The organism is Streptomyces sp. NPDC046465 (assembly GCF_040646035.1).
Lineage (GTDB): Bacteria > Actinomycetota > Actinomycetes > Streptomycetales > Streptomycetaceae > Streptomyces.
The window spans coordinates 115,344-324,547 of the sequence record NZ_JBEYZK010000009.1 but is presented as its reverse complement, the minus strand read 5'-3'; the positions used below and the strand labels follow the sequence as shown (position 1 = coordinate 324,547).

Sequence of the window (209,204 nt, the reverse complement as noted above, 5' to 3'; positions counted from 1 at the left end):
ACGGGGCGGGAGATGAGGGAGTCCATGGTGAGGACGGGGGTGCCGGATTCGTCGGCTGCGTCGAAGGAGAGGGCGTCGGGGCCGCAGGGTGCGACGCGTACGCGGAGTGCGGCAGCGCCGGTGGCCTGCAACACCACACCGTTCCACGCGAACGGCAGCACATTGCGACCGTCGTCCTCGCGCTCCACGAAGGCGTTCGTGTGCAGAGCAGCGTCGAGGAGGGCCGGGTGGAGGCCGAACCTGCCTGCGTCTTCCCGCGGTTCACGCGGCAGGGCGGCTTCGGCGAAGAGTTCCTCGCCGCGTCGCCAGACGGCACGCAGGCCCTGGAACGCGGGCCCGTACGCGTAGCCCCGCTCGGTCAGATCCTCGTAGAACCCGGTGATGTCCACCGGCTCGGCACCCGCAGGCGGCCACTGCCCGAAGTCATAACGCGCCCCGGCCCCGGCCGAAGCAACCGGAGCGACCGGCGACAGCACACCGGACGCATGCCGCGTCCACTCCTGACCGCCACCCTCGACGACATCACCCCGTGCCGCGTAGACCCCGACCGCGCGACGCCCGGCCTCGTCAGCGCCGCCGACCGCGACCTGGATCCGGACGGAGTCGTCCTCGGGAAGCACCAGCGGCGCCCCGATGACCAGCTCGTCGAGGACCCCGCAACCGAACTCGTCACCGGCACGGATCGCCAGGTCGACGTAGATGGTGCCGGGGATGACGACCGAGTTCTGGATCGCGTGGTCGGCGAGCCACGGGTGCGTCTTGAGCGACAGCCTGGAGGTGAAGACAAGGCCGTCGGACTGAGGCAGCTCGACGACGGCGCCGAGGAGGGGGTGGTCGGTGGCGGCGAGGCCGACGGAGGTGACGTCGGTGTCGGTGCCCTTCATCTCGATCCAGTAGTGCTGGTGGTCGAAGGCGTAGGTGGGGAGGGCGAGGTGGTGCTGGGTGGCTCCGGCCGGGAGGAGGGGGGCCCAGTCGACGTCGAGGCCCTGTACGAAGGCTTCGGCGAGGGAGGTGAGCATGCGGTGCATGCTGCCTTCGCCGCGGCGCAGGGTGCCCAGGAGGACGGGGGCGCTTTCGGTGAGGTCGGTGGTTTCGGTGATGGGCTGGAGGAGGACGGGGTGGGGGCTGATTTCGATGAAGACGCCGAAGCCGTCCCCCGCCAACTGCCTTACCGCGGGCTCGAAGTGGACGGTTTGGCGCAGGTTTCGGTACCAGTAGGTGGTGTTGAGGGTGTCGGGTTCGGTGATCCAGGTCTGGTCGACGGTGGAGTAGAACGGAATCGCCGGAGCGCTGGCCGTAATACCGGAGAGGTGGGTGGCCAGGGTGGCTTCGATGGTTTCGACGTGGTGGGTGTGGGAGGCGTAGTCGACGGCGATGCGTCGGACGCGGGTGCCCTGGGCCTCCAGCACCGCGAGGAGTTCATCGAGGCGGGTCGGGTCACCGGCGATGACGGTGGAGGTGGGGCCGTTGATGGCGGCGATCTCCACCCCGTCCCCGGCCCCGTCCCCGGCCCCGTCCCCGTCCCCGTCTGCGAGCAGGGTGTGGATGTCGTCGGCGGGCAGGTTGATGGAGGCCATGGCGCCTGCTCCGGAGAGCAGCTGCCCGATGGCCTGGCTGCGTAGGGCGACGATGCGGGCTGCGTCGTTGAGGGTGAGTGCTCCGGCGATGCAGGCGGCGGCGATTTCGCCTTGGGAGTGGCCCAGGACGGCGTCGGGGGTGATGCCTGCGGTCTGCCAGAGGGTGGCGAGGCCGAGCATGACGGCGAAGCTGGCGGGCTGGAGGATGTCGACCCGGTCCAGGCTGTTCAGGTCGTCCTGGCCGCGCAGGACGTCGGTCAGTGACCAGTCGACGTACGGGGCCAGGGCCTGTTCGCACTCCGCGATGCGTGCCGCGAACGCGGGGGAGGTGTCCAGGAGTTCACGTCCCATCCCCACCCACTGAGCGCCCTGCCCCGGGAAGACGAACACCGTTCCGCCGGGGCCATTGCCTCCGCCGGGGGTCAGGTTTTTCGTCAACGCCGCGTCGGACTCACCACGCGCCAACGCGCCAAGCCCGGACAGCAGCTCTTCGCGGGAGCCCGCGACGACGACCGCGCGGTCGGCCAGCATGGCGCGTCCGGTGATGAGTGATCCCGCGATACCGGCCAGCGGTTCCGTTTCGGCGCCCTCGACGCCTTCGACGTACGCGGCGAGGCGTTGTGCCTGACCGGCCAGCGCGCCCGCGCCCTTGGCCGACACCACGAACGGCAGGACGACATCGCCGTCGGCTGCCGGGGCGGCGGGTGCGGAGTCCTGCTCCACCTCCACCTTGTCCTCAAGGACCTCGGGGACTTCGGAGGCCTCCGGTGCCTGCTCCAGAATCACGTGAGCGTTCGTGCCGCTGGCCCCGAAGGAGGAGATGCCCGCACGGCGGGGACGCTCAACGTCCGGCCAGGGGCGTGCTTCGGTGAGCAGTTCCACCGCGCCTGCCGACCAGTCGACCTGCGACGTCGGCTCGTCCACGTGGAGCGTCGCCGGAAGGACGCCCTCGCGCAGCGACTGCACGGTCTTGATCACCGCGGCGACGCCGGAAGCGGCCTGCGCGTGCCCGAGAACGGACTTCACCGAGCCAAGGAGCAACGGCCGGTCTTCCGCGCGCCCCTGGCCGTAGGTGGCAAGGAGTGCCTGCGCCTCGATCGGATCACCCAGCGTCGTACCCGTACCGTGCGCCTCGACCATGTCGATGTCGGAGGTGGTCAGACCGGCGTTGGAGAGGGCCTTGCGGATGACTCGCTGCTGCGCTGGGCCGTTCGGGGCGGTCAGACCGTTGGACGCGCCGTCCTGGTTGATCGCCGAGCCCTTGAGGACGGCGAGGACCTGGTGCCCGTTGCGCCGGGCGTCGGAGAGCCGCTCGAGCAGCAGGACACCGACACCCTCGGCCCAACCGCTGCCGTCGGCGGAGGCCGAGAAGGCCTTGATGCGCCCGTCGGCGGCGAGACCGCGCTGGCGCGAGAAGCCCACGAAGCCGCCCGGCGTCGCCATGACGGTGGCGCCGCCCGCCAGGGCCATGGAGCACTCTCCGCGCCGCAGCGCCTGCGCCGCCAGGTGCGTGGCGACCAGAGAGGAGGAGCACATGGTGTCGACCGTCACCGCGGGACCTTCGAGGCCCAAGGTGTAGGAGACGCGTCCCGAGGCGACTCCGCCCGCGGTGCCGAGGGCCCGCTCCAGACTCAGGTAGTCCTCGAAGCCGCTCAGGTCCGGCGCGTAGTCCTGGTGCACCATGCCGGTGAAGACGCCGACGTCGGTGCCGCGCATGGAGTGGGGGTCGAGGCCCGCGCGCTCCAGCGTCTCCCAGGAGACTTCCAGGAGCTGTCGCTGCTGCGGGTCCATGGCGAGCGCTTCGCGCGGCGAGATACCGAAGAACGCCGCGTCGAACTTCGGGGCGTCGTGCAGGAACGCGCCCTCGCGCACATACGTGGTGCCGGGATGGTCGGGGTCCGGGTCGAAGAGGCCGTCGAGGTCCCAGCCGCGGTCGGTGGGGAACCCGGTGTAGACGTCGGCGCCCTCGGAGACGACCCGCCAGAAGTCCTCGGGGTTGTTGATCCCGCCCGGGAACCGGCAGCCCATCGACACGATGGCGATGGGTTCGACGGCGGCGGCGGCGAGCTGACTGTTCTCGTGCTGCAGCCTGGAGTTCTCCTTCAGCGACGCACGCAGTGCACTCACGAGCTGCTCGTCAGACGATGCCATTTCTTCCTCCACGATCTGATGTAACGGGTCAGCTTGCGTCGTCGCCGAGGGCGAGCTGAATAAGGTCTGCGACGTCCATTGCGTCGATGAGTTCCGAGTCGTCCTCAGCCGGCGCGGGCGCTTCGGGCGCGTCCGTATCGGCCAGCTGCAGCAGGGCTTCCAGGACTCCGGATTCCTTGAACCGGGCGAAGGGAACGGTCGTCAGGACACGCCTGAGGTCGTCCTCCCGCCCTTCGAATTCGTCCTCGGTGGTCCGAAGGAGTTCGGCGCGCAGGTACTCGACCAGCGCGTCGGGGGTGGGGTAATCGAAGATGAGCGTCGCCGGGAGCCGCAGCCCGGTGGCCGCGTGCAGACTGTTGCGCAGACCGACGGCCGCAAGGGAGTCGAATCCGACCTCCTGGAACGCCTGGAGCGGCCGGATGACCTCGGCACTGCTGTGGCCGAGCACGGTGGCGGCGTGGCCGCGGACGAGTCGCAGCAGGATTCGCTGCTGCTCGGCCTCCGAGGCCGCCGTCAGGCTCTCGACGAGGGACGAATTGGCGTCACCGGTGCCCGCGTCGGACTGTGCCGCCCGCATCACTTCGCGCGCCTCGGCCAGCTCACCGAAGAGCGGGCTGGGCCGGACGGACGTGAACGCGGGAATGAACGCCTCCCAGTCCATGTCAGCCACGACAACGGAGTTCTCGTCGGCCCGCAGCGCCTGCTCCAGCGTGCTCACGGCGACCTCGGGGGCCACCGGGAGAACTCCGCGGCGGCGCAGCTGGGCGAGCGCGGCAGGGTCCGCGCCGACTCCGATCCCGTCGAGAGCGCCCCAGGCGAGGGAGGTCGCCGTGAATCCCCGGGCCCGGCGGCGTTCGACGAGGGTGTCGAGGACAGCGTTGGCCGCACCCGACAGGCCCTGGCCGCCGCCGCCCCAGATACCGGCGATGGAGGAGAAGGTGACGAACGCGTCGAGCTCGGTGTCCTTGAGGAGCTCTTCGAGCCAGACGGCGATCTCCACCTTGGCCGCGAACACCTCAGCGATGTCCGTCGGACGGGTGTCGTCGATGGTGCTGGTCTGCATCACGTCGGCGGCGTGGACGACGGCCGTCAGCGGCCGGTCGGCGGGCAGTTCGGCGAGCAGGCGGGCGAGCGTGTCGCGGTCGCCGATGTCGACGGACGTCACTTCGGTACGGACATCCAGCCCGGCCAGTTCGGCGCGCAGCGCGTCGACGTAGCCCTCAGGGGTGTCCGCGGCCGTGGTGACGATCAGTGTTTCGGCGCCCCCAAGGGCGAGCCAGTGGGCGGCGTGACGGCCGAGCCCTTCGGTGCCGCCCGTGACGAGCACCGTTCCGTGCGGCTGCCACGGTCCGGTGCCCGCTGTCTCCGGCAGGCTCTTGCGGACCAGCCTGCGGGCAAGGACGCCCGTACGCCGTATCGCGAGTTGGTCCTCGCCGGTGGCGGCGTTGAGCACGCCGAGCAGGCGCTGGACCGTCCGGGTGTCGACATCGGCGGGCAGATCCACCAGGCCGCCCCAACGGTCCGCGTACTCCAGGCCCGCGGCCCGGCCCAGACCCCAGTGCGCTGCCTGGAGCGGGGCCGTCACGGAGTCCTGGGGTCCGGTGCTCACGGCGCCGGAGGTCAGGCACCACAGCGGCTGGGTGGCTGACGTATCGGCAAGTGCCTGAAGGAGTACGAGGGTTGCCTCGGCCATCGCGGCGGCGGACCGGGGGCCCTGCGACGCCTGGCCGTGGTCCAGGGCGTGAAGGGACAGCACTCCCGAGATGTCGCGCTCGGAGAAGGCCGCGTCCAGCGAGGCGGCGAGCGACGCCCGGTCCCGCAGCCCGGCCCCGGTCACCTCCAGCAGGACGGTGCTGAGCCCCTGGCGGGCGAGATCCTGCACGAGATCGTCGGCCGCGCTGCCGGAGGGGCGTTCGGCCGGAGCGATCACCAGCCAGGTTCCGCCCGGTACGCCGGGGGAGACCTGCGGGAGCGGCTGCCAGGTGACGGCGTACCGGAGCCCTTCCACCACGGACCGCTCGCGACGCCCTTCTCTCCAGCCCGCCAGCAACGGTACGACGGTGCCCAAGGCGTCCTGCCGGTCTGCCGTGTCGGCCTGCAACAGGGTGGTCAGGGCGCCCAGATCCGCGCTGTCGACGGCGTTCCAGAAGTCACGGTCGACCTCGTCGAGCTGACTGTCCTCGGCGCGGGGGCTGTCGGATGCCTTGAGCCAGTAGTGCTGGTGGTCGAAGGCGTACGTCGGCAGCGCGACGCGCGGTCCTTCCGCGGCCCCGGTGGGGAGGAGGGGGGTCCAGTCGACGTCGAGGCCCTGTACGAAGGCTTCGGCGAGGGAGGTGAGCATGCGGTGCATGCTGCCTTCGCCGCGGCGCAGGGTGCCGAGGAGGACGGGGGCGCTTTCGGTGAGGTCGGTGGTTTCGGTGATGGGCTGGAGGAGGACGGGGTGGGGGCTGATTTCGATGAAGACGCCGAAGCCGTCCCCCGCCAACTGGCGTATGGCGGGTTCGAAGTGGACGGTTTGGCGCAGGTTTCGGTACCAGTAGGCGGTGTTGAGGGTGTCGGGTTCGGTGATCCAGGTCTGGTCGACGGTGGAGTAGAACGGAATCGCCGGGGCGTGGGCGGTGATGCCGGTGAGGTGGGTGGCCAGGGTGTCTTCGATGGTTTCGACGTGGTGGGTGTGGGAGGCGTAGTCGACGGCGATGCGTCGGACGCGGGTGCCCTGGGCTTCCAGTACCGCGAGGAGTTCGTCGAGGCGGGTGGGGTCGCCTGCGATGACGGTGGAGGTGGGGCTGTTGATGGCGGCGATTTCCACGCCGTCCGCGTCCGTGAGCAGGGTGTGGATGTCGTCGGCGGGCAGGTTGATGGAGGCCATGGCGCCTGCTCCGGAGAGCAGCTGCCCGATGGCCTGGCTGCGTAGGGCGACGATGCGGGCTGCGTCGTGGAGGGTGAGGGCTCCGGCGATGCAGGCGGCGGCGATTTCGCCTTGGGAGTGGCCCAGGACGGCGTCGGGGGTGATGCCTGCGGTCTGCCAGAGGGTGGCGAGTCCGAGCATGACGGCGAAGCTGGTGGGCTGGAGGATGTCGACCCGGTCCAGGCTGCCCTGACCGCGCAGGACGTCGGTCAGTGACCAGTCGACGTACGGGGCCAGGGCCTGTTCGCACTCCGCGATCCGTGCCGCGAACGCGGGGGAGGAATCCAGGAGTTCACGTCCCATGCCCACCCACTGGGCGCCCTGCCCGGGGAAGACGAACACCGTCCGGCCCCGCGCACCGGAACCGCTGCCCGAGACCAGGCCCGGAGCCGACTCCCCTCGCGCCAACGCGCCCAGTCCGTCCAGCAGTTGGTCGCGGGAGCCCGCGACGACGACCGCGCGGTCGGCCAGCATGGCGCGTCCGGTGATGAGTGATCCCGCGATACCGGCCAGCGGGGCCGTCTCGGCGTCCTCGACGTACGCGGCAAGTCGCTGTGCCTGACCGGCCAGCGCACCCGCGCCCTTGGCCGACACCACGAACGGCAGGACGACGTCGCCGTCGGATGCCGGGGCGGAGCGTGCGGAGTTCTGCTCCGCCTCCACCTTGTCCTCGGGGACTTCGGGGGCCTCCGGTGCCTGCTCCAGAATCACGTGGGCGTTCGTGCCGCTGGCTCCGAAGGAGGAGATGCCCGCGCGGCGGGGACGCTCAACGTCTGGCCAGGGGCGTGCTTCGGTGAGCAGTTCCACCGCGCCCGCCGTCCAGTCGACCTGTGACGTCGGCTCGTCCACATGGAGCGTCGCCGGAAGGACGCCGTGCTGCATCGACTCGACCATCTTGATGACGCTCGCGACGCCCGCGGCGGCCTGGGCATGCCCGATGTTCGACTTCAGCGAGCCGAGCCACAACGGCCGGTCCTCCGCGCGCCCCTGGCCGTACGTGGCAAGGAGTGCCTGCGCCTCGATCGGGTCACCCAGCGTCGTACCCGTACCGTGCGCCTCGACCACATCCACATCAGCCGACCCCAGACCCGCACTCGACAGCGCCTTGCGGATCACCCGCTGCTGCGCCGGGCCGTTCGGGGCGGTCAGGCCATTGGACGCGCCGTCCTGGTTGATCGCCGAGCCCTTGAGGACGGCGAGGACCTGGTGCCCGTTGCGCCGGGCGTCGGAGAGCCGCTCAAGGAGCAGGACACCGACACCCTCGGCCCAGCCGGTGCCGTCGGCGGAGGCCGCGAACGACTTGCAGCGGCCGTCGGTGGCGAGACCGCGCTGACGCGAGAACTCCACGAAGGCGTCCGGGCTGGACATCACCGTGGCCCCACCGGCGAGCGCCATGGTGCACTCACCCTGGCGCAGTGCCTGTGCGGCCAGGTGGAGCGCCACGAGCGAGGAGGAGCACGCCGTGTCGACGGTCACCGCAGGACCCTCGAACCCGAAGACGTACGAGACGCGGCCCGAGGCCACACTGCCCGCGGTGCCGGCCATCACGTAGCCCTCGACACCTTCCGGCGCCTGCTTCAGACGGGACACGTAGTCGTGGTGGACGATGCCGGTGAAGACACCGATCTCGTTGCCGCTCGTGCCACGGGGGTCGATGCCGGCCCGCTCCAGTGCCTCCCACGAGGTCTCAAGGAGCAGCCGCTGCTGCGGGTCCATGGCGAGCGCCTCGCGCGGCGAGATCCCGAAGAGGCCCGCGTCGAACTGCGCGGCGTCGTGCAGGAATCCGCCCGTACGCGCATAGCTCGTGCCCTGGTGGTCCGGGTCCGGGTGGTAGAGCCCGTCCAGGTCCCAGTCACGGTCGACGGGGAATCCGGAGATCGCGTCACGCTGGTCGATGACCAGTCGCCACAGGTCCTCGGGACTCTCCACGCCACCCGGCAGGCGGCAGCTCATGGAGACGATCGCGATCGGCTCGTCCAGGGCGGGCGTGCCGGTCACCGGGGCATCGGGAACGGTCAGCTCGCCGAGGAGTTCGGCGCGCAGGTGCCCCGCGAGCAGGGCGGGCGTCGGATAGTCGAAGACCACCGAGGCGGACAGCCCTTCGATCCCGGTCGTGTGGACCAGTCGGTTGCGGAGCTTGACCGCGGCGAGGGAGTCGAATCCGAGATCCTTGAAGGAGCGGGTCCGGTCGAAGGTGTCCGACGCGCCGTGGCCGAGGACGGCGGCGGCGCCGGACTCCACGAGGTCCACGAGGAGACGGTGCTGCTCCGTGGTCGTCAGTCCGCCGAGTCGGGTGGCGAACGATCCGGCGGCGGCGTCGCGGGTGGCCGCGCGGCGGCGTACGTCCGTGGCCGGTCGGTCCGTCGCGGCAGGCCGCTCGGCCGTCGTTACGGCCGGTGCCGCGGACTGGGCGGGTGCGCACTGGGTGGGCGCGGTCAGTTCCAGCGGCCCCATGGTGGCGACCGGCGCCCCCGTCGGGTCCGCGAGTTGGATCAAGTGTCCGCCCTGCCCGGCCGGGGTGATCCGGACGCGCAGGGTGGTGGCTCCGGCCGCGTGGACGACGAGCCTGGCGCAGCGGACCAGATCCTGACGCGGGGTGTCCGCCGCGGCCACGAGCCGTACGGCTGTGTCGAGGAGGGCGGGGTGCAGGGTGAACCGCTCCGCCTCGTCGAGCAGGTGGCCGGGGAGCGTCACCTCGGAGCAGGTCCGGCCCTCCCCGTCCCGCCAGACGGCGGTCGCGCCGGGCAGTCCGGCCGGTGCCGCGTCCGCGGCGGGCGACCAGTCCGCCAGGTCGAACGACGGCTCGGGAATGCCGGGGACCAGCACACCGGTCGCGTGGCGGGTCCACGGTGCGCGGTCCGCGCCGGGGATCCTGCTGTGCACGCGCACCGTGCGGCGGCCGACGGAGTCGGGGCCGTCGACGGCGATCTGGAGCTGGACGGCGGTGTGTGCGGGCAGGACCAGGGCACTCTCGACGACCAGCTGTTCCAGCGAACCGCAGCCGACCGCGTCACCGGCCCCGACGATCATCTCGAGCAGCGCGGCGGCGGGTACCGTCATGGCCCCCCGCGCCTGCTCTTGTTCGGTCGCGCCGAGCAGCGGGCCGTGCCGACGGACCGAGAGGCGACCGGTGTGGACGACGCCATCGGCGCCGGGCAGCTCCGTGGCGGCACCGAGCAGCGGGTGGCCCGTCGCGTCGGTGTGGCCCGCATCCTGCTCCATGGCGCGGTCGAGCCAGTACCGCCGGTGCTGGAACGCGTACGTGGGCAGGTCGCGCGTGATCCGGCGGGGCCCTTCGTGCAGGGCGGGCCAGTCCACGGCGACGCCGCGGACGTGGAGCGCCGCGAGTGCGGCCAGCACGTCGGCGTCCTCGGCGTGGTCGCGGCGCAGCGTGGCCACGCAGCCGGCCTCGACGGCCGTGCCGAAGGCCGCGTCAAGGTTCGCTTCGGTGACGACGGCGCCGGTGACCGCGCCATTGACCGCGCCGGTGGTCGCACCGGTGACCGCGTCGGGCGAGGTGAGCGGGGCGAGCGTCCCGAGGGCCATCCCCGTGAGGACGCCGCCCGGTCCGAGCTCCAGGAACGTGGTGGTCCCCAGCTGGTGCAGCGTGGCGACGGCGTCGGAGAACCGTACGGTGTGCCGGAGCTGGTCCACCCAGTAGCCGGGGGAGCCGAGTTCGTCGCCCGACAGGTTCTTGCCGGTGAGCGTGGACACCAGGGGCAGGGTCGCCGGACGGTACTCCAGGCCTTCGCAGACCGTACGGAACGCGTCGAGCGCGGGAGCCATGAGCGGCGAGTGGAAAGCGTGGCTGACCTGGAGACGGCGGGTCTTGTGCCCCCTGCGGGCCAGCTCCTCGGCGGCGGCGGTCACCTCGGCCTCGGCGCCGGAGATCACCACCGCGTCGGGCGCGTTGACGGCGGCGACACACACCGCGCCGCCGTACCGGGCGTCCTCGGCGAGGAGGGACACGACGTCGGCCTCGGCCGCTTGGACGGCGACCATCGCACCGCCCTCGGGCAGGGCTTGCATGAGTCGGCCGCGGGCGGCCACGAGGGTGCTGGCGTCCGCCAGGTCCAGGACGCCAGAGACGTGTGCCGCGGTGACCTCGCCGATCGAGTGACCGGCGAGGAAGTCCGGGCGTACGCCCCACGATTCGAACAGCCGGAACAGCGCGGTCTCCAGGGCGAACAGCGCTGCCTGCGTGTACATGGTCCGGTCGAGCAGCGCAGCCTGAGCCGAGCCGGGAGCGGCGAACACGACATCGCGCAGCGGGTGGTCCACATGGTCGCCGAGGCGCTCCTCGACGGCCGCGCAGACGGCGTCGAAGGCTTCACGGAAGACCGGGTGGGCCTCGGCGAGTTCGCGGCCCATACCCGCCCACTGGCTGCCCTGGCCGGTGAACAAGAAGGCCAGTTTGCCGTCGACGGGGGTGCCGGTGACGGCAGCCGTACCCGTCTCGCCGCCCTCCGCGAGGGCGCGCAGATCCGCGACGAGCCGGTCCCTGTCCGCGGCCACGAAGACCGCCCGGTGGCCGAGTCGGGCACGTGTGGTGGCCAGGGAGTACGCCGTATCGGCGATGCTCACGTCGGTCCGGTCCTCGATGAACGAGGCGAGGCGGCCGGCCTGGCCGCGCAGCCCCTGGGCCGTCCCGCCGGACACGGGCACAAGGACGGCTCCCGTGCCGGTGTCCTCCCCGCCCGTGCTCTGCCCCGTGACGGCCGCCGCGTCGGCATCGGCGTCGGCGTCGGCGTCGGCCGGATCCTGCTCCAGGACCACGTGGGCGTTGGTGCCACCGATGCCGAACGAGGACACCGCGGCCCGACGCGGTCGGCCGGCCTCCGGCCACGGCCGCGACTCGGTCAGCAGCTCGACCGCGCCCGCCGACCAGTCCACGTTCGTGGAGGGGGCGTCCACGTGCAGCGTGCGAGGCAGCAGACCGTGACGTATCGCCATCACCATCTTGATCACACCGGCGACACCTGCCGCCGCCTGCGTGTGGCCGAGGTTGGACTTGACCGAGCCGAGCCAGAGGGGCTGGTTCTCGGCGCGGTCCTGGCCGTAGGTGGCAAGGAGTGCCTGGGCCTCGATGGGATCGCCCAGCGTCGTGCCCGTGCCGTGTGCCTCCACGACGTCGATGTCGGAGGTGGTCAGGCGGGCGTCGGCGAGGGCCTTGCGGATAACTCGCTGCTGGGCGGGGCCGTTCGGGGCGGTCAGACCGTTGGACGCGCCATCGGAGTTGACCGCCGAGCCCTTGAGGACGGCGAGGACCTGGTGACCGTTGCGCCGGGCGTCGGAGAGACGCTCGACCAGCAACAGGCCGACACCCTCGGACCAGCCGGTGCCGTCGGCGCCGTCGGCGAAAGCCTTGCAGCGGCCGTCCGGAGCCAGCCCGCGCTGGCGGGAGAACTCGACGAACGTGTCCGGATTGGCCATGACCATCACACCGCCGGCCAACGCCATCGAGCACTCGCCCTGCCGGAGCGCCTGCGCCGCGAGGTGCAGGGCCACCAGCGACGACGAACACGCGGTGTCGACGGAGAGGACCGGCCCCTCCAGACCGAGGTGGTAGGCGACGCGGCCGGAGAGCACGGCGTTCGAACTGCCGGTGAGGCGCAGCCCCTCGACCTCCGGGGACCGGTGCAGGAGGAGGCTGTAGTCGTTGGCGTTGGTTCCCGCGAACACACCGACGTCCTGGCCGCGCAGGGCGGCCGGGTCGATGCCCGCCCGCTCGAGGACCTCCCACGACGTCTCGAGCAACAGTCGCTGCTGCGGGTCCATGGCCAGTGCTTCCTGCGGCGAGATGCCGAAGAACGCGGCGTCGAAGCCCGCGGCGTCGTCGAGGAACGCGGCGTGGCGCACATACGTCCGGCCCGCGCGGTCGGGGTCGGCGTCGAAGAGCCGCTCGATGTCCCATCCGCGGTCGGCGGGGAACTCGGTGACCGCGTCGGTGCCCTCGCTGACCACCCGCCACAGGTCCTCGGGGCTGTTGATGCCGGCCGGGAAACGGCAGGCCATGGCCACGATCGCGATGGGCTCGTCGGCGACTGCCCGCGCGTCCGCGCCGTCCCTTTCGTCCACGCGGCCCGGCCCGTCGGCGCCCTCCGGCGTGCCGAGCAGCAGGGCCCGTACCTGACCGGCGAGCAGCGTCGGCGTGGGATGGTCGAAGACCATCGTGGGCGACAGCCGCAGGCCGGTCGCGGTGGCGAGGCGGTTGCGCAGTTCCACGGCGGTCAGCGAGTCGAAGCCTGCGTCCTTGAAGGCCCGTTCGGCGGCCACCGACTCGGCGCCCCGGTACCCGAGCACCTCTGCCGCGTGGCGGCGTACGAGGTCCACGAGCACGGCGATCTGCTCGGCACCGCCCAGGGACGCGATGCGCTCGGCGAGTGAACCGGGCTCCGCGGACCCGGCACGGGCCGTCGGCCTGGCCGACGGGGCCAGGCCGCGCAACAGCGGCGCTACGGGGCCGCTCGCGGCGCGGGTGCGCAGCGCGTGGACATCGATCCGGGTGGCGACCAGCAGAGGGGCGGCACTGCGCAGGCCGGCGTCGAAGAGCGCCATGCCCTGCACCGCGGAAAGCCCGACCATCCCGTGTCGCCGGTTGCGTCGCAGGTCGGCGTCGGCCAGGTGCTCCGTCATGCCGCTCACCTCGGCCCAGTAGCCCCAGGCGAGAGAGGTGGCAGGCAGCCCGAGGGCCCGGCGCCGGTACGCGAGCGCGTCGATGAACGCGTTGGCCGCCGCGTAGTTGGCCTGCCCCGGGTTGCCGAGCACGCCCGCTGCGGAGGAGAACAGGACGAACGCCGCGAGATCCAGGTCCCGGGTCAGCTCGTGGAGGTGCAGCGCGGCGTCAGCCTTGGGACGCAGCACCGTGTCGATCCGCTCCGGGGTCAGCTCATGGACCACACCGTCGTCGAGTACGCCTGCGGTGTGCACGACGGCGGTCAGCGGATGCCCGGCCGGGACGGTGGCGAGGAGCGCCGCGAGTTCCGTACGGACGCCCACGTCGCAGCGCGCGATCGTGACGGTGGCTCCCAGCGCGGTCAGTTCCTCGCGCAGTTCGTCGGCGCCGGCCGCGTCCGGGCCGCGGCGGCTCGCCAGCAGCAGGTGCCGGGCCCGGTGCTCCGTGACCAGGTGCCGTGCGACGATCGCGCCGAGCGTGCCCGTACCGCCGGTGATCAGGACGGTGCCGTCGGCGTCGAGCGGACGCGGCGCGCCCGAGCCGCCGACGCCGACGCCGAAGCCGCCGGGACCGGTGCCGTCGCCCGACGCCCGTACCAGGCGAGGCACTTCGGCCACCCCGGCGCGGAGCCGGAGCTGCGGCTCGCCGCTGTCCAGCGCACCCGGCAGCGCGCTCCGCGCATCGGCGTCGGCCTCGACCAGGACGATGCGGTCGGGGTGCTCGGACTGTGCCGAGCGTACGAGTCCCCACACGGCCGCGGCGGCCGGGGCGGAGCTGTCCGTGGTCAGCACGACGAGACGCGTGTCGCGCAGGGCGGGCTCGGCGAGCCACGCCTGGACGACGGCGAGGGCGGCCGCGGTCGTGACGCGCGGATCGGCCTCGGCCGGATCCACCTCGTACAGCAGGTGGCCGGGGCCGACGGCCGCAGCGGCGACGACGTCGGCCGCGCACGTGACCACGGGGTACTCCGACGCGGCTGACGCGGCCGTTGCGGCTGACGCGGCCGTCGCGTCCCCGGCGGACAGCGGAACTTCCACCCAGTCGACCCGGAACAGCGCGTCGTGCGTCAAGACACCGGCGATGCCCGCCTGTTCGGGGGAGAGCGGCTTGCCGAGCACGCCCTCGACAGACATGACCGGCCGCCCCGAACGGTCGGCCAGCTCCACACGGCCTCCGTCACCCGGCGTACCCGGGGTCCGCACCTTCAGCGCGGAGGCGCCGGAGGCCAGCAGGGAGACACCCGTCCATTCGTACGGCTGCATGTCCTCGCCGAGCGCTACGCGAACGGCGGCGTCCAGCAGGGCGGGGTGCAGGCCGTACCGGTCGGCGTCGGTGGTGCGGTCCGGCAGCGCGACGTCGACGCCGGAGGTGTCAGGGGTGGACGCGGGCCGCTGCGCCGGGGGCGCGAGAGTGCCGTGGGCGTGCGGGGTCCACTCCTCCTGCGTACCGGAGCTCTCGGCACGGGAGTACACCCGGACCGTACGGCGCCCGGAAGTGTCGGCGCCGTCCACGGTCACCTGAAGGGACCGGCCACCGCGCAGCGGCAGGACGACCGGCCTTTCGACGGTCAGCCGCTCCAGAGTGGGCGTGCCGATCTCGTCGCCGACCTTGACGGCCAGCTCCACCAGGGCCGCGTTGGGCGCCACGATCACGTCGCCCACGGCGTAGTCGGCCAGCCAGGGGTGCGTACGGGGCGACCAACGCGAGGTCGTCACGAAGGCGTCCGCACCGGGGAGCCCGACGACGGCGCCGAGGAGGGGGTGGTCGGTGGCGGCGAGGCCGACGGAGGTGACGTCGGTGTCGGTGCCCTTCATCTCGATCCAGTAGTGCTGGTGGTCGAAGGCGTAGGTGGGGAGGGCGAGGTGGTGCTGGGTGGCTCCGGCCGGGAGGAGGGGAGCCCAGTTGACGTCGATGCCCTGTACGAAGGCTTCGGCGAGGGAGGTGAGCATGCGGTGCATGCTGCCTTCGCCGCGGCGCAGGGTGCCGAGGAGGACGGGGGCGCTTTCGGTGAGGTCGGTGGTTTCGGTGATGGGCTGGAGGAGGACGGGGTGGGGGCTGATTTCGATGAAGACGCCGAAGCCGTCCCCCGCCAACTGGCGTATGGCGGGTTCGAAGTGGACGGTTTGGCGCAGGTTTCGGTACCAGTAGGTGGCGTTGAGGGTGTCGGGTTCGGTGATCCAGGTCTGGTCGACGGTGGAGTAGAACGGAATTGCCGGAGCGCTGGCCGTAATACCGGTGAGGTGGGTGGCCAGGGTGTCTTCGATGGTTTCGACGTGGTGGGTGTGGGAGGCGTAGTCGACGGCGATGCGTCGGACGCGGGTGCCCTGGGTTTCCAGTACCGCGAGGAGTTCGTCGAGGCGGGTGGGGTCGCCTGCGATGACGGTGGAGGTGGGGCTGTTGATGGCGGCGATTTCCACGCCGTCCGCGTCCGTGAGCAGGGTGCGGATGTCGTCGGCGGGCAGGTTGATGGAGGCCATGGCGCCTGCTCCGGAGAGCAGCTGTCCGATGGCTTGGCTGCGTAGGGCGACGATGCGGGCTGCGTCGTTGAGGGTGAGTGCTCCGGCGATGCAGGCGGCGGCGATTTCGCCTTGGGAGTGGCCCAGGACGGCGTCGGGGGTGATGCCTGCGGTCTGCCAGAGGGTGGCGAGTCCGAGCATGACGGCGAAGCTGGCGGGCTGGAGGATGTCGACCCGGTCCAGGCTGCCCTGACCGCGCAGGACGTCGGTCAGTGACCAGTCGACGTAGGGTGCCAGGGCCTGTTCGCACTCCGCGATCCGTGCCGCGAACGCGGGGGAGGTGTCCAGGAGTTCACGTCCCATGCCCACCCACTGGGCGCCCTGCCCGGGGAAGACGAACACCGTCCGGCCCCGTGCATCGGAACCGCTGCCCGAGACCAGGCCCGGAGCCGACTCACCACGCGCCAACACACCCAGCCCGTCCAGCAGTTGGTCGCGGGAGCCCGCGACGATCACGGCGCGGTCGGTGTGGAGTGCGCGGTCGGACAGGAGCGATGCGGCGATACCGGCCAGCGGGGCCGTCTCGGCGTCCTCGACGTACGCGGCGAGGCGTTGTGCCTGACCGGCCAGCGCACCCGCGCCCTTGGCCGACACCACGAACGGCAGGACGGCGTCATCCTTCAGGGCGGGCTGTGCCTGCGCGCCATCGATGGGCCTCTGCGGTGCCTGCTCCAGAATTACGTGGGCGTTGGTGCCGCTGACGCCGAAGGAGGAGATGCCCGCGCGGCGGGGACGCTCGACGTCCGGCCAGGGGCGTGCCTCGGTGAGCAGTTCCACCGCGCCTGCCGACCAGTCGACCTGCGACGTCGGCTCGTCGACGTGGAGAGTGGCGGGCAGGACGCCGTGCTGCATCGACTCGACCATCTTGATGACACTCGCGACGCCCGCGGCGGCCTGCGCATGCCCGATGTTCGACTTCAGCGAGCCCAGCCACAACGGCCGGTCCTCCGCGCGCCCCTGGCCGTACGTGGCAAGGAGTGCCTGCGCCTCGATCGGGTCACCCAGCGTCGTACCCGTACCGTGCGCCTCGACCACATCCACATCAGCCGACCCCAGACCCGCACTCGACAGCGCCTTGCGGATCACCCGCTGCTGCGCCGGACCGCTCGGGGCGGTCAGACCGTTGGACGCGCCGTCCTGGTTGACGGCCGAACCGCGCACGACCGCCAGGACCCGGTGCCCGCTGCGCCGGGCGTCCGACAGGCGCTCCAGGAGGAGCACGCCCACGCCCTCCGACCAGCCGGTGCCGTCGGCGGCAGCAGCGAACGACTTGCAACGGCCGTCCGTCGAGAGGGCGCGCTGACGCGAGAAGCCGATGAAGGAGTCGGGCGTCGCCATGACGGCTACTCCGCCGGCGAGGGCCATGGTGCATTCGCCCTGGCGCAGTGCTTGTGCGGCGAGGTGGAGGGCGACGAGGGAGGATGAACACGCCGTGTCGACGGTCACCGCAGGACCCTCGAAGCCGAGGGTGTAGGAGACGCGGCCGGAGGCGACGCTGCCGGCGCTGCCGGTGCCTGCGAAGCCTTCGAGTTCGGCGGGGATGCCGTCGCCGGAGGAGTAGCCCTGGCCCATGACGCCGGAGAAGACGCCGATGTCGGCGCCGTGCAGGGTGTGGGGGTTGATGCCTGCGCGTTCGATGGCTTCCCAGGAGGTTTCCAGGAGGAGGCGTTGTTGAGGGTCCATGGCGGTGGCTTCGCGGGGGGAGATGCCGAAGAAGGCGGCGTCGAAGTGGCCTGCCTCGTGGAGGAATCCGCCGCGTTGGACGTAGGAGGTGCCGGGGTGGTCGGGGTCGGGGTCGAAGAGGGTGTCGAGGTACCAGCCGCGGTCGGTGGGGAAGTCGGACAGGCCGTCGCGGCCTTCGCTGACCATCTGCCACAGGTCCTCGGGGCCCGTGACGCCGCCGGGCAGACGGCATGCCATACCCACGATCACGATCGGGTCGTGAGAGTCGCTCACCATGGCCCCGGTGGTGGCCGGAGCCGGGGCCGGTGCGATCTCCAGGATCTCGGCGAGCAGATGCGCCGCCAGGGCGCGCGGCGTGGGGTGGTCGAAGGTGACCGTGGTGGGCAGCCGCAGCCCGGTGCGCCCGACCAGTCGGTTGCGGAGTTCGACGACGGCCAAGGAGGTGAATCCGAGGTCGCGCAGCGCGCGCTCGGCCACGATGGCCTCGGGCGCGGAGAGGCCGAGCACCGCGGCGGCCTCGGTGCGCACCAGCTCTTCGAGCAGCCGCAGTTGGGCACCGTCCTCGATCCCGGTGAGGCGCGAACGGAGGGCGACGAGGTCCTCGGGGTCGGGTTCGGTGAGACGGAAGGAGCGGTCCGACGGCTCCGCGGCGATCCTCAGGCGCGTGGGCGACTCCGCGAGCCGGTGCCGGACGACCTTGCCCGAAGCCGTGCGGGGGACGGCGTCGATCTCGTGGATCTCCTCGGGCACCTTGAACGCGGCGAGTTGCTCGCGGCAGTGCGCGAGCAGGGCCTCGGCATCGAAGCCGTCAGGACCGGGGACCACGTACGCGACGGGAACCTCCCCCAGCGCCGTGTGGGGCTTGGCGGCGACGGCGACGTCGGCCACCCCCGGGAAGGTGCGCAGCGCCGACTCGACCTCGACGGGGTGGATGTTCTCCCCGCCGCGGATGACGAGTTCCTTGATCCGGCCGCAGATGGTGAGGTGGCCCGCCTCGTCGCGCCGTGCCACGTCACCGGTGCGGAACCAGCCGTCGCGCATGGCCTCGGCCGTCGCTTCGGGGCTGTTGTGGTAGCCGACCATGACGTTCGGGCCCTGTACCCAGACCTCGCCTTCGTGTCCGGCGGGCATGTCCTGGCCGGTTTGGGGGTCTACGACACGGACCCCGACGCCGGGGACGGGCAGACCGCAGGATCCGTCGACGCGGGCGCCGTGCGGTGCGTTGATGGCGATCGCCCCGCACGTCTCGGTGCTGCCGTACGCGTCGACGAGGGGTACGCCGAAGGTCTCCTCGAACGAGCGGCGCAAGGCGGCGGAGGTCACGCCGCCGCCGACGAGGCCGATGCGTAGGTCCGGCAGGGTGAGGCCGCTCTCGCGCACGGCCTGGACCAGGTAGTGGTAGGTCGTCGGGACACCGGCCAGGAACGTCGACCGGTCGTCGCGGAGCGCGTCGAGCACGTCCTGCGGTGAGTGACCGTCGAGGATGCGTGCGGTCGCGCCCGCCACGGTGACCGACAGGACGCACGCGATGTGGGACAGGCTGTGGAACAGCGGCAGAGGCCACAGCACGCGGTCGTCGGCGGAGAGTTCGGGTACCGGGATGTAGCAGTTCGCGACGGACCACAGGCAGTTGCGCTGGGTGGACAGGACGCCCTTGGGCAGGCCGGTGGTGCCCGACGTGTAGAACAGCCAGGCCACCTCGTCGAGGCCCAGGTCGTCCCTGGCCTGCTCGGACGGTGTGGTGACGGCGAGTTCGTCGTAGGAGTGGCAGCCCTCCGGCACGTGCCCGGCCCCGGTCCCGGCCTCGACCGCGGTCCCGGTACCGGTACCGGTCCCGACCCCGGCCCCGGTGACGAGCACCGTGAGGTCCGACGGCAGTCCCGGTGTCTCGCGCAGCCGTACGGCACCTGCGGCGTCGGTCACGACGAAGCGGGCGCCGCTGTCACCGATCATGTGGGCCAGTTCGGCCGCCGTGGCCCCCGGGTTGGCCGGGACACCGACACCGGCGGCCCGGACGACCGCGAGGTAACTCTCCACGGTGGCGACGGTGTTGCCGAGCAGAAAGGCCACGCGGTCGCCGCGGCCGAGCCCGAGGGCGGCCAGGTGACCGGCCAGCCGGGCGGTCCTAGCCGCCAGCTCCCGGTAGCCGACGGACCGCTCGCGGTCCATGAAGGCGGTCTTGTCGCCGAACCGTTCCGCGTGCTCCAGGAGAACTTCCGGAAGGGGCTCGATGATTTCGCCCTGCACCATGACGCCACACCTTCCGGAAATACCAGAATCGTTCGAGAGAAGTCCCGAGGCTTCGAGAAGAAGCCTCATGACTGGGTTTTGGCCAGGTTAGTTCGCGGTGTGACGGCACGACATCCCTCACCCTGGTAGGGGGTTGTTGTCCGACGGATCACTACCAGGCCTGGGGATGTCGGGGTGAAAGTGCCGGACTACCCTGAAGAAACCCCAGCCATGATGCCGTCCGCGTCATCACCCATGTCGACCGCCGACGGCAATTCATAGGCGATATCCAGCACGGTGAAGGTGTTTCGGGATGAGGCGCCCTTCTGTGGCAGGACGCCCCGGGCACCCTCGGACACATTCCCGCCCAGGCGGGAGAACAGGAGATTCATGAATCCCCGACAGGCGCCGGAATTCCCTTCATGGCCGCAGTTCGGCGACGATGAGCGGGCCGGTCTGATCCGTGCGCTGGAGCAGGGCCAGTGGTGGCGCATCGGCGGCAGTGAGGTGGACTCCTTCGAGCGTGAGTTCGCCGAGCACCACGGCGCCCCGTACGCGCTGGCCGTCACCAACGGAACGCACGCGCTGGAGCTCGCCCTCCAGGTGATGGGGATCGGACCGGGCGACGAGGTCATCGTCCCCGCCTTCACCTTCATCTCGTCCTCGCAGGCCGTCCAGCGCCTCGGAGCGGTCGCCGTCCCGGTGGACGTGGACCCGGACACGTACTGCATCGATCCGGTCGCGACGGCCGCCGCGGTCACCGCACGGACGCGGGCGATCATGCCGGTGCACATGGCCGGTCAGATCGCCGACATGGACGCCCTGGGCAAGCTCTCCGCCGACACCGGCATTCCGCTGCTCCAGGACGCGGCGCACGCGCACGGTGCCCGCTGGCAGGGCAAGCGGGTCGGCGAGCTGAGCCCGGTGTCCGCGTTCAGCTTCCAGAACGGCAAGCTGATGACGGCGGGCGAGGGCGGCGCCGTGCTGTTCTCCGACGCCGAGGCGTACGAGAAGGCCTTCGTACGGCACAGCTGTGGCCGGCCCCGCACCGACCGCAGGTACTTCCACGAGACGAGCGGCTCCAACTTCCGGCTCAACGAGTTCTCGGCGTCCGTCCTCCGCGCCCAGCTGCGCCGCCTCGACTCCCAGATCGAGACGCGACAGGAGCGCTGGCCCGTGCTCGTGGAACTGCTCCGCGAGATCCCGGGCGTCGTCCCGCAGAGCGTGGACCCGCGCGCCGACCACAACGCGCACTACATGGCGATGTTCCGGATCCCCGGCATCAGCGAGGAGGGCCGCAACGCGCTGGTCGAGGCGCTCGTCGCACGAGGGCTGCCCGCCTTCGTCGCCTTCCGCGCGGTCTACCGCACCGACGCGTTCTGGGAGGTCGGCGCCCCGGACATGACGGTGGACGAGCTCGCCGCGCTCTGCCCCCACACCGAGGCCATCCAGCAGGACTGTGTCTGGCTCCAGCACCGCGTTCTCCTCGGCACCGAAGAGGACATGCACGCCACCGCGGCCATCGTGGCCGAGGTGGTGGCCGAGACCCGGGCCGCCCGATGAGCGTCCGGGCAGCGGTCGTCGGCCTCGGCTGGGCAGGCCGTGAACTGTGGCTCCCGCGCCTGCGCGAGCACGCGTCGTTCGACGTCGTGGCAGTCGTCGACCCCGACGCGTCGTCCCGCGCCGCGTACGAGCAGAGCGACGCCCGGGACCCGAGGACCGCGGTCCTCGGCGACGTAGGGGCCCTCGACCGCGAGTCCGTCGACCTCGCCGTCGTCGCCGTCCCCAACCACCTGCACGCCGAAGTGGCGGCCGGCCTGCTCGCCCGGGGCATCCCCGCCTTCGTGGAGAAGCCGGTCTGCCTGAACTCGGCCGAGGCGGAGAAACTGGCCCTCGCCGAGATCGACGGCGGCGCCGTACTGCTCGCCGGCAGCGCCTCGCGTTACCGGGGGGACGTCGGCGCCCTGCTGGACCTGGTGCCCTCGCTCGGCACGATCCGCCATGTGGAACTGGCCTGGACCAGGGCCCGCGGCGTGCCGAAGGCGGGCGGTTGGTTCACCAGCCGCAGCCAGGCGGGCGGCGGCGTCCTGCTGGATCTCGGCTGGCACCTCCTCGACACCCTCGACGGCATCCTCGGGCCGGTCCCGATGGCCCAGGTGACGGGCAGCGTCTCCGACGACTTCGTCAACAACCCCTCGTGGGGTGCCGCGTGGCGGCAGGACAGCCCGCACCCGGCCCGCCGCGGCGACGTGGAGGACACCGCCCGGGGCTTCCTGGTGTCGGAGCTCGGCACCTCGGTCGCGCTGCGCGCCAGTTGGGCCTCGCACGCGACGCGCGACCTCACGCTGATCCACGTCGAGGGCAGCGCCGGCACCGCCACGCTGCGGTGCGTCTTCGGTTTCAGCCCCAACCGGGAGCCGGTGCCCACGCTGACCGTGACCCGCGAGGGCCGCACCGAGGAGATCGCGCTGCCCACCGAGCCGGTCGGCGCGGAGTACGGCCGCCAACTCGACGACCTGCCCCGGCTCCTCGCCGATCCGGCCCACCGCGGCAAGTCCGCCGCGGACATCCGCCGCACCATCCGGATCACCGAGCGCTTCTACGAGTCCGCCCTCGCGCCGGGCGACTCCCCCCGCCTCCTCACCCTGGGAACGCCATGACAACCAGCCCGAACCAACCGCTCGACACCGCCGCCACGGCCACCCTGACACCCGTCAGGCACGCCGTGGTCTTCGATCTGGACGGTGTCATCGTCGACAGCCTCGCCGTGATGAACGAGGCGTTCACGCACGCCTACGCGGAGGTCGTCGGCGACGGCCCCGCGCCGTTCGAGGAGTATCAGCGCCACCAAGGCCGCTATTTCACCGACATCATGCAGATCATGGGGCTCCCCCTGGAGATGGAGGAGCCCTTCGTCCGCGAGAGCTACCGGCTCGCCGGACAGGTGCGGGTCTTCGACGGCATCCCCGAACTCCTGACGACCCTGCGCGAGCGCGGCCTGCGCCTGGCCATAGCCACCGGCAAGGCGGGGGACCGGGCCCGCTCGCTGCTCGATGTCCTCGGCCTGCTGCCGCACTTCGACCACGTCATCGGCTCGGACGAGATCCCCCACCCGAAGCCCGCGCCGGACATCGTGCGCCACGCCCTTGCCCTCCTGGACGTCCCGGCCGACCGGGCGATCATGGTGGGCGACGCGCCGACCGACATGGCCAGCGCCCGAGGCGCCGGTGTCGCCACGGCCGCCGCGGTATGGGCGACCATCGACCGCGAGGAACTGCTCGCCTGCGGCCCCGACGTGGTCCTGCACGGGCCCGCCGACCTGCTGGCGGTCTGCCCCGCGGTCCACACTCGCTGAGCGGGCCGAGGAGACGGACGGTGGACCGCACAGTGGGAACGGGGCGGCATCTCGGGGTCGACGTGGGGGGCACCAAGGTGGCCTTCCGCGTCGAGGACGAGGGCGCGGACCCGTACGAGATGTCCTTCTCCTGGCAGGAATGGCACGAACGCCGCAGCGCCGAAGCGGATCTCGCGCAGCTCGCCGAAGCCGTCGGCGAGCTGCGCGCGCGTACGGGAGCTCCGGCGGACGGACCGCCCGGCAGCGGATTTCGGGCGGTGGGCGTCGCCATGCCGGCCACCGTCGCCCCGTCCGGCCGGGTCCGGGCGTGGCCGAGCCGCCCCGAGTGGGCGGGCGTCGACCTGGGCGCGTCGCTGCGCGGGCTGTTCCCCGAGGCGAGGGTCGGCTGGGCCGACGACGGCGACCTCGGGGCGCTCGCCGAGGCGGCGGCGGCAGGCTGCGACCGGCTGCTCTACCTGGGCGTGGGAACCGGTGTCGGGGGTGGCTTCGTCGATCGCGACGGCGGCATCGCCGGGCCCGGCCGCCCGTCGTTCGAGATCGGCCACCTCATAGTGGACCGCGACGGCGCCCTGTGCGTCTGCGGGCGCCGGGGCTGTCTGCAGGCCCTCGCGTCGGGCCCGGCCACGCTGCGCCGCGCCGCACGGACGCGGGGCGCGCGGGTCGGCTTCGAGGAGCTGCGCGCGGGGGTGGCGGCCGGTGCGCCGTGGGCGGCCGGTGCCGTCGACGAGACGGCCGCGGCCCTGGCCGCCGCGGTGGTCGGGGTGAGCGAACTGCTGCACCCGCGGCTCACCCTGGTGGGAGGGGGTTTCGCCGACCGGATGCCGGGTCTTGTCGACGCGGTGGCCGGGCACGTGTCCCGGCTGACACGCCCCGGCGGCCCGGTCGCACCGGTCCGCGCGGCCACCCTGGGCGGCCTGTCGTCGTTGCGGGGGGCCTGCGTCCTGGCCCGCGAGCTCTGACGGCGAGCTCTGACCGCAACCTCCGACGGCCGCCTCCGACGGCGACCGGCACGAAAAGGCCCGGCCGGGCGGGACCGCAGCACCGCGGTCCCGCCCGGCCGGGCCTTCTTCCTCACGGGCCCCGAAGGGCCCGCGGCGGATCAGAGCTGCTTCAACCGGGCGAAGAGCTCGTCGAGGCGGCCGAACAGCCGGGAGCCTTCGAGGTGGTTGGTGTAGTTGCGCGACTCGACGATCAGGCCGTCGCGCACGCGCAGAACGTACACGCAGGGAAGGGCGAGCGCCTTGTCCCCGATGGTGCCGCGGTAGGTGAACTCGGCGACGACGACCTCCGGGTCGGTCGACTCGTGGATGACGACGTCCTCCGCCCGGTAGTCGCGCAGACCGGCGGCGGCGGACTTGCCGGGCCCCTCGGCGAAGTGCTTGCGCAACTGCTCGCGGGTGAGCAGGGGAGTGTCACCGAGCGGCGCCATCGGGTGCTCCACGCGCGTGTGCTCGGCGTAGAGGGAGGCGAGTGCGTCGGCCTGGCTCGCGTCGCCCGCGACAAGCTTGGTGACACCGTCGATCACACGGGTGAATACCTCGCGCGCGGTGGGAGTTGAGGACATGGAAACCTCCACAGGGTCGTGACTGGATGCCACTGGACATCGCAGGTCATCACTGGACATGAACGGGAAGCCGTCAGATTCCGAGCCGGGATCTGACGGCACGCGGCGCACCGGCGAGCCGCGCCTTGAGGTCGTCGACGAGGGACGCGGCGTCCGCGGCCCCATAGACGTGACGGTCGGGACGCACCAGCAGGGCGGTGGCGTCGAAGCGCGCCAAGCAGGAGAGGTACACGCCATCCAGGTCGACCGCGGCAGATCCCGGCTCCTGCCGGTCCCCGTCCGGGTCCCCGTCCCCGTCCCGGCCCCCGCCCCCGTCCCCGGGCACCAGACGGACCACATGGGCCCCCAGGTCTGCCAGGTGGGCGAGCCGCTCCGCGCCGAGGGCGGCTTGCGGGTCCTCGGTGGTGAGCAGCGCGAAGCCACGCCCGACGACGTCGTCGAAGAGGCCGGTCCTGCCCCGGTAACGGACCCGTCCCTGCGGCGCGACCTCCCCGGCCGGCGGCTCGGTCACGCCGGTGAACCGTTCGTGGAGCAGTCCCTCGGAGAGCGGCGGCGCGGGTTCCGGCCGGTTGCTCGTACGGGTCCTCGCGCTGGCCAGCATCGCCGCGTCCCGGTCGGCGGCGGCGCCCGGATCGGACACGCAGATGACCTTGCCGAGCCTGACCGACGAACGGATCGACTCCTCCACCTGCCCGCGGCGTTCCACGGTGTAGGTGTCGAGGACCGAGGTGTCGGCGAGGCCCCGCAGCGTGAGGTCGAGCTTCCACGCGAGGTTGGCCACGTCGCGGATGCCGGAGCACATGCCCTGACCCGCGAAGGGCGGCATCAGGTGCGCGGCGTCACCGGCCAGGAGAACCCGGCCCACCCGCCAACGGTCCGCCCAGCGTGCCTGGAAGGTGTACGTGGCGGTGCGCAGGAGCCTGGCGTTGGCGGGTGTCACATCGAAGGGCGCCAGCAGCCGCCACGCCGTTTCGGGGCGCTCCAGTTCCGCCGTGCTCTCCCCGGGCAGCCGCATGAACTCCCAGCGCCGGTGCCCGGGGCCGCTGGCGACCAGGGTCGTGGGGCGGGCCGGGTCGCAGATCTGTACGTTGCTGGGGGAGAAGGTACGGGGCTCGGCCAACTCGACGTCGCAGAGCAGCCAGTCGTAGGAGAAGCCGAGGTCGGTGACGGGGACGCCGAGCCGTTCGCGTACGAAGCTGTTGGCGCCGTCGCAGCCGACGACCCAGCGCGCGGAGAGGGCCCGTGTCGTGCCGCTCCGGTCGGTGGTCGTCACCGCCACCCGCTCCCCGCTGTCGGCCAGGTCGACGACCCGCTCGCCGCGCCGTATCCGTACGCCGGGCAGGGACGAGAGGCGGGCGGCGAGGTGTGCCTCGAGCGTCGGCTGGTGCATGGTGTTCGCGTCGGGCCAGCCATACGGGCCGACGGGCGCGAAATCGATGTCAAGGAGCGCCTGGCCTGCCGGGTTCTGCCAGCGGTACCCGGTGGCGGGTTCGGTGAACTCGGCGATGCGCGGACCGATTCCGGTGTCGGCGATCAGCCGGGCGGTCTCGCCGTCGAAGCTGGTGGCGCGCGGCAGGAGATAGGGCTGCGGGCGTTGCTCCAGAACGGTCACGCGCCAGCCGTGCTGGGCGAGCAGGATGGCGAGCACCCCGCCGACCGGCCCGTACCCGACGACGACGACATCCGTGTCCGTGTCCGTCTCCGTAGCGGTCTCTGCGTCCGTATTCGTGTCTGCGTCCGTATTCGTGTCCGTGTACGTGGACATGCTGGCCTCCGCTGGGGCGGCGTCAACGGGGTGCGCGACACCGTGGTTCGAAAGGGGCTTGGGGGTTGCGGGGACGCGTCTGCGCCCGGTCAGCGACCGACGCGGGGCATCGCGGCCAGGGTGTCCAGCACGGTCGCCTCGTCGACGTCCCGGACGAGCTCCGCACCGAACGGCCCGTCCAGGACGAAGGCCAGCCCACGGGTCGCCTTCTTGTCCCGCCGCATCAGATCGACGAGGTGCCGCGCGTTCGTCTCCGCGGGCAACCGGGTCGGCAGGCCGTAGTGCTCGACGACCGCGGAGTGCTCCGCCGCCCGGTCGGGGCCGATGCGTCCGAGCGCCCCGGCGAGCCGGCCGGCGAAGACCGTGCCGATGGCGACCGCTTCCCCGTGCCGCAGCGCGAAGTCGGTGGCCCGCTCCAGGGCATGCCCCAGGGTGTGCCCGTAGTTGAGGATGTGACGCAGTCCGGTGTCCCGCTCGTCGGCGGCGACGATCTCGGCCTTGCGGGCCACACTGGCGGCGATCTGTTCGTGCAGCGGCAGCTCCCGCAGGTCGCCGGCGCCGATGAAGTGACAGCGCGCGATCTCGCCGTAGCCGTTCAGCCGTTCGCGCGCGGGCAGCGTATCGAGGTAGTCCGTGTCACAGAGCACGGCCCTGGGCTGCCAGTACGTGCCGACGAGGTTCTTGCCCGTCGGCAGGTTGACGCCGGTCTTTCCGCCGATGCTCGCATCCACCTGCGCCAGCAGGGACGTCGGCAGATGGATCACGGGCGTACCGCGGTGGTACAGGGCGGCGGCGAGGCCGACCAGGTCGGTGGTGGTGCCGCCACCACAGGAGATGACGACGTCGTCCCGGGTCAGCCCGGACTCGGCGAACGTCCGGCAGAGCGCCTCGACGCCGGTCAGGTTCTTGTTCACCTCGCCGTCGACGGCCGTCACCACGCGCGTGGGCACACCGGGATCGGGCACCGATCCGGGCCCGCGGGCCGTCACGACCACGGCACGGCGTGCGCCTGTCGCGGCGACGGCGGCGGGCAGCCGCGTGCGTGCGCCGGGGCCGATGTGGACGGCGTAGGAACGCTCGCCCAGTTCGACGTCGATCACGCGCGTCATGTCCGCGCCGCCGCCCACGCTCAACCGGCCTTGACGGGCGTGGCGTGCCCGGTCAGCCGCCGGGCGACGAGGTCGACGACCTCCGTGCTGCGGTCGGCGAGGAAGAAGTGCCCGCCGGGGAAGACGTGGACGTCCGTCTCGCCCGTGGTGTGCTCGCGCCACTGCCGCGCTTCGTCGGGCGTGACGCGCGGGTCGGCGTCCCCCGTGAGCACGGTGACCGGGCAGCCGAGCACGGCCTCGGGGTCGTACCGGTAGCTTTCGACGGCGCGGTAGTCGCTGCGGATCGCGGGCATGATCATGTCGAGGACCTCGCGGTCGGCGAGCATGGACTCGTCGGTGCCGTGCAGGGTCTTCAGCTCGTTCAGGATCCCGTCGTCCGTCCGGAGACGGACGTCCTCGTCACGGCGGCAGGAGGGGGCGCGCCGGCCGGACACGAAGAGCCGTACGGGCGCGGCCGTTCCGGACCGTTCCATCCGCAGGGCCAGCTCGTGGGCGAGCACGGCGCCCATGCTGTGGCCGAACAGGGCGAGCGGCCGGTCCGTGAAGTCCTGGAGCGCGGCGAAGATCTGGTCCGCGAGTTCCGGGATGGATTCGATACCGGGCTCGGCGAGCCGGTCCTGGCGGCCGGGGTACTGGATCGCGAGCACGTCGACCGCGGGCGACAGCGCCTTGGACACCGGGAAGTAGAAGGTCGAGGATCCGCCCGCGTGCGGCAGGCACACCAGGCGCAGCGGGCTGTCCGGCGCCGGATGGTAGCGGCGGACCCAGAGGTCCTTGCGTGCCGATGTCTGCGGCATGGCCGGCGACTCTCCTTTGTGGGGCGGTATTTACGGCGGGACGCGAACGGCGCGGAAACAGGCCGAGTCATCCCCCGGCCGACATTAGGAAATGCGCGCGGGATGCGGCATCCCTCAGCCTGACAGTTCCGCTCCGCCGGAGCTGTCCGCACTGTCAACATGCGCGATGCCGCGCGCCGGGAGTTTCCCGCAGGATTGTGCGTACGTGCGTATGCGCCCGGGGGCTTTCGGGCACCTCGCCGCAATACGCTTCCGACACAAGAGGTGGCCCTTGAGTGCAATTCTTCTTCTGAACGGTCCCAATCTCGGGATACTCGGTGAACGCGAGCCCGAGGTGTACGGCACGGACACCCTGGCCGACATCGCGGCGTCGGTGTCCGAGGAGATATCCGGGCGCGGCTGGCGCGTCCATTCGGTGCAGCATGAATCCGAGGGCGATCTCGTCCGGGCCGTGCACGAGCACCGGGCGAACACGGTGGGCGCCATCGTCAACCCCGGTGCCCTGATGATCGCGGGCTGGAGTCTTCGGGACGCGCTAGCGGCGTATCCGCGGCCGTGGATCGAGGTGCACCTCAGCAATGTGTGGGCGCGCGAGCAGTTCCGCCATGAATCGGTCATGGCACCGCTGGCCAGCGGAGTGGTCGTCGGGATGGGGGCGTTCGGCTACCGGCTTGCCGCTCGGGCGCTGCTGCACATGAACCCCGTGCAGGACACCGGCCACACCGTCGCCGGCCACCCCAACGAGCGCAGAGAGCAGACTCCGTGAACACCGTGAAGCCCGTGAACCCCGTGAGCTCCGTCAGCTCCTTGAATTCCGTCGACGCGGAGGCGTGCGCCGCCCTGTCCGCGGCCCTGTCCGGCGAGGTGGTGCTGCCCGGCGACGAGGCGTACGAGTCGGTCCGTCACGTGTTCTCCCGCAAGGGAGAGCCGGCGGCCGTCGTCCGCTGCCGCGACACCGAAGACGTGCGCGGGGCAGTGCTGTTCGCGCGCGAACAGCGGCTGGAGGTGTCGGTGCGCAGCGGCAAGCACAGCCTCGCGGGGTTCGGCACCTGCCGAGGCGGCATCGTCATCGACCTGTCGCCGATGAACGGCATGGAGCTCGTCGACGCCGACCGGCACCGGGTCCGGGTCGCCCCGGGCGCGGTCTGGAGCGAGGTGGCCGAGTTCCTCGCAGGACACGGCCTGGCCTTCTCCTCCGGTGACACCGCGTCGGTGGGCGTCGGCGGGCTGCTGCTCGGCGGCGGCATCGGCTGGATGGCCCGAGCCGACGGGCTGGCGCTGGACAACATGACGGGCGCCGAGGTGGTCACGGCGGACGGGCGCATCCTGTGGGCGAGCGCCGAGGAACATTCCGAGCTGTTCTGGGCGCTGCGCGGTGGCGGCGGCAACTTCGGCATCGTGACGTCGTTCGAGATCACCGCGCGCCCGCTGGAGCGCGTGCGGTACGGCAAGGTCGTCTACCCCGGTGCCGAGGCCCCCGCCGTCCTCAAGGGCTGGGCGCGCCACATGCGGCAGGCGCCCGACGAGCTCATGTCCCACGTGACCCTCTTCCCCACGCGTGGCGGCACCCCGGCCCCGATCACGGTGATCTTCTGCTACGCCGGTGAGGGCGGCGCGGAGGCCATCGATCCGCTGCTGGCCCTGGGCACGGTGGAGAGCAAGAACGTCGACCTCGTCCCCGCCCCGAAGGTGCTGGCGCCGTCCGGCGGGCTGCCGCCGGGCTGGGAGCCGACGGTGCGCAGCCGGTTCGTGCCCGACTGCGACGACGAGTTCATCGACGCGGCGCTGGGCGGGGCAGGCACCTTCGACACGCTGTTCCTGGAGTTCCGCAGCCTCGGGGGCGCCCTCAACCGGGTCCCGGCGGACGCGACGGCCTTCGCCCACCGCGACTGCGAGGTCCTGATGAACACGATCAACATGGGCACGCGGGAGGCCAACGAGGCGGCCGCACCGGCGCTGGCCCGCTTCTGGGAGTCGCTGGCGCCTCATGTGCGCGGCGCCTACAGCAACTTCCTCAGTGAGGCCGGCGAGGAGGACATCGCCGCCGCCTACCCGTCGGCGACGTACGCCCGGCTGCAGGCCGTGAAGCAGGCCTACGATCCGGGGAACCTCTTCTCCCGCAACCCCAACGTCAAGCCCATAGCGGGGAGTTGAGTCGGGCGCGCTCGACCGGCGAGGGATATGACGTACGGCCACGTACGTCATATCCCTTCGCCGTCGGCACTGGCGACGTCCAGGAAGCTCCACTCCCGGGCCAGTTCGACGCGCGAGCAGACGCCGACCTTGCGGAAGATCTTCCGCAGGTGGAAGGCCACGGTGTGCCGGGAGAGGAAGAGCTGTTCGGCCGCCTGGCCGTTGGTGAACCCCTGAGCGGCGAGCTTCGCGACGGCGTACTCGGTGTCCGTCAGGCTCGGCACGCCGCTGCGCGGGCGGCCGGAGTCGCGCTGGTGCGGTCCCGCGTCGATCGAGCGCAGTCGGCTCCTGACTCGCCAGGAGTCCCGCAGGGAGCCCGTCTCCAGGTAGATCCGCAGAGCCTCCTCGTACTGCTCGGCGGCTTCGGGGCGGCAGGACTCCGTACGGGCCACCAGCGTGGCCAGGTCCTCGATCGCCGAGGCCCGGGCCCAGGGGTCGCCGTGCAGCTCCACCGCCATCTGGAGCTTGGTGGCGTCGTTCTCCAGGAGTCCGGCGGTGTGCAGAGCCGCCGCCTCCACGGAGTGCACTCCCGGGTTCTGCTCCGCGAGCCGGCGTGCTTCCCGCACTCCCTCGGCGGCCGACGCGCGGTCCCCGACGCTCAGTACGAGTCGCACGAGCCAGGGGGCGGCCGCCGGTTCCGCGATGAAAAGCTGCCGGGTGACCACGCCCGACGTCAGCAGTTCGGCGGCGAGATGGGCGGTTTTCGCACGGCCGCGGTCGGCCTCGGCGACCTGGACCACGGCCCACGCGGACTGCCCCGACGGCACCATCTCGCGGCCGAACACGGCGTCTTCCTGGAGCTGGCGCGCGTACCGGATCGCGGTCGCCAACTCGCCCTGACGCAGGGCCGCCGACGCCAGGGTGAAGTGGCCGACCGGCAGCCATGCCCGTACACCGCTCTCCTCGGCCGCGGCCAGCCCCGCCCTGGCGAGCTCCACCGCCTCGCCCAGGTCCCCGGACACCACGGTCAGTTGGGCCTTCACCAGGGTGGCGACAGCGGCCGTCCGCCCGACGCCGGGACCGATGGCGCTGAGGATCTCCCGGGCCTTCTGGAAGTCGCGCAGCTGCGACAGGAGCAGGACCAGCCGCATGTTCGCGAGGAAGACGCACTCCTCCGCGGCCGCGTCGCACATGCCCCGGGCCGCCCTCGCCGCGAGGGCGACGCCGGCCTCGAGGCGGCCCTCGCGCCACGCGTCCGCGGAGAGCGCCAGCAGGCGCGCCACGTCGCAGGACGCCGGGGCGCACCGGTCAGGGAACGCCGTACATCGGTCGATCACCGCGGTTGTTTCCAAACGATCAAAGCCCACTACTCGGTCAAGCCTTTCAACTGGCGCCGTGCGTGTCGGCACGGGCGAACTCACGGTCCGTCAAGGTCCGGCCGTGCCGGGCGCCTCGTACTTCAGCGGCAGGATTCCTGAAGCGCCGTAGCACCTCTTGAGCAAGGCCTCGGCCTGGCGCACGGGGTCGGGGTGGGAGCCCTCCAGGAGGAACAGGATGAGGTCGACCCGGCCCGCTGACCGGGTAAGGGCCACGACGTGTTCCAGGCCGTCCGGCTCCGTCGCGTGCGCCCACAGGGTGTCGGTTAATTCGTTCGCGTCACCCGGCCCGACGACCACCCCGGGCCTCGCGGTCAGGGCGGCGTAGACCATGTGCACCCGTCAGCCCCAGGACAGGTCCTGGGTCGACGCGGTCGGGGGTCGGACGGTGTCCGAGGCCGAAGTCCCGGCGGCGGACGGCCCGGTGGCCGACTGCGCGGCCAGGGCGATGGCGACAGAGGCGGTGAAGAGCCCCACGGCGACGACAAAACGAGACGAGAGAGACATCAGGAAAACCCTTACCCAAGCTTCGGTAATGAAAGAGCAAATTGCGAAGCCGTCGATTTTCAGCAACATGTGCGGAACGGCATGACATCACTCTGGATGCCTGATAGTGCCTGAGGGAAGGGAATCGGACGGCACCTTCCGGCCTGGCAGGTTGCTGCCAAGCGAGGGCCCGCTGTCGTCAGTTGCACCTGCCCTGACCTCGGCCGCACGCAATACCGCTTACGATGTTCAGTCTTGCAGCGAGCCCTCTCGGGGGCTCAGCAGTCCACGGAGGGGGCGAGAGTGCTAGAGACGCTCGGGCTGTCGGCGGAGGCCGGATCCATATATCGGGCGATGCTGGAACGGCCGGAATTCGGCGTATCCCAGTTGTCGGTCGCAACTTTGCTGACGGAGGAACAAGTACGGGCGGCCCTGGGGGAGCTGGGGGAGCTGATGCTTGTACGCGCGTCACGAGAACATCCCGGCACCCTGTGCGCGGTGAGCCCGCAGGTGGGTCTCCCGGACATCCTGCGCCGCCAGGAAGCGGAACTCGAGCAGCGGCAGGCCGACCTCGTCGCGTCCCGGGCCGCCGTCACCCGGCTCTTCGCGGCGCACGCCGACGAGGGCCGGACGCACGGAGCCCACGGTGAACGGCTGGTGGGACTGGACGCGGTCCAGAGCCGCCTAGAGATCATGGGCCGCACCATGACCAGCGAGTGCATGGGCGTGCACCCGGGACGCGCGCAGCGGGCCGAGGATCTGATGGCCAGCCGGCTGCCGAACGCCGAGGCGCTGGCGCGGGGTGTGCAGTTCCGGACGCTCTACCAGGACTGCGTACGCAAGGACACGGCCACCGTCGAGCATGCCAACTGGCTGCTCCAGAACGGCGGGGAGGTCCGTACCGCGCCGGTCGTCCCGCAGCGGATGGTCATCACGGACCGCGAGTGCGCGCTGCTGCCGCTCGACCCCGCCGACAGCCGCAAGGGCGCGCTGTACATCACCGAGCCCAGCATCATCTCCGCGCTGGTCGGCCTCTTCGAGCAGGCCTGGACCCTCGCCGAACCCCTGGGAGCGGCCGCGTCCCGGGACCCCGACACCGGCCTGAGCCCTACGGAGAGACAGTTGCTGCGCCTGCTGGCCTCCGGCCTCACCGACGAAGCGGCGGGCCAGCGCCTGGGAATCTCGGTCCGGACGGTCCGGCGCCAGATGGCATCCATCATGGAACGCCTGGGCGCGACCAGCCGCTTCGAGGCGGGCCTCAAGGCGGCCCAGCACTGCTGGCTCTGAACACGGGCCGGGCCGAGAAGACGGAAGCCGTGCGGACGGCGATCGTGGACATGTCCTCCGCGACTGTGCCGGGGACGGCCCGTACGCTTCCTGCGCGCTCGCACTGGAGGCCGTGCTGCGGCTCGCCGGTGCGCGCACGTCGCGCACAGGGGTCCTGGTGGGCCCGCCGCTGATTGCCATATGTCGCATGGGAGGCGGGACCGACGTCCGTGGCCGCAGCGCCACCAGGCAGCCGGGCGGCTCAGTGATGCGGCGCCTTCCGATGGACAACATGCGGGCCCCGCTCACCCGGTAGCGCTCCCTGCCCATCCAGGCCGGCAGTGAGCCCTTGACTCCGCTACTAAGTGGCACCGTATAGTGGTACTCAGTACTACGCAGTACCGCGAAGGCGAGGAGGGCGCGTAATGGACGACCTGACGGAGATGCTGAAGGGCACGCTCGAAGGGTGCGTGCTCGAAATCATCAAGGGCGAGGAAACCTACGGGTACGCCATCACCCGTCAGTTGAACGAGCTCGGCTTCACCGACGTCGTCGAGGGGACGGTGTACACCATCTTGCTGCGGCTGGAGAGGAACAAGCTCGTCCAGGTGACGAAGCGACCGTCCGGAGTGGGCCCGCCGCGCAAGTTCTACGCGCTCAACGATGCCGGACGCGAAGAACTCGCGAGGTTCTGGACGAAATGGCAGTACGTCTCATCACGCATCGACAGCCTCAAGAGCCTCAAGGAGGGCGGGAGATGAACTTCTGGGAGAAGGTCACAGGCAGCGATCTCACCAGGGAATGGAAGGCGTTCGCAGTCCGGGCCCAGGCCCTGCCGGACGACTACCGGGCGGCATGGGAGCAGATCACCATCCACCTTCTTCCCCATGGGGACTTCACCGGCCGCAACCTGATGCCGATTCTCGACGCCGCTCTGGGGCTGCTCGAAGAAACGGCGGCGGACGGGCAGAGCGTTCACGAGGTGCTCGGCGACGACATCCCGGGCTTCTGCACGGCGCTGGCCGGTGGAGAGGGTGCGCGAAGCTACCGCGACCGGTGGCGCGAGCAGTTGAACAGGAACGTCGCAAGGAAGCTGAGCAGGCTGGGAGGCTGACGTGGGTATCCAGGACATCATCGAGGGCAAGAAGCAGTGGCGGGCTCATCTGGCCCGGGTCAAGGCGCTGCCGCCGGACTACCGGATCGTCTACAAGGAGATGCAGAAGTACCTGTTCAAGGTCGGACCGGTCGACCTGTCTGACGGGCCCCTGCTCCCTGGAATCGTCGACTTCTTCGAGGAGGGCGTCGCCGCGGGCAAGGGGGTCCTGGAACTCATCGGTACCGACGTCGCCGCGTTCTGCGACGACCTGGTCGGGGACTCACGCACCTACGCGGACGCCTACCAGGAGTCCATCAGCCGGGAATCCGGTACTACGGGCGAGTAGCGCCCCTGGCCCCATGCGAATGGGCGAAGCCGCAGCCACGTACGCCTTGTTCACCTCGGCGCAGCACAAAGGAGCGCGTGACGACCGGCCCCCGGCAAGCCGCCGCGGATCCTGTCCACCGGCCACCGAGGTGATCGGATCGAGCCACGGACGGTCGCTCAACCGGGTCTGAGAGCTCCGAAAGATCTGAGAGCTCCGAGAGCTCCGAGAGCTCCCCCCCTGCCGCTGAAGCCTCTGAGAAGGAGCCGCCATGCCCCTATCTGTCATGCCCACGCCAAGGCAAGGTGACGGTCGCCCGTCGCCGACCGCCGTCTCCGCCGTCGGGCTGCGCAAGTCCTACGGCGACAAGCTCGTCCTCGACGGCATCGATCTGCACATCCCGACCGGGTCCGTGTTCGCGCTGCTCGGTCCGAACGGCGCCGGCAAGACCACCGCCGTCAAGATCCTCTCCACTCTCGTCTCCGCCGACGCCGGCACCCTGCACGTCGGCGGCCACGACCTGGCCATCGACCCGCAAGCCGTACGCGCCGCCATTGGCGTCACCGGGCAGTTCTCCGCCGTCGACGGCCTCATCACCGGCGAGGAGAACATGCTCCTCATGGCCGACCTGCACCATCTGCCCAAGCGGGAAGGAAGGCGGGTGGCCGCCGAACTCCTGGAGCGCTTCGACCTGGTGGAGGCAGCGCAGAAGCCCGCCTCAACCTACTCCGGCGGCATGAAGCGCCGCCTGGACATCGCCATGACGTTGGTCGGCGACCCACGGGTCATCTTCCTCGACGAGCCCACCACCGGTCTCGACCCCCGCAGCAGGCACAACATGTGGGCCGTCATTCGCGAGCTCGTCTCCGACGGTGTCACCGTCTTCCTCACCACGCAGTACCTCGACGAAGCCGACGAACTCGCCGACCGCATCGCCGTGCTGAGCGACGGAAGGATCGCCGCCGAGGGCACCGCGGAAGAACCCAAGCGCCTCATTCCCGGCGGCCACGTCCGTCTGCGATTCACCGACCCCGACGCCTACCGGGCGGCCGCCCGCGTACTGAGCGAGGCCACTCTCCCCCAAGCTCTCGGCTTCGCTCGAGCAGGGGGTGCCCCCATCGAGGAAGCCCTCGCACTGCAGATCCCCAGCGACGGCAGTCAGCGCGAACTGCGCTCGATCCTGGACTGGCTGGACTCGGCGGGCATCGAGGCGGACGAGCTGACCGTGCACACCCCCGACCTCGACGACGTCTTCTTCGCCCTCACCGGCCCGGCAGGCGTCCCCCGCCAGACCAAGGAGAACGTCCGATGAGCGCCCTCTCCCTCGTCGTACGCGACTCGAACACGATGCTGCGCCGCAACATCCTGCACGCCCGCCGCTACCCGTCCGCCACCCTGAACCTCCTGCTCGCGCCGGTCATGCTCCTGCTGCTGTTCGTCTACATCTTCGGCGACGTGATGAGCGCGGGCATCGGAGGCGGCGGCGCCGACCGCTCCGACTACATCGCCTACATCGTCCCCGGCATCCTCCTGATGACCATCGGCTCCACCGTGATCGGGGCCGCCGTGCACATCTCCATGGACATGAGCGAGGGCCTCATCGCCCGCTTCCGCACGATGGCCATTCACCGCGGCTCGATGATCATCGGTCATGTCGTCGGCAGCGTGCTGCAGTGCCTGGCCGGCGTCGTCCTGGTCGGCGCCGTCGCCCTGGCCATCGGCTTCCGCCCCACTGGCGCCACAGCCCTGGAGTGGCTGGCCGCGTTCGGACTGCTCGTGCTGTTCGCCCTGGCGTTCACCTGGATCGCGGTCGGCATCGGTATGGCCAGCCCCAACGCCGAGGCAGCCGCCAACAGCGCGCAGCCGCTGATCCTCCTGCCGCTCATCTCCAGCGCCTTCATCCCAGCAGGCACCATGCCGGGATGGTTCCAGCCGATCGCCGAGTACCAGCCCTTCACCCCCGCCATCGAAACCCTGCGCGGCCTCCTGCTCGGCACCGGGACCGGCAACAACGGGTGGATCGCCCTCGCTTGGCTCCTCGGCCTGACCGCGCTCGGCTACCGCTGGTCGATGGCACAGTTCCACCGCGACCCGAAATAGGCACACGCACGGCTTGCAGCCGATGTTGCAGCTGACAAGGGGACGCCGCTGCCCCCGGTGCGTCGCACCGGAGGCAGCGGCGTCCCTCTACCGGACAGCGGCGTCAGCGGTGTCAGCGGTGTCAGCGGCGTCAGCGGTAGAAGATGGGCATGATGTGCTTGCTGTCATCGCACCACACCTCGTTGTATCCGGCCTGCTTGGCCAGCGGAAGCTCCGACGCTTCACACGCCGCCTTCGAGGGATAGGCCTCGGCACCGACAGGGACCCAGCCGGCCCCGGGGGGACCGGCGGCGAAGGCACTGGTGCTGGTCAGCGGAATGGCGACCGCCGCCGCACCGACAGCAAGACCGACACCGATACGGGTACGCCACGACTTCATAGTCATCTCCTTGCTCGTCTTTCACACTCTGGTCCGGTCACGCCCGAATAGCGGGCGTGACCGACCGCTTCACCGTGCAGCGTCAGGTCCACACCCCTCCAGAGCCCCAGGGGCAGCCCCGCACAACCGAAGGGGCACGAAGCTCTGTCCCGGCGTCCGCCTGGGCCATCGGCACCCCCGCCCCCAACACCGCGAGGTAGGCCACATCCCCGGCCACGGGCACGTCGTGCAGCAGAGCCGCGAGCGCCAGTACGGGAAACCCGGCCTGGACGGGGGAGCAGGATGCGGTCTCAGGCCGACCTGGGATACCCGTTCACTGACACGTATGGCGAGGTCCGCGGCACCAACCACAAGGAGCGTGCCACCGCCTACCGCCGGGCCCGATGGAAGACGTGGCGCGCCCCCGACGTCCGCGATCTCCTACTGGCTCCCGCTTCGAGGGCGGGAGCACCGCACGAGCGGGATCAAGGCCGGGTCCGGCGGGTCGGCGTCTTACGCAGTCGTGAGTCGCTTGAGGCGTTCAGCCAGGGCGCGGTATCGGCCGGCGCGGTCGGCTGATTCCTCCATGTGGGCGGCGATCTCCTCCTGGGCGTGCTGTCCGGCCGGTGTCACTCCGGTGGTGTCGAGGGCGCCGAGCATGCGAACGAAGGGAAGGGCGATGTCCTTGTAGTAGATCTCCGGTGAGAGGATCCCCGACCTGGCCATGGAGCTGATCAACTGACCGAAGCCGGGTGCCGCGTGGCCGGGGGGACGGAATGTCTGGAGGACTTTGGCCACGGCCTGGAGCGTTCGGTCGGGGTGCATACGCATACACGCCTGGAGGGTGGTCCGGTAGAAGAGCATGTGCCGGTTCTCGTCGTGGGCGATGCGCTGCATCAGAGCCCCGCACGCCGGTTCGTCGCACAGTCGGCGGATTCCCTGGTAGCTGACGCGGGTGCCGAGTTCCTGGATGGTGACGTAGACCAGAGAGGCGATGAGGTCACCGCGGTAGTCGATCTCGTAGCCGTGCTGCACATGCGCGGCGCGGGCGTCCTCCAAAAGGACTGGATCGGCGCTGCGGGTGACCACGAGGTAGTCGCGGATGGCGGTGCCGTGCCTGGCCTCCTCCATGGTCCATCGATTGACCCAGACACCCCAAGGGCCGTCGAGCGACAGCATTTCCCCGATCACCCGGTGGTAACTGGGCAGGTTTTCTTCGGTGAGCAGGCTGTAGAGGAGACCGTCCCGGGCGGTGGCGCTCAGTTGCTGCTGGGAGGGATCCCATGGCTCCCCTTCGAGCGGGCCGTCATAGTCACGGCCTCGGCTCCACGGGACGTACTGGTGCGGGTACCAGTCGACGGTAGTGCGGAGGTGCGTGTTGAGGGCGTCGGTGACCACCGGTTCGAGGTCGGTCAGGATGCCTACGTCTGCGGGGGTGGCGGGCACGGGCCGTGACCCTTCTGGTCATGCGGTCGGCGAACTCTGGTGGTGGCGGGCAGCCCCCTACCAGCGGAGGAGGACCAGTTCGATGGCGAACCCCGGCCCCATGGCGGCGACCAGGCCGGGTGCGTTCGCGGGGGGCGGCGTTTCCATGGCCGCGTGCAGGATGTCCAGTACGGAGACGGACGAGAGGTTGCCCCGCTCGGCCACGGAGCGCCGGGTGAGCTCCAGGGCGCCGGACTGCAGGCCCAGGGCCTCCTGTACGGCGGTGAAGACCTTCGGACCGCCACCGTGGATGATCCAGCTCGCGACCTGAGGTGGCGTCAGCTCGTGCCGGGCGAGGAGGCTTTGGACGGCTGAGGGCAAGTGCTTCTCTGTGAGCCTCGGGATTTCGGGCGACAACAGGATCCGGAAGCCGTGGGAGCCGATGTCCCAGCCGAGCACGTCCTCGGTGCCGGGGACCAGCAGGCTGTGGGTGTCCACCAGCTCAGGCCCGGCACGGCCACCGTCCACGTGGGCTCCGACGGCCACGACGGCGGCCGCGCCGTCCCCGAAGAGGCTGCCGGCGACGATGTTCGCCACGGAGCCGTCCTTGCCCTGGTACGTCAGTGTGCACAGTTCCACGGCGAGCAGGACGGCCACGTGGCCGGGGTGGGCCAGTAGGTAGTCATGGAGCCGGGCCAGACCTGCGGCGCCTCCGGCGCAGCCGCTGCCGAACAGCGGGATACGTCTGACGTCCGGCCGCAGCCCCACCCGGTGGGCGAGTCGAGCCTCCAGCGACGGCACGGCCAGCCCGGTGACGGTAGTGCTGATCACCGCGTCGACTTCCTCCGGCTGGACGCCTGCGGTGCGCAGCGCGCCGATCAGCGCCTCTTCCCCCAGGCCCATGGCGGTGTCGAGCCAGACATGATTCCGCTCGGTGAAGTCCTCCCGGCCGGTGAGAGCGACGAGCTTCTCCAACGGCAGGGACAGCGAGCGGGTCTCCACACCCGAGCTGGTCTGGATCTTGCGGAGTACGAGAGCGCCCATCTCGGATTCCAGCAGCGTCGTGCCGGCCATGGCGGCCAGGATCTCTTCCTGCCGGTATCGGTACGGCGGGAAGGCCGTCTGGATCGCCACCACCTGCGGTGCGGCGGCAGCCGACTGCCGGGTGCGGTCGTGTGTGGTCTGACGCATCGACATCAGCTTCCGCCCTTCTTCACAGGTGCAGTGGTCAACAACGGAACTTGGTACGGGCCGGAGCCCACCAGTTGGCCGGGCCAAGTGCCGCCATGACGGCGGGCGGATGTCATCAGCCGGCCGGCGTCTTCATCATCGCGGTGGTGCCACCCCGCGCACCCCGGACGCGGGCCTCGCGCTCACGGCCGGTGCGTTGCGAAACGGCCAGGAGCACATCGGGCGAGAGCACGCCGAGCCGCTCTGCCTGCCGTCCGGCGCGCGTCCCCTCCGCGTCCATCCGTGGGCCTCCGTCTTGTATCCGGTCCGGACGCTGCGTCTGGCCGCCCCCTAGGAAGCTGTGAACAGCAGAACGGCGTTCTGGCCGCCGAAGCCGAAAGAGCAGCTGATCCCTGCGCCGCCGTGCGTGGGGCGGGGAGGCCCGGTGACGATGTCCAGCTTGTGGTCCCCGTCCTGGCCCTCGAAGTTCGCCACCGGCGGGATGGCCGCATGGCGCAGCGCGAGAACCGTGTATGCCGCCTGGATCGCCCCGGCCGCCCCCAGCGCGTGCCCGATCACGCCCTTGGACGCGGTGACCGGCGGTCCGTCGTCACCGAAGACGCGGACGAGCGCTCGTGCCTCGGCCGCGTCGTTCAGTGGGGTAGAGGTTCCGTGGGCGTTGACATGGCCGACGTCTCCCGGCTCGCATCCGGCGTCGGTGAGAGCCGTGCGGATGGCGCGGACCGCACCGTCGCCCTGTGGGTGCGGGGCGATGGGATGGTGCGCGTCGGCGCCGGCACCGTAACCCCGCAGGAGCGCCAGGACGGGAGCCCGGCGGCCCCGAGCCGCACAGGCGCGTTCGAGGACGAGGACGGCGGCGCCCTCGCCCAGGACGAAGCCGTCACGCTGCGCGTCGAACGGCCTGCTGGCCAGGGCCGGTTCCGCCCCACGCCGGGACAGCGCCCGCATCCGCGTAAAGCACGTGGCCGTCATGCGTGAGCGAGCCGACTCGCTGCCGCCCGCCAGCACGATGTCGCAGGTCCCGGACCGCAGCAGGTCCCGGGCCACTCCGATCGCGGTGGCACCCGACGCGCAGGCGCTGGCGGTGGTGAAGTTGGGGCCGCGCACGCCCAGGTCGATGGCAACCTCGCCCGCGGCCATGCTCGGCACGCTGCGCGGGAGCGCAAGCGGCGAGACCCGCTCCGGCCGCCCAGCGCCGAGGTGGCCGAACTCGGTGACATATGTGCTCAAACTGTTCGATCCCACGCCCAGTACGACACCGACTCGTTCCGCTTCCCAGGTACGACGGTCGAGGCCCGCGTCCGCGACAGCCCGCCGGGCGGCGACGAGGGCGAACTGGATGAAGCGGTCCGCGCGCCGCGCCGACGCCCGGCCGAGTTCCGTCTCGGCGTCGAAGTCCGTCACCCGGCAGGAGAAATCGACCGGCAGTCCCGCCAGGCCGGGATCCGTCGCGGCCAGCGAACGCCCCCGGCACAGGGCCGCCCAGTTCGCCTCCACGGTATGCCCGGCCGGAGTCACCAGCCCCAGTCCGGTGACCGCGATCTCAGCGCGCATGCTCGAACGCCCGAGCCGCCTCGCTCAGGGTCGAAGACGGGCGCAGGTCCAGGGCGTTCTCGGGCAGGACGAGCCCGTACTCCTCTTCCGCCGCCACCACCAACTCCATCAGCGACAGCGAGTCCAGGCCCAGACTCTCGAACGTCGTCCTGCCGGAGAGCTCACCGGCAGCCGCGCTTACGTTGAAGTGGCCGGTCAGCAGGGCCACCAACTCCTCGGGTAGAGCCGACTCCGCCGCGCTTTCCGTCGCCTGCCTCATGCCTGGTCTCCTGTTTCCTCGCTGCGAGCGGCCGTGCGGCGCTGCCCGCGTCCATCCGTCCGCAAACGTCACACGCGCGGGAAGCCTGCGGCTTGAGCCACTCCGCTGCCGCACCAAGCAGTGTGAACACCAAGCTGTGTGAACGTCGACGAGGGCTGTAGGGAACGGTTGGTCACTCGTTGGAGGTTGGTGATCGACCGCAAGGGCGCGCGAGAGGTGGCGCTGACGCCTCAAGATCATCACATTGCCGGGCATGAAGGCGGCAGGGCGGCAGTTGCGCATGCCTTGCCGGGGAGCTGGACGCGGTCGGCATCAGGGCCACCATTGCCTGGGCCGGGTCCATTGCCGACGAGGCCATCGAGAGAGCGGGCCTACAGCGCCGGTTGCCCCTGCGCGCGATCTATTCCATAGCGCTGGCTCACGGGACAGGGGGCGGCTGGCGGCTACCCCGTATCAGCACACCGGTCGTCCAACGGCACTCGACGGCCTCGCAGTCGTGTGGGAGCGGTCCTTGATCCGGGCACGCCTGCCCGGCAGGGCTGCCCCGGCATCCCGCGTCACGTCGCGGGATGCAGCACCCGGTCCTCCAGGCGCATACGCACCGTCAGCAGGGCCGCGTTGGCCGCGGTGAACACCAGCGCGGTCACCCAGGCGCTGTAGACCAGGGGCAGCGCGAGCCCCTCCACGATCACGATGAGGTAGTTCGGGTGACGCGTCCAGCGATAGGGGCCGTCCGTCACCAGAGGCAGGCCCGGTACGACGATCACGCGCGTGTTCCACCGCGGGCCGAGCGTGTGCACGCACCAGCCCCGCACGACGTTCGCCAGGACGACCGCGATCAGCGCGGGCCAGCCCAGGGCGGGCGTGAACGCGCGGGGGACCAGGGCGACTTCGGCCAGCATGCCGACGACGAGGCCCACATGGAGTGCGACCATCACCGGATAGTGGCCCTGCCCGTACTCGACGCCTCCGCGGGCGGCGGCCCAGCGCGCATTGCGGCGCGCCACCACGAGTTCGAGCAGCCGCTCGGCGACGAGGGCCGCGAGCAGGAGAAGCAGCCCTGTTGGCAGGTGGACGGAGCCTGGATCGATCATCACGGCAGGGGGTCCTCTCTGAGGTGCTCAGTCCGGCGGCGCCGGCCGCTGCGGGGTACGTACGAGGAGACAGGCGGCGACCGCGATGACTGCCGCCACCGAAGCGAGAGCCACCGACATGCCCTTCATGAGCGCCTCCTTGACGCTCGTGGCGAGAAGCGCGCCCTGCGGGCCGATGCGGCCGGCGACCTCGAGGCCACCCACCGGGGAATGGCGGACGACCTCCGCGGCAGGCTCCGGGAGGCGCGAGAGGTCGGGCAACGAGGAGCGGTAGTGGCCGGCGAACAGCGAACCCGTCAGCGCGATGCCGATCGCCGCCCCCGCCTCGCGGGTGACGTCGTTCATCGCGGAGGCGACCCCCTGCTGGTCGCGGGGCAGTGAACCGGTGATCGCCGAGGTGCCGACGACTCCGGTGAGCCCGATCCCCGGTCCGGCGAGGACGAGGCTGCCCAGGAAGGGCAGATAGCCGGAGTCGATGTCGATGAACGACAGGGTGAGCAGCCCCGCGCCGAGCAGCCCCAGTCCGCCGATCAAGACCGTGCGCATACCGGCCCGGACCGCCAGACGAGGCGCCACCTCCGACACGACGGCGACCACCACCGCCACGGGCACCAGGGCCAGTGCGGACTTCAACGGGCTGTAGGCGAGGACCAGTTGCAGATACTGCAATCCGACGAAGAAGAAGCCGAACACGGCCATGAACTGCACGGTGAGGGCCACCGCCCCGGCCCTGAACCCCTGGTTGCGGAAGAGCCGCGGATCCAGGAGCGGGTCTTCGGTGCGCATGCCGAGGACCACGTACGCGGCTCCGGCCACCACGGTGACGGCCATCGCCACCAGGACCACGGGGCGGCCCCAGCCCGCGTCGTTACCCTCGATCAGCGCGTACACGAGCCCGGCGGGTGCGAGCGCCGTGCACACCGCACCCCCGACGTCGAACCGGCGCCGGTGCTCGCTCTTGGTCTCCGGTGCGAGGAACGCCGCGGCAAGGCCGACGCCCAGGGCGGCCACGCCGCCCGAGACGAAGACCGACCGCCAGGTGAACCAGCGCAGCAGCACGCCGGTGGCGAGCATCCCCAGGACCATGCCGACCGCCGCGCAAGCAGCCCAGGCGGCGACGCCCTTCTGTCGCTGCGCATCGGGCAGGACAGCGGTGATCGTGGACAACGTGCCTGGCATGATCATGGCTGCTCCCACCCCCATCACCGCACGCCAGGTGATCAGCGCAGTCGTCCCCGACGACTCGGCGGCTGCAAACGCCGAGGCGCCGAGCACGACCGTGCCCGCGATGAGCATCGTGCGTCGGCCGATCCGGTCACCGAGCGCGCCCAGTGGAAGGACCAGTCCGGCCAGGGCCAGTACGTATCCGTCGACGATCCAGGTGAGCGAGGCGGTGGACGCGTTGAGGTCGGCAGCCAGGTCGGGCAGCGCGAGATAGGGACTGGACATGGACGCGGTGACCAAGGTCAGCGCCAGACACATCGAGAACAGCGCGCTACCTGGCTTCACCGCGCCCTCGTCGGGGGCACCGCGCCCCGAGGTCTTCGAGTCGAGGGCGTCGTTCATCGGACGCACGTCCCTCGGCGCGGCATGCGCGCCGACGGCCGGACAGGGCGGGAGGAATCTGAGGCGATCACCCGACAAGAGGTACCGGTCCGGCCGGTCCTGCACGGGCACCGTCCTACTAAAGCCGCACGTGGAATGCGGTTGGTTGACTATAAGTAACCGATCGAGTGAAAGATCGTTTCCATTGCTGCCCGCTTCGGCGGCCCGCTCTACCGGGGACTGTTCGCCGACACCCTCGCCCTGTTCCCCGACGCGCCGCTGCTGCGCGCGCTGAAGGTGACGTCCTGACCGGCCTCGGACCCGACGGCGAGCAGGCGCGCGAACGCCTCGGCGTGCACCTTGCGGCCGAGGGCCGGTGACTGGGCGAGCACCCCCGTAGGGCGATCATGGGACCGCTAAACGGGCTGAACCATTGGCCCGCACTTGGTTCACTGCCAGGCCCATCAGGTGTGCCATTGGCGCAGTCGGAGCGGTTCCAGTTGAGCCATGGGCTGGTGGGATGGTGTGATGTGGGTGTCGATGGCGCTGCGGATCTCCGTGGCGCCTTTTCCATGCGGGCAGGTTGTGTCGTACGCGGAAGGGGCGGGGAAGCCGTGCTGAAGAGGGTGTTCGTGGCGCCGGATCCGGGGCGGACGCGGTTGCGTTTCGCGTCGCGGGCCGTGCTCGGCATCGCGTTGGCGGTGGCCGTGTGCGGTGCTGTCGGGCATTCGCTCGTGGCTGCCGTCACCGGTGGGCTCGCCGCGTTGCTCGCCCTGTTCACGGTGGGTGACGTGACGGTGCGGGGGCAGGCAGTGACCACCGCTCTGCTGCCCGTGGTGGGGTTTCCCGTACTGGCACTCGCGGCTTTGCTGCACGACGTGCCCGTGGCCCGGGACGTGGCTTTCCTCGCGGTGATGGGGGCGGGCGTGTACGCCCGGCGGTGGGGGCCGCGCGGGCACTCGCTCGGGGTGTTCGCATTCATGATGTTCTTCGCGACGCAGTTCCTGCACGCCACACCCCACCAGCTGCCCGAGCTGTTCGCCGCCGTCCTCCTTTCGCTGTGTGCCTCGTCGGCCGTGCGGTTCGGGGCGTGGTGCTATGAGCGGCGGGTGGCGGGCATCACCGTCGTCGCGCCGCCGGCCGGGCGGGGCCTGGCCCGTACGACCACGCGGCAGGCCGTGCAGGCCATGGCGGGCGGCGCCTTCGCGCTGGCCGTCGGGCAGGTGCTGTCCGGCGAGCGGTGGTACTGGGCCGTGGGTGCCACGTGGTGGGTGTTCGTGAACACCGCGTCCAGTGGGGAGACCCTGGTGCGCAGCTTCCGGCGCGTGCTCGGCACCGTCATCGGCATCGGCGTCGGATTCGTCGTCGCGGTGCCGTTGCACGGCGCGCCCGTCCCCTCCGCGATCGTCGTCGCCGTCAGCGTCTTCGGCATCTTCTACACCGCCGCCGTGTCCTATACGTGGATGATGCTCGCCGTCACCGTGATGGCCGGGGTCCTCTACGGCCTGCTCGGCGTCCTGAACCCGGGCCTGCTCGCGCTGCGCGTCGCCGAGACCGGCGCCGGGGCGCTCGGAGCGGTCCTCGCCGTCCTCCTCGTCCTGCCCGTCACCACGCACGCCACCACGAACGCCTGGATCGAGCGCGCCCTGCGCTGCGTGCACGCCTGCACGGCCGAGGCCGCCGCGCGGCTCGCCGGCTCCGCCACCGCCGACCCGGCGCCCCGGGTGGCCGAGCTGGAGCAGCTCCTGGGCAAGGTGCGGTTCTCGCTCGCGCCGCTTGTGCACCCGGGCAGCCCGCTGCGCGCCCGCAAGGAGCGCGCCCGGCAGGTGCTCGCGCTGCTCGATGCCTGCGCCCGCGAGGTGCGCGGGCTCGCCTCGGTCGCCGCGGACCCCGAGGCCTCGCACGACGACCGGCTCGCCGCCGCCTGCTGGCGCGTGGAAGCCGCTGTGGAAGCGCTCACCGCACCGGGGGAGGGGCGTGGCCCGGCCACCGACGCCCTCGCCGCGCCGCAGGCCGCCGGGGCCGAGCCGGTCCTGGCCCATCTGCACGGCCTGGAGAAGGCGCTCGCCGAACTGGCGGGGCCTCTGAGCGTCTCCACCCGGACCCCGCTCCGTACCCCACTGGGAGCCTGATCCCGGCCTCCGGGGGCCGTCTGGTCTAGACCGACTGCTAGCGTCGGCCGCATGAGCGGCGTCACATCTGTGGCGCCCGGGTCGAGAGGGGACAAACAGTGGTCGTCGGCAGGCAGGCGGGGCAGGCGGGACGGGCGTACATCGGATCCTTCACCGCGGCCGGGGGGCGCGGTGTCCTCGCCGCGGACGTCGATCCCGACACCGGCGCGCTGACTCTCGTCGGCGCCACGGACGCGGTCGCCGATCCTTCCTACCTCGCGCTCTCCCCCGACGGGGAGACGCTCTACGCGGTCAGTGAGACCTCCGACGGCGCCGTCGCCGCGTTCCGCACCGCGCGAGGCGTGCCCGAGCCCGCGGGGCGTCCCGTGCCGGTCGGCTCGGCCCCCACCCACCTGGCGCTGTACGGCGGCCACGTCCTCACCGCCAACTACCGCTCGGGCAGCGTCACCGCCGTGCCGCTGCGCGCCGACGGTGCCCTCGCCCCCGCTCCGGCGAGCGAGCTGCCGCACACCGGCTCGGGCCCGCATCCGCAGCGCCAGCAGGGGCCGCACGCCCACCAGGTCGTCGCCGACCCGAGCGGCCGCTGGGCGGTCAGCGTCGACCTCGGCACCGACTCCGTGCGTGTCTGCGCGTTCGGGGAGAGCGGGCTGACCCTGCACCGCGAGGTGGCGCTGCGTCCGGGGTCAGGCCCGCGGCACCTCGTGTTCCACCCGCGTGGCGACCGCGCGTACATCCTGAACGAGCTCAGCCCCACCCTCACCGTCTGCGCCTGGGACGCCGCCGACGGTGTTCTCAAGCCCCTCAGCGAGCTGCCGATCCTCGTGGCGGCCCCGGACGGCGACACGTACCCCTCGGAGGTCGTCGTCGCGCCCGACGGACGCTTTCTGTGGACCGCCACGCGCGGCCCCGACGTCATCTCGGTCATCGCCCTTGACGAGTCGGGCGACGAGGCGCGGCTCACCGCCACCGTGCCGTGCGGCGGTCACTGGCCGCGCGACCTGGCCATCGACCCGGCGGGACGCCACCTGTACGCGGCCAACGAGCGCTCCGGGGACGTCACCTGGTTCACGATCGACCAGGAGACGGGCCTGCCGGGCCGGAAGGGCTCCGTCGCGGCGCCCGCGGCCTCCTGCGTGATCTTCGGCTGAGGCCCGGCCGCTGAGGGCCCCGGCCCCTGTGGCCTTCGGCTGCGCACGACGACGGGCCCGCCCCCACATCGGGGCGGGCCCGTCGCCGTACGTGCCGAAGGTTCAGTGCACCGGCGCGCCCGAAGGCTGCTGCGGCGTGATGCCGAGCGTCGTCGTGTACTTGGCGAGCGCCAGCTTGCCGATCGCCGGGTAGGGGCCGAGCGGCTCGGCGACGGAGCAGCCCGCGTCCTTCGCGGCCGCGTCGAGCAGGCCGGTGTCGAGCTCGGGGCCGATCAGGTACGGCGCGAGCGCCAGCTGCGCCGAGCCCGAGCCGCGCAGCTGCTCGGCGGTGGCCGCGATGGCGCCCTCCTCGTCGAGCGCGGCGGCCATCACCGGCACCGCGAGGCGCGCGGCGAGCAGCATGCCGGTGATCCCGGCGGCCTGCACGGCCTCCTCGCCGCCGACCGTGGCGAGCACGATGCCGTCCGCGGCCGTCGCCACGGTGAACAGGCGGGCGCGGTCGGCGCGGGCGAGGCCGGCCTCCGACAGGCGCACGTGCAGCGCCTCGGCGAGCAGCGGGTGGGGGCCGAGCACGTCGGCCAGCTCAGCGGCGGTACGGCTGTCCATGACGGCCTGCCGGATGCGGCGCATCAGCGCGGCGTCGGGGCCCGCGAGCAGCGGCACGACGACGGCGACGGGGCCGTCGGGCTCGGCCACCTCGGCGCCCGCGGCACGGGCCCGCTCGACGCGGGCGGTGCGCTCGGCGGCCGCGTGCGCGAGCACGGACTGCAGCGAGGGGAACTCGGGGAAGGACGTGACGGTGGCGTCTTCCTCACCGTCGATGTAACCGATGCGGGCGTCGAGACCGGGCAGCTCGGAGCGGGCGATGCTCACGACTTCCTCGGCGAGGCTGCGCGTGGTGGTGCTGGGGGCGCCCGGCACGGCGAGAACAAGTGCGGGCGCGCCTTCAGGAGCCGCGACGGGCTCCGGACGGCGGTGCCGGCCCGGCTGACGGGGGCGCGGCATTCGTACAGGCAGGCCGGATGCGGGCCCAGTGGGGGAGCTCATGCGCCCGCATGCTACTGGCTTGCGGGCCTTCCCTGTTCGGGGAGGGTGCGGGTGGGCGGTATAAGTCCGTTTTTGTCTGATGAATTACGTAGAGGTCAACTGTCGCCTTGTCCGTGGACGGAGAGCATGCGCACGTCGTGCGGCAACCGCAGCCGGTCGGCGGCGATATCGACCGCTATGCGCAGCGCGCCGTCCAGCGGGTCGCCGGCCGCGGGGACCCGCCGCGCGTGCGGCAGTTGATCCGCGAGTTCCTCGTACAGGGGTGCGAGGAGAGGGGGGCCCAGCTTGAGCAGGCCGCCGGTGAGCGCGACTTCGCCCGGCTCGGCGCGGGGGCAGACGGCTGCCGCGGCCTCGGTGATGTGCCGGGCCGCGGCCCGCAGGATGCCGTCCGCCACGGGGTCCTCCGCGGCGCAGTCGGCCACGTCGGGCGCGAAGGAGGCGAGGACGGCGGTCCGGTCCGGGCGCGGGTAGAGCTGAGCGGGCAGCTCCGTCAAGGCGCCGAACTTCTCCGTCGCGCGGGCGAGGAGCGCCTTCGAACCGCCGCGCCTGCCGTCGTGCGCCCGCATCGCCGCTTCGAGCCCGGCGCGGCCGATCCAGGCGCCCCCGCCGCAGTCGCCGAGCAGGTGCCCCCAGCCGTCGGCGCGGTGCCAGGCGGTCAGGTCCGTGCCGATCGCGATCATGCCGGTGCCCGCGGCGACGACCGCGCCGGGGCGGTCGCCGAGCGCGCCCATGTACGCGGTGACGGCGTCCGCGGCGAGCGCTGTGCGGCGTACGCCCAGGGCCCGTTCGAGCGCGGACGGCAGCTCGGCACGGAGGTCGTCGCCGAGGGTCGCGAGGCCCGTGGCGCCGATGGCGGCCGCCGTGATCCGGCCGCCGCCCGCCTGCTCGAGGAGAGCCCGCGCCATGGGCAGCAGTTGCTCCAGGAAGTGTCCGGCGTCGATGCCGCGCGGGCCGGTGCGCACCGGCCCGGCGGAGCGCACCGGGGCGGCGGGGAGTACCGAGTCGGGCGGGCGCACCGGGTCGGGCCGGTGCGCGTCCCGCGTCACGTGCAGGGCGGCGCGCAGCCCGGAACCGCCCGAATCGACGCCGAGGACGAACTCGCCGGGGGTCACGGCAGCCGCCAGTCCACCGGCTGCGCTCCTTGGCGGACCAGCAGGTCGTTGGCCCGGCTGAACGGGCGCGACCCGAAGAAGCCGCGGTCGGCCGACATCGGCGACGGGTGCGAGGACTCCACCGACGGCAACGGCCCGAGCAGCGGCCGCAGATTGCGCGCGTCGCGCCCCCACAGGATGGACACCAGGGGCTTGCCGCGTGCGGCGAGCGCCCGGATGGCCTGTTCGGTGACTTCTTCCCAGCCCTTGCCGCGGTGTGCGGCGGGCTTGCGCGGGGCGGTGGTGAGCGCCCTGTTGAGCAACAGGACGCCCTGGCCGGTCCACGGCGTGAGGTCGCCGTTCGACGGCGCGGGCACTCCCAGGTCGTCGCTCATCTCGCGGTAGATGTTGATGAGGCTGCCGGGCAGCGGCCGCACTTCGGGCGCGACCGAGAACGACAGTCCCACCGCGTGACCGGGTGTGGGGTAGGGGTCCTGGCCGACGATCAGGACGCGGACGTCGTCGAAGGGCTGCTGGAACGCGCGCAGGACGTGCTGCCCCGACGGGAGGTACGTGCGTCCCGCGGAGATCTCCGCACGCAGGAAGTCCCCCATCGAGGCGATGCGTTCGGCCACCGGCTCCAGGGCCTTGGCCCAGCCTGGTTCGACGATTTCATGCAAGGGTCGTGGTGCCACGGCGTCACCCTACTGCCGTAGTGGTGGGGTCGATCAACCGATGGCCGCGGCCCGCACGCAGAGCACGTCCGGCAGGTGCGAGGCGAGCAGTTGCCAGCTGTCGCCGTCGTCCGCCGACGCGTACACCTCGCCGTTGCGATTGCCGAAGTAGAGGCCTGCCGGGTCGCAGCCGTCGCTCCCCATCGCGTCCCGCAGGACCGTGCCGTAGTGATCCTCCTCGGGCAGGCCCGCGCTCAGGGGCTCCCAGCTCTTGCCTGCGTCGGACGTGCGGTATACGCGGCATCGGTGGTCGGCGGGGACGCGGTCGCTGTCGGCGGTGATCGGGAAGACGTACGCCGTGCCGCCCCGGTGCGGATGCGCGACGATCGTGAAGCCGAAGGTGGAGGGGAGGCCCTCGCCGATGTCCGTCCAGTGCGTGCCCGCGTCGTCGCTGCGGTACACGCCCCAATGGTTCTGCAGATACAGGCGGTCCGGGTCGGCCGAGTCCCGCGCGACCTTGTGCACGCACTGCCCGAACTCGGGGTTCGGGTCGGGCAGGAACACGGCGGAGACGCCCTTGTTGGCCGGTTCCCAGCTCTCGCCGCCGTCCCGTGTGCGGAACACCCCTGCCGTCGACACCGCGACCGTCACCGTGCGCGGGTCACGGGCGTCGGTCAGCACCGTGTGCAGGCCCTCTCCGCCGCCGCCCGGCACCCACTTGGAGCGGGTCGGATGCTCCCAGAGGGGACGGACGAGGGAGAAGGACTCGCCGCGGTCCTCCGAGCGGTAGAGCGCGGCGGGCTCCGTGCCCGCGTACACCACGTCCGGCTCGGCGGCCGACGGGTGCAGCTGCCACACGCGCTCCAGTGAGGCCCCGGTGTCCTTGGGGAACTTCACGGCCGGTTTTGAAGGCTCCGTCCAGGTGCGTCCGAGGTCGTCGGAGTGGAACACGGAGGGGCCCCAGTGCGCACTGTCACCGCCGACGAGGAGGCGGGGGGTGGGGTCACGGGTGTCGATGGCGACGGAGTACACCGCTTGCGCGTTGAAGTACGGGCTGTCGTCGAACTTCCAGGCACCGCTTCGTCTGCGGCCGATGAAGAGGCCTTTGCGGGTGCCTACGGTCAGGACGATGTCGGCCATGCCGACCACCTCCGGGACGTCGTTGTCTCAGGTACCGGCCAGTCTGCACCCAGCCACTGACAGTCACCCCCGGGAGCGGTGTCCGCCCAGGTCAGCGCGGGTGTCTCAGGCCTGGCACGGCAGGTTTCAGGCCCTGCACAGCAGGTCTCAGGTCGCGGCACAGCAGGTCTCAGGTCTGGCGCGACAGGTGCCCTCAGCCCGCCGTCCCACCCCGCGACAGCTCCGCAGCGACCTCCGCGACCGCCCCCGGACCCACCCGGCAGCACCCGCCGATCAGCCGCGCCCCCGCCGCCCGCCACGCGGTGGCCTGTCCGGCCCCGAACCGGGCGGGCCCGCGCCAGGAGCGGGCCGCGGCGTCCCACGCCTCCCCGCTGTTGGGATAGACGATCACAGGCTTCCCGGTGACCCGCGCCGCGAGCGCCACCGCGGCGTCGGCGTCCCTCGGGTCGCAGCAGTTCACGCCGACCGCCAGGATCTCGTCCGCGTCGGCGGCGAGCGCGAAGGCCTCCTGGAGCGGCTGTCCCGCGCGCGTGCGCTCGCCCGCCACGCTGTACGAGAGCCAGGCGGGGACCCCGAGTCCGCGGACCGCCCGCAGGAGCGCCCGCGCCTCGTCGGTGTCGGGGACCGTCTCCAGGGCCAGGACGTCGGGCCCCGCCTCGGCAAGGGTTTCGAGCCGCGGCCGGTGAAAGCGCTCGAGGGCGTCCACGGACATGCCGTACCGCCCCCGGTACTCGGAGCCGTCGGCGAGCATCGCCCCATAAGGCCCTGCCGACGCGGCCACCCACACCTCGCGCCCGAGCCCCGCGCCCGCGCGGCGCGCCAACTCCACGCTCAGGGACAGCAGTTCGCGCGTGCGGGCCGCGTCGATGCCGTGCCGCGCGAACCCCTCGTACGTCGCCTGATAGCTCGCGGTGACGGCGACCTCGGCGCCCGCCTCGTAGTACGCGCGGTGAGCGGCCTCGATCGCCGCGGGATCGTCGGCGAGCAGCCGTGCGGACCACAGGGCGTCGCCCAGGTCGTGACCGGCGGCCTCCAGCTGGTTGGAGAGGCCGCCGTCGAGCACGACCGGGCGCAGGGCAAGGGCATCGGCGAGTCTCACACCGCCGACGCTAGCCGAGGCGCGGCGAGAGGGAAGTGGCAGGCCACCTGGTGTCCCGCGCCATTCACCGTGCTGACCTGGGGTTCGGTCGTGGCGCACACGTCCTGGGCGAGAGGGCAGCGGGTCCGGAAGCGGCAGCCCGACGGGGGCTTCGCCGCGGACGGGGTCTCGCCCTCCAGGGGCGTGCGGGCGGCGCCGGAGGCGGCCTCGGGGTCGGGCAGGTTGACCGTGTCCAGGAGGCCGCGCGTGTAGGGGTGCAGGGGATGTGCGTACACGCGCTCCGCGGGGCCCGACTCCACGAGCTTGCCCAGGTACATCACGCCGACGGTGTCCGCCAGATGGCGTACGACGGCCAGGTCGTGCGAGATGAACAGATACGTCAGGCCGCGCTCCCGCTGCAGTTCGCGCATCAGGTTGAGGATCTGCGCCTGCACGGACACGTCGAGCGCGGACACCGGCTCGTCGGCCACCACCAAGTCGGGGGAGAGCATCAACGCCCGTGCCAGGCCTAGGCGTTGACGCTGACCGCCGGAGAACTCGTGCGGATAGCGGTGCACGGCGCCGCGCGGCAGGCCGACGGCGTCGAGGAGCCCTGCGACCAGCCTCTCCCGCTCGGCGCGGTCGCCGACGCCCTGGATGACGAGGGGTTCGCGCAGGATCTCACCGACCCGCATGCGTGGATCCATCGCGGCGGTGGAGTCCTGGAACATCAGCTGGACCCGGCGCCGGTGCGCGCGCCGCTCGGCCCGCGACATCCGTGCCGGGTCGGCGCCGTCGAACCGCACCGCGCCGCCGGTCGGCTCGTCCAGGCCCGCGACGATCCGCCCGAGCGTCGTCTTCCCGCAGCCGGACTCGCCGACCATGCCGAACGTCTCGCCCTTGCGGATCGTCAGTGACACCCCGCCGACCGCGCTGACCGTGCCCCGGCTGCGCGAGAAAGCGCCGCTCTTCAGGGGGAACTCCTTGACCAGCGAGTCGAGTTCCAGCAGGACGTCACCGGGGGCATCGGCGGTGGGGACGGTCGCGGGCGCCACGACCTCGTCCTCGGAAGCCGCCGCCTCCGGCACCGGATGGAAGCACGCGAACCGGTGCTCCGCCCCTTGCGTCTCGTCGTCCACGAGCTGTGGTTCCTCGGTGCGGCACGTGTCCGTGGCGAAGGTGCAGCGTGGCGCGAAGCGGCAGCCCGTGGGGCGCACCGCGAGGTTCGGCGGCAGGCCCGGGATGGTGTGCAGTTCGGTGCCGCTGTCGGCCGCACGCTCGGGCAGCGCGGCGAACAGGGCCTCGGTGTAGCGGTGGCGCGGGCGCGCGAACAGGCCGCGCACGTCGGACTGTTCGGCGACCCTGCCCGCGTACATCACCGCGACGCGGTCCACGCGGTTGGCGATGACGCCCAGGTCGTGGGTGACCAGGATCATCGCCATGCCCAGGCGGGTGCGGAGATCGTCGACGAGCTCCAGGATCTGGTGCTGCGTGGTCACGTCGAGGGCTGTCGTCGGCTCGTCCGCGATCAGCAGCTTCGGCTCGCAGACCAGGGCCATGGCGATCGCCACGCGCTGGCGCATGCCGCCGGACAGCTGGTGCGGGTAGGCCTTCATGCGCTCGGCGGGCTGGGGCATGCCGACCAGGCGCAGCATCTCCTGGGCGCGGGCCCAGGCCTCCTTCCGCGTGATGCCGTCGCGGTGCAGGAGCAGCGGTTCCGCCACCTGGGCGCCGATGGTCATCGTCGGGTTGAGGGAGGTCAGCGGGTCCTGGAAGACCATGCCGATGGTGTTGCCGCGGACGTCCTGGAGGACGGGTGCGGGGGCGGCCGCCAGGTCCTGCCCGTCGAACAGGACGCGCCCGCCGGTGACGTGGCCGCCCGGCGGCAGCAGGCCGAGGACGCTGAGCGCGGTCATCGTCTTGCCGCAGCCCGACTCGCCGACGATGCCGAGGGCTTCGCCTGCGGCCAGTTGGAGGCTGACGCCGTCGAGGGCGTGGACGGTGCGCTCGCGCGAGGCGATGTCGACGCGCAGGTCGTCGATGGAGAGGAGGGGCTCGGTCATCTGTCGTGTCTCCTGTTACTTCCGCAGCCGCACTTCGAACGCGTCCCGCAATCCGTCACCGATGAAGTTGAATGCGGCGACGACAAGCACGATCGCGATGCCCGGCGGGAAGATCAGCCACCAGTAGCCGTTCTGGGTGTAGGTGATGCCGGCCGACAGCATCGATCCCCAGTCGGCCGAGGGCGGCGGGATGCTCAGGCCGAGGAACGCGAGGTAGCTGACGTAGAGGATCGCGTCGGCGATCTGGAACGTGCAGTTGACGATGACGGTGCCGATCGCGTTCGGCACGATGTGCTTGAAGACGGCCCGCACACCGCCGCCGCCCATCATCCGCATGGCCTGCACGTACTCGCGGTTGCGCAGGGACAGCGACTCGCCGCGCACAAGACGGGCCGGGGACAGCCAGGCCACCGACGCGATGATCATGATGAGGACGCCCTTGCTCGGCGTGATGATCGCGGCCACCACGACGAGCAGGAACATCGCGGGGATGGCGAGCGCCGCATCCGTGATCCGCATCATCGCGGCGTCGACCCAGCCGCCGAAGTAACCGGCGATAGCGCCGTAGACGGTGCCGAAGAGCGTGGCGAGGAGGCCGGCCGCCAGACCGATCTCCAGCGAGGTCTGCCCCGCGACCATCAGGCGGCCGGTCATGTCGTAGCCGAGATCGGTGGTGCCGAGGAGGTGACCGGAGCTGCCGGGCGGCAGGTTCGCCTGCGACAGGTCGGTGTGGACCTGCTCGGTGTCGTACACCAGCGGGCCGAGATAGCTGAACGCGAGCAGCAGGAGCAGCACGACCACGCCGGTCAGGGCGAGCTTGTTGCCGGTGAAGACCTGGAGCGTGCGGCGGGCCAGCGAGGGCGTGGCCCGCGCGGCGTCCTCATGGCCCGGCGCGGTGTCAGGGACGACCGTGGTACTCATGCCACGCTCCGAATCCGGGGGTCGAGGACGGCGTACAAGACATCGGTGAGCAGCGAGCCGACGACGGTGGCGACCCCGACGACCAGCGTCACGCCGAGCAGTACGGGGAAGTCGGAACCCTGGGCCGCGTTCCAGAACAGCAGCCCCATGCCGGGGTAGTTGAACATCGACTCGACGACGAGGGCGCCGCTGAAGAGGGTCGGGAGATAGAGGCCGAGGAGCGTGGCGAGGGGGATCAGCGCGTTCCGCAGGACGTGCCTGACCATGATCCGGCGGTTCGACTGGCCCTTGGCCATCGCCGTGCGGACGTATTCCTCGGTGAGGTTGTCGAGCACCGCCGAGCGCATGTAGCGGCTGAACATCGCGATGATGCCGAAGGCCATCGTCACCACGGGCAGGACCAGCCCGGTGAAGTCGCCGAGCAGTTCCCCGATCGTCTCGCCCTGTGGCGCCTCCGCCGGGAAGACCGGTATGACCTGCGCGAACAGGATGATCATGATGAGGCCGAGGAAGAACACCGGCGTCGCGTACATCAGGAAGGCGAGGCCCGTGAGGGCGTAGTCCGACGCCTTGCCGCGCCGCACGGCCTGCACGAGACCCAGTGGCACCGCGATGACCACCGCGAGCACGGTGGAGAGGACCGTCAGGAGCAGCGTCTTCGGCAGGCGCTGCTTCAGCAGGTCGAAGACGGGCGAGTTGAGCTTGAAGGACTCGCCGAGGTCCCCGGTGAGCAGCCGCTTCAGATACATCAGGTACTGCATGGGCAGCGAACGGTCGTACCCCTGCTGGTGGTTGAAGTGCTCGATCTGCTGCGGGGTGCCCTTCGGGCCGAGGATGGCGCGCGCGGGGCCGCCGGGCAGCAGGTGCAGGAGCACGAAGACGATGATCGAGACGAGAAAGAGGACGACGATCGCCTGGAGGAAGCGCTTGGCCAGAAAGCCGGTGAAGCCGGTCACTTCTCGGCCCCCTTCTTCTTGACGTAGTACCAGTGCTGGGGAGCGAAGGTGACGGTCGGGTTCTGCGAGATGCCGCGCAGGTCGTTGCGGATCACCGAGACCTGGTACGCCGGGTTGGGCATCCACATGACGGGCAGCTGCTCCGCGAGGTACTCGCCGTACTCGTGCACGGACTTCATGTCGGGGGAGTACTGCACGCCCCGGATGATGCGGTCCGCCTTCTTGTCGCTGTAGTTGCCGAAGTTGGCTGAGGCGCCCGTCGAGAAGAGCAGCTCGCCGCTGGGGTTGAGCGGGTAGTACCAGCTGCCCGCCGTCCCGAAGAAGGACATGTCCCAGTCGCAGCCCGAGTCCTTGGCCTTGCACGGTACGGAGTTGCCGAGGACGGAGTTCAACGGCTGCTGGCGGACGGTGAGTTGCACACCGGCCTTGGAGAGCGACGACTTCAGCTCCTGCATCATGTTCGTCGTCTCGGTCGACCCCGACTGGGAGAGCAGGGTCAGTTCGAGCGGGGCGTCCTTCCCGATGCCCTTGCCGCACTGGTCGGCGCCCGTGCCGGGACGTACGCAGCGTGCCGTGCCGTCCTTCGTCCGCCAGCCGTGCCGCGCGAGGAGCGCCTTGGCCTTGCCGACGGAGAACGGGTACTGGTTCCGCGCCATCTTCTCGGACAGGTACTGGCTCTTGGGAGTCACCGGCACCGGACCTAGCGTCGGTGTGGCGCTGCCCTGCCAGATGACATCGCTCATCGCCTTCTGGTCGACGAGGTGCTGCATGGCCTGGCGGATGTAGAGCTGGTCCATCATCGGGCCGCCGTGCGCGGAGTTGAAGTTGTAGACGATGTAGGTCGCCGCCCAGCCCTCCCAGGGGTCGACGCGGTACCCCTTCTCCTCGAACTTCTCCTTCTGCGCCATCACTGACGGCGGGATGTAGCCGTAGTCGACACCGCCCGAACGCAGCACGTTGTACTCGGAGTCGGCCGTCGTGAAGGGTTTGAAGACCACCTTGTCGAGGTGCGGCCGTTCCGACTTCGGTCCGGTGAACTTCTCGTTCGGCACGATGGTGACCTGACCGCTGTCACGCCAACCGGCCAGCTTCCACGGGCCGTTGACCGTTTTCCAGAGCGGGTCCGAACCGTACGAGCCGAGGCTCTTGGCGTGCCGGGTCAGCCGGGCGAAGACCGCCTTGGCGCCCGCGGGGGTGCGGTCCCAGTCGCCGGTCTTCCCGCCGTCGGTCTTGGCGTCCCAGGCGTGCTGGGGCATCGCCCGCAGCAGGGTCAGTTGATTGGCGGTGAACCAGTCGGGGTTGTACGCGCGGGTGAGGTGCAGCCGCACGGTGTGGTCGTCGAGCGTCTCGAACCGCTTGACGTTGTCGGGCATCGTGCCGACCGAGTAGCTGCCCCAGTCCGCCTTGTTGGCCTTGACGAGGTTGAACCAGAACTCCAGGTCACGGGCGGTGACGGTCTTGCCGTCCGACCACTTCACGCCCTCGCGCAGCGGCACGGTCACGGTCTTGTTGCCGTCGCTGTACTTCGGCTTCAGGCCGAGCGTGCTGGGGCCGTGGGTGGTCAGCTCGCCCTTCGCCTTGTCCTGCACGGGGTCGTAGACCGGCATGAACATCAGCGAGTAGATCCCGTAGTTGTACGAGCCTCCGTAGCCGGGCGCGCCGATCGGGAAGATCCAGTTGGGCGTCGCGGCCGGTGGCAGCGCCATCGTGGCCGTGCCGCCCTCGACGGGGGTGCCGCCGGTAGGACCCATGTCGATGCGGCCGCCCTCGCGGGTGCAGCCGGTAAGGGCCGCCGCGAGAAGGAGCAGCGCGGCCGCCGCGGACCTGAATGAGCGCATGGCGATGGGCCTCCAAGGGGTACGGGGCCGGCCCGTACCGGAGAACGACGGGGCAGCGCCCGAACGCTAGGCCGGAGGTGAAAAACAAGTCAATAGCTTCATTCGGCAAGAAGAAGAAAAGCGGGAAGGTCTGGCCAACCTGGTTCGGTCGGACTTAGTGTTCGTGCTGACATCGAAGGAACTTGCCGAAGCAACCATCCGGCAGGGAAGTAACTGGGGGCGCCATGACCGGAACACCACTCGGCGAGCCGGGCTCGGCGCAGCACATCGTGCACCTGGTCTCCTCAGGCGTGGCCACGTCCCGCGCCGACCTCGTACGAGAGCTGGGCTTCGCCCCCTCGACGGTCTCCCTGCGGGTGCAGGAACTGGTCGACGCCGGGCTGCTCTCCGAGTCCGGCGAGGGCGCCTCGCGCGGCGGCCGCAGGCCCAGGCTGCTGCGGGTCGCCGCACGGGGCGGCGTCGCCGTCGCCGCCGACATCGGCAGCCACCACGCGCGCCTCGGCGTCGTCGACCTCGGCGGCACGGTCCTGGACGCCGTCGACCTGCCGCACGACATCACCGCGGGCCCCGAGTCCGCCGTCGACTGGCTCTGCGCGCAGGTCGGCGAACTCGTCGCACGTCAGGAGGGTGAGGGCCGGGCCGTGCGCGGGTTCGGCGTCGCCTTCCCCGGCCCCGTCCAGCCCGCCACCGGCCGCGTCCTCAGCCCCTCCCGCATGCCCGGCTGGCACCGCTACCCGCTGCGCGACGTCCTCGCCGGACGGCTCGGCATCCCCGTCACCGTCGACAACGACGCCACGATGATGGCCGTCGGCGAACACCGCGTCGCCCGCCCCGGACTCGACCACCTCGTCGTCGTCAAGGCCGGTCGCGGCATCGGCAGCGGCATCATCTCCGCCGGCCGTCCGCACGACGGCGCCAACGGCAGCGCGGGCGACATCAGCCACGTCCGCGTCGACGCGGCGGGCGACCGGCCGTGCAGTTGCGGCAACATCGGCTGCCTGGAGACCGTCGCCAGCGGCGCCGCCCTGATCAGGGAACTCGCCGCGCAGGGCGTCGACGTGGCCGACACCGCCGATCTGCTGCGGCTCGTCGCGGACGGCGACCCGCAGGCCACCACCCTCGTCCGCACGGCGGGACGGCACATCGGCACCGTCCTGTCCGTCGTCGTCAACTTCTTCAACCCGCAGGCCGTGGCCCTCGGCGGCGTCCTGGCCACCGCCGAACCCCTGGTCGCCGCCGTGCGCGGCGTCCTCTACGAACGCTGCCTGCCCCTCGCCACGGCCGACCTGGAGATCACCACCACGGTGACGGGCGTCGACGCGGGCCTCCTCGGCGCCGGTCTCACCGCACTCCGCCACCACCTGCCGACCTCTCCGACGGCCCCCGCACATCAGGAAGAGAGCGCACCCGCATGACCCCCTCCGTGAACCGTCGCCGCCTGCGTATCGGCATCGGCGGCATCGGCATCGAGTCGTCCACGTTCTGCCCGCACCGCTCCACCGTGGACGACTTCCGCCAGACCCGCGGGCAGGACCTCCTCGACCGCTACACGTGGACGCGCGCGGACTCCGACCTCGCCGACACCGTGGAATGGGTACCCCTGCTGCACGCGACCTCGCTGCCCGGCGGCCCCGTGGAAGCGGAGTCGTACCTGACCCTGAAGGACGAACTCGTCACCCGCATCAGGGCGGCGGGCCCCCTGGACGGCCTCGTGTACGACATCCACGGCGCGATGAGCGTCGTCGGACTCACCGACGCGGAGGCCGACCTGACCGAAGCGGTGCGCGCCGCCCTCGACTTCGTGGGCACCCCCGACGGCAGGAGCCGCCCCATGATCTCCACGGCGATGGACCTGCACGGCAACGTCTCGCGCCGCTTCGCCGAACCGGTCGACCTGCTCACCGCCCACCGCCTCGCCCCGCACGAGGACGCCTGGGAGACTCGCGAGCGCGCCGCCCGCAACCTCGTACGCTGCCTCCTCGACGGCACCCGCCCGCACCGCGCCTGGGTCCAGGTCCCCGTCCTCCTGCCCGGCGAGAAGACCAGCACCCGCCTGGAGCCCGCCAAGTCCCTCTACGCCTCGCTCGCCGAGACCGAGAAGCTGCCCGGCATCCTCGACGCCGCCCTGTGGGTCGGCTACGCCTGGGCCGACGAGCCGCGCTGCAAGGCCGCCATCGTCGTCACCGGGGACGACGCCGAACGCGCCGCGGCCGAGGCGGAGAAGCTCGCCCGCCGCTACTGGGACGCCCGCCGCGACTTCGTCTTCGTCGGACCCACGGGCTCCGCCGAGGAGTGCATCGACAAGGCGGTGGCCTCGGAGGCACGGCCCTTCCTGATCAGCGACTCGGGCGACAACCCGACGGCGGGCGGCGCGGGCGACCTCGCGTACATGCTGGGCAAGCTCCTCGAGAACGACGCCGTACGTGCCGGGCGGGTCACCGCCGTCCACCCCGGCATCACCGACCCGGCCGCCGTCGCCCGCTGCTTCGACGCGGGCGTGGGCACCGAGGTGACGCTGAGCGTCGGCGGCAAGGTCGACGCGCAGCACGGCGGGCCGTACGAACTGACGGGCACCGTCGTCGCGTTGCAGCGCGCCACCGACCAGAAGGACCGTGCGGAGGGCGGCGCGTACGACCGCGGCGTCGACATGGCCGCTGTCCGCCGCGGGGGCCTCACCGTGATCCTCGTCGAGCGCCGCAAGCCGTTCCACACCCTGGCCGACTTCATGGGCCCCGCCGAGGGCGGGCTCGGCATCGACCCCCGTACGTACGACCTCGTGGTCGTGAAGATCGGCTACCTGGAACCCGAGCTGCACGACATGGCGGCCGACTGGCTGCTCGCGCTCACGCCCGGCGGCGTCGACCAGGACCTGCCGCGCCTCGGCCACCACCGGGTGGAGCGGCCGCTGTACCCGTTCGACGAGGACGCGTACGCCGGTACGACCCCCGACCTGACACCGGCCCGGCTCTCTCCCCTCTCGCAGAGGAGCTCCCTGTGAAGCGTGCCGCCACCCTGTCCGCCCTGGTCTGTCTGCTGGCCGTCACCGCCGCCGCGCCCGCGTCACCGGACGCGGCCCGGCGGCCGGACCGGCACCAGGGGACCCTCCTCGACTCCGTCCCGAAGAAGGGCGTACTGAAGGTCTGCACGACCGGCGACTACGCGCCGTTCACGAAGCTGGACCCCACCGACGGCACGTACAGCGGCGTCGACATCGAGATGGCACGGGACCTCGCGAAGAGCCTCGACGCCCGACCGAAGTTCGTGGCCACGACCTGGGCGAACCTGACCAAGGACGTGGCCGCCGGGCGCTGCGCCATCGGGGTCGGCGGCGTCTCCATCACCCTGCCGCGCGCCCGGCAGGTCTACTTCAGCGAGCCGACGCGCGAGGACGGCAAGACCCCCATCGTGCGCTGCGCGGACAAGGGCAAGTTCGGCGCGGGCACCCTGAAGGACATCGACAAGCCCGGCACGACGGTCGTCGTCAACCCCGGTGGCACCAACGAACAGTTCACCCGCGCCCACATCAAGCAGGCGACCATCAAGCCGCACCCGGAGAACACCACGATCTTCCAGGAGATCGTCGATGGCCGGGCCGACGTGATGATGACGGACGCGAGCGAGACGCTCTACCAGTCGAAGATCCACCCCGAACTGTGCTCCCTCCACCCCGAAAAGCCCTTCACCTTCTCGGAGAAGGCGTACGCGACGCCGCGCGGCGACGACGAGTTCAAGGCGTACGTGGACCAGTTCGTGCACCTCGCCACGCATGACGGGACGTACGCGAAGTATGAGGCGGAGTGGATGAAGTGAGTGCGGAGGGCCGGCCGCTCAGTGTCTGGCAGGCGCCTCCGGGGCCTGGGTCCATGCGGCGGTGAGCAGGGATGCGGTGGCCGCTCGTGTGTAGAGGTGGGCCGCCAGCCAGGCCTCGGCGTACGCGTCGGGGTCCGCGGGGCGCAGGCGGCCGAGTGCGTCGTGGGTGCGGTCGGCTGCCGTGGCCGTGAGGCGGCGGGCGCACTCGGCACCCGTGGTGAGGCCCACTGACCGTAGGCGGCGCGGGAGTTCATCGCCGGTGTCCGCCGCGGCGACCGGACGGCCGCCCGCCGCCGCCCGGTCGACGGCACGGCGGAGCAGGCTGAGCTCCAGGGGGAGCGCCGGGGGGTCGGCGGGCGGTGCCGAAGGGCTTGTGGGCGAGGGGAGGGAGGAGTGCGGGGGGAACTGGGATCGGTTGAGGTTCCGCAGGCCCAGGTCGGCGCGGAGCGGTCGGCCGTCGGGGCCGGGCCACGCGGCGGCCAGGGCGAGGACGCCGCCGGGGCGCTCCGGGTCGATACGGGCGACGACGCGCAGCGGAAGGCCGACGCGCGACGCGATGAGCCGCAGATTCTCCGCGTAGGGCAGCTCGGGACGCTCGTCCGGGGCGAGCAGGCGCAGGGTGGGCCCGTCGGAGACGGCGAGTCCTCGCGCGGCGACCGTCCCTCGGAGGAAGACGAGATTGCCGCCCGCGGCTGTCCGCTCCTCGACCGGCGTCCCCAACCAGGCAAGCCCGGTGGCCAGTTGGGTGTGCGGGGGGCGTTGCCACAGAGGGGCGAGGGGGGTCTCTGTCCAGGCCGCGCCCTGTGCCCGCGCCGAACGTACCGTCCGTCCCGCACCGATCCGGCCGTCCGGCGAGACCGTGGGCCCGGTGAGAGTCACCCCGCCCCCGTCGCCGAGGTCGCGCAGCGAGAGCGCACAGCCGCCGGGGACGGGGGACGCCGCGGCCTGCCGGACACGGTCGGGGTCACCGGGCGCGACGTCGGACAGGGTGCGCAGTCGCCCGTCCGGGGCGAGGGCGTAGGTGACCGCGCCCGCGTGGCCCGACGCGGTGACCACCGGCTCGGTGAACAACCCGTGCAGGCGCAGCGGTCTCTCGGGCCGGTAGGCACGGCGCGCCGGGCCGACGAGGGCCGGTTCCGCGGCCTCGGTCGCCCGCAGCCCTCGCAGCCCTCGCAGTACGTGCAGCAGTTCGGCGAGTTCGCTCACGAGCTCGGCGAGCCGGAACCCCGGATCGCCGGAGGCGGCCTCGCCGAGTCGCTGTGCCGCACGGACCGCTGCCGCCGGAGCGCGGTGCAGACCGGTCAGCCGCGCGGAGTGCGCCGCGTGCAGCAGCCCCGCACGGTGCACGGCACCGGCCCCGCCGACCCCGGTCCCGGCGACCAGGACGTCCCGCGCGGCGGCCCAGAGGGCACGGGTGGCGGTGGACTGGGCTGGAGTGAGGGGAGTGAGGGGAGTGAACGGCGTGAGGGGGGTGCTGGGAGCGGTGGGGGTGGCCGCAGCCGGGGCGGAATCACGAGCGGGTGTCATGTCGGGCGGGGCGGGCGACCCCTCCGTCGGCGGCTCCTCGGCCAGCGGCGCCCGCAGCAGCACCGCCGCCCTGTGCAGGCATGCGGGTGCGAGCAGGCACGTGCACGTGGCGTCTTCCGCCGCGGCGACGATGCCCTGCGGGGCGGACAAGGTCACCAGCGTCTCGTCGTCGACGCGGACGACCGCGCGTACCACCGTCCCGGCACCGTCGGCCGTGGTGTCGACCGGCCAGGCAGCGGCCTTGGCCACCGCCCCGTCGACGCGTTTGCGCAGCCGTGCCGGGAGCGGGTCGAGAGCCGTGGCGGCGACCTCGGCGGCCACCGGAGGAAGCGCGGGCCGCGCGGGCGGCGTGGGTGGTGTGGGCAGTGTGGATGGTGCGGGTGGTGCGGGTGGTGCGGTCATTGGGTCCGTCGTCATCGGGTCGCCCCTCCCATGCGTTCGCCGACCCAGCGGGCCAGCTCCAGTGGGCTGAGTGCCGCGACCGGCATGCCCGCCGCCACCAACTGCCCGGCCACGCCCGCCGAGTAGCGCGGCCGCCCGGCGTCGTCCAGCGAGGCGCAGCCCAGTACGTGGCAGCCCGCGTCGATCAGCGCCCGCACCTCGGACAGGAGCGGGCCCACGGGTCCGCCCTCCTCGAAGTCGCTGACCAGCACCACCAACGTGCGTGACGGCACGGTCACGAGCGTGCGGGCGTGCCGGAGGCCGCGGGCGATGCTGGTGCCGCCGCCGACCCGTACCTCCAGGAGCAGCCCCAGCGGGTCCGCCACCTGGTCGGTGAGGTCGAGCACCTCCGTCGAGAAGGCCACGAAGTGCGTACTGAGCGCGGGTACCCCGGCGAGCACGGACGCCGTGAGCGCCGACCAGACCGTCGACGCCTCCATCGATCCGGACACGTCCACGACCAGCACAAGGCGCCAGTCCGCCGCCTTGCGCGACCGCGAGCGGAACACCGGCCGCTCGGGCAGCACCGTCACCGTGCCCGTCACCGGATCGCGGCGCGCGGTCGACAGATTGGCGCGCAGGGTGCGCGCGAGGTCCAGCGGGCCGCCGGGCCGGTACGTGGGCCGGGGATGCGCGAAACCGGTGACCGCGGGGCGCAGACGATTGGCCAGCGCCTCGGTCAGCTCCTTCACCAGCCGGGCCACCAGCGGTCGCAGCCGGGCGAGTTGACTCTCCGGCAGGCCGCCCGCGTACGACAGGACGGTGCGCAGCAGCGCCACCGAGGGGCGTGCCGTCGCGGGGTCGAGCTCCATCGCGGCGTCGATGCGTCCGGCGTCGGCGGCCGCGGCGAGCACTTCTTCCCGCACGCCGGGCCCGAAGAGCGCGGCAAGCTCCTCCGACCAGCTCCGTACGTCGGGGTACGGGGCGTCGGTGCCGCCACGTCCGGCCGCGCCTCCGGTACCGGCGTCGCCGCGAGAGCCTTCGCCGCGCCCGTTCCCGTACAGCTCGTCGAGCGCGGTCGCGACCCGGCCCGCGCGCCCTGCCAGGCCCCGGGTCCTGCCCAGGAGCAGCCGCCAGCGCTCGTGCGGGCCGAGGGCCGCGGGTCCGGTGACGGGTGCGGTCGCGCGTGACCTTGCGGGAGGCACCGGGACGGCAGGCCGGGGCGAGTGGTCGGCCCGGCCCACGGTGACCCGGTCCTCCACCGCGACCTGGTCCTCCACCGTGACGTGGTCGGTCGAAGCCTGCGCCAGGCCTGCAGCGGCCAGTGCCTCCCGTCCCGCCAGATCGGCCTCCGCGAGGCGGGCGAGGGCGGCCGGGTCGGTGACCGTTGTCGGCAGCGTGGCCACCGAGAGGCCCGTGCGGTCCTCCACCGCCGCGAGCACCCGTCCGCGCGCCGCGGGGGTCAGGGTGTCGAAGCCCGCTCTGAGCGCCGGCAGCCGGTCCAGGAAAGAACGGTCCGCGAGGGACTCGACCCGTTCGAGCAACGGGTCAAGCGCCCGGCCCGTCTCCATGAGCGGGCCCGCCGCCGCCAGTGCGCCCCGCAGGAACGCGCCGAGTTCAACGCGCAGTTCGGGCGTCACCGCACTGTCCACGCGGGAGGCGAGCCGGACGCCGAAGCCCTCGACGTCCAGTCGGCCGAGCAGCACCCGCCCCGCGCCCGCCGCCCCCCGGATCAGGGCCGTGCCCGCCGCGTCGAGCCGGGCCAGGGCGTCCGCGAGCCGCAGCCCGCCGCCCCCGTCGGCCGCGCGGACGGCAAGTTCCACCACCGCGCGGGCGTCGGCCGCGTCGGTGGACCCGGTGAGCCCGTCGAGCGCCCGCGCCCCCGCCGCGCCCAACTCCGCGCATACGGCGTCGACGTCGTCGGCGCGCCACCGCTCGGGCAGTCCCGGCACTCGGCCCGCCGCGATCCTGCTCAACAGGTCAAGGCCCTCGATGAGTTCCGGCAACGTGGCGGACGCGGGCAGCAGCTCCGCCACCTCTCCCAGGCGCTCACCGGCGAGGTCGGGCAGCGCGCACCGTGCGGCGTCCGTCAGAGCGGCGAGCACCTGTGCCGCGGTCGGCCCGCCGTGCCGCGCGTCGGCCGCGCGGCGTTGGCGCAGCATGCCGTCCGTCGCCTGCTCCAGGGTGACGCCGTGGACGCCGACGACATCGAGCATCGCCGCCGCCGACGGTGACCACTCGGCCGTCCAACGCGTGGTGAGCGCGGCGGCCTCACCGACCTGTGCCACCTCGCCCTCCTCTCCGTACGGCACGCGGCAGACCGCCAAGCGGCGCAGGAGGATCTCGCGCCGCAGGTCCAGCTCCGAACGGTGCGGATCAAGGCGCAGTTCGCGCCGGTCGGGTGCGTCGGGCGTCGGAAGCGAGAGCGCGGCGAGGGCCTCCTCGACCGCGGGGCCGAGGCCCGACCGGGGAGTTCCCGGCGCGAGCCGTCCTCGCCGGTCACCGACGAGGACCTGTTCCATGGCGGCGGCCACCGCACGGCCACGGCCGAGGAGCTGCCCCTGCGTCAGTACCGTCTGTACGGCCTCGGCCAACTCGCCGCGGCCCGCGGCGGGCAGGCCGCGCAGTACGGCCAGGTCCCGGGCGACCCGGACCACCTCGCGCGCGTCCGCGGGCCCGCTCGGGTGCCCGGCCGCACGGATCGCGGCGCAGATCCGCACGGCGGTGGCGGTAAGGAGGTCGTCGAGCCGCTCGGTCTCGCCGCCGCACCGGAACACGCCGCGCTGCCACTCGGGGTCGCGGATCCCGGCCGGATAGCCGGACCGCTCGTCGAGGAGCGGGTAGGCGTAGGGCACGAGGGAGGTGGTGACTTGGCTCCCGGCCTCGGCCACGGCACTACCGGTCCCGGCCTCGATTCTCTTGGCCGCACCGCCCTCCACCCCGCCGGGCCCCGTCATCAGGGCCGCCGCGTGAAACGCCCCGACGACCGCCACTGCCCGCTTCCCCCGGCGCCCCGCCTGCCCGGCGCGTCCCACATGCTCCGCGAGGCGCCGCCGCATGTGCGCCTCGCGCGCCAGGTCGTACGCCGTCACCTCGCCCGTATCCGTCCGCAGGGCCCAGCCGACCAGGAGCGCGGCCCTGCGCAGTGCCTCCGCCGTGCCGCCCGGTGCGGCCGTCTCGACGAGGCGGTCCCACAGGTCGTCCTGCGCGCGCAGCCCGGCACGCGCGCGGAGCGCGGAGACCAGGCGCCCCGGCTCATCCCGTACCGGCACGACATCCCGTCCCGGCGCCTCGCGCACCGATTCCCGCTCCGCCAAGGGCAGATCGAACGGTACGACCGGCACGTCCGCCTCCCGGGCCCAGCGGATCGCCGCCAGCTCCGGCGAGAACTCCGCGAACGGCAGGAAGACCAGGTCACCCGCCCCGGCGCCGCCCGCAAGGGCCACCGGCGGCACGGTCGCCGGGTCGCCGAGATGCGCAAGCCACGGAGCGAACTCCTCGGGCAGCTCCACGAACAGCACCTCGGGACCGGCCGCCGCGAGCAGCTCCGGCATCGCGGCGGCGAGCGCGGGGGAGTGGTGCCGTACGCCGATAAGGAACGGGTCACGGCACCCGGCCAGCTCCGCGAGCGCCGCGTCCGGCGACGGCGCGGCACCCTGAACACCAACACCCTCGACACTTTCAACACCCTCAACACCCTCAACCGAGGTCATCACGCAGCTCCCACAAGGTCCGCCACAGCCCCGCGCCGCTCTCCGCACGCCGCCGCACCGGACCGTCCCAGTAACCGAGCAGCCGTGCGTGATCCGCCGGATCGTCCTTGCGCACGGTGCCCAGGAGATGGCCCGGCAGCGTACGGACGACGTCCCGGCCGTCCCCCAGATACGCGGCGCCGATCCCCATGGACGTGGCGACCTGTACCGCCTCCGCCGTCGACATGACCGTCGAGGGCCGCTCGACCTCCCAGCCCTCGGCACTGCGCCCCGAACGCAGGTCCCGGAAGGCCGTGACCAGCGCCTCAAGAACCGTGTCGTCGACCGAGAAGGCGGCGCCGGAGCGGGCGAGCGCCGATGTCGCCTGGCTGCGCACGAGCTCGGTCTCCGCCGTCAGATCGCCGATCGGGCCGACCGTCTCGAAGTTGAAGCGCCGTTTGAGCGCAGCGGACATCTCGGAGACACCGCGGTCCCGGAGGTTGGCGGTGGCGATCAGAGTGAACCCCGGGACGGCGTGCACCGTCCCGTCGTCACCGCCCTGGCCTGCCAACTCCGGTACGGATATGCGGCGTTCGGAGAGCAGCGACACCAGGGCGTCCTGCACCTCGGGCAGGCAGCGCGTGACCTCCTCGATCCTGGCGACCGCACCCCGCGCCATCGCGCTGAGCACCGGCGAGGGGACGAGGGCCGCTCGGCTCGGGCCGCCCGCGAGGAGCATCGCGTAGTTCCAGCCGTACCGGAGCTGGTCCTCCGTGGTGCCCGCGGTGCCCTGCACGGTGAGCGCGCTGGTGCCGCACACGGCGGCGGCCAGGAGCTCCGACAGCATCGACTTGGCGGTGCCGGGCTCACCGACGAGCAGCAGTCCGCGCTCGCCCGCCAGGGTCACCACGCAGCGCTCCACGAGCTGTCGGTCGCCCACGAACTTCCGTGTCACGGCGAGCTGTTGCCCGTCACCGCCCCGCAGCTCCTCGCCGTCCGAGCCGCAGACGAAGAGCACGACCGCACGCGGGGTGAGCCGCCACCCGGGCGGGCGGGGGCCGTCGTCGTACGCCGCGAGGAAGGCCAGCTCCTGCGCATAGCGGTCTTCGGGCAGCTCCATCTGCCGCCCGCGCGACGCGTGTTGCTCCACCGGATGCCCCTTTGTCGCCTGCTCATCCGCCGTCTTCTCGTCCGTCGTCGGCTCATCCGCCGTCTGCTCGTCCGCCGTCGGCCCGTCCGTCTCCGCCTGCCGGTCCTGCCTCGGCTGCCGCTGTTCGTGCGTCATCGCCTGCCTCCCCTGCGGGCGCCCCGCTCCTTGAACTCCTCGTAGCCCGGCAGGTCGCCCTCGACGATCCGCCGCCACGCGTGCGCGTACAGCTCGGGAACCGGGCGGTCGGGCACCTCGAAGCGGGCGCTCCGCTCCGGCAGCAGCGGGGTCTTCCAGGTCTCCACGGGCAGCAGCGGCGCACTGCGGTCGAGCCAGCCGCCGGGCAGGAAGAGCGAACGGCCCGCGCGGGACCGCTTGGCCTCCACCACCAGCTCTGTGGCGGCCAGTTCGGCCCGCGCCTTCTTCAGGCGGGCAGGCTGCCAGCCCGTCCAGGCCGCCTGGCGCCGGTCCGTCGGATCCGGCAGGGCGAGCAGCATCAGATACACCACGGCCGCGTCCTCGGAGAGCCCGAATCGCTCTCTCGCCTCCGTGACCGCACACGGCGCGCCGATCAGCGGGTTCTGCGCGGCCCCCGCCGGTCCGTCGGCGGTGAGCAGCACGGTGAACTCGTCGCCGAGCAGCGTCCGCAGGGCCCGCAGTGCGTCGCTGTCGCCCGCGAGGCCGGTGAGGAGCGTCAGCGCGGGGTGGTCAGGGCCGCTCGCACCGCTCGCCGCGGGCAGCAGAGCGGCGGGTCGCACCCACACCGCGTCCCACTCGGAACGGTGCCGCATCGGGGCGAGCACGATCGCGGGCCCGGCGTCCACCAGGCCGAGGTCGTTCTCCCCCCCGCGCGGCGGAAGCCCGAAGGCCTCCCGTACGCGGGTCCCCGTGGCGTTGCCGTCCATGCCCCAGGTCATCCGCAGATCGAGCAGGAGCCCGGGGTCGGCGAGCCGCTCGCGCAGCATCCGCAGGGTCTCGGGCAGGACGGCGCGCAGCGGGTCGCCGTACGGCAGGCGGTACGCCAGCCAGCGCAGCATGCCCACGTACGGGACGAGGTCGCCGCCCTTGAGCAGCGCGGCGGGGTCCACCGGCTGTAGCCCGTCGTCGACCTTTTGCTCGGTCCGGCCGGTGAGCTCGGGCCGGGTCTCGGGGTTGAGGACGTGGTCGAGGATGGGGCCCGGACCGATCTCGGCGACCACCTGGGTGATCAGCTCGGACGACGCGACACGGTGCCTGCCGCGCGCCGCGAGCCAGAGCTCCGCCGCGTCGTCCAGGCGGAAGCCGGACGTCCACAGCTCTTCGACGCGGTCCGGGTCGAGGGGTACGAGCGCGGCCGTGAACGCCTGTCGCTGGGGGAGGGGCAGATCGCGCAGTGTGCCCCGGGCCGCGTCGGCCTCGGCGCTCTTGGCACCCAGCGGCTTCAACAGCTCGGCGGACAACAGCCCGTCCCTGCCGAACCCGTCGAGGCCGGGGAGGCCGAGCAGCAGCAGCGCCCCGACCACGGGGCCGATCCCGATGCGGTCGGCGAACTCCGCCGCCTGCTCCGGGCGGTAGGGCAGCGGTCCCCGCTCCCGCAGCCGCGCGATGAGCCGTCGCAGCGCGGGCGCCCGGTGCGGGTCGCCGGGATCGCCGTGCACCTGCGAGGAGGTGAGGGCGAACCCGTCCCAGGGGCCGAAGGCTCCCGTCGGGTCGTACTCGACGCCGCTCCAGAACGTGTCGTCACCCTCCACCCGCAGGCACGACACGATCAGCATGCGGCGCGCCCCTGCGGAGATCATCTCGCCCGCACGCTCGGGCCGGGCCTGGTGCGACGTCTTGAGCTCCACCTCGCGCAGCCGCCCGCGCGGGTCGACGAGCACCGCGTCGCCGTCGGCCCGTACGTCGAGGACGGCGTCGAGGAACTCGAGCAGCGCCGCACGGTGCGTGCCCTCCGTCGTCGGGGCGGCGGCGCGCAGGGCGAGCGCCGTCATGCCGGGGCCGACGAGCGTCAGCCAGGCCAGGCCCGTGCTGCTGAGGCCGGGCTTGCCGGGCACGGTGCCGGGGCCGACGACCCGGCCGAGGGCGGCGATCTGCTCGATGGCGGAGGTGTCCTGCTGAGCCCGCGCGTACGAGCCGTACGAGCCGTGGAAGTGCCGTGTGCCCGTCAGCCCTCGCACGGCGTCGCGCAGCACGCTGTCGTACGCGTGCCGGACGGTGGGCACCGCGTTCCGAGTGGTGTCTCCCCGCCGCCTGGCCCGTTCGGCGAGCGTGGCGATCCGCTTGGCGCAGCGCGCGGTCTCCTCGATGAGACCGGCCACCCCTCGGGCGAGCGCCTCGTCGGTGACGGCGGGCAGCAGACGGGCGACGGCCGCGCCCGCGCTCTCGCCGCCCTGGACGGCGGCAAGCAGCGCCACGACGTCCGCGTCGGTGACCGCGCGCAGCGCCGCGGAGCCGCGCTCGTCACGCGGTCGCAGCGCGTGCCAGTGCCACAGGGGCGGCACGAAACGGGTGCCTGCCGCATGGGCGCTGCCCCGGTCGCCGAGTTGTACGCGGGCGACGGCCACGCCGTCGGCGTCCCGCAGTTCGATCACGGACTGGTTCCAGCCGAGCTGTACGGGATGGAGCACGGAGTCTGCGGGCAGCCGAAGCGGGGCGGCGGGTCGGCCGTCGGTCGTCGGGAGCCCACGGGTGCCGTCGACCGAACAGGCCGTAAGGGCCTCCGCACTCTTGTCGTACGTCACCCACCAGCCGAGCAGCCCGTCCTTGCTGCCGAACGGCGAAGCCTCCAGGCCCGCCTGCACGGGCAGCAGCCGGCAGCCCTCCTCCTCCAGGCGCACCGTCGGCCCCGCCCCGGCGAGCGCCGAGTCGAAGAACGCGGGGACACAGGCACGGCCGCGGCGCGCGGACGCGGGGTCGTACTCGTACCAGCGCCCTTCGTGCAGCACCCAGGAGGAGACGCCGTCCGATGCGACCTCGCGGCGGCGCTCGGGGAAGGTGGTGTCACCGGCGTGCACGGGCCGGGCGCCGTACCAGCGGCTGCCGTCGGGGAGCGGCACCGAGACGGTGCCCGCGTCGTACCAGCCGTCCTGGAGACCCGTCGGCCTGAACTCGTCCGCGGGACTGCCGGACCAGACGGCCCGCTGTTCGCTGCCGTACCCCGCCGCGATCAGCCACTGTCCGGCCACGAACCGCACGGTGGGCTCGCCCCGCCCGGAGGCCTTGCCGGGCAGGCTCAACGTGCGCTGGTCCAGGAGGCTTTCGGGGCCCGCGAGTGCGACGTGCGTGCCGGCCCGGACGATCAGCGCGGGCCAGGCGTCGGCGCACTTGTACCCCTGGTTGTCGACATGGGGCCATCGCGGCTGCGCCGTCGGCGTCTGCTTGACGTCGCCGAGCGCATCCAGCGCCTCTTCCAGCGCGGGCCAGCCCAGCTCGTCGAGGATCCCCGCGCGCAGGGTCCGTGCGAGGACCGGCGCCGGGTCGAAGGAGACGATGCGCTCCACGGCCTCGGGCGCGGTGGCCAGGACGGCGGGTTTGGAGAACCGTGCGACGTCCCGCAACAGCGTGTCCAGGCCGGGCAGTCCGATGGGCGCGGCGAGGTCCGCGGCGCGGTGGGCGAGCCAGTCCGCGAGGACCGTGCGCAGCGCCGGATGCTCCGCGGCCCGCTCAAGGCGCGCCGAGGGCGCCGCCGCCGGGCCGTCGGCGGTCGACAGGGCCTCCGCCGCCTCCCGCAGGAGCGGCGCGAACCGGGCGTCGGAGGTGAGCGCCACCAGATCCCTGCGGCCCTCGCTGTCGTCCTGCAGCCAGTACCGCAGCTCGAGGCCGGTCGCTTCCTTCGGCGGCTCTGCGACCGGAACTCCGGCCGCCAGCGCGGTGTCCAGGAGATCCAGGTCCGTCTCGCAGCGCCACCCGCGGTCGACGACGAGCCGCACCGGCGCACCGTCCGCGATCAGGCGCGGCGCGAGCCGCTCCACCAGGGCCAGTTCGGCGGTGAGCCGGTTCGACTCCCGCCAGCCGCGCCGCCGGTGCCGGGCCCACGCGCCCAGCCACTCGGCGGCGCTCGCCGCCCCGTCGAGGAGCAGCCCGATCGCCCCGCACCGGTCGAGAAGGTCGAGCCACTCCTCGTCGAAGGCCTCCGGGTGGTCGCCACCGGCCGTCGGCATGAGCGTCAACAGCCGCTGCCGCACGGCCGGATCGGCCTGCGCGAGCTCGGTGAGCGCGGGCAGCGCGGACTTCCAGAAGCTGCCTGCCGCGCGGGTCATCGCACCCGAGTGGATGATCTCCGCGAGCAGCGAGCACTCCTCGCGGCGGGCGACCAGGCCCGCGTTCTTCGCCAGGCGCCGCAGGTCCTCCAGCATTCCGGCGTACGGGGCGATGCCCGCCGCGCACCGCTGTAGCGACAGCGTCCTGAACTGCTCGTACGCCTCCTGCCCTGTCAGCCGCGCCGCGAGGCCCTTGGCGTGCTCGCGCAGCACCTTGCCGCTGAGCGCGCCCACGCCCGCGAACTCCAGGAAGACCTCCCGCAGCCGCTCCTCGTCGATCTCAAGGGCGTGCCGCTGCTCGGCCGCCCGCGCCTTGCCGAAGAACACCGAGGCCTGCTGGCGCGACTCGGCGGCGAGGAAGAGCCGTGCGACCTGCTCGTAGAACGTCGGCAGGAAGTGCGGCACCGAACGGTCCAGGCGGTCGCCGATCTCGTCGAAGCCCTCCTTGGCCAGGCCGGGCTTGCTCGCCACCAGGCGGGCCAGCCGCTCCATCTCCTTGACGACGGCGAGGGCGTGCCGGCCGTTGGCCGGGTCGTTGACGAGGGCCCAGGCGGGGAATCCGAGCGACTGGCGCTGCACACGGCCGACCGTCGTGGCCGTGCCCGCCCCGAACCCCAGATACTCCAGGGCGAGGTCCTCGGCGGGACCGATCGCCTCGGGCACCAGCCGTACCACCGTGCGCCCTTCGAGCACCGGGTGTGCGTACGCGCGGGCGGTCAGCGTGTCCCCGGCCGACCCCCCGCCTTCACCACCGCCTGCGGCCGCACCGTCCGTGACGGGCGGCAGCACCGCTCCCGCCTCCAGCAGCTTCTGCTCCCTGCTCACAGCTCCCCCGTCCCGCCCTCTTCGGACTCGTCGTACTCGTTCTTCAGGACGCGGCCCGCGTGCACGAGGGCCGCCATCCGGACGCCCTCCGACCAGGCGACGGGCCCCACTTCGCCGAGCGGCACCCGACGGCCGCCGACGGTCCGCCACTCAAGGGCGCCCGTGCGGGTCTCGCTCTCGGGGTAGTCGTCACCGAGCCAGTACGCCGCTTCGAGCGCGCGGCCGTCCTCCGTCAGCGCGCACACCGCGTAACCCCCGCGCACGCGGTAGCCGTACGACACCGCTCTCGCGGTGGCGTGCCGCAGCTCCTCGAACGCGGCGTCGGCATACGCACCCCATTCCAGCGCCGTGCCGTCGGCCGAATCCGGGCGCGGCCAGACCTCCCGGAACAACTGGTCAAGCCCCTGCTCGACACCGAGCTCGGCGGCGAACTCCCGCAGGTCGTCGAGGTCGTCGAGAAGCACCGGATGCGGTATCAGCACTTGCTCCGCGTCGAGCCGCACCGAGTCGCCGTCCAGGTCGACGATGCCGAGGCCACGCTCGGGATCGGCGTCCCGCAGGAATCCGGCGCGCCCGGTGTCGGCGCAGCCGTCGGCTCCCACGGGCGCCACCACCAGGTCCCGCAGCGCCCCTTGCCAGGCCGCGTCGGGCCACACCTGCGTGAGCAGCCGGGCCGGGACCGGCAGGGAGCGCACCAGCCAGGTGTCCACCTGGCTCCGGCACTCGCGCCCGTGCCGCTCGAGCCACTCGGCGAGCTGGCGCAGCCGCACCACCTCGGCGTCGTCGCGCAGCTTCGCGGGGACCTGCTTCAGCGTGCGGCCCGCGGTATTTCTGCACAGCACGCGCGTGCCGTCCAGAGTGACCGCATATCCACCCGCCGTCTCGACCCACCCCATGTCAGGACCCCTCCCAGACCTCCTGCTTGCCATGTCGATCACAGTAGGTGACGGGTCTGACAATCCAGCCGCGGGCGGCGACTCCGCGGCCTCTACGGGCTTTCCCCTCGCGTACACGGGTACCCGCGGCCCATGACTGATAGCAGCGTGGAACATCTGGCCGCCGGAGTGCCCGGGGGCGGACTCGTGCCGTTCCTGGTGGGCCTGGGCATCGTCGCCCTGCTGGTCTGGGCCGTGTGGCTCGGGATTCGGGTCCGCCGCAGGGAACCCCGGACACCGAGGCCCGAGGAGCAGCCGCGGCTGCCGCCCGAGGGGCCCGTCGGGGACGTCGTGGAGCACCGCGAGCCGAAGGAGGTGCCCCGGGACGGCGGGAGGCTGACTCCGCGTCAGGTCAAGGGGGCGGGCGGTGCGTCGTCCCGGCGGAGTGATGACGACCGGCGGGGTTGAGCGGGGGCCGGGGGCGGCGCGCCGTTTGGGCGGACCGGCGCGGGGGACTCGGACGGCATGACCGTTCACAAGCACACCGTGCTCGTACTGGACTGTTCGGAGCCGGAGCAGCTCGCCGAGTTCTACGCCGGACTGCTGGGCGCCGACGTCCAGTTGAGCAAGGACCCGGACTACGTAGAGGTCACGAACGAGAGCGGGGTCTGCATGGCCGTGCACCGGGAGCGTGACTACATACCGCCGAGCTGGCCCCGCCCCGAGGACTCACAGCAGGCCCACCTGAGGATCATGGTGGCCCGCCACGACATGGACGAGGCGGAGCGCGAGGCGGTCGGCCTCGGCGCGCGGCCCGTCGACACGAAGAACAACAACGGCCCGCGGGACTCCCGGACCTACTCCGACCCCGCGGGCCACTCCTTCACGCTGGCGGCCATCCCCGAGTGACCGTGAGGGGGCGCGGCGCATGCGTCAGCACGCTCCGTACGCGGTGCCGCACTCGCGGGAGCCAGCAGCGCGTCCGCAGGGACCGGTCGTTGCGGAGGAACTCCGCCCGAGGGCATCAGGGCCGGTCGGGCGAGTTGAGCGGTACGACGTTGAAGTACTCCTCGATGCGGTCGATGAGGCCGCCGTCGAACCGGAAGTACATCGCGGCGTGGACGTCACTGCGGGATCCGTCGGTCATCGTCAGGTGGAGTACCTGCTGCTGGAGCACTTCGTCCCCGGCACGGAACTGCCGCACGATGTCGTACCGAAGTGTCCCGACACCGGCGGCCAGCTGCTTCAGCAGTTCCATGTTCTCGTCGATCGTCTGGTCACCGCTTCCGTCGCTGTGCCACACGGTGGCGGTGCCGGTGCACAGGGATCGCATCGCGGCGTAGTCCCGCACCTCCCACTGCCGGAGGTAGCGCACCGCTGCCGCGCACAGGTCGTGCTCGGGCGCCATCGCTTCCTCCTTGCGGAAGACGGGGGCGCGCTCTCCCGCTTCGATGCGTAGGGGGATGCGGTTCTCCCGGAGCGGCAGGGGACAGGGGAAGGCCGCCGAGAACATGTGGTGGGGGACAACGGCCCGGTTGAAGTCGATACGAGCCGTACCCGTGGAGTCCTTGGGCCGGGGCAGGATCAGCCAACGGCCCATGCCGGGTGTGTCCGTGCCGCTGGTGTCGTCCGTGAACGCGATCAGCAGGGTGTCGCTGCCCACATCGAACGCCCGGAGCGTGTGCCGCTCGCCGCGCAGATCGAAGATGAAGTCACCGGGGGCCGGGAAGGAGTCCCGCATGCTCGGGCTGGTCAGCCGGGTCACCTCCAGGCGACGTCCGGCGTCCGCCGGACGGTACTCCGCCTCGACGACCCAGGCCGGGTCCCACGGCCACGCCTCGATCCCGCGCAGGCCGACGAGGCTCGGCGCGGCCGGATCCCACACGGCCAGGACGTGGGCTCCCCGGAGTTCCTCGATGGTGCCGCGCCGCCCACCGGGGAAGGACAGGCGGCAGGCGCCGGTCAGTTCGACCGTGCCGTCCACGGCTAGGCCGTCGACGGACACGCCGTCCGCACGGGCCGCGGTCAGCGTCAGGCTCCCCGGGGAACCGGTGGACGTCCACCGTCCCGGAACCTCGGGGACTTCCTGACCCGGTTCCGTGATCAGCCGATGGGCGATGCGGCCCGCCTTCCCGTCCGGGCCCGCCATCTCTTCCCACCGACTCTGACGCCATGTGCCGTGCTCGGTGTACTCGGTGTACTCGGTGTACTCGGTGTAATCGCTGGACACTCTGTTCTCCTCTGCGGGTGGCGATTGGATGGTGCGCTCACCCGGAGAACTTCAGCAAAGCTGCTTGCTGCTACGGCAAATGTCGAACCCGGCGTCAGACGGAGCGGTGGTACTGGTCCGGAACGTGTACGTCGCCGCCGAGCTCGCGTGCCGCGTGCCGCGCCCATGAGGGGTCGCGCAGGAGTTCCCGGCCGAGCAGGACGGCGTCGGCCTCGCCGTTGGCGAGGATCTTCTCGGCCTGCTCCACCTCCGTGATCAGGCCGACCGCGGCGACCGGCAGCTCCGTCTCGGCCTTCACGCGCGCCGCGAACGGGACTTGGTAGCCGGGCCCGACGGGGATTTTGACGCCCGCGGCGTTGCCGCCCGTGGAGACGTCGAGCAGATCGATGCCGTGCTCCTTGAGCTCGCCGGCGAAGCGCACGGTGTCGTCCGCCGTCCAGCCCGCCTCCTCCAGCCAGTCGGTGGCGGAGATGCGGAAGAACAGCGGCTTGTCCTCGGGCCACACGGCCCGCACCGCGTCGACCACTTCGAGGGCGAAGCGCGTGCGGTTCTCGTAGGAGCCGCCGTACACGTCGGTGCGCTTGTTGCTGTGCGGGGAGAGGAATTCGCTGATCAAGTAGCCGTGTGCGCCGTGGAGTTCGGCGATCTCGAAACCGGCGTCCAGGGCGCGGCGCGCGGCCTCGGCGAACTGCCCCACGATCTCGCGGATCTGCTCGACGGTGAGCTCCGTTGGCACGGGGTGGCGCTCGTCGAAGGGGACCGGGCTCGGCGCGACGGCCTGCCAGCCGTGCTCGTCGGTGCCGACCGGGGCGCCGCCCTTCCAGGGGCGGTCGGTCGAGGCCTTGCGGCCCGCGTGGGCGAGCTGGATCGCGGGCACGGTGCCCTGGCTCTTCAGGAAGTCCGTGGTGCGGCGGAACGCGCGGGCCTGCGTGTCGTTCCAGATGCCCAGGTCGTACGGGCTGATGCGGCCCTCGGGGCTGACGGCGGTGGCCTCGACGATGATCAGGCCCGTGCCGCCGGCGGCGCGCGCCGCGTAGTGCGCGAAGTGCCAGTCCTGCGGTGCGCCCACCTCGGCGCCGTCGGGCGCCGCCGAGTACTGGCACATCGGGGGCATCCAGACCCGGTTCGGGATCGTCAGCGATCGCAGGGTGTACGGCTCGAACAGCGCGCTCACGGCGGACTCCATTCGTTCACAGCGGATGTGCGGATGTGCGGATGTGCGGATGTGCGGATGTGCGGATGTGCGGAGGTGCGGCTCCTGCTCGTACGATAAACCTCGTAGTACGGTGCCTGTCAAACTACGATGGGTCTCGTACAATGGCGCGCAGGGAATGCCCGGGGCCCCGGGGTGAACAGGACGAAGTGGAGCCGCCATGACGACCGCCGCCGCGACCGGCAGTACGAGCAGCAGGACGCTCGCCCACCCCGAGCCCGGGGACGTCCGGCTCGAAGGGGTGCTGCACGCCTTCGCCGACCCCATGCGGATGCGGGTGGTGCGGGCCCTGGCCCGCGAGGACGGGGAGGACGGGCTCTCCTGTTCGTACTTCGATCTGCCCGTCACGAAGTCCACGTGCACGCACCACTTCCGGGTGCTGCGCGAGAGCGGTGTGATCCGCCAGATCTACCGCGGCACCACGAAGCTGAACGTGCTGCGCCGCGACGACCTGGACGTCCTCTTCCCCGGCCTGCTCGACAGCGTCCTCGCGGCGGCCACCCGACAGGACGCCAGGCTCGCCGACCGGGCGTGAGCGCGCCTCCACGCGGAGCAGTGCGTGGCCGAACGTTCCACCGACCATCGTGAGCTGGACCGAAGGCTGTTGCCAGGGTCCGCCGGACGTGCCGTCCCTACCCGGACGCGTGCCGCGCCGCCGCCCGCAGCCCCTCCCAGTCCGGGATCTTCACCACGCCTCGCCCGAGCGTGTGGCCGAGCTCCGCCTCCGCGCGCTCGATCGCCAGCCAGCCGGGCCACTCGACCGGATGCTGCCCCGCCGCGCGCACCCCTGCCAGCGGGTCCGCCGGAAGCTGCCGCCGGGCCAGGGCGGGGGCGTCGTCGAGCAGGGAGAGCACCGTCTCCTTGGAGCACGGACGGTTGGTGCCGATGACGCCGGTGGGACCGCGTTTGATCCAGCCCGCCACGTACTCGCCGGGGGAGGGCACGCCGTCGCGCAGGACCCGCCCCGCCGCGTGCGGCACCGTGCCCTGCTCCGCGTCGAACGGCAGCCCCTCGATCGGCACCCCGCGATAGCCGACCGAGCGCAGCACCAGCTGGGCCGGGATGTCCTCGTACTGCCCCGACCCCGTCACCCCGCCCCGCCCGTCCGGCAGGGTGCGCTCGAAGCGGGTCAGGGCGACGTGGCCCGTCGCCCCCGCCGTCAGCGAGACGGGCCGCAGGAAGAAGCGCAGCCTGAGCTGTCGGGGCAGGCCCCGCGGCGGACGGTCGGCCCAGCCGCGCAGCACCTCTACGTTGCGACGGCTCGCGGCAGGCAGGGCCGACGGGTCGGCATACGCGGGATCCAGCGCCAACTCCGCGGGATCGACCACGACTTCGGTGTCCGGAAGCGCGCCGAGCTCCCGCAGCTCCTTGGTGGTGAACCGCGCCTGCGAGGGCCCACGCCTGCCCACCATGGACACCTCGCGCACCCGGCTGCCCGCGAGCGCGCCGAGCGCCGCGTCCGGCATGTCGGTGGGGCGGAGTTCGGCGGCGCCGCGGGCCAGCATCCGGGCGACGTCCACCGCTACGTTGCCGACCCCGATGACGACGGCGGAGTCCACGTCCCGGATGAATCCGCCCTGCGCGCCCACCGCCGCCATCGCGTCGGGGTGCGCGCTGTACCAGGAGACGAACTCGGTCGCCGAGTAGCTGCCCGGCAGGTCCTCGCCGGGCACCCCGAGCCTGCGGTCCGCCGCCGCGCCGACGCAGTAGACCACCGCGTGATAGAGGTCGAGGAGCCGGGCCGGGGGCAGGGCGCCGGGGCCGATCTCGACGGAGCCGAGGAAGCGTACGTTCTCGTGTTCGAGGACCGTGCGCAGGTTGTTCTGCAGAGACTTGATCTTCTCGTGGTCGGGTGCGACTCCATAGCGCACCAGGCCGTACGGGGTGGGGAGGCGGTCGAGCACGTCGACCCGCACATCCGGCACCCGGTCCTGCTGGACGAGGGACTGTGCGGCGTACACCCCGCTGGGGCCCGAGCCGACGACGGCGACCTGCAGCACGGTGGTGCTCCTTCCGCGAGGCGACCCCGGGAATCCGCGAGGCGACCCCGGGACGGTTTCAGGATCGCACCGGAGTGCGCGCGTGTCAGGGGTTGTGGGGCCCGAGTCGTGGGGCCGGAGTCGTGGGGCCAGGGGCCGCCGGGCGCCTGCGCTGTCAGGGTGCCGCTGCCGCGGGTCCTGGGCATCCCTGTGCGTGCCGTTCCCGGCCGACCGCGACGGCGCGGATAGCGTGCGCCTGTGCGGGACAGATCATTTATTGACGTTTCTGATCATTCTCGACCGGATGTGGCGCCCTCGTTCCGCATCCGGCTGACCTTCAGCGACGGGGCCGACGTCGACGTCCTCGCCGTGGTGTCGCACGGCCGCGTCGCGATCAGGGACCTGCGGGCCCAGCCCCCGCTCTCCCTGGACGACGTCGCCGCGCTGGTCGACTGGATCGAGCGCCCGCTGACGGGCGAGCGCCCACTGGCGGACGAGCGCCCACTGGCGGACGAGCGCCCGCACGGCGCCGGGGGGCCCGACGACGGCCGGGGCCTTCCGGTGGAGCTCCGGCCCGCCGCGCGCCGGGCCCGGCGCCCGTGGCCGCGCGGCGGAGCGGGACGCCGGATCGCGGCCGAGGCCTACCGGGCGGCTCAGCGCGAGGGGCGGGACCCCGTGCTCGCCGTGATGTGCGCGACCGGCCGCAGCCGCCGCAAGTCGCTCAGGCTGATCGCGGGAGCGCGCGACGCGGGCTTCCTGACGCCACGCCACCACCGCAGAAGACGCTAGCCCGGCCTCCCACCGGCCCGAGAGTCCCGCCCCGCCCCGCCCCGCCCCGCCCCGCCCCGCGTCAGTCCATCTCCCGCATCCGGCCGATCTCGCTCGACTGCTGCGCCACGATGTCGTTCGCCATCTCCTCGACCTGGATGTTGTTGCCCTCGGAGAGCACATCCGTGGCCATGGTGAGCGCCCCGCTGTGGTGAGTGATCATCAACTTCAGGAAGAGCTCGTCGAACGCCTTGCCCTTGGCCGCGCGCAACTGCTTCAGCTGCGCCTCGCTCGCCATGCCCGGCATCGTCCCGTGCTCGTGCCCGGCGTGCTCGCGCGGACCGCCGTGCTTCTTCAGCCAGCCCTTCATCGCGCCGATCTCGGGCCGCTGCGCCGCGGCGATGCGCGCCGCCAGCCGCTCGACGCGGCTCGAATCGGCCCGCTTCGGGGCGAGTTCGGTCATCTTCAGCGCCTGGCCGTGGTGCACGATCATCATCTGCGTGTAGGTGAAGTCGGCCGAGTTGGGGGAGTCGTCCTCGGCTCGTCGACGCGCGGCGTCCTTCGCGGACATCGTCGCCGCGGTCTCACCCGGCTTGCCCGGGGCGATCACCGAAGGGCCCGGTGACGCCTCGTGTCCGGCACCGGACTCGCCCCCGCCGCCCCCGCCTCCCGCGTCCGAGTCGCACCCCCCGAGCACGAGAACGGCTGTCGTCATGATCGCGCTGACGGCGGACGTACGGCGGTTGAGCACAGTGACCTCCCGTGACACGCAGGCGAGTTGGGGTCCGTATTAGCACGAAGATGAGCAGAGGATGAGCATCGGTGACCGAAAACCCTCGCTACGAGGCTGATTCCCTCTGTTGATCTGTGCATGATGAGCACGATACTGCGGGTGTTGGCGAACCGTTCGCATATGAACGGCGACTAGGGAGGACGCAGTGACCCTGTTGAACAATCCCCGAACCCGTCGCAGACGCCTGGGAGTCGGCGCCGCGGCGGCCGGACTGCTTGCCGCGCTGCTCACCGCCGCACCCGCGGGGGCCGTGCCCGACCCCGGTGACTCACCCGCCGCCCCGAAGAGCGTCTCCAAGAGCGATGCCGACCGGGCGGAGAAGGCCGTCGAGCGCGGGGAGATACCGGCGCCCGACGAGGTCGTCCACTCGGGCAACATCGAGCACCTCGCCAACATCCCCAAGGACGCGCTGCCGGGGTTCAACACCGACATCGCGTTCCAGGGGAAGTACGCCTTCGCCGGAAACTACGACGGCTTCCGCATCTACGACATCAGCGACCCGAAGGCCCCGAGGACCGTCTCGCAGGTCCTCTGCCCGGGCTCGCAGAACGATGTCTCCGTCTCAGGGAACCTGCTCTTCCTTTCCACCGACTCCTCCCGCAGCGACAACTCCTGCAACAGCACCACGCAGCCCGCCACGGAGAAGTCCTCCTGGGAGGGCATGAAGATCTTCGACATCAGCGACAAGTCGAACCCCAAGTACGTCTCCGCCGTCGAGACCGCCTGCGGTTCCCACACGCACTCGCTGGTGCCGGAGCGCAGGAACGTCTACGTGTACGTCTCCTCGTACTCCCCGAATGCGACGTTCCCCGACTGCCAGCCGCCGCACGACGGGATCACCGTCATCAAGGTGCCGCGCAAGGCCCCGGCGAAGGCCGCGGTCGTGAACTTCCCCGTGCTCTTCCCCGGTGAGGGCCCCGACGGCGGCGGCAACCCGGGCGGCCCTGCCAACCCGGGCGTCTCCAAGACCACCGGCTGCCACGACATCACCGTGCTGCCCTCCAAGGACTTGGCGGCGGGCGCCTGCATGGGCGACGGCATCCTCATGTCCATCAAGGACCCGGAGAACCCGAGGGTCATCGACCAGGTCCAGGACAACACCAACTTCGCGTTCTGGCACTCGGCGACCTTCAACCAGAAGGCGGACAAGGTCGTCTTCACCGACGAGCTCGGCGGCGGTTCCGCCGCCACGTGCAACGCGGCCACCGGCCCCGAGCGCGGCGCCGACGGGATCTATGACATCAAGGGCAAGGGCGACAAGCGCAAGCTGGTCTTCAAGAGCTACTTCAAGATCCCGCGCCATCAGGCCGACACCGAGAACTGCGTGGCCCACAACGGCTCCCTGATCCCGGTCAAGGGCAAGGACCTCATGGTCCAGGCCTGGTACCAGGGCGGCGTCTCCGTCTGGGACTTCACCGACTCGACGAAGCCCAAGGAGATCGGCTACTTCGAGCGGGGGCCGCGCTCCACCGACAAGATCAGCACGGCGGGCGCGTGGTCCGCGTACTACTACAACGGCCGGATCTACTCGAACGACATCGAGAAGGGCCTCGACGTCCTGAAGATCAACGACAAGCGGACCGACCCCGCCCAGCGGGTCCGCCTGCACGAGCTCAACGTCCAGACGCAGCCCGACTACTTCGACTAGCCGGGCTGAGCCGAAGGAAGGGGCCGCATCGGCCCGTTCGGAGAGGTCCCGTCGGGCGGCGCGCCGTCCGGCGGGACGCCGAGCTCCCAGTCCAGTCCGTACCGCTGGAACAGCTCGGCCCGCAGGGTCGGGAACGGCATCGGCGCCCCCGGGATGAGCAGCGCGAAGACCGCTCCCATCAGGAGCGCCCGCAGCAGCGGGTAGTCGCGGTCGGCGTCGGGCGATCCGTAGCGCACGACGGTCTCGCGCAGCAGCTCCGCCAGACGCTGCTGCTCGGGGCACTGCACGAAGCCCTCCGCCTGGAGGATGCCCGCCATGTGCGTGCGCATGAGCAGCGGCTCGTCGCGGGCGAGCCCCAGAATCGCGTCGACAGCCCGCGCCATCCTCTCGCGCCCGTCATCGGTGCCGGGATCCCGCTCCAGAGCCGCTTCCAGGGTGCGGTGCATGAGCCGGTGCACCGCGGACTGCAGGAGCTGGCGCTTGCCGGGGAAGTAGTACGACACGAGGCCGCGGGCGGCACCGGCCCGGTCCGCGATGTGGCCGAGCGTCGTGGCCTCGTAACCGTGCTCGCCGACCAGCTCCACCGTCGCCTGCAGCAGACGCTCCCGGGAACGTCTGCGCAACTCCTCATTGACCGACGGGCTACGCGGGGACATTCTGTAACTCCTGCGTTGACTGGCTCTGAGCCAGTATACTCAGTGCGTCCCGGAGCGGGGTCTCCAGCGAGGCTCCACGCGGGTCGCAGGAGCCTGGGGCAGGCAGCACCGCGGGGGAGTGTTGCCTGCCCACAGGTGTGCGCGCGGGGGTCGCGGGACCGCTCCCCCCTCGCCGATCCGGCCGGCCCCTCACCCGAGGAGGTCGAGCACGGGCCGTAGAGCGGCCGGGCGCCGGTCCACCGGCAGATGGTCCACGAAGTGCACCGCGCACCCCAGACCAGCCGCGCCACCGTCGGCCCGCCGGTCGTCGCCGACCATCAGGGCGTCCCGCGGATCGACCCCGAGCGCGGCACAGGCCAGCGCGAAGAGCCGCCGGTCGGGCTTGCTGATCCCGTGCTCGTACGAGAGCACGTAGGCGTCGACGTACCGGTCGAGCCCGTGGGCGCGGAAGACGGGCCGCAGGTCCCACCCGATGTTGCTGACCACCGCGACGCCGATGCCGCGCTCGCGCAGCCCGGCGAGCACTTCGGCTGCGTCGGCGTACGGCTGCCAGGCCGGTGGCGTCATATGGCGTGCGTACAGGGCGTCGTACAGCCGTGGATCGGGCAGCGGCACTTCCCGCGCGAGGCCCGTGAACGCCGCGCGGTGCAGCTCGGCGCTGCGGTCGCGCGCGGCCCACAACGCGGCGAGGTGCTCGGGCACGGTCACGGGGTGGGCTCCGCCGGGCAGCCCGCCCGCCCGCTCCAGCGCCTCGGCCACCCGCCCCGACTCCCCGTCCGGCAGCGGCACTTCGAGCGCGGTGAGCGCGGACCGCAGCCAGGAGTCGGCCGACTCGATCCGGAACAGGGTCCCGGAGAAGTCGAAGAGCACGCCCTTGATCGTCATGTTCGGGATCCTCCGCAGTCGGTCGGGGAGCAGTCAGGTTCCGTTCGTGGTGCGCCTGCCGGGGCCGCGTGTGTACGTGACCACGGCCAGCGCCACCGTCAGGGCGCCGAGCAGCCAGCCGCCGAGCACGTCGGTGGGCCAGTGCACCCCCAGCCAGATCCGCGTCAGACCGACCCCGACGACCGAGAGCACGGCCAGGACCAGGGCGGTGCGCCACAGGGCGGGGCCCGCGCCGTGCGTGCGCAGCAGCCAGAGCAGCAGACCGCAGACGACCGTCGCCGTCATCGCGTGCCCCGACGGGAACGCCGCGAAGTGCGCCGAGTCCACGGGATCCGGCCACACGGGGCGCGGCCGGTCGACCGCCGCCTTCAGCCCCTGCTGCACCATCGAGCCCACCAGACAGGCGCCGGTCAGCCAGAGCGCGAGCCACCACGCCCCGCGCAGCGCCAGCCAGATCACCGCCACCGCGCAGAGCGCCCGCATCGCCCACGGGTCCCACACCCAGTCGGTGAGGATCCGGCCCGCCCGGGTGGCGCCGGGGTTGTCCACCGCCCAGCGGTGCGTGGTGCGCGCGATGTCGCCGTCGAGCGAGAGCAGCGGATGCCACTCCAGCGCCACCAGGAGGAGCAGCAGGAGCGAGGGCGCACAGAGAGCCGCGGCGGCGAGCGCGGCGCGGGAGCGGGGCGGTCGGGTCGGGGAGTCGGTGGACGTGGGGTACATGAAGTGATCCTCGCCGACGGAGCGGAGCTGCGGCCATCCCCGGGTGCCCGGGGCGTGGCGCGTACCCGGGGCTGTGACCTGTACGCATGATCCTGGTTGGCGGTGCTGCGTGCAGCCGCCCCCGACCGTGCCCCGAGCCGCCGGACAGATCCGCGAAGGTCCGCCGGACGGACAGCTGCTAGCCCAGCGCGCGCAGACCCGGCACGAAGGTGACCAGGACGGGGATCACCGGCACGAGCGCCGCCGTCGCCGTCAGGCGGAGCCTGCGTCCCGCGGTCAGGCGCGGCCGGGCGGCGAGCAGGCGGTGCACGCGCTGCGGAACGTGCGCCTGCGTGGCGGGGCAGGGGCCGAACACGCCCCGGTCCTCGTTGAGTTCGACCAGGGCGAGAGCGATCGTCAGACGGCCGAACCGGCGCGACGCCACATCGTCGGCGGCGAGCTCCACCAGGCGGTGCATCTCGCCGCGGAACGCCGCGAAGACCCGTACCTGCGGGAAACCGATGGCCAGAGCGCCCGAGCAGTGCAGCAGCCAGTCGTGCCTGGCCTGTGCGTGGCCCTGCTCGTGCGCGAGGACGGCATCGAGCTGACGGCCCTTCAGGCGGCGCAACGCGGCCGTGGTGATCACCAGTTGGGGGGCCTGCCCCGGCAGCCACCAGGCGTCGGGGCGCTCGCCCTCGAGCAGGACGAGAGGGTTGCTGCCGGGCTCCTCGCCGGGCAACAGCGGGGAACGCACGAGCAGTTCGGCCCGTCGCTCGGCGCGCCGGGAGCGGGCCCGCACGATCTCCCGGGCCAGCATGGCCGCCGTCCAGATCCCGCCGCAGGCCAGCGCCACCGCGGTGGTCGCGGCCCAAGGGCCGGACGCCTGGAGGGCGTACGCCTCGACCACGGCGTGCGGCGCGGGCGCGAAGAGGTGGCCGCGCACGGCCTGCCACGCGGCGGCGGCGCTCAGGGTCATCGAGAGCGCGCAGCAGAGCAGGACACCCGCCACCACGCACTGCCAAGCCCACAGCGCGACCACCGGTTCGCGCTCCGGCCAGTCGGCCCGCGCGAGCATTCGGGGGGCCAGGACAGCGGTCAGGGCGCCCAGCAGCAACAGTGCGACGGGGACCATCATGCCGCTCAGCCTATGAGGGTTGGGCTACCGGAGGGTATGGACTCTCACTCCAAGTGACGCACGCCACGGCCGACACGGGTGTATTTCCCGTACGAGTGACGACCCTGGCCGGGGCGCCGGGACGCCGTAATGTGCTGACGGTGATCGAGACCATCGTGTTCGACGTGGGGGAGACCCTCACCAAAGACGACCGCTACTGGGCAGCGTGGGCGGACTGGCTGCAGGTGCCGCGTCATACCCTCTCCGCGCTCGTCGGAGCCGTGGTCGCGCGCGGCGGGGACAACACCGACGCGCTGCGGCTCGTCAGCCCGGACATGGACATCGCCTCCGCGTACCACGCGCGCGAGTCCGCGGGCCGGGGCGAGCACCTGGGCGAGGCCGACCTCTACGCGGACGTGCGCCCCGCCCTCGGGGGTCTCCAGAAACTCGGCGTCCGCGTCATCGTCGCCGGCAACGGAACGCCACGGGCGGCCGAGCTCCTGCGCGCCCTCGACCTGCCCGCCGACGTCATCGCCACCTCCGGCGACTGGGGCGTGGCCAAGCCGGACCCCGCCTTCTTCGCCCGGGTGCTCGAAGTGGCCCAGGCCGGGCCCCGCGAGACGCTCTACGTGGGTGACCACCCCGCCCACGACATCTTCCCGGCCAAGCAGGCGGGGCTACGGACGGCGCACATCCGGCGCGGCCCGTGGGGGTACCACTGGGCGGACGACCCGGCCGTCGTCGACACGGCGGACTGGCGGACGGACAGCCTCACCGCGCTCGCGGCGCTGATCGCCCGCAGGGAGACGGCGCCTACAGGGTGAGCAGCATCGCCACCATCCCGATCCCCATCGAAAGGCGGCACGCCAGCGCCACCTCCGAGCGGTCCGCCCAGCCGAGCACCGCGGGCCCGCCCGCGGTCGCGGTGACCGTCCGGGGGGCGAGCCGCGCGCCCGACCACAGGACGTACCCGGCGAAGTAGAGCAGCAGCGTGCCGGTCAGGAGCGGGACACCGGCGCCGCCGTGGTGCGCGTGTGCTCCCGGCGCCGTGGCCATCGCCACCGACATGTAGGCCATGGCGAAGGCGCCGACCAGGTGGTGGAGGTGGTGGCGGTCGGTGCGGGCCGCCCACCCGGTGTGCAGCGCGGCCGCGCCGAACACCGCCGCGTAGACCAGCCAGGCCCAGCGCGGTGGTGCGACGACGGCCGCGGGCACGGCCATCACCGCCATGCCGAACCCCATGAGCGCCTCGCCGCCGGCCGTGCGGCGCTGTTCCTCGATCCGGCTGCGCATCCGCAGCAGACAGTAGGCCCCGGTCGCCGCGCAGAGCGCGACGAGCAGCCAGGCGGCCTGTGCCGGTCCGTGCACGGCACCCTCCCCCTGTCGACGGTGTCGTCGGGTCGATGCCCAGGCCCGCGGGGCCGTACGCGAGCGCACGGGGGTGCATGGGGAGCACGGGGGAGCGGGCGCACGGCGGGGGCGGCGCCGGGGGATCCTCAATCGTTTTCGAGTAAAACACTTGCTAACCTTTTCCTCATGAGCAGTACGCCCCCGTCCCCGCATCCGTCCCCGCGCCCCGCCCGCGTCCGCCCGCTCCCCCTCGCCGGCGTGCTGCGCCCGGGCAAGCCGTCCGACATCTGGTTCAAGCCCGCGAGCAGCGTGGTCGTGGCCACCGCGATACCGAATCTGACGCTGCTCGCCCTCGGCCGCCTCGACCTCGTGATGTACACGATGGCCGGATCGTTCTGCGCCCTGTACGCCCACAACCTCCCCTACGCCGCCCGCGCGCGGACGCTGGCCCTGGTCGTCGCCGGAATGACCGCGAGCCTCGCCCTCGCCCTGGTCGCCGCGTCACTCACCAGCTCCGCCGCGGTCCTCGTCGCGGTCGGCGCGCTGCTCGCCGCCGCACAGAAGACGCTCTGCGACGCCACCCGCGTCGGACCGCCGGGCCACCTGATCTTCACCTTCATCAGCTCCGCGACCCTCTTCGCGCCGCAGACCCCGGGCCAGATCCCCGGCCACCTCGCGCTCACCCTCTTGGGCGGCGCCGTCGCCTGGCTCGTCGGCATGGCACCCGCCCTGGTGCGCCCGCACGGACCCGAGCGCCGGGCCACCGCACGTGCCCTGCACGCCGCCGCCGCGTACACGGACGCCGCACACGCCGACGCCACCGCGGCGGCAGCCGAACGGGCCCGCGCCGCCGCGGCGGGCGCCGTGCACGCCGCCTGGCAGTCACTCCTCGCCACCGGCGCCCGCACCACGGCGGCCCGGCGCGCCCTGGCCCGCCTCGTCGTCCGCGCCGAGGAGGCCCTGGCCGCGCCCGACGAGGCGGACCCCGCCGCCCTGCGCTCCTGGGCGGCAGGGCTGCGCGGCACGGGCGCCGTACCGCGCCCCGGCGGCCTGCGCCCCGGCGAAGCGGACGAACTCCTCGGCGTGGCGGCCGAACTCGCCGGGCCGAAAACCCCGCTGTGGCGGCGGCTCACGCCCGGCTCGCCGCTGCTGCCCATCGCGCTGCGCACCGCCGTCGGCTGCGCCCTCGCCGGATACGGCTCGCTCGCGCTCGGCATCGGCCGCCCCTACTGGGCGCTGGTCACCGCCGCCTCCCTCTACCAGGCCAACGTCACGCTCACCTGGAACCGGGGCGTGCAGCGCGTGGTCGGCAACCTCGTCGGCGTGCTCGCCTTCGCGGCCATCGCGCCGTTCGCGCACCTCGGCCACGCCGAGCTCATCGTGTGCTGCCTGGCCCTCGCCTTCGGGGCGGAGGCCCTGATCACCCGCAACTACTGGCTCGGCACCGTGTGCGTGACGCCGATGGCGCTGCTCGTCACCGAGTTCGCCCGGTTCCAGCAGCCCGGGGAACTCATCCTCGACCGCGTCGTGGACACCCTCGTCGGCGCCGTGCTCGGCGTGCTGGCGGCCGTCCTCGTCACGAACCGCCGAGCCGGCGACCACATCGAACACGCCATCGCCGCCGCCGAACGGGCCACGGAGCAGGCAGCGGCCGGTCTCACCGGCGCGGGCCCGGCGGAACCGGCGCGGCGCCGCCTCACGGCCGCCCTCGTCGACCTGCGCGCCACCGCCGACGCGGCCGCCGGTGAATGGTGGCAGCGCGCCCTGCCCGAACAGCGGGTGCTCGCCGCCGAGCGCGCCGGACACCGTACGCTCGCGGCGACGGTCCGCCGACCGAACGGTCAGGGCGGAGACGACGGTCAGGGGACGCGGACCCGCGCGAGGGCCGCCGACGCCTGGGAGGGCGCACGAGCATGACGACGCAGAACGGTCCGGTGGCCGGCCCCGGTGGGGACACCGTGGCCGCGGTGGTGCGGCAGTGGCAGGCGGTGCGGCCCGACATCGACACCGGGCCCATGGAGGTGATCGGCCGCATCAACCGCTGCGCGGCCCTCCTCCAGCAGGCCGAGGACGCCCCGCTGCGCCGGGCGGGCCTGACCCGCGCCGAGTTCGACCTGCTCGGCGCGTTGCGCCGCACCGGGCACGAACTGACACCCGGCGAGCTGGCCCGGGAGACCTTCTCGTCAGGGGCCGCCGTCACCAAACGGCTCAAGCTCCTCCAGGAGCGGGAACTGGTCGACCGGCGCGCGGACGCACGCGACCGCAGGGTCGCGCACGTCGGACTGACCGACGCCGGGCGCGACCTCGTCGACGCGATCCTGCCGGAACAACTCGCCTACGAGACGGTCGTGCTGTCCGTCCTCGACGGAGCGGGGCAGGGGCACCTCAGCGGGCTCCTGGGGGAGTTGCTGGCGCAATTGGAAGGCCGCATCGGGGTGCGGCGGGGTTGAGCCTGTCTTTGACCGCGGATCGCACCGTCACGCCGCGGCCACCCGCTCATTGATCTGATCCTGCGTCAGGTACGCGTCGGTCTTCTCGAAGTCCGCGAGCGTGGCGGGACGTTCGGCCTGGAAGCCGGTGCGTACGTAGTCGTCGCCCGCGAGCGCGTTGAGGCCCCAGTTGGCGGCCGTGCGGAAGCGGGCGGTGACCGTGCGCAGGGCGCCCAGGTGGTAGCCGCGCGCCACGATCTGGGCGGGCAGTCCCGTCAGCTGCACACCCATCGGCTTCGACACCGCCTGGATGCCGCCGAGGTCGACGACCAGGCCCATGTCCTTGTGGCGGTAGTCGGCGAGCGGGAAGCCGCGCAGCGCCGCCAGCACGTTCTTCGCGGCGGCCCACCCCTGGCGCATCGCGTGCTGCGCGGTCGGCGGGCAGATCGCGTCGCCGCCCTTGGCGAGGTCGGGGACGGCCGCCGCGTCGCCGAGCGCGAAGACGCCGTCGATCCCCGGGACCGTCAGGTCGGCCCGTACGACGAGCCGGCCCCTGTTCGTCTCGGCGCCCAGCGTCGCGATGAGCGGGCTCGGCGCCACGCCCGCGGTCCAGATCAGGGTGCGGCACGGCAGGACCCGGTCGTCGGTGAGCGTGACGGTGTCCTCGGTCACCTTGGCCACGGACACGCCGAGCGAGACGTTCACGCCCCGGCGCTGCATGATCTCCATCGCCTTGTCGCCGAGCCGGTCGCCGAGCTCCGGCATCAGCTTGGGGGCGACGTCCACCACGTGCCACTTGATCTGCGACACGTCCAGGCCCGGGTAGCGCTTGACGGCGGCGCAGGTCAGGCGCTGCAAGTACGCGGCCGTCTCCACGCCCGCGTAACCGCCGCCGACCACCACGAACTGCAGCCGCTGCGCCCGCTCCTCGCGGCTGGAGCTCGCCGCGGCCAGGTCCAGCTGGGAGATGACGTGGTCGCGGATCCAGGCGGCCTCGGCGAGCGTCTTGACGCCCACCGCGTACTGGTCGACGCCGGGGATGTCGAACTGGCGTGTGACGCTGCCGGGCGTCAGGACCAGGTAGTCGTAGCGCTCCACGACCTCCTCGCCGTTGATCTTCCGGACGACCACGGCCTTGGCCTTGGGATCGATGCCCACGGCGCCGCCCGGCACGATCGACGTGCGGCGCAGCATCCGGCGCAGGGGCACCGCCACCGACTGCGGAGTGAGCACTCCGGAGGCGACGTGCGGCAGCAGCGGGAGATACAGCTGGTGGTCCTGTGGGCTGATCAGCCGCAGCTCCGCCTCGTGGGGTGAGAGCTTCTTCTCGAGTTTGTGAGCGCACTCCATGCCGGCGAAACCGCCGCCGACGATGAGGATCCGGGGAGCTGCCATGTGATGTCTCTCCTGAGCTGTGGGAGATCGACTTCAGGGCTTTCAGGTGGTCAGAACTGTGGATGATCTTCTGCGGACCGTACCCGTGGCCTTGTACCCCTGCATCCCGGATGGATTGCCCGTGTGACGTGGTTCACATCGATGGGGGAGGGTGAGGGGTAAATGGCTGGCGCGGGGGCCGGGCGCGGCGGGATGCTGCGGGGTGTCCGGGCGGCGTACGCGCTGGGGATCGCGTTCCGCCCGCGCCGAGGGGGGAGTAGTGATGACCGTTGCCGATTCCGGGGCGTCCGGGGCCCGGCCCGAAGTCCGTACGGGGACCGGGGCACTGCGCGGCACCCGGGAGGCGGGCGTCGCCGTCTTCCGCGGGATTCCGTTCGCCGAGCCTCCCGTCGGCGCGCTGCGTTTCGCCGCACCGCGCCCGGTCCGGAGCTGGAGCGGAGTGCGGGAAGCCGTCTCGTACGGGCCACCGCCCCCGCAGGGCGGTCACTTCGGGATGGACGCGCTGGCGCGGGAGACGGCGGGCGACGACTGGCTGACGGTCAACGTCTGGTCGCCCGACCCCGGCCCGGACGCGGGACTGCCGGTGCTGGTGTGGATCCAGGGCGGCGCCTACACCATCGGCATGTCGGGCCTTCCCGAGTACGACGGCGGGCGCCTGGCCGGTGAGGGCGGCGTCGTCGTGACGTTCAACTACCGCGTGGGGCTCGAAGGTTTCGGGCAGTTCGAGGGGGCGCCCGCCAACCGCGGCCTGCTCGACCAGCTCGCCGCCCTGGAGTGGGTGCGGGACCACATCCGTGCCTTCGGCGGCGATCCCGACCGCGTCACCCTCTTCGGCCAGTCGGCGGGCGGCGGGTCGGTCGCCGCGCTGCTCGCGATGGAGGGCGCGGCCGGGCTCTTCGGGCGAGCCGTCGCACAGAGCGCGCAGGGCACGTTCTTCTCGCCGGAGCTCGCCGCCGACATCGCCGCCTCGTGCACCGCCGAGCTGGGGCTTCGGCCCACGGTGGCCGACCTGGCCGAGGTGCCCCCGCATCTGCTGTCCGCCGCCGGGGACGCGGTCGGCGCCTCGTGCGCCGGGCCGGCCGGGCGCTGGGGCCGGCCCGCGCTGCGGGCGGTCATCTTCTCGCCGGTCGTCGACGGCGCGGCCCTGGCCGTCACTCCCTGGCAGGCCCTGGCGGACGGCAGCCGCCGGCACATCGACCTCCTGGTCGGCCACACCCGCCACGAACAGCGGCTGCTCACCGCGCTCGACGGACTGCTCGGCCAGGTGAGCGAGGAACAGGCCGCGACCGCCCTCACCACCTTCGCCCCGCCCCCGGACGGCGCCCGCCGCTACCGCGAGGCCTTCCCGGCGGCGGGCCCGGACGAGCTGCACGAACTCGTCCTGTCCGACTGGCTGTTCCGCATGCCGACGCTGCACCTCGCCGAGGCGCACATCGCCGCCGGGGGCCGCGCCCACGCCTACGAACTGACCTGGCCCGCCCCGGGCATGGACGGGATCCTCGGCGCCTGCCACGGCCTCGACGTGCCCCTCGTCTTCGGCGCGCTCGACCGAGGCCAGCCCGCCGCGCTGATCGGCACGGGGGCCGCCGCGGTGGCGGAGGCGGCAGCTCTGTCCGCCCGGATGCGCGCCGCGTGGACGTCGTTCGCCGCCCGGGGCGAGCCCGGCTGGCCCGCGTACGACGCCGAGCGGCGTCTCGTGCAGCTCTTCGACGCCCGGCCGTCCGTCACGCACTACCCGGAGGAGCGGTCCCGCCGGATCTGGCGGGACCACGTCTTCTCCGTGCTGCCGCTGCTCGATCCATAGCCGTCAGAGCCTGTGTCATATCCCCGGCCGGTAGCGGATCGGGTGGTCGTGCGGGACCTCGACGAGCACGATCCTGACGCCGTCAGGATCCGCGATCCACATCTCGACGAGCCCCCACGGCTCCCGCACCGGCGGGCGCAGCACCTCGACGCCGTTGGCAAGGAGCTCGTCGTGGGCCGCCCGCACGTCCGCCACCTGCAGCCACAGCTGCAGTCCCGGCGCGGGCGGGGCCTCGGCACGGCCGGAGAGTTCCAGGAAGCCGCCGCCGAGGAAGTAGACGGTGCCACGCTCGGGGCCCGTGCCGAACTCGCGGTAGACGGCGAGACCGAGCGCCTCGCCGTAGAAGGCGCGGGAACGCTCCGGGTCGGTGGGGTGCAGCAGGGTCCTGCCGCTCAGTACATGCACCATGCGGCCGCATCCTAGAGCCTGTCTCCGCACCCCCGGCCGGGGGTTAGGCTCGGCGCGACCGCACACCGCGCCAAGAATCGGGAGAGCCAGCTCCATGGACACCGCCCCGCGCCCCTCATCCGGCGAGCTCACCTACCGGGACGCCACCGCCGCCGACGTCGACGCACTGGTCGCGCTCGTCGAGTCGGCGTACCGCGGGGATGCCAGCCGCGTCGGGTGGACCACCGAGGCGGACCTCCTTCAAGGGCAGCGGACCGACCCGCGGGGGGTCGCGGAGGTCATCGAGTCGCCCGCGAGCAGACTGATCGTCGTCGAGCGGGACGGCGGGCTCATCGCCTGCTGCCAGCTCGAACACCGCGGGGACCACGCCTACTTCGGCATGTTCGCGGTGAGCCCGGACCGGCAGGGCGAGGGCCTCGGCAAGGTGATCATCGCCGAGGCCGAGCGGGTCGCGCGCGAGACGTGGGGCGTCCATGAGATGCACATGACCGTGATCAACGCCCGCGATGACCTCATCGCCTGGTACGAGCGCCGCGGCTACCGCCGTACGGGAAAGATGACGCCCTTCCCGTACGGCGACGAGCGGTTCGGCATCCCGCAACGCGACGACCTGCAGTTCGAGCTGCTGATCAAGCCGTTGAGCTGAGCTGTGGGGGCGTCACGCCGTGAAGCGGCCCGTCCGCTTGATCTCGGGGTAGTCGGTGGTCGCCCCGTCCAGCTGCAGCGCCCGTACCAGGCGCAGATCGTCCTGCGTGTTCACGACCCAGCCGATGATCCGCAGGTCGGCCTTCCTGGCCCGCTCGACGATCTCCAGGGTCAGGCGCCGGATGTTGAGGACGAGGGTGGTCGCGCCGACGGCCGTCGCGCGCTCCACCACATCCGTGCCGTAGCGGCTGGCGACGAGCGCGGTGCGCACCCCGGGGACGAGGCGCGCGATCTCGGCGACCGCCTCGTCGTGGAAGGAGATCACCTCCACCCGGCCGACCAGATCGCGGCGCCGCATGACCTCGGCGAGGGCGCGCGCGGCCGCGACGTCCTTGATCTCGGCCTGCAGCGGCGCCTTGACAGCGTCCAGGACCTCTTCGAAGGTGGGGACGCGCTCCCCGCGGCCCGCGTCGAGCTCCCGCAGCTCGGCGAGGGTCTTCTCGGCGATCGGCCCTTTGCCGTCGGTCGTACGGGCCACGTCGGCGTCGTGCATGACGACCAGCGCGCCGTCCTTGCTCAGATGCAGATCCAGCTCGATGAGATCGAGGCCCGCCGCTTGTGCGGCGATGAAGGAACGAAGGGTGTTCTCGGGCTCGACACCCATGACCCCGCGATGACCGATGGTGAGGAAGTTCAAGATCCACTCGCTTCCGTCGACGGAGGCTCGGCGACCGCGCGGCGAGGACGGAGGAAGCCGCGCGACAATGTCGCAGCCTAATGGCCCGACACGGTGAGCGAACCGTGCGGACGCGGGTCTGTGGAGCGGTCCGTTCTGGTTCCGGCGATGCCGAGGAGGAGTCCGGTGATCAGGGCGGCGACAAGGACGGCGCGGGTGCTCACGGGTGCGCTGCTCCGTACGGCGGGGGACGGCTGACCCTGCCGTCCTACCGCTCGGGGCGCCACCGGGGCGAGCTGCTTCACCCAGGGGTGGGCGCGTCTCCGCCGCGTTGACGGGGCCGCCGGGGCGCGGGCAGACCGGACGGCGCCGCGCCCGCCGGAGCGCCGGGTGCGCCGGGTACACCGGGTACACCGGGTGTGCCGGGTGTGCCGGGTGTGCCGGGTGTGCCGGGTGTGCCGGGTGTGCCGGGTGTACTGGGTGTGCCGGGTGTGCCGGGTGTACTGGGTGTGCCGGGTGTACTGGGTGTACTGGGTGCGCCAGGCGTCCCAAGGGCGTCGAGGTCCACGAGCATCGCCTCGGCCAGCTCCACCTCCGCCTCGAGGCGCCGCTCGCTCCAGCGCAGCGCCACCTCGGGGTGGGACCAGGCCGCCGCCCCGCCCGCCCGCGCGAGCGCGTCCCGCACCTCCTTCAACTCGCCCTCCGTCCGTGCGATGTGCTCGGCGACCAGCGCGCGCAACTGCTCCGGCGCCGTGAGGTGCCCGAGCCAGACCCGCAGCAGCAGCGGATGCTTCAGGACGGCGGGCCCCGCGTCCCGCCCGTCGTCCGCCCAGGCCGCGAGCGCGGCGCGTCCCTCCTCGGTGATGGCGTACGACCGTTTCGTACGAGGCTCTTCGGGGCCCGAGCGCCGCGAGGTGGCGTACCCGAGGGCCTCAAGGCGGCGCAGTTCCGCGTAGATCTGGCTGATGGCGGGCGACCAGTAGAAGAAGCGGAGCGAGGCGTCGGCCCACTTCTTGAGTTCGTAACCGGTCCGCTCCCCGGGGAAGGAGAGCAGGCCGAGCACGGCCCAGGCGGTCGGCGGCAGCCCGTCGGCGGAAGGGCCGTCCTGCTGCTGGGCCGGGGTGTGCGAGGGGGTGCGACGGGCTGCCATATGCCGCATTGAAGTGAACGGCACGCTTCGGGCGCAAGGACCTGGCAGGGCCCGGGGCTCAGCCGCGGTCGTCGCGCGGCGGGCGGCGGTTCGCCGCCAGCGTCAGGGTGCGGGCCCGCTGCGCGATCTCGTCCAGTGCCGCGGCCGGGCTGTAGACCGTCAGGGCGGCGCGCCGCTTGTCCAGGAGCAGCGCGTCCGGCGCCGAGGCGGTCTCGCCGTCGTACGCGAGGGTCGCCACGTCCTCCAGACCGCTGAGCCTGAGTTCCTCGACGCGCTCGGCACGGAAGACCCGGGAGCGCCGCAGCGCGCCGCCCAGCGCGGAGAGGGCGACCCGGGTACGGGCCAGCGTTGCCTCCGCGTCGACCGTGCGGACGTCGAGGAGGCCGTCGTCCAGGCGCGGCCGGTGCGAGGGCGCGAGCCCGTCCGGCAGGTACTGGCCGTTGCCCGCGAAGAGCAGCCACAGGACCCGGTCGTGACCGTCGAGCCGGATCCGCAGCGGAGCCGCCGTCCGCAGCACCTCCAGGAACGACACGGCCGCCGCGGGCCACTTGCCGATGCGGCCCTCCAACTTCTCGCGTTTGCGCACCAGTTCCGGATAGAGCCCGATGCTGAAGGTGTTGACGAAGCCTGCGACGTCCGTGCCGTCGCCGTCGCGCACCCGGGCCAGGTCGACGCGGACGGCCTCGCCGCGCCGCACGGCGTGCGCGGTGTCCTCGAAGGTGGGCGTACCGGCGTCCAGGGCGAAGTGGTTGAGGGTGCCGCCGGGGAACACCGCCAGCGGGATACCGGCGGCCGCGGCGCGCCGGGCGACGGCGTTCACCGTGCCGTCCCCGCCGCAGACACCGAGCACACCGCCCGACTCGCCTGCGCGCTCGACGGCTTCGTCCAGCACCTCGTCGAGGTCGTCGCCGGGCCCGCGCGCCAGGATCTCGGCCCTCGGAAGGAGCAGCTCCAGGTGCTCGCGCGCGGGCAGCCGCCCCGGAACGCCCTTGCCCGCACCGGAGTTGAGGACCACGACCAGCCCTTCGCCGTCCGGCAGCGCGGGCGCCGCGACCCGGGTCCGCCGTTGCCGCGCGGGCGAGGGGCGCGGCGGCCACCAGTAGCAGGTGACCGCCGCGGCGGCCGCGCCGAGTGCGCAGCCCGCGAGCACGTCACCGGGGTAGTGGACCCCCACGTACACCCGGGAGAAGGCGACGGACGCGGCGACCGGCGCGAGGAGCGCGCCGTACCGGGGTGCCTCCAGGGCCACCCCCACGGCGAACGCCGCCGCGGACGCCGCGTGCCCGGACGGGAACGACGAGGTCCACGGCGCCTTCCCCAGATGCCGGACCGCGGGGACCCCGTCCATGACGGGGCGACGGCGGCGGACGGCGTATTTGGCCACGGCGTTCGTGGTCAGCGAGGCAAGGGCGAGTGCGCCCACCCCGCGCCGCGCGGCGCGCCGGGCCGCGGGGCCGCCGACGGCCGCGAGCACCGCCGCCGAACCGAACCAGAGGCGTCCGTGGTTGGCGGCGGAGCTGAGCGGTGGCAGCAGCGCCCCGCCCGGCAGCCGCGCCGACGCCACCCGTTCGAACCACCGCCGGTCGATGCTGCCGATGCGTCCAGTCATGGCCTCACTTGATCAGGGCGGCACGGCGGCGGCCCGTGCTGGTCGCCCGAACGGGGGACACCGCGCGCCCTTCCGGTGCCGGGCGCCGGGAAGGTGTAAGAGGTGAGGATGAGGGAGACCAGAGGCAGACAGGCAGATCAGGCAGGTCAGCCAGGCAGGTCAGGCAGACAGGTCAGCCAGGCAGGTCAGTCAGGCAGGTCAGGGGCTCGCCAGCACCTCACCGGCATCCCGCAACTCGTAACTCGCAACCCGCAACCCGCGACTCACCAGGAACTCCGCAGACCCTCCAGGAGGTACGCCCCGTGCTCGTCGACCTTTCCGGCAAGACCGCCCTCGTCACCGGATCGACCCAGGGAATCGGCGCGGCGATCGCCGCTGGTCTGGCGCGGGCGGGCGCCCGGGTAGCGGTCAACGGACGGTCCCGCGGCTCCGTGGACACCGCGGTGGACCGGCTCGAGGGCGAGTGCGGCGGTGCCGAGTTCCTCGCGGCACCGGGGGACATCTCCACCGACGAGGGCGCCGGGCAGGTCTTCGACGCCGTGCCGCACGCGGACATCCTCGTCAACAACCTCGGTGTCTTCGGCGCCGAGCCCGCACTGGACATCAGCGACGACGAGTGGCGCCGCTACTTCGAGCTCAACGTCCTGACCGCGGTGCGGATGATCCGGCACTACCTCCCGGGCATGACGGACCGCTCCTGGGGGCGGATCCAGAACATCGCCAGCGACTCGGCGCTCGTCACGCCCGCCGAGATGATCCACTACGGCATGTCGAAGACCGCGCTGCTCGCCGTCTCCCGGGGCTTCGCGAAGGAGGCGGCGGGGACCGGCGTCACCGTCAACTCCGTGATCGCGGGGCCGACGCACACCGGCGGCGTGGAGGAGTTCGTCTACGAGCTGGTCGACCGCGCGCTGCCCTGGGAGGAGGCGCAGCGGGAGTTCATGACCAAGCATCGACCGCAGTCGCTGATCCAGCGGCTCATCGAGCCGGAGGAGATCGCGAACATGGTCGTCTACCTCAGCTCACCGCTGGCGTCCGCCACGACGGGCGGGGCCGTGCGGGTCGACGGCGGATACGTGGACTCGATCGTTCCGTAGCGGGGCCCCACGCCAGGTCCGGCGCCGCGATGTGCCCGCGATTTTGCCGGACCAGCAAAGATCATCGCCTCCGTGCCCGCCCGCCCCGGATGCTCGTGTCCGGAGTCGTCGAAGCCCCAGGAGGATCCATGAACCTGCCCCGGACCACGACCGCCACGCCTGGCACGACCACCACGCCCGCCAGGCCCGTCACGGACCCCACGCACCGCCTCGTCGCATCCCCCGCGGGCCGCACCCACCTGGTGGAGCAGGGCACCGGCCCGCTCGTCCTGCTCGTGCACGGCTTCCCGGAGTCCTGGTACTCCTGGCGCCACCAACTGCCGGCCCTGGCAGCGGCCGGCTACCGCGCGGTCGCCGTCGACGTGCGCGGCTACGGCCGCTCGTCCAGGCCGCAGGGGAGCGCCGCGTACCGGATGCTCGACCTCGTCGAGGACAACGCCGCCGTGGTGCGCGCGCTCGGCGAGGAGAGGGCGGTGATCGTCGGGCACGACTGGGGCGCGACCGTCGCCGCGCACTGCGCCCTCGTACGCCCCGACGTCTTCCGCGCGGTCGGCCTGCTGAGCGTCCCGTACACGCCGCCGGGCGGCCCGCGGCCCGGTGAGGTGTTCGCGGGGATGGGCGGTGACGAGGAGTTCTACGTCTCGTACTTCCAGGAGCCGGGCCGTGCCGAGGCCGAGATCGAGCCCGATGTCAGGGGCTGGCTCGCCGGTTTCTACGCCGCGCTCTCCGCCGACACCATGCCAGGTCCTGACGCGCCCGACCCGCACTTCGTGAGCCGCGGCGGGCGGCTGCGCGACCGGTTCCCCGCGGACCGGCTGCCCGGCTGGCTCGGCGAGCGGGATCTCGACGTCTGCGCCGGGGAGTTCGAACGGACCGGCCTGACCGGCGCGCTCAGCCGCTACCGCGCCATGGACCGGGACTGGGAGGACCTCAACCCCGGCTTCACGGGCGCCCCGATCACCCAGCCCTCCCTCTTCGTCGGCGGGGCCCTGGACGCCTCCACCACCTGGCTCGCGGACGCGATCGAGGCGTTCCCCGAGACCCTGCCCGGCCTGCGCTCTTCGCACGTCCTCGAAGGCTGCGGACACTGGGTCCAGCAGGAACGACCCGCCGAGGTCAACCGGCTCCTGACCGACTGGCTCGCCGCTCTGCCGGAGTGAGCGCCGACGTCAGGGGAACGTGACGGACGGGTCCACCGGTGTGAGGACCAGCCAGCGCAGCGCCGTGTCGCCGAAGCGGCCGTAGGCGGTGATGCGCACATCGACGGGGTCGGGCGCCACCAGCGGGAAGTACATCGGGCGCGGCCCGTCGTCGGCGGCGCCCCGGTCGTCGGCCGTGCGGTCCCACAGCTCGGCGACGCCCGGCTCGCGCCGTACCGTCCGCACCACCTCGTCAAGGCGCCCGTTGTCCGGCCAGCGCTGCCAGGCCAAGCGCAGCCGTCCGAGGAGCGGGGCGGCCCACTTCGTATCCCAGTCGCGCAGCTGGTAACGGGCCTCGGGGGAGAACGCCCAGGTCATGGCGTTCGCGTCCGGGTGGGCCAGCCAGGGGCAGTGGCGCGCGGCCACGGCATTGGCGGCGACCACGTCCCAGGCCTGGTCGCAGATCCAGCTCACCCGGCGCTGCTGGTGCAGCAGGTCGAGCAGGTCGAGCAGTGCGGCGTCGGGCCGGGCGGCCGCGTCCCGCTGCCGCGGCGGCTGGTGGCCGGTGCCGCGGTAGAGGGCTCTCGCCTGGTGTGCGGAGAGGTCCAGGATGCGGGCGACCCCGGCGATCATCTCGCGCGCGTACCCGCGGTCCTCGCCCCGCTCCAGGGCGCGGTACCAGCGTTCGGAGACGCCGAGCAGCAGGGCCATGTCGAGCTGGGTGAGGTAGCTGCGGTGGCCGCGGAAGGGCACGGGGTCCGGCAGCAGACCGGGGTCCCGCGCCATCCGCCAGGCGCGCAGCATCCGCCCCAGATCCTCGCGTCGCGCGTCCGGCAACTGTAAAGACCTCGCAAAGATGGTGTTGTCGTACGGAGGGTGCCGCGCGCCCTTACCGGATCGCGGCCCGGGCGGGTGCACGGTGTCAGCCTCGCATACGGGCGCGGGGACCGGAACGCGGGAGTGCCGGTAGGCGGGGATGCCGACCTTGGACAGCGGCAGGCGGCCAAGGTGGGCCGCCCGACCACCCGGTACGGGCGGAACTCCTGAGTACCGGGTGGCCAGGGACGGCCGGTCGTTCCGCCGTGCCGGACCGCCGTCGTACGGACGTCCCGTCGCCCGCCTACGCCGTCCGGGCCCGGCCCGCACCGCCCGCGCCGAGCCACGCCGACCACACACCCACGGAGAACTCGATGAGCCACTTCCTTCCGGAGAACGACGCCGTGCTGACCGCGGCCCGAGGGCTTGCCCAGGCGCATGCCGGGCTGATCGAGGTGAACAGCAGCCCCCTCTACCTGCGGGCGCTCGACGCCGACCCGGCCCGCACCGTGGGCCTGGTCTCCGGCGGCGGCTCCGGGCACGAGCCCCTGCACACCGGGCTCCTGGGCCGGGGCGGCCTGGACGCCGTCTGTCCCGGCGCGGTCTTCGCCTCCCCGCACAACCGGCAGATCTACGAGGCCAGCGCGGCGGCCGCCAAGAGCGACGGCGTGCTGCACATCGTGAAGAACTACACCGGCGACGTCATCAACTTCCAGATCGCTGCGGAGCGCCTGCGCCACGACGGCATCCCCGTCGCCACGGTCCTGGTCGACGACGACCTGGCCACCGACAGCGCGGACAGCGCGACCGGCCGCCGGGGCACCGCCGCCACCGTCGTCGTCGAGAAGCTCCTGGGTGCCGCCGCCGACCGGGGAGCGACGCTGGAGGAGCTCGCCGACCTGGGGCGGCGGATCGTGGCCCGGTCCCGCAGCATCGCGGTCGCCGCCCGCGCCCAGACCTCTCCCACCACGCTGAGCCCCGCGTTCGAGCTGGACCAGGGCACTCTCGACTACGGCGTCGGCATCCACGGCGAGCGCGGCATCCGCACCATCGCCCGGCCCGCGATCGGCGATCTCGTCCGGCGCATGACCGACGACCTCCTTGACGCGCTGCCCGAAGGACCCGACGAGGTGCTCGCCCTCGTCAACGGCCTGGGCGCCACCACCGAGCTGGAGCTCAACGCCATCGCCGTGCTGCTCAGCGACGAACTCACCGCCCGCGGCGTACGTCCGGTACTGGTCGTCCCCGGCACCTTCACCGCGGCCCTGGACATGGCCGGCTTCTCCCTCACCCTTACCCGGCTCGACGAGGGATGGGCCGACCTGTGGACCGCCCCGACCCGGACCCCGCTGGTCCTGCCGCGCCCCTCGCTCGCCCCGGGCCTGCCCGCGCCGACCGCCGAGCCGACCGCGGCGAGCGCTCCCGTACGAGCGCCGCGCACGGGCGGCGACCGCGCCCTGCTCGACCACTACGCCCGTACCGTCACGCAGGTCCGCGACAACCTCACCAAGCTCGACCAGCTCGTCGGTGACGGCGACTTCGGCGACAACCTCGCCGGTGGCGTCCGGCGCGCGGTGAAGCTGGCCGACGAGACCGGCGCGGACGGCACGGCCGCCCTCGCCGACGCCTTCCTCAACGACGTCGGGGGCACCAGCGGCCCGCTGTTCGGCCTCCTCTTCCAGCACCTGGCCACCGCGTCACCTGCGGACGGCGGGGCCCCGCCGGTCGCCGCGCTCGCGGAGGCCGCGGCAGCCGGATACGCGGCCATCCACCGGGTGGGCGGCGCGAGCCCCGGCGACTGCACGCTGGTCGACGCGCTCGAGCCCGCCGCCGAGTCCCTGGCCGTCGCCCGCGACGCCGGCACCGAGGCGCCCCTCACCGAGGCCGCCCAGGCCGCCATCCGCGGCGCCCTTGCCACCGCGTCGCTGCGCCCCCGGCGTGGCCGCGCCAGCTACGTCGGGGACCACGCCCTCGGCGTCCCGGACCCCGGCGCCCTCGCCGTGGCCCTGCTCTTCATGGCCCTCGCGGACATCCACGAGCCCGCCACGGCCCCGCGCCTGCCCGCCCCCGGCCACATCACGGTGGTCTGATCCGTCTGATCCGACGGGTGTTCCACTGGCTCGGGTCTCCGTTCTCTGACTAAGGTCAGAGAACGGAGACCGGAGGGATGAGGGCCGCAGGGATGAGGGCCGGACGGATGGATGCCGAGCAGATCGATCAGGTACGGCGGTTCAACCGCACCGTCACCGAGCGCGTGGGTGTGCTCCACGACCGCTATCTGGGCCGCGACCGGCCCATCGGTGAGGCACGGCTGCTCTGGGAGATCGGCGCGCGGGGGCAGGACCTCCGCAGGCTGCGCGAGCGCCTCGGGCTCGACTCCGGTTACGTGAGCCGCCTGCTGCGCGCCCTGGAGGCCGACGGCCTGGTGGCGGTGGAGCCGCACCCCGAGGACCGCAGGGTCCGCACGGTCCGGCTGACCGGCGCGGGCCGCGCCGAGCGCGCCCTGCTCGACGAGCGCAGCGACGAACTGGCGGGCTCCCTGCTGCAACCGCTCAACGACGCGCAGCGCACCCGCCTCGTCGCCGCCATGGCCGAGGTCGACCGGCTGCTCACCGCCGCGACGGTCACCCTGGTCGCCGTCGACCCCGACCATCCTGACGCCCAGTCCTGCCTGCGCTCCTACTTCACCGAACTCCAGGAGAGCTTCGACTCCGGCTTCGACCCCGCCCAGAGCCTGCTGCCCGACGCGGGCGGACTGCGGCCGCCGGGCGGCCTCTTCCTGGTCGCGAGGGTGCACGGCGAACCCGTCGGCTGCGCCGGCCTCAAGCTGCTGCCCGGCTCCCCGGCCGAGGTCAAAAGGATGTGGGTCTCGCCCGAGGCGCGCGGCCTCGGGCTCGGCCGCCGCTTCCTCGCCGAGCTGGAGACGCTGGCCGCCCGGCACGGCCGCACCCTCCTGCGCCTCGACACCAACAAGGCGCTGGACGCGGCGATCGGCCTGTACCACTCCTGCGGCTTCGAGGAAGTCCCCGCCTTCAACGACGAGCCGTACGCCCATCACTGGTTCGAGAAGCGCATCGAGCAAGCCTGAACGGCTATCAGCTATCAGCTATCGGCTAACGGCTAACGGCTATATGAAATAGCTACTTGCCTAAAGGGTTTAGGTAAATGCATACTCGTTCATGTCGAACGAGGAGAGCATCATGGTGCGCGTAGGGCTGACCACCGAACGTCTGGTCCGGGCCGGGGCAGAGCTGGCCGACGAGGTCGGCTTCGACCAGGTGACCGTCTCGGCGCTCGCCCGGCACTTCGACGTCAAGGTCGCGAGCCTCTACTCGCACGTGAAGAACTCCCACGACCTCAAGACCGGGATCGCCCTGCTGGCCCTGGCCGAACTCGCCGACCGCGGCGCCGACGCGCTCGCCGGACGGGCCGGCAAGGACGCCCTGGCCGCCCTCGCGAACGTCTACCGCGACTACGCCCAGGAGCACCCGGGCCGGTACGCCGCGGCCCAGCTCCGGCTCGCACCGGAGGCCGCCGCGGCGAGCGCGGGCGGCAGGCACGCGGAGATGACGCGGGCGGTCCTGCGCGGGTACGACCTGGCGGAACCGGACCAGACGCACGCGGTCCGCCTGCTCGGGAGCGTCTTCCACGGCTACGTGAGCTTGGAGCTCGGGGGCGGGTTCAGCCACAGCGCGCCCGACACGCAGGAGACCTGGACGCGCGTCATCGACGCCCTCGACGCCCTGCTGCGCAACTGGCCCGAGCCCGCTGCCTAGGGCCTGTCCTGCGACAGGCCACTGAGACCATCCACATTGATCAACAGGTTGAGGCAATGAACACGGCAAAGAACACGGCGAACACGGTGAACACGGCGAGCGCGGCAGTAAATGCCGATCAGCACTGGACCATCACACCCGTCACCGCGGAGCTGCTGCGCGGCGCCCTCGACGTCGAGCGCACCGAGCACGGCGTACTGCCGCACCGGCTGCCCGCCCGGGCCCGCGAACAGAACAACGACGGCCAGTTGGCCATGGCCGAGTCCCAGCCGTCCGGCGTACGCCTGGCCTTCCGTACGCGTGCCACCGCCGTCGAACTCGACACGCTGCCCACCAAGCGGGTCTACGTGGGCGCGCCGCCGCGTCCGGACGGCGTCTACGAACTGCTCGTCGACGGGAGCCTGGTCGACCGGGCGAGCGCGCACGGCGGCAACACCCTGACCGTAGACATGACCGCGGGGACGGCCGAGCACGCCGCCGGGCAACCCGGCACCGTGCGCTTCACCGAGCGGCTGTCCGACGGCCTGAAGGACGTCGAGATCTGGCTGCCGCACAACGAGACCACCGAGCTCTTCGTGCTGCGCACCGACGCTCCCGTGGAGCCCGCGCGGGCCTCGGACCGCAAGGTGTGGCTGCACCACGGCAGTTCGATCAGCCACGGTTCCGACGCGGCGGGACCCAGCGCCACATGGCCCGCGCTCGCGGCCTCGCTCGGCGGCGTCGAACTCATCAACCTGGGCCTTGCCGGTAGCGCCCTGCTCGACCCGTTCACCGCCCGAGCGCTGCGGGACACCCCCGCCGACCTGATCAGCATCAAGATGGGGATCAATCTGGTCAACGCCGACGCGATGCGGCTGCGCGCCTTCACCCCGGCGATGCACGGTTTCCTGGACACCGTCCGCGAGGGGCACCCCGATACCCCGCTCCTGGTCGTCTCGCCGATTCTGTGCCCCGTGCACGAGGACACCCCCGGCCCCAGCGCGCCGGATCTCTCCGGCCTCAGCGAGGGGCGGATCGTATTCAAGGCCATGGGCGACCCGGCGGAACGGGCGAGCGGCAAGCTCACCCTCAACGTCATCCGCGACGAGCTGGCCCGCATCGTGAAGCAGCGGGCGGCCGACGACCCGAACCTGTACTACCTCGACGGCCGTGAGCTCTACGGCGCCGAGGACGCCGCCGAACTGCCGCTGCCCGACCAGCTGCACCCAGATGCGGCCACGCACCGCCGCATGGGGGAGCGGTTCGCCGAGCGGGCCTTCACGGCCGGGGGAGCCTTCGCGGACACAACCTCTGCCGACGCCGGGTGAGCGCCTCGGCCGCTACGGCCGTGAAGGTCGTTACGGCCGTTACGGCCGGGCGGTACGGGCCAGCCGGTGCAGGTCCTGTAGCGCGTCCACGAGCACGGTGCGCCGGTGCCACTTGATCCAGGAGCCGAGGGCGCGGCTCGCGCTGTCAAGGGCCCGCAGCTGAGTCTGGGTGAAGCCGACGAGGGGCCGGGCGTGGTGGGAGGAGATCACACCGCGGACGGTGTCCTGCTCGTCGACGAGAGGGATGCTGTGGCAGGCGCGGCTGCCTGAGGCGAGGATCACACGCCGGGTGTCGTCGTCGAAACCGGCCGATGAGGCCACCTCCTTGACGGTGACCTGGTGGCTGGCGGCGGCGGCCCGGGAGCACGCGGTGTTCCCGTCGACGAACGCGAAGTAGTCGGTGAACTGCCGGGGCAGGCCCGCGTGATTGGCCATGCGCAGGATGTCGTCCTCGACCAGCTGCACGTTCCCCATGTCCGTATCGGTGAGGGACATGACACGGCGCAGCGCGGCGCCGAGTACCTCGCCCTGGTTCGTCGCGTCGAGCGATCCTGCCTGCAGCAAGCGCAAGTCCGGCGTCGGCTGCTGGGCCCGTGCGACGGTCCACACCGCGGCGCCCGGCGCCGGGCCGGGTGTGCGGACGACCGCGGAGGCCAGTTGGTGCAGCTTGATGTTGGCCCGCTGAGAGGCCTGGCGCAGCAGCGCGAACGCCTCCTGCGGGCCCGCGAGCCGGTAGCGCTCGACCAGGATGCCCTCGGCCAGCGCGATCCTCGCGCGCGCACGCGTCTGGACCTGTAGCTCGAACACCTGATCGCGCAGCTGCTCGGCGGCAGCCTTGAGTAGTTCCGTCTCGCCCCTGGGCGACGGCACCCCCTGTGACGCGGACTGATCGTCTGGCGTGGGTGCGGACGGAAAGGTCAATCTGTCTCCCATGGCGGTGGACTGCTCCGGCGTTCTCGTCGTTCTGTGAAGGGCGGTGGCCTGCCCTTCACGCTTCCGTGACCGTAACGCGACCGGTTCCCGATGTCATGTTCCCCCGTGCGGCAGCCCTTGCATGTTCACGACATGACGACTAGTCATATGGCTAATCGAAATAATCGGCATACAGGCCATGCCGTGCCCGTGCCGTGCCCATGCCGTGCAGGCACAGAGGGCGCCATGTCCTGGCCACACCCTGGAGGGCACGTGAAGTTCTCCGTCATCTTCGAGGCGCAGCTCGCCGACCCGACCGTCGAACGGGAACACCAGCTCATCCGCGACAGCGTCGAGCAAGCCGTACTGGCCGAACAGATGGGATTCGACCGCATATGGGCGGTAGAGCACCATTCGCTCAAGTGGTACGCGCACATGAGCGCGCCGGAAATCTTCCTGACCTGGGTCGCCGCGCGCACCAGCACCATCAGGATCGGGCACGGCGTCGTCTGCATGCCGTTCAACTTCAACCATCCGGCGCGGGTCGCCGAACGCGCGGCCATGCTGGACCTGCTCTCCGGAGGACGGCTCGATCTGGGCGCGGGCCGGGGCGGCACGGCGCAGGAGACGTCGCTGTGCGGAGTCGACAGGGAACGTACGACGCAGGAGGTCGAGGAAGCGCTGCGCATCATCGGCAAGGCCTGGGAGAAGGAGGAGCTGGAACATCACGGCGAACTCCTCGACATCGGTCCCCATCCGATCCTGCCGCGCCCCGCACAGACCCCGCACCCGCCGCTCTTCCTCGCCTGCAGCAGGACCGAGACCCTGACGCAGGCCGCCGAACTCGGCATCGGCGCCCTCGTGATGGGCTTCGCGGGCCCCGAGTCGATCGCCGGTATGCGGCAGGCGTACGACGCCGCGCTCGCCGCCCGCACCGACGCGCGGTTCGTGTCGAGCGTCGTCAACGACCACTTCTCCGTGCTCTGCCCCACGATCGTGCTCGACGACGGGGAGGCCGCGCGGCGCGTCGGCATCCGCGGGCAGCGGTTCTTCGCGCAGTCCATCGGGCACTGGTACGGCGGCGCGGGCGTCCCCGACGAGGCGGTCGTCGAGGGCGGCGACGAGGCGGCCGAGATGCGCAAGGCGGCCGAGCAGGTCGTCGCGCGGCTGCACGAGCACGACATCCCGGTGCGGCCCACCTCGACGGCCACGTTCAACGCCGACCACGCGTACGGCACCGCTGACGACGCCATCGCCTACGTGGAACGCCTGCGCGACGCCGGGGCCGACGAGATCATGTGCCTCGTACAGATGGGCACCGTCCCGCAGGAGGCCTGCCTGGAGACCCTGCGGCAGTGGGGCGAGAAGGTCATCCCCCACTTCCGCCCCCGGGGAGTGGCCGCACTGTGACGCGACGGGAGAACACGGGGGCTGCCGGGGCGGTTGCCGCGCCGGGCGGGTCCGACCGTCTCGACCCCCTCGCCCGCCCCCTCGTGGACGCCCTGGCCGCCGCCTTCCCCGATCTCGGCGGCGCCGTCACCGATGCGGGCGAGGCGCGGCGGATCCTCGCCGCCGCGCCCACCTCGTCTGCGTCCGGGACGGCGCGGCCCGCGGTCGGGCCGGTTGTGGACCGAACCGTTCCGGGAGTGCCGGGTGCGCCGGGGATTCCGGTCCGGATCTATCTCCCGGAACCGGATCGGCATGCAGGGCCACGCCCGACCGTCGTCTTCTTCCACGGTGGCGGCTACACGCTCTGTGGGCTCGACTCCCACGACGCCACGGCCCGCGGCCTGGCCGCCGGGGCAGGCGCCGCCGTGGTATCCGTCGGCTACCGCCTCGCGCCCGAACACCGCTTCCCGGCGGCCGTCGACGACGCGTACGCGGCGCTCTGCTGGGCCGCGAGCGAAAGCGCCGTGCTCGGCGGCGATCCGGGCGCGCTCGTCACCGCCGGGGACAGCAGCGGGGGCGGCCTCGCCACCGCCGTGACGCTCAGGGCGCGGGACGAGGGCGGCCCCGCCGTCGCGCTGCAAGTGCTGCTCTACCCCGTACTGGACGCCGCCCAGGACACCGCCTCGTACCGGGAGAACGCGCGCGGGTACTTCCTGACCGCCGCGCACATGCGCTGGTTCTGGCAGCAGTACCTCGGGCCCGGCGGCCACGGCACGCACCCCCTCGCCTCGCCGCTGCGGGCCGCCGACCTCACGGGACTGCCGCCCGCGCACCTCGTCGTCGCGGGCTGCGACCCGCTGCGCGACGAGGGTCTTGACTACGCGGAGCGCCTGCGGACGGCCGGTGTGGCCGTCTCTCTGGCCCACTGCCCGAGGATGTTCCACGGCTTCCTGGGCTTCCCGGAGCTGCTGCCCGACGCGGGGGAGGCACTGGCGGATGTGGCAGAAGTGATCGACTCCGTAGCAGCCCACAGGAAAAACAGCGGCGGAAGAGGGGGTGCCACAGGATAATTTCCCGATACCCCCCTTGTCGCGGAGAACCTCGCACGCATACGGTGTTCTCACGCGAGGTTCTCCCGTGGAAGGTGGGTCATGACGGAAATTCTTGAGCGGTCGGGTACGGAGGGTGCGGTTCCTGCCGCTGACGGGCGGGTGGTGGACCACCCGGCGTGGCCGGTGCTCAAGGACGCCGTCGAGGAGATCCGGCCCTGGCAGTCGGCGGACGGATCCATCGACTTCGAGGCGGACGGCGCCCCGGCGAAGAGCATCGCCGAACTCGCCGTGGACCGGGTGATATCCGCGGTCGAGGAGCTCTCCCCGCTGCTCCCGCACGACGCCGCGTACCACCGTGCGCTCGGCGCGGACCTGCGCCGCTGGGCCGAGGACGATTTCCGGGTGCCGGACTTCCTGGACTCGCTGCTCGCGTTCCAGCCCGCGGCGCATCGCGAGGACGGCCTGCAGCACCTGGTCGTCTTCCCGATGTACACGCAGAACGGCAACCCCGACCGCAATCTCGAAGCGGTCGTGCTGCGCATGGTCTGGCCCGACTGGCTGGCCGACCTCGAGCGCACGCGCTACGACAACCCGCTCTTCTGCGGCATCACCTTCGAGGACTTCACCGCCGGGTACGACACCAACTCGGCCGTCCTCTTCCCCGAGACCATCGCGGTGCGCGAGGCCCCCGAGCGCTTCTCCTGGGGCGGCATCTTCTGCGACCGCGAGGCGGCCCGGTTCCGCCGCGTCACCGAGGCCGCCGTGGACCTCCTCGGGCTCGAACTGCCCGACGACATCCGCGAGATGGTCGGTGACCAGGACCGCTGTCAGCAGGCGTTCGTCCTGTGGGACATGGTCCACGACCGCACCCACAGCCACGGTGACCTGCCGTTCGACCCCTTCATGATCAAGCAGCGCCAGCCGTTCTGGATGTACGGCCTTGAGGAGCTGCGCTGTGACCTCACCGCCTTCAAGGAGGCCGTGAAGCTGGAGGCCGACGGCGTCGCGCAGGGCCGCGACGTGCAGTACGCGGTGCTCTTCGACCGGATGTTCCGCTTCCCCGTCACGGGTGAGCGCGTCCGCAACTACGACGGGCTCGGCGGCCAGCTCCTCTTCGCCTACCTCCACAAGCACGACGTGGTCCGCTGGACCGACAACAAGCTCAGGATCGACTGGGAGCGCGCCCCGCAGGTCACCAACCAGCTGTGCGGCGAGATCGAGGACCTCTACCGGGCCGGCATCGACCGCCCGAAGCTGGTCCACTGGTTCGCGGCGTACGACCTGGTTTCCCAGTACCTCGCCCCGCACCCCGGATCGCGCTGGGCCAAGGGTCCGGACGCCCTGGACACCTCGCTGCCGCCGCGCAAACTCGTCGACGAGGTGCTTCCCGACGAGTTTCCGCTCAGCATGTTCTATGAGGCGCTCTCCAAGAAGCTGAAGAACGTGATCGCCTCCACCAAGGGGATCACCGCTTCTTCGAGCGCCGAGAAGGCCGCCGCGTGAGCGGCCGCCAGGAGGAGGCGAGGACCATGTCCGCACTCGATGGAGCCGTGGTCGCGGTGGCCGGAGCGGCCGGACCCGCAGGACGGGCCACCCTGCTCAGGCTGGCCGAGGCAGGGGCCACGGTCGTGGCCTCGGACGCCGACCCCGCGCGCCTCGCCGAAGCGGTGGACGCCGCGCGGTACGCGCACGGCGGCGCGACCGTCATAGGTGACACGGTCGATCTGCTGGATCTGGACGCGGCCCGCGAGTGGGCGACGCGCACGGAGAAGGAGTTCGGGCGGATCGACGGCCTGGTCCACCTCGTCGGCGGCTGGCGCGGCGGCAAGAGCTTCGCCGAGACCGACCTCGCGGACTGGGACCTCCTGGAGAAGCTCCTGATCCGTACCGTGCAGCACACCTCCCTCGCCTTCGAGGACGGCCTGCGGCGCAGCGACCGCGGCCGCTATCTCCTGATCAGCGCGGCGGGCGCGAGCAAGCCGACCGCGGGCAACGCGGCGTACTCCGCCTCCAAGGCGGCGGCCGAGGCCTGGACGCTGGCCCTCGCAGACGCCTTCCGCAAGGCGGGGGGCGAGGACGGACCGCGCGCGGCGGCTGCCATCCTGGTGGTCAAGGCGCTGGTGCACGACGCGATGCGCGCGGAGCGGCCCAACGCGAAGTTCGCGGGCTTCACGGACGTCAAGGAGCTGGCCGAGGCCATCGCCGGTGTCTGGGAGAAGCCCGCCGGCGAAGTGAACGGAAACCGCTTGTGGCTGACCGAGAAGCCGTGACCGCGCGCGACGCGACCGCTCGTGACGACATGCCCGTGAACCCTCCGAAGACCGATGCCCGGCGCCGTCACGACCCGGACGTCCGCGGCTTCGCGAGCGACAACTACGCGGGCGCCCACCCGGAGGTCATGGCGGCCCTCGCGCTCGCCAACGGCGGCCACCAGATCGCGTACGGCGAGGACGACTACACGGACCACCTCCAGCAGGTGATCCGCGGTCACTTCGGCCCCACCGCGGAGGCCTTCCCGGTCTTCAACGGCACGGGGGCGAACGTGGTCGCGCTCCAGGCGGTCACCGACCGCTGGGGCGCGGTGATCTGTGCCGAGTCCGCGCACGTCAACGTGGACGAGGGCGGCGCTCCCGAGCGCATGGCGGGCCTCAAGCTGCTGACCGTCCCCACGCCGGACGGCAAGCTCACCCCCGAGCTGATCGACCGGCAGGCGTTCGGCTGGGACGACGAGCACCGCGCGATGCCGCAGGTCGTCTCGATCGCGCAGAACACCGAACTGGGCACGCTCTACACGCCCGACGAGATCCGCGCGATCTGCGACCACGCGCACCAGCTCGGCATGAAGGTGCACCTCGACGGCTCCCGCATATCCAACGCCGCGGCCGCGCTCGACGTCCCCATGCGGACCTTCACGAACGCGGTGGGCGTCGACATCCTGTCGCTGGGCGGCACCAAGAACGGTGCGCTCTTCGGCGAGGCGGTCGTGGTCATCAACCAGGACGCGGTCCGCTCCATGAAGCATCTGCGCAAGATGTCAATGCAGCTCGCCTCCAAGATGCGCTTCGTGTCGGTGCAGTTGGAGGCCCTGCTCGCCAAGGACCTGTGGCTGCGCAACGCGCGCCACGCGAACGAGATGGCGCAGCGCCTCGCGGAGGGCGTCCGGTCCGTGCACGGCGTGGAGATCCTCTACCCCGTGCAGGCCAACGCGGTCTTCGCCCGCCTGCCGCACGACGTGAGCGAGCGCCTGCAGAAGCGCTACCGCTTCTACTTCTGGGACGAGGCGGCCGGCGACGTCCGCTGGATGTGCGCGTTCGACACCCGCGCGGAGGACGTCGACGGATTCCTCGCCGCGCTCAAGGAAGAGATGGCGCGCTGACCCCACCCCTGAAACAGGCATGTAAATGCGGCCGACCGTAACGTCATTGACGTTACGGTCGGCCGCATTTACATGCTCGCGTGGCGAGGTCAGGTCGCCTCGGCGGCCTTCACCTCGGCCGGGGTCGGGGCCGTGCCGCCGAGGTGCGCCGGCATCCACCACGTGTCGTCCGGGCCCTTGGGGCGCACCGGGTAGGCGCGCTGGGCGGCCTCCAGGAGCTCCTGGCAGCGCTCGCGAAGGCGTCGCGTGATCGCGCCCGCGTACTGGTCCTTCGGTGCTTCCACCGGCTCACCGACGCGGATCGTGATCGGGATGTGGCTGCGCTTGAAGTTGCGCGGCTGCCCCTTGGTCCACAGTCGCTGCGTGCCCCACAGCGCCATCGGGATCAGCGGGACCCCGGCCTCCTGCGCCAGCCGCGCGGCACCCGACTTGAACGTCTTCAGCGTGAACGACGGAGAGATCGTCGCCTCGGGAAAGACGCCGATGATTTCCCCCGAACGCAGCGAGTCGAGCGCGTGCTGATAGGCGGTCTCACCCTGCTTGCGGTCCACGGGAATGTGCTTCATTCCGCGCATGAGGGGACCGGAGATCTTGTGCCGGAACACCGACTCCTTGGCCATGAAGCGCACGAGCCGCTTCTGCGGAAGCGCGGCGAGACCGTCGAAGATGAAGTCGAGATAGCTGATGTGGTTGCTGACGAGGACCGCGCCGCCGGAGCGTGGGATGTTCTCCGACCCCTTGCAGTCGATCTTCAGGTCCCATGCCTTGAACAGCGTTTTAGCGGCACCGATGACCGGACGGTAGACAAGCTCTGCCATGGGTGGGGAGGGCCCTTCGTATCTGCCTGGGGAGGGGGTCCCGGCGGTAGGTTACGCAGCCGTAGGTTTTTCGGCGTTGCGCAGATCGTGCCCCAAGAACGGACGGGTGGCCACCCTTGGTGCCGCCGATCCGGGAGATTCTCGTCACGTGGGAATGTTTGCGCGCCAGAAGGCGCTGTAACGGGGAATGACCGGAGCGAGGCCCTGGGGGCGGGAGGCAGAAGTGCCTGTACACGACACCGGGCGGCGGCTCGGCGCGGCCGACATCGGGGAGCTGCTGGGGGAGCGGGCGACGCTCGTCCAGTTCTCCAGCGCCTTCTGCCAGCCCTGCCGTGCGACGCGCAGAGTCCTCGCGGACGTGGCCGCGCTGGTCCCGGGCGTGTCCCACGTCGAGATCGACGCCGAGGCCCGGCTCGATCTCGTACGGGAACTGCGCGTGGTGAAGACACCCACCGTCCTCGTCCTGGACGCGGCCGGACGCGAGGTGCGCCGCGCCGCCGGGCAGCCCCGCAAGGCCGAAGTGATCGCCGCTCTGGGGGAGGCCGTGTGACCGGGCGTCCCGCAGGTCACGGCGGTCGGCGGGCGTTGCGGTCGTGACGCATCTTTCATCTGCCGGAAAGGGCTTGACTGCATGCGGCAGCTATCGCGAGCCTGCTTCCATGCCCCGGGACCTCCTGTTGTACGAGCGCGTCCACGTGGACCTCGCCCGCCATGCCAGCGCGCGCTGTCCGCAGTGCTGAGCACCGACGTCTTCGCTCGTACCTCCGGCAGAAGGACAACCCCATGACGGCATCGCCGGCCCTCATCGCCCCCCGCCCCGCCACCCCCGATCTGCTGCGCTCGGTCTTCCGGCAGCACGCCGCGGGGGTCGCCGTGATCACCGCCGCCCGCGGCTCCCGCCCGGTCGGTTTCACCGCCACGTCGCTCGCCTCGGTCTCCGCCGAACCCCCGGTGGTCTCGTTCGGCATCGGCATCGGCTCCTCCTGCTGGCCCGCGGTCTCCGAGGCGGAGTTCGTCGGCGTCCACATACTCGGGGAGCACCAGCAGGAGCTCGCCGCGACGTTCGCGCGCAGCGGAGCCGACCGCTTCGGCTCTCCCACGCGCTGGCGCGAGGGGCCCGAGGGAGTTCCCGTCCTCGACGGCGCGCTCGCCTGGCTGGTGTGCCGGGTCGTCGCGCGCGTGCCCGCGGGCGACCACCGCATCGTGCTCGCCCAGGCGGTCGTCGGCGACGGCGTCGACGACGGCCGTCCGCTCCTGTACCACCAGGGGCGCTTCAACGCTCTGCGCGACTGAGAGTTCCCGATCGGCAGGGTCCTGCCCGATTACGGAGCGTTGGGAAGGTCACAGTTCAAAGCGCTTGCTCAGGGGGAATGAACTGGGTGTACTCATGAGTAATATTCCGGTCGGAGCGGGGGCCGCCCCGACCGGGATCCGCCGCTTCAGGCGCCTATGCTGCCTGCAAGAAGGCAGTAGCCGTAGCCAAGGCAGCAGCCCAGTAAAGACGATGCAGTAGGAGACCCGGCGTGAGCTTGAGGATCGTTGTCTGTGTGAAGTACGTGCCCGACGCCACCGGCGACCGGCACTTCGCCGATGACCTGACCGTCGACCGGGACGACGTCGACGGCCTGCTGTCGGAGCTCGACGAGTACGCGGTCGAGCAGGCGCTGCAGATCGCCGACGCGGCGGACGACGCGGAGATCACCGTGCTGACCGTCGGCCCCGAGGACGCCAAGGACGCGCTGCGCAAGGCGCTCTCCATGGGCGCCGACAAGGCCGTCCACGTCGAGGACGACGATCTGCACGGCACCGACGTGATGGGCACCTCGCTGGTGCTTGCCAAGGCCATCGAGAAGACCGGCTACGACCTGGTCATCACCGGCATGGCCTCGACCGACGGCACCATGGGTGTGCTGCCGGCGATCCTCGCGGAGCGTCTCGGCGTCCCGCAGGTCACGCTGCTCTCCGAGGTCTCCGTCGAGGACGGCACCGTCAAGGGCCGCCGTGACGGCGACGCCGCCAGCGAGCAGCTCGAGGCGTCCCTGCCGGCCGTCGTGTCCGTGACGGACCAGTCGGGCGAGGCCCGTTACCCGTCCTTCAAGGGCATCATGGCCGCCAAGAAGAAGCCGGTGGAGTCGCTGGAACTCGACGACCTGGACCTGGAGGCCGAAGAGGTCGGCCTCGAGGGCGCCTGGACCAAGGTCGACTCCGCCACCGAGCGTCCGGCCCGTACGGCCGGCACGATCGTCAAGGACGAGGGCGAGGGCGGCAAGCAGCTCGCCGAGTACCTCGCGGGCCAGAAGTTCATCTAGCCGCCCCAGAGGCTCGCTGAGCCCGCCAACCGCCCCCAGATTCTTCGCACTCGCAGGAGATTGAAGTCCCATGGCTGAAGTTCTCGTCTACGTCGACCACGTGGACGGCGCCGTCCGCAAGCCCACCCTGGAGCTGCTGACCCTGGCCCGCCGCATCGGCGAGCCCGTCGCCGTCTCCCTCGGCACCGGCGCCGAGGCCACCGCCGCCACGCTCGCCGAGCACGGCGCGGTCAAGGTCCTCACCGCGGACGCCCCCGAGTTCGCCGACTACCTCGTCGTACCGAAGGTGGACGCGCTGCAGGCCGCGTACGAGGCCGTCTCCCCGGCCGCCGTGCTCGTCCCGTCGTCCGCCGAGGCCAAGGAGATCGCGGCCCGTCTCGCGGTCCGCATCGGCTCCGGCATCATCACCGACGCCGTCGACCTCGAGGCCGGCGACGAGGGCCCGGTGGCCACGCAGTCCGCGTTCGCCGCCTCGTACACCACCAAGTCCCGTGTCTCCAAGGGCACCCCGGTCATCACGGTCAAGCCGAACTCGGCCGCCGTGGAGGCCGCCCCGGCCGCGGGCACCGTCGAGGCCCTCACGGTCTCCTTCTCCGAGAAGGCCACCGGCACCAAGGTCGTCTCGCGCACCCCGCGCGAGTCGACGGGCCGCCCCGACCTGACCGAGGCCGCGATCGTGGTCTCCGGCGGCCGCGGCGTGAACGGTGCCGAGAACTTCTCGATCATCGAGGCGCTCGCCGACTCGCTCGGTGCCGCCGTCGGCGCCTCGCGTGCCGCGGTCGACGCCGGCTGGTACCCGCACTCCAACCAGGTGGGCCAGACCGGCAAGTCGGTCTCCCCGCAGCTGTACATCGCCTCGGGTATCTCCGGCGCGATCCAGCACCGCGCGGGCATGCAGACCTCGAAGACCATCGTGGCCATCAACAAGGACGCCGAGGCCCCGATCTTCGACCTGGTCGACTACGGCGTGGTCGGCGACCTCTTCGAGGTCGTCCCCGCGCTCACCGACGAGGTCAAGTCCCGCAAGGGCTGAGCCCGTCGTACGTCCGAGGCCCTCGCCCCCCGCAGCGCGCGGGGGCGAGGGCCTCGGCGCGTCACAGCGTCAGCGTCGCCTGGATCGGCAGGTGGTCGCTCGGGTACCGCCCGCCGAGCGTGAACGTGTTCATCGACGCGGCGTGGACCTGCGCCTTCTGCCTGGTGAGGATCCAGTCGATCCGGCCGCCGTCCGGATCGAGTGCCCCGTAGCCGTGGAACGTGCCGTACGCCTTGCTGCGTTCCTTCGCCGCGTCCCAGGTGTCGACGAGCCCGGCTGACAGCAGGGTGTCGTACGCGGGGTTCTTGTGGGCCACCGCGTTGAAGTCGCCCGTCACGACGATCGGCCGGGAGGCGTCGAGGCGGCCGATCCGCTCGGCGAGCAGCGTCGCCGAGCGTGCGCGTGCGTTCTGGCTGACGTGGTCGAAGTGGGTGTTGAGGACGTACAGCTGGGTGTTCGTGGTCCGGTCGAGGAAACGGACCCAGGTGGCCATGCGGGGCGAGTTGGCGCCCCAGGTGTTGGACGCGATGGCGCTCGGGGTGTCGGAGAGCCAGATGTGCTCGTACTCCAGCGGGGCCAGCCTGCGGGTGTCGTAGAAGACGGCCATGAACTCGTCGCGGCTGCCGCCCCCCGCGCCCGTACCGATCCAGTCGTAGTCGGCGCCGAGATCGGCCTCGATGTCCTGCAGCTGGAAGTAGAGGCCCTCCTGGGAGCCGATCACGTGCGGTTTGGCGCGGAGCAGCAGCTCCTTCGTCACCGGGCGGCGCTCCGCCCAGGGGTGCGGCGGTTTGCTGCTCGCGAAGCGCAGGTTGAACGACATCACCTCGAGCCGGGCGTCCGGCGCGGGCGCGGGCGCGGCGTGCGCGGGGCCCGCCGAAAGCGCCGTGCCGAACAGCGGGAGGGTCGCGCCCGCGGCGAGCGCGCGCAGGCCACGACGGCGCGAGAAGGGAGAGTCGAACGGCACAGGTCTCCTTGGGTTCGGGCCGCGCGACCGGCACCGGCGGCACGCGGGGAGGATGGAGCCACCCTGTCCGCGTCGGTCGCCCGCGAGGCCCAGGGACACGCGTGAACCCGCACGGTCGGCTACGGATGCAGGACACGGGAAGGTGTTGACCAGCACGAAGGTCACGGATAACTTCGCTATACGGATTGTTGATTCCGTGGAGCGGAAATGTCGGGCGCGGCACCGAGCGTGTGGAGGAAGCAGGAATGGGTCAGCAAGAGCAGGTGGCAACGAGCCTCGCCGGAGCGGTCAGCGAGGGCATCAGCGCTTCCCTCGCCCCCGTGGACGCGGAGCTCGCGCGCCGCTACCCCGGAGACCCCGGCACCCGCCAGCCCGTCCACACCGTGTACGTCCCCGGCGAGCAGTTCGACGCCGACTCGATCCGCACCTGGGGCGACAAGGCGCTGGCGATGCTCGACGAGCACGCCCCGGACGCCGCCTCCTTCGCCGCGGTCCTCGGCCTGACCGACGACCTCGCCGACGCCGTCCACACGCGCGTGCGCACCAAACTGGAGCGCGAACCCGTCGAAGACCTGCGCATCGACTTCGAGGACGGCTACAAGGGCGCCGACGAGGACCAGGACGCCGCCCGCGCGGCCCGCCTCGTCGCCGAGGCGTACAGGAACGGCACCGCCGCCCCGTACATGGGCATCCGTATGAAGTGCATGGAGGAGGCGGTACGCGACCGCGGCATCCGCACCCTCGACATCTTCCTGTCCGGCCTCATGGAGGCGGGCGGCCTCCCCGACGGCCTCGTCCTGACGCTGCCCAAGGTGACGTACCCCGAGCAGGTCACCGCGATGGTGCGGCTCCTTGAGGAGTTCGAGAAGGCGCGCGGCCTGGAGCGCGGCCGCATCGGCTTCGAGATCCAGATCGAGACGAGCCAGTCCATCCTCGCCACCGACGGCACCGCCGCCGTCGCCCGCATGATCCAGGCCGCCGAGGGCCGCGCCACCGGCCTGCACTACGGCACCTTCGACTACAGCGCCTGCCTGCACGTCAGCGCCGCCTACCAGGCCAGCGACCACCCGGCCGCCGACCACGCCAAGGCCGTCATGCAGGTCGCCGCCGCGGGCACCGGAGTCCGTGTCTCCGACGGCTCCACCAACGTCCTGCCCGTCGGCACCACCGAGCAGGTCCACGACGCCATGCGGCTGCACTACGGCCTCACCCGCCGCGCCCTGGCCCGCGCCTACTACCAGGGCTGGGACATGCACCCCGGCCACATCCCCACCCGCTACGCCGCCGTGTTCGCGTTCTACCGCGAGGGCTTCGAGGCCGCCGCCGCACGCCTGGCCGCCTACGCGGGCCACCACGAGGGCGGCGCCGTGGCCGACGAGCCCGCCACCGCCAAGGCCCTCGCCGGCTACCTGCTGCGCGGCCTGGACTGCGGCGCCCTCGACGCGGGCGAGGTCACCCGCCTCACCGGCCTGACCCTTGCCCGCCTGCAGGGCTTCTCGGGCCCGCGCCGCGGCGACCTCACGGGGTCGGGCAAGTAACACCGGACTCCGACCGTCACCGCTGCCCCGTAGTCTGTACGCCACACACAGTGGTGTCGCAGGAACGGGGCAGCGGTGCATTCGGGGGACCAGGAACAGACGGACGGGGTCGGCAGACTCCTCGCCGGGCGCTATCGCGTCGTGGCACAGCTGGGGCGCGGCGGCATGGGGGTCGTGTGGCGCGCCGTCGACGAGGTGCTGCACCGCGAGGTCGCGGTCAAGGAACTGCGTACGTTCACGGACGCGGCAGGCCCCGAACTCGCCGACCTGCGGGTGCGGATGCAGCGCGAGGCCCGCGCCGCCGCCCGCGTCCGCCACCCCGGAGTGGTCGCCGTGCACGACGTCGCGGAGGTCGACGGACGGCCCCTCATCGTCATGGAGCTCGTCGACGGCCCCTCCCTGGACGACGTCCTGCGCGACCGCGGCACCCTCGACCCCCGCGAAGCCGCGGGCATCGGCGCCAGAGTCATGGAAGCCCTGGCCGCCGCACACCGCGCGGGCGTACTGCACCGCGACGTGAAGCCCGGCAACATCCTCCTGGAAGCCGGCGGCCGCGTCGTCCTCACCGACTTCGGCATCGCCACGATGGACGACCCAGGCGACGGCTCGTCCACCCACCTCACCCGCAGCGGCGAACTCATCGGCTCGCTCGACTACTTGGCGCCCGAGCGCGCCCAGGGCCACGAGCCGGGCCCCGCCTCCGACGTCTGGGCCCTCGGCGCCACGCTGTACGCCGCCGTCGAGGGCTCCTCGCCCTTCCGCCGCACGTCGACGTGGTCCACGCTCACCGCGATCGTGGTCGACCCGCTCCCCGAGCCGCACCGTGCGGGACCCCTGACCCCCGTACTGCGGCAGCTCATGCACAAGGAGCCGCAGGCACGCCCCGACGCGGAGACGGCGGGGCTGCTGCTCACCGAGGTGGCGACGACGGCGCACGGGACCGCCGCGGGCGCCGCTCCACGGTCAGCCGCGCCGGGACCGTACGGCACCACGGAGCGCAGCATCCCGAGCACGCCCCCGCCCGGCTTCGGACCGCCGCCCTCCGCGACGGCGCCGCAGGCCTCCGCCGCCCCCGCCGCCCCCGCGAGCCGCGCCGAGATGCGCGCCACCGCACGGCGCCCGCGCCGCGGCCGTGCGCTGCTCGCCGCGGCGGCGGTCGGCGTCGTCCTCGCGGCGACGGGCGCGACCGTGGCCTTCCTCAACGGCCAGGAGGACAGCGCCACTCAGGCGCGACAGGAGGGAACCCCGGGGCACGCGGGTTCGACCGAGGACGACGGCAGCAACGGCCCCCTCGGCGGCGGGTCGAAGGATCCGAAACGCCCCGAGCCGTCGGGGCAGGGTGACGAGAAGGCCCGCAATCCGGAGAAGAAGCCGCCCGGCGACGCCGACAAGGCCGACCGGGCCGATGACAAGGACCGCAAGCACCGCCCCGGCAAGGACGCCGGAGGCAAGGACGGCGACGAGTCCCCTGCGCGTCGCGATCCCGGCGGCAAGCCGTCCGCAGGCGGCTCCGGAGGATCGCCGGACGGCGGTGGCGGCGCGCCCGCCTGCCATCCGGCGGGCGGCGGCAAGTACGACTGCCAGGTGTGGCGCACCGCGAAGTCGTACACGGCGGACGGCGCCCCGGCGGGCACGCTGAACGCGGGCACCAACTATTTCTACTGCCAGCAGAACCTGGGCCGCCGCGAGACGTCCGGCCGGTGGACGAACGTCTGGTGGGCCAAGACGGACGACGACAGCGGCAACACCGGCGTCTTCGTCAGCGACGTCTACGTCAAGGGCGGCGACAACGACAAGCCGCTGCCGGGCCTGCCGACGTGCTGACGGAGGCGCTGTACACCCGCGTCGCGGCCGCCGCGGAGGGCACGTCGTACCGGCTGCGACGCACGGAGCAGGGGTTCGACCTGTCCGTCGACGTCCCTCGGGCGGGCCGCGTCACGCAGCTGCACACCTACCGCGTCGCACTGCACCCGCACGAGAAGACCTTCACCATGACGGACGTCGTACGCACCGTGAAGCGCGGCCCGTCAGGAACGCCGAGCGTGACGGTGGAGACGGGCCGCGCCCGGTACCGGACCTGGAGCCGCTCGCCGGACGGCAGCGAGCGGCACTCCTTCTCCTCCGCCGACGGCCACCGACTGATCCGGGGCGCGGCAGAGGAGCTGGGCTGGCGTGAGATCAAGCCAGGATCGCAGAAAGTCGCCCTCGTCGCGGGCGCCCTCGGCGGCCTCGTAGCCGTCGGCGTGCTGATCGGTCTCGCGGTGGCCTTCTGGCCCTGAGGGCCTGTCTTTGAACCCCCGCCCTTCATCGACGCTCGCTCAGCCTGCCGGTGGCAGCTCTCCCGAGCCCCGGGTGATGAGCCGCGTCGGCAGCTCCACCCGCTCCGGAGCCCCCGAGGCGCCGTCGAGCTGCCGGAACAGCCGTTCCGCCGCCGTCCTGCCCAACTGCGCCGCGTCCTGCGCGACGACCGTCACGCCCGGGCTCAGCAGATCCGCGAGCTCGATGTCGTCGAAGCCGACGAGGGCCACCGGGCGGTCGAGCGCGGCCAGGACGCGGACGACCGTCACCGTCACACGGTTGTTGCCCGCGAAGATCGCCGTGACCGCTCCGGGGCCGCTCAGCATCGTCTCGGCCGCCGGGCGCACCCGCTCCGGATCGGTGACCCCGAGCGAGACCCACTCCTCGTCGACCGGAATGCCCGCGTCCTCCATCGCGGCACGGTAGCCGCGCAGCCGCTCTATGGCGGTGTGGATGCGCGGCTGGTCGCCGATGAAGCCGATGCGGCGGTGACCGTGGGCGATGAGGTGCGCGACACCGTCCCGCGCGCCGCCGAAGCTGTCGGAGAGCACCACGTCGGCGTCGATCTTCCCGGCGGGCCGGTCGACGAAGACGGTGGCGACACCGGCGGCGATCTCCGGTTCCAGATAGCGGTGGTCGTCCCCGGCCGGGATCACCACGAGGCCGTCCACCCGCCGCGCGCACAGCGCGAGCACCAACTCCTGCTCGCGGTCCGGGTCCTCGGCGCTCGACCCGTTGATGAGCAGCGCGCCGTGCGCCCGCGCGACCTCCTCGACGGCGCGGCTCAGCGGGCCGTAGAACGGGTCGGCGAGGTCCTCGAGGACGAGGCCGATGCTCGCGGTGCGGCCCTTGCGCAGCACGCGCGCGCTGTCGTTGCGGCGGAAGCCCAGGGCCTCGATGGCTTCCTGGACGCGGCGCTCGGTGTCGGGCGTGACGCCGGGCTCGCCGTTCACGACGCGGGAGACGGTCTTCAGGCCGACCCCCGCACGCGCGGCGACGTCTTTCATGGTCGGCCGGTTGCCGTAACGGTTCTCGGGTCGTCGGGCGGCGGTCTCGGCCACGGTGTGCTGTCCTGTCCTGTCGTACGAAGTCGTCCACGAAAGTGGTCCACGGGGTCCCCACGGAACGTCCACGCTTCTTGCACGAGGGCCGTCCATGAGCATGTCGCGTCGAGCATAGGGCCTGGACAACGTTGTCAGATGCAGGGGAGACTGACCTTCGCACTCTCCGGCCTGCCGATACACCAGGAGACCCGACACAGATGCACATGGACCTCGTCGCCGCACTCGACATCGGCGGCACCAAGATCGCCGCAGCCCTGGTGGACGGCCGTGGCCGGATCCTCCTGCGCGCGCAGCGGCCGACCCCCGCGCGCGAGGACGGCGACACGGTGATGCGGGCGGTCGAGGAGGTCCTGGGTGAGCTGACGGCGGGCGAACCGTGGGGCCGGGTCACGGCCGTGGGCATCGGCAGCGCGGGCCCCGTCGACGCGTCGGCCGGCACGGTCAGTCCCGTCAACGTCCCAGGCTGGCGCGGCTACCCGCTCGTCGACCGGGTGCGCGCGGCCACCGGCGGCCGCCCCGTCGCCCTCGTCGGCGACGGTGTGGCGATGACCGCGGCGGAGCACTGGCAGGGCGCCGCCCGCGGCCACGACAACGCCCTGTGCATGGTCGTGTCGACGGGCGTCGGCGGCGGACTCGTCCTGGGCGGCAAGCTGCACCCGGGCCCCACCGGCAACGCGGGCCACATCGGCCACATCAGCGTGGACCTCGACGGCGACCCCTGCCCGTGCGGTGCGCGCGGCTGCGTCGAGCGGATAGCCAGTGGCCCGAACATCGCGCGCCGCGCCGTGGCGAACGGCTGGGCACCGGGCCCCGACGGCGACACCTCCGCGGCGGCCGTGGCGACCGCCGCACGCGCCGGGGACCCGGTCGCGGTCGCCTCCTTCGAGCGGGCGGCGCAGGCGCTGGCCGCGGGCATCGCCGCCACGGCGACGCTCGTCGAGATCGACATCGCGGTGATCGGCGGGGGAGTGGCGAAGGCGGGCGACGTCCTCTTCACACCGCTCCGCAAGGCCCTGCGGGACTACGCCACGCTGTCCTTCGTCCAACGCCTCACGGTGGCACCCGCACTGATGGGCACGGACGCGGGCCTGGTGGGAGCGGCGGCGGCCGCGCTCGACATCGAGCCGAGCGCGACCATACGGCTGCGGTCCGCGGTGGGAGGCTGAGCCTTACTCCGAGGGGGAGCGTGGGCCTCAGCAACTCAGCCGGGCCTCCGCCCAGTCGCCGTGATCCGAGTCGACGCCGTCGCCGCCGTCCGTGGCGACCAGGCGTACGACCCGGGCGCCGGTGACATCCGCGGTCAGCTCGCGGGCGGGCATGGCGTTGGTGAGCGCGCCGGTCGAGGCGGCCTTCTCGCCGTCGGCCCAGATCTCGAAGGCGACCGTCCCCTTAGTGCCCTTCTCGTCGTCGACGCCGACCAGCGCGGTGACCTTCTCGCAGGCCGCTCCGGTGTAGTACTCGACGGCGCTCTCCGCGTGCACGCCGAGGCCCTTCGCGTACACCTTCCCGCCGATCGTGATCGGCTTTCCGTCGCCCGGCTGCTGCTCACCGTTGCTGGTGTCGCGCTCAACAGGCCCCCAGCCGTTGGTCGTCGACAGCCACGGCAGGCCGCTCAGCGACGAGCTGCCCGCGGGCGGCGCGACGACCACCCGTGAGGTGAGCGGCAGCGCCTGCTCGACGCGTGCGCCCTTCGGCGAGCGGTACGTGGCCTTGAGGCTCATCTCGTACGGTCCCGGCCTCGCGTCCGCGGGCGCGGTGACCGACCAGGACGTGGCGAGTGTCCTGCCGGTCCGCAGTGAGCTCGCCGTGCTCGGCGAGGTGGCCCGCACGGCCCATCCCGCGGGGGCGCCGAGCGATACGGAGACCCGCTGGGCCGTCGACCGGCCGAGGTCGGTGACCTCGGAGGTGACCTTCGCGGTCTTGCCCGCTTCCACCAACAGGCCGCCCTTCAGGCCCAGTTCGGCGGCAGGCGGGTGATGTGACCACTGACCGTCGGCAGCCACGCGCAGCAGCACCGTGCCGTGGGCAGGGACGGTCGCCGCGATCCGGCCCGCCGTGTCGTAGCTCTTGTGCTGCCACAGGTCGCGCAGCGTGTACGCGTCGGCGCCGGGCAGTCCGACCGCCTTCGCCGTCGTCGCGACGGACTGCGGGCTGCCGGTCTCGTTGAACAGGGCGACGGCGCGGCTGCCGTCCTTCATCTCCTTGGCGACGACCCAGCGGCCGCCCTCCGAGGAGACGACCTCGCCCTGCTTGCCGAGCGGGTCCTGGTCGACGGCGATGACTTCTTCGTTGCCGAGGATCTCGAAGGTCGCGGCGGTGGCTTTGCGCAGGTCGGACCCGATGAGCAGCGGCGCTGCCATGATCGACCACATCGAGAAGTGCGTGCGGTACTCGGTGTCCGTCATGCCGCCGTTGCCGACCTCGAGCATGTCCGGGTCGTTCCACCGACCGGGCCCCGCGTGCTGCGCGAGCGGCAGATTCTGCTTCATGATCGACAACATGGAGCCCCAGTCGTCGCTGATGTCGCCGGTGGTGCGCCACAGGTGGCCGACGTCCGCGGCCCACTCCCAGGGCTTGTTCTCACCCCATTCGCAGATGCTGTAGACGATGGGCCTGCCGGTGGACCCGGCGGCCGCCTTGAGCGCGTCGCGCATCGCGATGTACCGCTGCTTCGCGTCGACACCTTGGTTGTTGCAGTTGTCGTACTTGAGGTAATCGACACCCCAGTCGGCGAACTGCCGCGCGTCGCTGCGCTCATGGCCGAGTGCGCCGGGGAACCCGGCGGAGTTACAGGTCTTCGTGCCCGCGCTGGTGTAGATGCCGAGCTTGAGCCCCTTGGAGTGCACATAGTCGGCAACCGCCTTGATTCCGTCGGGGAATCGCGCGGGGTCGGGAACCAGCCTGCCGTTCGCGTCACGTTTCGGCAGTGCCCAGCAGTCGTCGAGATTGACGTACTGGTACCCGGCCTCCTTGAGGCCTTTCTCGACGAAGAGGTCGGCGATCCCCTTGACCATCGCTTCGTCGAATTCGGCCCTGCAATGGGTGGAGTTCCAGTTGTTGAATCCCATGGGCGGGGTGAGGGCGAGTCCGTCCGGGGGCCGCACGCCGGGATCGACGGCGACCGGGGATGGGGCCGCCGGGCCGGTGGTCTCACGTGCCGCGGCGGGCGTGGCGGGCGTGGCGGGCGTGGCGAGCCCGGCGGCGCACAGCAGGGCGGCGGTCAGCGATCCGACCACTCTTCGGCGGGTGGTGCTGGCGGGGAGTTGACGCATCGTTACGTTCCTCCGTACTCGCGGAAGATGGGGGGTTTGCATGCACGTGTCAGACGCGCGCTTACGGTAGGGCTTGTTGGACTCTGTTGGAAGAGGAGCGGTACTGGTTCGGTCGCCTGGCGCCGGAACCCTTGACGGCGGTACCGCTGGCGAGTGAGATCCAACCCTCGCGTTCGGTTGTGTTCGGTTGAACCCCGAGGAGGGGGACGTGGCACAGTCATCGTTCAGCGGATCAGTCCCGCCGAGAGGTGTGACGGGACATCGGATGTCCCGGCGCAATCTTCTGCGCGGCACCGCCGTCGGCGCCGGAGCGGTCACACTTCCCGCGCTGCTCAGCGCCTGTGGCGAGAAGCCGGGTGGCAAGAAGAAGGAAGTCACCATGGGCTCCAACTCCTCGGACGAGGTGCCGAAGGAGGCTTTCCAGGACGCCTTCGACGCGTACGAGAAGAAGACCGGGAAGACGGTCGAGGTTCACACCACAGAGCACAACGAATTCCAGCAGAACATCACGCGCTATCTGCGCGCCACGCCCGACGACGTCTTCATGTGGTTCGCCGGATACCGCATGCAGTACTTCGCCGAGAAGGATCTCCTGGTCGACATCAGCGACGTGTGGAAGGGCTTCCGCGGCTTCTCCGCGGCGCTGAAGGAACAGTCCACGCACCAGGGCAAGCAGTACTTCGTGCCCTACTACTACTATCCGTGGGCCGTCTTCCACCGCAGGAGCCTCTTCGAGAAGCACGGATACGAACAGGCCAAGACCTGGGACGAGTTCATCGCCCTCGCCAAGAAGATGCACAAGGACGGAATTCCCGTCGCCTTCTGCGACAAGGACGGCTGGCCCGCGATGGGGACCTTCGACTACATCAACCTGCGCCTGAACGGATACGGTTTCCACAAGAGCCTGATGGCGGGCGGGGAGGCCTGGACCGGCACCAAGGTCAAGAAGGTGTTCGACCTGTGGCGCGAACTCATGCCGTACTACCAGAAAGGCGCGCTCGGCCGCACCTGGGAGGAGGCCGGGCGGGGCCTGCAGCGGCGCAAGACGGGCATGGCCGTCTTCGGCATGCCGCACCCGGGGCAGCAGTTTCCCGAGAACGAGCGCGACGACATCGACTTCTTCGCCTTCCCGGAGATCGACCCCGAGCACGGACGGGACGCGGTGGAGGCGCCCGTCGACGGATTCCTGATGGCCGGGAATGCCAAGAACAAGGACGCGGGCAAGGCCCTCCTGAAGTGGCTGGGCACCCCCGCGGCCGAGGACGTCTATCTGGCCGGCGACCCGAACAACGTGGCCGTCAACGACGGCGCCGACACCTCCACGTACACCCCGCTGCAGAAGAAGTCCGCCGAACTGGTCTCGGGCGCCCGGCAGATATCGCAGTTCCTGGACCGCGACACCCGCCCCGACTTCGCACAGACCGTCATGATCAAGGCGCTTCAGGACTTCATCGACGACCCGAAGAACGTCGACGGCCTGGTCAACAGCATCGAACGGCAGAAGAAGGACATCTTCTCGCAGGACGTCGGCTGACGATGAGCCGGCCGACCGGCACCACGCGAAGGCCGGGCGTGCGGCGTCCGACCCGCTTCACTCGCCGTGACAGCGCCGTCCTCGGCGTGCTCCTGGGCATTCCCGTCCTGATCGAATCCAACCCCGACAAACTCCCGATCACGTCCTCGCTGAACAATCTGCGCGGCCAATTCTTCACGGACTACAACCTGCTGGCCGCAGGCTCGGTCCTGGTGGCCCTCCCGACGGTCCTCGTCTTCCTCCTGCTGCAGCGGCACTTCATCGCGGGGCTGACGCTGGGGGCGGGGAAGGGCTGACCGGCTCCCCGTTCGCGTGTGCGGGGAGCCGGTCCTACCCGAGGTCAGCTGCTGAAGGGGACGGCGTCGGCCGGGTCGGCGTGCCAGTTGGTGGAGATGGGCTTGTCGATCAGGGTGGGGCTGGGGAGGCGGAGGGCGACGGTGTTGCCCTCATCGCCGGCCACGGCGAGGAAGAGCCGGCCGAGCTCGGTGCCGTAGTCGTCGTTGGTGGTCTTGGGGTTGATCCCGGCATAGGCGGCGGTGGACCCGGAGAGCTTGACGCTGTCGGTGACGGCCTGCTCGGCGGGGGTCACCTGGGTGTCGGCGGAGGAGCCGAAACCGGCGGAGGGGAAAGTGCCTTCCAGATAGCAGGTGATGCCGGGTCTGGCCTTGGCGGTGATGAGGAAGTAACCACCGGCCTGGGTCTCCTCGGTGAGCTTGAAGGTCAGGTCGCCGGTGCCGCAGGCCAGCCCGACGGCGTGGCTGCTGCCCTGACCGCCGCCGATGGCGAGAGCGGTGGCGGTACCGGCGGCGGTGAGGGCGGCCGCGGCGACGGCGGTGACGAGAAGGCGGGTGGAACGGGTGGCAAGGCGCGAACGCATCGATAACTCCAGGGGTGGGAACAGGAATCGGTATCGCCCGGCGGGCTGCTCGGGCTGCTCGGGCTGACCACAGCGTGTGCCGCAACCCGTCCCGCTCACCACCCGCAACCGGCATTACGGAACGCCGGGACGCTGGAACGGCCCCTGACCAGCGAGGACGTCGATGTCCTGGAACGCGCGACTGGAACGCGCGACTGGAACGGCGAGCCGTCAGCGCCCCTCCGGCCCCGGCGGCGACCCCTGCGCACGGAGTTGTTCCAGCATCCGCTGCTGGTGGCGGTGGCCGACCGTCTCGTAGCCGATGACGGTGACGAAGGGGGCGACCATCACGATCAGCAGGCACACCGCGATCGCGACGCCCGCCGCGGCCAGCAGGACGGCCGCGAGCAGCACGGCGAGCGTCAGCGAGATCAGGAGCAGATGGAAGCGGTCGGCCGCGGACAGGAGCAGGGTGTGCAGCAGATAGACCATCAGCAGGTAGAGGCCGACCGGAATGGCCAGGGACAGCACGACGGCGACGTCACCGAGTTCGGAGTGATGCTCCAGCCGCAGGCCCGCCACGTGCAGTCCCGCGCCGGCGCCGGCGATCCCGATGAACAGCGGAATGTGGCCGTAGCCGAAGAGGTACCCGCGGCTGCGGCGGTGCACGAGGACGTCGCCGAACGGCGTGGCGAAGTACACCCACCACATGCCGAAGGTCAGCCCGACGCCGGCGATGACGACGGCGACCGCGTTCCCGCTCCAGTCCGTCCCGTCCGCGCCGCCCAGGAGGTCGCCCGAGGAGGCGACGGTGCCGACGACGCCCTCGCCGAGCACGATGATCGCGAACAGGCTGTAGCGCTCCGCGACGTGGTGGGGGTGCCAGGGGGTCCCGCCCGCGCTGCCCTGCGTAAGCACCGGAAGGACGAGTTCCAATGCGCCGAGCACGACGAAGGCGATGAACACGGCGGCGAGCGGCAGCCGGGTGAAGGCGACGACGACCCAGCCGATCTGGGCGATCACGGTCCAGCGGATGTTCGCCATACAGACGCGGTGATACGAGGGTGACTGCCGGCCGGCGCGCCACCACTGGAGAATCATCGCGACGCGCATCACGACGTACCCGATCACCATCACGCGCAGCTCGAGGTGGACTCCCTCCTCGACGGAGTGGAACATCGCCGGCAGGCCGAGCGAGAACACGACGACGCCGATCATCTGCAACATGGTCAGGGCCCGGTAGAGCCAGTCGTCGGTGCCGAAGGCGGAGGCGAACCAGCTGAAGCTGATCCAGGCGACGCTGATCGCGAACATCGCCAGCACGAAGGCGGTGACGGCCTGTCCCGGATGCCCCTCGCCCACCATCTCGGCGAACCGGGAGGCCGCCGTCCCCACCGCGACCACAAAGGTGAGGTCGAACAGCAGCTCCAACGGAGACGAGGCCCGCCCCCGCTCTCCCGGATCACGTCCCGTCATGGGCACCATGCTGTGCGCCAACTTGCCGGTACTGCTGCCGGTACTGCCGCTGGTACCGGTGCTCGCGCCGGTATCGGCAGGGCGTGCGGAGTCATTCATGGGCAGCATTATGTTGGCTGCCCTCCACCAATCCGGTGAGCCCTGCCGACTCAGTTCTCCGTGTTCTGAGGGTTCCGGGGGGACCGGGACTCCTCGGAGTTCTCGGGGCCCGCCGGCTGCTCCGCGAGGGCCGCGCTCAGCGTGGGCACTGGTTCCAGCAGCGTCGTGAGGCGGGTGACGCGCAGCATGCGCAGCATCAATGGCTGGGCGCAGACGAGGCGCATGTGGGCGCCTCTTGCGGTGACCCGGCGGCGGATCCGCATCAGCAGGGAGAGGCCGGAGCAGTCGAGGAAGTCGACCTGGGTGAGGTCGACGATCACGACGGGCTCGGGTCCCGCCGCCACGGCGTCCAGCAGCGGTGCCGACCCGCTGAAGGCCACGAGGTCGATGTCTCCGTGCAGTTCGACCACGACCGCGTGGCCGTACCCGTACACCCGCGGCGGTCGGCCGGAGTCCTCGCACGTGTATTCGCTCAGTGTTTCCTGCCGCATAAATCCCCCAGCGCCGGGGCCGGAGCGCTTCGAAGAAGCGCGGCCCTACCGAAGTGGCCGTTGCCAAAGTCACCGGGGGCCGGGGTGTCTGCCGGGAAACGCTAGCGGGGACGGGGGCTCCCCGGGGTGAGGGAACGATTCATGCAAGGACTTCACCACGCGATGGGGTGAAGACGGGGAATCTGACTTGACGTGATGGCCCTGCATCGGGCAGAGGAGCCGGAATGCTGGCGGGACGGCCGTTTCAGGCGCCGTGACATCCGTGCGCCGGCGGCGATTCCGCTCCCATCAGCGCCTGGTTTCCATGGCAGGGTGTTACGGGCAAGCCACAGGGGGCCAACAGAAGAGGGGGAACCGTGATCGTCTGGATCAACGGCACGTTCGGTGCGGGCAAGACCAGCGCCGCACGGGAACTGATCGAGCTGATCCCGAACAGCACACTCTTCGACCCCGAGGTCATCGGCGGCGCGCTCCCGCACCTGCTGCCGTCCAAGCGCCTCGACGAGGTGAGCGACTATCAGGACCTGCCGATCTGGCGCCGCCTCGTCATCGACACCGCCGCAGCCCTGCACGCCGAGGTGGGCGGCATCATCGTGGTGCCGATGACGCTGCTGCGCCAGGAGTACCGCGACGAGATCTTCGGCGGTCTCGCCGCCCGCAGGATCCCCGTGCGCCACGTGCTTCTCGCCCCGGACGAAACGATCCTGCGCGAGCGAATATCGGCCCGCGACGTACCACCGGACCTGCCAGGAGACCTGCGCGTGCGCCAGTGGTCCTTCGACCACATCGAGCCCTACCTCGCGGCGCGCGCCGCCTGGCTCGACGCCGACGCCCACCGCATCGACACCAGCGCCCTCACTCCGTACGGGACCGCCGAACGCGTCGCCGAAGCCGTCCGCACCGACACCGCCTCCGTCTGCGACATCGTGCAGACGCCGGAGCCCACATCCGAGACCCTCGCCGCCGGTGTGCTGCTCTTCGACGAGCACGACCGGGTCCTGCTCGTCGACCCGACGTACAAGGCGGGCTGGGAATTTCCGGGCGGCGTCGTCGAGCCCGGCGAGGCACCCGCGCGCGCGGGCGTACGCGAGGTGGCGGAGGAGACCGGCATCCAACTGGCCCACACTCCCCGCCTGTTGGTCGCCGACTGGGAAGCACCGCAACCGCCCGGCTACGGAGGGATGCGATTCCTCTTCGACGGCGGCCACCTCGACGGCGACGAGGCCCGCCGCATGCTTCTGCCCGGACCGGAACTGCGCGGCTGGCGCTTCGTCACCGAACAGGAAGCCGCCGAGCTGCTCCCCGCCGTACGGTACGAACGCCTGCGCTGGGCGCTGCGCGCACGTGAACGCGGGGCCTCCCTCTACCTGGAGGCGGGCGTCCCCCTCAGCGGATAGCGGTGCGCCGATGCGCCGATACCGCTGGAGCCATGGGGAGCGGGACGGGCGACCTCGCCCGTCCCGCGCCGGTCAGCTCGCCGCGTACTTCCGCAGGAACAGCGCCTCGGCCACCGACAGACGCTCCAGCTCCTGCGGCGAGACGCTCTCGTTCACCGCGTGGATCTGCGCCTCCGGCTCGCTCAGGCCGATCAGCAGGATCTCCGCGCGCGGGTAGAGGGTCGACAGGGTGTTGCAGAGCGGGATCGAACCGCCCTGGCCCGCGTACTGCATCTCCTCGCCCGGGTAGGCCTCGCCCATCGCCTCGGCCATCGCCGCGTACGCCGGGCTCGTCGTGTCCGCACGGAACGGCTGCCCCTGCCCGACCTGCTCCGTCCGCATCCGCGCACCCCACGGAGTGTGCGCCTCCAGGTGGGCCCGGAGCAGCTTCGTCGCCTCGGCGGCGTCCACGCCCGGCGGCACCCGCAGGCTGATCAGCGCCCGCGCGCTCGCCTGCACCGACGGCGTCGCACCGACCACCGGCGGGCAGTCGATGCCGAGGACCGTGACGGCGGGGCGCGCCCAGATGCGGTCGGCGACCGAGCCCTCACCGATCAGCTCGACGCCGTCGAGGACCTTGGCGTCCCGGCGGAAGTCGGCCTCCTCGTACCGCAGCCCGTCCCAGACGGTGTCGCTCGTCAGACCGTCGACCGTCGTCGACCCGTCCTCGGCGCGCAGCGAGTCAAGGGCACGGACCAGCGCCGCGAGGGCGTCGGGGGCGGCGCCGCCGAACTGCCCCGAGTGCAGGTTCCCTTCGAGGGTGTCCACGCTGGCGCGGACCAGCGTCATGCCGCGCAGCGTCGACGTGACCGTCGGCAGGCCGACCCGGAAGTTGCCCGCGTCACCGATGACGATCGTGTCGGCCGCGAGCAGCTCGGGGTGGTCCTCCGCATACCGCTCCAGGCCGCCGGTGCCCTGCTCCTCCGAGCCCTCCGCGATCACCTTCACGCTCACGGGGACGCCGCCGTTCGCCTTCAGGGCGCGCAGCGCGAGCAGGTGCATGATGACGCCGCCCTTGCAGTCGGCGCTGCCCCGGCCGTACCAGCGGCCGTCGCGCTCGGTCAGCTCGAAGGGCGGGGTGGCCCAGGCGGCTTCGTCGAGCGGCGGCTGCACGTCGTAGTGCGCGTAGAGGAGCACCGTCGGGGCGCCCTCGGGGCCCGGCAGGAAGCCGTACACCGACTGCGTGCCGTCCGGGGTGTCGAGCAGTGCGACGTCCTCGAAGCCCTCGGCGCGCAGGGCGTCCGCCACCCAGCCGGCCGCGGCCTCGCTCTCGCTCTTCGGGAACTGAGCGAAGTCCGCCACCGACTTGAAGGCCACCAGTTCGGTGAGCTCCGCCTTCGCCTTCGGCATCAGTGAGGCGACGGTCTCGGCGATCGGATCCGGCGACATGGGCACGCTCCTCGTAGGTGCGACGTTGTACGTGTGGGTAGATGTGATCCTCCCACAGGAGGGACCCGTGGGCCTCCGCCGTAGGATGCCTGGGGACAACGCGGCCAACAGCGGGATCAGGAGCGGTAGACCAACGTGAGCAGCGAGAACTCAGCGGACGACACCCGGTACGTGTGGGACGTCGTCGTGGTCGGAGCCGGCCCCGCGGGGGCCTCGGCGGCCTATGCGGCAGCGGTCGCCGGACGCACGGTGCTCCTCCTGGAGAAAGCCGACATCCCCCGCTACAAAACGTGCGGCGGTGGCATCATCGGCCCCTCGCGCGACTCCCTGCCGCCCGGCTTCGAGCTGCCCCTGCGGGACCGGGTGCACGCGGTGACGTTCTCCCTCGACGGCAAGTTCACCCGCACCCGCCGCTCCCGGCAGATGCTCTTCGGGCTCATCAACCGCCCCGAGTTCGACCAGCAGCTCGTCGAGCACGCGCAGAAGGCGGGCGCCGACCTGCGCACCGGAGTCACGGTCGCGCGCGTGGAGCAGCACGGCCCCGACGTGCCCGACCGCCGCACGGTGGCCGTCGTGCTGCAGGGCGGCGAGACCGTCCTCGCCCGCGCCGTCGTCGGTGCCGACGGCAGCGCCAGCCGCATAGGCGCACATGTCGGCGTGAAGCTCGACCAGGTCGACCTCGGTCTCGAGGCCGAGATTCCGGTGCCGGAGACCGTCGCCGAGGACTGGGCGGGGCGGGCGCTCATCGACTGGGGCCCGATGCCGGGCAGTTACGGCTGGGTCTTCCCCAAGGGCGACACCCTCACCGTCGGCGTGATCTCCGCGCGGGGCGAAGGCGCGGCCACCAAGAGGTACTTGGAAGACTTCATCGCCCGGCTCGGCCTCGCCGGGTTCGAGCCCAGCGTCTCCTCCGGGCATCTGACGCGCTGCCGCAGTGACGACTCGCCGCTCTCGCGCGGCCGGGTCCTTGTCTGTGGCGACGCCGCGGGGCTTCTGGAGCCGTGGACCCGCGAGGGCATCTCCTTCGCGCTGCGCTCCGGCCGGCTCGCGGGGGAATGGGCGGTGCGGATCGCCGAGGCGCACGACGCGGTGGACGCCCGCCGTCAGGCCCTGAACTACGCCTTCGCCATCAAGGCGGGGCTCGGCGTGGAGATGAGCGTCGGCCGCCGCCTGCTGAAGGCCTTCGAGCGCCGCCCCGGCGTGCTGCACACGGCGATCACGGGCTTCCGCCCCGCGTGGAACGCCTTCGCGAAGATCACGCGCGGTTCGACGACGCTGGGCGAGCTGGTCCGCACCCACCCGATGGTGGGCCGCGCCCTGCAGGGGCGTGAGCGCTAGACAGTGATGCGGAAGACGGGGTGGTCCGGTGCCGCCGCCAGGATCTCCGCGTCGGAGGACTTGGCGGTCACGCCCTGGAAGTACTGGTTGACCTCCCACCCCCACTGCTCCAGGTAGCCGCGCAGGAGCGGCACCTTCTCGGCGTCGGGCAGCTCCACTGCGGTGAACGTCCGTACCTTGCGCCCCACCCGCAGCTCCCCTCCGCCGGCCACGCGCATGTTGCGCACCCACTGGGAGTGCCCGCGCGCCGACACGAGGTACTGCCCCCGGTCGGCGTCATGCGTATACGGGTTGACCGGGACGCGCTGCATCTTGCCGCTCTTGCGGCCCTGTACGGAGAGCTCGGCACTGCCCATCAGGCTGACGCCGTGCCGCGCCAGCCAGCCGACCACGCCATTGAAGCGGATGTTGAGGCGGCTGCCCTTGAGGTAGTAGGGGGAGGGAGAGGCGGGTGTCGACGACATGGTGGGCTCCCGGGGGCTTTGGAAGGCGGATGTTCTTCTGGACTTCGAGAGCGCTGCTCTCGCTTGAGAACAGTGTGCACCGGATCGACGATCCAAAGCAAGAGCACTGCTCTCGATAATGCGCACCCAACCCAAAGCGAGTGCGCCGCTCCAAACCGTGCTCACCGATCCCGCCCCGTGGCACACTGGCCCACATGACCAGCAACGCCAGCGTCACCAAGGGAGCCCGCGCCCGCGCCCGCGAAGAAGTCACCGCGGCGATCAAGGACGAGGCCCGCAGACAGCTCGCTGCCGAAGGCGCCGCCAAGCTCTCGCTGCGGGCCGTCGCACGCGAGCTCGGCATGGTTTCCTCCGCGCTCTACCGCTACTTCCCCAGCCGCGACGACCTCCTGACCGCCCTCATCATCGACGCGTACGACTCCCTCGGCTCGGCCGCCGAAACCGCGCACGCGGGCGTCTCCGGTGAAGAGCCCCTTCGCCGCTGGACCGTGATCTGTGAAGCGGTGCGGGGCTGGGCGCTGGAGCATCCGCACGAGTACGCGCTCATCTACGGCTCGCCCGTGCCCGGGTACAGCGCGCCGGAGTCGACCGTCCGGGCCGCCGCGCGCGTGGGGCAGTTGCTCATCGACGTCGTGCGCGACGCTCATCAGGGTCGAGGGGTCGCCGTCCAGCCACTGCCCGGCGAGCTGCGCACCGAGGGGGAGCGGCTCGCGGCCGAGTTCGCGCCGGATCTGCCTCCGGCGGCGATCACGGCGATGGTCGCGGCGTGGGCGCAGCTCTTCGGGCTGGTGGGCTTCGAGGTGTTCGGGCAGTTCAACAAGCTCGTGGAGGAACGCTCGGCGTTCTTCTCGCACGCGGTGCGGCAACTCGCCCATGGTGTAGGCCTGTTGCCGCAGGGCTGATGAGGCCACGCGCCCCGGGGGTCGGCGTCCCGCCGCTACCCGCGTTGCTACTCCCACGGGAGTACACGTGATCACCACGCCCGTCGGACGCCCGCGGGTGCCGTCGCGGTCTAGCGTGACCGCCATGGACGAGCAGCGCGAACGCAGGCCGGGCGGCCCACCCCCGGTGTGGGGCGGACCGCCGATGTGGCGGCAGGGGCCGCCCTGGTGGAACGCCGGGGCCGAGGAGGGAACGAGGCGTCGGCTGCCCTGGCTGACGACCTTCGTGCTCACCGTGTTCGTGCAGATCGGGTCCGGCTTCGCCGAGCACGGTCAGGGGGGCCGCGAACACCTGACCCCCTTCGCGAGGGCGCTGTTGTTCCTGGCCACGGCGGTCCTCGTGCTGCGCCACCGCTACCCAGCGCCCGTCATGTTCGCCACCGCGGGGGCCACGCTGGTCTACATCGGTGCCGGGTTCCCGTACGGGCCGATCTTTCTGGCTGTCGCGGTGGGCTGCTTCGCCGCCGTCGTCGCGGGCCACCGGCGCGTGGGCTGGGGCGCCGTGGGCGGGCTCTGGGTCGGGCATCTGCTGATCGCACACTGGCTCTACCGTTGGCTGCCACCCACTGATGACGGTGCCCGTCCCTGGAGCCAGGAGATCGTGGTCGCCGTCTGGGTCGTGGCGATCGTCGCGGTGTCCGAGCTGGGCCGCGTACGCCGTGAACAGTGGGTCAAGGAGCGCGCCGAGCGCGCTCAGGCCGCCGAGCGGCGCGCGGGCGAGGAGCGGCTGCGGATGGCGCGGGAGCTGCACGACGTTCTCGCGCACAGCATCTCCGTCATCAACGTGCAGGCCGGCGTCGGCCTGGCCCTGCTCGATTCCGACCCCGAACAGGCCCGCACGGCTCTGACCACCATCAAGGCGGCGAGCAAGGAGGCGCTGGGCGAGGTACGCCAGGTACTGGGCACCCTGCGCGCCCCCGGTGCCGCACCTCGCGCCCCGGCGCCCGGCCTCGACCGCCTGCCGGAGCTCGTCGAGCAGGCGGGAAGCGCCGGACTGACCGTCGACGTCACCACCGAAGGTGCCCCCGCGAAGCTGCCGCCCGGCGTGGACCTCGCCGCGTTCCGCATCATCCAGGAGGCGTTGACGAACGTCGTACGGCACTCGGGGTCACGCCACGCGCGCGTGCTGGTGCGCCATGACAAGGCCTCGCTCACGCTGCGCATCGACGACGACGGGCCCGCCACCGGCACCGACGCGGGCGGCAGCGGCAACGGACTGGCCGGAATGCGGGAGCGTGCCGCCGCCCTTGATGGCACGATCGAGGCGAACCCGCGGCCGGACGGCGGCTTCCGCGTGACCGCCGTGCTGCCCCTGGTGGCGGGCGTGGGCGCGCGCATGGAAACGGGCCGGGATCCGATGCGTCGTACCGCACCTCAGGAGGACCAGTGATCCGCGTACTGCTCGCCGACGACCAGTCTCTCGTCAGGGCAGGCTTCAAGGCGCTGCTCGGCGCGCAGCCCGACATCGAGGTCGCCGGGGAGGCCGCAGACGGCGAGGAAGCGGTGCGGATGGTGCGGGAACTGCGCCCCGACGTCGTCCTGATGGACATCCGTATGCCGCTGCTCGACGGCCTCGCCGCCACCCGGCGTATCACCGATGAGCCAGGTCTGGCCGACGTGAAGGTGGTCATGCTCACCACCTTCGAACTCGACGAGTACGTCTTCGAGGCGATCCGCTCCGGAGCCTCCGGCTTTCTGGTCAAGGACACCGAGCCGGACGAACTGCTGCGCGCGGTGCGGGCGGTGGTCGCGGGCGACGCGCTGCTGTCCCCCGGGGTGACACGCCGCCTCATCGCCGAGTTCGCGGCCCGCTCCAAGGAGCCCGCGGCAGCCGACGGGCTCGGTGAACTGACCGAGCGGGAAAGGGAAGTGATGGCCCTGGTCGGCATCGGGCTCTCGAACCAGGAGATCGCCCGACGCCTGGTGGTCAGCCCGCTCACCGCCAAGACGCACGTCAGCAGGGCGATGGTGAAGCTGGGCGCCCGGGACCGGGCCCAACTCGTCGTACGCGCCTACGAGTCGGGCCTGGTCCGCCCCGGCTGGCTGGGCTGACGGACCGCGCGCCGGTGCCGGTGGGTGCGAGTGTACGGTGCGGGCTTTCCGGTGGGCAGGCAACTGCCCACCGGAAGCCGGGTGTTGAAGGTTCCGTGGGTCAGTCCCGGGCGGCCAGGGACTCACGCTCCGCGGCCTGAGGCGCGGACTTCGTGACGACGACCGTCTCCTGTGTGCGCCGCGTCCGCAGTCCGGTGAGGGTGATGAGGAGCCCGGCGACCGCGATGGAGGTCACCACGATGAGGCCGGGTCGGAAGCTGTCGAGGACTGCCTGCGGCGACGGGGGAGTGCCGGTTGTGGTGCCCTCGTCGTGGGAGGAGGCGGTGACCACGGCCGTGACGACGGCCAGGAAGATCGCGCCGCCCACCTGGATCGAGGTGTTGAGCAGGCCGGACACCATGCCCTGCTCGTCGTCGTGCACGCCGTTGGTGGCCTGGATGTTGAGCGAGGGGAAGACCAGGGCGCACGCGAAGCCGAGCAGGATCATCGACGGCAGGACGACGGAGGCGTACGCGGGGGTGAGGCTGATCCGCAGGAAGAGCACGTAGGAGGCGACGAGCAGCACGAACCCGACCGCGATGACGCGTGGCGTGCCGAACCGGTCGATCACCGAGCCGACCTTCGTCGACGACAGGGCGACGAGGGCGCCCGCGGGCAGGAAGGCGAGCGCGGTCTGCAGGGCGGACCAGCCGAGCAGGGACTGGAAGTACTGCGTCGCGAGGAACTGGAAGGAGACGTATCCGCCGAAGAACGTCATCGCGCCGAGCTGGGCTCGTAGTTGGGGCCCGGAGCGCAGCACGCCGAGACGGATCAGCGGGCTCGCGGCGCGCAGCTCGATGCGGATGAAGGCGGTGAGCAGCACGGCGGCGACGAGGAACGACAGGAGCGTGCGGGCCGACGCCCAGCCTGCTTCGGGCGCCTCCACCACGGTGAAGACGAGGAGCAGCATCGCGGCCGTGCCGGTGATGGCGCCGGGCACGTCGTAGCCGCCCTTGTTCTTCTCGCGGGCGCTGCGCGGGATCAGCTTGACGCCCGCGATCAGCGCGAGGACCGCGATCGGCGCGGGCAGCAGCATCGTCAGGCGCCAGCTGACCTCGGTGAGCAGGCCGGAGAGGACGAGGCCCATGGAGAAGCCGGTGGCGGCGCAGGTGGTGTAGATGGTGAGGGCGCGGTTGCGGACCGGGCCCTCGGCGAACGTCGTGGTGATGATGGAGAGGCCCGCGGGCGCCGTGAACGCGGCGCTGAGTCCCTTGATGAAGCGGCTGGCGATCAGCAGCGGTCCCGAGTCGACGAATCCGCCGAGCAGCGAGGCGAGCGCGAAGACGGCGAGCGCGATCAGGAAGACGCGGCGGCGGCCCAGCAGATCGGCCGCGCGTCCGCCGAGGAGCAGCAGCCCGCCGTAGCCGAGGATGTAGCCGCTGACGACCCACTGCAGGGTCGAGGTGCCGAGGTTCAGTTCGGAGCCGATGGAGGGCAGGGCGACGCCGACCATCGATACGTCGAGCGCGTCGAGGAACATCGCGGCGCAGAGTACGAGGAGGGTGCCCCACAGGCGTGGGGTCCAGCGCTCCGGGGACGCGGAGACAGCTGTGAGCGGAGAGGTCATGGGCAGTAATGTATATGTGCATGCATTGAATGCAAGCGCATTTAATGACGGTGCAACAAAGGGGAGGATTCTGCTACCGTGCCGTCCCATGGCGGGTAAAACGGCCGACCAGGGCCTGGTGGATCAGTGGCGCGGCATCCTCGCGCTGCATGCGCGCACGCTGTGCGAACTCGACCGTGAGCTGCACCCGCACGGCGTGGGGGCGAGCGACTTCGAGGTGCTCGACGTACTGGCCGAGGGGCCGTCGGACGACGGCGGCTGTACGTTCCGCGTGCAGGAGATCTCCGCGCAGGTCCATCTGAGCCAGAGCGCCCTCTCCCGCCTCATCGGACGTCTGGAGAAGGACGGCCTCGTGGAGCGCGGGATGTGCAGCGAGGACCGTCGCGGCGTACGCGTCTCGCTCACCGACAAGGGGCGCGCGCTCCACGGTGAGGTGCGGCCCCTGCAGCGGGCGGTCCTCCAGCGGATGCTCGACGGAGCCTAATGCGGGGGCCGCGGAGACGGCCGTCGTTCAGGGAGTGTCGGCGGTGACGTCCACCTTCGTGATGGCCGCGTCGGGATGCCGCGCCCCCGTCAGTACCTGGTCCTGCCGGGTGTCGCCGAGGAGATGGCGACGGAAGAAGGCATCGAGGTAGGTGGCGGCGACATGGCGCTGCTGCGGCTCGGTGAGCTGCCTGGCCGGCGCCGCACCCTCACGGTCAGTGCACTGCCCGGGGTGTTCTTTCACCGGCACGGCATCGTCGGCGGCTGCGACCTGACGGCTCCGCGGCGACCACTGCGTGTTGAAGTAGTTGTGATTCGCCCCGTGGATCGCGAACCGGTAGAAGCCGCTTCGGTTCCCCTTCGCCGCGTCGGCCGCGAACCAGAGTGCCTCGCTGCCGACCTGTCCGTCGCATGTTCCCCGGAAGGTGGCGAAGGGGGTCTTGGTGATCGTGTAGTTGGACATGTCCTCCGTCATCACGTTGTAGGCGGGTGCCAGCGCCGCCACCGCCTTGACGTCGACGCCCTTGGGCCACTGCCCCCGATGGCTGTCAGCCGCCTGCCAGGTGACCCCGGCTCCCGCCCTGGAATGCCCCATGATCCCCACGTTGCCCATGTCCAGGTGGTGGGCGAAGCCGACGCGTCGCGCCGCTCCGGTCGCCGGGTCGGTGAATTTCCCGGCGAGCTCACCCTTGCCCTTGGAGCTGAGCTCCTGCCACATGCGCAGATGCCGGTTGAGGAGATCCGCCCGCGCGGCAGCGTTGTCATCGCCCGTCACAGAGGAGGCGTTGATGCCGTTGGCGCCGACCGAGACCACGACAAATCCCTGTCCGGCCAACGTCCGGGCGAGGTAGTCGTACCCGAGCTCATTGGGCAACGCGGGTGTCCCCGGTGCGCACGGCCAGGCGGTCAGCTTCGCATTGGCGGCTTCATACGCGGCGTCGTCACCATCGCGCTCGGCAGCCGTGCGCGCGGCGTCGGCCTTTCGGTCGGCGCAGGTCTCGTGCAGCCCGTGCATCATCACGATCAGCGGATGCCGCCCCGTGCCCAGGTCGGCGGGGTAGTGCACCAAACCGGTCAACTCGCCCGGTTCGCCCGTCTGCGGCAGCTGCCAGGCCGCGTCCCCCAAGTCGTAGCGGACCGTCTTTGTGGTCCCGGAGGAAGACACCGGGCTCCGTCCCGTCGCCTCGTGCGCTTCCACGGCGCCCGCCGTGGACGTATACGTGAAGGCGGCTGCGGCCACGGACAGCGCCGCCGCCGACAGGCCCAGCAGGCGAACCGAAACCCTCGTGCGCTTGTGTCGCTTCAACATGTTGTCTCCATCCGTAAGTACTACGAGGGGCCTGAGGGGGGCAAAGTGACTGCTTCCTCAACGGGAGGCGTCGTAGGAATCCACCACGAACGAGATGACCCGGTCCTCCAACGCGGCCCCTGAGGCACCGGCCCGCCTGATCATGTCTGTTCCGTGGAACCCGCTCTTGTCGATGACGAGATCCTTCTTGTGGGCAGCGGAGGCCGCGTGGACCTCTCGGACCTGCTTCTCCACCGCGCCTTCCATGTCACCGGGCGACACCACCAACAGCGTCGGAACCTTCAGCTTCCGCACCGCCGCCACCGCATCGGCCCCGGGGCCGCACCGGGCAGGCGAGGACATCATCAGAAGGCCCACCACTCGCAAAGGCGTGTCCACGCCGGCGACAGCCGCCGTCGTACCGCCACATGACGCGCCCGCCAAGAACACCCTCTTCGCACCGACACGGCGCAGTTCGGCCAGTCCGGCCCGGGCGTCGCGGTCTTTGTGCTCGTTGATGGCCACGTGCTCGGACGCGCCGTGATCGCGGTACTCGGGGATCACCACGTGGTAGCCGCGCTTCGCCAACTGCCGCCCGATGTCGACGAACGAGCAGATGTTGTAGCCCTGCTCGTGATCCAGCAGAACACCGTCGGGCCCGTCCCCCAGGACCAGCGCCGACAGATGCACCCCGTCGCTGGTCGTCAGCGTGGTGGCCTTGCTCCTCAGATCCTTCGGCACACACGTGTTGACGCGATGCCCCCGGGCCGTGCGCACGGTCCGGTCGGGCCAGCTCGGCTTGTACGAGACCGGCTTGTGATCCGGCGGCGGTGCGGGAGCGCGGCTCCCTGTCCCGGACGGCGTCGGGGTGGAGTCCATCGACGCTCCCGCCCCCGCCCCTGCCTCGGCGTCACGCGTCGGCTTGTCAGCCGGGCCCGAACAGCCCGACATCAGGCCCAGACAGCCCAGCGCGACAGCGGCGACGACTCTGACTCTCAGCACTGTCTTCCTGTCTTCCTCAGATCTCACCTGCACGTCGGTGTCCCGTACACAGGCAGGGCACACGTGTCCCGTGCCAGGACGGAACATCCCCTCACGACCTGACAGACGTGTGGGCCTGCCCGAGGTTGCAGGGCGCTGCCGACGATCTCTCCTCCGGGGGTGGGTACCTGGACCTGTCGCACGGCACAGGCCCGAGGGCGCTCAGCCCATGACGATCGAGGACCGCTCCCGCCACAGCGCCGCCACCGAGCGGTCGCCCGTCACCTGCGGGAGCGGCAGGCGGTTCCACAGCGCCAGATAGAGGCGTGCGGCCTGCCCCGACACCTCGCAGTCGGCGGGCGCCGTCGCGCCGCGCTCCGTGACCGGCGGCCCGTCGGAGAGGCGTACGGTCCACGTCCCGCCCGGCGCGTCCGTGGCCCGGACCCGCAGCACCCGCGGCTCCTCGCTGTGCACCCGGCTCTGCTTGCGCGCGTGGAAACCGAGCAGCAGCTCCTCGATCCCGTCCACGGCGAACTCGACGCCGACCGGTGACGGTGTGCCGCCCCGCGCGGACTCGGCGTCCATCCGGTGGACGGTCGTCTCGTTGGCCTGGCGCCGGGCCCAGAAGGCCAGCGGGGAAGGGGCGGGCAGGAACGCCCAGCACTCGACGTCGGGCGGGGCGGAGGTGAGGGTCGCGACGAGCGTGGCGTGCCCCTCGCGGAACCACTCGACGAGCGCGTCCCCGTCCAGGTCGGGGAGTTCGCCGCCGAGCCGGTACGAGGTGCGCCGCTCGGTGATGAAGGCGGCGGCCCAGCGGTGCACCATCCCCGTGTGCTTCAGCAGGTCCCGCACCTGCCAGTCGGGGCAGGTGGGGACCTTGGCGTCGGCTCCGGCCGCCGCGGCGGCCGCGGCCAGCAACCGGCCTTCCCGCTCCACCACTTGGATGTGCTCGGAAATATCCATGCGGCAGATTGTGTCGGACGCAGGGCCCTCGAACCGGAGCCTCCGCATGATGTCAGGCCGTTTCCGTACGCTCCGTACGCTCTGTACGACGGGTCGCGAAGCCGATCACCGACGCGACGGCGGCGAGCAGGGCGACGCTCGTGAGCGCCGTGGGCAGCGAGTACCAGTCCGCCATGAACCCGATCAGGGGCGGCCCGACCAGCATGCCGCCGTAGCCGAGCGTCGAGGCGGCGGCGACCCCACCGGGCCCGGCGAGGTTGCCCGCCCGCTCGATCGCCACCGGGAAGATGTTGGCCAGTCCGAGTCCCGTCACCGCGAACCCGGCCAGGGCGAGGCCCGTCGAAGGGGCGAGGGCGCCGAGCAGCATGCCGACGCACGCCGTGGCGCCGCCGCCGACCACGGTGCGGGTCCTGCCCAGTCGTTCGAGGAGCGCGGTGCCGGAGAGCCGGCCGATCGTCATGGCGAGGGCGAAGCACGAATAGGCGGCGGCCGCGATGCCCGGGTGTGCGTGCAGGTCCTCCTCCAGGTGGAGCGGGCCCCAGTCCGCGATGGCGCCCTCGCCGTACGCGGTGCAGAGCGCGATGAGCCCGAAGACGATGACGAGCCCGCGGGTAGGGCGAGCCATGCGGCGCTTACCGCCAGGCTCCTGCGGGTCCGAGGCGGGGGCGGTCTCGCGAAGCCGGGGCGAGGCTCCGTACCGCAGCAGGGCGGGCGCCGCCGATGCGGTGATCGCCAGGCCGACGACGGTGATGCCGAGCAGGTGGGGGGTGGGGGAGAGGTGCCCCGCGACCAGGCCGCCGAGGCCCGAGCCGAGCATGCCGCCCAGGCTGAACGCGGCGTGGAAGCTGGGCATCACCGGCCGCCGCAGCGCCCGCACGAGATCGACGGCGGCGCTGTTCATCGCGACGCTGATGCCGCCGTACGAGGCCCCGAAGAACAGCAGCACCAGTCCCAGCACGAGGACCGAGCTCGTCAGCGGCGGCAGCGCGACGCTCAGCGGCAGCGTCACCGCGCAGACCACCGTCATCGGGATGCTGCCGTAGCGCCTGCAGAGGCGTCCGGTGAGCGTCATGGTCACGACGGCCCCGGCGGAGACCGCGAGCAGCGCGAGCCCGAGTTGGCCCGCCGACGCCCCCGTCTGTTCCTTGATGGCGGGGATGCGGACGACCCAGCCGGCGAAGACGAAGCCGTCGAGGGCGAAGAAGACGGTGAGGGCGATGCGCAGTCGGCGGAGGTCGAGGTCGCGTTCGGTGGGCCGCGGCGCTGCGGTCCCGAGTTTGTTTAGTAGCGGCACAAAGTCAGAGTAGAGGTGTGCGGGGGTGACGTTCAAGACGGTTGCGGACGGCGCAGGGGACGTGCCGGGGGAGGTGCGCGCGCATGCCCACGGCAGTGGAACGCGGAACCGGTCACGTGGAACGCGGAACCGGTCACAGGGAACGCGGAACCGGTCACAGGGAGGAACGGGCGGATGACGGATGAACGGCGAGGCCAGGCACGGATCATGGGAGACTCGCCCTCATGAACGGCAAGGCTGACCCCCGTTCCGAGGGGGATGTGACCGCGCGTACCCGCCTGGAGCGAGGGCGCGGCGCGCTGGGTCCCGCGCTCGAACTGGTCCACACGGGGCGCGCTCCCACGCGTGCCGTGCTCACCGCCGAGCTGGGCGTCACACGCGCCACCGCCGGTGCCGTCGCCGCCGAACTGGAGGCGCTCGGCCTGATCCGGATCGACGCGAAGCCCAGCGCGGCCGCGGGCTCGCAGGGGCGGCCGTCGCACCGGCTCGCTGTCGCGGAGGCGGGCCCTGTGGTGCTTGCCGCGCAGGTGCACGCCGACGGCTTCCGGGCCGCGCTCGTCGGGCTCGGCGGCGGCATCGTGGCGACCGCGCCGGGCTGCGAGACCGTCGGCGCCGACCCGGCGCAGGTCCTCGGGGCCGTCGTCGAGGCGGGCGCCGGGCTGCTGCGCGAGACCGGCAGGCGGTGCGTGGGCGCAGGCCTCGCCGTGCCGTCCGCGGTGGCCGAACCGGAGGGCACCGCTCTCAACCCGCTGCACCTGGCGTGGCCCGCGGGCGCGCAGGTCCGCGAGATCTTCGCCGACTGCGTACGGGACGCGGGCATCGCGGGGCCTGCCTTCGCGGGCAACGACGTGAACCTCGCCGCACTCGCCGAGCACCGCCACGGCGCGGGGCGCGGCGCCCGGGACCTGCTGTGCGTGGCGACCGGTCACCGCGGCGTGGGCGGCGCGCTCGTCCTCGACGGCCGCCTGCACACCGGGAGTTCGGGTCTCGCCCTGGAGGTGGGCCACCTCACCGTGAACTCCGAGGGGCGCCCCTGCTACTGCGGCAGCCGGGGCTGCCTGGACGTCGAGACGGACCCACTCGCCTTCCTGACGGAGGCGGGGCGGGAACCGGGTCCGGAGGGGCTGCTCGTACAGGCCTGCGACCTGCTGCGCGGCGCGTACGACGACCCGACCGTACGCACCGCCGCCGAGGCACTCATCGACCGGCTCGGCCTCGGGCTCGCGGGCCTGGTCAACATCCTCAATCCCGACCGGATCGTCCTGGGCGGGCTGCACCGCGCCCTCCTGGAGGCCGACCCGGATCGGCTGCGGGCCGTCGTCGCCGACCGGAGCCTGTGGGGCCGCAGCGGGGGCGTGCCGATCCTGGCGTGCACGCTGGACCACAACAGCCTGGTGGGGGCCGCCGAGCTGGCCTGGCAGCCGGTACTCGACGACCCCCTGGGGGCCCTGGCCCTGGCGGGACCCGAGTCGCGCGTCGGATCGTAGGCGGGCCTTTTGGCGCAGGCCCTAGACGGGCTGGGGTACCTCGTCCCCCGACTCCCGTACGGCGTCGACGGACCCGGTGGTACGCCCGTTGGCCGGGGCCGGGGCCGGGGCCGGGGCCGAGGCCGGGGCCGAGGCCCGGCGGCGCAGCAGATCCGGCACCAGCGAGACGAGGCCGAGCGCGGCCAGCGCGGCGCCGATCCACAGCGGTGCCCGCAGCCCGAACGTGTCGATGGCCGGGCCGCCGACGGAAGTGGCGATGATGATGCCGAGGGTGATGAAGGACGTGTGGACGGTGTTCACCAGCGAGCGCGCGTTACCGACGCGCTGGACGCGGGTCACCAGGGCCGGATTCATGGTGACGCCGACCAGGCCGATGCCCAGCATGAACACGACGGCGGGCACGGTCAGTCGGGCGAAGAGCGCGAATCCGATGAGGAAAGCCAGGTTCAGCGCGAGACCGACGAGCAGCACGGGGATGGTGCGACGGTCGGCGAACCGGCCCACGACGGTGTTGCCGATGACGGTGGCGGCGCCGTACGCGACGAGGAGCAGCGGCACCGTCCCGGTGGAGAAGCCCGTCAGCTCGGTGAGGATCGGGTTGAGGTAGCTGAACGCGGAGAAGGTCGCGCCGATCACGAAGGTGCTGGTGGTGAGGGTGAGCCACAGCCGGGGGTTGCGGAAGGCGCCGAGCTCCTGCCGGAGGCCGCCGCTCTCCGCGCTGTCGCCCTCGGCGCTCGGTACGCCGACGAACGTGGCCGCGGCGGCGAGCGCGGTCAGTACGGTGATCGCCCAGAACGCGGCGCGCCAGCCCAGGTGTTCACCGACGACGGTGGCGAACGGAAGGCCGAGGAGCGTGCCCAGCATCAGTCCGTTGAGGGCCACCGCGACGGCGCGGCCGCGCACTTCGGGCCGGGTGATGCGGGAGGCCAGCGATATGGAGACGCCGAAGAAGGCCTGGGACGCGATGCCGGTGAGCACGCGAGCCGCCAGCATGGTGCGGTAGTCGGGAGCGAGGGCGGCGAGCACGTTGCCCGCGAGGAAAACGCCGAACAGCAGTATCAGGGCGGACTTCTGACGCAACCTCAGCACGGCGACCGTGAGGAAGGGGCCACCGAGTGCCATCGCCGCGGCGAAGGCGGTGATGAGGTAGCCGATCTCCGGGATCGTGGCGTCAAGCCCTTCGGCCATCTGCGGCATCAGTCCTGCGACCACGAATTCACTGGTCACCATGGCGAAGATGCCGAAGGCCAGTACGTATATGGCGCGGGGCATGGCGGGTTCTCCTGTCGGGCGAGTTTCTTGAGCGGTGTTTTGGATAGATCAGTACAAAAAAAGGGTGTGCGAGGGCGCGGTGGGTCTTCGGCGAGGGTGGTGTGGGGCCGGGCCGGGCCGCGACTCGTTACCGGACCGGTCGGGCCGCGCCCCGCTACCGGACCGCCAGCGCGTCCAGGGCGGTCTCGGCGATGGCCCGCAGGGCGGCCCGGTCGGCGCCCGCCTGTGCGGAGACCCGCATGCCGCCGATGATGGCGTTGACGAAGCGGGCGAGCGTATCCGCGTCCCGTTCGGTCGTGATGTCGCCGTCGAGCTGGCCGGTGCGGATCGTGGCGCGCAGCACGGTGAGCCGCGCCGCGAGGTCGCGCTCCAGCATCCCGGCGGCCTCCGGGTCGCGACCGGCGAGTTCGACGGTCGTGTTGACGGTGAGGCAGCCGATGCTGTGGCCGTTCTCGCGCTGTTCGAGGTCTCCCTCGATGACCCGGGCGAGCAGGGCGCGCACGCGCTCCGTGGCCGACAGCTCCGCGTCCTCCAGGATCTCCGTCTGGCCCGCGTTCATGGTCTCCATGTACCGCGTCAGGGACCGCCGGAACAGGTCGTGCTTGCTGGTGAAGGTGTTGTAGATGCTGCTGCGGCCCAGGCCGGTGGCTTCGCACAGGTCCTGGGTCGAAGTGGCCTCGTAACCGTTCACCCAGAAGGCGTGCATCGCCGCGTCCAGGGCCCGTTCCTCGTCGAAACTCCTCGGTCGGGCCATGTGGGAACCGTACAGTTTTGGAACGGTCGGTGCAATACCGCTCAGTGCACTACGTGGACCGGTGCCCCGAGCCCACTCACGCGGTGACCCACTCCACCCCGAAGGCCCGCCCCGGGTTCGCCGTCAGGATACGGTCCGCCAGCTCCTCTCCCACGGCGTGTGCGAGCCGGGGCCGCACCCTGCGCAGCAGATGCGGCATGCCGGGGCCGCCCCGCACGGACCGCGCCCCCGCCGTCGTCGTGTCACCGCCCAGGAGGATGCGGTCGCCGTGTCCGGCGTCGGCCAGGGCGCGCACCGCGTCCGGCATGCGCCAGTCCGTGGCGTGGTGGGTGCGCGAGGGCCCGTCGAAGGCCACGTAGGCGCCCGCCTCGGCGGCCTGTAGATGACAGGTGAGGTCGGGGGAGCGGTTGAGGTGGCCGAGGATCACCCGGTGCGGCGGGACCCCGAACTCGCCGCAGAGCAGGTCGAGTACGTCCGGCGCGCCCGTGCCCAGCTCCAGATGGACGGAGATCGGCGCGCCCGTCGCACGGTGCGCCTCGGCCGCCGCTGTCATCGTCCAGCGCGCGTGGGCGTCGAGCCCGTGGAAGCCGCCCGCGACCTTGATGAGCCCGGCCCGCACGCCGGACTCCCCGATGCCCTCGGCCAGTTCGCGTACGAAGAGTGCGGCAAGGCCGTCCGAGCGGAGCCGTCCGAGCAACTCCGGTGTGTAGTGCGCCGCTTGGTGCAGTCCGGTCGCGGCGACGAGACGGACGCCGGACGTGTCGGAGAGCGCGGGCAGACGTTCGGCGTGCCGCCCCATTCCGTGCGGCGTCCACTGCACGACGCTCTGTCCGCCCGCCGCGCGGAACGCCGCGAGTTCAGCGGCCGCTTCCTCGGTCGAGTCCAGCTCCTGGCCGGGGAGTCGAGGGCTGCGCAGGAAGAGGTGGTCGTGGGCGTCACACACTCCGAGGTCCTCCGGCGCGATGTCCCCGAGGACGGTGCGGACCGCGCGGCCCGTCTCCGCCGTCACCAGTGCCGTCCGTGCGGCAGCTTCTCCCGCTCGGGGGTGGAAAGGTGCAGCACCTGGAAGACATCGCCGACGGCGTCGGGGGTCTCGCGGTCCCAGAGGGAGAAGTGGACGGCCTCCCACGTGCGCGGATCAATGGCGGTGAGCGCACTCACGGCCCCTGCGCGCCGGGCCGTCGTCCGCGCCTCCTCGGCGAGTTCACGCGCGAGCTCGGGCAGTCGCGTCGCCTCGGGTATCCGCTGCCGACGGCGGACCGCCGACCTCGGGGCACTTGTCACCGCGCCGCCCTCCTCGTATGCGAGAACCGTCCAGTTCTGCACCGTCGGCCGCCCGAAATCGTCGACGAGGCCCTGGAAACCGGGGCCCCAGAGGAAGGAGTTCATGCCCTCGGCGGTGTTCCAGAGGTAGAACGGCGCGTATTGGTTCACGGGCGAGCCGGTCCTGCCGCGCTCGCGCATCAGGTAGGCCTTGAAGCCGAGCCCGGGAAACCGGTCCAGGAGGTGGCCCTTGGACGCGACGCGGTGGCGGATGACGCCCATGTCGTAGTCGGCGGGCAGGGTGATCTCGTATTGCAGCGCATGCATCGTGTACTCCCTTGGCGGCAGGCTCAGTTGGGGCAGGCGTCGGCGTCGACCAGCGGGCCCCAGTCGGCGGTGGTCCCGTCCTCGGCTGCCTCGACCACGGCCAGGTGCGTCATGAAGGTGCGCGGCCCGGCGCCGTGCCAGTGCGACTCGCCCGGTTCGATCCACACGGTGTCACCGGCCCGGATCGGCTCGACCGAACCTCCCTCGCGCTGCACGAGCCCCTCGCCCTCGGTGACGTGCAGGACCTGGCCGTGCGGATGGCGGTGCCAGGCCGTGCGGGCGCCCGGCGTGAAGTGCACGCTGTACATCCGCAGGCGGGACGGCGCGTCGGGGGCGGCGATCTCGTCAAGCCAGACGGTGCCGGTGAAGTGCTCGGCGGCCCCCTGTCGGCTGTCGGGCCGGTTCCGGGTGATGTGCAACGTACGCATCCTTACGGGTGGGTGGTGTGAGGTGCAGGGGTGTAGTGGGGTGTACGGGGCGCGGTGGACAGGCCGCGCGGCACGGCGGGCCGGGAACGAGAGGCGGGTCCACGAGATGCAGGGCCGCCTCACGCGGCGGGCGCCGTGCGGGCGGCGGTGAGCAGCGCGAGCAGGCCGCGCACCCCGGCGTCGAACGCGGCGGGTGAACCGGACGAGCGGGCCAGCACATACCCGCCCTGCACGGTGGCGACGACCGTCGAGGCCACGTCCTGCGGATCCAGCGCACGCGTGAACTCGCCCCGGGAGCGCCCCTCTTCGACGATCCCGGCGATCCGCTCACGCAGCCAGTCGAGGGTCTCGGTGACGGGTGCGCGCAGCTCGTCGCTCGCGATGACGTCCGGGTCCATCGTGAGCCGCCCGACCGGGCAGCCCTTCAACACGTCGCGCTCGCGCAGCAGATAGGCCTCGATGCGGGAGTACGCCGGTCCGGGGCCGCTCAGGACCGCCTCCGCCGTCGCGCGCATCTCCTCGGCGGTGCGCCGGATGGCGGCGAGTGCGAGGTCGGGCTTGCCCGCGAAGTGGTGGTACATGCTGCCCTGCCCGGCGCCCGCGTGCTGCTGGATGGCCTTGGGGCTCGTGCCGACGTAACCCCGCTCCCACAGGAGCTCGCGGGTGGACTCGATCAGACGCTCCGGAGTGCTCATGGAGCCACTGTACATACTAGTAGGTACAGGAGATCGACGCGGGTGGGAGCAGCCGATCGCGCCGTACGTACTCCCTGGGTGGTACGCCCGGTGCCGCTGGCCGTACGACGACGTGAGGGCGGTGTCGGAGCGAGTTTGGAGGCAGCACAGGAACCGGTACTGAGGAGATGAGTTCAATGCAGACCCTGGCGCAATGGGACGGCGGGCCCGGCCCGTGGATCCTCTTCTTCCCGCTGATCTGGGCGGCCGTCGTCATCGGCATCGTCACCCTGCTCCGCCGCACCGTGTGGCGCGGCCGGCGCGGGCCGTTCCGGGGCGCGGCCGGTCCCGCGCGGCACACCGGCGTCGACGAGAACTCGCCCATCGCCGTGCTCGGCCACCGCTTCGCCTCCGGCGAGATCGACGAGGACGAGTACTGGCGTCGGCTGACCGTCCTCAACGAGGAGTTCGGCCTTACGGGCAAGGGCGGTGCGGCGTGAGCACCGCGACCGGACGAGTGACCGGGGCGGTGCGCACCGACGCCGCCCGGGTCTCCGGCGCCGTGAAGGTCTACGGCAGCGGAGACACCGTCGTACGGGCCCTGGACGGGGTGAGCGTCGGCTTCCCGGCCGGACGTTTCACCGCGATCATGGGCCCGTCCGGGTCGGGCAAGTCCACCCTGATGCACTGCGCGGCGGGCCTGGACACGCTCACCTCGGGCACCGCCTTCATCGGCGACACGGAGCTCGGCACGCTGGACGACCGGCGCCTGACGCTGCTGCGCCGCGACCGCATCGGCTTCGTCTTCCAGGCCTTCAACCTGGTGCCTACGCTCACCGTCGCCGAGAACATCACCCTTCCCATGGACCTCGCGGGCGTGCGCGGCGACGACGAATGGACCGACGCGCTCGTCGACGTCGTCGGGCTGCGCGACCGGCTGCACCACCGGCCCGCCGAACTCTCCGGCGGCCAGCAGCAACGCGTCGCCGTGGCGCGGGCGTTCGCCGGACGCCCCGACGTCGTCTTCGCGGACGAGCCGACCGGCAACCTCGACTCGCGTTCCGGCGAGGAGGTGCTGAACCTGCTCGGCAGGGCGGTGCGGCAGATGGGCCGCACCGTCGTCATGGTCACCCACGACCCGGTGGCCGCCGCCCACGCCGACGAGGTCGTCTTCCTCGCGGACGGGCGCCTCGTGGACCGGATGGAGGCCCCGACGGCGGACCGGGTGCTCGACCGGCTGAAGGCCTTCGATGCGAGGCCGGTCGACGCGAGGCCGGTCGACACGAGGCCGGTCGCTACGAGGCCGGTCGCTATGGATTCGGCCGCCGCACCTGCCCGTGGCTCCGGCCCCGGCCCCGGCCCCGGCTCCGGCCCCGGCTCCAGCTCCGGTCCCGGCTCCAGCTCCGGCCTCGGTCTCGGCCCTGACCTGGGCTCCGTCAGAAAGGCGCCGTAGTCATGAGCTCCCTGAACGCGTCCGTCCGCATCAGCCTCGCCTCCCTGCGCGGCCACAAGCGCCGCTTCGCCGGTACCTTTCTCGCCGTCCTGCTCGGCGTCGCCTTCCTGGCGGGCACCCTCGTCATGGGTGACACCCTGCGCGCCGGTTTCGACACGATGTTCGGCAACGCCACCCGGGGCACCGACGCCGTCGTCCGCAGCGCCGACACCATCACCACCCCCGACGACAGCCAGGGCGCGCGGGGGCCCGTCAGCACCGGCCTCGTCGAGAGGATCGAGAAGTCCGACGCCGTGGCGGCCGCCGCCCCCAGCGTCCAGGGCGCGGGCCAGCTTCTCGGCAAGGACGGCGAACCCATCGGCGGCAAGGGCCCGCCCACCGTCGCCGGGAACTGGATCGACGACGCCCGGCTCAACCCGTACCGACTCGCCGAAGGGCGCGCTCCGTCGAAGTCCCACGAGGTCGTGGTCAACCGGGGCGCCGCAGAGACCGGCGACCTGAAGGTCGGCGACACGGCGACGCTGCGCACCCCCGACCCCGTCGAGGTGAAGATCGTGGGGCTCGCGACCTTCGGCGGCGAGGACGGCATGGCGTCGGCGACCTTCACCGGCATGACGCTCACCGACGCCGAGAAGTACCTCGCCCCGAAGCCCGGCGAGGCCTCGGCCATCCAGGTGCGGGCCGGTCCGGGCGTGAGTGAGCAGGAGCTGGTCGACGCGCTGACTCCCGTGCTGCCCAAGGGAGTTGAGGCGATCACCGGCGAGGCGTCGGCGGCGGAGAACACGGACAACATCTCGGGTCAGTTCCTCGACCTCTTCACCATCTTCCTGCTGGTGTTCTCCGGCGTGGCCCTGCTCGTCGCCACCTTCAGCATCCACAACACCTTCGCCATCGTCGTCGCCCAGCGCACCCGCGAGAACGCGCTCCTGCGCGCACTCGGCGCCTCGCGCCGTCAGGTCACCGTGTCGGCCCTCGTCGAGGCGAGCGTCGTCGCCGTCGTCGCGTCGGCCGCGGGGCTCGCGGGCGGCGTCGGCATCGCGGCCGGGCTGCAGAAGCTGTTCCCCGTCATCGGATTCCCCTTCCCCGAGGGCGACTTGGTGATCAGTGCGCTATCGATGCTGCTGCCTCTCGCCGTCGGCGTCGTGGTCTGTCTGGGTTCCGCGCTGGCACCCGCCGTACGGGCCGGGCGCATCGCGCCGCTCGCCGCCCTGCGCGAGACCTCGGTGGACCACTCGGCGGTCTCGCGCGGGCGCGCCGTGACGGGAACGGCTCTCGCGCTTGCCGCGGTGGGTCTCGCCCTGACCGGCGTGCTTGTCAGCCCCTCCGTGTGGCTGGCCGGTGCCGGTGCCGTGCTGGCCCTCGTGGCCTTCGTAGTGCTCGGCCCTGTCGCCTCCTCGCGCGTGGTACGGATCCTCGGCGGGCCCCTGGACCGGCTGCGCGGCGTCCCCGGAGGCCTCGCCCGGCGCAACGCCCTGCGCAGTCCCCGGCGGACCGCGGCCACGGCGAGCGCGCTGATGATCGGCGTCGCCGTCGTCTCGCTCTTCACGGTCTTCGGCGCCTCGCTGAAGGCCACGATGGACCAGACCGTGAACCGCTCCTTCGCGGGAGACGTCGCGGTGAGCACCCCCGGCTTCGGCGCGGGCGGCAGCGGCCTCAGCCCGAAGCTGGCCCCCGCGCTCGCGAAGCAGCCGCAGGTCGAGACCGCCGTCGGGCTCGGCAAGGGCGCAGCAAAGGTCGACGGCGAGGGCCGCGCCCTGACCGTCACGGACCCGGGCCCGTTCGCCAGGTCCTTCGACCTCGGCCGCATCGACGGGTCCCTGGCCGCACTCGGCGACCGCGGCATCGCGATCACCCGCTCGGAGGCGGACAAGCAGCACCTGAAGGTCGGGTCCCGGGCCGAACTGGCCTTCGCCGACGGCCAGAAGGAGACCTTCACGGTCCGTGCCGTCTACGGCCGTTCCGAGCTGGCGGGCGACTACGTCATCACCCGTGAGGCCTGGGCCCCGCACCGTATGCAGGACTCCGACACCGTCGTCTCCGTCACCTTCAAGGACGGCGTGAGCACGGCCGCGGGCAAGGCCGCGGTCGCCGGGGTCGCGCGGGACTACGGCAACCCGGACGTGCAGACCCGCGCCGAGTACGCGGGGGCCTCGGCGGGCGGCATCGACATGATGCTCACCCTCGTCTACGCGCTGCTCGCCCTCGCGGTGCTCATCGCCCTGCTCGGCATCGCCAACACGCTGACGCTCGCGATCCACGAACGCACGCGTGAGCTGGGCCTGTTGCGCGCGGTCGGGCAGACCAGGGCGCAGCTGCGGGCCATGGTCCGCTGGGAGTCGGTGCTCGTCGCCGCCTTCGGGACGGCCGGTGGGCTCGCGCTCGGCGCCTTCCTCGGCTGGGTCCTCGTCAGGGCGTCCGACGGCGCGACCGAGAGTGCCTTCGCGTTCGCGGTGCCGCCGGTGCGACTCGTGGTGGTCGCCCTGGTGGGCCTGGCGGCGGGTGCCTTGGCGGGCCTGCGCCCGGCTCGTCGGGCGGCACGTCTCGATGTGCTGCGGGCCATCGCCACCGAGTGACGCCAGGACCGTCCGCGTACCCACGGGAGCGTACGGGCACGGGAGGACGAGGACGCCGCGAGCGGACGATCACCGCCCGGTCAGCCGGCAACGGCCGACCGGGCGGGAGTCTTCTCGCGCACCCCGTACACGGGATACGAGGACATGGCTCCGGCGGGGACAGGGGTGGGAAGCGTGAACCACACGATCTTCCCCGCGTCGCCCTGCGGGCTCACTCCCCAGGCCTCGCTCACGGCGGCGACCATCGCGAGTCCCCGCCCACAGGTGGCGAGGGGATCCGCGTCACCGATCCGGGGGAGCCGGGGATCGTGGTCATGGACGGAGACCGTGAGCCGGTCGAGCAGCAGCTCGATCTCCACGGTGCACACCTTGTCCGGCTCGGCATGCCGATGGACGTTGGTGAGCAGTTCCGTCACCCCGATGGCGGCTTGGTCGATCAGGGGATCCAGATGCCAGTAGCGCAACTGCGCAGATACGATTCTGCGGACCTGGCGGATCCGCGACGGCAGGGCTTGGAGCTCTACCGTGCAATGCCTGCTTGGCTGGCTGATCACGGCTGCGACTCCCCGAATTGAGGTCCGGAAGAAGGCGACGTTCGGATCCAGCAGGGGCCGCTTGGTCTGCCGCCTGCTGTGTGGCCGGCGGGCTGGTTCGCAGCGTCATCGCCGGTAAACCCAGAGTGATGTGAGACCAGAGTGACCCAGGGGATGCGGACCTGCAACTCGCACGCCGGATCGAGGCCCCGCTCAGCCTCGCGGGCGGTGGTGTTCCGTGGCGCTGCGCACGGCCTCGATGAATCTGCGCACGGTCGGCGGCCCCGTTTCGCCGGGCCTCGGCTCGTGCTCGCCGAGGGTGAGCCGGTACCGGGTGCCGTTCACCTCGGCCAGCGCCCGGTCGTCCGCGGCGAACCACGGCTTGCCCGTGCGGACCGCCTGCAGCGGCGCGCTGTCGATCTCCGTGCCGTAGCTGGTGAGCAACTCCAGTCGACCGTCGCTGATGCGCACCTGTCCGGCCCGCGTGAGGGAGCGCAACCGTCGCTCGATCTGCACGCCTGTGGCCGTGAATTCCGGCTCCGCCATGGCATCGCCCCCTGGTGCGCCTCGGTGATTCGCCTGTCACGGGACGGGTGCCCCGTGCCGTGAAGTCTGCACGTCCCGGGCGCCGAGCACCAGTGTGCGTGGAGCCGTCCCCGGACGGCCACCGGCCGCCCGTCCGGCGCTTCCGAAAAGCTTTACCCAAGGCTGTTACACCCGCGCCTTTGAGGTACTCAAAGGTGTGTTTATGCAGGTGAGGAGCGTGTGGCGGGTGTTTAAGATCGAGTCGTACGGCCGCGTCGAATCGCGTCCGGCACGACGCGAAGGAGCCCCGCCGTGAGCACCCCACAGCAGGATCGAGTCGACCAGCCGATGCCGACGCTCGACGTCGACCACAGCGACGACACCTACCGGGCCTGGCTCAAAGAAGCTGTCCGCAAGGTCCAGGCCGACGCCAACCGTTCGGCCGACACACACCTGCTGCGCTTCCCGCTGCCCGAGCAGTGGGGCATCGACCTGTACCTCAAGGACGAGTCGACCCACCCGACAGGCAGCCTCAAGCACCGCCTCGCCCGCTCGCTGTTCCTCCACGGCCTGTGCAACGGCTGGATCAGGCCGGGCCGCCCGGTCATCGAGGCGTCCAGCGGGTCGACGGCCGTCTCCGAGGCGTACTTCGCGAAGCTGATCGGGGTGCCCTTCATCGCGGTGATGCCCCGCACGACCAGCGCCGAGAAGATCCGCCTCATCGAATTCCACGGCGGGCAGTGCCACTTCGTGGACGACTCGCGCACGATGTACGCGGAGTCGGCGGCCCTCGCCGTCGACACGGGCGGCCACTACATGGACCAGTTCACCTACGCGGAGCGGGCCACCGACTGGCGGGGCAACAACAACATCGCCGAATCGATCTACCAGCAGTTGCGCCTCGAGCGCTACCCCGAACCCGCGTGGATCGTCGCCACGGCGGGCACCGGCGGCACCTCCGCGACCATCGCGCGCTACGTCCACTACATGCAGCACGACACCCGTATCTGTGTCGCGGACCCGGAGAACTCCTGCTTCTTCGACGGATGGACGAAGAGCGATCCCAACGCGACGAGCGACTGCGGCTCGCGCATCGAGGGCATCGGCAGGCCCCGCATGGAGCCGAGCTTCCTGCCCGGCGCGATCGACCGGATGATGAAGGTGCCGGACGCGGCGTCCGTCGCCGCCGTACGGGCGCTGGAGCAGGCCATCGGCCGCAAGGCGGGCGGCTCGACCGGTACGGGCCTGTGGAGCGCCCTGAAGATCGTCGCCGAAATGGTGGCCGCGGGCCGGACGGGCAGCGTCGTGACGCTGCTCTGCGACCCGGGCGACCGCTATCTGGACAAGTACTACTCGGACACGTGGCTGGCCGAACAGGGTCTGGACGTCACGCCGTACGCGCGGGCGATCGAGACGCTGCTCGGCACCGGGGCGTGGCCCGAATAGGACCTGCCTTTCCCGCGGGACCTACGCCGCGGCCGCGGTGAGCCGCCGGTCCAGGGCCGTGACGGCGTCGCGGAACGCCCGGCCGAGGCCCGCGCGGCCGAGCCGCAGGGCGCCGCGCAGCGGGGCGGCGCCGTCCGCGGCGAACGTCCACTGCACCCGGGTGCCGTCACCGGCGGGGGAGAGCCGCCACTCCTCGACGAGGGCGCGCATGCCGGGGGCGTTGGTCTCGTCGACGCGGTAGGTGTACCGCACAGGACCGTCGGCCGCGAGGACCGACTCCCGGAAGCGGGTGCCGCCCTTGAGCCGGACCTCACGGCCTGTGCCGCCGCCGGTGGGCCGGCACAGCGTGACCGCGGTGAACCACTGGGGCCAGCTCGTCACGTCGTCGGCCAAGGCGCGGTAGACGGCCTCGGGGGGTGCGCTCACCTCGCGTACGAAGACCAGGCGCAGCGGAGCGGAATCGACGAAGTCGAGACCTACGGGACGCAGTCGGCGTGCCATCGAACTCTGCCCCCAGCGGAACGAGACGGTTGACCGGTTCCGGTCACCCTAGCTGGCGGCCCGTCAGATGTCTGCGTGGGCCTCGGAGTTGACGGCATCGCCGGTGGTGTCTTGGTCATCTCCGGTGGCGTCATCGTCGGCCGCGCTCTTGGCCGCCGCGTCCTCGCCCGTGACCACGAGCCGGTTCAGATGCTCCGAGATCTCCACGCGCGCCTGCGCGGGCAGCCCCGCGTCGGTCACCAGCGTGTCCACCTGCGAGAGCGCGGCGAACGAACTCAGGCCCACCGTCCCCCACTTGGTGTGGTCCGCGACCACCACCACGCGCCGCGCCGACCGCACCAGGCGACGGTTCGTCTCCGCCTCGGCCAGGTTCGGCGTCGAGAGACCGGCCTCCAGCGATATGCCGTGCACCCCGAGGAAGAGCACGTCGAAGTGGAGCGCCCCGATCGCCTGGTCCGCGACCGGGCCGACCAGCGAGTCCGACGGGGTGCGCACGCCACCGGTCAGCACGACCGTCGCCGCGCCCTGCCGCTGACCCGAGGTGCGCTGCGCGGAGTGGAAGACGTCCGCCACCCGCACCGAGTTCGTCACCACCGTCAGGTCCGGCACGTCGAGCAGATGGTGCGCGAGCGCGTACGTCGTGGTGCCGCCGGACAGGGCGATCGCCGTGCCGGGCGCCACCAGGGACGCCGCGGTCCGCGCGATGTCCTCCTTGGCGGTCAGCTCCAGACCCGACTTGGCCTCGAAACCCGGCTCGTGCGTGCTCGCCTCGACGACCGGAACGGCGCCGCCGTGGACCTTCTCGAGGACACCCTGGCGGGCAAGCGCGTCGAGGTCGCGGCGGACCGTCATGTCGGACACGCCGAGCTTGCGGGTCAGTTCGTTGACACGGACGCCACCGCGGCGGCGCACCTCGTCGAGGATCAGGGCGCGGCGCTGCTCGGCGAGAAGGTTCTGATTGTCACTCACGCCGGTCCGGCCCTTCTGCCCCGTCACGCTGGTCGCACCCGTGTGGCGCGCTGCCTCATCCTCGCACGGGCCGCCGACAGCCGTCCCACCGCCCGGGCAGCCTCACGAGGCCGGGAACAGCACGGAATGAAGGAGGTACGGAAGGAGGAGATTGCGTGACGAGGGGTGCGCGGAGGGCCGCGACCCGAGATCCTGGTCCCCTCATCATGCGCATCTCGGGGAAGCGGAACAGTGGAGCGTGCCACGCAGGACGAGACCGCCCTGGAACTCCTGGTCCACGGAGTCGGGGGAACCACACCGGAAGAGATGCTGGGCGACCCGCGCACCGTGCGGATCTCCGGCGACGACACGGCGGCCGTCTTCCGCCGCACCGAGGACGCGGACGCCGAGCAGCGCCCCGACGACTACCGCGGCAAACCGGTGCCGGAGGCGTACGTCTGGTGCAACCTGACCTCCGGCAACGGCTCCCGCGCCCTGTGGCTCCTGCTGCTGCCGTTCATGGTCGTCAACATCGCCCACTGGATGCGCCCGACCTCGCGCCACCGCAAACGGCTCGCGCGCACCTACGGCCTCCTCGTGCGGCTCGTCGGCCTCACCCTCACCGTGCTGCTCACCGCCGCCGCCTGCGAGGTCGCGATCGACCTCACGGCCTGGCAGTGCGCGGGCACCCCCCGGTGCGCCGAGGACCGCGGCTGGCTCGGCTTCCTCGCCACCGACGCCTCAGGGAACGGCGGCTGGTGGTCCCAGCCCGGCCGCCGCATCGCCCTCGCCGCCCTCCTGCCCGCCGCGCTCACCGGCCTGCTCTGGTACCTGTCCCACCGCACCTGGAGCGCGTACGAGTCCCAGCAGCCCCTGCCCCATCAGCCCGACCCGGAGGAGGAGACCAGCCGCACCGCGCTCGGCAGGCCCGGCTTCTGGTACGGCAGGCGCCTGGTGGCCCGGCTGCGGGCCGCCCACACGGCCGCCGGACTGCTCACCGTCGCCGCGGCGGTCGGCACCTCGGCCGCACGGCACGACCGGCGCGGCGCGGGACCCGCCCCGCTCGACGTCATCGGCTGGGCGCTCGACTCGACCCTCGTCCTGGGCGGGGGAGTCGTCGTCTGGGTGGTGTGCCGCAGGGGGCGCAGCGAGAACCGGCTCGACCGGAAGCTGGACAAGACCCTGGTGCGCTGGCTCCCGATGGGCGCGCTCATCCTGCTCGCCCTCGCCCTGGTGTACGCGGGTTGGTCGCGCCCCGGCTGGCGCTCCGAGGGCAGACTGCCGGGCAACGCCACGTTCGGCGGGATCGCCCTCGTCCAGGGCCTCCTGATCCTGTGCCTGGCCGCCGCCGCGCACTTCCTGTACCGCTCCTCTCCCGACTCCCGCACCGCCATCCGCGGCTTCGGCGGACCCGCCGTCGCGATGCTGTCCTGTGCGCTCGGCGGCGTCATGACCGGCGGCGGGGCGCAGCGCGTGTCCGACTGGCTGGACGGCAGCCACGGGTCGATCGACGGGCCGCCCGCGCTGCTCACCTGGCAGGCGTCCGTGATCCCGCTGCTCCTCGTGGTCGTCGCGGCGCTGTGCGGCTGGTTCGGCGTGCGCACCGTGCAGCGCAAGCGCCGCGAGATGGCACACGTGGCGCTGGACTACCCCGGCGAGCCGGAGGACTCCACCCGTACCCGCCGTATCGCGGGCACGCGCGCGCGTGCCGCCCTCACCGACCGCGCGCCCCTGCTCGTCGGCATCATCTCCGCCGTCACCCTGCTGCTCGGCGCGGGCGCGCTCACCGGCGCCTGGGCCACGGACGAGGTACCGGCGCAGGCCGCCCAGGGCCTGCCCGACGTCCTGGAAGGGGCGGCCGAGACGTCGCAGGCGCTCGGCTCCTGGCTGATCGGCTTCGGCTTCATACTGTTCGTCACCTGGGGCCGCCGCGCCTACAAGGACGCCTCGGCCCGCCGCACCATCGGCATCCTCTGGGACGTCGGCACCTTCTGGCCGCGCGCCGCCCACCCCTTCGCGCCGCCCTGCTACGCCGAGCGCGCGGTGCCCGACCTGACCTGGCGGATGGCCGCCTGGACCCGTGCGACCAGCGCCACGGGCGGCCGCCTCGTCATCTCCGGGCACTCCCAGGGCAGCGTCCTCGCCGCCGCCGCGGCCTGGCAGCTGCGCCCGTCGGTCCGCAAACGCGTCGCCCTGCTCACCTACGGCTCGCCCCTTGAACGCCTCTACGGACGCTGGTTCCCCGCCCACTTCGGCCCGGCGGCCCTGTCCTCACTGCACCGCGAGGTCGACTGCTGGCGCAACCTCCACCGCACCACCGACCCGATCGGCGGCCCCATCCGACTCCTCGGCGAGTGCGGCCCACAGGTCGACAGGGCCGCCCTCAAGGACCCCCTCGCCTACGGCCGTACGGAGGAGCATCCGCTCCCGGCGCCGATCCTCGGACACGGCGACTACCAGGCCGACCCGGCGTTCGCCGAGGAACGGGCACGGCTGCTCGCCCGCCTCAAGCCGGGCGTCCCCGCGCCGCGTCCCGCAGCGCGGGAAGGGCTCACACCAGCTCCGGCAGATCCTCCGGATACAGCAGGGTGAGCTCGTCCGTGCTCGGCTCCTCCAGCTGGGCCACCCGGCCCGCGTGCCGCTCCACCATCGCCTCGAAGGTCTGCCGCGCGGTACGGCCGTTGCCGAACGCGGGCCCCTTGGGGAGCGCCGTGAAGTACTTCAGGAGCGCCTCGGACGTGCCCGTGCCGAGGCGGTACTCGTGCTCGTCGGTCTGCTGCTCCACGATCCGCAGCAGTTCCTCGGGGTCGTAGTCGCTGAAGGTGATGGTCCGTGAGAAGCGGGACGCCACACCGGGGTTGACGGAGAGGAACCGCTTCATCTCCGCGGTGTAGCCCGCGACGATCACCACGACGGCCTCGCGGTGGTCCTCCATCAGCTTCACGAGCGTGTCGATGGCCTCCCGGCCGAAGTCACGCCCGGAGTCCTCCGGCGAGAGCGCGTACGCCTCGTCGATGAACAGCACCCCGCCGCGCGCCCGGTCGAACGCCTCCTGGGTGCGGATCGCCGTCGAGCCGATGTGCTCCCCGACCAGGTCCACGCGCGAGACCTCGACGAGGTGGCCGCTCTCCAGGACACCCAGCGAGGCGAGGATCTCGCCGTAGAGGCGGGCGACGGTCGTCTTGCCCGTGCCGGGGGAGCCGGTGAAGACCAGATGGCGGCGGACGGAGGCGGCCTTGAGACCGGCCTGCTGCCTGCGGCGGCCCACCTCGATCATGTCGGTGAGGGCGCGCACCTCGCGCTTGACGCTGTCGAGGCCGACCAGCGCGTCGAGTTCACCGAGGACCTCCTTGGAGACGCGGGAGGGCTTCTCGGCCGGGGCGGGTGCGGTCTGCGGGGCCTGCTGGGCGGGCAGGGAGCCGAGCAGCCCGACGGTCTGCGTGGCCGTCCGGCCGACAGGGTCCGCAGTCAGCGCCGGAGCGGGGGTGCGCAGGCCGCCGCTCTCGTCGCTCACGCAGTCCTCGACGAGCGGTCCTTCCTCGGCGAACTCGAAGCCGCCGCGGGCACACCGTTCGGTGCGGCACTTCTTCAGCGTCGTACGGCAGCCGTCTATGACGTGGAAGCCATAGCCTCCGCTGCCGCTGACCCGGCAGCCGTGGAAGCTGCCGCGACCGCCCGCGGAGACGTAGAACCCGGCCTCGGCGGGTGAAGTGACCGTGCAGCGCTCGATGGTGGGGTCCGCGCCCTTGGTGACGATCACGCCCGTCTGGACGGCGTCGACGGTGCAGTTGGCGAGCGTGCCACCGCTGCCGTGGTCGCGGAACCAGGCGCCTGTGGCGGCCTCGCGGATGCGGCAGTCGTCGAGCTGCGCGGTCGCGCCGTCGCTCACCGACACGGCGGTGTTGCGCACCTGGGAGAGGTCGCTGTCGACGACGTCGGCGCGCGAGCCGCGGTCGAGGACGAACAGCGCGTCCGGCACGTCGTGCACCCGGCACGACTCCAGGACGGCGGTGGCGCCGTCACTGACCCAGACCGCCGGGTAGTCGCCGGTGCTGTCGTGGATCTCGCACTGGTTGGCGTCCACGCGTGTGCCCGGGTCCCAGACCGAAAGGCCGTTGCGGCCGAACCGGCTCACCGTGGACCGGGTGAGGGTGAGCACGGAGCGGGAGCGCAGGTCGACCGCGTTCTCCGGGATGTCGTGGATGCGGCAGTCGGCGAGGGTGAGCACGGCGTCCGTGTCGAGCGTGACGCCGTCGGAGGTGGTCCGGTGCACGTCGCAGTCGGTCAGGTGCGCCGCGGCTCGCCCGGTGATCTGCACACCCGAGCCCTTGACCTCGTACACCTCGCAGCCGATGGCTTCGAGGCCGCTGTGCTCGCCGGTCACCGAGAGGCCCGCGCCCGAGGCGTGGTGCACCCGGCAGCGCTCCAGGCGGGGGTGGGCGCCGCCGCGCACGGCGACGCCGGACTGGCCCGCCGCGACGATCTCGCACTCCTCGAAGACCCCGCCGCCGCCGTCGAGCACGGCGATGCCGATGCCGCCGGGGTTGTCGACGGTGCAGCGGCGCACCGTCGGACGGGCGCCGCCGCGCACCTCGATGCCGGCCGCGGACCGCGTCACCACCCGGATGCCGGTCAGCTCCGGGGCGCCGTCCTCGACGAGCAGCGCGGGCGCGGACGAGTCCTGGCCCTCGATGTGCAGGTCCTGGACGACCGCGGAGGCGCGGACGGTCAGCGGGACTCCGTCGGACGGTGCGATGCGCACCGAGCCGGGGGAGCTCTCGGGGCCGCGCAGCGTCACCGCGCGCTGGACGACGAGGTTCTCGCGGTAGGTGCCTGCGGCGACGGTCAGTATGTCCCCGTCGCTCGCGGCCTCCAAGGCAGCGGCGAGCGTCGCGTACTCGCCGGTGCGGCGCCGCCACCGCGACGTGCCGGTGTGCGTCACCTGGACCGTGCCCTGTGCCATGGAGTTGCTCTGCCCCCACCTCGTCGTACGCGGGATCCTGCGTCGTCGTGCCGTGTCACTCGTGCCGTGTCACTCGTGCCGTGTCACCGCGCAGGGGGCCGAAGTTCGGCCGGTCCACCGTAGCGCGCGGGAGCAGGCGGAGTTGACCCGATGGTCAGGCTCTCACCTGCGCGGCCTTGCGCAGGCGTGTTCGACGGCGCCGGACGGTGGGCGTTCGGCCCGCGCCGGGCGGGTCAGGAACCGGTGCCGGTCCTGCCCCAGTCCGGGCCTGCCTTGTCCCAGGCGCGGTCGAGCCGTGCGTAACGCCCCTGGACGATGCGCCAGAGGATCGTCCTGCGGGCGCCCTCGATGAGTCCGGCGGTGGCGGCGGCCGCGCCGAGACCCGCGAGGATCGCGTGCGTGGTCGCGGTCGCGCCGTCCAGCGGGCGGCCCACGGCCCGGCCGCGCTCGTCGGTCCACAGCCTGAAGTGGTCGCCGGACTCGGGGGTCTTGAGGTCGGACAGGACGACGCCGAAGCGGTCCGTGCGGTCCGGAGCGGTCCAGCGGGCGAGCACCCGGCTGTGCGCGTCGCGGGCCGAGGACGTCTCGGGGTCGGGGTCGAGCGGGGGAGAGTCGATCTTCCGCAGGACGGTGCCGACGGTGCTGTGGCGGTTCTCGTGCTGTTGGCGCACCGAGCCGAGGAGGGCGTCCCGTGACAGGCTCGCGGTGCACAGGCCGAGGAGCGGCACGGCGGCGACGATCAGCACCAGGGCGGCGAGGGCCAGCCAGGCCTCGGCGAGATCGGTGCCGCGGCGCAACGGATTGTGCCGCCACCGCCAGAGGCCGACGATTGCCCGCACTGCCCCGCACCCCCTTCCGCGTCACATCCACGGTGACCAACGACCGTGCCCCGTCAACGAGTTCCCCGTCCGGGCTCGGATCATTCGGGAATCGCGAAAGGGCCACCGATGCGGATGATCCCGATCGGTCCGGTCGTCGGCGGCCGCACGCGGTGCGTGCCCCCTGGCCGCCTTGAGCGGGTGAACGTGGCTGGTTCGTGGTGCTTGGCGCGGTATGCGGCCGTCCTGCCAGCCGTCACTGACAGGAGGGGCCGCGGACGATCAGTACCCGCGGTAGGGGCGGTTGTACGGATCCTCGTACGACGCCGGAGCCGGGCGGGGCGCCGCCGGGCGCATCGCTTCGTACCCCGTGCCGGGTGCGGGCCGCTGGGGCTGGGCGCCCGGGTAGCCGCGCGGCGCCCCGGCCTGTTGCGGGATGTACGGCGACGGCGCCTGCTGCAGCGGTGCGGGCTGCTGGGCCTGCGCGTAGCCGTACGCGGGGTTGTGATGAGAAGTGGCGGCCGGCAGGGCGGGCAGCGCGGCCGGAAGTGCGGGCAGGTGACTGCCCGTGTCGTACGCGGAGGGGACCCGGATCGGGGCGATCTGCGGAGTGCCCCGCTCGGCGACCAGGGAGTCGTAGATCGGAGTGTCCGGGAAGGACGGCGCGGAGTAGTAACCGCCGCCATATGTGGAGCGGGGGGAGGTCATGCTCCATAAGTTAAGCCCTTGATGACCTGATTGGGGAGTCCCAATCTTGGGGTCATCCGTTTTGCGCCAGTTTTGCCCGACTGGGGCGCTGGAGCGGTACTCACTCGTGGCCATCTGCTGGCGGTTGATGCGCTGTTCGCCGCGGCTGTGCTTCGCGGCCCGCCGTCCTGTCCCTCGCCGGGTCCTGGCGGTGTCCCGCGCCGCCGCTACGCAACAGGCCGGGGCCGCGAGGGTCGTGCCCGCGGCCCAGAGGGTGACGACCGGCTGCTGTTCCGCGTCGGTGAGAGTGGATTGCAGGAATGTGTAGACGAGCGGGGTGAACGGCGCCCAGACGAGGCCGCCGAGCGTGAAGGCCGCGGCGGCGACCCAGAAGCCCCCGGCCCAGGCGAGCCCGAGGGGACACAGCGCCCACAGCGCGATCCCGGTCACCGGAGTCGGCTGGACGGGAAGGCGGCGCAACCGGTTGGTGCCGAGCGCGCCGACGAGGGCGCCCGCCCCGAACATGCCCCAGAGCAGGCCGAGTCCGGCGTCGTCGGCGTCCAAGTGGCCCTTCACCAGGAGGGGGAGAGCGATCTCCACCGGCATGTAGAAGAAGTTGAAGCAGCAGACCACGACGAACAGCCGGGCCGCTCGGGAGTTGACACGCAGCACGTGCCATCCCGAAACAGTTCCCTCCGACCCGTATGCACCATCGGTCGTCGTGCTCGTCGTCGTGCTGATCGTCGGCTGTCCGGGACCGTCCGTCCACAGGCCTGCCGACGGGGCGCCACGCTCGCCACCACCGCCAGGAGCAGCAGAGCGGCGGCGCCGTCGAAGAGCAGCGCGAGGCCTGGGATGACGAGCACGGGCAGGCTCAGCGCGTCCGTCAGCGCGAGTACTCCCAGTGTTCCCGAGACGGTCGCCCGCAGTGCGCAGTCGCACAGAAGCAGCACCCGTGGTGAGGGCCTTCCGCGGCCGAGGCCCATCGCCAGCGACAGTACGGTGGCGAGCACGAAGGGTGCGGTCGCCACCATCGACACGGCGAACGAGGCGGGAACCCCGCCATGGATCCTGAGCGCCTCGAGCGGCATCGCGACGATGATCATGCCGTTGGCCGTCTGGGAGAACGCGTCGCCGAGGAGCAGCGAGGCCAGGCGGCGGTCGGCGAGAACCTGACCGTACGACAGGGCTTCGGGCTGCTCAGTCACACGGGCCGTCAGAGGTGATGCCGTTCGGCGGCGGAGTGAAGGACAGATCCTTCGCCAGTAGCGAGTCCGGCACCAGTTCGCCCCAGACCGGACCACGGTCCACTGAACACCCAGAAGGCCTTGTCCTCCCCCAGGAACCCCACGGACGTACGGTCCGGCTACCCGTCATGCGTACGATCCTGCCCGAAATCGCGTGAGGCCGGGTGGCAGCGGCCGAAGGGACACAGTGGGGTTGGGGTTCACCCGCGATCATCAGCCTGCTGGCCGCCGTTCCCGCCCGGCCGATCGGCGCGGCCCCCGGCCCCCGGACCCGACGGTCGGCGCCGCGAGCGGCGGTCGTGGGCCTCTGTGCGGTCCGGGTAATAGGTTGGTCATGTACGAAACGGCGACCCCGCCGAACGCGGCGACTTGTGATGGGGGCGGACATGACCATGTCTAAAGGATCGAATGTTCCCGTACCGGCACCCGCGGTACGGATCGAACTGGGGTGGGGTTCCGGGGCCGGAGTGCCGGACGCCGACGCGTCCGCGCTGCTGCTTTCCGCTGCCGGGAAGGTGCGCTCGGACGCGGACTTCGTCTTCTACAACCAGCCGGGGCACTCCTCCGGAGCGGTGCGGCATGAGGGCAAGCAGCGATCCGGCGCCGGGGTGACCGACGTCCTTGCGGTCGACTTCGCGCGCGTGGAGCCGGAGATCGAGACCGTGGTGCTCGCCGCGTCGTCCGACGGCGGCAGCTTCGGGCAGATCCCCGGCCTGTACGTCCGCGTCCTCGACGCGTCGAGCGGCGCCGAACTCGCGCGCTACGACAGCTCCGACGCGACGGTGGAGACCGCCTTCGTCCTCGGGGAGCTCTACCGGCGCCAGGGCGCATGGAAGTTCCGCGCCGTCGGGCAGGGGTACGGCAGCGGTCTCGAAGGCCTCGCGACGGACTACGGCATCACGGTGGACGAGCCGCAGCAGGCAGCGCCCGCCCCGGCAGCACAGCCACAGCCACAGGCACAGGCACCGGCCCCCGCGCCTGCTCCGGCAGCCCCGGCCCCGCCCGCACCGGCCACCGTGCCCGCCCCGCCCCCCGTCGCGCCTCCCGCCCCGCCCGCCGCCGCTCCCGCGCCCGTGCGCCTGACCAAGGTGACCTTGACGAAGGACGCGCCGTCCGTCTCCCTGACGAAGCAGGGCGGCACCTCCGGAGGCATGCGCGTCAACCTCAACTGGGAGGTGCGCAAGCAGTTCAAGGGCTGGGGCGCCAAACTCGGCAGGGCCGTCGCCATGCACGCCGACCTCGACCTCGACCTGTGCGCCCTCTACGAACTCACCGACGGCCGCAAGGGAGTCGTCCAGGCCCTCGGCAACGCCTTCGGAGCGCTGCACCAGCCGCCGTACATCCTGCTCGACGGCGACGACCGCACCGGCGCCGTGGCCACCGGCGAGAACCTCACCATCAACCTGGACCACATCAAGGACTTCCGGCGCATCGTCATCTTCGTGACCATCTACGAAGGCGCGCGCAGCTTCGCCGACCTCAACGCCACGGTCACCCTCCAGCCGCAGCACGGCGCCCCGGTCGACTTCTCGCTCGACGAGTGCACGGTCCCCTCGACCGTGTGCGCACTGGCCCTGCTCACCAACAACGGCGGCGACCTCGTCGTCCAGCGCGAGGCCCGCTACCTGGTGCCGGACCGCGGCGTGAGCCCGCAGCGCACCATGGACCACGCCTACGGGTGGGGCATGAACTGGACGCCCGGCAGGAAGTAGACGGTCAGGGCTGCTCGGGCGCGGGCTCCGCGGCGGCGGTGTCGGGGCGGGCGTACGTACGCCCCTTCCACGCCGCACCACGCCCCCTGTAGTGCTGCACCGCCGAGTCCACGGTCATCAGGAGGTACAGGAACGCGGTACCGGGCAGCAGCGGGGCGAGCCAGAAGGGCTGACGGTAGTAGCGCAGCATCGGCAGGTAGGTCGCGGTCATCACCAGCCAGGCCAGGCCACCGGCCACCGCGGTCACCGCGCTCCCCGCGGCGAGCCCCGCCAACAGCGTCACGGGCGGGGCGAGATACACCAGGGCGAGGCCGCCGACCGTGCCGGTGAGCAGCAGGGGATTGTGCCGCAGCTGTGCGTACGCGCTGCGCGACACCATCCGCCACAGGTCGCCGAGGCGCGGATACGGGCGCACGCTGTCGACGCGCTCGGCGAGGCCCAGCCAGATGTGGCCCCCGCTGCGCTTGACCGCCCGCGCGAGCGCCACGTCGTCGATCACCGCCTGCCGGATGGCGTCCGGGATCCGGGCGCGCTCGGCCGCGTCCCTGCGGAGCAGCACGCAGCCGCCCGCCGCCGCGGCCGTCCGCGCGCCCTTCCTGCCGATCCGGCGGAAGGGGTAGAGCTGCGCGAAGAAGTAGACGAACGCCGGGACCACCAGGCGTTCCCACCCGCTCTCCACCCGCAGCCGGGCCATGAGGGAGACGAGGTCGAAGCCCCCGGTGTCCGCCGCGGCCACCAACTGCCGCAGGCTGTCCGGCTCGTGGGCGATGTCCGCGTCGGTGAGCAGCAGGTATTCGGGCTCACGCGCGCGTGCCAGGCCGATTCCATGACGTACCGCCCAGAGCTTGCCCGTCCACCCCGCGGGCGGCTCACCGGGGGAGCCCACGGTCAGGGGCAGGCCGCCGTGGCGCTCGGCCAGCGCGCGGGCCAGCTCGCCCGTGCCGTCCGAACTGCCGTCATCCACGAGGAAGATTTCGGCCCGCCCCGGATAGTCCTGCGCGAGCAGCGAGGGCAGGCTCAGCGGGAGTACGGCCGCCTCGTCCCTGGCGGGGACCACGACGCAGACCGACGGCCAGCGGGCGGGGTCCCTGCGCGGTGGCAGACGGACGTCCGTACGCCAGAAGAAGCCCTGCCCCGACAACAGCCACAGCCACGCGGCAAGCGATCCGGTGGCGATCCACGCAACGGCGCTCATCCGCCGAAGTCTGCCCCACGGGACGGGGTCTGTGGGGCCCATCGACTATGGTGACCGGGTGAAGATCGCGCTCATGGACTCCGGTATCGGACTGCTCGCCGCCGCGGCCGCGGTACGCCGCCTGCGGCCCGACGCCGACCTCGTGCTCTCCTCGGACCCGGACGGAATGCCGTGGGGGCCGCGCACCCCGGAGGACCTCACGGAGCGCGCCGTCGCCGTCGCCGAAGCCGCCGCCGCGCACCGCCCCGACGCGCTGATCGTGGCCTGCAACACCGCTTCCGTGCACGCGCTGCCCACGCTGCGGGCCCGCCTGGAGCCCGGGATCCCGGTCATCGGGACCGTGCCGGCGATCAAGCCCGCGGCCGCCGCCGGCGGTCCCGTGGCCATCTGGGCCACGCCCGCCACCACCGGCAGCCCCTACCAGCGGGGTCTCATCGACGAGTTCGCGAACGGCGTCACCGTCACCGAGGTGCCTTGCCCCGGACTCGCCGACGCCGTGCAGTACGCGGACGAGCAGGCCATCGACGAGACCATCGCCGCCGCGGCGGCCCTCACCCCGCGTGATGTAAGTACCGTCGTCCTGGGCTGCACCCATTACGAGCTCGTCGCCGAGCGTATCCGCGCCGCCGTCCAGCAGTCCGGCCTGCCGCCCTTGGTCCTGCACGGTTCGGCCGGCGCGGTGGCGGCCCAGGCGCTGCGCAGGACCGGAGGGCTCTCCGGCACGAACGCCAAAGCCGAACCGCCCGGCCTCACCGTCCTGCTCAGCGGCCGCGAGGAGCAGTTGCCGCCCGCGGCGCTCGCGTACGCGGAGGGGCGCATGCTCGCGGCGGTCAGCCCGGCGCTCTGAGCCGCGACGCCCCCGGCCCAGCGGTCACGCTGCGTGATCCAGTGGCTTCATGGGGGAATCTGAGTAGTCTCGAAGCATGACGGACCAAGCCCCAGAAGAGCGGGCCGCTTCCGACAGCCTGCCCGAAGTCTGGACCGGACGTGCGACCAACCGTGCGCAGTGGCTCCTCGCGTGCGCAGGGGCCGCCTGCGTGGCACTCGGCATCGAGCTCGCGGTGGACTCCATGTGGACCTCTGGCATCGCGCCGCTGGTCATGTCCGTCGTGGGATGCATCACCGTCGGACTCCTGATGCTCTTCGGGACGCTCGCGTTCGTCCACGTGGCCGTGAAGGTCGACAAGGACTGGTTCGAGGTGCGCTGCGGCCATCTGGGACTGCCGCGCCGCCTCATCCCGCTCTCCCACGTCGTCGGCGCCGACTTCGCGCCCGCCGTCACGCCCCGGCAGTGGGGCGGCTGGGGTTACCGCTGGCGGCCCGAGAAGGGCACCGCCGTCGTGGTACGGCGCGGCGAGGGCCTGGTGCTCAGCCTGGGCGACGGCCACAAGTTCACGGTGACGGTGGACAATGCCGAGTCGGCGGTGCGCGCCATCCGTGACCGACTCGGCCTCAAGGACAGCCTCAAGGACAACGGCGCCTGACCGCCCCGCCCCGCCCCCCGGACCTTCTCCGCACCGCCGCGTTCAGCGAGGACGCGGAAGTGAGCTGTTCCTCGGTTCGTCGTTGAGCGGCCGGGCCGTGGCGATCCCCGCGAGCAGCCCCGCACCCGTCGTCACGGTCGTCACGCTCAGCGCGTTGCCCACCGCGGCCACGGCTGTCAGCGCCGTCAGGGCCGCACCCGCCGACAGCACGACCTGGGTGGGTCCGGGCGAACGCCACAGCGCGTACAGCAGCCAGCAGAAGACCGCCGCGAGCAGCGCCGCCCCGACGAGCCCCTGCTCCGACGCCTGCTGCAAGGGCGCCGAGTGCGGCTTGCCGTCCGCCGCGAGGTCCTCGGCGACCACCGGGCTGACCTCGCCGAACCGTCCGGGCCCCACGCCCATGACCGGGTCCCGCTCGGCGAGGCCAAGGGCGTCCTGCCACAGCAGCACACGGTGCTGTCCGAGCCCGCCCTCCAGGGGAGCCGTCAGACCGTCCGGCAGCGCGTCGTCGGCCACCGCCAAGGAGACGCCGGTGACCAGCACCGCCGCGGCCGCGAGTCCCACGATGCCGAGGGTCCTGTTGCGCACCCGGGCCACCGCGAGCGAGCAGAGCAGCACCGCGACGGCGCCCGCGCACCCGACCGGCGAGCCGAGCACCGCCGCGGCGACCGCGATCCCCGCCGCAAGGAGCCGCAGCGCGAGACGGCCCGACGCCGTGCCGGCCGCCCACGCCGCACAGCAGGCCGCACCGGCAGAAAGGATCAGCAGGGCGGCCGTGGCACCGGCGTGGCCGAGCGGAGAGGAGGGGGTGAGCGCGAGATGCGGCGCGGTCACGGCGAGCCCGAGCCCCGCGAGCGCCCCGGCGCAGGGTGCGGCGACCGGAAGCAGCGCTCCGCAGATCCGCCCGCCCGCATAACCGGCGGCCACGGCGAGGACCGCGAGGAGCACCCCCTCGGGGCTGCCCCCGTGCACGCCCGCCGTGATCAGCGCCCAGGCGGCACACGCGCCGAGCAGCGCCCCGCCCGTGGCGTCGGACGCACTCCGTCGTTCCGGCGCCGCTGCCGGACCTGCCGACACAGCTGTCCCCGTAGATCCCACCCCGTCGCCCCCCGGTGTATGGCGGGCCCCCACCGGCAGGACCGCTCCACGATGGCGTGCACCGGCCGGTGTCAGGGACCCGGCCACACGTTAACGGCTGACGCCCCACTTTGGAGCCAGTTGTGCAGGAACGATGCGGCGGACGCTCCCGCAACCATGCTCCCCTGACCCGGCCCCCTGGCCCCCGGCCTCGCGGCCCCGCTGTACCGGCCGACCGAGCTGTCGGCCCCCAGGTGACGCGCCGTACACTCCCCGGGTGACCGCCACCACCACTCCCGTAGACGAGCCGGACCAGCTCGGCCCGCAGACCCCGCAGGTCGCACGCGGCGTGCGCGTTCTGCGACGGCTCGTGCCCGCCGCAGTGGCGGCCCTCTCCGGAGTGCTGCTCTACGTGAGCTTCCCGCCCCGCACCCTGTGGTGGCTGGCGCTCCCGGCCTTCGGGCTCCTCGCCTGGTGTCTGCACGGCCGCACCTGGAAGGCGGGTCTCGGCCTCGGCTACCTCTTCGGGCTCGGTTTCCTGCTGCCGCTCCTCGTGTGGACCGGCGTCGAGGTCGGCCCGGGACCGTGGCTGGCGCTCGCCGCCGTCGAGGCGCTCTTCGTCGCCCTGGTGGGCGCGGGCATCGCGGCCGTCTCGCGGCTGCCCGGCTATCCGCTCTGGGCGGCGGCCCTGTGGATCGCGGGTGAGGCGACGCGCGCGCGGGTGCCCTTCAACGGCTTCCCCTGGGGAAAGATCGCCTTCGGTCAGGCGGACGGCGTCTTGCTGCCGCTCGCCGCGCTCGGCGGCACTCCCGTGCTCGGGTTCGCGGTCGTCCTGTGCGGCTTCGGGCTCTACGAGATCGTCCGGCAGGTCCGCGCGGCACGCGGCGTCGGGGCGGTACGCCGAGGTGCTGCCGCCGCGGCGGTGCTCAGCATCCTGGTTCCCGTGGCCGGTGCCTTCGCCGCGCGTCCGCTCGTCAGCGACAAGGCGGAGGACGGCACCGCGACCATCGCCGCGGTCCAGGGCAACGTCCCGCGCGCGGGACTCGACTTCAACGCGCAGCGCCGCGCCGTCCTCGACCACCACGTGCGCGAGACCGAACGCCTCGCCGCCGAGGTGAAGGCGGGCAAGGCCGAGCGCCCCAACCTGGTCCTGTGGCCGGAGAACTCCTCCGACGTCGACCCGTTCACCGACCCCGAGGCGCGCCGCGCGATCGAGCGCGCGGTCGCGGCGATCGGGGTGCCGGTCTCCATCGGCGGCGTCGTCGAGAACGAGGACGGCAAGCTCTACAACGAGCAGATCCTCTGGGACCCGAAGAAGGGCCCCACGGACACGTACGACAAGAGGCAGATCCAGCCCTTCGGCGAGTACATCCCGCTGCGCTCCCTCATCAGCTCGTTCAGCAGTGACGTCGACAAGGTGCGCCAGGACTTCAGCCGCGGCAACAAGCCCGGCGTCTTCACCATGGCCGGTACCCGGGTGGGCATCGCGACGTGTTACGAGGCCGCCTTCGACTGGGCCGTCCGCGACACCGTCACCCACGGCGCGCAGATCATCTCGGTGCCCAGCAACAACGCCACGTTCGACCGCAGCGAGATGACCTACCAGCAGCTCGCCATGTCCCGGATCCGCGCGGTCGAGCACAGCCGCGCCGTCGCGGTGCCGGTGACCAGCGGCGTCAGCGCCGTCATCATGCCCGACGGCAAGGTCAGGGCGAAGACGACCTGGTACACCGCCGACTCCCTGGTCGAGGAGGTCCCGCTGCGCTCCTCGCGGACCCCCGCCACCCGCTTCGGCACCCTGCCCGAGGGCATCCTGGTGCTGATCGCCGTGGGCGGGCTCGGCTGGGCCGTGACGTCGGCGGTACGGGGGCGGCGACCGGCGGCGGAGCGGTAGAGCGGAGCGGGGGACCGGTCTCCACCGGGGCGGCGGCGGGGCGCCGTTAGGGTCGGAGCATGGCTACTCCTGATTTCATCCGCGCGATCCGGGCCGACGCGGGCCGGCAGCTTCTCTGGCTCCCCGGTGTCACCGCCATCGTCTTCGACGACGAGGGAAGGGTGCTGCTCGGGCGGCGCTCCGACAACGGCAGGTGGTCCGTGATCGGCGGCATCCCGGAACCCGGTGAGCAGCCCGCGGAGTGCGCGGTGCGCGAGGTGTACGAGGAGACGGCCGTGCACTGCGTGCCCGAGCGCGTCGTCCTCGTGCAGGCACTGGAACCCGTCACCTATGACAACGGCGACAACTGCCAGTACATGGACATCACCCTGCGCTGCCGTGCCGTCGGCGGCGAGGCCCGGGTCAACGACGACGAGTCGCTGGAAGTGGCGTGGTTCGACGTCGACGCGCTGCCCCGGCTGCACGAGTTCTCCCTGTTCCGGATCAAGCAGGCGATGGCGGAGGCCCCCACCTGGTTCGAGCCGACCCCCGAGCGGTGAGACGGCCCTCCGCGGGTGCGAGCCGGGAACTACTGCCCGGGGGCGGGCTCGTCCTGGACGTACGCGACGGCGACGTACGCGACGGCGGGTCCGCCCTGCCGCCGCTGCGGTTCGAGGTGACGACGGACCGCGGGTGGGTTCTCCGCCAGGGGGAGCGGCCGCTGATCGAGGCGCGCTCGGAGGGCGAGGGCTGCTGCCGTGACCTGCGTCTGCGGCGCCTGCCCGGGTACCGCTCACCTCTGCCGCCCCTGTCCGCCGCGACGATGCGGGACGGCGCCGACCGGTCCCACCGGTACGCGCGGTGGCTGGAGGACACGGAGAACGGGCCGTTGTACCGCGGGCGCTGGAGCCTGCGCCCGCGCACCACGTTCGCACCGGGGATCTGGAGCAGCGACCTCGTCCGGGACTGGCCGGACGCGACGCTGGAACTGCTCTGCGGGGGCGGCTGGCACGGCGTGCTGCCGCTGCGCCCGCTCCCGGCGCCGGACGACCCGCACGTGAAGGCGTGCCGCAAGCACGTCCGGGAGGGCACCCTCGCCCCCGTACTGCTGTGGTGGGTCTCCTTCCTGGACGGCTGGCTGCTTCTCGACGGCCACGACCGGGCCGCCGCCGCGCTGGCGGAGGGTGCGCCGCCGCACTGCGTGGAGCTGGCCCGCGTACCGGACGACGCCGACTGGCGGGCGACGGCCGAGGCGATCACCGAGGGGCACGGGGAGCTGATGGCGAAACTGGCCGCGCGTCCCGCGGGGCCGCACACCGAGCGTCAGCGGCAGGCGGTGGACCGGGGTTACGCGGACGCGCTCTCGACCCTGCCGTACGACGCGGCCGACACCCCGGTCTTCGACGAGCCGGACCGCGGAGCCCGTCCCTGAACCCCGTCCCTGAACCCCCGCCTTCAGCTCTTGACGGCTTCCGCGATCCGCAGCGCGGCCTCGGCGGGGGTGAGGTGCGTCGTGTCGACGACCTCGGCCTCGGCGTGCAGCCAGGTGCGGGCCGCCTCGGCGTAGGGCTCCAGGTGCGCGATGCGGAAGGGCGAGGGCAGGGGTGAGTCGCCCGCGATGCGTCCGCGCAGGGTTTCCTCGTCGGCGTGGAGGACGAAGTGGCGTACCGGAATGGCGTGTTGGGCGAGGCCCGAGCTGATCTCGCGCCAGTACCGCTCGACCAGGACCGTCATCGGCATGACCAGGGTGCCGCCGGTGTAGTCGAGCACCTGGCGGGCCGTTTCGACGACGAGCGGCCGCCACGGCGGCCAGTGCTGGAAGTTGCCCGTCCAGGGCAGTCCCGGTCTGATGTCCATGAGTGTCTCGCCGACCTTCTCGGCGTCGAACACCCTTGAGTCGGGGAGGAGTCGCTGCACGAGTGCGCTGGTGGTGGTCTTGCCCGCGCCGTGGGTTCCGTTGAGCCATACGATCATGGGTTCGACGGTAGTGGCGCGGGGGCCGCGGGTCTGTGCCGATCGTGGCACAGAAGGCGCTCTCCGTTAGCCTGAGGGCACGATGAACCGTTTGAGCACGTCATGGGGCGCGTACGACCTCACCCGCTTCCCGGAGGACCCCCGCGATCAGCTGCGCGCCTGGTCGGCGGCCGACGCCTATCTGCTGCGGCACCTGGCGGGGGAGGAGGGGGCCGCGGCCGTCGACCTCTCCGGATCAGGACCCGGCAGCGTGGTCGTCGTCGGCGACCGGTGGGGCGCCCTGACCACCGCACTCGCCGGGCACGCCCGCGAGCCCGTGCAGATCACCGACTCCTTCCTCGCGCAGCAGGCCACCCGGGCCAACCTCGCGCGGGCGGGGCACGCGCCCGCCGCGGCGCGACTTCTGACCACCAGGGACGCGCCGCCCGCCCGCGTCGACGTGCTCCTGGTCCGCGTGCCCAAGAGTCTCGCGCTCCTGGAGGACCAGCTTCACCGGCTCGCGCCCGCCGTGCACGAGGGCACCGTCGTCGTCGGAACCGGCATGGTGACCGAGATCCACACCTCGACCCTCGACCTCTTCGAGCGGATCATCGGGCCGACCAGGACGTCCCTTGCCCGGCAGAAGGCGCGGCTCATCTTCAGCACGCCGGATCCCGCGCGCGCGGCGGGGCCCAGCCCCTGGCCGGGCAGGTACGTGCTGGCGGCCGACTCCGGTGCCGGTGCCGGTCTGACCGTGGTCAATCACGCGGGCGTCTTCTGCGCCGACCGGCTCGACATCGGCACCCGCTTCTTCCTCAAGCACCTGCCGCGGGCCAGGGGCGGGGCCCATGTCGTCGACCTCGGCTGCGGCAACGGCGTCCTCGGGACCGCCGCGTCCGTCGCGGACCCGGACGCCACGGTCACCTTCATCGACGAGTCGTTCCAGGCCGTGGCCTCCGCCGAGGCCACCTTCGGGGCCAACGCCGCCGAGGGAGCCAAGGCGCACTTCGTGGCCGGTGACGCGCTCGCGGCCGTGCCCGAGGGGACGGTGGACCTCGTCCTGAACAACCCGCCCTTCCACAGCCACCAGGCCACGACCGGCGCGACCGCCCGCCACATGTTCACCGGCGCCCGCGCCGCCCTTCGCCCCGGCGGCGAACTGTGGGTCATCGGCAACCGCCACCTCGGCTACCACGTGAAGCTCCGGAAGCTCTTCGGCAACGCGGAGGTCGTGGCGAGCGACCCGAAGTTCGTGCTGCTGCGGGCGGTGAAAGGCGGAGCCTGACCTCCGCGCCCGGTGGCGGCCGCCCCGCCGGGCTGATGTGCTGGAGGCGACGTCGGCCGTCCCGCACGGCTGACGTGCCTCCGCAGGGCGGGCCGCCTCCCGCACGACTGACCCGCCGCATCCGTGGAACCCGCGCAGCGCTCCGCCGTACCCCGAACCGGTCGTACGTCCCGAAACTTGCGAGGAGAGAAGCCCGTGGCACCCCTGGCGAAGGACCACCTGGCGGCACTCGACGCCCACTGGCGTGCCGCCAACTACCTGGCCGCCGGTCAGATCTACCTGATGAGCAACCCCCTGCTGACGGAGCCGCTGCGGCCCGAGCACATCAAGCCGCGGCTCCTCGGCCACTGGGGCACCTCGCCCGGCCTCAACTTCGTCCACACGCATCTCAACCGGGTCATCAAGGAACGCGACCTGGACACGCTGTGCATCTGGGGTCCCGGCCACGGCGGCCCGGCCGTGCTCGCCAATTCCTGGCTGGAGGGCTCGTACAGCGAGATCTACCCCGACGTCACGCGGGACGCGGAGGGCATGGCGAAGCTGTTCCGCCAGTTCTCCTTCCCCGGCGGGGTGCCGAGCCACGTGGCGCCCGAGACGCCGGGTTCGATCCACGAGGGCGGCGAGCTCGGCTACTCGCTCGCGCACGCCTACGGCGCCGCGCTCGACAACCCGGACCTCCTCGTCGCCTGCGTGATCGGGGACGGCGAGGCGGAGACCGGGCCGCTGGCGGGCTCCTGGCACGCCAACAAGTTCCTCGACCCCGTCCACGACGGCGCGGTCCTGCCGGTCCTCCACCTCAACGGCTACAAGATCGCCAATCCGACCGTCCTCGCCCGGCTGCCCGAGGCCGAACTCGACGCACTGCTCAGGGGCTACGGACACGAGCCCGTGTACGTGAGCGGCGACGACCCCCACACGGTCCACCAGGCGATGGCCGCGGCCCTGGACCAGGCACTCGACAGCATCGCCGCCATCCAGCGGGCGGCCCGCGGCGGCGGCGCGCAGAGCCGCCCGAGCTGGCCGGTCATCGTGCTGCGCACCCCCAAGGGCTGGACCGGGCCGAAGACCGTGGACGGGGAGCCCGTCGAGGGCACCTGGCGCGCGCACCAGGTCCCGCTGGCCGGTGTCCGCGACAACCCCGACCACCTGCGCCAGCTTGAGGAGTGGCTGCTCTCGTACCGCCCGCGCGAGCTCTTCGACGCCGACGGAAGCCCCGCCTCGCAGATCCGGTCCTGCGTGCCCGAGGGCGACCGCCGGCTCGGCGCCACCCCGCACGCCAACGGCGGACGGCTCACCCGCCCGCTGCCCCTGCCGCCGCTGGAGGGGTTCGCCGTCCCCGTCGACAAGCCGGGCACCACCCTGCACGAGCCGACCCGGGTCACCGGCGGCCTCCTCGAGCAGGTCATGGCCGACACCGCGGGGCGCCGCGACTTCCGGGTGGTGGGCCCGGACGAGACCGAGTCCAACCGGCTCGGCGCGCTCTACGAGGCGACGGGCAAGGCCTGGCAGGCCCGCACCCTCGACACCGACGAGCACCTCGCCCGCGACGGCCGGGTCATGGAGGTCCTCTCCGAACACCTCTGCCAGGGCTGGCTGGAGGGGTACACGCTCACCGGCCGCCACGGCCTGTTCTCCTGCTACGAGGCGTTCGTCCACATCGTCGACTCGATGGTCAACCAGCACATCAAGTGGCTGAAGACGTCGCGCGACCTGCCCTGGCGCGCGCCCGTGCCGTCCCTGAACTATGTGCTCACCTCGCACGTGTGGCGCCAGGACCACAACGGCTTCTCGCACCAGGACCCCGGCTTCGTCGACCACGTGCTCAACAAGAGCCCGCACGTCGTGCGCGTCTACCTCCCGCCGGACGCCAACACCCTGCTGTCCGTGACCGAGCACGTCCTGCAGAGCCGCGACTACGTGAACGTCGTCGTCGCCGGCAAACAGCCCTGCTTCGACTGGCTCACCCTCGACGAGGCCCGCGCGCACTGTGCGCGCGGCGCGGGCGTCTGGGAGTGGGCCGGTACCGACGACGGCACGCGGGACCCCGACGTGGTCCTGGCCTGCGCGGGTGACGTGCCCACGCAGGAGGTCGTCGCCGCGGCGGCGCTGCTGCGCGAGCATCTGCCCCATCTCGCCGTCCGCGTCGTCAACGTCGTCGACATCGCCCGCATGATGCCTCAGGGCGAACACCCGCACGGCATGGCGGACTCCGAGTACGACGCGCTCTTCACCCGCGACCAGCCGGTGATCTTCGCCTACCACGGCTATCCGTGGCTGGTACACCGTCTCGCCTACCGCCGCAACGGGCACGCCAACCTGCACGTGCGCGGCTACAAGGAAGCCGGTACGACGACCACGCCCTTCGACATGGTCGTCCGCAACGACCTGGACCGCTACCGCCTCGTCATGGACGTCATCGACCGCGTCCCCGGCCTGGCCGTGCGTGCGACGACCGTGCGCCAGAGGATGGCCGACGCCCGTACCCGCCACCACGCCTGGATCCGCGAGCACGGCACCGACCTCCCCGAGGTCGCCGACTGGACGTGGCCCTTCTGAGCCAGGAACTGTTCCCCCGCACCCGGACCGTGCTCGGCCCGGGTGCGGTGCACCTGCCGGACTGGCTGACGCCCGAGGAGCAGCTGCGGCTCGTGGCGGCGTGCCGGGAGTGGGCCAGGCCGCCCGCCGGGCTGCGGCTCGTCAGGACTCCCGGGGGCGGCACGATGACGGCCCGGCAGTTCTGCCTGGGCTGGCACTGGTACCCGTACGGGTACGCGCGCACCGTGGTCGACGGGGACGGCGCCCCGGTGAAGCCGATGCCCACCTCCCTCGCCGAGCTGGGCCGCAGCGCGGCCGAGGCGGGCGGTCACCCCGTCGAGGAGGCGTACGACATCGCCCTCGTCAACTTCTACGACGCCGACGCGCGCATGGGCATGCACCGCGACAGCGACGAGAACTCCGGCGCCCCCGTGGTGTCCCTGAGCCTCGGCGATACGGGTGTCTTCCGGTTCGGCAATACGCGGACGCGCACGAAGCCGTACACGGACATCGAGCTGCGCAGCGGGGATCTGGTGGTCTTCGGCGGGGCGTCGCGCCTCGCCCACCACGGGGTGCCGCGGGTGCTCCCCGGCACCGCGCCGCCAGAGCTCGGCCTGACCGGACGCCTGAACATCACGCTGCGCGTGAGCGGTCTCGCCTAGGGCCTCAAGTCGGGGCTCAGGGCGGGCCTCAAGGAGAGGGCCTACGCCGCGTCGTGGAAGACGAGCCCCAGCGACCTCCGCAGCCCCGACCGCACCGTGCTCACCCCGTGCCGCACCGGCCCCGCCGACCAGCCGCGCGCGGAGCGGACCGGGCGGTCGCGGGTAGTGAAGATCAGCCCGTGGCCCTGCCGCAGGACGGTCGACGTGCCACGGGACTGGGCCCGGGGCCGCTGCTCGACGAGCAGGAACTCGCCGCCCGTGTAGTCGGCGCCCTGCTCGTCCAGGCCGATGACGACCTGCAACGGGAAGACCATGTCGCCGAACAGGTCGCGGTGCAGGGCGTTCCAGTCGCCCTCCTCGTAGCGCAGGAGGATCTGGGCGGACTTGGTCTGGCCCGCCGCGTGGCACTGGTCGAGCCACTCCTCCAGGGTGTCGGGCCAGGGGGCCGGGCGGCCGAGGCGGTCCGCCCAGTCGCGGGCGACCGCGAGCAGGTGTGGGTAGAGGGCAGCCCTCAACTCGGCGACGGGGGAGGGGAGTTCATGTGTGAAGTAGCGGTACTTTCCGGAGCCGAAGCGGTGGCGGGCCATGTCGACCGTGGAGCGGAACAGTGCGGGGTCGTCGTACAGCCCGGCGATGCGGCGGCACTCGGCCGGGTCGAGCAGCTGGGGCGTGAGCGCGCAGCCGTGCGCGTCGAGCTCGGCGGCGAGCGCCGTCCAGTCCGCCGCGTCGACCGCCGCGTCCAGGGTCCGTGCGGTAGCGGTCATGCGCGTGGTGGCGGTCATGCCGACTCCAGGTCGAGCAGCCGCCGCTTGCTCTCCAGGCCGCCCGCGTACCCGGTCAGGGAGCCGTCGGCGCCGATCACCCGGTGGCACGGGCGCACGACGAGCAGCGGATTGCGGCCGATGGCGGTGCCCAGGGCGCGGACCGCGGCGCGGGAGAGGCCGAGCTGCTCGGCGAGCCGCCCGTACGTGGTCGTGGTGCCGTAGGGGACCGTGTCGACGGCGTCCCATACCTTGCGCTGGAACTCGGTGCCCGCCCCGACGGCGTACTCGATGTCGAAGTGGGTCAGGCTCCCGGAGAAGTACGAACGCAGCTGCGCCGTGATCGCCTCGAACGCCTCGTCGTCGCGCGTCCAGCCGTCGAGGACGACGGCGCCGCCCTTCTGGCCCGGCAGGGACAGCGAGGTCAGGGCGGTGCCGCCCTTGGCTGTGGCCGACTCCTCGCCCACCAGCAGCAGCTCGCCCAGCGGGCTGTCGATCGTCGCGTAGACGGTCATCGGACTCTCCTCGGTCGTGCCGCGTTCCGTGCGGTTCTCCTTGCTGACATGGACCAGTCTGCGTCGCGCGCGCGAGCGCGGCTGGCGGGATTCGGACATCACGCTGCGCCGTCTGGGATGCCGTTGGGGATCCGCCTTATGCAACTAGTTGCATAAGGCCCGCCGCCTGGTCTACAACTGTCCTGTAGACACCGCGTACGGAGGGGCCGCATGAGCCGTTACCCGAACCTGCTGAACCCGCTCGACCTGGGCTTCACCACCCTGCCCAACCGGGTCCTGATGGGCTCCATGCACGTGGGCCTCGAAGAGGCCCCGAACGGCTTCGAGCGGATGGCGGAGTTCTACGCGACCCGCGCGCGGGGCGGCGTCGGCCTCATCGTCACCGGCGGCATCGCCCCGAACGAGGTGGGCCGCCCCTGGGACGGTGGCGCCAAGCTGACCACCGAGGCGGAGGCGCGGCAGCACACCGCCGTCACGGCGGCCGTGCACGCCGAGGGCGGAAAGATCGCGATGCAGATCCTGCACTTCGGCCGGTACGCCTACCACGACAAGCTGGTCGCGCCGAGCCCGCTCCAGGCGCCCATCAGCCCGTTCGTACCCCGCGAGCTCACCGACGACGAGGTCGAGCAGACCATCGAGGACTTCGTGCGCGCCGCCGAACTCGCCAAGCTGGCGGGTTACGACGGCGTCGAGGTGATGGGCTCCGAGGGGTACTTGATCAACGAGTTCATCGCGGCCCCCACCAACCGGCGCACCGACCGCTGGGGCGGCGCCTACGAAAACCGCATCCGCTTCCCCGTCGAGATCGTCCGTCGCACCCGCGAACGCCTCGGCGCCGACTTCATCATCGTCTACCGCCTCTCCATGCTGGACCTCGTCCCCGGCGGCTCGACCCTCGAAGAGGTCATCCACCTCGCCAAGGAGATCGAGGCCGCGGGCGCCACGATCATCAACACCGGCATCGGCTGGCACGAGGCACGCATCCCCACCATCGCGACGTCGGTGCCGCGCGGCGCGTACACCTTCGTCACGAAGAAGGTCATGGGCGAGGTCTCCGTCCCGCTCGTGACCACCAACCGCATCAACACCCCCGAGATCGCCGAGCAGTTGCTCGCCGACGGCGCCGCCGACATGGTGTCCCTGGCCCGCCCGCTCCTCGCCGACCCCGACTTCGTCGCCAAGGCGAGGGACGAGCGGCCCGAGACCATCAACACGTGCATCGGCTGCAACCAGGCCTGCCTGGACCACACGTTCAACCTGCAGATCACCTCCTGCCTGGTGAACCCGCGCGCCTGCCACGAGACCGAGCTCGTGCTCGCGCCGACCCGCACCAAGAAGCGCATCGCCGTCATCGGCGCGGGGCCCGCAGGACTCGCCTTCGCCGTCTCGGCGGCCGAGCGGGGCCATGACGTCACCCTCTTCGACGCGGCCGCCGAGATAGGCGGCCAGCTCAACGTCGCCCGCAAGGTGCCCGGCAAGGAGGAGTTCGACGAGACCCTGCGCTACTTCCGCACCCAGCTCGAACTGCGCGGCGTCGACGTCCGGCTGAACACCGTCGCCACCGCGGACGAGCTCACCGAAGCCGCGTACGACGAGGTGGTCGTCGCCGCCGGTGTCACCCCCCGCATCCCGGAGATCCCCGGCATCGACCACCCCAGCGTCGTCGGCTACCTCGACGTCCTGCGCGGCGAGGTGCCGGTGGGGGAGCGGGTCGCGATCATCGGTGCGGGCGGCATCGGCTTCGACGTCGCCGAGTTCCTCACCGACGGCGGCGAGAAGGCGAGCCTGGACCCGGCGACGTACTTCCGGCAGTGGGGCGTCGACATGGACTACCGCGAGCGCGGCGGACTGACCAAGCCCGAGCGGCCCACGCCGCCGCGCACCGTCCACCTGCTGCAGCGCAAGACGTCCAAGGTCGGCAAGGGCCTCGGCAAGACCACCGGCTGGATCCACCGCACCGAACTGCGCCACCGCGGCGTCGCCATGGTGGCCGGCGCGAGCTACGACCTCATCGACGACGCGGGCCTGCACATCACCGTCGAGGGGGAGTCGTCCGTGATTCCGGTCGACACCGTCGTGCTCTGCTCCGGGCAGGAGCCGCGCCGCGACCTCCACGCGGAGCTCGTCGCCGCCGGGATCGCCGCGCACCTCATCGGGGGCGCGGACGTGGCCGCCGAACTGGACGCCAAGCGCGCCATCAAGCAGGGCACGGAGCTCGCCGCGGCGCTGTGAGACGGGGCCGCCCCCGTCCCTAGGATTGGCCCATGTCACTCCCGCACGCGATCCTCACCGCCCTCCTGGAAAAGCCGTCGTCGGGCCTGGAACTGACCCGCAGGTTCGACAAGTCGATCGGCTACTTCTGGTCGGCCACGCACCAGCAGATCTACCGCGAGCTGGGCAGGCTGGAGCGCGACGGGGCCATCCGGGCGCTGCCGCGGCAGGGGGCCACACGGGGGCAGAAGAAGGAGTACGAGGTCCTGGCCGCGGGCCGCGCCGAACTGGCCCGCTGGACGGCCGCGAGCCAGGACCCGAAGCCGCCGCGCGACACCCTGCTGCTGCGCCTGCGCGCCGCCGCGGTCGTCGGCACGGCGGGCATCCAGGAGGACCTGCACCGCCATCTCGACCTGCACCGGCGCCAGTTGGCCGAGTACGAGGAGATCGAGCAGCGGGACTTCCCGCCCGGGAAGGACGCCGTCGAGGACCGGCTGCGCCATGTGGTGCTGCGCGCGGGCATCGATCTGGAGACGTTCTGGACGCAGTGGCTCATGCGGGCGATCGAGGAGCTGGAGGCGCCGTAGCGAACCCGCCCGGTGCCCCCGGCCCGGCGGTGCGCGGCTAGCCGATGTTGATGTGCAGGTTGAAGCGGATGTTCACCACCGTGACGAAGAAGTTGCCCTGCTTGGTGCGGCGCTCCAGCGTGTCCCCGGTGGTGCCCTTGCCTTTCAGCTCCTTGTTCTCCACCGGCAGGTAGTCGAAGCCGCGGAACAGCTTGCCCTCCGCCCTGGCCGCGATGCCGCCCACCCGGCGCCAGTGCCCGCACAGGTCGTCGTAGCGGTCCTGCGAGAGCTTCGTGCCGTACGTCATGTTGAGTCCGCCGCCGCCGATGTACTGCGCGCACGCCTGCTTGAAGAGGGTGACGGCGTGGTCGTCGAAGGAGTCGACGCCCTCGATCTGCCCCAGGATCTCGTCCCTGTCCTCGGAGATCTTCGCCTTTCTGGCCGCCTTCTGCGTCGCGTTCTGGCGTTCCTGCTGGTCCCCGAGGATGGCCTTCTCGGCGGTGTTGATGCCGTCCTCCTTCTTGCAGGCGATCTCCAGCGTGTTCTGCCAGGTGGCCGCGGAGATCCACTCCCGCGCGAAGTCGATGCGGTCGCAGAAGGCGAGGAGCAGGACCTCGGCCTCCTTCTCGCTCTCCGCGTAGACGACGCCCTTGTACTCCTTCGTCATGGCGACTCTCCCTCCTCGGGGCCGCGGGCGCGGCGCTGTGTGGATCCGGGCACGACACCCGGACGCGCAACGTCTCACCACAGGAGGGAACCGTCATCAGGTGGCGGCGCTTCCGTTCCCCAGGGTCGCCTCCCGCGGGTCCCACTCCTCCGGCAGCGGCTCCGGCGGCACGAGCTGCGTGGCGAGCGGCAGGAACTCCGAACGCCGCGCCGAGTGCGTGATCGCCGTCATCGTCTGCAGGACGTGCAGGGCGAGCGCGCCGGACGCCCGGTGGGGGCCGCCGCCGCGCAGGGCGCGCGCCATGTCGACGACGCCGAGGCCACGTCCGTCGGTCCGCCCCCGTACGGGCAGTTCGCGCCACTCCTCACGGCCGCTCGGCAGCAGCTTCAGCGGACCGCCGAACGTGTTGGGGTCGGGCACCGCGAGCGTGCCCTCGGTCCCGGTGATCTCGAAGCGAATGCGGCGCAGCGCCGAATCGAAGCTGAACGTCGAGGCGGCCCGCACGCCGGAGGCGAAGCCGATGAGCGACGACACGTGCGTCGGTACGTCGACGGGAAACGGCTGCCCCGCCTTGGGCCCCGACCCGACGACGCGCTCCACGCGCGCGCGTGCCGCCGTCGCGGCCACCTCCGACACGCTGCCGAACAGGGCGACGAGCGCGGTCAGGTAGTAGGGGCCGAGGTCGAAGAGCGGTCCCGCGCCCGGCTGGTAGAAGAACGCCGGGTCGGGGTGCCAGGCCTCGGGCCCGGGGCCCTGCGTCACGGTCGCCGCAGCCACGGGCACGCCGATGTGCCCGGCCGCGACGGCCCGCAGAGCCGACTGCAGGCCCGCCCCCAGAAACGTGTCCGGCGCGTTGCCCACGCGCAGCCCGCGCTCCGACGCCTCGGCGAGCAGCTTCTCCGCCTCGGCGGGCGCGAGCGTGATGGGCTTCTCGCCGTAGACGTGCTTCCCGGCGCGCAGGGCGGCCGCGGCCACCTGCGCGTGCGCCGCGGGCACGGTGAGGTTGACGACGAGTTCGACCTCGGGCATGGCGAGCACCGACGCGGGGCCGCCCGCCTCGGGTATGCCGTGCGTGCGGGCCACGGCGGCCGCCCGCTCCTCGTCGAGGTCGGCGACGGCCACGACCCGGACGTCCGGGAACCGGCTCAGCGTACGCAGGTACTCGGCGCTGATGACGCCCGCGCCGACGACGGCGACGCCGACGGGGCCCGAGCCCGCGGGGGCCGGATTCACGCCGCCGCCAGGGAAGCGAGGTAGGTGCGGCTGGCCGCGAGCTCGGCGAACAGGGCGTCGGCGTCGCCCGCGCAGGAGTCGAACTCGACGATCCGCCAGGCGTCCGGCGCGGCGGCGAGGATCTCCGGCACCGGCATGGTGCCGCCGCCGACCGCGACGTTCGGATCCTCCTTGGTGCCGGGCCCGTCCTTGAGGTGCAGGGCGCGCACCCGGTCGCCGAGGCGGCGAAGGAGCCCCGGCACCTCGGCGCCGCCGACCGCCGCCCAGTAGGTGTCGATCTCCAGGAACACGGCGGGGTCGAGGAGTTCGGCGAGCAGGTCGACGGCGTGCAGGAGCCCCGCTTCTCCCTCGTCGAAGCGGGGCTCGATCTCCCACCAGTGGTTGTGGTAGCCGATGCGTATGCCGTGCCGCCCGGCAAGCTCCGCAAGGGAGTTGAGCCGGTCGGCGGCCCGCGCGAGTCCGTCGCGCGAGGTGAACTCCTCGGGCGGGATGCCCGCGGGCACGATCGCGAGGTCGGTGCCGAGCGCCGCCACCGCGTCGAGAACGGCCGCGGGGTCCGGGCCGAGCAGCTGCACGGCGTGCGTGCCGGACACGGTGAGCCCGAGATCGTCGACGATCCGCCGCAGCCCCTTCGGGTCGCCGAGCACGTCGTACGCCTCCACGGCGCCGTACCCCAGAGCGGCGAGGCGGCGCAGCGTCCCCTCCCGGTCGGCGACGAGCTGATCGCGCACGGTGTAGAGCTGAACGCTGAGCGGTCGTGGCATGAAAGCGCCCTCCCTGTCGGCTGGGAGGACGGTAAGGCGGTTCGGTGGGGCGGGCAAGGGTGCGTGGTGTGCGTGCGTGGTGCGCGTGTGCCACCGTCCGTCGTGCGGCTGCCGCCCACCCTCGGTCCTGACGGGTGGGCGGCAGTCGGTGGTGCCGGTCAGGAACGCCCGGCGGCTCCCCGACGGCGCAGGTACCAGACACCGCCGGTCGCGGCCGCGGCCACCAGGGCCCCGCCGGTGACGAGCGTGAGCGTGCCCCGGTCCTCGGATCCGCCCCCGAGTCCGCCCCGCACGCCGCGCGCGGGCGCGGTCGTCGAGGAGGCCGTCGGCGCGGCGCCGACGGTGACGGTCTGAGGTCCGGCCGATGAGCCGTCCTTGCAGGTGACGAGCACGGTGTAGGTGCCGGCGCTGACGTTCTGCCAAGTGGCGCTGTCGTTCGTCAGCTCCACCTGGCGGCCTCCGGCGAAGCTCGCGTTGGCGCCGCCCATCAGTGAGGCCGTGCCGCCGCCCGAGCCGCATGCCATGGTGGTGGCCCGCACAGTGGATCCGGTGGCGGTGACGGTGAGACCGCCGCCCGCGAACGCCGACGGAGCACTCAGGACCAGCGGCAGCGCGGCGGCGACGACCGTCAGGCCGGCCCGGACACCTATCTGAGTAGTACGCATGAGTCTGCCCTCCGGTGACACGGGAGGCGGTACAACCCATGCGCCGCCGAGAGTCGGGGATATCGCCCGTGCTACCTGACGAAGAGCCAACGTGGCGCGAGCGCCGTCCGCATGCGGACGACGGCCGGGCAGGTGACGGAATCCATCGTCCGGCGCAGAGCGGTGTCGCCGGGGGCGGTCACTGCGGCGGCATTGCGGGGGAGGTCACTGCGGGAGAGGTCACTGCGCGGGAGGTCACTGCGCGGCCGGGACCAGGCCGTCCGCGACCAGGCCCTCGTACACCGCCTGCCCCAGGGCCTGCACCGCGGACTGCGGGCGGACCATCACGGTGAACTCCTTGATCCGGCCTTCCTCGTCGAAGTGCAGCAGATCGATGCCGTGGACCTCCTTCCCGTTGACGGTGGTGCGGAACAGCAGTACGTCCGACTCCGCCACGCTGCCGTCGGCGCTGGTCTGCGCCTCGCCCGCATACCCGCCGACGTACCGGAAGTCCTCGAACGTCCGCAGCAGGACACCGAAGAGGCCGAGCACCGCGGCGCGGCCCTCGAAGGGCGTGAACTTCACCGGGCTGTAGAGGCGGATGTCCGGCGTGAACAGCTCCTCAAGGGCGCCGAGGTCGCGCTGTTCGACGAGGGCACGGAAGCGCGCGGCGGCGGGATGCTGCGTCGTGGTTCGCGTCATGGTTCCTCCCGGAATCCTGGGGCGGCACATCGCGGCCGCCATAGTCATCAATCTGAGTAGTCACATGCATGACTATGATGAGGGGGCGAGGCGGCGAAAGGGAAGGGGAACCGGACGATGGCTCTGCGGCACGCGGTGCTCGCGGCACTGCTGGACGGTGAGTACAGCGGCTATCAGCTGGCCAAGGGCTTCGACATCGGCGTGGCCAACTTCTGGCACGCACTGCCCCAGCAGCTCTACGCCGAGCTGACCAGGCTGGAGGCCGACGGCCTCGTCACCGGGCGCGAGGTGGTCCAGGAGGGCCGGCCCAACAAGCGGCTGTTCACGGTCACCGACGAAGGCCTCGCCGAGATGGAGCGGTTCGCCGCCCGCGCCGCGAAGCCGTCCTTCATCCGCGACGATCTGCTGGTCAAGGTGCAGGCCGTCGACGGGGTCGCCGCCGCGCCGGTGATCGAACAGCTCACGGAGCGCGCCGCGGTCGCCGAGGCGAAGACCGAGGTCCTGGAGAAGCTCCTCGTACGGCTGCGGGGCGGGGCCGACGAGGACGACTTCCTGCGCACCGGTGAGCGCGTCGGCCCCTATCTGACCTGTCTGCGCGGGCTCGCCTTCGAACGGGAGACCCGCGACTGGTGCCGCCGCGCGGCAGCGCTCCTGACCGCGCGGGCGGCCACGGTCGGGCCAGAGAGGCGGTGAGGCCCTGCGCGCGGGTGCGCAGGACGGGGCTGTGGACGGCTGTGGTGATTGCCTGCGCGAGGTGTTCCACGGTCAGGCGCTGGTAGCGCGGGGGCGCGGTGAGACGCCGAGGGCGTGCAGACGGTTGGCCCAGAAGTGCTGGTCCAGCTGGACCGGGACCGGGACGGACGGGGTGCCGGCGCGCAGACCGGCCGCGGTGGTGCCGGCGCTCGCGTGGTGGATCACGGCCGCCGTCCGCGGGAACAGCCAGGCGTGCGGGACCTCCCGCACCGTGATGACGTCGTCGTTCTCGGCGTGCGGCCCGCTCCAGCCCGCCTGGACGATGCCGCGCACCCTGGCGCGCCGCATGGCCTCGGCGATGAGCGAGCTCAGCCGCTCGGAGTCGGCGGTCACGAAGCTGCCGAAACCCGCGAAGACCGGCGGCAGACCCGCGGCGAGGAAGTCGAGCAGCCGCGGCTCGGGCTGCCGGCCGGACGGCGGCTGCGGCCACCAGTACCCGCACACCCGGTGCCCCGCGGGCCAGTCCGTGGGGCGCGGCACGATCCGCTGACTGAAGCCGTGCAGGACGTGGCGACCGTGCGGCAGACCGAGGGAGCCGCTGAACCTCTGGCGCGGCAGGCCGAGTTCGCGGCGCAGCGAGCGGATGGCGGGGGCGAACATCTGCTCGCTGCCGAGCCACAGGGCGTGGGCGGCAAGGCGGTTGCCGTAGGCGCCGAAGGTCCGGGCGGCGGTGACCATCGGGGGGTAGGCCGCGGTGGGGCGGACCGGCTGCAGATGGACGCCGATGCTCGGCAGCCGCAGCGCCTCGCCGAGCGCCGCACACACGGGGTCGGTGACCGTGGAACTCAGCACCACATCGGTGCCTTCGCGCACGGTGGCCACGACGCCGTCGGTCAGCCGCGGCATGAACGCCCGCGCCATGCGCATCAGTCGTGCGAGGGCCACGGGCGGGCTGACCGCTCTGGCCGGCCCCTGGCCGCCCTGCGATGCCAGCTCCTGGCGCGGGTCGACGGGCAGGGGCCGGAAGCCGAGCCCGTGGGCGGTCACCGCCTCCTCGAAGCGTTCATGGGTGGCCAGTGACACCTCGTGGCCCGCCGAGCGCAGGCGCACGCCCAGTCCGGTGTACGGGGCGACATCGCCTCAACTCCCCGCTGTCACGATCAGTACGCGCATCGCGTCAGGATGGCACTTCCCGGATCAGGTCGGCGGCCTTCTCGGCGATCATGACGGTCGCCGTGTTCGTATTGGCCGAGACGATCGTCGGCATGACCGAGGCGTCCACCACCCGAAGCCCCCGGAGGCCGTGCACGGTCAGGTCCGGCGCCACGACCGCGTCGGGTCCCGTGCCCATCGCGCAGGTGCCGACGGGGTGGAAGTACGGGCCCACGGCGGCGGCGAGATAGCCGCGCAGGCCGGCCTCGTCGGTGCTGCCGGGCCCGGGGAGCACCTCGCGCGAGCGCCACGGGGCGAAGGGCGCCGCCGCTGCGATCTCCCGCGCTGTCTCGATGCCCCGCAGCATGCGCCGGACGTCGCTCTCGCGGCCCAGGTAGTCCGGGTCGATCAGCGGCGGCGTCGCCGGGTCCGGACCGGCCAGACGTATCGAACCGCGGCTGTCGGGCACGGTGGACACCGCCAGGGTGTACCCGTTGGCCGGGACCGGCATCGTCGGCGGGTGGTACGGCACGTGGATGAACAGCAGCTGCATGTCGGGGACTTGCGCGGCGGCGTCGCTGCGCCACGACAAGGACGTCTCGGCGAGGCTGGTCTGCGGCGGCGGGAGGCGGCGCCCGGCTTCGTACACGACGGGGCACAGCGGGTGGTCGTGCAGGTTGCGGCCGACGCCGGGCAGCTCGTGGCGGACCGGGACGCCCACGTGCCGCAGTTCGTCGGCGGGGCCGATGCCGGAGAGCAGCAGGAGCCGCGGGGAGTCCACCGCCCCGCAGCTGACGATCACCTCGGCCGTCGCGCGGACGGTGTGCGGGGCGCCGTCGCGCCGGACCTCCACGCCGGTGCAGCGGTCGCCGTCGAAGAGCAGGCGCAGCGCGCGGGAGTCGGTCGAGACGGTGAGGTTGGGCCGGGCCCGGACGGGGTGGAGGTAGGCGTGCGCGGCGCTCTGGCGCCGACCGTGCGAGATGTTCAAGTCGTGCCAGCCGACGCCTTCTTGGTCGCTTCCGTTGAAGTCGTCGGTCCGGGGATGCCCGACCGAGGCCGCGGCCTCGACGAAGGCCAGGGAGAGGGGGTGGCCGCCCTCCTCCGCGGTCTCCGGGCGCAACGGACCTTCGCCGCCACGGTACTTGGGGTCCCTGCCGTGGACCGTCTCCATGCGCTGGAAGTACGGCAGGGTCTCGTCGAAGCCCCAGCCGGTGCATCCCAGGGCCGCCCAGCGGTCGTAGTCGTCCCGGTGCCCGCGCAGGTGGATGAGGCCGTTGATGGCGCTGGAGCCGCCGAGCGTCCGCCCTCGCGGGAAGGCCCGCGCGGCCCCGTCGGCGCCGGTCTGCCGGACCGTGGTGTAGGCGTAGTCGACCTCGGATCCCTGGAGCGCGGGCCATGCGGTGGGCACCGCGATCTCCGCCCCGCTGTCCTCCCCGCCGGCCTCGATCAGCAGGACCCGGCTCTCCCCGTCCTCGGACAGCCTGGCCGCCAGCACACACCCGGCCGACCCCGCACCCACCACGATGTAGTCCCACTCACCCGACATCGTCTGCCTTTCCCTCATCACCGTCCGACCCTCGCCACTCTGACCCTGCGCGGCCTCAACTAGCCATATCGGCACGCTAGTTGCACGAGTGGGGTTCTGATTGTGTCCGAGAGTGACGGAAGCGGTGCCGGAAATCGCGGAAAGGGCGTCCGGGGAACCCGGGAGCGGCGACAGGCGGCACGCCCGCATACTTGCCGAATGCCCTCATCGGCCCGGTTCCGGGACCCTCGCAGCACGCGGCACGATTTCGTCGGCTCGATCGTCGTGCGGTGTCCGGGCTGCGCGGGGCCCGCTCAGGTCGTCGTGGCGCCCGGGAGCTCCGAGGCCGGAGCGTGGACGCTGTTCACGCCCCGGCGACTGGTCTGCACGGGCTGCGGGAAGTCACGGCTGTGGAGCGGTGACCGCGTCGCCTTCTCCCGCGGTACGGCTCATCGCGCGACGGATCCTTACTTCGGCCTGCCGCTCTGGCTCCAGGTGGAGACCCGGCACGGGTGGCTGTGGGCGTACAACCTCGAACACCTCGACCTGATCCACCGTTTCGTCCGGGCCTCGCTGCGGGAGCGGGCTCCCTGGTATGACACGGGACAGAAGATGACGCTGGCGGCTCGCCTCCCGGTATGGGTGAAGCGGGCCGGGAACCGGGACGAGATCCTGCGTGCCGTCGGGCGGCTCCACGCGTCGCTGACGGCCGTGCGATCGGCTCCTCTCAGCCCGTGGTGACCGCCCGCTCGGGTGAGTAGCCGCCCCACGTGCCGTCCGGCAGCTTGGGGCGGATCCTCACCCGGTGGCGCTCCCCGGCCTTCCTGCCGATGTAGAAGCTGTGCCCGGCCCTGTCGCGCGGTGCCGTGCCGCCGAAGACGAGCGACGTGGCGGTGCGGCCGTCCAGCTGGATCTGATACTCCGCCACGGCGCCGCCGGTGCGCGGCGGGGTCCAGGACAGGTCGATGTAGTACGCCCCGTCCGCGCGGTGCGTGCGTGCCGTGAAGCCGGTCGGCGCGGTGCCGCGCCCGGAGCCCTTGCCCGCCGTGGTGGTGAGGCGGACCTCGGGGCTCGCGGGGGAGAAGTTGTCGGCGGCGTCGCGCGCCTTGACCGTGAAGGTGTAGTCGGTGCCCGGCCGCAACCCGGTGACCAGCGTCGCGGTCTGGCTCCCGCCCACACTGTGGATCTTCGAGCCGCTCTGGTAGACCTCGTACGAGGCCACCCGCTTGTCGTCCGAGGCCTTCTCCCAGGAAAGCATCGCCGCGCTGTTGCCCGCCGCCCTGCCCGTCAGGTGTGCGGGCCGCGTCGGCGCCTTGTGGTCCGCGGCGGCAGCGGCGGGCGTGGTGACCGAGAGCCGCCTGCTGTCCTCACTGACGTTCCCCTCGGCGTCACGGGCGCGCACCGTGAAGGTGTACGTGGTGGACGCCTTGAGGCCGACGATGTCCACCATGTGCTCCCTGCCCGACACCTCCTTCACCTTCTTGGTGCCGCGGTACACCTCGTACCCGGTGACTTCCGTGTCGTCGACGGCCTGGTTCCACATGACGTGGGCGGTCGTGGCGCTGCCCGCCTGGACGGTGAGGCCGCGGGGGGCCGCCGGGGGTCTGGTGTCCTCGGCGTCCCCGCCGCCCCATGCGCAGCCGCCCAGTGCGGCGGCGGTCACGGTCATGGCGGCCAGCAGGGCGAGAGGGATGGCCGGATGGGGGGTCCGTCGCACGGTGCTGCCTTCCACTCGACGGCATTGGTCCGGACCTATTTGACACAGGTGACGCGGGCACATCAAGGGGGTGGGGGTGTGCGCCGTCCGGACCGTGATCGGCGAACGGGGCATGGGCGGGGGCGCAAATTGGGATATCTGGCCAACAAGCCGTCAGTTCTCCCCCGCGAAAGGTGATTTCCGTGAGGCCTTCTCCCACGAGGTTCCGCCCGGCGAGGTTCCGTCCGGTGCGGCTCTTCCCCGCGCGAATCCTTCCCGCGCGGCTCTTTCCCGTACGCAACGGAACGGCGGCCCTGGTCGCTGCCGTCGGCGCCGCCCTGCTCGCCCCCGCCACCCTCCCCGCGTCGGCGCAGCAGCTGTCACCGCGCCCCGGCGCCGCACTCAAGTCACCCGGGAACGCGCTCACTTCGGCGCCGCTCCACGAGGGGTCGGTGCGGGCCGCCGATCTCCTGGCCGGGACCCGGAAGTGCCAACAGATCTCGAAGGGCAAGTACCGCGCCGACGGCGGCGCACGCGCGGACGTCCCCGTCTGCGGAACCCGGGACGCGGTCCACTGGAAGGCCGACATGGACATCGACTGCGACGGGCAGCGGACCAAGGCCTGCAACCGCCGCACCGACCCGCTCTTCCTCCACGCCACGGCCTACCAGCAGTCCGACGGACGGCAACTGAACGCGGAGCGCCTTCCCTACGTCGTCGTGCCCGGCCCGAGCCGACGCTGGAACCACGCCGCGCACGGCATCACCGGCGGAACCGTCGCCGCCGTCATCCACCGCGGCCAGGTCCTCTACGCCGTCGTCGGCGACACCGGCCCCACCGACCTCATCGGCGAGGCCTCGTACGCGGCGGCCCGGGCGCTCGGCATCAGGGCCGACCCGCGCACGGGCGGCGCGGCCTCCGACGTCACGTACATCTTCTTCAAGGGCCACAAGGCCACCCCGATCGAGAGCCACCGGGCCGCGGTCGCCCGGGGCGATGCGCTGGCCCGGCAGTTCGTACAAGACGCGCGGGCGGCGCGGCGGCCCGGCTGATGACCCGCCCCGGCATACCTCACGCTTTCCGCGCCTCACACCTTCCGGCCTCACACCTTCCGGGCCTCACACCTTCCGGTAGGTGTACGCCTCGGTCGCCGCCGCCTCGACCGCGGCGAGGTCGGCCCCGGCCGACGCGGTCACCACCGCCGCCACCGCACCCTCCACGAAGGGCGCGTCCACCAGGCGTGTGGCGGCCGGGAGTTCGTAGCCCTCGGCGATCAGCGCCTTCACGGTGAGGACCGCGCTGCCGAGGTCGGCGAGGATCGCGACGCCCGCGCCGCGGTCGACCCGCGCGGCCGCCGCCGCGATCAGCTCCGCGCTGGTGCCGAGGCCGCCGTCCCCTGTCCCGCCCGCGGCGGCCACCGGCGCGGTGGCGCCGCCTCCCGCGAGGCCCGTGGCGAGCGCGGCGACCGCCTCGGCGACGGGACCGCTGTGCGACACGAGGACGATGCCGACCGATGGGGCGTCAGCCACGGCCATGCTCTCGCGACGCGTCACCCTCGGCGGTCTCCGCGGTCTCCGCGGTCTCCGCGGTCTCCGCGAGCGCCTCGAAGAGCAGGGCCGCCGACGTCGCGCCCGGGTCCTGATGGCCGATGCTGCGCTCACCCAGATAGCTGGCGCGGCCCTTGCGCGCCTGCAACGGCGCCGTGGCGAGGGCGCCGTGCAGCGCGGCCTCCCGTGCCGCGCCGAAGGAGTGCTCCAACGCGTCGAGCGCGGGAACCAGCGCGTCCAGCATCGTCTTGTCGCCGGGCGCCGCACCGCCGAGCGCGGCCACCGCGTCGACGCCGGTCCGCAGCGCCTCGGCGAACCCCGCACCGTCGACCTCGGCCGCGTCGCCGAGCGCCTTGCCGGTGCGGCGCAGCAGTGTGCCGTAGAGCGGCCCCGAAGCGCCTCCCACCGTCGAGATCAACTGCCGCCCCGCCACCAGGAGGACGGCGCCGGGCGTGTCCGGGGCCTCCTTCTCAAGGACGGCGGCGACGGCGGTGAACCCGCGTCGCAGATTGCTGCCGTGATCGGCGTCGCCGATGGGCGAGTCCAGCTCCGTGAGCCGGTCCGCCTCACGGTCGACGGCGGCCGCGCAGGCCGTCAGCCAGCGGCGGAAGAAGTCGGCGTCGAGCACGGGGTCTCCTCTTCGCGTGCGTAGTCGTCTTCTTGCGTAGTCGTCGGAACGTGGCGGTGTCAGACTCCCCAGCGCAGGCCGGGCGTGCGGACCGGCGCGTCCCACAGCCCGAGCAGTTCCTCGTCGACCTGGCACAGCGTCACGGACGCCCCGGCCATGTCCAGTGAGGTCACGTAGTTGCCGACGAGGGTGCGGGCCACGGGGACGCCGCGCTCGACGAGCACGCGCTGCACCTCCGCGTTGAAGCCGTACAGCTCAAGGAGGGGAGTGGCTCCCATGCCGTTGACGAGCAGCAGGACCGGGTTGCGCGGATCGAGGTCCTCAAGGACGGCGTTCACCGCGAAGTCGGCGATCTCGCGCGAGGTCATCATGGGGCGCCGTTCGCGTCCCGGCTCCCCGTGGATGCCCACGCCCAACTCCAACTCGCCCGGCGGGAGTTCGAAGGTCGGGCTGCCCTTGGCGGGCGTACTGCACGCGCCGAGTGCGACGCCGAAGCTCCTTGTGTTCTCGTTGACCCGTCGTGCGATGGCCTCGACCCGCTCCAGCGGCATGCCCGCGTCGGCGGCGGCCCCGGCCAGCTTCTCCACGAAGAGGGTGGCGCCGGTGCCGCGCCGCCCGGCGGTGTAGAGGCTGTCGGTGACCGCCACGTCGTCGTTGACGAGCACCTTGGCCACCTGGATGCCCTCGTCCTCGGCGAGTTCCGCGGCCATGTCGAAGTTGAGCACGTCGCCCGTGTAGTTCTTCACGATGAAGAGCACGCCCGCGCCGCTGTCCACGGCGGCCGCGGCCCGCACCATCTGGTCCGGCACGGGTGAGGTGAACACCTCGCCCGGACAGGCGGCCGACAGCATCCCAGGCCCCACGAACCCGCCGTGCAACGGCTCGTGCCCGGACCCGCCACCCGAGACGAGCGCGACCTTGCCCTCGACGGGGGCGTCCCTGCGTACGATCACGCGGTTCTCGACGTCGATCGTCAACTCGGGGTGCGCGGCTGCCATCCCGCGCAGCGCGTCGGCGACGACGGTCTCGGCGACGTTGATCAACATCCTCATGGGTACCTCCGGGGCAGGCGGGGCGTGATCGGTACTGGTTCACGATGCTCGATGGTCGACGTCGGGCGTCGGCGCTCGGAAGAGGCCTCTGCCGGTGCAGTATCGACCTGGTAAGCGATCCGCGCGAGAACTCAGCGCCGATGCCGTTCCCCTCGCCGGGCCCGCCGTACGAGGGACGCGGTGGCTGTCTCCCAGTCGGGGCAGGCGAAGGTGAACCCGGCCGCGCTCAGCCGACCCGGCACCACCCGGCGGCTCTTGAGCAGCAGCTCCGTGTCCGAGCGGAGCGCGAACGCCCCCAGCTCGGCCATCCAGCGCGTCGCCGGAAGCCCCACCGGGACGTGCCAGGCCGCGCGCAGCACCCGCATGAAGTCACGGTGCGGCAGCGGGCCGGGGGCGGCGAGGTTCACCGGCCCGTCGAGGTCGTCCCGGTCGATCAGGAACTCCACCGCCCGTACGAAGTCCTCGTCATGGATCCAGGAGACGTACTGCCTGCCGCCCGCCACCGGACCTCCGAGACCCAGGCGGGCCAGCCACGACAGCACGTCGAACACGCCGCCGCGGTCCGGGCTCATCACCATCGCCGAGCGCAGCGCCACCTTGCGGGTGGCGGGGGTCGCGGCCTCGGCCTGCGCCCGCTCCCAGTTCTCCGCGATCTTCACGCTGTACGCCCAGTAGTCGGGCACCCCGGCCTCCGAGCCGCCGATCACCCCGGTCGCCTCGTCGTGCGCCGCGTCGTAGCGGTGGGCGTAGATCGTCGCCGTGCTCATCTGCAGCCAGACGCGCGGCGGCCGGGCCGCGGCGGCGATCACCTCGCCGACCACCCGCGCCGAATCGACCCGGGAATCCATCATGGCCCGCAGATTATCGTCGGTGTAGCGGCAGGAGACGCTGCGACCGGCCAGATTGACCACGGCGTCGCAACCGTCGATCGCTTCGGCCCAGCGGCCGGGCGTGGCGCCGTCCCAGCCGATGTGGTTCGCCCGGACGGGGTGCCGGGTCAGCACCGTGACCTCGTGGCCTGCCCGCGTCAGCGCGCGGTCGAGGACTGTGCCCACCTGTCCGGTGCCCCCTGGCAGTACTACCTTCATCGAGCCTCCCTTCTGATGCCGTTGATGCCGTCGAACTTTCTGATGCCGTCGAATGGTCGACAGGGTTCTCTCCATGCGCGAACTGGCTTGCTGCGCAAGGGTATGGGGACGGGGCCGCCCATGCCTTGGTCAGGGGTGCTTGGCAGGCGCGAGTAGTGCGTGCGGGGGCGCGCGGCCTCTACCTCTGCTTCCGCTCGCGGTGTCCGGTCTGCGCGGAACCTCCCGCCCGCTCGGCATCGTCTGGAACCTTGTCACCATGACCATCACACACGCCCCGGCGGGCCGCCTCGGGCGCCTGGCTCTGGCGGCGGGCGCCGCCCTCGCGCTCTTCGCGGCGCTGCCCATGAGCAATGCCTACGCCGACGCCAACGGCACGTTCTACTACCACTCGTCGGTCGGGGACTTCCAGATCACGGACCCGCCGCTGCACGAGTGCCAGCCCCTGCACGACGGCGCCACCAGCGCCTCGAACCAGACCAACGCCACCGCCACGCTCTACTACGACGGCAACTGCCAGAACTCCTGGGGCAGCCTGCAGCCGGGGAAGTACACCGACTTCTTCGGGGAGCTCCCCCACAGCGTCCAGTTCGGTTCCTAGCCGTTCCCGTTCCCCTCCCACTCCGTCAGATACCCCTCATGCCGTACGCATCCTCCGTCGGCGGTGAGGGTCACCTCGCCGGTGTACCAGTCGGGGCGCAGCGACAGCTCGATGCCTCGGTCGGTCGTCGTGCGCACCCCCGGGAGTCCGGCGCCCGGCTCGCCCTTTTTCGGTGCGGGAATGTCCTTCACCGTCAGTTCCTGTCCGGACCACTCCTTGCGGAGGGTGTCGACCGCTGTCGCGTACGCGGCGCGGCTCGCGAAGTCGGGGGCCCAGGTGACGGTCGGCTGGTCACGGGTGACGCCGTCCGGGTCCGCGCCGAGGTCGTCCTTGCAGGAGGCGTTGGCCATCCTCTTGTCGTCGATCACTGAGTCCGGGTCGACACCCAGTATCCGTACCGCGTCCTCGCCCGCCCGCTGCGTGTCCCTCATATGTTCGCGGAACGCCGACTCCGACTCGGCCGGGCCCGCCAGGGACGCGCAGCCCGTGGCGAGTGCCGTGAGGAGCAGCACCGCCACGGTGAGGGTGTGTCTCGTCGTCATGATCACATCCCAGCAGGCGGCTCGGGCCGGGCGGCACCGCTCGCGTACTCAGGCTCCGGCTGAGTACTCCTGGGCTATTGGCCGACCGGAGTGCGCGCCGCCCAGAGCGGGGCATAGTACCCCGTCGTCCCGTGGCTGAAGTTGCCCCCTGTGAGGTGGTGACTCCCCAGCGGCATGTTTGCATATGTTCATGATCGTTAATGCACAGGAGACATCCGAGCCGCGGACGTACGTGGATCGAATATTGGAGCACTGGCACGAGGACGAGGACGCCGAGGCCCTCGTCCAGGGTGCGCAGCGACTGACCCGGGGCGAGGCCCGGCAGCAGCTGTTCCGGTTGGGGCACGCGCTGCGCCGACAGGGGCTCGAGCCCGGTGACGGAGTGGGTCTTTTCCTGGCCAACCGGGTGGACTCGGTCCTGGTGCAGCTCGCGGTCCATCTCATCGGCTGCCGTGTCGTGTTCCTGCCGCCCGAGCCCGGACCCGGCGAACTCGCCGCGCTGGTCGAGCAGTCCAGGGCGCGTGCCGTGGTCACCGACCCGCTCTTCGCCGAGCGCGCCGCCGACGCGGCAGGCCGCAGCGTCCACGCGCCGGTGCTGCTCAGCCTCGGGCCCTGTGAGCAGCAGTGCACGGACCTCCTCGAGTCGGCGGCCGAGTGCCCCGCGGTACGCCCCGACGGCGTGCCCGATCCCGCCGCGGACGAGGCCGTCACCGTCCTCTACACCGGCGGCACCCTGGGCCGCCCCAAGCTCGCCGCGCACAGCCACCGGCTCTACGACACGTTGGTGGACTCGGTCGGGGAGGACCCGCAGGACTCCCGCGCCACGAGGTTCATGACGCTCACGTCGGGCACGGACCGGGTGCTCGCCGCCACGCTGCTCACGCACGGCAGCGGGCACCTCACGTCGATCCAGGCGCTGGTGTCGGGCTCCGTCCTCGTCGTCCTCCCCGAGTTTGAGCCCGGCGCGGCGCTTGAGGTGCTGCGCGAGGAGGGCATCACCGCCACCATGTTCGTACCGCCGATGCTGTACGGGCTCCTCGACCACCCGGAGTGCGTCCCGGGCGTGCTCCCCGAGCTGCGCCGCGTCGTCGTGGGCGGCGCCGCGTCGTCGCCGAGCCGGCTGCAGCAGACGGTCGAGGTCTTCGGGCCCGTGCTCAGCCAGGGGTACGGACAGTCGGAGGCGCTCGGCATCGCCGCTTTCGGGGCGGAGGAGCTCGCCGCCGAGGGGGCCGCGCGGCCCGAACTCTGGCGCAGCTGCGGCCGGGCGATAGCCGACACCGAGATCGAGATCCGCGGTGAGACCGGCACGGCGGCGCTGCCCGCCCGCCAGGTCGGCGAGGTGTGTGTCCGGGGCGAGACGGTGATGCTCGGCTACTACGAGGACCCGGAGCGCACCGCGGAGGCACTGCGGGACGGCTGGCTGCGGACGGGGGACATGGGCTACCTCGACGCCGAGGGGTACCTGTACCTCGTCGACCGGGCCAAGGACATCATCGTCACCGGCAGCACCAGCGACAACGTCTACTCCCGGGTCCTCGAGGACTTCCTGCTCACGCTGCCCGGGGTGCGCAACGCCGCGGCGCTCGGCGTGCCGGACGAGGAGTTCGGCGAGGCCGTGCAGATCTTCCTGGCCACGGCCGAGGGCACCGACGTCGACCCGGACGTGGTCGGCGCGGCGGTCACCGCCGAACTGGGCGACCTGTACACGCCCCGCAGGACGGTCCTCCTCGACCGTCTTCCGACGACCAAGGTCGGCAAGGTGGACAAGAAGGCGCTGCGCGCCGCGTGGACGAGCGCGCCCGCGCACACGCCGTAGCGGCAAGGGCGCCGACCCGTAGGAGGGTTGGCGCCCGATGGAGTGATCAGCCCTTCGGCGGCAGCCGGTGCCAGGTCACGTCGCGCACCTCGGAGTCCGAGACCGTGAGGGTGAGGAAGGTGCGGTACGGCTGGCGCCTGCGGTCCGTGGGAGAGCCGGGATTGAGGAGTCTCAGTCCGCCGGGGGTCTCGGTGTCCCACGGGATGTGGCTGTGCCCGAACACGAGGACGTCGAGGTTCGGGAAGCGCTCGGCGCACCGGCGTTCGCGCCCGGTGGCCGCGCCGGTCTCGTGGACGACGCCGAACCGCAGTCCCGCCAGTTCGGCCCGCTCGACCTCGGCGAGCCTGCGGCGCAGCGGCGGTCCGTCGTTGTTGCCGTAGACGCCGATCAGCCGGCGCGACCTGGCCTCGAACAGGTCGAGAGTGGCCTCGTCGAGCCAGTCCCCGGCGTGGATCACGACGTCCGCCGCATCGATCCCGGCCAGCAGGTCGTCCGGCAGGCGCTTCGCGCGCGTCGGCACGTGGGTGTCGGAGGTCAGCAGCAGCCGCATGGGGCAAGGGTAGGGCGGGAGTGCCGGGCCGACGCGTCGGCGCACCATCCGCCGGTCTATGGGTCTATGGGTCTATGGGTCTATGGGGCTATGGGTCTACGGGTCTGCCGGTCCGTCAGCCGTCGCGTCCGTCGGCCGTCGCGTCCGTCAGTCGTCGCGTCCGCCGGGCTTCGTGGATGTGCGGTCACCGCGGCCCCCGCCCCGGGGGTGCCGCAGCCGCAGCCACACGTCGCGCGCATGGCGGCCCGCCTCCGTCCGGCTGCGCGCCACGATCTCGCGTGCCTCGTCGTCCGTCTCGACCATGGGGCCCGAGCCGCGCAGCGGGCGGCCTGCCGTCTCGTGCAGGAAGAACGTCGACACCAGGCCGATCGCCCCGGCCACCATCAGGTAGAAGGCAGGGACCAGCGTGTTTCCGGTCTTGTCGACCAGGAACGAGGCGAGCAGCGGGGTGGTGCCGCCGAAGACGGAGACAGAGATGTTGTAGGCGATCGACAGAGCCCCGTACCGCAGCCGCGTGGGGAACAGTGCGGGCAGCGTGGCGGCGGCCGTACCGGCGAAGCAGACCAGGAGCAGGCCGAGGATCGCGCAGCCGAACGCGGGCAGGAGGATGCCGCCCTCCCGGATCAGCAGGAACGCGGGAACGGCGAGCGCGATCATCGCGATGCTGCCGCCCATGAACATCGGCCGTCTGCCCCACCGGTCCGAGCTGCGGCCCACCGTGGTGATGGCGAGGGCCACGAACAGCATGGTGCCGAGCACCAGGAGCTGCGCGGTCGTGTCGCTCTCCCCGAGGGTGACGGTCATGAACGTCGGCAGATACGACGTCACCATGTAGTTCGTGACGTTGTAGAGCAGCACGAGACCCATGCAGATGAGGACCGCCTGCCAGTGCCGGGAGAAGATCTCCTTGAGGCGGCCCTTGCCGGACTGGCGGGCCTGCTCGACGGGGTCGCCCTCCTCGCCCTTGGAGTCCGCCTCGCGTTCGGCCGCCGAGGAGGCGGCTTCCTGCTGGAAGGCGGGGGTCTCCTCCAGCTTCAACCGCATGTAGAGGCCGATGAGCCCGAGCGGGCCCGCGACGAAGAACGGGATGCGCCACCCCCAGCTCTCCAGGCCGTCCGTGCCGAGGGTCAGGGTGAGCACCGTGACCAGGCCGGAGCCCAGCGAATAGCCCACGAAGGTGCCGAAGTCGAGCCAGCTCCCCAGGAAGCCGCGCCGCTGGTCGGGAGCGTACTCGGCGATGTAGGTGGTGGCACCGGCGTACTCGCCGCCCGTGGAGAAGCCCTGTACGAGTCGGCACAGGAGCAGCAGCAGCGGGGCGGCGAAACCGATCGAGGCGTACGTGGGCAGCAGGCCGACCGCGAAGGTGCTCGCCGCCATCATGATCATGGTGGCGGCGAGCACGCGCTGCCGGCCGATGCGGTCGCCCAGCGGCCCGAAGACGAGACCGCCCAGTGGCCGCACGAGAAAGGCGGCGGCGAAGGTGGCAAACGTGGAGACGACCTGCGCCCCCGGCGAACTGGAAGGGAAGAAGACCTTTCCGATCGTGCCCGCCAGATAGGCGTAGACGCCGAAATCGAACCACTCCATGGTGTTGCCGAGCGCCGCGGCGGTCACGGCCCGCCGCACCTTCGGACGGTCCGAGACCATCACGTCCTCGGCGCTGAGCGTCTTCTTGCGACGGCGCAGCAACGTGCGCGCCATGCGGTCCGTAGCCGAACGTGAAGCGCGCGGTTCGCTCTCCGCCGGACGGGGCTTTCGGGGCGTGCCGCGCGGTTGGCCTCTCACCATGAAGCTGTTCTCCTCGTGCCTGCTGCCGAGAGAAGCTGTGTCGCCGCAAGTCTGAGCCGATCATGAGCGACCGGCAAATTGTCAGGTTTGTTGCACTATGGCGCTTTTCGCGTTCTGCCCGGTGCTGCTCCTGACACCGCTGAGGGCGACTCGGCGCTAGGATCGCGGCGTGATGACGGCCTGGTCTCGTTCCGGCGCACGGCGGAGCCGCCCGACGGCGGCGCTGTGGCGGGTCGTGGGCCTGGGGCTCTGCCTCCTCGGTCTGGTGTTCGCGCACGTGGCGAGCCCTGAGGTCACGAGCCGACACCTCGCCGCCGTGTCCGCCTCCATCGTCGCCTCGGACGCTCCGTCCGCGGTCGAGGAATCCGGCGGGCCGCGCCACGACCACCGGCAGCAGCACGCCGTCGAGGAGTGCGCGCTGAGCCAGCCTCCGCAGGGGCCCGACGTGGACATGCCCTGCCTCTCCCCGTTGGGCCCGCGGTGGCGGGACGGCGCGCCCGCCTCGCCGCGGGCCCACCGGATCGCCGGGCGGGACTTCGTGGTCCCGATAGCGCATGCGGCGGATTCCACGATTCTGCGCATCTAGTCCCGCCTCGGCTCTGAACTGGTCCTACGTCACCGAGAGTTCGTACCGGTGGCCACCTCATGCTGTCCGACCTCGTCTCCGGCTCCAGGTGTCACACGTGCCGCGCCCGCAGCGCGCCGCGCCCCACCCGGCCGGGACGGCTGCCGCACGGAGGGCCTGTGCCGCATCGGCTGTTCTTCCGCACCACGCCGTACGCCCTGTACTCCCGATACTCCCGAGACGCCCCATACCCCCCGTACTCCCCACACCCCCCGTACTTCCTGTGCGCCTTGTCCGGCCTGCTGTGCGCGCTCCTCGCGTGCTTCGGTGGGCCGCTCCACACCCACGGCCAGGTCCACGTGGCAGGGGCGTCCGCCCGCGCGTGGGCGGAGCCGAACCTCCCGGAGGGGGCCGACGGCGTACGCGCGGTTGTCGACATGCCCGCTCACCCCGACCACTGTCACGAGCCCGGCCCCGCCTCCGCCGCCCAGCCCTCGGCCCGGCTGCTCCCGCCCGCGCTGAGCACCGCGCCCGGGGCCGAGAGGCCGGACGCCTCCGTGGCCCGCAACTCGGCCACGACGCGACCAGCCGCCCCGGCGGGCGGGCGGACCGCTCTCAACTCGCTTGGCAGATGGCGCATATAGGGGCACCCCGGCGCATCCCGCGCCGTGCCGCGACCACCCCCTTGCGCGACCACTCACCCGAGCGAGAGCGAGAAGCGAAGAGATGCACTCTCCGACCGCGCACGACTCCACCCCTCCTGGCGCCACACCTGCCGGTGCCGCCCCACTCGGTGCCGCCCCATTCGGATCCGCCCCACTCGGATCCACCCTCCCCGGCCTCGTCGGGAACACCCCCGTCCTGCACGTCTCCGATCCGTTCGCCCCGCCCGGCCGCGGCTTCTGGGCCAAGCTGGAGGGCTTCAACCCCGGCGGCATCAAGGACCGCGCCGGGCTCCACATGGTCGAACGCGCCCGGGCCCGCGGCGAGTTGCGGCCCGGCTCCCGCATCGTCGAGTCGACCAGCGGCACCCTCGGCCTCGGCCTCGCCCTGGCCGGCACCGTCCACGGCCACCCGGTCACCCTGGTCACGGACCCCGGTCTCGAACCGTCCATGACCCGGCTGCTCGCCGCCCACGGCGTGACCGTCGACACCGTGCCCGCACGCCATCCGGCCGGTGGCTGGCAGCAGGCACGGCGGGACCGCGTCGCGGAACTCCTCGCGGAGCACCCCGGCTCCTGGTGCCCCGACCAGTACGGCAACCCCGACAACGTCAGCGCCTACACCCCGCTGGCCCTCGAACTCGCCGCGCAGCTCGGCCACATCGACGTACTGGTCTGCAGCGTCGGCACCGGCGGACACTCCGCGGGCATCTCCCGCGTCCTGCGGCAGCTCTACCCCGGACTGCGCCTGGTCGGCGTGGACACCGTCGGCTCGACCATCTTCGGCCAGCCCGACCGGCCCAGGCTCATGCGCGGCCTCGGGTCGAGCATCTACCCGCGCAACGTCGCCTACGAGAACTTCGGCGAGGTGCACTGGGTGGCCCCGGCCGAATCCGTCTGGGCCTGCAGGCGGTTGGCGACCTCGCACTACGCGACCGGCGGGTGGAGCGTCGGGGCCGTCGCGCTGGTCGCCGGCTGGCTCGCCAGGACTCTCCCTCGCGACGCCCGTATCGCCGCGGTCTTCCCCGACGGCCCGCAGCGCTACCTGGAGACGGTCTACGACGACGGGTACTGCGCCGAGCACGGCCTCCTGGGCCACGTCCCGGCACTCGAACCGGACGTGGTGGGCCGCCCCGACGAGAAGGAAGTCACCCGCTGGACGCGCTGCGCCACCGTCCACGATCCGCTGCCGCCGGGCCAGTCGGACCGGACGGGTGCGGCTGCCAGCACGGCGGAGGGCGAGGTCCGGTGAAGGGGACTCTCGCGCAGTTCCGCTCCTACGACCGGAGCGTCCGGCTGCTCCTGGCCAACCAGTTCACCATCAACCTCGGCTTCTACATGCTGATGCCGTACCTCGCCCAGCATCTCTCCGGCACACTCGGCCTGGCCGGCTGGCTCGTCGGACTCGTCCTCGGCGTACGCAACTTCAGCCAGCAGGGCATGTTCCTCGTCGGGGGCACGCTCGCCGACCGGTTCGGGTACAAGCCGCTGATCGTCGCCGGATGCGTCCTGCGCACCGTCGGCTTCGCCACGCTCGGCCTCGTCGACTCGGTGCCCGCCCTGATCGCCGCCTCTGCGGCCACCGGTTTCGCCGGGGCGCTGTTCAACCCCGCGGTGCGGGCCTATCTCGCCGCCGACGCGGGAGAGCGCAGGGTCGAGGCCTTCGCGCTGTTCAACGTCTTCTACCAGGCGGGCATCCTGCTGGGCCCGCTGGTGGGGATGCTGCTCACCGGGGTCGACTTCAGGGTCACCTGCCTCGTCTCCGCGGCGGTCTTCGCGTTGCTGAGCGTCGTACAGATCCGCGCTCTCCCTGCCCGCAGGGGCAACGACGCACGGGACCGGGACGTGGGCGCCGGAGCCACGGGCACAGGCGGCGCGGGAGCCGGGGTCCTCGCGCAATGGCGGAGCATCGTGCGCAACCGCGCCTTCCTGCTCTTCTCGACCGCGATGATCGGGTCCTACGTCCTGACCTTCCAGGTCTATCTGGCGCTGCCCCTGGAGGTGCGGCGCGTGGGCGGCGACGGCGAGTTCGGAACCGTCGCCGTCGCGCTGCTCTTCGCGGCGTCCGGTCTCACCACCGTCCTCGGGCAGACCCGTGTGACGGCCTGGTGCAAGGGGCGGCTGGCCCCGGGGCAGGCCCTGACCCGGGGCCTCACGGTCATGGGGCTCGCCTTCGTGCCGCTCCTGGCGGCCGCGGCGCTGCCCGAGCCCGGCGGGGGAGCGGGGCGGTGGCTGCTCGCCGCCCTCCCGCCCCTGCTGGCGGCCCTGTTGCTCGCACTGGGCACGATGATCACGTACCCCTTCGAGATGGACACCATCGTCCAGCTGTCGGGGGACCGTCTCGTCGCCACCCACTACGGCCTCTACAACACCATCTGCGGAGTCGGCATCACCGTCGGCAACCTGCTGACGGGCGTCGCTCTCGATGCCGCAAGGGAGGCGGGTCTCTCGGCGCTTCCCTGGCTCGCGCTGCTCATCCTGGGCCTCGGGTGCGCGCTGTCCCTCCACGGACTGCACCGTGCGGGGCGGCTGAGCCGCACGGCCCCCGGGGCGCGGCCCGTCACGGCCTGACCCGATCCGGTCCGGCCGGCGCGCGGCCCGCGCGCCGGCCGGTACCCGCTCACGCGGAGTCGACGCCTCCCGTGCAGGCGGCGCCCGGCTCGGGAGTCTGCGCGCCCTGCACGTACTTGCTGAAGAACTCCGCGACCCGCGGGTCCCCGGCGCTGTCGACGGTGAGCTGGTGCCCCCAGGCCGACAGCATGATCGGGCTCCGCTGCTTCGCCACCGGGCTCATCAGGCTGTACGTCGTCCTGGACACCTTGTCGGCCAGCTTCTTGACGTCGGCGTCGGGCGCCTTGCCGTTGTGCGTGACCCAGACCGCGCCGTGTTCGAGGGAGTGCACGGCGTTCTCGTTCGGTATCTCCTTCTTGTAGACGCTCGCGTCACACGTCATCCACGCCTGGTGGTGGTCACCGCCGACCGGCGGCGTCATCGGGTAGGCGACGGACTTGGTCACGTGATCGCGGCCCAGCTTCTTCGCGTCCCACGTCTTCTCGCCCTGTACGGGCTTCTTGGCGGCGGCGGTGTTCCGCTGTTCCTTGTCGTTGGCGCTGTCGAGGGCGTACGCGCCGAAGCCGATGAGCCCGGCGACGATCACCGTGCTCACCGTGATGGTGATGACGCGGCTGCGGCGCTCGCGGGCCTGCTCCGCGCGGCGCATCGCTTCGACACGGGCCTGACGGTCGGCGGCGGCAGCCTTCTTGGTGGGTCTGCTGCCCGGGTTGCCGGACTTACCGGTCTTGCCGGTCTTGCCGGACTGGGTGGGCTTGGCCTTGGCCATGGATGTTCCTGTCCCCGCCGCACGGGGCGCGGCGGTGGGTGGCGGAGTGGTGGATGCCGGGTCGCGGGGCGGGCCACGGGGGTGGGCCGCCCGGCCGGGATCCGTCTAGATCCGCTGCACCTGGAGCATGTGGAGATCGGGGGAGCCGCGGTCCGAGGAATGCTCGACCGGCGGGCCGGGCGTCGGCAGTGCGCGCGGGCAGGGGACTTGCTTCGCCGCGGCGGGCAGCGACGGGGCCGCCGGGTTGAGCACCGCTCGTACGCAGTGGGCCGCGGCCGTGCAATGGCGGTCGGCGGGCGGGCAGTCGGCGCCGTGCGCGCGTGGCGCACCGTCGTCGAACGACGGAGCCCCGGTGATGGCTGTGGTGTGCCCCGTGCCCCGGTAGTCGCCGCCGCCGCCGCCGTCGTAGGCGGAGGCGACGGCGCCGAGGCACATGAACAGCGTGGCGACCAGTGATGCGAGGGCAGCGGCCGACGCGGCCCGGCACCAGGCGTGCCGGGCGGCTCCGGTCCACCGCGTCTGTCTCATCGCAGCGCATCGTAGCGATCGTCGGGACGGCGGCCGACGGGCACCCCGCTCCGCCGGGCCTGCGGTGCTGTCGACCAACTCCCCTGCGACGTCCGCGTGTCCGGCGTGCCGGTCTGCTTCCGAACGGCCCGGTGCGGAGTCCTCCCCGTCAGGGGCGGGTGGCCGTCACCAGAAGGGCGGCCGCGTGCAGGCGCACGGCGCCGTCCACCTCGTGCGGGCGCAGGAGCTCTGTCAGCCGTTCGCGCGCGCGGTCCGCCGTCTCGGGGGGTACCT

Annotated in this window: 180 protein-coding genes and 3 pseudogenes (1 of these 183 only partly in view); 79 read left to right on the top strand and 104 right to left on the bottom strand. The window is 72.1% G+C overall.

Annotated features, from left to right (window positions below):
- The 3 genes from ABZ953_RS16820 to ABZ953_RS16810 form a co-directional block, all read right to left on the bottom strand.
- Positions 1 to 3,728: type I polyketide synthase (locus ABZ953_RS16820; RefSeq protein WP_361723515.1), on the bottom strand; the 3,728-nt coding region annotated here is incomplete at its 3' end.
- A 28-nt stretch (positions 3,729 to 3,756) separates the two neighbouring features.
- Positions 3,757 to 19,761, bottom strand: a complete 16,005-nt coding sequence (locus tag ABZ953_RS16815) for a type I polyketide synthase (protein ID WP_361723512.1) — start codon at positions 19,759 to 19,761, stop codon at positions 3,757 to 3,759.
- A gap of 188 nt (positions 19,762 to 19,949) precedes the next feature.
- A complete protein-coding gene (locus ABZ953_RS16810; RefSeq protein WP_361723509.1) occupies positions 19,950 to 20,132 on the bottom strand; it encodes a hypothetical protein in 183 nt (60 codons plus the stop codon).
- On the opposite strand from ABZ953_RS16810, the gene ABZ953_RS16805 reads away from it, so the two are divergent.
- The 4 genes from ABZ953_RS16805 to ABZ953_RS16790 are packed head-to-tail and all read left to right on the top strand — an operon-like array spanning position 20,131 to position 24,054.
- On the top strand, positions 20,131 to 21,303 hold the full coding sequence (locus tag ABZ953_RS16805; RefSeq protein ID WP_361723507.1) for a DegT/DnrJ/EryC1/StrS family aminotransferase: 1,173 nt from the start codon (positions 20,131 to 20,133) through the stop codon (positions 21,301 to 21,303). The two genes, ABZ953_RS16810 and ABZ953_RS16805, sit on opposite strands and share 2 nt — an antisense overlap.
- Positions 21,300 to 22,400, top strand: a complete 1,101-nt coding sequence (locus ABZ953_RS16800) for a Gfo/Idh/MocA family oxidoreductase (protein WP_361723505.1) — start codon at positions 21,300 to 21,302, stop codon at positions 22,398 to 22,400. The genes ABZ953_RS16805 and ABZ953_RS16800 overlap by 4 nt, the downstream gene beginning before the upstream one ends.
- On the top strand, positions 22,397 to 23,095 hold the full coding sequence (locus ABZ953_RS16795; protein ID WP_361723502.1) for an HAD-IA family hydrolase: 699 nt from the start codon (positions 22,397 to 22,399) through the stop codon (positions 23,093 to 23,095). Before ABZ953_RS16800 ends, ABZ953_RS16795 begins: the two co-directional genes overlap by 4 nt.
- Positions 23,096 to 23,115: 20 nt before the next feature.
- Positions 23,116 to 24,054 carry an ROK family protein gene (locus ABZ953_RS16790; RefSeq protein WP_361723500.1) on the top strand — a complete coding sequence of 313 codons (939 nt, stop codon included), beginning with the start codon at positions 23,116 to 23,118 and terminating at the stop codon, positions 24,052 to 24,054.
- Between the two features lie 140 nt (positions 24,055 to 24,194).
- Here ABZ953_RS16790 and ABZ953_RS16785 read toward each other — a convergent pair whose 3' ends face one another.
- From ABZ953_RS16785 to ABZ953_RS16770, 4 genes are all read right to left on the bottom strand, one after another.
- The gene (locus ABZ953_RS16785) at positions 24,195 to 24,659 is read right to left on the bottom strand and encodes a nuclear transport factor 2 family protein (RefSeq protein WP_361723497.1); all 465 of its coding nucleotides are present in this window, start codon (positions 24,657 to 24,659) and stop codon (positions 24,195 to 24,197) included.
- A gap of 73 nt (positions 24,660 to 24,732) precedes the next feature.
- Positions 24,733 to 26,424 carry a bifunctional 3-(3-hydroxy-phenyl)propionate/3-hydroxycinnamic acid hydroxylase gene (locus ABZ953_RS16780; protein WP_361723494.1) on the bottom strand — a complete coding sequence of 564 codons (1,692 nt, stop codon included), beginning with the start codon at positions 26,422 to 26,424 and terminating at the stop codon, positions 24,733 to 24,735.
- An 89-nt stretch (positions 26,425 to 26,513) separates the two neighbouring features.
- Entirely contained in the window at positions 26,514 to 27,533 is a 1,020-nt protein-coding gene (locus ABZ953_RS16775; RefSeq protein ID WP_361723491.1) for a 3-dehydroquinate synthase family protein, read from the bottom strand.
- Positions 27,534 to 27,553: 20 nt separating this feature from the next.
- Positions 27,554 to 28,330: an alpha/beta fold hydrolase gene (locus tag ABZ953_RS16770; RefSeq protein WP_361723488.1), complete on the bottom strand. Its 777-nt coding sequence runs from the start codon at positions 28,328 to 28,330 to the stop codon at positions 27,554 to 27,556.
- Between the two features lie 271 nt (positions 28,331 to 28,601).
- Here ABZ953_RS16770 and ABZ953_RS16765 point away from each other — a divergent pair, with 271 nt between their 5' ends.
- Complete coding sequence (locus tag ABZ953_RS16765) at positions 28,602 to 29,096, top strand: type II 3-dehydroquinate dehydratase (protein WP_361723485.1); 495 nt, start codon at positions 28,602 to 28,604, stop codon at positions 29,094 to 29,096.
- Positions 29,097 to 29,110: 14 nt separating this feature from the next.
- Positions 29,111 to 30,484, top strand: coding sequence for an FAD-binding oxidoreductase (locus tag ABZ953_RS16760; protein WP_361723482.1), 1,374 nt, complete (start codon positions 29,111 to 29,113; stop codon positions 30,482 to 30,484).
- A 47-nt stretch (positions 30,485 to 30,531) separates the two neighbouring features.
- On the opposite strand, the gene ABZ953_RS16755 is transcribed toward ABZ953_RS16760, so the two are convergent.
- From ABZ953_RS16755 to ABZ953_RS16745, 3 genes are all read right to left on the bottom strand, one after another.
- Complete coding sequence (locus tag ABZ953_RS16755; RefSeq protein ID WP_361723479.1) at positions 30,532 to 31,800, bottom strand: LuxR C-terminal-related transcriptional regulator; 1,269 nt, start codon at positions 31,798 to 31,800, stop codon at positions 30,532 to 30,534.
- A gap of 90 nt (positions 31,801 to 31,890) precedes the next feature.
- Positions 31,891 to 32,172, bottom strand: a complete 282-nt coding sequence (locus tag ABZ953_RS16750) for a hypothetical protein (RefSeq protein ID WP_361723476.1) — start codon at positions 32,170 to 32,172, stop codon at positions 31,891 to 31,893.
- Positions 32,173 to 32,181: 9 nt separating this feature from the next.
- A complete protein-coding gene (locus ABZ953_RS16745) occupies positions 32,182 to 32,346 on the bottom strand; it encodes a hypothetical protein (RefSeq protein ID WP_361723473.1) in 165 nt (54 codons plus the stop codon).
- 477 nt (positions 32,347 to 32,823) lie between these two features.
- Here ABZ953_RS16745 and ABZ953_RS16740 point away from each other — a divergent pair, with 477 nt between their 5' ends.
- From ABZ953_RS16740 to ABZ953_RS16715, 6 genes are all read left to right on the top strand, one after another.
- Positions 32,824 to 33,612, top strand: coding sequence for a helix-turn-helix transcriptional regulator (locus ABZ953_RS16740; protein WP_361723470.1), 789 nt, complete (start codon positions 32,824 to 32,826; stop codon positions 33,610 to 33,612).
- Between the two features lie 404 nt (positions 33,613 to 34,016).
- Positions 34,017 to 34,352 (top strand): PadR family transcriptional regulator, encoded by a 336-nt coding sequence (locus ABZ953_RS16735; protein WP_361723467.1) that lies wholly within the window; start codon positions 34,017 to 34,019, stop codon positions 34,350 to 34,352.
- Positions 34,349 to 34,705, top strand: a complete 357-nt coding sequence (locus ABZ953_RS16730; protein WP_361723464.1) for a DUF1048 domain-containing protein — start codon at positions 34,349 to 34,351, stop codon at positions 34,703 to 34,705. The genes ABZ953_RS16735 and ABZ953_RS16730 overlap by 4 nt, the downstream gene beginning before the upstream one ends.
- A gap of 1 nt (position 34,706) precedes the next feature.
- Positions 34,707 to 35,033: a DUF1048 domain-containing protein gene (locus tag ABZ953_RS16725; RefSeq protein WP_361723461.1), complete on the top strand. Its 327-nt coding sequence runs from the start codon at positions 34,707 to 34,709 to the stop codon at positions 35,031 to 35,033.
- 250 nt (positions 35,034 to 35,283) lie between these two features.
- The gene (locus tag ABZ953_RS16720) at positions 35,284 to 36,324 is read left to right on the top strand and encodes an ATP-binding cassette domain-containing protein (protein ID WP_361723458.1); all 1,041 of its coding nucleotides are present in this window, start codon (positions 35,284 to 35,286) and stop codon (positions 36,322 to 36,324) included.
- Entirely contained in the window at positions 36,321 to 37,112 is a 792-nt protein-coding gene (locus ABZ953_RS16715; RefSeq protein WP_361723455.1) for an ABC transporter permease, read from the top strand. The genes ABZ953_RS16720 and ABZ953_RS16715 overlap by 4 nt, the downstream gene beginning before the upstream one ends.
- Before the next feature lie 130 nt (positions 37,113 to 37,242).
- Here the strand turns inward: ABZ953_RS16715 and ABZ953_RS16710 are convergent, their stop codons facing one another.
- From ABZ953_RS16710 to ABZ953_RS16670, 9 genes are all read right to left on the bottom strand, one after another.
- Complete coding sequence (locus ABZ953_RS16710; protein ID WP_361723452.1) at positions 37,243 to 37,491, bottom strand: hypothetical protein; 249 nt, start codon at positions 37,489 to 37,491, stop codon at positions 37,243 to 37,245.
- A 492-nt stretch (positions 37,492 to 37,983) separates the two neighbouring features.
- Entirely contained in the window at positions 37,984 to 38,916 is a 933-nt protein-coding gene (locus ABZ953_RS16705) for an acyl-ACP desaturase (protein ID WP_361723449.1), read from the bottom strand.
- A gap of 57 nt (positions 38,917 to 38,973) precedes the next feature.
- Complete coding sequence (locus ABZ953_RS16700; RefSeq protein ID WP_361723446.1) at positions 38,974 to 40,086, bottom strand: type III polyketide synthase; 1,113 nt, start codon at positions 40,084 to 40,086, stop codon at positions 38,974 to 38,976.
- A 115-nt stretch (positions 40,087 to 40,201) separates the two neighbouring features.
- Positions 40,202 to 40,366, bottom strand: coding sequence for a hypothetical protein (locus ABZ953_RS16695; protein ID WP_361723443.1), 165 nt, complete (start codon positions 40,364 to 40,366; stop codon positions 40,202 to 40,204).
- A 50-nt stretch (positions 40,367 to 40,416) separates the two neighbouring features.
- Complete coding sequence (locus ABZ953_RS16690; protein ID WP_361723440.1) at positions 40,417 to 41,640, bottom strand: beta-ketoacyl-[acyl-carrier-protein] synthase family protein; 1,224 nt, start codon at positions 41,638 to 41,640, stop codon at positions 40,417 to 40,419.
- A complete protein-coding gene (locus ABZ953_RS16685) occupies positions 41,630 to 41,899 on the bottom strand; it encodes an acyl carrier protein (protein WP_361723437.1) in 270 nt (89 codons plus the stop codon). Before ABZ953_RS16685 ends, ABZ953_RS16690 begins: the two co-directional genes overlap by 11 nt.
- Before the next feature lie 557 nt (positions 41,900 to 42,456).
- A complete protein-coding gene (locus ABZ953_RS16680; protein WP_361723580.1) occupies positions 42,457 to 42,993 on the bottom strand; it encodes an isoprenylcysteine carboxylmethyltransferase family protein in 537 nt (178 codons plus the stop codon).
- A 27-nt stretch (positions 42,994 to 43,020) separates the two neighbouring features.
- Positions 43,021 to 44,559: an MFS transporter gene (locus ABZ953_RS16675; RefSeq protein WP_361723434.1), complete on the bottom strand. Its 1,539-nt coding sequence runs from the start codon at positions 44,557 to 44,559 to the stop codon at positions 43,021 to 43,023.
- Between the two features lie 209 nt (positions 44,560 to 44,768).
- Positions 44,769 to 44,930, bottom strand: coding sequence for a hypothetical protein (locus tag ABZ953_RS16670; RefSeq protein WP_361723431.1), 162 nt, complete (start codon positions 44,928 to 44,930; stop codon positions 44,769 to 44,771).
- 222 nt (positions 44,931 to 45,152) lie between these two features.
- On the opposite strand from ABZ953_RS16670, the gene ABZ953_RS16665 reads away from it, so the two are divergent.
- Positions 45,153 to 46,670: an FUSC family protein gene (locus tag ABZ953_RS16665; RefSeq protein WP_361723428.1), complete on the top strand. Its 1,518-nt coding sequence runs from the start codon at positions 45,153 to 45,155 to the stop codon at positions 46,668 to 46,670.
- A gap of 98 nt (positions 46,671 to 46,768) precedes the next feature.
- Positions 46,769 to 47,818 carry a lactonase family protein gene (locus tag ABZ953_RS16660; protein ID WP_361723425.1) on the top strand — a complete coding sequence of 350 codons (1,050 nt, stop codon included), beginning with the start codon at positions 46,769 to 46,771 and terminating at the stop codon, positions 47,816 to 47,818.
- Between the two features lie 102 nt (positions 47,819 to 47,920).
- Here ABZ953_RS16660 and ABZ953_RS16655 read toward each other — a convergent pair whose 3' ends face one another.
- The 9 genes from ABZ953_RS16655 to ABZ953_RS16615 form a co-directional block, all read right to left on the bottom strand.
- Positions 47,921 to 48,865 carry a hypothetical protein gene (locus ABZ953_RS16655; RefSeq protein ID WP_361723422.1) on the bottom strand — a complete coding sequence of 315 codons (945 nt, stop codon included), beginning with the start codon at positions 48,863 to 48,865 and terminating at the stop codon, positions 47,921 to 47,923.
- 95 nt (positions 48,866 to 48,960) lie between these two features.
- On the bottom strand, positions 48,961 to 49,977 hold the full coding sequence (locus tag ABZ953_RS16650; protein ID WP_361723419.1) for a BadF/BadG/BcrA/BcrD ATPase family protein: 1,017 nt from the start codon (positions 49,975 to 49,977) through the stop codon (positions 48,961 to 48,963).
- Complete coding sequence (locus ABZ953_RS16645) at positions 49,974 to 50,651, bottom strand: uracil-DNA glycosylase (protein ID WP_361723417.1); 678 nt, start codon at positions 50,649 to 50,651, stop codon at positions 49,974 to 49,976. The genes ABZ953_RS16650 and ABZ953_RS16645 overlap by 4 nt, the downstream gene beginning before the upstream one ends.
- 33 nt (positions 50,652 to 50,684) lie before the next feature.
- Complete coding sequence (locus ABZ953_RS16640) at positions 50,685 to 51,770, bottom strand: exo-alpha-sialidase (RefSeq protein ID WP_361723414.1); 1,086 nt, start codon at positions 51,768 to 51,770, stop codon at positions 50,685 to 50,687.
- Between the two features lie 193 nt (positions 51,771 to 51,963).
- Positions 51,964 to 52,869, bottom strand: a complete 906-nt coding sequence (gene mmuM, locus ABZ953_RS16635) for a homocysteine S-methyltransferase (protein ID WP_361723411.1) — start codon at positions 52,867 to 52,869, stop codon at positions 51,964 to 51,966.
- On the bottom strand, positions 52,866 to 54,911 hold the full coding sequence (locus ABZ953_RS16630; protein ID WP_361723408.1) for an ABC transporter ATP-binding protein: 2,046 nt from the start codon (positions 54,909 to 54,911) through the stop codon (positions 52,866 to 52,868). Before ABZ953_RS16630 ends, mmuM begins: the two co-directional genes overlap by 4 nt.
- A gap of 15 nt (positions 54,912 to 54,926) precedes the next feature.
- The gene (locus ABZ953_RS16625) at positions 54,927 to 55,832 is read right to left on the bottom strand and encodes an ABC transporter permease (RefSeq protein WP_361723405.1); all 906 of its coding nucleotides are present in this window, start codon (positions 55,830 to 55,832) and stop codon (positions 54,927 to 54,929) included.
- Positions 55,829 to 56,788: an ABC transporter permease gene (locus ABZ953_RS16620; protein WP_361723402.1), complete on the bottom strand. Its 960-nt coding sequence runs from the start codon at positions 56,786 to 56,788 to the stop codon at positions 55,829 to 55,831. Before ABZ953_RS16620 ends, ABZ953_RS16625 begins: the two co-directional genes overlap by 4 nt.
- Positions 56,785 to 58,626, bottom strand: coding sequence for a peptide ABC transporter substrate-binding protein (locus ABZ953_RS16615; protein WP_361723399.1), 1,842 nt, complete (start codon positions 58,624 to 58,626; stop codon positions 56,785 to 56,787). The genes ABZ953_RS16620 and ABZ953_RS16615 overlap by 4 nt, the downstream gene beginning before the upstream one ends.
- Before the next feature lie 224 nt (positions 58,627 to 58,850).
- Between ABZ953_RS16615 and ABZ953_RS16610 the strand changes: the two genes are divergently transcribed.
- The 3 genes from ABZ953_RS16610 to ABZ953_RS16600 are packed head-to-tail and all read left to right on the top strand — an operon-like array spanning position 58,851 to position 62,436.
- Entirely contained in the window at positions 58,851 to 60,041 is a 1,191-nt protein-coding gene (locus ABZ953_RS16610) for an ROK family protein (protein ID WP_361723396.1), read from the top strand.
- The gene (locus ABZ953_RS16605) at positions 60,038 to 61,624 is read left to right on the top strand and encodes a M81 family metallopeptidase (RefSeq protein WP_361723394.1); all 1,587 of its coding nucleotides are present in this window, start codon (positions 60,038 to 60,040) and stop codon (positions 61,622 to 61,624) included. The genes ABZ953_RS16610 and ABZ953_RS16605 overlap by 4 nt, the downstream gene beginning before the upstream one ends.
- Entirely contained in the window at positions 61,621 to 62,436 is an 816-nt protein-coding gene (locus tag ABZ953_RS16600; protein ID WP_361723391.1) for a transporter substrate-binding domain-containing protein, read from the top strand. Before ABZ953_RS16605 ends, ABZ953_RS16600 begins: the two co-directional genes overlap by 4 nt.
- An 18-nt stretch (positions 62,437 to 62,454) precedes the next feature.
- Here ABZ953_RS16600 and ABZ953_RS16595 read toward each other — a convergent pair whose 3' ends face one another.
- The 5 genes from ABZ953_RS16595 to ABZ953_RS16575 all read right to left on the bottom strand — a co-directional run bounded on the left by ABZ953_RS16595 (position 62,455) and on the right by ABZ953_RS16575 (position 75,142).
- A complete protein-coding gene (locus ABZ953_RS16595) occupies positions 62,455 to 64,380 on the bottom strand; it encodes an SWIM zinc finger family protein (protein WP_361723389.1) in 1,926 nt (641 codons plus the stop codon).
- Positions 64,377 to 68,057, bottom strand: a complete 3,681-nt coding sequence (locus ABZ953_RS16590; RefSeq protein WP_361723386.1) for a DUF5682 family protein — start codon at positions 68,055 to 68,057, stop codon at positions 64,377 to 64,379. The genes ABZ953_RS16595 and ABZ953_RS16590 overlap by 4 nt, the downstream gene beginning before the upstream one ends.
- Entirely contained in the window at positions 68,044 to 69,156 is a 1,113-nt protein-coding gene (locus tag ABZ953_RS16585) for an AAA family ATPase (RefSeq protein ID WP_361723577.1), read from the bottom strand. Before ABZ953_RS16585 ends, ABZ953_RS16590 begins: the two co-directional genes overlap by 14 nt.
- Positions 69,157 to 69,317: 161 nt before the next feature.
- Positions 69,318 to 74,246, bottom strand: a complete 4,929-nt coding sequence (locus ABZ953_RS16580; RefSeq protein WP_361723383.1) for a hypothetical protein — start codon at positions 74,244 to 74,246, stop codon at positions 69,318 to 69,320.
- Positions 74,243 to 75,142 carry a DUF4132 domain-containing protein gene (locus tag ABZ953_RS16575; protein ID WP_361723380.1) on the bottom strand — a complete coding sequence of 300 codons (900 nt, stop codon included), beginning with the start codon at positions 75,140 to 75,142 and terminating at the stop codon, positions 74,243 to 74,245. Before ABZ953_RS16575 ends, ABZ953_RS16580 begins: the two co-directional genes overlap by 4 nt.
- Before the next feature lie 132 nt (positions 75,143 to 75,274).
- On the opposite strand from ABZ953_RS16575, the gene ABZ953_RS16570 reads away from it, so the two are divergent.
- Both ABZ953_RS16570 and ABZ953_RS16565 read left to right on the top strand, forming a co-directional pair.
- Positions 75,275 to 75,589 (top strand): DUF6479 family protein, encoded by a 315-nt coding sequence (locus ABZ953_RS16570; protein ID WP_361723377.1) that lies wholly within the window; start codon positions 75,275 to 75,277, stop codon positions 75,587 to 75,589.
- A gap of 57 nt (positions 75,590 to 75,646) precedes the next feature.
- The gene (locus ABZ953_RS16565; RefSeq protein ID WP_361723374.1) at positions 75,647 to 76,030 is read left to right on the top strand and encodes a VOC family protein; all 384 of its coding nucleotides are present in this window, start codon (positions 75,647 to 75,649) and stop codon (positions 76,028 to 76,030) included.
- A 115-nt stretch (positions 76,031 to 76,145) separates the two neighbouring features.
- On the opposite strand, the gene ABZ953_RS16560 is transcribed toward ABZ953_RS16565, so the two are convergent.
- Together ABZ953_RS16560 and ABZ953_RS16555 are read right to left on the bottom strand one after the other, a co-directional pair.
- Positions 76,146 to 77,351: a DUF1684 domain-containing protein gene (locus tag ABZ953_RS16560; RefSeq protein ID WP_361723371.1), complete on the bottom strand. Its 1,206-nt coding sequence runs from the start codon at positions 77,349 to 77,351 to the stop codon at positions 76,146 to 76,148.
- Positions 77,352 to 77,445: 94 nt separating this feature from the next.
- A complete protein-coding gene (locus ABZ953_RS16555) occupies positions 77,446 to 78,525 on the bottom strand; it encodes an NADH:flavin oxidoreductase/NADH oxidase (protein ID WP_361723368.1) in 1,080 nt (359 codons plus the stop codon).
- Between the two features lie 199 nt (positions 78,526 to 78,724).
- On the opposite strand from ABZ953_RS16555, the gene ABZ953_RS16550 reads away from it, so the two are divergent.
- Entirely contained in the window at positions 78,725 to 79,099 is a 375-nt protein-coding gene (locus tag ABZ953_RS16550; protein ID WP_361723365.1) for a helix-turn-helix domain-containing protein, read from the top strand.
- A 97-nt stretch (positions 79,100 to 79,196) separates the two neighbouring features.
- Here the strand turns inward: ABZ953_RS16550 and ABZ953_RS16545 are convergent, their stop codons facing one another.
- A complete protein-coding gene (locus tag ABZ953_RS16545; RefSeq protein WP_361723363.1) occupies positions 79,197 to 80,564 on the bottom strand; it encodes an FAD-dependent oxidoreductase in 1,368 nt (455 codons plus the stop codon).
- A gap of 285 nt (positions 80,565 to 80,849) precedes the next feature.
- On the opposite strand from ABZ953_RS16545, the gene ABZ953_RS16540 reads away from it, so the two are divergent.
- Positions 80,850 to 81,332 (top strand): DUF6214 family protein, encoded by a 483-nt coding sequence (locus tag ABZ953_RS16540; protein WP_361723360.1) that lies wholly within the window; start codon positions 80,850 to 80,852, stop codon positions 81,330 to 81,332.
- Positions 81,333 to 81,393: 61 nt separating this feature from the next.
- Here ABZ953_RS16540 and ABZ953_RS16535 read toward each other — a convergent pair whose 3' ends face one another.
- A complete protein-coding gene (locus ABZ953_RS16535; RefSeq protein ID WP_361723357.1) occupies positions 81,394 to 82,062 on the bottom strand; it encodes a DUF305 domain-containing protein in 669 nt (222 codons plus the stop codon).
- Positions 82,063 to 82,249: 187 nt separating this feature from the next.
- Between ABZ953_RS16535 and ABZ953_RS16530 the strand changes: the two genes are divergently transcribed.
- A complete protein-coding gene (locus ABZ953_RS16530; protein ID WP_361723354.1) occupies positions 82,250 to 83,752 on the top strand; it encodes a hypothetical protein in 1,503 nt (500 codons plus the stop codon).
- On the opposite strand, the gene ABZ953_RS16525 is transcribed toward ABZ953_RS16530, so the two are convergent.
- The 4 genes from ABZ953_RS16525 to ABZ953_RS16510 all read right to left on the bottom strand — a co-directional run bounded on the left by ABZ953_RS16525 (position 83,749) and on the right by ABZ953_RS16510 (position 87,127).
- Positions 83,749 to 84,408 carry a TetR/AcrR family transcriptional regulator gene (locus ABZ953_RS16525; protein ID WP_361723351.1) on the bottom strand — a complete coding sequence of 220 codons (660 nt, stop codon included), beginning with the start codon at positions 84,406 to 84,408 and terminating at the stop codon, positions 83,749 to 83,751. The two genes, ABZ953_RS16530 and ABZ953_RS16525, sit on opposite strands and share 4 nt — an antisense overlap.
- A 189-nt stretch (positions 84,409 to 84,597) precedes the next feature.
- Positions 84,598 to 85,293: an HAD-IA family hydrolase gene (locus ABZ953_RS16520; RefSeq protein WP_361723348.1), complete on the bottom strand. Its 696-nt coding sequence runs from the start codon at positions 85,291 to 85,293 to the stop codon at positions 84,598 to 84,600.
- A 33-nt stretch (positions 85,294 to 85,326) separates the two neighbouring features.
- Positions 85,327 to 86,013 carry a phosphatase PAP2 family protein gene (locus tag ABZ953_RS16515; RefSeq protein WP_361723345.1) on the bottom strand — a complete coding sequence of 229 codons (687 nt, stop codon included), beginning with the start codon at positions 86,011 to 86,013 and terminating at the stop codon, positions 85,327 to 85,329.
- Positions 86,014 to 86,191: 178 nt separating this feature from the next.
- The gene (locus ABZ953_RS16510; RefSeq protein ID WP_361723342.1) at positions 86,192 to 87,127 is read right to left on the bottom strand and encodes a M56 family metallopeptidase; all 936 of its coding nucleotides are present in this window, start codon (positions 87,125 to 87,127) and stop codon (positions 86,192 to 86,194) included.
- A 140-nt stretch (positions 87,128 to 87,267) separates the two neighbouring features.
- Between ABZ953_RS16510 and ABZ953_RS16505 the strand changes: the two genes are divergently transcribed.
- Complete coding sequence (locus ABZ953_RS16505) at positions 87,268 to 87,930, top strand: HAD family hydrolase (RefSeq protein WP_361723574.1); 663 nt, start codon at positions 87,268 to 87,270, stop codon at positions 87,928 to 87,930.
- On the opposite strand, the gene ABZ953_RS16500 is transcribed toward ABZ953_RS16505, so the two are convergent.
- Positions 87,920 to 88,474 carry a DUF5134 domain-containing protein gene (locus ABZ953_RS16500; RefSeq protein WP_361723339.1) on the bottom strand — a complete coding sequence of 185 codons (555 nt, stop codon included), beginning with the start codon at positions 88,472 to 88,474 and terminating at the stop codon, positions 87,920 to 87,922. The two genes, ABZ953_RS16505 and ABZ953_RS16500, sit on opposite strands and share 11 nt — an antisense overlap.
- A gap of 168 nt (positions 88,475 to 88,642) precedes the next feature.
- On the opposite strand from ABZ953_RS16500, the gene ABZ953_RS16495 reads away from it, so the two are divergent.
- On the top strand, positions 88,643 to 90,373 hold the full coding sequence (locus tag ABZ953_RS16495; protein WP_361723336.1) for an FUSC family protein: 1,731 nt from the start codon (positions 88,643 to 88,645) through the stop codon (positions 90,371 to 90,373).
- Positions 90,370 to 90,906: a MarR family winged helix-turn-helix transcriptional regulator gene (locus tag ABZ953_RS16490; protein ID WP_361723333.1), complete on the top strand. Its 537-nt coding sequence runs from the start codon at positions 90,370 to 90,372 to the stop codon at positions 90,904 to 90,906. The genes ABZ953_RS16495 and ABZ953_RS16490 overlap by 4 nt, the downstream gene beginning before the upstream one ends.
- Positions 90,907 to 90,933: 27 nt before the next feature.
- On the opposite strand, the gene ABZ953_RS16485 is transcribed toward ABZ953_RS16490, so the two are convergent.
- Positions 90,934 to 92,280, bottom strand: coding sequence for an NAD(P)/FAD-dependent oxidoreductase (locus tag ABZ953_RS16485; protein ID WP_361723330.1), 1,347 nt, complete (start codon positions 92,278 to 92,280; stop codon positions 90,934 to 90,936).
- Positions 92,281 to 92,542: 262 nt separating this feature from the next.
- Between ABZ953_RS16485 and ABZ953_RS16480 the strand changes: the two genes are divergently transcribed.
- Complete coding sequence (locus ABZ953_RS16480; RefSeq protein WP_361723327.1) at positions 92,543 to 94,084, top strand: carboxylesterase family protein; 1,542 nt, start codon at positions 92,543 to 92,545, stop codon at positions 94,082 to 94,084.
- Positions 94,085 to 94,099: 15 nt separating this feature from the next.
- Here ABZ953_RS16480 and ABZ953_RS16475 read toward each other — a convergent pair whose 3' ends face one another.
- Complete coding sequence (locus ABZ953_RS16475; RefSeq protein WP_361723324.1) at positions 94,100 to 94,492, bottom strand: VOC family protein; 393 nt, start codon at positions 94,490 to 94,492, stop codon at positions 94,100 to 94,102.
- 94 nt (positions 94,493 to 94,586) lie between these two features.
- On the opposite strand from ABZ953_RS16475, the gene ABZ953_RS16470 reads away from it, so the two are divergent.
- Positions 94,587 to 95,138, top strand: coding sequence for a GNAT family N-acetyltransferase (locus ABZ953_RS16470; RefSeq protein WP_361723321.1), 552 nt, complete (start codon positions 94,587 to 94,589; stop codon positions 95,136 to 95,138).
- A gap of 12 nt (positions 95,139 to 95,150) precedes the next feature.
- On the opposite strand, the gene ABZ953_RS16465 is transcribed toward ABZ953_RS16470, so the two are convergent.
- From ABZ953_RS16465 to ABZ953_RS16450, 4 genes are all read right to left on the bottom strand, one after another.
- On the bottom strand, positions 95,151 to 95,834 hold the full coding sequence (locus ABZ953_RS16465; protein ID WP_361723318.1) for a glycerophosphodiester phosphodiesterase family protein: 684 nt from the start codon (positions 95,832 to 95,834) through the stop codon (positions 95,151 to 95,153).
- A gap of 77 nt (positions 95,835 to 95,911) precedes the next feature.
- Positions 95,912 to 96,037 (bottom strand): hypothetical protein, encoded by a 126-nt coding sequence (locus ABZ953_RS16460; protein ID WP_361723315.1) that lies wholly within the window; start codon positions 96,035 to 96,037, stop codon positions 95,912 to 95,914.
- A 77-nt stretch (positions 96,038 to 96,114) separates the two neighbouring features.
- Positions 96,115 to 96,963 carry a PadR family transcriptional regulator gene (locus ABZ953_RS16455; RefSeq protein ID WP_361723312.1) on the bottom strand — a complete coding sequence of 283 codons (849 nt, stop codon included), beginning with the start codon at positions 96,961 to 96,963 and terminating at the stop codon, positions 96,115 to 96,117.
- Positions 96,964 to 97,021: 58 nt separating this feature from the next.
- Complete coding sequence (locus ABZ953_RS16450) at positions 97,022 to 98,572, bottom strand: phosphatase PAP2 family protein (protein WP_361723309.1); 1,551 nt, start codon at positions 98,570 to 98,572, stop codon at positions 97,022 to 97,024.
- A 302-nt stretch (positions 98,573 to 98,874) separates the two neighbouring features.
- Here ABZ953_RS16450 and ABZ953_RS16445 point away from each other — a divergent pair, with 302 nt between their 5' ends.
- The gene (locus tag ABZ953_RS16445) at positions 98,875 to 99,669 is read left to right on the top strand and encodes an SDR family oxidoreductase (protein WP_361723306.1); all 795 of its coding nucleotides are present in this window, start codon (positions 98,875 to 98,877) and stop codon (positions 99,667 to 99,669) included.
- A 128-nt stretch (positions 99,670 to 99,797) separates the two neighbouring features.
- On the top strand, positions 99,798 to 100,829 hold the full coding sequence (locus ABZ953_RS16440; protein WP_361723303.1) for an alpha/beta hydrolase: 1,032 nt from the start codon (positions 99,798 to 99,800) through the stop codon (positions 100,827 to 100,829).
- A 9-nt stretch (positions 100,830 to 100,838) separates the two neighbouring features.
- Here ABZ953_RS16440 and ABZ953_RS16435 read toward each other — a convergent pair whose 3' ends face one another.
- Positions 100,839 to 101,645: an XRE family transcriptional regulator gene (locus ABZ953_RS16435; protein WP_361723300.1), complete on the bottom strand. Its 807-nt coding sequence runs from the start codon at positions 101,643 to 101,645 to the stop codon at positions 100,839 to 100,841.
- 245 nt (positions 101,646 to 101,890) lie between these two features.
- Here ABZ953_RS16435 and ABZ953_RS16430 point away from each other — a divergent pair, with 245 nt between their 5' ends.
- The 4 genes from ABZ953_RS16430 to ABZ953_RS16415 all read left to right on the top strand — a co-directional run bounded on the left by ABZ953_RS16430 (position 101,891) and on the right by ABZ953_RS16415 (position 106,707).
- Positions 101,891 to 103,714: a dihydroxyacetone kinase subunit DhaK gene (locus ABZ953_RS16430; protein ID WP_361723297.1), complete on the top strand. Its 1,824-nt coding sequence runs from the start codon at positions 101,891 to 101,893 to the stop codon at positions 103,712 to 103,714.
- A gap of 107 nt (positions 103,715 to 103,821) precedes the next feature.
- Entirely contained in the window at positions 103,822 to 104,712 is an 891-nt protein-coding gene (locus ABZ953_RS16425) for a bifunctional helix-turn-helix transcriptional regulator/GNAT family N-acetyltransferase (RefSeq protein WP_361723294.1), read from the top strand.
- Between the two features lie 112 nt (positions 104,713 to 104,824).
- Positions 104,825 to 105,400, top strand: coding sequence for a TetR-like C-terminal domain-containing protein (locus ABZ953_RS16420; protein WP_361723291.1), 576 nt, complete (start codon positions 104,825 to 104,827; stop codon positions 105,398 to 105,400).
- A gap of 56 nt (positions 105,401 to 105,456) precedes the next feature.
- Positions 105,457 to 106,707: a GDSL-type esterase/lipase family protein gene (locus ABZ953_RS16415; RefSeq protein WP_361723288.1), complete on the top strand. Its 1,251-nt coding sequence runs from the start codon at positions 105,457 to 105,459 to the stop codon at positions 106,705 to 106,707.
- Positions 106,708 to 106,746: 39 nt separating this feature from the next.
- Here ABZ953_RS16415 and ABZ953_RS16410 read toward each other — a convergent pair whose 3' ends face one another.
- Positions 106,747 to 107,577, bottom strand: coding sequence for an ANTAR domain-containing protein (locus ABZ953_RS16410; RefSeq protein WP_361723286.1), 831 nt, complete (start codon positions 107,575 to 107,577; stop codon positions 106,747 to 106,749).
- Between the two features lie 315 nt (positions 107,578 to 107,892).
- Between ABZ953_RS16410 and ABZ953_RS16405 the strand changes: the two genes are divergently transcribed.
- The 5 genes from ABZ953_RS16405 to ABZ953_RS16385 all read left to right on the top strand — a co-directional run bounded on the left by ABZ953_RS16405 (position 107,893) and on the right by ABZ953_RS16385 (position 113,436).
- Positions 107,893 to 109,029 (top strand): LLM class flavin-dependent oxidoreductase, encoded by a 1,137-nt coding sequence (locus tag ABZ953_RS16405; protein WP_361723283.1) that lies wholly within the window; start codon positions 107,893 to 107,895, stop codon positions 109,027 to 109,029.
- Positions 109,026 to 110,078 (top strand): alpha/beta hydrolase, encoded by a 1,053-nt coding sequence (locus ABZ953_RS16400; protein WP_361723280.1) that lies wholly within the window; start codon positions 109,026 to 109,028, stop codon positions 110,076 to 110,078. Before ABZ953_RS16405 ends, ABZ953_RS16400 begins: the two co-directional genes overlap by 4 nt.
- 81 nt (positions 110,079 to 110,159) lie before the next feature.
- Positions 110,160 to 111,563 carry a DUF6421 family protein gene (locus ABZ953_RS16395; protein ID WP_361723277.1) on the top strand — a complete coding sequence of 468 codons (1,404 nt, stop codon included), beginning with the start codon at positions 110,160 to 110,162 and terminating at the stop codon, positions 111,561 to 111,563.
- 26 nt (positions 111,564 to 111,589) lie between these two features.
- The gene (locus ABZ953_RS16390; protein WP_361723274.1) at positions 111,590 to 112,330 is read left to right on the top strand and encodes an SDR family oxidoreductase; all 741 of its coding nucleotides are present in this window, start codon (positions 111,590 to 111,592) and stop codon (positions 112,328 to 112,330) included.
- A gap of 35 nt (positions 112,331 to 112,365) precedes the next feature.
- Positions 112,366 to 113,436, top strand: a complete 1,071-nt coding sequence (locus ABZ953_RS16385; protein ID WP_361723571.1) for a low specificity L-threonine aldolase — start codon at positions 112,366 to 112,368, stop codon at positions 113,434 to 113,436.
- 89 nt (positions 113,437 to 113,525) lie between these two features.
- Here ABZ953_RS16385 and ABZ953_RS16380 read toward each other — a convergent pair whose 3' ends face one another.
- Positions 113,526 to 114,254 carry a lysophospholipid acyltransferase family protein gene (locus tag ABZ953_RS16380; RefSeq protein ID WP_361723271.1) on the bottom strand — a complete coding sequence of 243 codons (729 nt, stop codon included), beginning with the start codon at positions 114,252 to 114,254 and terminating at the stop codon, positions 113,526 to 113,528.
- Positions 114,255 to 114,477: 223 nt separating this feature from the next.
- On the opposite strand from ABZ953_RS16380, the gene ABZ953_RS16375 reads away from it, so the two are divergent.
- The 4 genes from ABZ953_RS16375 (at position 114,478) to ABZ953_RS16360 (ending at position 117,596) form a co-directional block, all read left to right on the top strand.
- Complete coding sequence (locus ABZ953_RS16375) at positions 114,478 to 114,804, top strand: thioredoxin family protein (protein ID WP_361723268.1); 327 nt, start codon at positions 114,478 to 114,480, stop codon at positions 114,802 to 114,804.
- A gap of 233 nt (positions 114,805 to 115,037) precedes the next feature.
- Entirely contained in the window at positions 115,038 to 115,547 is a 510-nt protein-coding gene (locus ABZ953_RS16370) for a flavin reductase family protein (RefSeq protein WP_361723265.1), read from the top strand.
- Positions 115,548 to 115,777: 230 nt separating this feature from the next.
- Positions 115,778 to 116,563 carry an electron transfer flavoprotein subunit beta/FixA family protein gene (locus ABZ953_RS16365; protein WP_361723262.1) on the top strand — a complete coding sequence of 262 codons (786 nt, stop codon included), beginning with the start codon at positions 115,778 to 115,780 and terminating at the stop codon, positions 116,561 to 116,563.
- A 70-nt stretch (positions 116,564 to 116,633) separates the two neighbouring features.
- On the top strand, positions 116,634 to 117,596 hold the full coding sequence (locus tag ABZ953_RS16360; RefSeq protein ID WP_361723259.1) for an electron transfer flavoprotein subunit alpha/FixB family protein: 963 nt from the start codon (positions 116,634 to 116,636) through the stop codon (positions 117,594 to 117,596).
- 61 nt (positions 117,597 to 117,657) lie between these two features.
- Here the strand turns inward: ABZ953_RS16360 and ABZ953_RS16355 are convergent, their stop codons facing one another.
- Positions 117,658 to 118,560, bottom strand: a complete 903-nt coding sequence (locus tag ABZ953_RS16355; protein WP_361723256.1) for an endonuclease/exonuclease/phosphatase family protein — start codon at positions 118,558 to 118,560, stop codon at positions 117,658 to 117,660.
- Positions 118,561 to 118,805: 245 nt separating this feature from the next.
- Between ABZ953_RS16355 and ABZ953_RS16350 the strand changes: the two genes are divergently transcribed.
- From ABZ953_RS16350 to ABZ953_RS16340, 3 genes are all read left to right on the top strand, one after another.
- A complete protein-coding gene (locus ABZ953_RS16350; protein WP_361723253.1) occupies positions 118,806 to 120,098 on the top strand; it encodes an aldolase/citrate lyase family protein in 1,293 nt (430 codons plus the stop codon).
- A gap of 75 nt (positions 120,099 to 120,173) precedes the next feature.
- Complete coding sequence (locus tag ABZ953_RS16345) at positions 120,174 to 121,922, top strand: serine/threonine-protein kinase (RefSeq protein ID WP_361723250.1); 1,749 nt, start codon at positions 120,174 to 120,176, stop codon at positions 121,920 to 121,922.
- A complete protein-coding gene (locus tag ABZ953_RS16340; protein ID WP_361723247.1) occupies positions 121,916 to 122,377 on the top strand; it encodes a hypothetical protein in 462 nt (153 codons plus the stop codon). Before ABZ953_RS16345 ends, ABZ953_RS16340 begins: the two co-directional genes overlap by 7 nt.
- Before the next feature lie 39 nt (positions 122,378 to 122,416).
- On the opposite strand, the gene ABZ953_RS16335 is transcribed toward ABZ953_RS16340, so the two are convergent.
- Positions 122,417 to 123,457 carry a LacI family DNA-binding transcriptional regulator gene (locus ABZ953_RS16335; RefSeq protein ID WP_361723244.1) on the bottom strand — a complete coding sequence of 347 codons (1,041 nt, stop codon included), beginning with the start codon at positions 123,455 to 123,457 and terminating at the stop codon, positions 122,417 to 122,419.
- Positions 123,458 to 123,657: 200 nt separating this feature from the next.
- Between ABZ953_RS16335 and ABZ953_RS16330 the strand changes: the two genes are divergently transcribed.
- Positions 123,658 to 124,626 carry an ROK family protein gene (locus ABZ953_RS16330; protein WP_361723241.1) on the top strand — a complete coding sequence of 323 codons (969 nt, stop codon included), beginning with the start codon at positions 123,658 to 123,660 and terminating at the stop codon, positions 124,624 to 124,626.
- Positions 124,627 to 124,653: 27 nt separating this feature from the next.
- On the opposite strand, the gene ABZ953_RS16325 is transcribed toward ABZ953_RS16330, so the two are convergent.
- Positions 124,654 to 126,732 (bottom strand): NPCBM/NEW2 domain-containing protein, encoded by a 2,079-nt coding sequence (locus ABZ953_RS16325; protein WP_361723238.1) that lies wholly within the window; start codon positions 126,730 to 126,732, stop codon positions 124,654 to 124,656.
- Between the two features lie 265 nt (positions 126,733 to 126,997).
- Between ABZ953_RS16325 and ABZ953_RS16320 the strand changes: the two genes are divergently transcribed.
- Together ABZ953_RS16320 and ABZ953_RS16315 are read left to right on the top strand one after the other, a co-directional pair.
- A complete protein-coding gene (locus ABZ953_RS16320; protein ID WP_361723235.1) occupies positions 126,998 to 128,266 on the top strand; it encodes an ABC transporter substrate-binding protein in 1,269 nt (422 codons plus the stop codon).
- Positions 128,267 to 128,382: 116 nt separating this feature from the next.
- Positions 128,383 to 128,562, top strand: a pseudogene (locus ABZ953_RS16315) (carbohydrate ABC transporter permease); the annotation flags it as partial.
- A 44-nt stretch (positions 128,563 to 128,606) separates the two neighbouring features.
- Here ABZ953_RS16315 and ABZ953_RS16310 read toward each other — a convergent pair.
- The 3 genes from ABZ953_RS16310 to ABZ953_RS16300 form a co-directional block, all read right to left on the bottom strand.
- Entirely contained in the window at positions 128,607 to 129,143 is a 537-nt protein-coding gene (locus ABZ953_RS16310) for a DUF4232 domain-containing protein (protein WP_361723232.1), read from the bottom strand.
- Between the two features lie 210 nt (positions 129,144 to 129,353).
- On the bottom strand, positions 129,354 to 130,697 hold the full coding sequence (locus ABZ953_RS16305) for a low temperature requirement protein A (protein WP_361723229.1): 1,344 nt from the start codon (positions 130,695 to 130,697) through the stop codon (positions 129,354 to 129,356).
- Between the two features lie 50 nt (positions 130,698 to 130,747).
- Positions 130,748 to 131,188 carry an STAS domain-containing protein gene (locus ABZ953_RS16300; protein ID WP_361723226.1) on the bottom strand — a complete coding sequence of 147 codons (441 nt, stop codon included), beginning with the start codon at positions 131,186 to 131,188 and terminating at the stop codon, positions 130,748 to 130,750.
- A 356-nt stretch (positions 131,189 to 131,544) separates the two neighbouring features.
- On the opposite strand from ABZ953_RS16300, the gene ABZ953_RS16295 reads away from it, so the two are divergent.
- Positions 131,545 to 132,585 (top strand): NUDIX domain-containing protein, encoded by a 1,041-nt coding sequence (locus ABZ953_RS16295; protein ID WP_361723223.1) that lies wholly within the window; start codon positions 131,545 to 131,547, stop codon positions 132,583 to 132,585.
- Positions 132,586 to 132,657: 72 nt separating this feature from the next.
- On the opposite strand, the gene ABZ953_RS16290 is transcribed toward ABZ953_RS16295, so the two are convergent.
- Positions 132,658 to 134,013: a dipeptidase gene (locus tag ABZ953_RS16290; protein ID WP_361723220.1), complete on the bottom strand. Its 1,356-nt coding sequence runs from the start codon at positions 134,011 to 134,013 to the stop codon at positions 132,658 to 132,660.
- Between the two features lie 135 nt (positions 134,014 to 134,148).
- On the opposite strand from ABZ953_RS16290, the gene ABZ953_RS16285 reads away from it, so the two are divergent.
- Entirely contained in the window at positions 134,149 to 135,351 is a 1,203-nt protein-coding gene (locus ABZ953_RS16285; RefSeq protein WP_361723217.1) for a geranylgeranyl reductase family protein, read from the top strand.
- On the opposite strand, the gene ABZ953_RS16280 is transcribed toward ABZ953_RS16285, so the two are convergent.
- Positions 135,348 to 135,815, bottom strand: a complete 468-nt coding sequence (locus ABZ953_RS16280) for a nitroreductase family deazaflavin-dependent oxidoreductase (RefSeq protein WP_361723214.1) — start codon at positions 135,813 to 135,815, stop codon at positions 135,348 to 135,350. The genes ABZ953_RS16285 and ABZ953_RS16280 overlap by 4 nt on opposite strands.
- Positions 135,816 to 136,009: 194 nt before the next feature.
- On the opposite strand from ABZ953_RS16280, the gene ABZ953_RS16275 reads away from it, so the two are divergent.
- From ABZ953_RS16275 to ABZ953_RS16265, 3 genes are all read left to right on the top strand, one after another.
- On the top strand, positions 136,010 to 136,717 hold the full coding sequence (locus ABZ953_RS16275) for a TetR/AcrR family transcriptional regulator (protein ID WP_361723211.1): 708 nt from the start codon (positions 136,010 to 136,012) through the stop codon (positions 136,715 to 136,717).
- A gap of 184 nt (positions 136,718 to 136,901) precedes the next feature.
- Positions 136,902 to 138,146 carry a sensor histidine kinase gene (locus ABZ953_RS16270; protein ID WP_361723568.1) on the top strand — a complete coding sequence of 415 codons (1,245 nt, stop codon included), beginning with the start codon at positions 136,902 to 136,904 and terminating at the stop codon, positions 138,144 to 138,146.
- Positions 138,143 to 138,808: a response regulator transcription factor gene (locus ABZ953_RS16265; protein WP_361723208.1), complete on the top strand. Its 666-nt coding sequence runs from the start codon at positions 138,143 to 138,145 to the stop codon at positions 138,806 to 138,808. The genes ABZ953_RS16270 and ABZ953_RS16265 overlap by 4 nt, the downstream gene beginning before the upstream one ends.
- Before the next feature lie 100 nt (positions 138,809 to 138,908).
- Here ABZ953_RS16265 and ABZ953_RS16260 read toward each other — a convergent pair whose 3' ends face one another.
- Positions 138,909 to 140,414, bottom strand: coding sequence for an MFS transporter (locus ABZ953_RS16260; protein ID WP_361723205.1), 1,506 nt, complete (start codon positions 140,412 to 140,414; stop codon positions 138,909 to 138,911).
- 88 nt (positions 140,415 to 140,502) lie between these two features.
- On the opposite strand from ABZ953_RS16260, the gene ABZ953_RS16255 reads away from it, so the two are divergent.
- The gene (locus ABZ953_RS16255) at positions 140,503 to 140,898 is read left to right on the top strand and encodes a MarR family transcriptional regulator (protein WP_361723202.1); all 396 of its coding nucleotides are present in this window, start codon (positions 140,503 to 140,505) and stop codon (positions 140,896 to 140,898) included.
- 27 nt (positions 140,899 to 140,925) lie between these two features.
- Here ABZ953_RS16255 and ABZ953_RS16250 read toward each other — a convergent pair whose 3' ends face one another.
- The 4 genes from ABZ953_RS16250 to ABZ953_RS16235 form a co-directional block, all read right to left on the bottom strand.
- Positions 140,926 to 142,206 (bottom strand): alpha/beta hydrolase, encoded by a 1,281-nt coding sequence (locus ABZ953_RS16250; protein ID WP_361723199.1) that lies wholly within the window; start codon positions 142,204 to 142,206, stop codon positions 140,926 to 140,928.
- Positions 142,207 to 142,263: 57 nt separating this feature from the next.
- Positions 142,264 to 143,187 (bottom strand): alpha/beta hydrolase, encoded by a 924-nt coding sequence (locus ABZ953_RS16245; protein ID WP_361723196.1) that lies wholly within the window; start codon positions 143,185 to 143,187, stop codon positions 142,264 to 142,266.
- Positions 143,188 to 143,388: 201 nt separating this feature from the next.
- Positions 143,389 to 144,129: a maleylpyruvate isomerase family mycothiol-dependent enzyme gene (locus ABZ953_RS16240; protein WP_361723193.1), complete on the bottom strand. Its 741-nt coding sequence runs from the start codon at positions 144,127 to 144,129 to the stop codon at positions 143,389 to 143,391.
- Positions 144,130 to 144,181: 52 nt separating this feature from the next.
- On the bottom strand, positions 144,182 to 145,423 hold the full coding sequence (locus ABZ953_RS16235; protein ID WP_361723190.1) for an MFS transporter: 1,242 nt from the start codon (positions 145,421 to 145,423) through the stop codon (positions 144,182 to 144,184).
- Positions 145,424 to 145,647: 224 nt separating this feature from the next.
- Here ABZ953_RS16235 and ABZ953_RS16230 point away from each other — a divergent pair, with 224 nt between their 5' ends.
- Positions 145,648 to 146,910, top strand: a complete 1,263-nt coding sequence (locus ABZ953_RS16230; RefSeq protein ID WP_361723187.1) for an ROK family protein — start codon at positions 145,648 to 145,650, stop codon at positions 146,908 to 146,910.
- A 21-nt stretch (positions 146,911 to 146,931) separates the two neighbouring features.
- On the opposite strand, the gene ABZ953_RS16225 is transcribed toward ABZ953_RS16230, so the two are convergent.
- From ABZ953_RS16225 to ABZ953_RS16200, 6 genes are all read right to left on the bottom strand, one after another.
- Complete coding sequence (locus tag ABZ953_RS16225; RefSeq protein WP_361723184.1) at positions 146,932 to 148,182, bottom strand: MFS transporter; 1,251 nt, start codon at positions 148,180 to 148,182, stop codon at positions 146,932 to 146,934.
- A 154-nt stretch (positions 148,183 to 148,336) separates the two neighbouring features.
- Positions 148,337 to 148,936 (bottom strand): TetR/AcrR family transcriptional regulator, encoded by a 600-nt coding sequence (locus tag ABZ953_RS16220; RefSeq protein WP_361723181.1) that lies wholly within the window; start codon positions 148,934 to 148,936, stop codon positions 148,337 to 148,339.
- A gap of 76 nt (positions 148,937 to 149,012) precedes the next feature.
- Entirely contained in the window at positions 149,013 to 149,945 is a 933-nt protein-coding gene (locus ABZ953_RS16215) for a phosphotriesterase (protein ID WP_361723178.1), read from the bottom strand.
- Positions 149,942 to 150,526 carry a DUF4865 family protein gene (locus ABZ953_RS16210; protein WP_361723175.1) on the bottom strand — a complete coding sequence of 195 codons (585 nt, stop codon included), beginning with the start codon at positions 150,524 to 150,526 and terminating at the stop codon, positions 149,942 to 149,944. Before ABZ953_RS16210 ends, ABZ953_RS16215 begins: the two co-directional genes overlap by 4 nt.
- A gap of 23 nt (positions 150,527 to 150,549) precedes the next feature.
- On the bottom strand, positions 150,550 to 150,945 hold the full coding sequence (locus ABZ953_RS16205) for a cupin domain-containing protein (RefSeq protein ID WP_361723172.1): 396 nt from the start codon (positions 150,943 to 150,945) through the stop codon (positions 150,550 to 150,552).
- A 128-nt stretch (positions 150,946 to 151,073) separates the two neighbouring features.
- Positions 151,074 to 151,649: a TetR/AcrR family transcriptional regulator gene (locus ABZ953_RS16200; protein ID WP_361723169.1), complete on the bottom strand. Its 576-nt coding sequence runs from the start codon at positions 151,647 to 151,649 to the stop codon at positions 151,074 to 151,076.
- 176 nt (positions 151,650 to 151,825) lie between these two features.
- Between ABZ953_RS16200 and ABZ953_RS16195 the strand changes: the two genes are divergently transcribed.
- The 3 genes from ABZ953_RS16195 to ABZ953_RS16185 are packed head-to-tail and all read left to right on the top strand — an operon-like array spanning position 151,826 to position 155,654.
- Positions 151,826 to 152,128 (top strand): SHOCT domain-containing protein, encoded by a 303-nt coding sequence (locus tag ABZ953_RS16195; RefSeq protein WP_361723166.1) that lies wholly within the window; start codon positions 151,826 to 151,828, stop codon positions 152,126 to 152,128.
- Complete coding sequence (locus tag ABZ953_RS16190) at positions 152,125 to 153,081, top strand: ABC transporter ATP-binding protein (RefSeq protein WP_361723163.1); 957 nt, start codon at positions 152,125 to 152,127, stop codon at positions 153,079 to 153,081. The genes ABZ953_RS16195 and ABZ953_RS16190 overlap by 4 nt, the downstream gene beginning before the upstream one ends.
- Before the next feature lie 11 nt (positions 153,082 to 153,092).
- Positions 153,093 to 155,654 carry an FtsX-like permease family protein gene (locus ABZ953_RS16185; RefSeq protein WP_361723565.1) on the top strand — a complete coding sequence of 854 codons (2,562 nt, stop codon included), beginning with the start codon at positions 153,093 to 153,095 and terminating at the stop codon, positions 155,652 to 155,654.
- Between the two features lie 80 nt (positions 155,655 to 155,734).
- On the opposite strand, the gene ABZ953_RS16180 is transcribed toward ABZ953_RS16185, so the two are convergent.
- Both ABZ953_RS16180 and ABZ953_RS16175 read right to left on the bottom strand, forming a co-directional pair.
- The gene (locus ABZ953_RS16180; RefSeq protein WP_361723159.1) at positions 155,735 to 156,208 is read right to left on the bottom strand and encodes an ATP-binding protein; all 474 of its coding nucleotides are present in this window, start codon (positions 156,206 to 156,208) and stop codon (positions 155,735 to 155,737) included.
- Between the two features lie 192 nt (positions 156,209 to 156,400).
- Complete coding sequence (locus ABZ953_RS16175; protein WP_361723155.1) at positions 156,401 to 156,733, bottom strand: hypothetical protein; 333 nt, start codon at positions 156,731 to 156,733, stop codon at positions 156,401 to 156,403.
- A gap of 327 nt (positions 156,734 to 157,060) precedes the next feature.
- Here ABZ953_RS16175 and ABZ953_RS16170 point away from each other — a divergent pair, with 327 nt between their 5' ends.
- Positions 157,061 to 158,158: a PLP-dependent cysteine synthase family protein gene (locus ABZ953_RS16170; RefSeq protein ID WP_361723562.1), complete on the top strand. Its 1,098-nt coding sequence runs from the start codon at positions 157,061 to 157,063 to the stop codon at positions 158,156 to 158,158.
- A gap of 21 nt (positions 158,159 to 158,179) precedes the next feature.
- On the opposite strand, the gene ABZ953_RS16165 is transcribed toward ABZ953_RS16170, so the two are convergent.
- A complete protein-coding gene (locus ABZ953_RS16165; RefSeq protein WP_361723152.1) occupies positions 158,180 to 158,659 on the bottom strand; it encodes an SRPBCC family protein in 480 nt (159 codons plus the stop codon).
- A gap of 63 nt (positions 158,660 to 158,722) precedes the next feature.
- A complete protein-coding gene (locus ABZ953_RS16160) occupies positions 158,723 to 159,628 on the bottom strand; it encodes a DeoR/GlpR family DNA-binding transcription regulator (protein ID WP_361723149.1) in 906 nt (301 codons plus the stop codon).
- Positions 159,629 to 159,934: 306 nt separating this feature from the next.
- On the opposite strand from ABZ953_RS16160, the gene ABZ953_RS16155 reads away from it, so the two are divergent.
- On the top strand, positions 159,935 to 162,199 hold the full coding sequence (locus tag ABZ953_RS16155; RefSeq protein ID WP_361723559.1) for a hypothetical protein: 2,265 nt from the start codon (positions 159,935 to 159,937) through the stop codon (positions 162,197 to 162,199).
- Here ABZ953_RS16155 and ABZ953_RS16150 read toward each other — a convergent pair.
- The 5 genes and pseudogenes from ABZ953_RS16150 to ABZ953_RS16130 form a co-directional block, all read right to left on the bottom strand.
- A complete protein-coding gene (locus ABZ953_RS16150; RefSeq protein ID WP_361723146.1) occupies positions 162,159 to 164,570 on the bottom strand; it encodes a right-handed parallel beta-helix repeat-containing protein in 2,412 nt (803 codons plus the stop codon). The genes ABZ953_RS16155 and ABZ953_RS16150 overlap by 41 nt on opposite strands.
- 233 nt (positions 164,571 to 164,803) lie before the next feature.
- Complete coding sequence (locus tag ABZ953_RS16145) at positions 164,804 to 165,409, bottom strand: hypothetical protein (RefSeq protein WP_361723143.1); 606 nt, start codon at positions 165,407 to 165,409, stop codon at positions 164,804 to 164,806.
- Between the two features lie 261 nt (positions 165,410 to 165,670).
- Positions 165,671 to 166,096: a DUF6643 family protein gene (locus ABZ953_RS16140; RefSeq protein WP_361723556.1), complete on the bottom strand. Its 426-nt coding sequence runs from the start codon at positions 166,094 to 166,096 to the stop codon at positions 165,671 to 165,673.
- A 297-nt stretch (positions 166,097 to 166,393) separates the two neighbouring features.
- Positions 166,394 to 166,747, bottom strand: a pseudogene (locus ABZ953_RS16135) (MFS transporter); the annotation flags it as partial.
- Positions 166,648 to 167,283 carry a hypothetical protein gene (locus tag ABZ953_RS16130; RefSeq protein ID WP_361723140.1) on the bottom strand — a complete coding sequence of 212 codons (636 nt, stop codon included), beginning with the start codon at positions 167,281 to 167,283 and terminating at the stop codon, positions 166,648 to 166,650. The pseudogene ABZ953_RS16135 and the gene ABZ953_RS16130, both read right to left, overlap by 100 nt.
- Positions 167,284 to 167,696: 413 nt before the next feature.
- Between ABZ953_RS16130 and ABZ953_RS16125 the strand changes: the two genes are divergently transcribed.
- Positions 167,697 to 169,034 (top strand): TerD family protein, encoded by a 1,338-nt coding sequence (locus tag ABZ953_RS16125; RefSeq protein WP_361723137.1) that lies wholly within the window; start codon positions 167,697 to 167,699, stop codon positions 169,032 to 169,034.
- A 4-nt stretch (positions 169,035 to 169,038) separates the two neighbouring features.
- Here ABZ953_RS16125 and ABZ953_RS16120 read toward each other — a convergent pair whose 3' ends face one another.
- Entirely contained in the window at positions 169,039 to 170,229 is a 1,191-nt protein-coding gene (locus ABZ953_RS16120) for a glycosyltransferase (RefSeq protein WP_361723134.1), read from the bottom strand.
- Positions 170,230 to 170,287: 58 nt separating this feature from the next.
- Between ABZ953_RS16120 and ABZ953_RS16115 the strand changes: the two genes are divergently transcribed.
- Together ABZ953_RS16115 and ABZ953_RS16110 are read left to right on the top strand one after the other, a co-directional pair.
- The gene (locus tag ABZ953_RS16115) at positions 170,288 to 171,076 is read left to right on the top strand and encodes an aspartate/glutamate racemase family protein (RefSeq protein WP_361723131.1); all 789 of its coding nucleotides are present in this window, start codon (positions 170,288 to 170,290) and stop codon (positions 171,074 to 171,076) included.
- 76 nt (positions 171,077 to 171,152) lie between these two features.
- Entirely contained in the window at positions 171,153 to 171,713 is a 561-nt protein-coding gene (locus ABZ953_RS16110; protein ID WP_361723128.1) for a hypothetical protein, read from the top strand.
- Between the two features lie 42 nt (positions 171,714 to 171,755).
- Here the strand turns inward: ABZ953_RS16110 and ABZ953_RS16105 are convergent, their stop codons facing one another.
- Positions 171,756 to 172,790 (bottom strand): O-antigen ligase family protein, encoded by a 1,035-nt coding sequence (locus tag ABZ953_RS16105; RefSeq protein WP_361723125.1) that lies wholly within the window; start codon positions 172,788 to 172,790, stop codon positions 171,756 to 171,758.
- Between the two features lie 277 nt (positions 172,791 to 173,067).
- On the opposite strand from ABZ953_RS16105, the gene lnt reads away from it, so the two are divergent.
- From lnt to ABZ953_RS16090, 3 genes are read left to right on the top strand one after another with little or no spacing between them, the layout of a single operon-like run.
- Positions 173,068 to 174,684, top strand: coding sequence for an apolipoprotein N-acyltransferase (lnt, locus tag ABZ953_RS16100; RefSeq protein ID WP_361723122.1), 1,617 nt, complete (start codon positions 173,068 to 173,070; stop codon positions 174,682 to 174,684).
- A gap of 59 nt (positions 174,685 to 174,743) precedes the next feature.
- Entirely contained in the window at positions 174,744 to 175,223 is a 480-nt protein-coding gene (locus tag ABZ953_RS16095) for an NUDIX domain-containing protein (protein ID WP_361723119.1), read from the top strand.
- Entirely contained in the window at positions 175,220 to 176,095 is an 876-nt protein-coding gene (locus ABZ953_RS16090; protein WP_361723116.1) for a hypothetical protein, read from the top strand. Before ABZ953_RS16095 ends, ABZ953_RS16090 begins: the two co-directional genes overlap by 4 nt.
- A 23-nt stretch (positions 176,096 to 176,118) precedes the next feature.
- On the opposite strand, the gene ABZ953_RS16085 is transcribed toward ABZ953_RS16090, so the two are convergent.
- Positions 176,119 to 176,637 carry an AAA family ATPase gene (locus tag ABZ953_RS16085; protein WP_361723113.1) on the bottom strand — a complete coding sequence of 173 codons (519 nt, stop codon included), beginning with the start codon at positions 176,635 to 176,637 and terminating at the stop codon, positions 176,119 to 176,121.
- Between the two features lie 82 nt (positions 176,638 to 176,719).
- Between ABZ953_RS16085 and ABZ953_RS16080 the strand changes: the two genes are divergently transcribed.
- From ABZ953_RS16080 to ABZ953_RS16070, 3 genes are all read left to right on the top strand, one after another.
- On the top strand, positions 176,720 to 177,901 hold the full coding sequence (locus ABZ953_RS16080) for a methyltransferase (RefSeq protein WP_361723110.1): 1,182 nt from the start codon (positions 176,720 to 176,722) through the stop codon (positions 177,899 to 177,901).
- 195 nt (positions 177,902 to 178,096) lie between these two features.
- The gene (locus ABZ953_RS16075) at positions 178,097 to 180,457 is read left to right on the top strand and encodes a phosphoketolase family protein (protein WP_361723107.1); all 2,361 of its coding nucleotides are present in this window, start codon (positions 178,097 to 178,099) and stop codon (positions 180,455 to 180,457) included.
- Complete coding sequence (locus ABZ953_RS16070) at positions 180,454 to 181,098, top strand: alpha-ketoglutarate-dependent dioxygenase AlkB (RefSeq protein WP_361723553.1); 645 nt, start codon at positions 180,454 to 180,456, stop codon at positions 181,096 to 181,098. The genes ABZ953_RS16075 and ABZ953_RS16070 overlap by 4 nt, the downstream gene beginning before the upstream one ends.
- A gap of 41 nt (positions 181,099 to 181,139) precedes the next feature.
- Here ABZ953_RS16070 and ABZ953_RS16065 read toward each other — a convergent pair whose 3' ends face one another.
- Positions 181,140 to 181,880: a 2OG-Fe(II) oxygenase gene (locus ABZ953_RS16065; RefSeq protein WP_361723104.1), complete on the bottom strand. Its 741-nt coding sequence runs from the start codon at positions 181,878 to 181,880 to the stop codon at positions 181,140 to 181,142.
- Positions 181,877 to 182,374, bottom strand: coding sequence for a methylated-DNA--[protein]-cysteine S-methyltransferase (locus tag ABZ953_RS16060; protein ID WP_361723550.1), 498 nt, complete (start codon positions 182,372 to 182,374; stop codon positions 181,877 to 181,879). The genes ABZ953_RS16065 and ABZ953_RS16060 overlap by 4 nt, the downstream gene beginning before the upstream one ends.
- 210 nt (positions 182,375 to 182,584) lie before the next feature.
- On the opposite strand from ABZ953_RS16060, the gene ABZ953_RS16055 reads away from it, so the two are divergent.
- Positions 182,585 to 184,606 (top strand): NADPH-dependent 2,4-dienoyl-CoA reductase, encoded by a 2,022-nt coding sequence (locus ABZ953_RS16055; protein WP_361723101.1) that lies wholly within the window; start codon positions 182,585 to 182,587, stop codon positions 184,604 to 184,606.
- A gap of 32 nt (positions 184,607 to 184,638) precedes the next feature.
- Positions 184,639 to 185,172, top strand: a complete 534-nt coding sequence (locus tag ABZ953_RS16050; RefSeq protein ID WP_361723098.1) for a PadR family transcriptional regulator — start codon at positions 184,639 to 184,641, stop codon at positions 185,170 to 185,172.
- 37 nt (positions 185,173 to 185,209) lie between these two features.
- On the opposite strand, the gene ABZ953_RS16045 is transcribed toward ABZ953_RS16050, so the two are convergent.
- From ABZ953_RS16045 to ABZ953_RS16025, 5 genes are all read right to left on the bottom strand, one after another.
- The gene (locus tag ABZ953_RS16045) at positions 185,210 to 185,818 is read right to left on the bottom strand and encodes a hypothetical protein (RefSeq protein WP_361723095.1); all 609 of its coding nucleotides are present in this window, start codon (positions 185,816 to 185,818) and stop codon (positions 185,210 to 185,212) included.
- 96 nt (positions 185,819 to 185,914) lie between these two features.
- Positions 185,915 to 187,051 (bottom strand): Gfo/Idh/MocA family oxidoreductase, encoded by a 1,137-nt coding sequence (locus ABZ953_RS16040; protein WP_361723092.1) that lies wholly within the window; start codon positions 187,049 to 187,051, stop codon positions 185,915 to 185,917.
- On the bottom strand, positions 187,048 to 187,815 hold the full coding sequence (locus ABZ953_RS16035) for a sugar phosphate isomerase/epimerase (RefSeq protein WP_361723089.1): 768 nt from the start codon (positions 187,813 to 187,815) through the stop codon (positions 187,048 to 187,050). Before ABZ953_RS16035 ends, ABZ953_RS16040 begins: the two co-directional genes overlap by 4 nt.
- A gap of 158 nt (positions 187,816 to 187,973) precedes the next feature.
- On the bottom strand, positions 187,974 to 188,480 hold the full coding sequence (locus tag ABZ953_RS16030; RefSeq protein ID WP_361723086.1) for a hypothetical protein: 507 nt from the start codon (positions 188,478 to 188,480) through the stop codon (positions 187,974 to 187,976).
- Between the two features lie 234 nt (positions 188,481 to 188,714).
- Positions 188,715 to 189,161: a nuclear transport factor 2 family protein gene (locus tag ABZ953_RS16025; RefSeq protein ID WP_361723083.1), complete on the bottom strand. Its 447-nt coding sequence runs from the start codon at positions 189,159 to 189,161 to the stop codon at positions 188,715 to 188,717.
- Between the two features lie 117 nt (positions 189,162 to 189,278).
- On the opposite strand from ABZ953_RS16025, the gene ABZ953_RS16020 reads away from it, so the two are divergent.
- Complete coding sequence (locus tag ABZ953_RS16020) at positions 189,279 to 189,854, top strand: PadR family transcriptional regulator (protein ID WP_361723080.1); 576 nt, start codon at positions 189,279 to 189,281, stop codon at positions 189,852 to 189,854.
- A gap of 72 nt (positions 189,855 to 189,926) precedes the next feature.
- Here the strand turns inward: ABZ953_RS16020 and ABZ953_RS16015 are convergent, their stop codons facing one another.
- The 3 genes and pseudogenes from ABZ953_RS16015 to ABZ953_RS16005 all read right to left on the bottom strand — a co-directional run bounded on the left by ABZ953_RS16015 (position 189,927) and on the right by ABZ953_RS16005 (position 192,570).
- Positions 189,927 to 190,760, bottom strand: a complete 834-nt coding sequence (locus ABZ953_RS16015) for a glycosyltransferase (RefSeq protein WP_361723547.1) — start codon at positions 190,758 to 190,760, stop codon at positions 189,927 to 189,929.
- 93 nt (positions 190,761 to 190,853) lie between these two features.
- Positions 190,854 to 190,982 (bottom strand): annotated as a pseudogene (locus ABZ953_RS16010) (glycosyltransferase); the annotation flags it as partial.
- A gap of 49 nt (positions 190,983 to 191,031) precedes the next feature.
- Positions 191,032 to 192,570: a GMC family oxidoreductase N-terminal domain-containing protein gene (locus ABZ953_RS16005; RefSeq protein WP_361723077.1), complete on the bottom strand. Its 1,539-nt coding sequence runs from the start codon at positions 192,568 to 192,570 to the stop codon at positions 191,032 to 191,034.
- Between the two features lie 180 nt (positions 192,571 to 192,750).
- On the opposite strand from ABZ953_RS16005, the gene ABZ953_RS16000 reads away from it, so the two are divergent.
- The gene (locus ABZ953_RS16000; RefSeq protein ID WP_361723074.1) at positions 192,751 to 193,272 is read left to right on the top strand and encodes a hypothetical protein; all 522 of its coding nucleotides are present in this window, start codon (positions 192,751 to 192,753) and stop codon (positions 193,270 to 193,272) included.
- On the opposite strand, the gene ABZ953_RS15995 is transcribed toward ABZ953_RS16000, so the two are convergent.
- The gene (locus ABZ953_RS15995; RefSeq protein WP_361723544.1) at positions 193,259 to 194,200 is read right to left on the bottom strand and encodes a fibronectin type III domain-containing protein; all 942 of its coding nucleotides are present in this window, start codon (positions 194,198 to 194,200) and stop codon (positions 193,259 to 193,261) included. The genes ABZ953_RS16000 and ABZ953_RS15995 overlap by 14 nt on opposite strands.
- A 275-nt stretch (positions 194,201 to 194,475) precedes the next feature.
- On the opposite strand from ABZ953_RS15995, the gene ABZ953_RS15990 reads away from it, so the two are divergent.
- Positions 194,476 to 195,279 (top strand): glycoside hydrolase family 75 protein, encoded by an 804-nt coding sequence (locus ABZ953_RS15990; RefSeq protein ID WP_361723071.1) that lies wholly within the window; start codon positions 194,476 to 194,478, stop codon positions 195,277 to 195,279.
- A 66-nt stretch (positions 195,280 to 195,345) separates the two neighbouring features.
- On the opposite strand, the gene ABZ953_RS15985 is transcribed toward ABZ953_RS15990, so the two are convergent.
- The 4 genes from ABZ953_RS15985 to ABZ953_RS15970 form a co-directional block, all read right to left on the bottom strand.
- A complete protein-coding gene (locus tag ABZ953_RS15985; RefSeq protein ID WP_361723068.1) occupies positions 195,346 to 195,756 on the bottom strand; it encodes a PTS fructose transporter subunit IIA in 411 nt (136 codons plus the stop codon).
- Positions 195,749 to 196,402 (bottom strand): dihydroxyacetone kinase subunit DhaL, encoded by a 654-nt coding sequence (gene dhaL, locus ABZ953_RS15980; protein WP_361723065.1) that lies wholly within the window; start codon positions 196,400 to 196,402, stop codon positions 195,749 to 195,751. The genes ABZ953_RS15985 and dhaL overlap by 8 nt, the downstream gene beginning before the upstream one ends.
- Before the next feature lie 59 nt (positions 196,403 to 196,461).
- Positions 196,462 to 197,454 (bottom strand): dihydroxyacetone kinase subunit DhaK, encoded by a 993-nt coding sequence (dhaK, locus tag ABZ953_RS15975; RefSeq protein WP_361723062.1) that lies wholly within the window; start codon positions 197,452 to 197,454, stop codon positions 196,462 to 196,464.
- 131 nt (positions 197,455 to 197,585) lie between these two features.
- Positions 197,586 to 198,542, bottom strand: a complete 957-nt coding sequence (locus ABZ953_RS15970; RefSeq protein WP_361723059.1) for a TIGR01777 family oxidoreductase — start codon at positions 198,540 to 198,542, stop codon at positions 197,586 to 197,588.
- Between the two features lie 256 nt (positions 198,543 to 198,798).
- Between ABZ953_RS15970 and ABZ953_RS15965 the strand changes: the two genes are divergently transcribed.
- Complete coding sequence (locus ABZ953_RS15965) at positions 198,799 to 199,140, top strand: peptidase inhibitor family I36 protein (RefSeq protein ID WP_361723056.1); 342 nt, start codon at positions 198,799 to 198,801, stop codon at positions 199,138 to 199,140.
- Here ABZ953_RS15965 and ABZ953_RS15960 read toward each other — a convergent pair.
- Positions 199,137 to 199,682: a hypothetical protein gene (locus ABZ953_RS15960; RefSeq protein WP_361723053.1), complete on the bottom strand. Its 546-nt coding sequence runs from the start codon at positions 199,680 to 199,682 to the stop codon at positions 199,137 to 199,139. The two genes, ABZ953_RS15965 and ABZ953_RS15960, sit on opposite strands and share 4 nt — an antisense overlap.
- A gap of 190 nt (positions 199,683 to 199,872) precedes the next feature.
- On the opposite strand from ABZ953_RS15960, the gene ABZ953_RS15955 reads away from it, so the two are divergent.
- Complete coding sequence (locus tag ABZ953_RS15955) at positions 199,873 to 201,498, top strand: AMP-binding protein (RefSeq protein WP_361723050.1); 1,626 nt, start codon at positions 199,873 to 199,875, stop codon at positions 201,496 to 201,498.
- 46 nt (positions 201,499 to 201,544) lie between these two features.
- Here the strand turns inward: ABZ953_RS15955 and ABZ953_RS15950 are convergent, their stop codons facing one another.
- The gene (locus tag ABZ953_RS15950) at positions 201,545 to 202,048 is read right to left on the bottom strand and encodes a metallophosphoesterase (RefSeq protein WP_361723047.1); all 504 of its coding nucleotides are present in this window, start codon (positions 202,046 to 202,048) and stop codon (positions 201,545 to 201,547) included.
- A 147-nt stretch (positions 202,049 to 202,195) separates the two neighbouring features.
- The gene (gene proP / locus ABZ953_RS15945; RefSeq protein ID WP_361723044.1) at positions 202,196 to 203,749 is read right to left on the bottom strand and encodes a glycine betaine/L-proline transporter ProP; all 1,554 of its coding nucleotides are present in this window, start codon (positions 203,747 to 203,749) and stop codon (positions 202,196 to 202,198) included.
- A 259-nt stretch (positions 203,750 to 204,008) separates the two neighbouring features.
- Here proP and ABZ953_RS15940 point away from each other — a divergent pair, with 259 nt between their 5' ends.
- The gene (locus ABZ953_RS15940) at positions 204,009 to 204,422 is read left to right on the top strand and encodes a hypothetical protein (protein ID WP_361723041.1); all 414 of its coding nucleotides are present in this window, start codon (positions 204,009 to 204,011) and stop codon (positions 204,420 to 204,422) included.
- Between the two features lie 439 nt (positions 204,423 to 204,861).
- Here the strand turns inward: ABZ953_RS15940 and ABZ953_RS15935 are convergent, their stop codons facing one another.
- A complete protein-coding gene (locus tag ABZ953_RS15935; protein ID WP_361723038.1) occupies positions 204,862 to 205,041 on the bottom strand; it encodes a hypothetical protein in 180 nt (59 codons plus the stop codon).
- Positions 205,042 to 205,127: 86 nt separating this feature from the next.
- On the opposite strand from ABZ953_RS15935, the gene ABZ953_RS15930 reads away from it, so the two are divergent.
- Positions 205,128 to 206,315 (top strand): PLP-dependent cysteine synthase family protein, encoded by a 1,188-nt coding sequence (locus tag ABZ953_RS15930; RefSeq protein ID WP_361723035.1) that lies wholly within the window; start codon positions 205,128 to 205,130, stop codon positions 206,313 to 206,315.
- Entirely contained in the window at positions 206,312 to 207,634 is a 1,323-nt protein-coding gene (locus ABZ953_RS15925; protein WP_361723032.1) for an MFS transporter, read from the top strand. The genes ABZ953_RS15930 and ABZ953_RS15925 overlap by 4 nt, the downstream gene beginning before the upstream one ends.
- A 49-nt stretch (positions 207,635 to 207,683) precedes the next feature.
- Here the strand turns inward: ABZ953_RS15925 and ABZ953_RS15920 are convergent, their stop codons facing one another.
- The 3 genes from ABZ953_RS15920 to ABZ953_RS15910 all read right to left on the bottom strand — a co-directional run.
- The gene (locus ABZ953_RS15920; RefSeq protein WP_361723541.1) at positions 207,684 to 208,283 is read right to left on the bottom strand and encodes a DUF3105 domain-containing protein; all 600 of its coding nucleotides are present in this window, start codon (positions 208,281 to 208,283) and stop codon (positions 207,684 to 207,686) included.
- Between the two features lie 225 nt (positions 208,284 to 208,508).
- A complete protein-coding gene (locus tag ABZ953_RS15915; protein WP_361723029.1) occupies positions 208,509 to 208,931 on the bottom strand; it encodes a hypothetical protein in 423 nt (140 codons plus the stop codon).
- A 148-nt stretch (positions 208,932 to 209,079) separates the two neighbouring features.
- Positions 209,080 to 209,204: the end of a class I SAM-dependent methyltransferase gene (locus tag ABZ953_RS15910; protein ID WP_361723027.1), read on the bottom strand. 718 nt of this gene lie beyond the right edge of the window; 125 of the gene's 843 nt are visible here — the last part of the coding sequence; the start codon falls outside the window, past its right edge — the gene reads right to left on this strand; its stop codon occupies positions 209,080 to 209,082.

Bases quoted from the DNA above. Each gene is read 5' to 3' on its own strand.
- ABZ953_RS16815 (WP_361723512.1), bottom strand. From the start codon at position 19,761: ATGGTGCAGGGCGAAATCATCGAGCCCCTTCCGGAAGTTCTCCTGGAG.
- ABZ953_RS16805 (WP_361723507.1), top strand. From the start codon at position 20,131: ATGAATCCCCGACAGGCGCCGGAATTCCCTTCATGGCCGCAGTTCGGC.
- ABZ953_RS16810 (WP_361723509.1), bottom strand. From the start codon at position 20,132: ATGAATCTCCTGTTCTCCCGCCTGGGCGGGAATGTGTCCGAGGGTGCC.
- ABZ953_RS16800 (WP_361723505.1), top strand. From the start codon at position 21,300: ATGAGCGTCCGGGCAGCGGTCGTCGGCCTCGGCTGGGCAGGCCGTGAA.
- ABZ953_RS16795 (WP_361723502.1), top strand. From the start codon at position 22,397: ATGACAACCAGCCCGAACCAACCGCTCGACACCGCCGCCACGGCCACC.
- ABZ953_RS16785 (WP_361723497.1), bottom strand. From the start codon at position 24,659: ATGTCCTCAACTCCCACCGCGCGCGAGGTATTCACCCGTGTGATCGAC.
- ABZ953_RS16780 (WP_361723494.1), bottom strand. From the start codon at position 26,424: ATGTCCACGTACACGGACACGAATACGGACGCAGACACGAATACGGAC.
- ABZ953_RS16775 (WP_361723491.1), bottom strand. From the start codon at position 27,533: ATGACGCGCGTGATCGACGTCGAACTGGGCGAGCGTTCCTACGCCGTC.
- ABZ953_RS16770 (WP_361723488.1), bottom strand. From the start codon at position 28,330: ATGCCGCAGACATCGGCACGCAAGGACCTCTGGGTCCGCCGCTACCAT.
- ABZ953_RS16750 (WP_361723476.1), bottom strand. From the start codon at position 32,172: ATGGTCTACGCCGCCCTGACCGCGAGGCCCGGGGTGGTCGTCGGGCCG.
- ABZ953_RS16745 (WP_361723473.1), bottom strand. From the start codon at position 32,346: ATGTCTCTCTCGTCTCGTTTTGTCGTCGCCGTGGGGCTCTTCACCGCC.
- ABZ953_RS16735 (WP_361723467.1), top strand. From the start codon at position 34,017: ATGGACGACCTGACGGAGATGCTGAAGGGCACGCTCGAAGGGTGCGTG.
- ABZ953_RS16730 (WP_361723464.1), top strand. From the start codon at position 34,349: ATGAACTTCTGGGAGAAGGTCACAGGCAGCGATCTCACCAGGGAATGG.
- ABZ953_RS16720 (WP_361723458.1), top strand. From the start codon at position 35,284: ATGCCCCTATCTGTCATGCCCACGCCAAGGCAAGGTGACGGTCGCCCG.
- ABZ953_RS16715 (WP_361723455.1), top strand. From the start codon at position 36,321: ATGAGCGCCCTCTCCCTCGTCGTACGCGACTCGAACACGATGCTGCGC.
- ABZ953_RS16710 (WP_361723452.1), bottom strand. From the start codon at position 37,491: ATGAAGTCGTGGCGTACCCGTATCGGTGTCGGTCTTGCTGTCGGTGCG.
- ABZ953_RS16700 (WP_361723446.1), bottom strand. From the start codon at position 40,086: ATGCGTCAGACCACACACGACCGCACCCGGCAGTCGGCTGCCGCCGCA.
- ABZ953_RS16695 (WP_361723443.1), bottom strand. From the start codon at position 40,366: ATGGACGCGGAGGGGACGCGCGCCGGACGGCAGGCAGAGCGGCTCGGC.
- ABZ953_RS16690 (WP_361723440.1), bottom strand. From the start codon at position 41,640: ATGCGCGCTGAGATCGCGGTCACCGGACTGGGGCTGGTGACTCCGGCC.
- ABZ953_RS16685 (WP_361723437.1), bottom strand. From the start codon at position 41,899: ATGAGGCAGGCGACGGAAAGCGCGGCGGAGTCGGCTCTACCCGAGGAG.
- ABZ953_RS16680 (WP_361723580.1), bottom strand. From the start codon at position 42,993: ATGATCGATCCAGGCTCCGTCCACCTGCCAACAGGGCTGCTTCTCCTG.
- ABZ953_RS16675 (WP_361723434.1), bottom strand. From the start codon at position 44,559: ATGAACGACGCCCTCGACTCGAAGACCTCGGGGCGCGGTGCCCCCGAC.
- ABZ953_RS16655 (WP_361723422.1), bottom strand. From the start codon at position 48,865: ATGAGCTCCCCCACTGGGCCCGCATCCGGCCTGCCTGTACGAATGCCG.
- ABZ953_RS16640 (WP_361723414.1), bottom strand. From the start codon at position 51,770: ATGGCCGACATCGTCCTGACCGTAGGCACCCGCAAAGGCCTCTTCATC.
- ABZ953_RS16630 (WP_361723408.1), bottom strand. From the start codon at position 54,911: ATGACCGAGCCCCTCCTCTCCATCGACGACCTGCGCGTCGACATCGCC.
- ABZ953_RS16625 (WP_361723405.1), bottom strand. From the start codon at position 55,832: ATGAGTACCACGGTCGTCCCTGACACCGCGCCGGGCCATGAGGACGCC.
- ABZ953_RS16615 (WP_361723399.1), bottom strand. From the start codon at position 58,626: ATGCGCTCATTCAGGTCCGCGGCGGCCGCGCTGCTCCTTCTCGCGGCG.
- ABZ953_RS16610 (WP_361723396.1), top strand. From the start codon at position 58,851: ATGACCGGAACACCACTCGGCGAGCCGGGCTCGGCGCAGCACATCGTG.
- ABZ953_RS16605 (WP_361723394.1), top strand. From the start codon at position 60,038: ATGACCCCCTCCGTGAACCGTCGCCGCCTGCGTATCGGCATCGGCGGC.
- ABZ953_RS16595 (WP_361723389.1), bottom strand. From the start codon at position 64,380: ATGACGACGGACCCAATGACCGCACCACCCGCACCACCCGCACCATCC.
- ABZ953_RS16590 (WP_361723386.1), bottom strand. From the start codon at position 68,057: ATGACCTCGGTTGAGGGTGTTGAGGGTGTTGAAAGTGTCGAGGGTGTT.
- ABZ953_RS16585 (WP_361723577.1), bottom strand. From the start codon at position 69,156: ATGGAGCTGCCCGAAGACCGCTATGCGCAGGAGCTGGCCTTCCTCGCG.
- ABZ953_RS16575 (WP_361723380.1), bottom strand. From the start codon at position 75,142: ATGGGGTGGGTCGAGACGGCGGGTGGATATGCGGTCACTCTGGACGGC.
- ABZ953_RS16570 (WP_361723377.1), top strand. From the start codon at position 75,275: ATGACTGATAGCAGCGTGGAACATCTGGCCGCCGGAGTGCCCGGGGGC.
- ABZ953_RS16565 (WP_361723374.1), top strand. From the start codon at position 75,647: ATGACCGTTCACAAGCACACCGTGCTCGTACTGGACTGTTCGGAGCCG.
- ABZ953_RS16550 (WP_361723365.1), top strand. From the start codon at position 78,725: ATGACGACCGCCGCCGCGACCGGCAGTACGAGCAGCAGGACGCTCGCC.
- ABZ953_RS16525 (WP_361723351.1), bottom strand. From the start codon at position 84,408: ATGTCCCCGCGTAGCCCGTCGGTCAATGAGGAGTTGCGCAGACGTTCC.
- ABZ953_RS16520 (WP_361723348.1), bottom strand. From the start codon at position 85,293: ATGACGATCAAGGGCGTGCTCTTCGACTTCTCCGGGACCCTGTTCCGG.
- ABZ953_RS16515 (WP_361723345.1), bottom strand. From the start codon at position 86,013: ATGTACCCCACGTCCACCGACTCCCCGACCCGACCGCCCCGCTCCCGC.
- ABZ953_RS16510 (WP_361723342.1), bottom strand. From the start codon at position 87,127: ATGATGGTCCCCGTCGCACTGTTGCTGCTGGGCGCCCTGACCGCTGTC.
- ABZ953_RS16495 (WP_361723336.1), top strand. From the start codon at position 88,643: ATGAGCAGTACGCCCCCGTCCCCGCATCCGTCCCCGCGCCCCGCCCGC.
- ABZ953_RS16490 (WP_361723333.1), top strand. From the start codon at position 90,370: ATGACGACGCAGAACGGTCCGGTGGCCGGCCCCGGTGGGGACACCGTG.
- ABZ953_RS16485 (WP_361723330.1), bottom strand. From the start codon at position 92,280: ATGGCAGCTCCCCGGATCCTCATCGTCGGCGGCGGTTTCGCCGGCATG.
- ABZ953_RS16480 (WP_361723327.1), top strand. From the start codon at position 92,543: ATGACCGTTGCCGATTCCGGGGCGTCCGGGGCCCGGCCCGAAGTCCGT.
- ABZ953_RS16475 (WP_361723324.1), bottom strand. From the start codon at position 94,492: ATGGTGCATGTACTGAGCGGCAGGACCCTGCTGCACCCCACCGACCCG.
- ABZ953_RS16470 (WP_361723321.1), top strand. From the start codon at position 94,587: ATGGACACCGCCCCGCGCCCCTCATCCGGCGAGCTCACCTACCGGGAC.
- ABZ953_RS16455 (WP_361723312.1), bottom strand. From the start codon at position 96,963: ATGGCAGCCCGTCGCACCCCCTCGCACACCCCGGCCCAGCAGCAGGAC.
- ABZ953_RS16450 (WP_361723309.1), bottom strand. From the start codon at position 98,572: ATGACTGGACGCATCGGCAGCATCGACCGGCGGTGGTTCGAACGGGTG.
- ABZ953_RS16440 (WP_361723303.1), top strand. From the start codon at position 99,798: ATGAACCTGCCCCGGACCACGACCGCCACGCCTGGCACGACCACCACG.
- ABZ953_RS16425 (WP_361723294.1), top strand. From the start codon at position 103,822: ATGGATGCCGAGCAGATCGATCAGGTACGGCGGTTCAACCGCACCGTC.
- ABZ953_RS16420 (WP_361723291.1), top strand. From the start codon at position 104,825: ATGGTGCGCGTAGGGCTGACCACCGAACGTCTGGTCCGGGCCGGGGCA.
- ABZ953_RS16415 (WP_361723288.1), top strand. From the start codon at position 105,457: ATGAACACGGCAAAGAACACGGCGAACACGGTGAACACGGCGAGCGCG.
- ABZ953_RS16395 (WP_361723277.1), top strand. From the start codon at position 110,160: ATGACGGAAATTCTTGAGCGGTCGGGTACGGAGGGTGCGGTTCCTGCC.
- ABZ953_RS16390 (WP_361723274.1), top strand. From the start codon at position 111,590: ATGTCCGCACTCGATGGAGCCGTGGTCGCGGTGGCCGGAGCGGCCGGA.
- ABZ953_RS16380 (WP_361723271.1), bottom strand. From the start codon at position 114,254: ATGGCAGAGCTTGTCTACCGTCCGGTCATCGGTGCCGCTAAAACGCTG.
- ABZ953_RS16370 (WP_361723265.1), top strand. From the start codon at position 115,038: ATGACGGCATCGCCGGCCCTCATCGCCCCCCGCCCCGCCACCCCCGAT.
- ABZ953_RS16360 (WP_361723259.1), top strand. From the start codon at position 116,634: ATGGCTGAAGTTCTCGTCTACGTCGACCACGTGGACGGCGCCGTCCGC.
- ABZ953_RS16350 (WP_361723253.1), top strand. From the start codon at position 118,806: ATGGGTCAGCAAGAGCAGGTGGCAACGAGCCTCGCCGGAGCGGTCAGC.
- ABZ953_RS16330 (WP_361723241.1), top strand. From the start codon at position 123,658: ATGCACATGGACCTCGTCGCCGCACTCGACATCGGCGGCACCAAGATC.
- ABZ953_RS16325 (WP_361723238.1), bottom strand. From the start codon at position 126,732: ATGCGTCAACTCCCCGCCAGCACCACCCGCCGAAGAGTGGTCGGATCG.
- ABZ953_RS16320 (WP_361723235.1), top strand. From the start codon at position 126,998: ATGTCCCGGCGCAATCTTCTGCGCGGCACCGCCGTCGGCGCCGGAGCG.
- ABZ953_RS16310 (WP_361723232.1), bottom strand. From the start codon at position 129,143: ATGCGTTCGCGCCTTGCCACCCGTTCCACCCGCCTTCTCGTCACCGCC.
- ABZ953_RS16305 (WP_361723229.1), bottom strand. From the start codon at position 130,697: ATGAATGACTCCGCACGCCCTGCCGATACCGGCGCGAGCACCGGTACC.
- ABZ953_RS16300 (WP_361723226.1), bottom strand. From the start codon at position 131,188: ATGCGGCAGGAAACACTGAGCGAATACACGTGCGAGGACTCCGGCCGA.
- ABZ953_RS16290 (WP_361723220.1), bottom strand. From the start codon at position 134,013: ATGTCGCCGGATCCGATCGCCGAGACCGTCGCCTCACTGATGCCGAAG.
- ABZ953_RS16280 (WP_361723214.1), bottom strand. From the start codon at position 135,815: ATGTCGTCGACACCCGCCTCTCCCTCCCCCTACTACCTCAAGGGCAGC.
- ABZ953_RS16275 (WP_361723211.1), top strand. From the start codon at position 136,010: ATGACCAGCAACGCCAGCGTCACCAAGGGAGCCCGCGCCCGCGCCCGC.
- ABZ953_RS16270 (WP_361723568.1), top strand. From the start codon at position 136,902: ATGTGGCGGCAGGGGCCGCCCTGGTGGAACGCCGGGGCCGAGGAGGGA.
- ABZ953_RS16260 (WP_361723205.1), bottom strand. From the start codon at position 140,414: ATGACCTCTCCGCTCACAGCTGTCTCCGCGTCCCCGGAGCGCTGGACC.
- ABZ953_RS16255 (WP_361723202.1), top strand. From the start codon at position 140,503: ATGGCGGGTAAAACGGCCGACCAGGGCCTGGTGGATCAGTGGCGCGGC.
- ABZ953_RS16250 (WP_361723199.1), bottom strand. From the start codon at position 142,206: ATGTTGAAGCGACACAAGCGCACGAGGGTTTCGGTTCGCCTGCTGGGC.
- ABZ953_RS16240 (WP_361723193.1), bottom strand. From the start codon at position 144,129: ATGGATATTTCCGAGCACATCCAAGTGGTGGAGCGGGAAGGCCGGTTG.
- ABZ953_RS16230 (WP_361723187.1), top strand. From the start codon at position 145,648: ATGAACGGCAAGGCTGACCCCCGTTCCGAGGGGGATGTGACCGCGCGT.
- ABZ953_RS16225 (WP_361723184.1), bottom strand. From the start codon at position 148,182: ATGCCCCGCGCCATATACGTACTGGCCTTCGGCATCTTCGCCATGGTG.
- ABZ953_RS16220 (WP_361723181.1), bottom strand. From the start codon at position 148,936: ATGGCCCGACCGAGGAGTTTCGACGAGGAACGGGCCCTGGACGCGGCG.
- ABZ953_RS16210 (WP_361723175.1), bottom strand. From the start codon at position 150,526: ATGCATGCGCTGCAATACGAGATCACCCTGCCCGCCGACTACGACATG.
- ABZ953_RS16200 (WP_361723169.1), bottom strand. From the start codon at position 151,649: ATGAGCACTCCGGAGCGTCTGATCGAGTCCACCCGCGAGCTCCTGTGG.
- ABZ953_RS16195 (WP_361723166.1), top strand. From the start codon at position 151,826: ATGCAGACCCTGGCGCAATGGGACGGCGGGCCCGGCCCGTGGATCCTC.
- ABZ953_RS16175 (WP_361723155.1), bottom strand. From the start codon at position 156,733: ATGGCGGAGCCGGAATTCACGGCCACAGGCGTGCAGATCGAGCGACGG.
- ABZ953_RS16170 (WP_361723562.1), top strand. From the start codon at position 157,061: ATGCCGACGCTCGACGTCGACCACAGCGACGACACCTACCGGGCCTGG.
- ABZ953_RS16165 (WP_361723152.1), bottom strand. From the start codon at position 158,659: ATGGCACGCCGACTGCGTCCCGTAGGTCTCGACTTCGTCGATTCCGCT.
- ABZ953_RS16155 (WP_361723559.1), top strand. From the start codon at position 159,935: ATGCTGGGCGACCCGCGCACCGTGCGGATCTCCGGCGACGACACGGCG.
- ABZ953_RS16150 (WP_361723146.1), bottom strand. From the start codon at position 164,570: ATGGCACAGGGCACGGTCCAGGTGACGCACACCGGCACGTCGCGGTGG.
- ABZ953_RS16140 (WP_361723556.1), bottom strand. From the start codon at position 166,096: ATGACCTCCCCCCGCTCCACATATGGCGGCGGTTACTACTCCGCGCCG.
- ABZ953_RS16125 (WP_361723137.1), top strand. From the start codon at position 167,697: ATGGGGGCGGACATGACCATGTCTAAAGGATCGAATGTTCCCGTACCG.
- ABZ953_RS16120 (WP_361723134.1), bottom strand. From the start codon at position 170,229: ATGAGCGCCGTTGCGTGGATCGCCACCGGATCGCTTGCCGCGTGGCTG.
- ABZ953_RS16110 (WP_361723128.1), top strand. From the start codon at position 171,153: ATGACGGACCAAGCCCCAGAAGAGCGGGCCGCTTCCGACAGCCTGCCC.
- ABZ953_RS16095 (WP_361723119.1), top strand. From the start codon at position 174,744: ATGGCTACTCCTGATTTCATCCGCGCGATCCGGGCCGACGCGGGCCGG.
- ABZ953_RS16085 (WP_361723113.1), bottom strand. From the start codon at position 176,637: ATGATCGTATGGCTCAACGGAACCCACGGCGCGGGCAAGACCACCACC.
- ABZ953_RS16080 (WP_361723110.1), top strand. From the start codon at position 176,720: ATGAACCGTTTGAGCACGTCATGGGGCGCGTACGACCTCACCCGCTTC.
- ABZ953_RS16065 (WP_361723104.1), bottom strand. From the start codon at position 181,880: ATGACCGCCACCACGCGCATGACCGCTACCGCACGGACCCTGGACGCG.
- ABZ953_RS16060 (WP_361723550.1), bottom strand. From the start codon at position 182,374: ATGACCGTCTACGCGACGATCGACAGCCCGCTGGGCGAGCTGCTGCTG.
- ABZ953_RS16055 (WP_361723101.1), top strand. From the start codon at position 182,585: ATGAGCCGTTACCCGAACCTGCTGAACCCGCTCGACCTGGGCTTCACC.
- ABZ953_RS16050 (WP_361723098.1), top strand. From the start codon at position 184,639: ATGTCACTCCCGCACGCGATCCTCACCGCCCTCCTGGAAAAGCCGTCG.
- ABZ953_RS16045 (WP_361723095.1), bottom strand. From the start codon at position 185,818: ATGACGAAGGAGTACAAGGGCGTCGTCTACGCGGAGAGCGAGAAGGAG.
- ABZ953_RS16035 (WP_361723089.1), bottom strand. From the start codon at position 187,815: ATGCCACGACCGCTCAGCGTTCAGCTCTACACCGTGCGCGATCAGCTC.
- ABZ953_RS16030 (WP_361723086.1), bottom strand. From the start codon at position 188,480: ATGCGTACTACTCAGATAGGTGTCCGGGCCGGCCTGACGGTCGTCGCC.
- ABZ953_RS16025 (WP_361723083.1), bottom strand. From the start codon at position 189,161: ATGACGCGAACCACGACGCAGCATCCCGCCGCCGCGCGCTTCCGTGCC.
- ABZ953_RS16020 (WP_361723080.1), top strand. From the start codon at position 189,279: ATGGCTCTGCGGCACGCGGTGCTCGCGGCACTGCTGGACGGTGAGTAC.
- ABZ953_RS16015 (WP_361723547.1), bottom strand. From the start codon at position 190,760: ATGCCGCGGCTGACCGACGGCGTCGTGGCCACCGTGCGCGAAGGCACC.
- ABZ953_RS16005 (WP_361723077.1), bottom strand. From the start codon at position 192,570: ATGAGGGAAAGGCAGACGATGTCGGGTGAGTGGGACTACATCGTGGTG.
- ABZ953_RS16000 (WP_361723074.1), top strand. From the start codon at position 192,751: ATGCCCTCATCGGCCCGGTTCCGGGACCCTCGCAGCACGCGGCACGAT.
- ABZ953_RS15995 (WP_361723544.1), bottom strand. From the start codon at position 194,200: ATGACCGTGACCGCCGCCGCACTGGGCGGCTGCGCATGGGGCGGCGGG.
- dhaK (WP_361723062.1), bottom strand. From the start codon at position 197,454: ATGAGGATGTTGATCAACGTCGCCGAGACCGTCGTCGCCGACGCGCTG.
- ABZ953_RS15970 (WP_361723059.1), bottom strand. From the start codon at position 198,542: ATGAAGGTAGTACTGCCAGGGGGCACCGGACAGGTGGGCACAGTCCTC.
- ABZ953_RS15965 (WP_361723056.1), top strand. From the start codon at position 198,799: ATGACCATCACACACGCCCCGGCGGGCCGCCTCGGGCGCCTGGCTCTG.
- ABZ953_RS15960 (WP_361723053.1), bottom strand. From the start codon at position 199,682: ATGACGACGAGACACACCCTCACCGTGGCGGTGCTGCTCCTCACGGCA.
- ABZ953_RS15955 (WP_361723050.1), top strand. From the start codon at position 199,873: ATGATCGTTAATGCACAGGAGACATCCGAGCCGCGGACGTACGTGGAT.
- ABZ953_RS15950 (WP_361723047.1), bottom strand. From the start codon at position 202,048: ATGCGGCTGCTGCTGACCTCCGACACCCACGTGCCGACGCGCGCGAAG.
- proP (WP_361723044.1), bottom strand. From the start codon at position 203,749: ATGGCGCGCACGTTGCTGCGCCGTCGCAAGAAGACGCTCAGCGCCGAG.
- ABZ953_RS15940 (WP_361723041.1), top strand. From the start codon at position 204,009: ATGACGGCCTGGTCTCGTTCCGGCGCACGGCGGAGCCGCCCGACGGCG.
- ABZ953_RS15935 (WP_361723038.1), bottom strand. From the start codon at position 205,041: ATGCGCCATCTGCCAAGCGAGTTGAGAGCGGTCCGCCCGCCCGCCGGG.
- ABZ953_RS15930 (WP_361723035.1), top strand. From the start codon at position 205,128: ATGCACTCTCCGACCGCGCACGACTCCACCCCTCCTGGCGCCACACCT.
- ABZ953_RS15920 (WP_361723541.1), bottom strand. From the start codon at position 208,283: ATGCGCCGCGCGGAGCAGGCCCGCGAGCGCCGCAGCCGCGTCATCACC.
- ABZ953_RS15915 (WP_361723029.1), bottom strand. From the start codon at position 208,931: ATGAGACAGACGCGGTGGACCGGAGCCGCCCGGCACGCCTGGTGCCGG.